This window comes from uncultured Roseobacter sp., from assembly GCF_947493125.1.
GTDB lineage: Bacteria > Pseudomonadota > Alphaproteobacteria > Rhodobacterales > Rhodobacteraceae > Roseobacter.
On sequence record NZ_CANLQB010000001.1, the window covers coordinates 220,283 to 441,381 of the forward strand.

The following is a 221,099-nucleotide window of genomic DNA, read 5'->3' on the forward strand; positions in this document are numbered from 1 at the left end:
GCGATTGCGCTGCCGCTGATCCGCGCCTGTGTGGACCGCGGGCAGCCGTTCCTGGGCATCTGCCGGGGCTTTCAGGAGGTGAATGTGGCTCTGGGTGGCTCCTTGCATCCTGAAATCCGGGACCTGCCGGGGCGGATGAATCACCGGATGCCGCCCGATGGCACGCTGCAGGAGAAGTTCGAGAACCGCCATACCGTCTCCTTCACCGAGGGCGGCGTGTTTCATCGCCTGATGGGCGCGCAGGAGGTGGTGACCAACACGCTGCACGGTCAGGGGATCAAGCAGGCCGCGCCGCGCGTCGTGGTTGATGGGGTGGCACCCGATGGCACGCCCGAGGCAATCTTCATCAAGGATGCGCCGGGTTTCACCCTCTCGGTCCAGTGGCACCCCGAGTACCAGGCGGCCGAGGACCCGGTCTCGCGCCCGCTCTTTGCCGCCTTTGGCCGCGCCGCGCAGGCCTGGTCGCAGGGGCGGCGGCTGACGCCGGCGCAGGTAGCCTAGGCGCTTTCGGGCGCCGTCGTTTTCAACCCCATCTCGCTGAATTTCGGGGGGCGTGCCGGAGTGGCGCGCAGATGCGCGGTGGCCAGATCGCGGTGCAGAGAGGTCCAGCTCCAATCGGTGGGACGCTCCACCAGGCCCGCCTCGACCGGTGCGGTATGGATGAGGCGCCGGTGCAGCATCAAATCGTGGGCCGAGCGGATGCGATGTTCCCAGAAGCGGCGCTGCCAGATGCCCTTCTCCTTGCGCAGGATTTCTGTGGCTGTCCGGTCCTCCGGCGGTGGGAGCGCGCGGGAGAACCGGCTCTTCAGAAAGCTCCAGCGGGTGCTGAAGTCGGCCTCGCCCTCTGGCAAAGTCCAGATCGTATGGATCGCGGCGGGCAGGATGACGATGTCGTCGATGCTGAACGGGTAGCGACTGATGGTCTGGCGCATGGCGCGGCGCAGCAGGTCAACCTGATCGGTCAGCAGGGTGCTGCGCGGGTCGACCAAGCGCGCGGTAAAGAAGAAGGTGCCGCCGGGTGTTTTTGAACGGATCTGATGTCCCATGCCGCGAGGCTAGCCACGGCATGGTTAAGGAAGGCTGAATCGCGGGCAGGGGTGGCCTGAAAGCCCACCCCACCTGCCAGCACAGACCGCAGAACAGGCAGGTGCGGTGGGCTTTCAGGCCACCGCCTGGTACTATATTTGCCCGCCCGCGATCTCGATGGCCTGTCCGTTCACGCTCTCCGACCCGTCCGAAACCAGCCAGAGCGCCGCTGCGGCGACCTCCTCGGGCGCGATCAGGCGGTTGTGGCGGTTGGCCGAGACCATCATTGCGCGCGCCTTGTCCGCGCTGACGCCCGCGCGCGCGGAGATCGAGGCCGTGTTGCGGGTCACGATGTCGGTGTCCACATAGGCGGGGCAGAGCGTGTTGAAGGTGATGGGCTTGCCGATATAATCCTCGCTGAGGGCGCGGATCAGCCCGACCATGCCGTGTTTGGAGGCCGTATAGCAGGCCGCGCCCGGCAGCCCGCGCAGACCGGCGACGGAGGAGACCGCGATCACGCGCCCCCAGTCGGTCTCGCGCATGGACTGCAGCGCCTCGCGGATCGTCAGGAAGGCGCCGTCGAGGTTGGTGGCCATCATGTCGCGCCAGAAGTCCAGATCGGTCTTATGCAGCGCGCGGCCTTCGGCGATGCCGGCGTTCGCGACGCAGATCTGGATCGGGCCGCGTGCCTCGACCGCTGCGGCGGTGGTCTCGACCACCCGCGCCTCGTCGCGCACATCCATGCTCATGCCGACGATGCCGTCTCCGGCCGCGGCATCGAGCGCTGCCTGCCTGCGGCCCGTGATCGTCACCGCCGCGCCGCGTGCGGCCAACGCGCGGGCGATGGCCAGCCCGATGCCGCTGCCGCCTCCCGTGACCAGCGCGTGTTTGCCCTCAAGCTCCATGTCTTGCCCCTCCCGCTCTGTGCCTCCCGACCTTAGCGGCGGCCTGCCGCGACACAAGCTGCCGGATGGCTTGTCTCCGCGTCGAGCAGGGCGTAGCCTTGGCCCAACCATCTGGAGGGTGAGCGATGCAGCGTGTGCGCGGGTTCGGTGGCTTTTTCTTTCGGGCCAGGGATCCCAAGGCTCTGGCCGCCTGGTACGCGCGACATCTGGGCATCTCGGAAGTGCCTCAGGACTATGAAAGCCCGGTCTGGACGCAGGAGGCGGGCCCCACGGTCTTTGCGCCCTTTGCCGCGGACACGGAGTATTTCGGCAACGCGGAGAAGCAGTGGATGCTGAACTTCCGCGTCGATGATCTCGATGCGATGGCAGACCAACTGCGCGCAGCGGGCATCACCGTCGACATGCACCCGGAGGAGCTGCCGAACGGGCGGTTTGCGCGGCTCTATGATCCCGAGGGCAACCCCATCGAACTTTGGGAGCCTCGGTCTGCGGAACCGGGGCCGTGAAATGGCTCGACCTGCCGCCCGTTTGGCTTGTGGGCTGCGCGGTGCTGGCCTGGGTGCAGGCGAAGTATCTTTCGTTCAATCTGAGCCTCGCGCATCCCGTCACCTTCCTGCTGGCGGGGTTGCTGGTCGGCGGTGGCCTTGTGCTGACCCTGCTCGCGGCGATGGAGTTCCGCAAACATCGGACGACCATCGTGCCGCATCAGATGCCGACCAATCTGATCCAGTCCGGCATCTTCGGGCGCACCCGCAACCCGATCTATCTCGCTGACGTGCTGATCCTCGCGGGGCTCTGCCTGTGGTGGGATGCGGTGCTCGCATTGGTGCTGGTGCCGATCCTGGTCTGGGTGCTGGAGCAGCGCTTTATCGTGCCGGAGGAGAACCGCATGCGGCGGGAATTCCGGGCGGATTATGCCAGATATGAGCAAAAAGTGCGCCGCTGGCTGTGATTTCTTTGCAGTTGTTGCGCGGCGTTGTTGGCGAGGGGATTGTACCTCCGGAGCCTGCGGGGTAGTGGACAACGCGAGTCTGTGCGCCATTTTGGGCAAAAACGCATCAAACGGGGGAGTTTCAGTTGAAGATCGGAACACCAAAAGAGATTTTTGAGGGCGAAGCACGCGTCGCGATGACACCCGAGAGTGCCACGCAGCTGCAAAAGCTGGGGCATGAGTGCATCATCGAAACGGGTGCGGGTGCGAAAGCCGGGTTTTCGGATGCCGACTACAAGGCTGCAGGCGTCGAGATCGCCAAGACGGCGGCGGCGCTCTGGAAGGCGGCGGATGTGGTTGCCAAGGTGCGCGTCCCTGACGAGGCCGAGATGAAGCGGCTGCGCGCAGACCAGACGCTGATCTCCTTCTTTAGCCCGGTGGCCGATGAGGCCAAGATGCAGGCGGCGGCCAAAAAAGGTGCCACGGTCATCGCGATGGAGATGATCCCGCGGATTTCCCGGGCGCAGAAGATGGACGCGCTGTCCTCCATGGCGAATATCGCCGGGTATCGGGCTGTGATCGAGGCGGGCAACAACTTCGGGCGATTCTTCACCGGGCAGATCACCGCTGCCGGTAAGGTGCCGCCGGCGAAGGTACTGGTGGTTGGCGCGGGTGTCGCCGGTCTCGCGGCGATTGGCACGTCGACCTCGCTTGGGGCGATCACCTATGCCTTCGACGTGCGGCCCGAAGTGGCCGAACAGGTCGAGTCGATGGGCGCCGAGTTCGTCTATCTGGACTTTGAAGAAGAGCAGCAGGACGGCTCGGCCTCGGGCGGCTATGCCTCTGTGTCCTCACCGGAATTCCGCGAGGCGCAGCTGGCGAAGTTCCGCGAGCTGGCGCCCGATATGGACATCGTAATCACCACCGCGCTGATCCCGAATCGCGAGGCGCCGGAACTGTGGACCGAGGACATGGTGAAATCCATGAAGCCGGGCTCGGTGATCGTGGACCTGGCCGCCGAGAAGGGCGGCAACTGCAAGCTCACGGTCGCGGATGAGAAGATCGTGACCGAGAATGGTGTGACGATTATCGGCTATACCGATTTCCCCAGCCGGATGGGCGCACAGGCGTCGAGCCTTTACGCCACCAACATCCGCCATCTGATGACCGATCTGACGCCCGAGAAAGACGGCGTGATCGTGCATGACATGGAAGATGACGTGATCCGCGGTGCGACGATTGCGCACGCCAAGGAGGTCACCTTCCCGCCGCCACCGCCCAAGGTCGCGGCGATTGCGGCGGCGCCGAAGAAGGAGGCGCCGAAGGAGCTGACCGCCGAAGAGAAGCGCGCGGAAGAAGTCGCGGCCTTCAAGAAGCAGACCCAGACGCAAGTGGGTCTGCTGGCCATCGGTGGCGCGCTGGTGCTGGCGGTGGGGCTGGTGGCGCCTGCAAGTTTCATGCAGCATTTCATCGTTTTCGTGCTCTCCGTCTTCATCGGGTTCCAGGTGATCTGGGGCGTGGCGCATTCGTTGCACACGCCGCTCATGGCGGTCACGAATGCGATCTCCTCGATCATCATTCTGGGCGCGCTGATCCAGATCGGGTCAAGTTCGCTGTTGATCACGCTGCTGGCTGCGCTGTCGGTCTTCATGGCCTCGATCAATATCTTCGGTGGCTTCCTTGTCACCCGGCGCATGCTCGCCATGTTCCAGAAATCGTAAGGGGTAGGGGCAATGGAATTCGGATTTACGATTGCGGCCTATGCGGTCGCGGCAGTGCTCTTCATCCTGAGCCTTGGCGGGCTTTCCGGTCAGGAAAGCGCCAAGCGGGCGGTCTGGTACGGCATTGTTGGCATGGCGATTGCGGTGGTCGCAACCCTGATTGGACCCGGTCAGGGGCTTGGAGTTGTCTCCATCGTGCTGATCGCTCTGGGGGCGGCGGTGGGCTATCAGCTCGCCACCAAGGTGCAGATGACGCAGATGCCCGAACTGGTGGCGATCATGCACAGCCTCGTGGGCCTTGCGGCGGTGTTTGTGGGCTTCAACGCGGACATCATGATCAACAACATGAGCGATCTCTTCGTCGAGAATGGCGGTGTTCTGGGAGCCGTGGGGCCGGATGGGTATACCGCCGTCGGTCTGCCCAAGGAGATCTATGACGGGTTGTCGTCCTTTGGGCAGCTCATTGCGAAAAAGAGCAACGTCGAGATCAACATACTGAAAGTCGAGCTGGTCTTGGGCATCTGGATCGGGGCGGTGACTTTCACGGGCTCGGTGATTGCGTATGGCAAGCTGGCGGGCAAGGTGGACACCTCGGCGTCGAAACTGCCCGGTGGGCATTTGCTGAATGCCGGTGCTGCCGGTCTGTCGCTGCTCTTTGCGGTGATGTATCTGGGCGGATCGGGCAGCTGGACGCTGGTGCTCTTGACGCTGCTGGCGCTGTTTATTGGCTATCACCTGATCATGGGCATCGGTGGCGCTGATATGCCGGTGGTTGTCTCCATGCTGAACAGCTATTCCGGCTGGGCGGCGGCGGCGATCGGTTTCTCGCTCGGGAATGACCTGCTGATCGTGGTGGGCGCGCTGGTGGGCTCGTCGGGTGCGATCCTCAGCTACATCATGTGCAAGGCGATGAACCGGTCGTTTGTCTCGGTGATCCTGGGCGGCTTTGGCGGCCCGGCGGGCGAGCAGCAGGCGGTCGAGGGCGAACAGGTGGCCATCGAGGCCGATGGCGTGGCCACAGCGCTCAATGAGGCCGACAGCGTGATCATCATCCCGGGCTACGGCATGGCGGTGGCGCAAGCGCAGGGGGCGGTGAGTGAGTTGGTCAAGAAGCTGCGGGCGAAGGGCAAGAATGTGCGGTTCGCCATCCACCCTGTTGCGGGGCGTCTGCCGGGGCATATGAATGTGCTTCTGGCGGAGGCCAAGGTGCCGTATGACATCGTGATGGAAATGGACGAGATCAACGAGGACTTCCCGGACACGGATGTGGCGATTGTCATTGGCTCCAATGACATCGTGAATCCGGCCGCGCAGGATGATCCGAACTCGCCCATCGCGGGCATGCCGGTGTTGGAATGCTGGAAGGCCAAGCAGGTGTTCGTCTCGAAGCGCGGGCAGGGCACGGGCTATTCGGGCATCGAGAACCCGCTGTTCTTCAAGGAGAATACGCGGATGTTCTATGGCGATGCGAAGGCGTCGCTGGACAAGCTCTTGCCGATGATCGACTGAGGTTTCGCCTTCGGTTTTGAGATGAAACGCCGCCCCTCGGGGCGGCGTTGCTCTATCCGGGGTGGCCCAAGGCCCACCCCACCTGCCGGTGGCTGTGGGAGGGCCTGCTGCTCAAGCGGTGATCAGTATGCCGTTGTATCCACTTAACTTATTGATAAGTATTGAAGAATTATTTGACATCGTGGCGTAGCGCATTATTCCTCTGACAAAACCGGAGCAGCGTCATGTCCCCCATCAGCGATCATCCCCTGCGCTACAAGCTGGCCAACGAGCTGCATGCGCGCCCGTTTCCCTCTCTCACGCCACCGTCGTCGGTGGCCTATGTGGCGATCAAGCAGCCCAATGATGCGGTGAGCCGGGACCGGGCGCAGGATATGGAGCATCTGGTGGCGCTGCTCGACCGGCATGGGGCGCCGCACCCGCAGCCGGGGGCCACGCATTACTATGGGCAGATCGGGAAATACTGGCTCAAGTGGGAGCAGCACACGGAGTTCGTGACCTATACGGCGTTCTCGGACAATGGGGTCACGCGGCCCTTTGATCCGGCGGAGTTCGAGGTGTTTCCGGCGGATTGGTTGGAGGACGCACCGGGGCAGCGGATGACGTCGATCCTGCTGAACGTGGTGCCGAAGCCTTCGAAGACCGAGGACATCACCGCGCGGCTGAAGGACTGGTTTGTGTCGGAGAGCCTGGCGGTGTCGTCCGTGCTGGAAGACGCGGCGGTTGTCGCCGGGGATTTCCGGATCGATCTGAATGGGCATCTGCGGTTTGCTGTCTTTGCGGAGGAGGCGACGGGCGCGCGGCGGATTGGGCGGATCGTGCAGCGGCTGTGCGAGATCGAGACCTACAAGACCATGTCGATGCTGGGCTTTGCGCGCGTGCGCTCGCTGCAGCCGCAGCTCAATGAGCTCGACACCAAGCTCACGGGGCTTATGGGCGCGATGAGTGAAGAGAGCGCCTCGGCCGAAGAGACGCTGCATGATCTTCTGGCGATTTCAGCGGAGTTGGAGACCTTGTCGGCGCGCTCGTCCTTTCGGTTTGGGGCCACGGGGGCCTATGAGGCGCTGGTCAACCAGCGGATCGAGGCGTTGCGCGAGGCGCGGTTTCTCGGGCGGCAGCACTTCGGAGAGTTCATGATGCGTCGCTATGCGCCTGCGATGCGGACCGTGCATGCGGCGGAGGCGCGGCTGGAGGCGATGTCGAGCCGGTCGATCCGGGCGTCAAACCTGCTGCGCACGCGGGTCGATGTGGAACGTTCGGCCCAGAACCAGACGCTGCTGGAGAGCATGGACAAGCGGTCGGATCTGCAGCTGCGGTTGCAGCGCACCGTTGAGGGGTTGTCGGTGGTGGCGATCAGCTACTACGCGGTCTCGCTTGTGGGGTATCTGCTTTATCCGCTGACGCAGACGACGGGGCTCAGCAAGGGGATGCTCACGGCGCTGGTGACGGTGCCGGTGGTGCTGTTCGTGTGGTGGATGGTGCGGCAGTTGCGGAAAAGTGTGGAATAGGTCGATCTTTCCGCAGGAAAGTCGACCCGTGTGGACAAGTGGGTTTGCGCAGCAAACCTGCGGTCCAGCACCCGGTGGCGTGATGCGAGGAGTCGCTACGCCCACACAATTTGAGTTTGTGGGCGACAGCGGGACGGCGCTCTTTCGGCTTGCGCGAAAGACGCCCCGCCCGCCGTCCCGTGTGGGGCGCCTAGAGTGGAGAGGGGGTGGCACCGCAGGTTTGCTTTGCAAACCCACTCGTGCCACTCGGATCCGCGGCCTAGCGGCCGCGAATCCGGGGGTCCAACGCATCTCTGAGCCCGTCACCCAGGTAATTCACGGAGAGCACCGTCAGCGAAATCAGAATGCCCGGCAGCATCACGCGTTCGGGGAATTCTTCCATGCGCGGCACGGCGTCTGACAGCAGTTTACCCCAGGTCGGGAAATCGGACGGGAAGCCCACGCCGAGAAAGCTGAGCGCGCTTTCGGTGATGATCGCCGTGGCGAGGCCCAGCGTGGCGGAGACCATGATCGGCGAGATCACGTTGGGCAGGAGGTGTCGCCGGATGATCTTGGCCGGAGTTGTGCCGATGGACCGGGCGGCGAGGATGAATTCGCGTTCCTTCAGGGCGAGGATCTCGCCGCGGACGATCCGGGCGGTCTGCATCCAGGAGGTGATGCCAATGACACCCACGATGAGGATGAACATGCCCGTCTCCGGCCCGAAGTTGGCCCTAAGCGGTTGGCGGAACAGCGTCACGGCGACGAGCAGCAGAGGCAGGATCGGCAGCGACAGGAACAGGTCGGTGAAGCGCATGAGCGGTCCGTCGAGCCGCCGGAAATAGCCTGCGCAGACGCCGATGGCGGTGCCGATGAAGAGCGCCAGGATCATCGCGGTCCAGCCGACTGCCATGGAGGCGCGCCCGCCCGCGATGAGTGTCGCGAGGATGTCGCGCCCGAGGTTGTCGGAGCCCAAGGGCTTTTCCCAGCTGGTGTTGGCCGTGCTGTCCCAGAGCAGGGTGTAGAGCGGACGCATGTCCTTGTTGCGGATGTCGAGCTGTTTGGCATCGACCGTCCAGATCAGCGGGCCGATGAGGACGGCCAGCGTGATGAAGAGCAGGAAGCCGCCGCCGATAAGCGCACCCTTGTGCTTGCGGAACTGGTCCCAGACGTCGCGCCACTGGCTGCGGGGTTCCTTCGGTGGCTCCTTGTCCTTGAGCGCGCCGTAGAGCTCCAGCTCGGCCTCGGCATTCACGCGTTGATCAGTCATAGCGGATCCTTGGGTCGAGCACGCCGTAGAGCACGTCGGCGATGAGGTTGAAGAGCACGATCAGGATGGCGAAGATGAAGGTCAGCGTCATGACCATGGGCAGGTCATTGGCGAAGAGGGCGGTGAGCAGCAGCTGGCCAATTCCGTTCACTTTGAAGAGTGTCTCGGTGATGATGGCGCCTCCGAAAATGGACGGGACACCGAGCGCAATGACCGTGATGATCGGGATCATCGAGTTGCGCAGGACGTGAACGAGCACGACGACGCTCTCCTTCAGACCCTTGGCGCGGGCGGTGCGCACATAGTCCTGGTTGAGGTTGTCGAGCATGGACGCGCGCATGAAGCGGCTGATCTGTGCCGTGGTCTGCAGGGCCAGCACCATGACGGGCAGGATCATCTGGTTGAGCTGGACTTTGAAGCTGGCCCAGTCGGTGACCACATGGGTGGTGTCATAGATCGAGGGGAACCAGCCGAGATTGACGGAGAAGATCACGATCACCAAGACGCCGGAAAAGAAGGGCGGGATCGAGAACCCGATCATGCTGATGAACGTGCCGGCCTGGTCGAAGAGCGAGTATTGCCTGTAGGCGGAGTAAATGCCGATGGGCAGGGCGATCAGGATGCCGACGATATAGGACATGCCGACGACCCAGAGTGTCTGCGGCAGGCGTTGAACGACGATATCCATCACTGGCGACCGGGTCTGCCAGGAGATCACGCGCAGCTGACCGTTGTAGAGGTTGGTGTCGGGCAGCCAGCCGAGAAGCAGGCTGTCGCGGGTCAGCCAGTCGACAAAGACCTGCGGCTCGATCCAGAAGAACTGCACAAGCCACTTCCAGTACTGCACGTGGATCGGCGCGCCAAGGCCCAGGGCCTCGCGCATCTGTTGTTTGACTTCCGGGGGGACGGTGAGGGGCACCTGCGCCATCGGGTCGCCGGGGGCCAGCTGCAGAAGCAGAAAGATGACGATGCTGATGAACAGCAAGGTGGGGATCGAAAGGACCAGCCGCCGAATGGTGTATGTCAGCATGCGTCGCGCCTTTTTGCGGTCGTCTTGGTGTGACGTGCAACGGTTGGGGGAGCGGGGGCGCCGGGCGGCGCGGGCTTTAGCCCGCGCCGCCCGGCGCCCCCGCGGATCGCATCAATTCTTGATGCGATACCAGTCTGCGATGTTCCACAATTCGGAATCCCAGTCGGACATCTTCACGCCGCCAAGGGTGTTCGCGTGGGCCGACGGGTTGCCGCGGTGCACCAGCGGGATGATCGAGTAGCTCTGGATGATCATGTCGTTCATCTGTTTGGCCAATTCGCCCCGCTCGTCGAGATCGGATGTCACCGACATTTTCTCGACCAACTCGTCATACTCCGGCTTGCAGAAGCGCTGGATGTTCGAGCCCTGCCACTGGGTTGCAGGTGTCGGGATGTCGGAGCACAGCCAGTTGGCCATATAGGCTTCCGGGTCAACGCCGGCGAAGTTGTTGGTGTACATCTCGATGTCGGCATAGAACTTCTGGAACGTATCGGGCGAGCCCGGATCACCACCGAAGAACACCGAGGCGTCGATGTTGCGCAGCTCGGTCTCGACGCCGATCTGGCTCCACCAGTCCTTGATCAGGGCCTGGGTGTCTTGGCGCACCGCGTTGGTGGAGGTCTGGTAGAGCACCGAGAGCTCCACGCCATCCTTGTCGCGAATGCCGTTGCCGTTGGTGTCGACCCAGCCCGCTTCATCGAGCAGCGCATTCGCCCCTTCGATGTCCTGGGTCAGGCAGTCGTTTGCGTCCGAGGCGTAGAGTGCGGGCGCGGGCAGCACGTTGCAGGTCGGCTGGCCCCCGGCCCCATAGCCCACCTCGACGATCAGGGCGCGGTCAATTGCCATTGACAGGGCTTGGCCGACTTTCGGGTCGGTCAGGAAGGGATGCGCGTTCTCGCCATTCATGAAGACCGAGCGCTTGTCCGGCCCGAGCGCGGGATCGGGGTTGGTCTGATTGAGGTGCAGACGCTCGACCGAGGTGCCATAAGCGGCCACCACCGTGCCTTTGCCCACTGCTTCCATACGGTCCAACACGTCAGGCGCCAGTTGCAGGTTCCAGGCATAGTCGAACTCGCCGGTCTCAAGCACCGAGCGCGCTGCTGCCGCCGCGTCACCACCGCCCTTGAAGGTCACGGTCGCAAAGGCCGGCTTGCCCTCTTCGCGGTAGTTCTCATTGGCCACATAGGTGATCACGTCATTGGGACGGAAGTCGCTGACCACGAAGGGGCCGGTGCCGATGGGGCCGAAGTTGGCGTCGGTGCACTCAGGCGCGCGAGCGCCGAGGCAGTCCTGAAACTGCGCTTTCTGCAGGATCGGGGATTCCGCGCCCACAAAGGCGGTATAGGGGAAGGGCTTGGGTGCGTCGAAGGTGATCTTGACGCCCCGCTCGCCCTCGGCCTCGACCGAGGCCACACCATCGAAGTAGCTCACCCCGGCGCAGCCGCTCTCGGGGTGGGTGCAGTACTCGTGGGTGAAGATCAGGTCATCGGCGGTCAAGGCGGAGCCATCGGACCAGACCACACCATCCTTCAGCGTCCAGGTGATGGAGGTCAGGTCCTCCGCCACGCCGCCGTTTTCCACGGTGGGGATCTCTTCGGCGAGCCACGGCACCATCTCGCCCGCTTCATTGAAGCGCGCAAGCGATTCCAGAACGAGGCTGGCCGCTTCATTTTCCTTGGTGCCGCCGGACAGGAACGGGTTCAGGGTGGAGGGCGCTTGCCAATAGATGATATTGAGCTGGCCGTCTCGGCCGCGTTCCCCTTCATGGCCATCCGCGAGCACCACAGGCACATAGGCTGTTGTGGCGATGGCCCCCATCAATAGGGTTCTGAGTTTCATGTTCTACTCCATGTTGGACATATGAATGCCGATAAGCGCACGTTCTCCGACGCTGCGCCTTGAGTGCCGTCTTTCGGGGAGATGAAGACTGTCGCGTAACTCGATCCAAGACCGCTGTTTTTCACCTGCCCCCCAGATGCATACGCCCATCGAAGCAGCTTTTGCGGAAAAAGCAACCCTTGTGATGGGTGACCCGATGGAAAGCAGGGGGCTGCGGGTTTGACACTGCCATCGCCTTGGGCATAGCGTCGAAAAAACGCAAATATCAGGAGCGGCGATGCTGGATCATGACCACCAGGAGGGCAGCCCCGCGCCGATTGCGCGGCTCAAAGGGCTGCGGGTTGAGTTCCAGACCAAGGACGGGCCGGTGGTCGGGGTCGAGGATGTCTCGTTCGATATCAACCCGGGCGAGACGGTCTGTGTCGTGGGCGAAAGCGGCTCGGGCAAGTCGGTCTCGTCGCTGTCGCTGATGCGGCTGGTGGAGTTCGGCGGCGGCGAGATCACCGGGGGCCAGCTCTGGTTCGACCGGCCCGGTGGCGCGGATATCGATCTGGCCAAGACCAGTGGCGACGAGATGCGCCACATCCGGGGCAATGAGATCGGGATGATCTTCCAGGAGCCGATGACGGCGCTGAACCCGGTGTTCACTGTGGGGCGGCAGCTGACGGAAGGGCTGCGCCTGCACAAGGACATGAGCAAATCGCAGGCCCGTGCGCGGGCGCTGGAGCTGTTGCGCGAGGTGCGCATCCCCGAGCCGGAGCGGCGGCTCGATCAATACCCGCACGAGCTCTCGGGCGGCATGCGCCAGCGCGTCGTGATCGCCATGGCGCTCGCCTGCAAGCCGCGCCTGCTGATCGCGGATGAGCCGACGACCGCGCTCGACGTGACGATCCAGGCGGAGATCCTGGCGCTGATGGACCGGCTCAAGCGCGAGACGGGCACGGCGGTGATGTTCATCACCCACGACATGGCCGTGGTGGCGCAGATGGCCGACCGCGTCGTGGTCATGTTCCGCGGCAACAAGGTCGAGGAAGGCCCGGTCGCGCAGATTTTCGAGAGCCCGCAGCACCCCTACACCAAGGCGCTGCTCGCCGCCGTGCCCAAGCTGGGCGAGATGCGTGGCAAGGCGGCGCCCGAGCCGATGAAACTGCTCGGCACGCCGGGCGCCGAGATCAAGCCGATCCCGGGCACGGATGAGGTGCTGCTCTCGGTCAAGAACCTGACCACACGCTTTCCGGTCAAGGGCGGTTTCTTCCGCCGGACGGTGGCGAATGTGCATGCGGTCGAGGATCTCTCCTTCACGCTGAACAAGGGTCAGACGCTGAGCCTTGTGGGCGAGAGCGGCTGTGGCAAATCGACGGCGGGCCGGTCGATCCTGCGGCTGGTCGATCCGCTTTCCGGTCAGGTCGACCTCGACGGTACCGACATCATGGCGCTGGATCAGGCGCAGCTGCGCCGCGCGCGGCTGGATATGCAGATGATCTTCCAGGATCCCTTTGCCTCGCTGAACCCGCAGATGCAGCTCAGCGATCAGGTGGCCGAGCCGATCCATAATTTCGGTACGCTCAAGGGCAAGGACGTGCAGGCCCGTGTCGAGATGCTGTTCGACCGGGTGGAGCTGCCGCGCAGCTTCATGCGGCGCTATCCGCATGAGCTCTCTGGCGGGCAGCGGCAGCGGGTGGCGATAGCGCGGGCCCTGGCGTTGAACCCCAAGCTGATCATCGCGGATGAGGCGGTCTCGGCCCTGGACGTGTCAGTACAGGCGCAGGTGCTGAACCTGATGATGGAGCTGCAGGCGGAACTGGGGCTTTCCTTTCTCTTCATCAGCCATGACATGGCGGTGGTGGAGCGTGTGAGCCACCACGTCGGTGTGATGTATCTGGGCCGCATCGTCGAGATGGGGCCACGTGCGCGCGTCTTCGAGAACCCGCAGCACCCCTATACGCAGGCGCTGATGAAGGCGGTGCCCATCGCCGATCCGCGCCAGCGCAAGGATGAAAGCGAGCTGAACTTCAAGCCGATCCCCTCGCCGATCCACCCGGTGGGTTATGAGCCCGAGGCCTCGATCTATCGCGAGGTGGAGCCGGGCCATATGGTGCTGGTCACCGACAGCGGATATGACCGCAGCGATGCCATCGTCGAGGTGGAAAACCGCTTGCGCGACGGCCAGGACGAGGCGGAAGGAGCGGGCGGACGCCGCCTTTATGACTGACCGCCTGACGCCGCTTGAGATCATGCGCCAACTCGTGGCGTTTCCGACGGTGAGCCGCGATACCAACTTGCCGCTGGTCGATTGGGTCGAGGAGTATCTCGCCGCGCAGGGTGTCACGGCGCATCGCTACACCGACCCCGACCAGCCCAAGGCCGCGCTGTTTGCGCATGTGGGGCCGTGGGAGGAGGGCGCGGTTGTGCTCTCGGGCCACACGGATGTGGTGCCCGTCGATGGCCAGCCCTGGGACACCGACCCTTTCGAGGTGGTCGAGAAGGACGGGCGCTATTTCGGGCGCGGCACCTGCGACATGAAGGGCTTCGATGCGCTGGCGATCTGGGCGCTGGTCGAGGCGCATCACGCAGGCGTCAAGCGTCCGCTGCAGATCGCTCTGAGCTATGATGAGGAGATCGGCTGCACCGGGGCGCCGCCGATGATCGAGGCGATGCAGCCGGTGTTGCCCAAGGGCAGTGCCGCGATCATCGGGGAGCCCTCGGGGATGCGCGCGGTCTCGGGGCACAAGGGCGGCTGCGGCTTCGACACCCATGTGCAGGGCTTCGAGGTGCACAGCTCGCTGATGGACCGTGGCGTGAACGCGGTGATGTATGGCGCCAAGCTGGTAGACTGGGCCAACCGGATGAACGCAGCCAATCAGGCGGATGAGCCGCAGGACATCGCGGCGCTGTTCGACCCGCCCTTCACCACGGTGCACGTGGGCATGATCTCGGGCGGCACGGCGCATAACATCACGGCGAAGGATTGCCATTTCGCGATGGATTTCCGCGTGGTGCCGGGCGAGGACAAGCGGGCCTGGGAGGCGCGGTATCGCGCACGGGTGGCCGAGGTCGAGGCCGAGATGCAGGCGGTTGTCGCGGACACGCGCATCGCGATCACCCCACGCTTCGACGTGCCCGCGCTGGAACCGGAGGTGGGCGGCGAGGCCGAGGCGCTGGTGCGTGGGATCACCGGCGACAATGCGAGCCACGTGGTCAGCTATGGGACCGAAGCCGGGCAGTTCCAGCAGGCCGGATATTCCGCGGTGATCTGCGGCCCCGGGTACATCGCCCAGGCACATCAGCCCAATGAATACATCTCCGTGGCCGAGTTCGAGGCGGGGCAGGATTTCATGCGCCGCCTGGTGACCCGGCTCGGCACATGAGCGGCCGCGCGCCACTGACAGGTGGGGTGGGCTTTCAGGCCACCCGCCGCCGGGGCCGCATGTGAGCACCGGCCCAATCTCCATCGACACTCCGGTGCGCTTTGCCGCCAAGCTGCCGGAGGCCGCGGACGTGGTGGTTATCGGTAGCGGTGTCATCGGGGTCAGCACCGCGCTGTATCTTGCGCGTGCGGGTCGCTCGGTTGTGCTGCTGGAGAAGGGCCGGATCGCGGGTGAGCAGTCGAGCCGCAACTGGGGCTGGATCCGGCAGCAGGGCCGCGACCCGGATGAGCTGCCCATCATGGTGGAGGCGAACCGGCACTGGCGCCAGTTGGCAACCGAGACCAACCGCGACATCGGTCTTGTGCGGGGCGGTGTGACCTATCTGGCGCAGACCGAGGCTGAGATGGCGCGCTATGCCGATTGGGTGCCCCATGCGCAGTCGCAGGGTGTGGACACGCGGCTGCTGACCCGTGCCGAGACCGCCGCGCTGCTGCCCGCTGCGTCGAAATCCTATCTGGGCGCTCTGCACACCGCCTCCGACATGCGCGCGGAGCCCTGGGTCGCGGTGCCCGCGCTGGCCGAGCTTGCCGCGCGCGCCGGCGCGCAGATCATTGAGAACTGCGCGGTGCGCTGCCTCGATATCGCAGCCGGGCGGGTGGCGGGTGTGGTGACCGAGCAAGGGCGTACCGCGGCACCCGAGGTGGTACTGGCGGGCGGCGCGTGGTCGGCGCTCTTTCTCCGCAACCATGGCGTGGCGCTGCCGCAGCTGTCGGTGCGCGCGACCGTGGCGGCCACCACGGCGCTGCCCGAGGTGGCACCGGGCGGGATGGCGGACACGCGCATCGCCTTTCGCCCGCGCCAGGACGGAGGCTACACGCTGGCGGCTGGCGGGTTTCATGAGCTCTTCCTCGGCTGGGATGCGCTGCGCGCGCTGCCGAAATTCCTCACGCAACTGAAGGCAGAGCCCTTCGGCACCCGGTTTCTGCCCGCGGCCCCCAAGGGCTATCCCGATGGCTGGCGCACGCCGCGCCGCTGGTCTGGCGAGGACACCAGCCCGTTCGAGGGGCAGCGCGTGTTGAACCCGGCGCCGAATGCGCGGAAAGTGCAGCAGCTCAAACACGCCTTTGCCGCGCTCTTTCCGGAACTTCCCAGCTTCGAGATCGCGCAGAGCTGGGCGGGCATGATCGACACGATGCCGGATGTGGTGCCGGTGGTGGACCGTGTCGCGGCATTGCCGGGGCTGACGCTGGGCACCGGGATGAGTGGGCATGGGTTTGGCATCGGCCCGGCGATGGGGCGTATCCTGGCGGATCTGGCGCAGGGCAATGCGCCGGGCCATGACCTGACCCGCTTTCGGCTCAGCCGTTTTGCCGATGGCAGCCCGATGCGGCTCGGACCAGCGCTTTGACGCGGGCGGATGCGGCCTCGTCAGCTTCGGGTTGAAGCTGCGGGATGCGGCGATAAGATACGGCAAGCGGCCAGAATCGTTCAACCTTCTGTCTGTCGTACGGCCTCTGACCGCAGCCTGTCAGGGCTCGTGCGCCCACCCGATCCCCATGGCCCCACGCCACCTCAAGGAGAGATGTCCCATGCCCGTGAAGAACCGTTTTGCCGAATTGCACGATGAGATCACCGCGTGGCGACGGGATTTGCACGAACATCCCGAGTTGCTCTTTGACACCCACCGCACCTCTGCCCTGGTGGCTGAAAAGCTGCAGGCCTTCGGCTGTGACGAGGTGGTGACCGGCATTGGACGCACGGGCGTTGTGGGCGTGATCAAGGGCAAGTCGGACAGCTCTGGCAAGGTGATCGGGCTGCGTGCCGATATGGATGCGCTGCCGATCCTGGAACAGACGGGTGTGGATTATGCGTCGAAGACGCCGGGCGCGATGCACGCCTGCGGCCATGACGGGCATACCGCGATGCTGCTGGGCGCGGCGAAATACCTTGCTGAGACGCGCAACTTCGATGGCACGGCGGTGGTGATCTTTCAGCCCGCCGAAGAGGGTGGCGCCGGCGGGCGCGAGATGTGCGAGGATGGCATGATGGAGCGTTTCGGGATCCAGGAGATCTACGGGATGCACAACTGGCCGGGCAAACCGCTGGGCAGTTTCTCGATCCGGCCCGGCGCGTTTTTTGCGGCGACGGATGTCTTCGATATCGAGGTGGAAGGGCTGGGAGGCCATGCCGCCAAGCCGCATGAGACCATCGACACGACCGTGGTGGCGAGCCACATCGTGATCGCGGCGCAGACCATCGCCAGCCGGAATGCCGACCCGGTGGAGCAGATCGTCGTGTCGGTGACCTCCTTCGAGACCTCGTCGAAGGCGTTCAACGTCATCCCGCAGCGCGTGACGCTCAAGGGCACCGTGCGGACGTTGACCCCGGAGATGCGCGACCTGGCCGAGACGCGGCTGACCAAGCTGGCGCAGGGCGTGGCCGAGAGCTTTGGCGCAAGCGCCAAGGTGGAGTATGTGCGCAACTATCCGGTCATGGCGAACCACGAGGAACAGACGGCCTTTGCCGCGAAGGTGGCCGCGGATGTGGCGGGTGACTGCGAGGAGGCGCCGCTGGTCATGGGGGGCGAGGATTTCGCCTTCATGCTGGAAGAACGCCCCGGCGCCTATATTCTGGTTGGCAACGGGCCGAGTGCGGCGGTGCATCACCCGGAGTACAACTTCAACGACGATGCGATCCCGGCCGGCTGCAGCTGGTGGGCCGAGATCGTGGAGCAGCGGTTGCCCGCGGCCTAGGCCGCGTCCAGCAGCCGCCGGTAGAGCGCTACAAGCGTGGCGGCTTCGGTCTCGATCGAGAAGTTTTGCTCCACGTGCGCCCGGGATAGCGCGGACCACTGCTGCAGGCGCGCGGGGTCCGACAGGATGTGATCGGCGGCCTGCCGGATTGCCTCGGGATCTCCGGGTTCGACCAGAAGCCCGGTCTCGCCCTCGACAACCAGCGCCTCGAAGGCGCCGACGCGGGTTGCCACAACCGGGCAGCCGCAGGCCATCGCTTCGATGGGGGTGAGGCCGAACCCTTCCCAGCGCTGTGGCGCCACGTAGAGATCAAGAATGCGGTACCAGTCGGCCATGGCTTCGGGCGGCACCTCGGGCATGAAACGCAGCCGCTCGGCGAGGCCCGCCGCGGCGACCTTGGCCCGCAGGTTTTCCTCGAAGTTGCGATGCTCTGTCGTGGCGCGGCCCATCACCAGCGCCGTGGCGGTGGGGTGGTCGCGCAAGAGGCCGATCATCGCGTCCACGTAGACATCGGTGCCCTTCTGCGCGCGGATGCGCCCATAACAGCCGATCACCGGCCCGGCGTCGGCAACACCGAGACGGTCGCGCAGGGCGCTGCGGTCCGGGCTGGGGGAAAACCCGGTGACGTCGATGCCGTGCATGATGACCTGCGACGGCCCTTCCAGATAGCTCGCGGTCTTCTCCGAGGTGGCGACCACGGCGTCCATGCGCCGGATCAGCCACCGCGTGAGGCCGGTCTGCTTGCGCTGCGAGGCGGAGGTGAAGAGCAGTTTCAGCCGTTTGCCGAGCAGATACCGCAGCGCCAGCCCACCGATCATTTCCACGTTGCGCCGGGCATGCCAGACGCGCCAGCCGTTTGGCCCGCGCCGCGACATCCAGGGCAGCGCGGAGAGCGGCACCTGCGGCACGTGCGCGGGCAGCACCGGGCCGGTCGCGGCGATGGCAATGTCGCGCGACTGGATCGGCACCAGCCGGATGATCGTGGCCGTCACGCCCGACAGCCGCCGCTTGAAGTTGGGCGCGATCACCTCGATGTCGCGCAGGGCGGGGCGGGTCATCGGCTGTCCCTTTCGAGGTTCAGGATGTGAATGAGCCGGGAGGCGATGCCACCCAGCACATTGGACTGATCCTGCACGACGCTGTCCGCAGCCTGCAGGGCCTGCGCGCGCGCGGCGGGTGCATCGAGCACGTCTGCCACCGCGCGGGCCAACTCCGCCGCGTCTGCGACACGGATCGCAGCGCCCCTGGCTTGCATGTCGGCGTAGGTCTCTGCGAAGCTGGTCACATGCGGGCCGGACAGAACTACGGCCTCGGCCTGCACCACCTCGAACGGGTTGTGCCCGCCGATGGGGTGCAGGGACCCGCCCAGAAATACCACATCGGTCATGGCGTACCAGTTTCCAAGTTCCCCCAATGTGTCGGCGAGATAGACCGCCTCACCATTGCGGGGCAGCGCGTCTTCGGAGCGGGTGGCGCAGCTGAGCTTCGCCGCGCGGATCAGCGCGGCGACCTCTGCGCTGCGATCCGGGTGGCGTGGCACCAGGATCAGGGCCAGGTCGGGGTGGGTGGCCCGCAGGGTCTCATGAGCGCCGAGCACGATCTCCTCTTCGCCGGGGTGGGTCGAGGCGGCGACCCAAACCGGACGGCCCTTCAGCGCGGCGCGGATCTGCGCCAGCACGGCGGGGTCGGTGGGCAGGGGGGCGGAGAGGGATTTGAGGTTGGTGCCGCGCGCCACCCGATCGGCGGGCGCGTGCATGTCGAGCATCGCCTGCGCCATCTCGTCGTTCTGGGTCAGGATCAGGTCGAAGACCTCGAAAATATAGGCGGCGAGGCCCGCGTGGCGCGCCCAGGCCGCGCGCGACTTGGCACTGAGCCGCGCGTTGACGAGGGCCATGGGCGTGCCCCGCTCGCGGGTCATGCGCAGCATCAGCGGCCAGAGCTCGCTTTCCACGAAGACCGCCGCATCGGGGCGCCAGTGTTTGAGAAAGCGGCTGAGCGGGCCGTGCGCGTCGAGCGGCGCGAACTGGTGGACCGTACGTGGCGGCATCCGGTCGGCGACGAGCTTGGCTGATGTGGGCGTCCCCGAGGTGATCAGGAACTGTGCGCGGGGCAGCATCTCGCCCATCTTGGTGATCAGCGCCAGCACCGACAGGCTTTCGCCGACAGAGGCTGCGTGGAACCAGATCAGCTGGCCGCCGCCCATGCGGGGCTGGCTGGCGTGGCCCATCTTCTCATGCGCCCGCAGGGCTGAGACGCCCTGTTTGCGCAGTTTGCGGATCGTGGCCCAGGCGGCGAAGGGGGCCAGCAGCAGGGTGGCCGCCACGTAGAGGTAATAGAGCGGCGGCGCGCGCATGGGGTGGGTCAGCCGCCCGTATGGCTCATGTGCCGGGGCATCTGACCGTCGAGACGTTGGCGGGAGTAATCGAAGTCATGGCCCTTGGGCTTGAGCGCGATGGCCGCGCGGATCGCCTCTTCAAGCGGGGCGTTGTCCTCGGGGTGGGCACGCAGCGGCGCGCGCAGGTCGGCCCTGTCTTCCTGGCCCAGACACATGTAGATCTCGCCGGTGCAGGTGATGCGCACGCGGTTGCAGCTTTCGCAGAAATTATGGCTGAGCGGGGTGATGAAGCCGATCTTCTGGCCGGTTTCTTCCAGCCGCACATAGCGCGCGGGGCCGCCCGTGCGTTCGGCCAGATCGGTGACCGTGTAGTGCTCGGCATAGCGCGCGCGCACATCTTTCAGCGACCAATATTGGCCCAGGCGATCCTCATTGCCGATGTCACCCATGGGCATGACCTCGATCCACGTCAGATCAATGCCGCGTTCGGCGCACCATTCGGTGATGTAGGGCAACTCGGCCTCGTTGAAGCCCTTCAGCGCAACCGCGTTGAGTTTGACGCGCATGCCGGCGGCTTGCGCTGCGTCGATCCCGCGCAGCACTTGGGGCAGGCGGCCCCAGCGGGTGATCTCGGCGAATTTGGTCTCATCGAGCGTGTCGAGCGAGACGTTCACCCGGCGCACGCCTGCCGCGTAGAGGTCACCCGCGAAGCGCTCGAGCTGGCTGCCATTGGTGGTCAGCGTCAGCTCTTTCAGGGTGCCTGCATCGAGGTGCCGCGACATGCTCTGGAAGAAAGTGAGGATGCCCTTGCGCACCAGCGGCTCACCCCCGGTGATCCGCAGCTTCTCGACCCCGAGGCCCACAAAGGTGGAGCAGAGCCGGTCCAGCTCTTCCAGCGTCAGCAACTCCTTTTTCGGCAGGAACGTCATGTTTTCGGACATGCAGTAGACGCAACGGAAATCGCAGCGGTCCGTCACCGAGACCCGGAGGTAGGTGATTGCGCGGGCAAATGGATCAATCAATGGCGCGGTCATGGATCAATAGGTAATGATCTGCGCAAGGGGCAGCAAGAGGTTAACGGCATTGATGCGAAATGGCTGCTGTGGTTTAGACGGGGTATGTACGGTCGTATCGGTAGTCTGGTGATGTTGGCGGGTGGGCTTCTGAGCCTTGCGGCCTGCGCGGAACTCAATCTCGCCCTGGGCGGTGGCGCGCCTGCGCCTGACGCCCCGCGTGCTCCGCTGGAGCAGAGCCAGACCTTGCCAACCGGGGCTGCGCAGAGGGTGGACAGCCTGGATCGGTCCACCGCGGCAGAGCGCGTGGCGGCGACCCGTGGGGGCGGTGCGGGGCAGCTGTTGGGTCAGACCGTGGCCTCGCTTGGCAGCCCGGCGGACCCTGGGTTCTGGCTGAAAACGCCGCTGGTCTCGGTGGAAGCACCTGGCCGCGTGCGGGACCCGCGCACCGGCAAATCGGTCGCGGTCACGCTGATCCCGATCGACGGGCCAGCGACAGCGGGCAGCCGGTTATCCCTGTCGGCGATGCGGGCGCTGGAGGTCAGCCTGACCGATCTGGTGACGGTCGACGTGACGGGCTGAGTGTCAGGATTTGCCGTCTGTGATGAAGGTCGGTGCGCCGTCGATGGTCTGCTGGTTGCGGGTCTCCCAGTACTCCGCGACGCCCTCGGCGCCCTTGCCCTCGGCCCAGTCTTTCAGCACGTCGCGCTCGCCCGCATAGTCCATGAAGGGCACCGCAAAGCCGCAGCTTGTCTGCACCAGATCGATAGCGACGTCATAGATCTGCCGGGCGCCGGGCGAGGCGGGGAAGAGCGCGTTGAGCTCGGCGAAATCCGCATCGCGCGGGTGCAGCGTGCGGGCGGTGCCATAGGTGCGCAGGATCATCGGCTTGGCCTCGAACCCGCACCACATCAGCGTCATGCGGTTGATCTGCGCCAGATGCCCGGCGGTCTCATTGCCCGAGCCGGTCAGGTTGCGCCACGCGATGCGATTGGGGCCTAGGACTCGCAGCGAGTCCATGCCTTTGGGCGAGACGTTCACCCGTCCATCTGGACCGGCGGTGCCGACAAAGAAGATATGCTGCGCCTCGATGAAGCGGGTGAGCAGGTCGCTCAGGCTGTCAAATTGCTTGGCCATGTCTCACTCCACGGTCACGGACTTCGCGAGGTTGCGCGGCTGGTCCACATCGGTGCCCTTGGCAACGGCGGTGTGATAGGCCAGCAACTGTGCGGGGATCGCGTAGAGGATCGGGGTCAGCGCATCCGGAACGCTGGGCAGTTCGATGGTGGCGAAGGCGCCGTCTCCCGCCTTGTCCAATCCCTGCCGGTCGGAGATCAGGATCACGCGGCCCTTGCGCGCCATGACTTCCTGCATATTGCTGACGGTCTTGTCGAAGAGTGCGTCGCGCGGGGCCATCACCACCACAGGCACGTATTTGTCGACAAGTGCGATGGGGCCGTGCTTGAGCTCTCCGCTCGCATAGGCCTCGGCGTGGATGTAGCTGATTTCCTTGAGTTTGAGCGCTCCTTCGTGTGCCAGAGGGTACATCAGCCCGCGGCCCAGAAAGAGCACGTCGCGCGCCTCGGCCAGCCGGAGGGCGGCCTTCTGCATTTCGGTGTTGGCCTCGAGCGCGGTGGCAATCACGCTGGGGATGCCGCGCAGGGCCGACAGGTGGTCGGCCAGTGTCTCGGCGTCGATCTCGCCCCGGTCCTGTGCGGCCTTGAGGGCCAATATGAAGAGCACGGTGAGCTGGCAGGTGAAAGCCTTGGTCGAGGCCACGCCCACCTCGACACCCGCGTGGATCGGCATGACCAGATCGCTTTCGCGGGCGATGGAGCTTTCGGGCACGTTCACCACCGAGAGGATGCGGTCGGCCTTGCCCTCGCAATAGCGCAGGGCGGCCAGGGTATCCGCCGTTTCGCCCGACTGGCTGACAAAGAGCGCGGTCGTGCCCGCGGGCACGGGTGGCTCGCGGTAGCGGAATTCGGAGGCCACATCCACATCGACGGGCAGCCGCGCGATCTGCTCGAACCAGTATTTGGCCGTCAGGCAGGCGAAATAGGCGGTGCCGCAGGCGACCATGGTGAGCCGGTCGATCTTGGAGAAATCCACGCCGGGATCGGGCAGGTGGATATGGCCCTCATGATCGAGATAGTTGCTGAGCGCCTGGCCGATCACGGTGGGTTGCTCGGCGATTTCCTTGGCCATGAAGTGCTTGTGCCCGCCCTTGTCGATCAGCGTGTCGCCGATCTGGACGGTCTTTACCGGACGGTTGGCGAGCATGCCGTTGGCGTCGCGAATTTCCACGCCCGCGCGGGTCACCACGGCGCTGTCGCCCTCTTCGAGGTAGCTGATCCGGTCGGTCAGCGGGGCGAGGGCGATGGCATCGGAGCCCACGAACATCTCGCCGTCGCCATGGCCGATGGCCAGCGGCGAGCCCTTGCGCGCGGCGACGATCAGGTCGTCCTCGCCCGAGAAGAGGAAGGCGAGCGCGAAGGCGCCGTGCAGCCGCCCGAGTGCCTTCTTCGCAGCCTCCACCGGACCCATGCCTTGGGTCATGTAGTGCTCCGTCAGCAGGGCAACGGTTTCGGTGTCGGTTTGCGTAACGAAGGTCACGCCATGTTCGGCCAGTTCGGCGCGCAGCTCGCGGAAGTTCTCGATGATGCCGTTGTGCACCACCGCGACGCGCCCTGCCTGATGCGGGTGCGCGTTCTTCACCGTCGGCGCGCCATGGGTGGCCCAGCGGGTGTGCCCGATCCCGGATTTGCCGGTCAGCGGCTCATGCACCAGGAGATCCGAGAGGTTGACCAGCTTGCCAACCGCACGGCGGCGGTCGAGAATACCGTCCTCAACCGTTGCAATACCCGCGCTGTCATAGCCGCGGTATTCGAGGCGTTTGAGTGCCTCGACGAGAATCGGTGCGGCTTCGTGACTGCCCAGCACCCCCACAATTCCACACATTTTCAGCTGCCTCTTTGGAGTTTGGCCTTCTTGGCCTTTAGAATTGTCAACAATTTGGTGGCCATGCCCGGTTTTTCGACCTGCGGCGCACGGGCGATGGCGAGCGCGTCTGGTTCCACATCCGAGGTGATGACCGAGCCGCTGCCTGTCATCGCGCGGTCGCCGATGGAGACGGGCGCCACCAGCATGGTGTTCGATCCGATGAAGACCTCATCGCCGATGTCAGTATGGTGCTTGAGCACGCCGTCATAGTTGCAGGTGATGGTCCCTGCACCGATGTTGGTTTTCGTGCCGAGCGTCGCATCGCCGATATAGCTGAGGTGGTTCACCTTCGTGCCTTCGCCGATCTGCGCGTTCTTGACCTCAACGAAATTGCCGATGCGGGTGTTTTCGCTCAACTCCGCGCCGGGTCGCAGGCGCGCGTAGGGCCCGACGACAGCGCCGCGGGCCACATGGCAGCCCTCTAGGTGCGAAAAGGCGCGGATCGTGGCGCCGGACTCGACCGTGACATCGGGGCCGAAGACAACGTTGGGTTCCACAATCGTGTCGCGCCCGATCACGGTGTCGAAGGCGAAATGCACCGTTTCAGGCGCGGGCAGGGTGACGCCATCCTCGAATGCTTCGGCGCGGGCGCGGGTCTGGAAGGCGGCTTCCGCCCCGGCCAGCTCGGCGCGGGTGTTGATGCCCAGCGTTTCGCTCTCATCACACGTCACCACCGTCGCCGAGAGCCCGCGGGCGCGGGCGAGACCCACGATGTCGGTCAGGTAATACTCGCCTGCCGCATTGTCGTTGCCGATGTCGTCGATCAGCTCGAAAAGCAGCTCCGACCGGCACGCGACCACACCGCTGTTGCAGAGGGTGATTGCGCGCTCTGCTGCATCCGCGTCCTTGAACTCGACAATACGCTCCAGTGTGTCGCCCTGCATGACAAGCCGGCCATAGCGCCCGGGATCCGCCGCCTCGAAGCCGAGGATCACCACATCGTGAGTCTTCTGCGCGGTGATCATTGCCTCAAGCGTTTCGGGTCGCACGAAAGGCGTGTCGCCGAAGAGCACGATGGCGGTGCCCTCGAACCCCGCGAGCGCCGCGCGCGCCTGGGCAGCGGCGTGGGCGGTGCCAAGCTGTTCGGTCTGCTCGACCACCTGTGCGGTTTCATCGTGGGCGAGGGCGGCCTTGCGCACAAGCTCCGCGCCATGGCCAGCGACGATCACCGTGCGCGCGGGCGCGAGGCTGGCGCCGGCCTGCATCGCGTGAACGAGAAGCGGGGCGCCTGCAAGGGGGTGGAGGACCTTGGGCAGGTCCGAGTTCATCCGTGTGCCCTTGCCTGCGGCCAGGATGACCAAAGCGGTTCTCATGTCGTTTCTCTTTGTATTCTGCTGCGCACCTCTTTATCGCTCTGGCGCAGCGGTGCAAGGCGCAGACCCATCAAAGAAGGTTGCGGCCTGCAACATGTGTGGGCGATGTCTTGCCCAGATGAAGGCTGGGGAGCGGGTATGAAAACGGTGATCTTCGATCTCGACGGGACGCTCGCGGACACCAGCGGGGACCTGATCGCAGCGGCCAATCACTGTTTCCGCGAGATGGGCGCGGGCGATCTATTGGACCCGGTGCAGGACGCGGGCACGGCGCTGCGGGGCGGTCGGGCGATGCTGAGCCTTGGTCTGACGCGGCTTGGGCGGGCAGAGGATCGTGGGGCGATTGATCACTACTATCCGGTGCTGCTGGAGGCCTATGGCGCGGCCATCGACGTGCATACGCAGATGTATCCGCGCGCGATGGAGGCGGTGGAAGACCTCAAGAGCGCGGGTTACGGCGTCGGCATCTGCACCAACAAGCCGGAGGGTCTGGCCGAGACCTTGCTGCAGCGGTTGGGGGTGCGTGACGCCTTTGGCGCGCTGGTGGGCGCCGATACGCTGCCGGTGCGCAAACCTGACCCCGAGCCACTGTTTGAGGCCGCGCGGCGGGCGGGGGGCGATCCTGCGCGCTGCGTGCTCATTGGCGACTCGGATACCGACCGGAACACCGCGCGGGCGGCCTCCGTCCCTTGCGTGCTCGTGACCTTCGGCCCGGCGGGCGGCGATATGGCGGCGCTGGAGCCCGACGGGCTGCTGGACGACTATGCCGCCTTGCCCGCGCTCGTGGATCGCCTGCTGGCTTGACCGGGAGCGCCGTCCCCTGCAAGGTCTGCGGGAGTGAGGGCACCAGATGACAGAGAGTTTCAAAGGCAGTTTCACCCAGCAGGAGCCGATCCCGGAAGCGGGGATCGAGGCGGCGCTGGCCGTGCTGCGTCATGGGCGGCTGCACCGCTATAACACCGCCGCCGATGAGATCAGCGAAACGGCGCTGCTGGAGCAGGAGTTTGCGGCGACGGTCGGGGCGAACTACTGCCTCGCGGTGGCCTCGGGCGGCTATGCCATGGCGACGGCGTTGCGGGCGGTGGGTGTGAAACCTGGCGATCCGGTGCTGTCGAATGCCTTTACGCTGGCGCCTGTGCCCGGTGCCATTGCTGCGGTGGGCGCCAGGCCGGTCTTCGTGGGCGTGACCGAGGATTTGACCATCGACCTCGACGATCTCCGGGCCAAGGCGGGGCAGGCGAAGGTGCTGCTGCTGAGCCATATGCGCGGGCATATCTGCGACATGGATGCGCTGATGGAGATCTGCGATGGCGCGGGCATCAAGGTCATCGAGGACTGCGCGCATACGATGGGGGCTGCGTGGAACGGCGTGCCCTCGGGGCGGCATGGGGTGGCGGGATGCTATTCCTGTCAGACCTATAAGCATGTGAACTCCGGCGAGGGCGGGTTTCTGGTCACTGATGACGTGGAGCTGGCGGCGCGCGCGGTGATGCTGTCAGGCTCCTACATGCTTTACGACCGGCATCTGGCGGCGCCGCCGAAAGAGGCCTTTGAGACCATCCGGTACGAGACGCCGAATATCTCGGGGCGCATGGACAACCTGCGCGCGGCCATCCTGCGCCCGCAAGTGGCGGATCTTGCGACCCAATGTGCGCGTTGGAATGAGCGTTATCGCAGGCTCGAGGCAGGCCTGCGAGACACACCCGGGCTGACCTTGATCGAACGCCCTGAGGCGGAGACCATCGTAGGTTCTTCGATCCAGGTGCTGCTGCTCGACTGGGCGGCAGTGGACGTGCAGTCCGTTGTGGCGCGCTGTGCGGCACGCGGGGTCGAGCTGAAGTGGTTCGGCGGCGCCGAGCCCGTCGGCTTCACCAGCCGCTACGACAGCTGGCGCTATGCCGAGACGCCGCGCATGCCCGCCTCCGACCGGGTGCTGGCGGGTATTCTGGATATGCGCGTGCCGCTGACCTTTTCGCTGGAGGACTGCGACCTGATTGCCCGGATCATCCGGGCCGAAGTGGGGGCCGTTTACCAGAAGCAGTCGACCGCCGCGGAGTAGGCCGCCCGCTTGACCGGTGTGGCCCTCTATGACATTAATGAACGTATGTTCAATAAATTCTGAAGGGAGGTCCGCGCGATGTTCATGGCCACCATGGCATTCGATCTGGGCGAGGATGTGAACGCGTTGCGCGAGGTTGTGCACCGCTGGGCGCAGGACCGCGTGGCGCCCATGGCCGCGGAGATCGACGAAAAAAACGCCTTCCCGCCAGAGCTTTGGCCGGAAATGGGCGAATTGGGTCTGCTGGGTATTACCGTGGATGAAGACTATGGCGGGGCGGGCATGTCCTATCTGGCCCATACGGTGGCGATTGAGGAGATCGCGCGGGCCAGCGCCTCCGTTTCGCTGTCCTACGGCGCGCATTCCAACCTCTGCGTGAACCAGATCAAGCTGAACGGCACCTCTGAGCAGAAAGAGAAATACCTGCCCGGGCTGATTTCCGGGGAGCATGTAGGCGCGCTGGCGATGTCGGAGGCCGGGGCCGGGTCAGACGTCGTTTCGATGAAACTGCGCGCGGAGAAGCGCAACGATCATTACCGGCTCAATGGCACGAAATACTGGATCACCAATGGCCCGGATGCGGATACGCTGGTGGTTTATGCCAAGACCGACCCTGACGCCGGTTCAAAGGGCATCACCGCCTTCCTCATTGAAAAGGAAATGACAGGATTTTCGACTTCCCCACATTTCGACAAGCTGGGCATGCGCGGGTCAAACACCGCCGAGCTGATCTTTGAAGATGTGGAAGTGCCGTTTGAAAATGTGCTCGGGGAAGAGGGTAAGGGCGTGCGGGTGCTGATGTCTGGCCTCGACTATGAACGCGTTGTTCTGGCGGGCATCGGGACGGGCATCATGGCGGCCTGCCTCGATGCAATCATGCCGTATCTGAGCGAGCGCAAGCAGTTCGGCCAGCCCATCGGGAGTTTCCAGCTGATGCAGGGCAAGATCGCGGATATGTATACGGCGATGAACTCGGCGAGGGCCTATGTCTATGAGGTCGCCAAGGCCTGCGATCGGGGCGATGTGACCCGGCAGGACGCGGCGGCCTGCTGTCTCTATGCCTCCGAGGAAGCGATGAAACAGGCGCATCAGGCCGTGCAGGCGATGGGGGGCGCAGGGTTCCTCAACGACAGCCCGGTCGCGCGGATTTTCCGCGATGCGAAGTTGATGGAGATCGGCGCGGGCACCTCGGAGATCCGGCGCATGCTGGTGGGCCGCGAGTTGATGGCGGCAATGGGCTGACCCGATGGGAGGGACCGGATCAGCCCAGCCTGGTGGCGCGTGTGCCTCAGAACTTGTGCACGTAGGCCACACCAAAGAGGAACGGGTCGATCTCGGCAGTGCCGATGTCCGCGCCGTTCAGAGACGCATCGGTGTCGATGTCGAACCAGCGGATGTTGGCCCGCAGCCATCCGGTTTCGCTGATCTTGTAGTCCACACCGACCTGCGCGGAGATGCCGAAGGAATCATCGAGCTCGAGTGTGTTGGCTCCGAGTTCTTCCTCAAAGAAGGTGGTGTAGTTGATGCCCAGGCCCACATAAGGCTTCCACGGGCTCGCGTTGGTGAAGTGGTAGTTCACCGAGAGGGTCGGCGGCAGGTGTTTGGTGCGCGCGGTGCCGACGCCCGGCAGGTTGATATTGTGTTCAAACGGGGTCGCTGCGAGCAATTCGATGCCGATGTAGTCGCGGATGAAGTATTCCAGGGTCAGGGTGATTGCCTCGTCGCTGGCAATGTCCGCTTCGACGTTCGCGACGGTGCCGTTGCCCGATTTGGGGTTCACGCTGCCAACACCGATCCCGAAGGTCAGATCGCCTTGGGATTGGGCAAAGGCAGGCAGAGCGCAGACCGCGAGGGCGCTGCTCAGAAGGAGGGTTTTCACTGTGACTCTCATTGGTTTTTTCCTTCCGGTTTAGAGTTCGGGCATGTGATGCGCTGGCAGCCGGCCAAGCACATTGACGCAGATCAAGCCCGCGGCGAAAGCGGCTGTGCGAAAACGCCGCAGGGCGGATCCGGGCCGTCGTGCGCCGCGCCTGTCGCGGCCAGATCGGAGGTCCGCAAGGAGGTGTGCGGTGCGCGGGTCTGATGCCACGCTGGCTTTGGTTTGCCCCGCTGGCGCTTCTGGTCGCTGCCGCGGCGGTCGGGGCGTTCCGCTGGGGGTGGATTGCGGCGACCATCACCGAAACGGATGTCATCACCACCTATGCACAGCGCTATCTCACCGAGGGTGGCGCAACGGCGCGGCTGACCGACTGTGTGGCCGTGCCCGGCATCCAGCCCGGCGTCTGGATCGTGGTGCGCTGCAGTGGTCCCGAAGCCCGCTTCGACTATCCGGTCGACCGGTTTGGGCGGCTTTTGGTGATCCCGGCTGTGACCCCGCCGCGCGACACGCCGGAAACCTGATGGAGAATGGCGCCAGAGGGCGTATTGGAAAGGGACGGCCATGAAACTCACATCACAGGCGTTGCCCTCTTCCGAAGGGTTTCAGGCCAACCGGGCGGCGCATCTGGAGGCGCTGTCTCAGGTTGCCTCAGCGGCAGAGGCAGCGGCGTTGGGCGGGGGCGAGCGGTCGCGCGCGCGGCATGTGAGCCGGGGCAAGATGCTGCCGCGCGACCGGGTGGCAAACCTGCTCGACCCTGGCAGTCCGTTTCTGGAGGTGGGCGCCACAGCGGCGCATGGGCTCTATGACGGGGCGGCACCCTGCGCGGGGGTGATCGCGGGCGTGGGGCAGGTGCAGGGCCAAGAGGTCATGGTGGTCTGCAACGACGCCACCGTGAAGGGCGGCACCTATTATCCGATGACCGTGAAAAAGCACCTGCGGGCGCAGGAGATTGCGCAGGAGAACCATCTGCCCTGTATCTATCTGGTGGACAGCGGTGGGGCCAACCTGCCCAATCAGGATGAGGTCTTTCCAGACCGCGATCACTTTGGCCGCATCTTCTACAATCAGGCGCGGATGTCAGCGCTTGGCATCCCGCAGATTGCGGTTGTCATGGGATCGTGCACGGCAGGTGGGGCCTATGTGCCCGCCATGTCGGACGTGACAATTATCGTTCGGGATCAAGGGACTATCTTCCTCGCCGGGCCGCCCTTGGTCAAGGCCGCGACGGGTGAGGTGGTCAGCGCCGAAGACCTCGGCGGTGGCGACGTGCACACGCGGCTGAGCGGCGTGGCAGATTATCTGGCGGAGGACGACGCACACGCGCTGGCGCTCGCGCGGCGGGCTGTGGGGGCGCTCAATCGCACCAAACCGGCGACGGTCCAGTGGGAAAGTCCGGAAGACCCGGCTTATGATCCGGAGGAGATCTTGGGCGTGGTGCCGGCCGATCTGCGCACGCCCTACGACATCCGCGAGGTGATTGCGCGGCTGGTCGACAGCTCGCGGTTCGACGAATTCAAACCGCGCTTTGGTGAGACGCTCGTGACGGGTTTTGCGCATCTCAAGGGGTGTCCCATCGGGATCGTCGCCAACAATGGCGTGCTCTTTTCCGAGTCCGCCCAGAAAGGTGCCCATTTTGTCGAGCTCTGCTCGCAGCGCCGTATCCCGCTGGTTTTCCTGCAGAATATCACCGGCTTCATGGTCGGACGGAAATATGAGAACGAAGGCATCGCGCGGCACGGGGCCAAGATGGTGACCGCCGTGGCCTCGACCGAAGTGCCCAAGATCACCCTCCTGGTGGGCGGTTCGTTTGGCGCGGGCAACTACGGGATGGCGGGGCGCGCCTATTCCCCGCGCTTCCTCTGGACCTGGCCCAATTCCCGCATTTCCGTGATGGGCGGGCCGCAGGCCGCAGGGGTTCTGGCCACGGTGAAACGCGACGCGATGGAGCGCGCGGGCGAGACCTGGAGCGCAGAGGAGGAAGCCGCGTTCAAGCAGCCGACCATTGATATGTTCGAGCGGCAGAGCCACCCGCTTTACGCGTCCGCCCGGCTCTGGGATGATGGGGTGATCGACCCCCGCCGCAGCCGCGACGTGCTGTTTCTGTCGCTCTCTGCGGCGCTGAATGCCCCGATTGAGGAGACGCGGTTCGGCGTCTTCCGGATGTGAGGGAGGCCGGTGTCCGTGGCCCGTCGGTATCACATCTGTATCGCGTCGGTATTACGTCGGTATTACGTCGGTATCACGTCGGTGCGCAGCGCGCGGGAGGGCAAGGATATGGTAACGCTTGAGGAGGCCAAAAAGCGCTATCCGGGCGCCGCAGTGTTCAGCTTCGGCGACACGCCGGAGCTGATCGCGGTGCTGACTGATCTGGTGCGCTCCGGTGCCAAGCGGGCGACCTGTTCGGCGGTGGCCGATATTGACGCCGGTCGCGAGGAGGCGCCGCAGGTCGGGCGGCGCGACATCGCGTTGGGGCCGGATGGCGCGCCCGCCTTCGTCATCGAGACGCTGGAGCTGCGCGAGACCACCTGGGAGACGATGCCGGAGGAGATGGCGCTGGCCGAAGGCGAGAACGAGACGCTGGAGGGCTGGCGCGCGGACCACAGGCGGTACTATGAGCGCTACGGCATCTTTGCGCCCGACATGAAGCTGATCTGGGAGCGGTTTGAGCTGATCGAAGATTTCGGAGCGGGCGGATGAAGGGGATCCGCGCCTTGGGCGACCGGATCGCCGAGACCGTGGGCGGGCTGAGCCTGCCGACGCTGGGGCGCGAGGTCGAACTGCCGGTCTACCTGATCCACAATTCCCCGGATGCCGAAGACTATTTCTTCATCTTCGATTTCGAGGAGTTCGTCGAGCAGTCGCGGCAGGGCTGGTTCGTGCGACCGAAGCTGCGGCTCTGGGCCGGGCGGTCGGACTTCAACCGCCGGGCGTTTGCGCGCCAGTTCCGGGAAAGCTTTGCGCAGGAGTTCGAGCTGGCGCGGGCGGAGCTGGCCCGGCGGCCCGAGGCCAAGCGCGGCTGGTTCGGCGGCTTGCCCGGGTTCTTTCGGGACATCGCAGCCCCCTCGCTGCCGGGGATGCTGGCCAACCTGGTGCTGCTCGTGGCGGTCTCCGCGGGCACGAAGGTGTTGGGGCAGATCCTGCCCGGCAGCTGGACGCAGCAGAAGAGCGACGCGCAGAAGCTGGAAGACGGCATCGCCGAGACGCGGAGCAAGGTGGACGACGCGCTCGCCCAGATCGAGATTACGCTGCATATGGAGCTTTACCGGCATGCGTGGCGGGGTGCGCCGCCGGGGCGGTTGACGGGCGTGGACTATGACGCCTGGCCGCTGCCCAATTACGTGCGGCAGCATCTGGAAGACGGAACCTCGGGGTCGTGGTGGTGAGAGATGTTTGACAGGATTTTGATTGCGAACCGGGGCGAGATCGCCTGCCGGGTGATGGAGACGGCGCAGCGGATGGGCGTGTCCAGCGTTGCCGTCTACTCCGACGCGGATGCGGCGGCCAAGCATGTGGCGATGGCGGACCGGGCGGTGCACATCGGCGGGTCGGCCCCGGCGGAGAGTTACCTGCGCGGCGATGTGATCATTCAGGCGGCCCTGGAGACGGGGGCTCAGGCGATCCATCCGGGGTACGGGTTCCTGAGCGAGAACCCGGGGTTTGTGGAGGCCGTCGAGGCGGCGGGGCTGGTGTTCATCGGGCCGTCGGCCTCGGCGATCCGGGCAATGGGGCTGAAGGATGCGGCCAAGGCGCTGATGGTCGAAGCCGGCGTACCGGTGGTGCCGGGTTATCACGGGGCGGATCAGGATGATGCGTTGCTGGCCGCTGAGGCCGAGAGTATCGGCTACCCGGTGCTGATCAAGGCGGTGGCGGGTGGCGGTGGCAAGGGGATGCGTCTTGTCGAGCGCGCGGGTGATTTTGCGGCGGCGCTGGCCTCGGCGCGGAGCGAGGCCAAGACGGCGTTCGGCAATGCGGATGTGTTGGTGGAGAAATTCGTGAGCCAGCCGCGGCATATCGAAGTGCAGGTCTTTGGGGACGGCACCCGCGCCGTGCATCTTTTCGAGCGGGATTGTTCGTTGCAGCGGCGGCATCAGAAGGTGATTGAAGAGGCGCCTGCGCCGGGGATGACGGAGGAGATGCGCGCGGCCATGGGTGCAGCCGCGGTGCGCGCGGCAGAGGCCATCGGCTATGCGGGCGCGGGCACGGTGGAGTTCATCGTGGACGGGTCGGGCGGGCTGTCGCCTGACGGGTTCTTCTTCATGGAGATGAACACACGGCTGCAGGTGGAGCACCCGGTGACGGAAATGATCACCGGCGTCGATCTGGTGGAGTGGCAGTTGCGGGTGGCTGCCGGAGAGGGGCTGCCGCTTGCGCAGGAGCAGCTGTCGATCAACGGGCATGCCTTCGAGGCGCGGCTTTATGCGGAGGACGTGCCAGCGGGGTTTCTGCCTGCGACCGGGACACTGAGCCATCTGCGGTTTCCGGAGGGCGTCCGGGCGGACAGCGGGGTGCGGGCGGGCGATGTGATCAGCCCGTTTTACGACCCGATGATCGCCAAAGTGATCGTACACGGGCCCACGCGGGCGGTGGCGCTGAAACGCCTTGCGGCAGCGCTGGCGGGCACGGAAGTGGGCGGGACCGTGACCAATCTGGCGTTCCTCGGCGCTTTGGCGGGGCACGACGGCTTCGGGCGCGGCGAGGTGGACACCGGGCTGATCGCACGGGACCTGGACACCTTGACCGCTGCGCCTGGCGCGGAGCCGCGGCATCTGGTTGTGGCCGGGATGGCGGCTTTGAACCTCTTTGAGGTGACCGACATGGCGGGGTTCAGCCTCTGGCAGCCCTTGCGGCGCGCCGTGGTGTTAAGCATGCAGGAGGAGCGTCATGATCTGGCCGTCGAGGTGCTGTCCCCCGTTCGGCAGCGGTGGCATGTGGCGGGACAGGAGATCATGGCAGAGCGTGTGGGCACCCGCTGGCAGGTGGATGGCGTGCCGCAACCGGCAGTGGCGGTGGACGGGAGCCTGGTCACGGTGTTTGATCACTACGGGCTGACGGTCGAGGTCGTGGATCCGCTGGATCAGGCGGCGGGGGCTGCAGGCGATGGCAATCTCATAGAGGCGCCGATGCCGGGGCTGGTGAAGGCCATCGACGCCGTGGCGGGGCAGAATGTTGCCGCAGGCGACCGTCTGGCGGTGCTGGAGGCGATGAAGATGGAGCACTCCCTGCTGGCGGCGCGCGACGGGGTCGTGGCGGAGGTGCTGGCGGCCGCGGGCGATCAGGTCGAGGCGGGGGCCGCGCTCATTCGGCTGGAGGCGGAGGCGTGATTGTCCTGCATCACTGTCCGCAGACCCGCTCGATGCGCACGCTCTGGCTGCTGCATGAGTTGGACGTGGAGTTCCGGCTTCGCAGTTACCCGTTTGACCGCACGTTGCGCAGTGCGGAGTTCCTGAGCTTGTCGCCCGCAGGCCGGGTGCCGGCGCTGGAGATCGACGGCGAGCGGATGTTCGAGACCGGCGCCATCACTGAATATCTGTGCGAGCGGTTCAGCCCGGACGGGCTGGGCCGGAGCCCGGGGTCGCCCGACCGGATGAGCTGGCTGGTGTGGCTGCATTTTGCCGAGACGGTGAGCCAGCACACCGCGGCGCTGACCCAGCAGCATGTGGCGCTGTACGAGGACGCGATGCGCAGCCCGATTGTCATGAAGCTGGAAGCGGCGCGGGTGGGCAAGTGCTATGCGGCGATCGAGGCGCGGCTGTCAACGCCGGTGGAACGTCGGGACTACCTGCTGACCAGCGGGTTTTCGGCAGCGGATATCTCGGTGGGGCAGGCGGTCTATATGGCGCGGCACTTCGTGACGCTGGATGCCTTTCCGGCGGTGTCGGCCTGGTATGAGCGGATCACGGCGCGGGAGGGCTTTGAGGCTGCTTTGCCGCAGGGCGATGGCATCTACGACCGGGATTTCTATCAACCCTGGCCGGTGGGGTAGGGGGGCGCGACTTTGCATATTTGTGGAACAATGAAGCCTGGGCGGAGGAGCGGCGGATGAGTCTTGGACCCTGTGAGATTTTCGAGGTGGGCCCCCGGGACGGGTTGCAGAATGAGGCGCGGGACATTCCGGTGGCCGAGAAGGTGGCGCTGGTCGATTGTCTGAGCCGGGCCGGATTTTCACGGATCGAGGTAGCGAGTTTCGTCTCGCCGAAGTGGGTGCCGCAGATGGCGGGCTCGGCGGAGGTGCTGGCGGGGATTGAGCGCGCCAAGGGCGTGCGCTATGCCGCGCTCACGCCGAACCCGCGTGGGTTTGCGGATGCGAAGGCGGCCGGGGCCGACGAGATTGCCGTCTTTGCATCGGCCTCGGAGGGGTTTTCGAAGGCGAATGTGAACGCCAGCATCGCCGAGAGCCTGGCGCGGTTCGCGCCGATCCTGGAGGAGGCGCGCCACATCGATCTGCCGGTGCGCGGCTATGTCTCCTGCGTGGTGGAGTGCCCTTATGATGGCGCGGTGGCGCCGGCGGCGGTGGCGGAGGTGGCGGACAAGCTTTTCGCCATGGGGTGTTACGAGATCAGCCTCGGCGACACCATCGGCGCGGGCACGCCGGACAGCATCGCGCGGATGCTGCTGGCGGTGCGGGATGCGGTGCCGGTGGGGCGGCTCGCGGGGCATTATCATGACACCCATGGCCGGGCGATGGAGAACATCGACACCTCGCTGAGCCTGGGCGTGCGGGTGTTTGATGCGGCTGTGGGGGGCTTGGGCGGCTGTCCTTATGCACCGGGGGCGGCGGGCAATGTGGCCACCGAGGCGGTCGCACGGCATCTGGCGGCGCTGGGCTATGAGACGGGGCTTGATCTGCAGGTGATCGACACCGCGGCGGAGATGGCGCAGGCGATGCGCACGGGCTGAGGCAGAGCATGGATATCTTCCGGGGTGCGGAACGTCTGATGCGCATGGATGATGCGGCCTGGCGGCGGCATGCGAACCCCTGGTCGGTCTGGACCCGCTTTGCCTGCCTGCCGCTTCTGGTACTGGCGATCTGGAGCCGGGTGTGGATCGGGGCCTGGGCGCTGATCCCCGTGGCGCTGGCGCTGCTGTGGATCTGGGTGAACCCGCGGGCCTTCCCGCCGCCCGTGCGGTACGACAACTGGGCGAGCAAGGGGGTCTTTGGGGAACGCATCTTTCTGGAGCACCGCGCGGAGATCCCGCGGCATCACCGGCAGGTGGCGATGGTCCTGGGTTTTCTGAGCCTGCCCGGTGTGGTGATCATGATCTGGGGGCTTTATGCGCTCTGGTGGGAGGGGGTGGTGTTTGGGATGATCCTCGGCGTGTTGCCGAAGGTCTGGTTCGTGGACCGCATGGTCTGGATTTACGACGATTGGGTGCGCGCAGGCCGCAGCGTGCCCGGACTGGAGGTACGGCATGTTTGAGACGCTGCAACTGGATGTGGACGCGCGCGGGGTCGCGACGCTGACCCTGAACCGGCCCGAGAAGCACAATGCGATGTCGGGGCAGATGCTGGAAGAGCTGACCCGGGCGGCGCAGCAGCTTGGGGCGGACGCGGCTGTGCGGGTGGTGCGGCTGACCGGCGTGGGCCAGAGCTTTTGCGCGGGCGGTGATCTCGCGTGGATGCAGGCGCAGCGTGAGATGGCGCCTGCGACGCGCGCGGCCGAGGCGCGCAAGCTGGCCACGATGCTGGGCGCGCTCAACACGCTGCCCAAGCCGCTGATCGGGATGATCCAGGGCAATGCCTTTGGCGGTGGCGTCGGGCTGGCCTGTGTGTGTGACGTGGCGATTGCGGTCGAATCCGCGAAGTTCGGGCTGACCGAAACGCGGCTGGGGCTGATCCCGGCGACGATTGGGCCTTACGTGCTGGCGCGCATGGGCGAGGGGCTGGCGCGGCGGGTGTTCATGTCGGCGCGGATTTTCGATGCGGCGGAGGCGGTGGACCTGCGAATTGTCGCGCGCGCGGTGCCTGCCGACACCCTGGAAGATGCGGTGGAGGCCGAGGTGGCCCCCTATCTCGCCTGTGCGCCCGGGGCGGTCGCGGCGGCCAAGCAGCTGGCGCGCGATCTGGGCCCACGGATTGACGATGCCGTCGTGGATCACACGATTGCCGCACTGGCCGCGCGCTGGGAGAGTGAGGAGGCCGCTGAGGGGATCGCTGCGTTTTTCGACAAGCGCAGGCCGGGGTGGGTGGCGTCCTAGCAGTGGGGTCTGGCGTCAGGTGCGCCGGACGACGGAAGTGGAGATCGGGACTGCGGGACGAAGCTGCCGGTGACCGGACAATTATGCCTTCGACAACTCATCAAGGATCTTCATTGCCTCATCTGCGCGACCGTCAGGAACAAACAAGTGATCATGGAAGAAAGCAGAAACCGGATTCACCCCCATGTTGTGCTTTGCAAGTTCTGTGGCAATGCGGGCCATGAAGCCGACAGCCTCGAGGGACGAATGGATGTTGAGGGTTATCATCCTGCACGGGAATTCATACGTCAGTCCCAATGCGTCTGCCTCAGATTTCAAGAGGATGTAGGTCATCCCTTCGGCCTCTTTGAATGCCATCCGAGGCGCAACGCCTGAGAGATCGTGATCGCCTTCAACGGTTGCAAAGACGTACAGGCCTTCGGCGAGATCAGCCGACATCGCGGCGATCAATGTGTCCAAGTTTGTCTCGCCACTCACGTTTGCACCTCCAACGACGCTCCACCGCGATACAGGCTTACAATGAGCGTCTGCGGATTGAAACGGCTGCTGGAGGGTGCGGAGTTTTGGGTTCTCGAGAGACCTTCGCAGCGTCGGCGGCGCATCGCGCGGGCCCATTGTCACCTTGGTGGATCTAGCTGGCATCAATGGTATGCACGCCTCACCGCCGGTTTTTTGAGGCTGCCCTGGAGATCAGGAAAGCGGGGATGCCAGATGAAATCGCCCGTGCAGTCGCAATAGATGAAGCTCATCTTGGTTCCAATGACAGAGCTGACGAGATCAAAGCAGTGGCCTGGGCGTGGCCGCGTTGCGTGATGAGATCCACGCCGTCTGCTGTCTTGATCACGGCTATGTCTTTGAACGGCGGTTCCTTTCCCTGCTCGTTGTTTCTGCTGATGCCGGAAGACGTGGCCGAGGGGCGGGCCTGCGCGCGCGTGCTCGGAGGTCTGGACCCCAAACGCTGTCATGCGCGAGTTGCTGGACGAGGCGGGGCGGCGATCCTGTGGCGCAGCAAGCGGCCTTGACGACGGCGAACCTGAGCGCTTCTAGAGGATGGCTGGATCGGCGCTTTGGGCCCCACAACTAACGCTGTATCCGTGGGGGGCGCGGCGTTCTGCCCCCACCGTGATCGGCGGGGGCGTTGTGTCGATCGGATCTGCGGTCTTACTGCGGCAGCAGCACCTTGTCGATCACGTGGATCACGCCGTTGGTGGCGAGGATGTCGGCGGTGGTGACGTTGGCATCGTTCACGCGCACGGCAGCGGCGAATTTGCCGCCCGTGCCGTTCACACGCACGGTCTGGCCCTGCACGGTGGCCACATTGGTGACCGAGCCAAGCACGTCACCGGATTGCACCGCACCCGGAAGCACGTGGTAGGTCAGGATGCTGACCAGCTGGTCCTTGTTTTCGGGCAGCAGCAGGCTTTCGACCGTGCCCGCGGGCAGGGCGGCAAAGGCGGCATCGGTCGGTGCGAAGACGGTGAACGGACCGGGCGAACGCAGCGTCTCTTCCAGACCGGCGGCCTGAACCGCGGCCACCAGCGTATTGAAATTGCCGTTGGCAGCCGCGATATCAACAATATCGCTGCCTTGATCGGCGGGGGCGCAGGCGGTGAGGGCCGCGAGCGCGCCAGCGGCGAGGGTGGCCTTGAGGGCGGAACGTCTGTTCATGATCTGTCCTTTTTCAATATTGAATTGGGTCTCTGCAGTGCCAACGGGCGCTGCACCCCTGTCGTGCACCCGGGTATACGGCACAGGTGTGACATCAGATCACATCTCGCTGGATGGACTGGCTTTTTGAGCGGAAATACGCACAATGAGAGCGCTAACGTAATGGGCCGAATTGCCGTCAAATCAAAGGGTTTTCCGATGCGGCATCTGTTGACCCTGCGGGGTGAGCGGCGTAAACCCGCATAGACCCTGTTCGCCGCGGGGCAGCATGGTGCCATGGGCGCCGGTGCAGACAAAAGGAGCCAAGCCTTGGACGAGATGTTGCGGGAATACCTTCCGATCCTCATGTTTCTGGCCGTGGCCATCGGGCTGGGCCTTGTGCTGATCCTCGCCGCCGTCGTTCTGGCGGTGCGCAATCCGGACCCCGAGAAGGTCTCGGCCTATGAATGCGGGTTCAACGCCTTCGACGATGCGCGCATGAAATTCGATGTCCGCTTCTATCTGGTGTCGATCCTCTTCATCATCTTCGATCTGGAGATTGCCTTCCTCTTCCCCTGGGCGGTGGCCTTCAAGGACATCAGCATGGTGGGGTTCTGGTCGATGATGGTGTTTCTGGGCGTTTTGACAATCGGCTTTGCCTATGAATGGAAAAAGGGAGCGCTGGAATGGCAGTAGCCGCCGGAGCCAACGTTGCGGGCGTGGACCGCGACGTCGCCACGCAGGACCTGAACCGCGAATTGCAGGACAAGGGCTTCCTGCTGACCTCGACCGAGGACATCATCAACTGGGCGCGCACAGGATCGCTGCACTGGATGACATTCGGGCTCGCCTGCTGTGCGGTGGAGATGATGCACACCTCCATGCCGCGCTATGACCTGGAACGCTTTGGCACCGCGCCACGTGCGTCCCCGCGCCAGTCGGATCTGATGATCGTGGCGGGCACGCTGACCAACAAGATGGCGCCCGCGCTGCGCAAGGTCTACGACCAGATGCCCGAGCCGCGCTATGTGATTTCCATGGGCTCCTGTGCCAATGGCGGCGGCTATTACCACTATTCCTATTCGGTGGTGCGTGGCTGCGACCGCATCGTGCCCGTGGACGTCTATGTGCCCGGCTGTCCGCCGACGGCGGAGGCGCTGCTTTACGGTATCCTGCAGCTGCAACGCAAGATCCGCCGCACGGGGACGATTGTACGATGAGCGACGCACTCAAGGAACTAGGCGCCTATATCGAGGCCAAACGCGAGGATTGCGTGCTGGCCTGGGATGTGACCCATGACGAGCTGAACCTCGACGTGACCCTGTCGAATATCGCGGGGCTGGTGGAGTTCCTGAAGACGGACGCCACCTGCCAGTTCTCGACGCTGGTGGACATCACGGCGGTGGACTACACGGGCCGCGCCAAGCGCTTCGACGTGGTCTATCATCTGCTGTCGATGTATCAGAACCACCGCATTCGCCTGCGGGTCAGCATCCGCGAGGAGGCGATGGTGCCCTCGATCATCTCGGTGCATCCTTCGGCGAACTGGTTCGAGCGCGAGGTGTTCGACATGTTCGGCATCTTGTTCTCCGGCCACCCGGACCTGCGCCGCATCCTCACGGATTACGGCTTCCGCGGCTATCCGCTGCGCAAGGATTTCCCGACCACGGGCTATACGGAGGTGCGCTACGACGAGGCGCAGAAGCGCGTGGTCTATGAGCCGGTGAGCCTGGTGCAGGAGTACCGGCAGTTTGACTTTATGTCCCCCTGGGAGGGCGCGGAATACATTCTGCCGGGAGATGAAAAGCAGGAGGCGAAGTAATGGGTGGCTTCTGGTGGCTCATCCTTTCGGCGCTAACGGCGATCCCGATGGTCAAGCTGCTGCCGTTCTTCGGCATCAACAAGTATTGGGCCGCCGCCTGCCTGATCCCGCTGGGCACGATTGCCCTGCTGTGGTGGATGGGCCTGAAGCTGCAAGAGCTGGAGAAGCGGTGATGGATAGCTTGCCCATCATTAAAGCATCCTTTGGCCATCACTTTTGGTCAGCCCTGGCCAATCCTTTCGTGATCGTGGCGTTTTTCCTTGCAGGTATCTTTGTCGCTGAACGTACAAAGTTAAAAGATCTGTTGCCCGTCACCCTGTTTTTTGGTGGCTTGACTGTTTTTCTGGCGGTGGGCGCCTCAATTGGTTTTCAGAAGATTGATTTCAATGGTCAAGTTTTCAGTGGGGGACCAAGAGAGCAAGCAATTGCAATACTGGGCAGCGGCTTTGGGTCAACCACTGCGGTTGTCTTAAGTTTGACTCTAGGGCGCGTGGCTTGGCAAATGCGCAGCGGCAACACTATGGACGGAAGCTCAGAATGATGGACGGAAGCAAAGGCTTTGAAGACGCCCTGACGGGCGAGCAGAAGATCCGCAACTTCAACATCAACTTCGGGCCGCAACACCCGGCGGCGCACGGTGTGCTGCGGCTGGTGCTGGAGCTTGACGGCGAAATCGTGGAGCGGTGTGACCCGCACATTGGCCTGCTGCACCGCGGCACCGAAAAGCTGATGGAGAGCCGGACCTATCTGCAGAACCTGCCGTATTTCGACCGTCTCGACTACGTGGCGCCGATGAATCAGGAGCACGCCTGGTGCCTGGCCATCGAGAAGCTGACCGGCGTCGAGGTGCCTCGGCGCGCAAGCCTCATCCGCGTGCTCTTCTGCGAGATCGGGCGGGTGTTGAACCACCTGCTGAACATCACCACGCAGGCGATGGACGTGGGCGCGCTGACCCCGCCGCTCTGGGGCTTTGAAGAGCGCGAAAAGCTGATGATCTTCTACGAGCGGGCCTGCGGCGCGCGGCTGCACGCGGCCTATTTCCGGCCCGGCGGCGTGCATCAGGACCTCACGCCCGAGCTCATCGACGATATCGAGACCTGGGCCAAGGAGTTCCCGAAGGTCATGGCGGATATCGACGGGCTGCTGACGGAAAACCGCATCTTCAAACAGCGCAACGCCGATATCGGCATCGTGACCGAGGAGGACATCCTCGAATACGGCTTCTCGGGTGTGATGGTGCGCGGCTCGGGCCTTGCCTGGGATCTGCGCCGCGCGCAGCCCTACGAGTGCTACGACGAGTTCGAGTTCCAGATCCCCGTGGGCAAGAACGGCGACTGCTATGACCGGTACCTGGTGCGCATGGAAGAGATGCGCCAGTCGGTCCACATCATCCTGCAGGCGATCGAGAAGCTGCGCGCGCCGGACGGGCAGGGCGACATCCTTGCCCGGGGCAAGATCACGCCGCCGAGCCGGAAGGACATGAAACAGTCGATGGAGAGCCTGATCCACCACTTCAAGCTCTACACCGAAGGCTTCCACGTGCCGGAGGGCGAGGTCTATTGTGCGGTCGAAGCGCCGAAGGGCGAGTTCGGCGTGTATCTGGTGGCCGATGGCACCAACAAACCCTACCGCGCGAAACTGCGCGCCCCCGGCTTCCTGCATCTGCAGGCGATGGACCACATGTCGCGCGGGCACCAGCTGGCGGACGTGGCGGCGATCATCGGGACCATGGACGTGGTGTTCGGGGAGATTGACCGATGACCGGAAGGCTGATTGCGCTTGGCCTCTGCGTGACGCTGGCGCTTGTGCTGAAGTTTGCGGGCATCACCGGCACGCCGGGCGATCACGAGACGCAACAGGCAGACCGGTCGACCTGTGAAACACCCAAATACTGGACCCACCCAAGCCCCGACGCCGACTGCTATGAGGTGCCCACGATCTGCCCGAATGGTGGTCAGTGCGAGACGGCCCCGCGTCTCTGGACAAACACCAAACCGGAGAAGGCCGTTTACCGGCTCTGACGATATCGACGTGCCCCGCGGCACCTAAAGGACACCGACATGCTGCGCAGACTTCACCCTGACCAACCCGAAAGCTTCGCCTTCACGCCGGACAACCTCGCGTGGGCGGAGGGGCAGATCACGAAATATCCTGAGGGGCGGCAGGCCTCGGCCATCATTCCGCTGTTGTGGCGCGCGCAGGAGCAGGAAGGGTGGCTGTCGAAACCGGCCATCGAGACGGTCGCTGATATGTTGGGGCTGAGCTATATTCGCGCGCTGGAGGTGGCGACGTTCTACTTCATGTTCCAGCTGCAACCTGTTGGGAAAATTGCACATATTCAGGTTTGCGGGACGACGTCCTGCATGATTTGTGGGGCTGAGGACCTGGTGGCCGTCTGCAAGGAGAAGATCGCGCCGGAGCCGCATGCGCTCTCGGCGGATGGCAATTTTTCCTGGGAAGAGGTGGAGTGCCTCGGCTCCTGTTCGAATGCGCCGATGGCGCAGATCGGCAAGGATTACTACGAGGATCTGACCGCTGAACGCATGGGCGAGATCATCGACGAGCTGGCGGCGGGCAAGGTGCCCGTGCCGGGACCGCAGAACGGGCGCTATGCGGCGGAGCCGCTGAAAGGGCTGACCTCGCTGACCGAATACGACAGTGGCAAGACCCAGTACAACGCCTCGGTGCAGCTGGCGGTGGACATCGGCGATACGGTCAAGCGGATCGACGGTACCGAGGTGCCGCTGGTGATGCCGTGGCAAGGCAAGGCGGCCAATGTCGCCGAGGCCCCCCCGCGCAACGTGCGACCCGCGGACGGGGTGCCGGCGGATGCGACCGGGATCACCGAGCAGCAGGCGCAAGCGGCCTCCAAGGCCAAGCCGCCCTCGAAATCCGACCCCGCGGATGCAGTCGCCGCGCCTGTGGGAGAAAAGCCCGCGACGCTGGAGGCGGCGCGCGAGGGTGGCCCCGATGATCTGAAGCAGATCAAGGGGGTCGGGCCCAAGCTCGAGAAACTGCTGCACTCGCTGGGCTTTTTCCATTTCGACCAGGTCGCGGCCTGGACTGACGCGGAGGTCGCCTGGGTCGATGAGAACCTTGAAGGCTTCAAGGGCCGGGTCAGCAGAGACAACTGGGTCCAGCAGGCCCGCGATCTGGCCCAGGACACGGCCACCTGAAATTTCCAAAAGCGCAAAAAGCTGATTAGAATGAGAGTCTGAACGGACGACCAACAGGAAAAGAGGGACGGGATGGACAACAACGAAGGTATGATCGGCATGGCTCTGGGCAGCTGGCTCGTGGCCTTGGCGGGAGGTGTTTTGGCGGCGGTGCTGCTGATGGTGCTCGGCGACTGGGGCTTTATGCAGGGCGCCTTCGCGGGCTTTGTTGTCTGGATCGTCTTCGGGGCGATCATCAGCTGGATCATGACGCGGCCGTTGCCCGGCCCGGCGACTCTGTCGTCGGACGCCGCTGCACAGGAGGCCCCCGCCGCGGCCCCGGCGCCCGCCGCCACCACGGCCGCAGCAGACGCGCCCAAGGTGCAGCCCTCCAAACGGCTGGCCGGGGAGGAAGAGCTGGCGGCGCGCAAGGGCGACTGGAAGTATGAGAAGGACGCCGAGGCGGAGGGGGTGGCCAAGCCCGAGAAGACAGTCGCGAAGACGGCAGCGCCGGCCACGTCGGATACGGATCGTCCGGCGGCGCTGACCGATGGCCCGCGAGACGGCGGTGCGGATGATCTCAAGAAGATCAGCGGCGTGGGACCGAAGCTGGAAGAGACATTGAACAGCTTGGGCATCTGGCATTTCGATCAGGTCGCCTCGCTGACCAAGGACGACATCGCCTGGGTCGATGAGCGGCTGCGGTTCAAGGGCCGGATCGAGCGGGACGACTGGGTCGGTCAGGCCAAGAAGCTGGCCAGCGGCGGATAGGCCGCCGGAACGAAACGGAAGAACGGAAAGGCAGAACTGATCGTGAGTGCGCAGGATCAGGACAGGCAGGCGCAGGAGCGCGCGCTGGCCGCCAAGGGGCGGCTGGTCAGCCTTGTGATCGTGGGCACCATGGTGCTGTGGCTGCTGGCGCTGTGGCTGGGCCCGAAACTGGGCATGCCCGGGCGGTACGCCTTTCTTTTCGATTTTGCGGCATTGGCGGGGCTCTTCTGGGCCCTGGTGGTGTCTTTACAGATACGGCGCGCGCGCAAGGCCGCGCGCGGCAACGAGTGAGAGGGGAAGCGCAATGCTTCAGGACAAGGACCGGATCTTTACCAATCTCTACGGCATGCATGACCGCACGCTGAAGGGCGCGCAGCAGCGTGGCCATTGGGACGGCACGGCGGACATCATCAAGAAGGAGCGGGACTGGATCGTGGACCAGATGAAAGCCTCCGGTCTGCGCGGGCGCGGGGGGGCGGGCTTCCCCACGGGGCTGAAGTGGTCCTTCATGCCCAAGGAAAGTGACGGGCGGCCTGCCTATCTGGTGGTGAATGCGGACGAATCCGAGCCCGGCACCTGCAAGGACCGCGAGATCATGCGGCACGACCCGCATACGCTGGTCGAGGGCTGTTTGATCGCGTCTTTCGCGATGAACGCGCATGCTTGCTATATCTACATCCGCGGCGAATACATCCGCGAGAAAGAGGCGCTGCAGGCTGCGATTGACGAGGCCTATGACGCGGGGTTGGTCGGCAAGAACGCGGCGGGGTCCGGCTGGGACTTTGACCTTTACCTGCACCACGGGGCGGGGGCCTATATCTGCGGCGAGGAGACGGCGCTTCTGGAAAGCCTCGAAGGCAAGAAGGGCATGCCGCGCATGAAGCCGCCGTTCCCTGCGGGGGCGGGCCTCTACGGTTGCCCGACCACGGTGAACAACGTGGAATCGATTGCCGTGGTGCCGACGATCCTGCGGCGGGGGCCGGAGTGGTTTGCGGGCTTTGGCCGGGCAAACAATGCGGGCACCAAGCTCTTTGCCGTGTCGGGCCATGTGAACACCCCCTGCGTGGTCGAAGAGGCGATGTCGATCACCTTCGAGGAGCTGATCGAGACCCATTGCGGCGGCATTCGCGGCGGGTGGGACAACCTCAAGGCGGTGATCCCGGGCGGGTCCTCGGTGCCGTGCATTCCGGGCAAGGACATGCGCGAGGCGATCATGGATTTCGATTACCTGCGCGAACAGCGCTCGGGCCTCGGCACGGCGGCGGTGATCGTGATGGACAACTCCACGGATGTGATCAAGGCGATCTGGCGGCTGTCGAAGTTCTACAAGCATGAAAGCTGCGGGCAATGCACGCCCTGCCGCGAGGGCACCGGCTGGATGATGCGCGTGATGGACCGGCTGGTCACGGGCGAGGCGGAGGTCGAGGAGATCGACATGCTGCTCGACGTGACGAAACAGGTCGAAGGCCACACGATCTGTGCGCTTGGTGACGCGGCGGCCTGGCCGATCCAGGGCCTCATTCGCCATTTCCGCGACGAGATCGAGGACCGCATCAAGCACAAGCGCACGGGCCGCGTGAGCGCGGTGGCGGCGGAGTAGGTCGATGCAGCCGGCGGGGCACCATCTGGCGGAGTTCAACCTCGGCACGCTCCTGTACGATTGGGACGATCCGCGCGTGGCGGATTTCGTGAACGGGCTGGACCTTGTCAACGGGATTGCGCAACGCAGCCCCGGCTTTGTCTGGATGATGGACGGTGACGCCATGGAGGCGGCGCAGGCCGATCCGCAAGGCCCGCTTGGGGGGAACCCGCGCACGGCCTCGACGCTGTCGGTCTGGGAGGACGTGGCGCGCCTGGAGCACTTTGTCTGGAACACCGTGCATAAACAGTTCTACGACCGCAAAGAGGAATGGTACGGCGCCGTCGAAACCCTGCGGCTGGTGATGTGGTGGGTGCCGGTGGGGCACAAACCCTCCATCGACGAGGCGATGGCGCGGTTTCAGCTGCTGGAGCGGCAGGGCGAGAGCGGCGAGGCGTTTGGCTGGGCCCACCTGAAGGACGCGCAGCTTTGGAAGGACAAGCGGTGCGGGGCTGCGGCATGATGCACGCGCGCCGTCTCCCGCCGGCCTGGGCCGTGACGAGTGCTGCGACGCTGGCGCTGGCGGCCTGCGGACAGGTGGGGATCGCGCCGCAGGGCACGCCCTCGGACATCTTCGGGACGACAGCGGGCGGGGGCCCCTCGCTCAACTATATCTATGACGAGATCGTGCCGCTCTCGGCGGCGGGATATATCTCGGACAATTGCGATGACATCGCCTTCAGCCAGATCGAGGAAGAGCGGATGTTGCGCGCCTTGAAGGAGCGCGTGCTGGACGACGGCATCACGCCGAACCAGATGGACGCGATCTTCCGGGGGCTGGATGGCAATCAGGAGTTTCAGCGGCGGTTGGCGGCGGATCAGACCGCCTATATCCGACGCTGGCGGCTGGATGAGGAGGACCCCGAGACCTTCTGCGCGGCGGGCAAGGCGGAGCTTGCCGCGGGCAGCAGGGTCGGGCGGTTTCTCATCGATAGAGAGAGGGAGGGCTAGCGGATGCAGGGATATCATCTCGCCGAGCTGAATGTGGGCCGATTGGTGGCGCCGATGGATGATCCGCGCGTGGCGGAGTTTGTCGACAATATCGACCGGATCAATGGCCTGGGCAAACGCATGCCCGGGTTTGTCTGGATGATGGAGGGCTCGGGCAGCCCGGGCAATCTGGAGAATGCCATCGGGGGCGATGCGCAGTTCGTGCCCAACCTCAGCGTCTGGGAGAGCGTGGAGCAGCTGGAGACTTTTGTCTGGGGCACGCTGCACAAGCAGTTTTACGAACGCCGGGCGGAGTGGTTCGAGGTGCTTGGAGAGATGCATTTTGTCATGTGGTGGGTGCCGGAAGGCCATCGCCCGACGCTGGACGAGGCGCTGGCGCGGCTCGAGCATCTCAACACCCATGGTGACAGCGACCATGCCTTTGGCTGGGCGCATCTGAAGGAGGCACGCCAATGGCAGGGCAACCGATGTGCGCCGGTGGCGGCGGAGTAGAGGCATGAGACCGGTATACGCAGTTTTGATGATAGCGGGGCTGCTCGCGGCCTGTGGCAGCGGGGCGGAGGACATCGCCTTTGACGGGCAATTCTACCGCACCGGCATCAGTGATCTCGATGAGCGGCACAAGTTCCAGGTGACCGCATCGCCTGTTTCGGCCTCGCTCGAGGGGGCGCGCGAGGCGGCGCGCTATGAGGCGACGGTGTTTTGTGTGAACGAATATGGCAGCTCGGCCATCGAGTGGGTCGTGGGCCCCGACGATGCGGATGAGGTGTTGCCGATTTCCAATGACACGCTGACGCTGGAAGGGGCCTGTCCGCAGTGATCCGCCAGCCGTCATATCCCTGCTATTGCATAGCAATGGGCCGGCACCCCATCTCGGGGGGGACTGGGCGCATGCTGTGCCCTGCAGGAGGTTGGATATGAGGAAAACAGTTGTTTCACTGATGCTTGCGGGTTTGCTGGCCGCGCCGGTCAGCGCGCTGGCCAAGCCGCCGCTGAGAGATGTGAAGCCCATCGACGACGGGCTCTTTGCCATCGGGCTGGCGGATCAGATCCGCAAGAATTGCCCGCAGATTTCGGCACGTATCCTGCCGGCGCTTTCTGCATTGCAGAATTTGAACCAAACGGCGAAGGACATGGGCTATACTCAGGCGGAGATTGACGCCCATGTGGACTCGGACGCCGAGAAGGACCGGCTGCGTGCCCGGGCGGCGCAATACATGGCGTCGAAGGATTTGAAGACGGATCAGGCGGGCTATTGCGCGCTTGGCAAAGAGGAAATCGCGCGGAACAGCACGGTGGGCGTGCTGCTGCGGGCAGAGGAATAGGGCGCGCGGCAACGATGCCAGCGCACCAGAGCTAAAGGCGAGTGATATGAGCGACTTACGCAAGGTTGTCATTGACGGAAGCGAGATCGAGGTGGATGGCGCCATGACGCTGATCCAGGCCTGCGAGGAGGCCGGGATCGAGATCCCGCGCTTTTGTTATCACGAGCGGCTGACCATTGCGGGCAACTGCCGCATGTGCCTGGTTGAGGTTGTGGGCGGGCCGCCGAAACCTGCCGCCTCCTGTGCGATGCAGGTGAAGGATCTGCGCCCAGGCCCGGAAGGCCAGCCGCCGGTGGTGAAGACCAATTCGCCCATGGTCAAGAAGGCCCGCGAAGGGGTGATGGAGTTCCTGCTCATCAACCACCCGCTCGATTGTCCGATCTGCGATCAGGGTGGTGAATGCGATCTGCAGGACCAGGCGATGGCTTACGGCGTCGATTTCTCACGCTACCGCGAACCGAAGCGCGCGACCGAAGATCTAGATCTTGGCCCGCTGGTCGAGACCCACATGACGCGCTGCATCTCCTGCACGCGCTGTGTGCGCTTCACCACCGAAGTGGCGGGCATTCACCAGATGGGCCAGACGGGCCGTGGCGAGGATGCGGAGATCACCAGCTATCTCGGGCAGACGCTCGACAGCAATTTACAGGGCAATATCATCGACTTGTGCCCCGTGGGCGCGCTGGTCTCGAAGCCTTACGCCTTTACCGCGCGGCCCTGGGAGTTAACCAAGACCGAGAGCGTGGACGTGATGGATGCGCTTGGCTCGAACATCCGGGTAGATACCAAGGGGCGGGAAGTGATGCGCTTTCTGCCGCGCAATCATGATGGCGTCAATGAGGAGTGGATCTCCGACAAGACCCGCTTTGTCTGGGACGGGTTGCGGCGACAACGGCTCGACAAGCCGTACATTCGCGAGAACGGAAAGCTGCGGCCTGCAAGCTGGCCCGAGGCTTTGACGGCGGCGGCCAATGCGATGGCCGGTAAGTCTGTGGCGGGGCTCATCGGGGATCTCGTTCCGGTTGAGGCGGGGTACGCGCTGAAACAGCTGCTCGAAGGGCAGGGCGGCGTTGTGGAATGCCGCACCGATGGGGCCAAGCTGCCTGCGGGCAACCGCTATGGCTATGTCGGAAACGCCTCCATCGAAGAGATCGATGAGGCGACGCATTTCATGCTTGTCGGCACTGATCCAAGCATCGAGGCCCCGGTTCTCAATGCCCGGATTCGCAAGGCCTGGCTGAAGGGTGCCCGCATCGGCGTGGTCGGACCAGCGGTCGATTTGACCTATGAGTATCATCACTATGGCAAGGGTCGTGACGGGCTGCACGCATGGGATAGTGAGACTGTCGAGGACGTTCTTGATAAGCCGAAGATCCTGATTGTCGGGCAGGGCGCGCTGACCGGTGAGGACGGCGCGGCGGTGCTCGGCAAGGTCCACGCCTTCGCAGAGCGCAGCAATTCCAAGGTGTTGGTGCTGCATACTGCGGCCAGCCGCGTGGGCGCCATGGACATTGATGCCACCTGCGATGGTGGCATCGAGAGCGCGCTACAGGCAGAGGTGATCTATAACCTCGGGGCCGATGAGATCGACGTTCCTGCAGGGCCCTTCGTGATCTACCAGGGCAGCCACGGCGACCGGGGCGCACATCGGGCGGATATCATTCTGCCGGGCGCGGCCTATACCGAGGAGCCGGGGCTGTTCGTGAACACCGAAGGGCGTCCGCAATTGGCGCTGCGCGCGGGCTTTGCACCGGGGCAGGCCAAGGAAAACTGGGCGATCCTGCGGGCGCTGTCTGCAGAGATGGGTGCGCAGCTGCCCTTCGACAGCATCGCGCAGCTGCGGCAGGCGCTGGTCAAAGACGTGCCGCATCTGGGTCAGATCGACGCCGTGCCCGAAAACGAGCGGCAGCCGCTGGAGCGCGGCGCGCTTGGGTCCGGCGACTTCCACAGTGCCGTCGCGGACTTCTACCTGACCAACCCGATTGCCCGCGCGTCCGAACTGATGGCGGAGCTTTCGGCCAATGCAAAGGCCCGCCGACAGGAGGCGCTGGCCGCGGAATGAGAGCTGCTGTGCTGAGCGCTGCCATGATCCTTGCCGCCTGTACCGAACAGGCCCCTTTGGCGTCCGACTTCGTGCCGGATTATCTTGGCGCGGACATCCGGCAGCTGGCCGGTGATCTTGTGCAGGTCGAGGCGCGCATGACCAAGGCGGGAACCGCGGCCAATGTCTTTGAATACGCGGATTGTGCTGTGGCGTCTTTCATGCAGCAGGATGCTGTGCCATATGCGCGCTACGTGCGGTCGAATTTCGACAGAGAGGGTGGCGTGTGGGCCGCAGATGTTGTTTACATCACCTCGTCAGAGCGACCGCGGGGCATTCGGGTGATCGACGCCGCGGCGGTCACCGCTCACTGCAGGCAAAAACGCATTCCCACGGTGTGAGGACCTATGGCTGATTTCTTTACCACCCCGGGCGGCATCGCCGTGATTATCCTGGCGCAAGTGCTTGCGGTTGTGGGCTTTGTCATGGTTTCGCTGCTGTTCCTGGTCTATGGCGACCGCAAGATCTGGGCCGCCGTGCAGATGCGGCGCGGTCCGAATGTGGTGGGCACCTTCGGGTTGTTGCAGACCGTGGCGGATGCGCTGAAATATGTGGTGAAAGAGGTGGTGGTGCCTGCGGGTGCGGATAAGACCGTCTTCATGCTGGCGCCGATGACATCCTTCGTGCTGGCGCTGATTGCCTGGGCGGTGATCCCGTTCAACGAGACATGGGTGTTGAGCGACATCAACGTGGCGATCCTCTTTGTCTTTGCCGTCTCCTCGCTGGAGGTTTACGGCGTGATCATGGGCGGTTGGGCCTCGAACTCAAAGTATCCGTTCCTCGGGTCATTGCGCTCGGCGGCGCAGATGATCTCCTACGAGGTGTCGCTGGGGCTGATTATCATCGGAGTGATCATCTCGACCGGGTCCATGAACTTCGGCGGCATCGTGGCCGCACAGGACGGGCCTTACGGCTTCTTCAGCTGGTACTGGCTGCCGCATTTCCCGATGGTGTTCCTGTTCTTCATCAGCTGTCTGGCCGAGACCAATCGCCCGCCTTTCGATTTGCCGGAAGCGGAATCCGAACTCGTCGCGGGCTATCAGGTGGAGTATTCCTCGACGCCCTTCCTGCTCTTCATGGCCGGTGAATATATCGCTATCTTCCTGATGTGCGCACTGACCACGCTGCTCTTCTTTGGCGGCTGGCTGTCACCCATTCCGGGCCTGCCCGATGGCGCGCTGTGGATGGTCGCCAAGATGGGCTTCTTCTTCTTCCTCTTTGCGATGGTCAAGGCGATCACGCCCCGCTACCGCTACGACCAGCTGATGCGGCTGGGTTGGAAGGTTTTCCTGCCGTTTTCCCTCGTCTGGGTGGTCTTCGTGGCCTTTGCTGCCAAGTTCGACTGGTTCTGGGGCGCTTATGCGCGCTGGGGGATGGGTGGATGATGTGACCGAGCAAAACGATGATCTGCGAGAGCGGGCAATTATTGAGATTGGCAGCAAGCGAGTCATTCTCGAACCATACTCGCGCTCGGTCTACAAACTCGAAGTCGATGGAAAAGTAGTCGCGGAGTATCACGCAGCTAGACCACCAATTGTAGAAGCGATGAACTATCTCAACAAATCGTCCGATTTCAACGCTGCTGAGATTAGTGCCGCCATGAAAAACCCAGGTTGGACATCGGTTGATGTTGATTTAGGGCCGAAGGAGGACTGATGACACAGATCGACTACACCCGCGCCGCCAAGTATTTCCTGCTGCAGGATTTCTGGGTCGGCATGAAACTGGGGCTGAAGTACTTCTTCGGCAAGAAGGCCACGCTGAACTACCCGCATGAGAAGGGGCCGCTTTCTCCGCGCTTCCGGGGCGAGCATGCGCTGCGGCGCTATCCCAACGGCGAGGAACGCTGCATTGCCTGCAAGCTTTGCGAGGCGATCTGCCCGGCGCAGGCGATCACCATTGATGCGGAGCCGCGCGAGGACGGCTCGCGCCGCACCACGCGCTATGACATCGACATGACCAAATGCATCTACTGCGGCTTCTGTCAGGAGGCCTGCCCGGTGGATGCGATTGTCGAAGGGCCGAACTTCGAGTTCTCTACCGAGACGCGCGAGGAGCTCTACTACGACAAGGAAAAGCTGCTGGCCAACGGCGAGCGCTGGGAGGCCGAGATCGCCCGCAACCTGGAACTGGATGCGCCTTACAGATGACCACTTCCGACGCATATCAACGCGGCAAGGCGATGGCGGAGGCCACCAATCCGGGCATTGAGGATGCGCTGGCCGCGCGCTATGACGCCATCCTGCCGGGGTTTTCCACCTCGATGATGGAAGTGGCGTTTGGGCACTATTACACCCGCGAAGGGTTGGACGACCGGACGCGGTATCTCGCAACGGTCGCTGCTTTGGCGGCTTTGGGCGGGCAGACGGGCCCGCAGCTGAAGGTGCACATCCGCAATGCCCTGCGATCGGGTGCGAGCCAGCGCGAGGTGGCCGAAGTGATCAACCAGATGGCGCTTTACGGCGGCTTTCCGGCGATGATCAACGCGCTCAACTCCGCCCTTGAGGTCTTCGAGGAGGAGGCCGCATGAGCGACGCAAAGAACCCCTTCGAAGGCGCGAACCCTTTTGCAGCCATGTTCACGCAGGCGCAGGAGATGGCGAAAGCCTTCCCGGCGATGGAGGCCTTCACGCCCAAGGGGTTCGAGAAGATGATGGGCACGATGCCCAAAGAGATGATGGAAATGATGTTCGGCAACGCGCTGAACGAGGGCTCACTGGATGCGCGCACGCGCATGCTGCTGACGCTGGCGGGGCTGACCATGCAGGGCGCGCAGAACGATGTGGCCTTCAGGCAGGCGGTGCGCCACGCGCTCGAAGCCGGAGCCAGCGAGCAGCATATCGTCGAGACCATTGGCCAGATGTCGATGTTCGCGGGCCTGCCGGCGATGACGCGGGCACTGGAACTGGCGCAGCAAGTGCTGGACGAAGGAAAGGACGAGGAATGACGGTTTTTGCCTTTTATCTCTTTGCGATCAGCGTGATCGCGGGCGGGCTCTTCACGGTCATCAGCCGTAACCCGGTGCATTCCGTACTCTGGCTGATCCTCGCGTTCCTTTCCTCGGCCGGACTTTTCGTGCTTCTGGGGGCTGAGTTTGTCGCCATGCTGCTGATCATTGTCTACGTCGGCGCGGTTGCGGTCTTGTTCCTTTTCGTGGTGATGATGCTGGATGTGGATTTCGCCGAGCTGAAGGCTGAGATGGCGAAATACATGCCGCTCGCACTGCTCATCGGAGTGGTGATCCTGCTGCAGTTCGTGATGGCCTTTGGGTCGTGGGAAGCCAATGCCGCGGCAGAGGGCTTCCGTGCGAACGTGACGCCGGTGGACCGGCACAACACCGAGGCGCTGGGGATGATCCTCTATGATCAGTACTTCCTGCTCTTCCAGCTGGCGGGGCTGATCCTGCTGGTGGCGATGATCGGGGCGATTGTGCTGACGCTGCGCCACCGGTCGGATGTGAAGCGGCAGGATGTGGTCGCGCAGATGATGCGCGACCCGGCGACGGCCATGGAGCTGAAGGACGTGAAGCCGGGGCAGGGCTTGTAATGGAGGGCGACCAGATTGCCATTCTGGTGGCTGTAGCGGTCGCGGTGCTCGCGGCATTTGGATATTTCAACCGGCGCTGAGGCCGGCAAGGACAAGACGATGGGGCAAGTTATCAATACACCATGGGGAGCGCTGACGCCCGCTAAACCATCGGCTGTGTTTGGAAATGAGGGCAGCGGCGGGTCGCGGGCGTCGCGCGAAGCGTCCGCCCGCGGGGGCGGTCGGGCGCTGCCCGGTGGTGCCCACCGGGCATTGACTTTGGGTTTTGCGCTCTTGGTCTCAACGCCCCTATACGCCCTCTCGGTCGAGGACTGCACCCGCACCACCCATATCAGCCACGGCGGCGAGGCCGACCACTGGGATCTGGGCGAGGGTCGCGTGATATGGCGCGACTGGTGGTCTCAGGAAGGCTCGGCCACCGATATCACGGTGATGGATTGCGCGCCGGGCATGGCGCTGCGCTTGCGCGCGGCGGAAGAGAACATGAACGCGCGCTTTCCATTCGACCGGGTGGAAGATGCGCTGAAGGTCATTGCCAAACACGAATCCGGCGCGCGGGTGTTCGCGACGCTCGAGCGGATGGCGGACGAGCTGGATGATTTCACCCGTGATGTGCGGATCGAGACGCTGAGTGATGAAACATGTGCCTGTGCGGCCTTTTACCCGGATGCGCGCGGCGACAAGACGGAATTTGTGCTGGGCTGAGGCACGGCAAGAGAAGACAGGCGGGATGCATCCCGGAGGGGCGACATGATCGGACTTGAACATTACCTGATAGTGGCGGCGACGCTCTTTGTCATCGGCATCTTCGGGCTGTTTCTGAACCGCAAGAACATCATCATTCTGTTGATGAGCATTGAGCTAATGCTGCTGGCGGTGAACATCAATCTGGTGGCTTTCTCCAGCTTCCTCGACGATCTGGTGGGGCAGGTGTTTACGCTCTTCGTGCTCACGGTGGCGGCGGCAGAGGCGGCGATTGGTCTGGCCATTCTGGTCTGTTTCTTCCGCAACCGCGGCACCATCGCCGTGGAAGACGTCAATGTGATGAAGGGGTGACGCAGTGAGCATCGCACTTGAATATATCTGGCTGCTTCCGGTCGCGATTGGTGTGTTTGGCGTGTACCACGTCGCGATGAATGATTTGGGGTCGTCGGACCCGAAGGCAAAGACCAAAGGATAACCTGACCATGGAAACCATCATCCTCTTTGCCCCGCTGGTCGGCGCGCTTTTGTGCGGGTTTGGCTGGCGTATCTTTGGCGAGACGGCGGCGATGTGGATTGCGACCTCGCTGCTCTTTGTTTCGGCAATTCTCAGCTGGGTTGTTTTCCTGACGTTTGACGGCACCACCGAGCAGATCCAGATCCTGCGCTTCATCGAAAGCGGGACGCTCAGCACCGATTGGGCGATAAGGCTCGACCGGCTGACCGCAGTCATGCTGATTGTGATCACGACGGTGTCGAGCCTCGTGCACCTTTATTCCTTTGGCTACATGGCCCATGATCCGCAGTGGAAAGACGGTGAGGTATATAAGCCGCGCTTCTTCGCCTATCTGAGCTTCTTCACCTTCGCGATGCTGATGCTGGTGACCGCCGATAACTTGGTTCAGATGTTCTTTGGTTGGGAAGGCGTGGGCGTCGCCTCCTACCTGCTGATCGGGTTCTACTATCGCAAACCCTCCGCCAATGCGGCGGCCATCAAGGCCTTTGTGGTCAACCGGGTCGGCGATTTCGGCTTTGCGTTGGGGATCTTTGCGCTGTTCTTCCTGACGGATTCGATCAATTTCGACGATGTCTTTGCCGCCGCACCCGATCTGGCCGAGACGCAGCTGACCTTCCTGTGGTCCGAGTGGAACGCGGCCAATCTGGTGGCCTTCCTGCTGTTCATCGGGGCGATGGGCAAATCAGCGCAGTTGATCCTGCACACCTGGCTGCCCGATGCGATGGAAGGCCCGACGCCGGTCTCCGCGCTCATTCACGCGGCGACCATGGTGACGGCGGGGGTCTTCCTCGTCTGCCGCATGTCGCCGATCATGGAGTTTGCACCCGAGGCGATGATGTTCGTGACTGTGCTCGGGGCTGCGACCGCCTTTTTTGCCGCGACGGTGGGGTTGGTGCAGACCGACATCAAACGCGTGATCGCCTATTCGACCTGCTCGCAGCTGGGCTATATGTTCGTGGCGGCGGGCGTTGGCGCCTACTCGGTGGCGATGTTCCACCTCTTCACCCACGCGTTCTTCAAGGCGATGCTGTTCCTTGGCGCGGGCTCGGTCATCCACGGGATGCACCACGAGCAGGACATGATGAACTATGGCGGGCTGCGCAAGAAGCTGCCCTACACCTTCTGGGCCATGCTGATCGGAACGCTGGCGATCACCGGGGTGGGTATCCCGCTCACCGGTTGGATCGGGTTCGCGGGCTTTGCCTCGAAGGACGCGGTGATCGAGAGCGCCTATGCGGCGATGCCCGGCGGCTTTGCCTTCTGGGCGCTGGTGATCGCGGCGCTGTTTACCTCCTTCTACTCCTGGCGGCTGATGTTCCTGACCTTCTGGGGCGCGCCGCGTGGCGACAAGCACACCCATGAGCACGCGCATGAAAGCCCGATGACCATGATCTTGCCGCTGGGCGTCCTGGCGCTCGGCTCGATCTTCGCGGGGGCCATCTGGTACTCGAGCTTCTTCGGCAAGCAGAACGAGGTGATCACCTTCTTTGGCGGTCACTATGAAGAGCCAAGCGACGAGATCAAAGCCGCGGTTGCGGAGCGCAGCCCGAAGGCGTCCGAGCTTCACTATGTCATGGAAGACCCGCCCGGGGGCGCGGGCATCTACATCGCACCCGAGAACACCGTGCTGCATGAGGCGCATTACGTGCCCACTTGGGTGAAGCTCTCACCTTTCATTGCAATGGTGCTTGGGTTTGTGGTGGCCGTCTGGTTCTACATTGTGAACCCCGAGATGCCGAAGCGTCTGGCCGAGAACCAGCGGCCTCTGTACCTGTTCCTGAAGAACAAGTGGTATTTCGATGAGATCTACGACGTGATCTTCGTGGGCCCCGCCAAGTGGATCGGCCGCTTCCTCTGGAGACGCGGTGACGGTGATGTGATCGACGGCGGTCTGAACGGTGTGGCCATGGGGATCATCCCCTTCTTCACCCGCCTCGCGGGCCGCGCGCAGTCCGGCTACATCTTCACCTACGCCTTTGCCATGGTGATCGGCATCGCGGTGCTGGTCACATGGATGTCGCTCTCCGGGGGAGCCAACTGATGGACAACCTGCTTTCCATTGTGACCTTCATTCCGGCGGTTGCGGCGCTGATCCTGCTGATCTTCCTGCGCGGGGATGACGAAGCGGCGAACCGCAATGCCAAGTGGCTGGCGATGGCGGCGACGACGATGACCTTCCTGGTGTCGCTGTTCATTCTGGCCGAGTTCGACCCGAATGATACCGGCTTCCAGTTTGTGGAAGAGGCGCCGTGGCTCTTGGGCCTGCAATACAAGATGGGGGTCGACGGCATCTCGGTGCTGTTTGTCATGCTGACCACCTTCATGATGCCGCTGGTGATTGCGGCGTCGTGGAATGTGGAAACCCGCGTCAAAGAATATATGATTGCGTTTTTGCTGCTGGAGACGCTGATGCTGGGCGTCTTCATGGCGCTCGATCTGGTGCTGTTCTACCTGTTCTTCGAGGCCGGGCTCATCCCGATGTTCCTGATCATCGGTATCTGGGGCGGGGCGAACCGGATCTATGCCAGCTTCAAGTTCTTCCTCTACACCTTCCTCGGCTCGGTGCTGATGTTGGTGGCGATGGTGGGCATGTTCGCCGAAGCGGGCACCACCGACATCGAGCAGCTGCTGATCCACCAGTTCGACTTCGAGACGTTCAGCATTGCCGGTGTGACCATCGTCGGCGGGTTCCAGACTTTGCTGTTCCTGGCGTTCTTTGCGAGCTTTGCGGTCAAGATGCCGATGTGGCCGGTGCACACCTGGCTGCCCGATGCGCACGTGCAGGCGCCCACCGCAGGGTCGGTGGTGCTGGCCGCGATCCTGCTGAAGATGGGCGGCTATGGCTTCCTGCGCTTCTCGCTGCCGATGTTCCCGGTGGGGGCGGAGGTTCTGACGCCGCTGGTGCTGTGGATGTCGGCGATTGCGATTGTCTACACCTCGCTGGTGGCACTGGTGCAGGAGGACATGAAGAAGCTGATCGCCTATTCCTCGGTCGCGCACATGGGGTTTGTGACCATGGGGATTTTTGCCGCGAACCAGCAAGGCGTCGATGGGGCGATCTTCCAGATGATCAGCCACGGGTTTATCTCGGGCGCGCTATTCCTCTGTGTGGGCGTGATCTATGACCGGATGCACACGCGTGAGATCGATGCTTACGGCGGCCTCGTGAACCGGATGCCGGCCTATGCGCTGATCTTCATGCTCTTCACGATGGCGAATGTGGGGCTGCCGGGCACCTCCGGGTTTGTGGGGGAATTCCTGACGCTGATGGCGGTCTTCCAAGTCAATACCTGGGTGGCGGCTGTGGCGACCACCGGAGTGATTTTCTCCGCGGCTTATGCGCTCTGGCTCTACCGCCGGGTGGTGATGGGGGATCTGATCAAGGAGAGCCTGCGCTCGATCACCGATATGACCCCGCGCGAGCGCTGGATCTTTGCGCCGCTGGTGGCGATGACCTTGCTGCTGGGGGTCTATCCCGCGCTGGTGCTGGATATCACCGGGCCCGCGGTGGCCAATCTGGTCTCAAATTACGACACGGCGCTGGCCGCGGCTGAGGCCGCCAACCAGCTGGCGTCGAACTGAAGGAACACGCGATGACCCCCGCTGATCTGACCCTTGTGCTGCCGGAAATCCTGCTCGCGGTTTATGCGATGGGGATGCTGCTGGTGGCGGTCTACACCACCAAGGACGGGCTCGCCTCGACGCTGGTCTGGATGACGGCGGGCGTGATGATCGCGCTCGCGGCCTGGATCGGCGCCACGGGTGAGGGTGCGCGGAGTGCCTTCAACGGGATGCTGATGATCGACGGCTTTGCGCGCTTTGCGAAGGTCACGATCCTGTTGGCCGCCGCTGCGGTTCTGATGATGTCCGAAGCCTACATGAAGCAGCGGGACCTTTTGCGGTTCGAGTATCCGCTGCTGGTGGCCTTGAGTGCCGTCGGCATGATGGTCATGGTGTCGGCCAATGACCTGATGGCGCTTTACATGGGGTTGGAGCTGCAATCGCTGGCGCTTTACGTGGTGGCCTCGCTGCGCCGGGATTCCGTGAAATCGACCGAGGCGGGGCTGAAGTACTTCGTGCTGGGCGCGCTGTCCTCAGGCCTGCTGCTCTATGGCGCGTCGCTGGTCTATGGCTATGCAGGCACCACGCTCTTTTCCGGCATTATCGAGACGGCGCAAGAGGGCGAGGTCTCGCTTGGGTTGCTCTTTGGTCTGGTGTTCCTGATGGCCGGCATGGCGTTCAAGGTCTCTGCAGTGCCCTTCCACATGTGGACGCCGGATGTCTACGAAGGCTCTCCGACCCCTGTTACGGCGTTCTTTGCCACCGCGCCGAAAGTGGCGGCGATGGCGCTCTTTGCGCGCGTGCTGCATGACGCCTTCGGCAATGCGGTCAGCGACTGGAGCCAGATCGTGGCGCTGTTGTCGGTGCTCTCGATGTTCTTGGGCGCCGTGGCGGCGATCGGTCAGACCAACATCAAACGGCTGATGGCGTTTTCGTCGATTGCCCATATGGGCTATGCGCTGATGGGTCTGGCCGCCGGCACCGTGCTCGGCGTGCAGGCGATGCTGATCTATATGGCGATTTACGTGACCATGAACGTGGGCACCTTCGCCTTTATCCTGATGATGGAGAAGGACGGGCAGCCGGTGACGGATATCGGGGCGCTGAACATGTATGCCAAGCGCGAGCCGGGCAAGGCGCTGGCGATGCTGGTGCTGCTCTTCTCGCTCGCGGGTGTGCCGCCGATGCTGGGGTTCTTCGGCAAGTTCTATGTCTTGCGCGCGGCCTATGAGGCCGGGCTGGCGTGGCTTGCGGTGGCCGGTGTGATCGCCTCGGTGATCGGGGCTTACTACTACCTGCGCATCGTCTTCTACATGTACTTCGGTGACGAGGCGGAGGAGGGCATTGACGGAGGCGGTTCACCGCTGCTGTCAGGGTTCCTCATGGCCTCGGCGGTGATCATGGTGCTGGGCATCGTGAATATGTTCGGGGTCGAGTCCGCGGCCGCCGCCGCTGCGGCGATGCTCGTCAACTGAACCCCTTGGCGCGCATGGCTGACCGACCCTCCCGGGGGCGCGTTTTCCGCCACAAGACACCATGATGGCATGGCCGGACGGATATGGCCGGGTGATCCTGCAACAGGTCGGCTCCACACTGGATGAGGCGGTGCGGCTGGCGGCGGAAGAGCCCGCGCCTTTCTGGGTTTTGGCGCATCGGCAGACGGCTGCGCGCGGGCGGCGCGGGCGGCCCTGGGCCATGCCGGTTGGGAATTTTGCGGCCACCCTTGTGCTGCGTCATGATCAGACGCCAGGTGTTGCCGCGCTGCGCTCTTTCGTGATGTCGCTGGCCCTGCGGCAGGCCTTTGTGGAGGTCTGCGGGCGCGCCGAGGCCTTTGCCCTGAAATGGCCGAATGATGTGCTGCTGCGCGGTGGCAAGGTGGCGGGGATCCTTCTGGAAAGTGCGGGGCAGGGCGGGGCGGTCGGGCCGCTGGCCATTGGCGTCGGCGTCAATCTTGTCGCAGCCCCCGGTGCGGATGCGGTGGAGCAGGGCGCGGTGCGGCCCGTGTCCCTTCGCGGCGAAACCGGCGTCACCGTTGGAGCGGAGGCCTTTCTGGACGCGCTGGCGCGGGCCTATGCGCCGCTGGAGCAGCAATTCACCACCCATGGCTTTGGCCCCATTCGGGCGGCCTGGCTGCAACATGCGGCGCGCCTGGGCGAGACAATCGTGGCCCGCACTGGCCGGGAGGAGATCACCGGCACCTTTGAGGATGTGGACGGGGATGGTAACCTTTTGCTGCGGACGCCCAAAGAGATGCGCGCGATTGCCGCGGCGGATGTGTTTTTCTGAGGGGGCGGGCGATGCTGCTGGCGATTGACTGCGGGAACACCAACACGGTTTTTGCGATCTGGGACGGGGAGCAATTCCTCGCCCATTGGCGCACCTCGACCGAGTGGCAACGCACGGCAGATCAGTACTACGTCTGGCTCAGCACGCTGATGAAGCTGCAGAACCTCGATGTGACGATCACCGATGTGATTGTCTCTTCGACCGTGCCGCGCGTGGTGTTCAACCTGCGGGTCATGGCGGATCGGTATTTCGACACGCGGCCTTTGGTCGTGGGGAAACCGGATTGCCTGTTGCCGGTGGATGTGCGGGTCGATGAGGGCACGGCAGTCGGGCCGGACCGGTTGGTCAACACCGTCGCGGGGCACAACCTCTATGGCGGTGACCTGATCGTGGTGGATTTCGGCACGGCCACGACCTTTGATGTGGTGGCCGGTGACGGCGCCTATGTGGGCGGCGTGATCGCCCCCGGCGTGAACCTCAGCCTTGAGGCGCTGCATCAGGCTGCAGCCGCGCTGCCGCATGTGGACATTTCCAAACCGCAGGCGGTGATCGGCACCAATACGGTGGCCTGCATGCAGTCGGGTGTCTTCTGGGGTTACATCGGGCTCGTGCGTGAGATATGTGCCCGGATCAAGGCGGAACGCGCCCGCGACATGCGCGTGATCTCAACCGGGGGGCTGGCCCCGCTCTTCCAGCAGTCCGAAGCGCTCTTTGATGCCTTCGAGGACGATCTGACCATTCACGGGCTGACCGTGATCCACAAGTATAACAAGGACGCCGCTTAACCCTTATGAGCAACGAACGTTTGATCTACCTCGCGCTTGGCGGCGCGGGTGAAATTGGTATGAACTGCTATGTCTATGGCTATGGCCGTCCGGGCAAGGAGCGGCTGATCGTCGTGGACCTGGGCGTGGCCTTCCCGGACATGGAGACGAGCCCCGGGGTCGATCTGATCCTGCCGGATATCGCCTGGCTGGTGGAGCGGCGCGACCAGATCGAAGCAGTGTTCATCACCCATGCGCATGAAGATCACATCGGCGCGGTGGCGCATACCTATGACCAGCTGCGCGCGCCGATCTACGCCCGCGCCTTCACGGCCAATATCGCGCGGCGCAAGATGGAGGAGCAGGGGCATCCCGAGGACGCCGTAAAGGTGGTCTCACCTTGGCCGGAGACCGTGACCGCTGGGCCGTTTTCCGTGAGCTTCCTGCCCATCTCGCATTCGATCCCGGAAAGCTCGTCGATGGTGATCGACAGCCCCGATGGCCGGGTGATCCACTCCGGCGACTTCAAGCTCGACGAGACGCCGCTGGTGGGCGAGCCCTTTGATCCCGACCTCTGGGCAGAGGTGAGCAAGCCCGGGGTGAAGGCGCTGATCTGCGACAGCACCAATGTGTTTTCCCGGCATGAGGGCCGCTCGGAGGCGAGCGTCGGCCCGGAGATTACCAAGCTGGTCGAGCAGGCCAAGGGCATGGTCGTGGCGACCACCTTTGCCTCCAACGTCGCGCGGGTGAAGACGCTGGCCGAGGCGGGCGAGCGCGCGGGCCGATCCATTGTGCTGATGGGCCGGGCGATGAAGCGCATGGTGGAAGCGGCGGTGGAAACCGGTGTGCTGACAGGTTTCCCACGCGTTGTGCCGCCGGAAGACGCGCGCGATATCCCGCGCGAGAACCTGATGCTGCTTGTGACGGGCTCTCAAGGTGAGCGGCGCGCCGCCTCGGCACAGCTGTCACGCGGCAAGTATCAGGGTATAGAAATGAAGGAGGGCGACCTCTTTCTGTTTTCGTCCAAGACCATTCCAGGCAACGAAAAGGGTGTGATCCGCATCATCAATGCGTTCTCAGAGCAGGGGGTCGATGTGGTCGATGACAGCACGGGGCTCTATCACGTTTCTGGCCATGCGAACCGGCCCGATCTGGAGCGGCTGACGAGCATTGTGAAACCGCAGGTGGTGATCCCGATGCATGGCGAGCACCGGCATCTGCGCGAGCATGTGAAACTGGCCGAGCGCAACGGGATGACCGGTGTGCTGGCGGTGAACGGGATGATGGTGGATCTCTCGGGCAATCAGCCGACAATTGCGGAATACATCGAGACCGGGCGGACTTATCTGGATGGCACGGTGCAGATCGGGGCGCTGGATGGCGTTGTGCGCGACCGCATTCGCATGGCGCTGAACGGGCATGTGGTGGTCACGGTGATCCTGGATGACGAGGATGAGCCCTTGGGCGAGCCCTGGTGCGAGCTCATGGGCCTGCCCGAGACGGGCAGCAGTCGGGCGTCCCTGGTGGATGTGCTGGAGGCGGATCTGGGTCAATGGCTGGCGCGGGCCGGGGCCAAGATCCTGCGCGATGACGACAAGCTGAACGAGGGGCTGAAACGCACCGTGCGGCAGACGGCGCTCGATGAGATCGGGCGCAAGCCGGAGGTCACTGTTGTGGTCAGCCGCCTCAGCTGACGCATTGCCCTTTCGCGGACATTCTGTCGCCAATGGTGGAGCCAGCAGTGTGCTTTGCTGAAAACGCCGTACCACGTTTTGACCCGTTCGCACCGGAGCATACCGCCGACATCCATGCGCCGGACGCCGCGCTTGTCAGGATCATGTGCCGGTCTTGCAAAGCACCCTTCGACGTGCCTTTTCAGGAGTTGCGGTGTCTAACCCCCTGCCTGTGGATGCGGGCAAAGGTGGTATACCGCCGATGATCAGAGATCGGATCAGGGCCAGACCGCTCCGGTGCGGCGATCCGCCAGATGTGCGGTGTTGCCACGCATGAGCCGCGCTCCATGTCAGCTGCTGGAAAACTGCGCGAACCCCACCGCAATCGGTGCGGGGCCGGGACGCACCATTGACCTCCCGCAGGTACGATATGGTTCTCGACGTCGCGGCCCCGTTATTTCGTCGGGATCAGACGCTCGAAATCGACATCACGCTTGACTGAGCGCCTCAGCCCGCGATGCGTTCCTTGAAGCTCAGACCGATGAATTCGGGGGTGTGATCACCCAGGCCCACGACCTTGTTGCCACCGCGGTCCGATTTATCGGCGCCACCGCCCGAACCGCGCCGTCCGCGGCTGCGCTTGGGTGCCTCTTCGGGCGTCCCATTCGCAATTTGTTGCGTCTCCGCCTCGTCCTTTTTCCGGCTGCGGGAGCGGGTTTTCTTGGGTGGGTCTTCGGTTTTGGCCCCCGTCCCGCCGGACGTCTTCTCCGGTTTGTCGGACTTGAGCGGATTGTCCATGCGCGGGATCTCGCGCTGGACCAGTTTTTCGATATCGGCGAGGTTCTTCTCGTCACGCGGAATGCAGATCATCATCGCCTTGCCGTCCCGCCCGGCACGACCAGTGCGGCCGATGCGGTGCACGTAGTCTTCCGCGTGGCTGGGCACATCAAAGTTGAACACATGGCTGACCGCCGGCACGTCGAGCCCGCGCGCGGCCACATCCGAGGCCACGAGAAAGCGCAGCGTGCCCTCACGGAAGCCGTCGAGGGTGCGTGTGCGCTGGGACTGGTCCAGGTCGCCGTGGATGGGGGCGGCGTCGTAGCCGTATTTCTTCAGCGACTTCGCCACGATATCCACGTCGACCTTGCGGTTGCAGAAGACGATGGCATTGGTGCATTTTTCACCCTCGGCATCAATCAGCGCCCGCAGCAGCTTGCGCTTTTCCGAAGCCTCGCGGTCACGGCGGCTGCCCTTGAACATGACCACGCCTTGCGCGATGTTCTCGCCGGTCGTCGCCTGCCGTGCGACCTCGATCCGTTCGGGCGCGGAGAGGAAAGTGTTGGTGATGCGCTCGATTTCCGGCGCCATGGTGGCGGAGAAGAAGAGCGTTTGCCGGGTGAAGGGCGTCAGGCCGAAGATGCGTTCGATGTCAGGGATGAACCCCATGTCGAGCATGCGGTCGGCCTCGTCGACGACCATGACTTTCACGTCGTTCAGGATCAGCTTGCCGCGCTCGAAATGATCGAGCAGGCGGCCAGGCGTGGCGATCAGCACATCGACGCCCTTGTCGATCAGCAGGTCTTGCTCCTTGAAGCTGACACCGCCGATCAGCAGCGCCTTGGTCAGCTTGACGTATTTGGCATAGGTGTCGAAGTTCTCGGCCACTTGGGCGGCGAGTTCCCGCGTCGGGCAGAGCACCAGGCTGCGCGGCATGCGCGCTCGTGCGCGACCCCGGGCCAGTTGCGTGATCAGCGGCAGCGTGAAGCTCGCCGTCTTGCCGGTGCCGGTCTGGGCGATGCCCAGCACGTCCTTGCCTTCGAGTGCGGGCGGAATGGCCCCGGCCTGAATGGGCGTGGGGCTCTCATAGCCCGCCTCGTCGATGGCTTTCAGGACTTTTGGGTTCAGATTCAGATCAGAGAATTTTGTCATATATGTCCGGTTTTCGCGGACACTGTCTTGGCCCGCAGCAGCGTTCGTATCGGCCCGAATGGCCCAAAAAGGCGGCTGACACCGCGACACGATGCGCGTCCATAGCAACATGCGGGCGCAGGGTCAAATCACCATACTATCTATTGGTGAATCCTCAGAAAAATATGCCGCTGACGGGTGGTTTCCGTGCGATTTCCCCGAGAGCACCCCGGGGGCGCTCAGACCATCATCTCCTTGGTCGCGCTCAAGGTGACATCCGGATCGTCGCGGGCAACGCGGTCGATGTCCCATTGCAGGCGTGTCAGGTACACGATGTCGCCATCGTGGTCCTGCGCGATGTGCTGCTTGTTGCGGTCCGTGAAGGCATCGACGGCGGGTTTGGGGCCGCTGACCCAGCGGGCCGATGTGAACTGCGACGCCTCAAACCGCACGGGCAGGCCGTATTCCAGCTCGATCCGGCTGGCCAGCACCTCGAACTGCAATTGGCCGACGACGCCGACCACAAAACCTGAGCCAATCGCGGGTTTGAAGACCTTTGCTGCGCCTTCCTCGGCGAATTGCATCAGCGCCTTTTCCAGGTGTTTCGCTTTCAGGGGATCGCCCGCGCGCACGCCTTGCAACAGTTCCGGAGCGAAGGAGGGAATGCCGGTCACCCGGATCGCCTCGCCCTCGGTCAGGGTATCACCGATGCGCAGCTGACCGTGATTGGGAATGCCGATGATATCGCCAGCCCAGGCTTCTTCCGCCAGCTCCCGGTCGGAGGCCAGAAACATGACAGGGTTGCTGATCGCCATAGGCTTTTTGGAGCGCACATGCGTCAGCTTCATGCCACGTTCGAAATGCCCAGACGCCAGCCGCACAAAGGCCACACGGTCGCGGTGCTTGGGGTCCATATTGGCCTGCACCTTGAAGACGAAACCGGCCACTTTCTTTTCCTCGGGCAGGATCTGGCGCGGCTCAGCCGTCTGGATCTGCGGCTGCGGGCCGTAGGAGGCGATGCCCTCCATCAGTTCCTTGACACCAAAGGAGTTGATCGCGGAGCCGAACCAGATCGGTGTGAGCGAGCCTTCATGCATCGCCGCCCTATCCAGCGGCGGCAGCAGCTCGCGCGCCATCTCCAGCTCCTCGCGCAGTTTGTCGAGCAGGTCGGCAGGCACATGCTCGGCCAGCTTGGGATCGTCCAGCCCGTTGATCTCGATGCTCTCGGCGACGCGGTTTCGATCCGTGCGGTCCATCAGCTCCAGCCGGTCGCGCAGGATATCGTAGCAGCCCAGAAAATCGCGCCCCATGCCAATGGGCCAACTCGCAGGCGTGACGTCGATGGCGAGGTTTTCCTGGATCTCGTCGATGATCTCGAAAACATCCCGGCTCTCGCGGTCCATCTTGTTGCAGAAGGTGAGGATCGGCAGGTCGCGCATGCGGCAGACCTCGAAAAGCTTCTGCGTCTGGCTCTCGACCCCCTTGGCGCCGTCGATGACCATCACGGCGGCGTCCACCGCCGTCAGCGTGCGATAGGTGTCTTCGGAGAAATCCGAGTGGCCGGGGGTGTCCACCAGATTGAAGCGATACTCCTTGAAATCGAAGGACATGGCGGAGGCCGAGACCGAGATGCCGCGGTCCTTCTCCATCGCCATGAAGTCCGATCGGGTCCGCCGCGCCTCGCCCTTGGCCCGCACCTGGCCCGCCATCTGGATCGCCCCGCCGAACAGCAGGAATTTCTCGGTCAGCGTGGTCTTGCCCGCATCCGGGTGGCTGATGATCGCAAAGGTCCGGCGCCGCGCGATTTCAGGCGGCAGATCGGGGCGGTTTTGGGGGCTGTCCAACATGTGCGAGCGTATAGCGAGGCGCGCCCTCGGCGGCAAGCGCTGCAGGTCGTGCAGGCAGGTGGGGCGGGCTTTCAGGCCGCCCAGCCCTCAGCGCAACGACGCGCGACGCAGGATCTCCGCGGGATCGGGATGATCCAGCTGGTCCTCCCGCAGCTCCAGCGCTTTCATCTCGTCCAGCTGCCGGGCCGCTTCACCGTCGCTCTGGTCCTTCAGAGCGGGAGGCAGCAACGCCGCCGTGCGCCCGTCCACGAACATCGATTCTGCCGCGATTCCTTCGGCGTAGATGATCTGATGCCTGTCGAAGAGCAGTTGATAGTAATCGACAAAACCGCCCTGATCCACGGTGACGGAGCTGCCGTTGACCAGATGCCGCGCCTTGATCAGCACTTCGGCGCGTCCTGCCCCCAACTTGTCTGTCCGCTGATAGATGAAGAGCCGGTGATCAGGGCTCACCACCAGATCGCGCGTGTTGTTCAGCGCGCCTGCGGTGATGCGGACCGGCGCGAAGTCTCCCACGGCCCGCAGTGTGGTGTGCCCGATCCAGCGGATACGCTGGACCCCGTCGTCCCGGGTCAGCACTTCGTCTCCCGGCTGCAGGGTTTCAATGGGCTGCTGGCGGCCCGACCCGGTGGTGATATGCGTTCCCCGTGTGAAAGATACACAGGCCACTTGTGCCAGTTTCTGTGCGGCGCTCTCCCGGTCGATGCCGACCAACTGGTATTCGGTCTTGGGTGCGAGCGGGGCCAGCGGCACGGCAAAGACGTCCTCGACATGCGCTTCTGTATCCGTCTGGACCAGGACAAGCACTTCTGTCACCGAGGTGTGCGGTGCCATGAGCGTCAGCAGGCAGTCGATATGCACCTCCGCGCCGGGGCGCCCCAGGTCGGTGTCCGGTGCGAGCTGCAGCGCGCCGCGCGCGTCGCAGAGCAGCGCCAACCGCCCCGCGCGGGCCGTTCCACGCAGCTGATAGATGTCATCCATGTTCAGATCGTCGGCGAAGCTCAGCGTGTCGCCCTCGTTCGCGCCGGATGTCACATACAGATCGGCGCCCAGAAGCGCGGAAATGGAGTGATGTGAGGCGGTGTCGGTCATCGGGGCTGGACTGCTTTCAGGCGAGGGGGCCGGCGCGGACCCTAGGGAGGCGGTGCGGTCTGGTCAACTTTGCGGCGCTTTGTCTGGTCTTGGCGGGGGTGCCGATGCTAGGCATGCGTGAATCATTCAGGGAGCATGCCATGGATTTGGGGATTAAAGGTAAACGCGCGGTTGTTTGTGCTGCGTCCAAGGGTCTCGGGCGCGGCTGTGCCGAGGCGCTGGCGGCGGCGGGCTGCGATCTGGTGCTGAATGCCCGGGGGACCGAGGCGCTGGATACCACGGCCGAGATGATCCGGGCGGCGCATGGTGTCTCGGTCGAGGTTGTGCCGGCCGATATCACCACAGACGACGGGCGCGAAGCCGTGCTCGCCGCAGCCGGAGCGCCAGATATCCTTGTCAACAACGCGGGCGGTCCGCCGCCGGGCATGTGGCATGACTGGGACCGGGAGGACTTCATTGCGGCGCTCGATGCCAATATGCTGAGCCCGATAGCGATGATCAAAGCGCTGGTGCCCGGGATGATGGAGCGCGGCTGGGGCCGGGTTGTCAACATCACGTCGCAATCGGTCAAGGCGCCGATCCCGCAACTCGGCCTGAGCAATGCCGCACGCACCGGGTTGACCGGGTATGTGGCAGGGACCAGTCGCCAGGTGGCCGGATCGGGCGTGACCATCAACAATCTGCTGCCGGGGATCCACGCGACGGATCGGGCGCAGGCGCTGGATGGTCCCGTGGCCGAACGCGAAGGCATCACGCTGGAAGAGGCGCGCGCGCGCCGGTCCGCGACCATTCCGGCCGGGCGCTATGGCACGGCGGAGGAGTTCGGCGCAGCCTGTGCTTTCCTGTGCTCGCAGCATGCGGGGTTCATCGTCGGCCAGAACATCCTCTGCGATGGCGGCGCCACCAACGCCACGATCTAGGCCATGGCCGCGGGATATTCTCTGAAAGACGATCTCTTCAACCCGCGGACGGTGGGCCAGTTGGCGGGCGAATTTGCCGCGGGTGTGCCCGGGTTCGATGCTGCGCGGTTTGAGAAGGAGGCGCTGGCGGGCTTTCCCGAGCGGGAGCTGATGGCGCGGATGGAGTGGTTGGCCGATTGTGCCGAGGCGCAGCTGACGACGGACTTTCCGACGATGGCGGACCAACTCGAGGCGGCGATGCCCGCGCGGCTTGATCCCTCGCTTCGGGATGATGACTTTGGCCAGTTCATCCATGCGGTGCCAGGCATCCTCGCGGTGCGGCATGGGCTGGAGGATCATCGCGCCCGGGCCATGGCGCTGCTCTACGAGGCGACGCAGCGGTTCTCGATGGAGTTCTACATCCGCCCCTTCCTGAACCGCTGGACGGAGGAGACGCTCGCCACGCTGGCGCTCTGGGCCGAGGATGAGAATTATCACGTGCGCCGACTGGTGAGTGAAGGCACGCGGCCCAAGCTGCCCTGGGCCAAGGCGGTGGTGCTGACCCCTGACCAGACGCTGCCGCTGCTTGACCGGCTGCATGGCGATCCGACGCGCTTTGTCACGCGCTCGGTCTCAAACCACCTCAATGACCTGTCCAAGACCCATGACGATCTGGTGCTTGTCCGCTTGACGGGTTGGAAATCCAAGGGCGTGCAATCGGCCAAGGAGCTCGACTGGATGACCCGCCATGCGCTGCGCACGCTGATCAAACAGGGGCATGCGGGCGCCATGGCCGCGCTGGGGTTCGATGCGAGCGTTCCGGTCACGGTCGATCTCGAGATCGAAACGCCGCAGGTGGTCATGGGCGAGGCACTGATGTTCACCTGCAGCGTGGCGAGTGCGGTCGATCTGCCGGTGCTGGTCGATTATCGCCTCACCTTCGCGCGGCCCGAGGGCAAGACCGGTGAGAAGGTCTTCAAGCTGAAGCAAGGCAAGGCGGTCCCGGGCAAGCCCTTCGTGGCGCGCAAGGTGCATAAGCTGAAGGGGGATGCGACCACATTCAGGCTTTATCCGGGCCCGCATCGGGTGACGGTGCAGGTCAACGGCGTTGACCGCGCGGAGGCCGGGTTCGAGCTGACCTGATCGCGCCGCTTCACATTCCCGACAGGTTGGTGGCGGTGCGCCCCGCGCTCGGTTAGCTCTTGTGCCAGACATATCGGCACAAGGACTCCGCGATGCAAGCCACCGTTTTGATTATCCTTTTTGCGGCGGTCGTGGCGTTGAGCCTGCTGGCGGCACCCCGCCGTGCGACGGTCGATGGCTTCTTTGGCGGGCAAAGTGCCGAGGGCCGCCCGCCCGGGCTCTGGGTGCTGGTGCTGAGCCAGGTGACCACCTGGATTTTCGCTCGCTCGCTGATGAACTCCGCCATTCTCGGATACTACTACGGGATCGCGGGCACGCTGGCCTACGCGGCCTACTATGGCTCATTCCTGACCGGTGGGCTGATCGTGGCGCATCTGCGCCGCAACGGCGCGGGCTCAGTGCAGGACTGGCTCGGTGCGCGCTTTGGTCGTGCGGGGCAGGGGACGTATAATTTCGTGATCGGGCTGCGGCTCCTGTCGGAGGTTTTTGCCAACCTGCTGGTGGTGGGGCTGATCTTCGATGCGCTGGCCGGTGGCAGCGGGACGCTAGCGATCCTCATCGTTTCGGTGCTGGGGCTGGCCTATTCCGCCTGGGGCGGGCTCAGCGCGGCGCTGCGGACAGATGTGGTGCAGATGCTGCTGTTCCTGGTCGCCCTCGTGCTGGCCTTCGGGGCGCTGGTGCTGTCGCCGGGGTTTTCGCTTGGCGCGGTGCTGACGGCCCCGGGTGTCTCGGGCGCGTACAACGGCTGGGTCCTCTTGGCCGTCGCGGCTTTGCAGGTCTTCTCCTACCCCGCGCATGACCCGGTGATGATGGACCGTGGCTTTCTCGCGGATGAGGAGACCACGCGGCGGTCGTTTCTGCATGCCTTCTGGATTTCGACGCTCTGCATCATCGCATTCGGGTTTTTCGGCATTCAGGCGAGCCTCATCGGCGCCACCTATGACGGCGAGCTGATCGGCACCTGGGCCGCGATGTTCCCGCCATGGGTCTTCATGCTGCTGATCGTGTCACTGCTGGTTTCGGCGCTGAGCACGCTCGATTCGGCGCTGGCCTCTTCGGCCCGGCTTGGCGTGGAAGAGTTGGGGCTGGCCGCGCGCAGCCTTGCGGGCGGGCGCGGAGTCATGGTGGTGGTGGTGGTCGCGGGCGCGGGTCTGACGCTTTGGGGCAATGCGACGCTCTTTGATGCCGTCGCCGTCAGCGGGACCGCCTCGATGTTCCTGGCGCCCGTCCTGCTGGTGGGGCTGATCGGAGCGCGAGCTGTGCCGCTGTGGTCGTATCTGCTGGCCTATGGGGCGGCGATGCTCGGGGCCTTTGCCTATTTCGCGCGCAGCTGGCCCACGGTGGCGGCTTTGCTCCCGGAGGGGCACAAGTACGAACAGCTGCTGGTGATCTGCATTCTGGTTCTCGCCGTGGGTATGGCAGCGGTGCTTGCAGGGGCGCGGAAGGGCTGATAGCTGCTTATCCGATGAATTTGATCGGATTTGGGCCGACCCGTGACCACGCCTCCCCCCCGGCTTGAAATCAGGAACCTGCGCCGCGCTTTTGACGGGCGCGCGGTGGTCGATGATGTGAGCTTTGCGATCCAGCCGGGGCAGGTGACCTGCCTTTTGGGGCCCTCGGGCTGCGGCAAGTCCACGACGCTGCGGATGATTGCCGGTGTCGAGATGCAGGACAGCGGCGAGATCTATGTGGATGGCCAGCTAGTGTGCGACACGATTTTCCGTTTGCCCCCCGAGCGGCGCGAGATCGGGCTGATGTTTCAGGACTTTGCGCTGTTCCCGCATCTGAGTGTGGCGGACAACGTGGCCTTTGGGCTGAAGGGGGCGTCGAAGGCGGAAAAGCGCGCGCGAGTCGAGGAATTGCTCACCCGTGTGGACCTCATGCGCTTTATCGACGGGTTTCCGCATCAGCTGTCGGGCGGGGAGCAACAGCGTGTTGCGCTGGCTCGGGCGCTGGCGCCGAAGCCCAAGATCATGCTGATGGACGAGCCCTTCTCGGGCCTTGATAACCGGCTGCGGGACGGCATTCGGGACGAGACGCTGAACATCCTCAAGGAGGAGAACACCGCTGTCTTGCTGGTCACGCACGAGCCGGAAGAGGCGATGCGCATGGCCGATGAGATTGCCCTGATGCGCGACGGACGGATCGTGCAGCAGGGCGCGCCCTACAACGTCTATACCCGCCCGGTCGACCGCGCGGCGGTGGCGTTTTTCTCGGACACCAATGTGCTGAAAGCGCGGGTGCAGGGTGCGCTGGCCGAAACGCCCTTTGGTCAGTTTCTGGCGCCGGGCGTGCCGGACGGGACGGATGTGGACATCGTCTTTCGTCCGCAGCATGTGCGCATCGACTTTGACCGCAATGGCGTGGGGCCGAAGCCCACGGCAACCGATGGCACCGCCGCACGCGGCGTGGTGCAGCGCGCGCGCTTCATGGGCAACGAGAGCCTCGTGGAGTTTGGCATGGATTACGATGGCTCGGTGCTGCGGGCGACGGTGCCGAATGTGTTCCTGCCGAAACCGGGCACGGTCATGTGGCTGACAATCCGGCGGGACAAATGCTTTATCTTTTGACGCTTAAGGAGGGGCTGCGATGACGCGATTGCTGGTGGAATTCGGGATGGGCACATCCCTGCGGCGGGGCGACTACACGCAGGCCGCCGTGCGCGGCGTGAAGGACGCGCTCTGGCACAATTCGATCAACCTGGCCGAGCTTTTCGGGTTCGAGAAGACCGACATGCAGATCCGCGTCGATATCGGCGTGCAGCAGCCGGATCAAGTGGATGTGGCGGAGGTGCTCAAGGTCTTTCCCTACGGTCATGCTGAGGTCACAGTGCATCACGGCGGGCTGGACATCGCGCGGCCAAAGGGCGCGGGAAACCCGACGATCATGGCCAATGTGGCGCTGACCGTGGGGTTTGACATGGAGCGGGCGGATGGCTGAGCAGCGGTTGATCATCGAGATGGGCATGGGCAACGACCTGCACGGGCAGGATTACACCAAGGCCGCGAAACGCGCGATCGAGGATGCGTTTCGCCATTCCTCGCTGCCGATTTTCGGCGCGGTGGGCTTGAGCCATGACGCCATGCGGGTGCAGGTCACGGTCGGCGTGCAGCAGCCCGAGGCGGTGGATGTGGAGGCTCTGGTCGCGACCCTGCCACGGGGCCGGGCCGAGGTGCGCGTGGTCAAGGGCGGGTTGAACGTGGGCACCGACACCGACGACCCCATCGTGATCGCGCAGGCCAGTGTCGAGGCCTTCCTGCCGCAGCAGACCGGGTGGCAGTTGAAATCCTGACCAGCAGCTGGCGTCGCGCCGATTTTTTGGAATAAGGACCTCCCCGCCGCGTTGTCGGGCTGTGGATCGGCCGCATGTCGCGGTCCGACCTCAGCTGCGAAAGGGAAAACTCCAATGAAGACATAATGGTATCATCACCGCCCTAGGGCTGATGGCGCTGCTTCAGGCCTGTGCCACGACACCCCAGCAACAAAGGCAGGTCGGATGCGCAGGCGCCGGACTTGCCGGTGCGCTTGCGGGCGCTGCTTTGGGCAATGAGCTGGGGGGTGGCTCGGGCAGGGATATCCTGACCGCTGGCGGGGCCGTCGCGGGCGGGCTGGCCGGAAGCAACGCCGCGGGCTGCTAAGTCACCTGCGAAGATGTCCGGCCACCCGGCGGGTCAGGGCACGTAATCGGCCAAGGTCTTCCCGGGCTCATCGACAAAGAGCTCGGGGAGCGCCTCGGCGGTCTGGATCAGATCGACCCGGAAGACACGGAAATCGTCACGCAGCTCGCACCATGAGGTCAGGGTCCAGATGCGGCCCCAATATTCCATGTGCAGAGGGCGGATGATGCGGGTGGTCACGCGCGCGTCTTTCGACGTGTAGGTGAGGCGCAGCTTCTGCTTGGCCCGGATCGCCGCGCGCAAGGTGGGCATATGGGCAAAGCCGCGGGCGGCATCGGCGAAAGGGTAGACGGCGAACTTCCACTGGTCCGCATCGGCGATGGTCTGGGTGGGCAGCACCGCATCGACCTTCTCGGCGAGGCTCAGGGCGGCGGCTTTCAGGTCCGGATCGGCGGCCTCAGCCACGATGGCCATGCCGAGGTTCAGCGCCTCCAGTTCAGCGACGGTGAGGTTCAGCGGCGGCAGGCTGATCGCTTCGGTGATCATATAGCCCACGCCGCGCTCCCCCTGCACCGGCACGCCCGACGCCACAAGCGTGTCCATGTCGCGGTAGATCGTGCGCGTGGAGACCTCGAGACGTGCGGCGATGTCCTGCGCACGGTGCAGCTTGCCGTCGCGCAGGATCTGGATGATGTCGAAAAGGCGATCAGTGCGGCGCATGATCCTCCGGTGGCAGGTAGAGCGAGATCGCCGCGTGGCGCATCGACATGTCGCTCTGGTCGATCATCTCCATGAAAGGCCCGGCTTCGGGGCGGGCGAACATCGCTTCAGCCGCGGATTTCGCGGCCTCCTCGGAGGTCCAGGTGATGAACTCGGTCCAGAGCCCGTCCGGATCTGCGCTCAGGGTGCGCGAGACCATCGCACCCGTGCTGCGTAGAAACGGGGTCATTGCCTCGGCGGCGCGGGCGAACTCTGACGGGTCGCGGCCTTCCTTGAGGCGGAAGGTGACGATTTCGGCAACGGTTGGGGCGGTCATACGCATGTCCTTCATGTTTGGTTTTGACACGCCCGTCTTAGGGAGTCTCAACTGACATAAACCTGTCAGTTGTGTTTGGCGAGCGACAATTTTCTGCACTTTTCGCCCTTTGCCCGCAGTGACCGACGGCTTTCAGGCTTCTGCAGAGCGCCGCGCGCGCGTATTGCTGAGGCAGACAGACCCGCTTTGCGGGACGAGACCTTATGGGAGATGTATCATGTTGAACAATATTGGGCTTCCGGGCCTTTTGCTGATCGCTGTTGTGGTGCTCGTGCTCTTCGGGCGCGGCAAGATTTCCAGCCTGATGGGCGAAGTGGGCAAGGGCATCACCTCGTTCAAGAAGGGCATCAGCGAAGGCCAGGATGAAATCGCCAAGTCCGAAGAGGCCAAGGACGTCACCCCCGAGGCCGAAAAAGACAAGGTCTAACTCATGTTCGATATTGGCTGGACGGAGATGCTGGTCATCGGCATCGTCGCGCTGATTGTTGTGGGCCCGAAGGATCTGCCGGTGCTGTTCCGTTCGTTGGGGCAGTTCGTGGGCAAGGCCAAGGGCATGGCGCGCGAGTTCAGCCGTGCGATGAACGACGCCGCCGACGAGGCGGGCGTCAAGGACGTGGCCAAGGGGCTGAAAGCGGCGACCAACCCGATCAATTCCGCGATGGACGGAGTCAAAAGCGCCGCCTCCGATCTCGGCAAGTTCGATCCGGACAGCGAAACCGGCAAGCTGGCGGCGGAACGGGCTGAGAACGCCAAGAAGATCCAGGCGGCTACCGCACGGGCCGCTGCGGATCGCAAGATGAAAGAGGCGGAGGAAGCGCAGGCGAAGGCCGCCGAGCTGGAAGCCGTGCGCGATGCTGAGCCGCCAGCCAAGAGTGAAACATGAGCGCATCCGACGATATTGACGACAGCGCGGCACCATTGATCGAGCATCTGGCCGAGCTGCGCACGCGGCTCATCCGCTCGGTGCTGGCGTTTTTGGTGGGCATGATCATCTGCTTCACCGTTGCCACACCGATCTTCAACTTCCTGACCGATCCCCTCTGTGCCGTGCTGTCCGAGCGCGGGCAGGATTGCGATCTGATCTTCATCAGCCCGCAGGAAGGTTTCTTCGTGGCGATCAAGGTCTCGCTGCTGGGCGGCTTCATCCTCGCCTTCCCGGTGATCGCGCATCAGATGTGGCGCTTCGTGGCGCCGGGGCTCTACAAGAACGAGAAGGGGGCGTTTCTGCCCTTCCTGATTGCCTCGCCGGTGATGTTCCTGCTGGGCGCGTCCTTTGCCTTCTATGTGGTCACGCCGCTGGCCTATGACTTCTTTCTCGGGTTCCAGCAGTTTGGCGAGGGCGGCGAGGCGGTGGTCGGCGATCCGGCTGTCACACCGGGCCTCAGCGTTGTCTTCCAGGGCTCCGCGCAGGAGTATCTGAACCTTACCATCAAGTTCATCGTCGCCTTCGGGATGTGTTTCCAGCTGCCGGTGCTGCTGACGCTGATGGGCAAGGCCGGGCTGGTCAGCTCCGAGGGCCTGGGCAACGTGCGCAAATATGCGGTGGTGGCCATCCTCGTGCTCGCAGCACTCGTCACCCCGCCGGATGTCATCACGCAGGTCATTCTCTTTGTTGTGGTCTACGGGCTTTACGAGGTGTCGATTTTCCTCGTGAAACGGGTCGAGAAAAAGCGCGAGGCGCGGTTGCGTAAGGAAGGCTTGTGGTTCGAGGATGAGGAAGAGGCGGACGACCTCGCGGAGGAGCAGACGAAGTGACCCGCGACCCAATGGACCGCATCGCGGCGGCGCTGGAGCGGATGGCTCCGGCGCCGCTGGACGCGCCCGATTTCTCTGTCGCTCCCGCCTTTGTCTGGCATGTGGATCCGGACCGGTTGGAACCGGTGCAGCAGGTGGCCCGCGTGGATCTCAAGCTGCTCATTGGGGTGGACAGATCGCGCGATACGCTGCTGGCCAATACGGAGCAGTTCGCGCGTGGACTGCCTGCGAACAACGCGCTCCTCTGGGGCGCGCGGGGCATGGGAAAATCCAGCCTTGTCAAGGCGATCCATGGCGAAATTCACGCAAACTACGCCGCGCTGCGCATTGTTGAGTTGCAGCGTGAGGATTTGCCCTCTGTCGGGCGGCTGTTGAACCTGCTGCGCGGCGCGCCGTATCGGTTCATCCTGTTCTGCGATGATCTGTCCTTTGGTCATGATGACGCGCATTACAAGAGCCTGAAGGCGGTGCTGGATGGCGGCATCGAGGGGCGCCCGGAGAATGTGGTGCTCTATGCCACGTCGAACCGGCGCCACCTGATGCCCCGGGATATGATCGAGAACGAGCGTGGCAGTGCGATCAACCCGTCGGAGGCGGTCGAGGAGAAGGTGTCGCTGTCTGATAGGTTCGGGCTGTGGCTGGGCTTCCACCCTTGCGATCAGGACCAGTATCTGGCGATGATCCGGGGCTATTGTGACGCCTATGGTGTCAAGATCGGTGAGGACGACCTGCGGGCCGAGGCGATTGAATGGCAGGCCACGCGCGGGTCGCGCTCCGGTCGGGTCGCGTGGCAGTATTTCAACGATCTGGCAGGCCGAAAGGGCGTGACGCTGGGTGGTTCACCGGTTGCATCAGCCGGATGACATTGGTCGCTTGACCAAGCGGCCCAAGTGGCCGCAGCGTCATGTTCAACCGCCTCCATGTGCCACCGGGCGCGCCCAATTCGAAGCAGGTGCGGACAGTGCGCCGGGGCCTTGCGCGTTGATATGTCATGGCGGCCTCCGATCAGCGTAAACCTGTCGAAGGGTGACAGCAGACTGCGTCAGGAAAAGGGCCGGGCCCGCCGGAATGTGGCGGGCACCGGGCTATTCCGGGGTCATTTCAGTGCTTTGACAGTTTTACGCTGTTTGTTCAGAGCCAGCGGCTATTGCAGGTAGGGCATCGGATCGACGCTGTCGAAACCCTTGCGCACCTCGAAATGCACGTAGGCGTCGTTGCCGCTGCGCAGCTTGGCCATCGGCTGGCCGCGCGTGACTTTCGTGCCTTTCTCGACCGCCACATCCGTCACATTGGCGTAGACGGTGAGGAGTTCGGGATCATGCCGCACCACGATGATCGGAATGCCATCGGCGCTTTTGGTGATCGCGGCGACGGTGCCTGCATCGGCGGCCTTCACCGGAGCGCCTGCATCGGCCTTGATGTTGATGCCCTCGTTCTTGCCCTTGGCGTATTCACGAATGATCGAGCCACTGACCGGGAAGACCATGCGCGCGTCTGAGGCGGTCTGCGTCTGCTTGCCCACATCGACAGGCGGCGGGGCTTCGACCGTCGGTGCGGGGTCGGTCTCGGGCAGTGGCTTGTCCGCGCTCGGCGGGGTCGGCGTGGGCGAGCCCGTGCCGGGGCGTGTGACGGTTTCGACCGGGGCGGGCGCGGCTTGCTTGGCCACGGGGATCAGCAGGAACTGCCCCTCGCGGATGGCAAAATCCGAGCCAAGCCCGTTCCATTCGGCCAGCGATTTCACCGGCACATTGTAAAGCCGCGCGATGGTGTAGGCGGTCTCGCCGCGCTCTACCTTGTGGCGCGTCGGCTCTTCGCCGGTCTGTGGGAGAGGTGCTGCGGCTGTGGCCGGGGGCAGGGCGGCGGTCTGCACCCCCTGGCTTTCGGGCGCGCGGTTGATCGCGTCGCCGGCCAGCGTGCCGATGTCCACGCCACCCGAGGACGCGGCAGCTGTGGTTGGCGCCGGCTCGGCCACGCGACCGGGCAGGGCGATCACCTCGCCCTGGCGCAGTGGGACGTCGGCTTCGATGCCGTTGAAGCGGGCCAATTCGGGGGCGCTCACACCCAGCCGGGTGGCGACGCTCTGGATGGTATCGCCGCGCTCGGCGACGGCCACCTGATAATTGGGATAGGAGATGACGCCCCGGCCATCCGGGCTGGGCCGTTCGGCGATCGCGACGCCCGTGGCCGCACTTGCGGTGCTGAACTGGCCGAGGCCGCCGCGCAGGTCGAAATCCAGCGGGTCTGAGCAGGCGCTCAGAACCAAAAGAGAGGTTGCGGTCATGAGTGAAAGCCGCACGCGCCGGTGCGAAATCATCGGTGTCATCTGCTTGTCCTCAATCGGGCCACTGCCATGCATTGGTTTGTCCAACACTTTGTTACCTCCGTTATAGCAGCTTATGTGTCCTTTCCCAAGCCTTCGAGTAGCGGGACAAAGCGCACCTGCCTCAATTCGTCGTATTCGACCCCCTCCGGGCGTTTGCGCACCACGATCAGGTGCTGGACCGCGTCGGATTGACCGACGGGCACGACCATGATGCCGCCGACCTTGAGTTGCTCCATCAGCGTGCCGGGCGGGTCTTCGGCGGCGGCCGTCACGATGATGCGGTCAAAGGGCGCCTGATCGGGGTAGCCGAAGCTGCCGTCGCCGGTGATGGCGGTGATATTGGTGAGGTTGAGCTCGTCGAAGAGCTCGCGCGCCTCACGCACGAGGCGGCTGTGCCGGTCGATGGTATAGACGCGGCGGGCGAGCTTGCTGAGGATCGCCGCCTGGTAGCCCGAGCCGGTGCCCACTTCGAGCACCTTGTCGCGGGGGCTGATGTGCAGCGCCTGGGTCATCAGCCCCACGACCGACGGCTGGCTGATGGTCTGGCCACAGGCGATGGGCAGCGGCATGTCCTCGTAGGCGCGGCCCGAGAAGATGCCGCGGATGAAGGGGCCGCGGTCAATCGCTTCCATGGCGGAGAGCACGCGGCTGTCGGTCACGCCCTTGGAGCGGAGGGCGTAGAGGAACTGCATCTTGCGTTCCGCATCGTCGCTCATGTGGCGATACCCGCGAGTTCGCCCATCATGTCATGGGCCGTCAGGTCGGCGCGCATGGGCGTCACCGAGATGTAGCCGTCGAGATTGTCTGCGGCGTCGGAGCCCGGGGCGGTGGCGATCTGCTGGTTGCCACCGCGGATCCAGAGGAAGCGGCGGCCAGAGGGCGAGATATGCGGCTCGGTCGAAAAGCCGGTGCCGGGGCGCAGCCCTTGGGTCGAAAGGCGAATGCCCTTGACGTCGGCGGCCAGCACGGGTGGGAAATTCACGTTGTAGAACAGCCGGTAGCCGCCGTTTTCGTCCGGGGTTGTGCCGAGGATCCGGCGCACCACCTCCGCGCCATGTTGTGCGGCAGCCTCGAAGGGGGTCTCCGTGCGCGCATTCGCGGGGCCGTAGTATTGCGAGAGCGCGATGGCGGGCAGCCCTTGCAGGGCGGCTTCCATGGCGCCGCCGATGGTGCCGGAGTAGAGGGTGTTTTCAGCCGAGTTGTTGCCCCGGTTCACACCGGAGAGCACCAGGTCGGGCGGGGCATCCTTCATCACATCGTGCAGCCCTGCGAGCACGCAATCGGCAGGCGAGCCCTCGGCGGCGAAGCGGCGGGGGCCAAATTCGCTGATCATCATCGGGTGTGTGTAGCTGATGCAATGCCCGACACCGGATTGCTCAAAGGCGGGAGCGACTGTCCAGACCTCGCCCGAGGGGCCCGCAATATCGGCGGCAATCGCCTGCAGTACCTCAAGCCCGGGGGCGTTGATGCCGTCGTCATTGGTGATGAGAATGCGCATGAAACCGTCCCTTTGCGCCTTGATAGGCGAGGGTTGCGCGAGCGGCAAGGCGGGAGCCTCCGGCGGCAGTGTTTTTAGACGGGTGGCGCCGCAAGTTGTGCGAGGATGTCCGCGGCCTGGGCGTGCGGGTCATTGAGGGCGCTGCGGTCTTCGCCGGGAAAGAAGCGCGCGCGGGTGGCGGTGGGCATGGGCGCGGGCGTCGCGATGTGGACGCGGGGGCCGGTGTGACGTGTTTCAGCCTGCCAGCTGCGGGCGAGCGCAATCTGGGCCGCCTTGGTGGCGCCGTAGCTGCCAAAGAACTTCTGTCCGGCGCTCGGGTCGTCGAAGAACACGGCCTGTCCATTCTCGCCCAGGAGCGGAGCCACATAGGCGATCAGCGTGCCGGTGGCGGTGACATTGGCCCCGACGGATTTTGCGAAATCCTTTGTGTCGATGTGATCGGCGGGGGCCAGCGGGGCGGCGTGGATCGCGGTGTGCAGCCACAGATCGAGGTGACCCCAGCGCTCGAAGATGCCGCGGCAGAGCGTGGCCATCGCTTCCGGTTTGGTGATGTCCATCGGCGCCAGCGTGGCGGTGCCGCCCTTGACCTTGATGCGGTCGTCGAGCTCCTCCAGCGCGCCGGTGGTCTTGGCGACGGCGATGATGTGGTGGGTGGGCGCGAGGGCCTCGGCCAAGGCGGCGCCGAGGCCGCGCGAGGCACCGGTGATCAGGGCTGTCTGTGTCATGGCCGCGTCATGGGCGCGATTGCGGGCGGCGTCAAGCGCTCTTGCGGTGGTAGGTGAGCGTCAGAAGGGCGCAGTGGTCGGTAGCCGCCTCTGGCAGCGGGTGGTCGAGTGCGATATGCAGCGCCCGGTTGCCCTCGTAGATGAAGGCGTCGGGGTAGAGCGTGCGCATCGTCTCAGCCAGCGTGGTCTGGCAATGCACGTAGAGGCTCAGCCGATCCGGCGCTGTTTCATGCCAGTCGCAACGCAGGGTGGAGCCGACGCGCGGTGTGGCGGGCAGCCAGGAGGGCTGTCCCCATTTCAGCGTCTCGGTCAGGGTGCCGATCTCAGCGCGCAGGGCGACGTTGTGCACGATCTTGCGTAGCGCTGTGAAATGCGCCTGCGCGCAGGCGGACCATCGGATGATACGGACGTTTATGTCATCTGGCAGGGTTAGCATGGCGTCAGTTTCGGTCATGGTGCTGACATGACCTAGCATGATGCCTTACTCCGCCGCCTTCATCTCGAAGCCGCTTTCGATCTGGTCGGCGGGCTCAACGGGGTATTCACCCGAGAAGCAGGCGTCGCAGTATTGCGGTTGCGCGCCGTTGCGCCCGTCGGCCTCGCCCACGGCGCGGTAGAGCCCGTCGAGCGAGATGAACCTGAGGCTGTCCACCTGCAGATGGTCGCGCATTTCCTCTTCGGACATGGTGGCGGCGAGCAGTTTTTCGCGCTGCGGTGTGTCGACCCCGTAAAAGCAGGGCCAGGCGGTGGGCGGCGAGGCGATGCGGAAATGCACCTCCTTGGCGCCGGCATCCAGGATCATCTCCTTGATCTTACGGCTGGTGGTGCCACGCACCACGCTGTCATCCACCAGAATCACGCGTTTGCCCTGGATCAGCGCCCGGTTCACGTTGAGCTTGAGCCGCACGCCCATATTGCGGATCTGCTCGGTGGGTTCGATGAAGGTGCGGCCCATGTATTGATTGCGGATGATGCCCATGGCGTAGGGAATACCGGATTCCAGTGAAAAGCCGATGGCCGCAGGCGTGCCGCTGTCGGGAACGGGGCAGACGAGGTCAGCATCGACGGGGGCTTCCTTGGCCAGCTCGCGGCCAATGGCCTCGCGCGTTTCATAGACGGAGCGGCCGCCGAGGATGCTGTCTGGGCGGCTGAAATAGACGTGCTCGAAGATGCAGAAGCGGGGCTTTTGCGGGCGGAAGGGGAACTGGCTGTCGACGCCGTCCTTGGTGATCACCACCATCTCGCCCGGTGCGATCTCGCGAATGAACTCGCCGCCGATGATGTCCAGCGCGCAGGTCTCGGAGCTGAGCGCCCAGCCGTCGCCGACCTTGCCCAGCACCAGCGGGCGGACGCCCAGGGGGTCGCGCACGCCGATCAGTTTCGTGCGGGTCATGGCGACCACGGAGAAGGCGCCTTCGACCCGGCGCAGCGCATCTTCCATGCGCTCGGGGATGGTGCGCTGCAGGCTGCGCGCCATCAGGTGGATGATGCATTCGCTGTCGGAGGACGACTGGAAGATCGAGCCGCGCTCGATCAGCTCGCGCCGCAGGGCATTGGCGTTGGTGATATTGCCGTTGTGGGCAATGGCCGCCCCGCCCATGGCAAATTCGCCAAAGAAGGGCTGCACGTCGCGGATCGCGGTCTGTCCCTTGGAGCCCGTGGTGGAATAGCGCACATGCCCGATGGCCAGCGGGCCGGGCAGGGTCTCCATGATCTTTTGCGAGGTGAAGTTGTCGCGTACGTAACCAAAGCGGCGGGCAGACTGGAACCCCTGTTCCGGATGGTGGCTGACGATGCCGCCGGCTTCCTGACCGCGATGCTGCAGCGCGTGCAGGCCCAGGGCGACAAAGCTGGAGGCTTCGCTGACCCCGATCACGCCAAAGACGCCGCATTCTTCCTTGAGTTTGTCCCCATCCTCGCCGTCATCGAGACAGGACGTATCAAACGGATGCGCGGGGGGCATGATCTTGGACAACGGGGCAGCTCCGAATCCGGTTCGAGTCGTCCTCTCGTATGTAGGCCGTCCGGTCCCGGCTGTCACGAAACTATCACGGTCCGCCACGGAATTGTCGCGTCAACGACACGCCTTGCGGGAAGTTTGCGCGCGCGCGACCGGGATCAGGCGCTGCAGTTGCCCACGAGGGTCTCGTATTGCTGGGTGATCCAGCCAAGCGCCTGCTCCGGCTCGGAGGTCTGGATGCGGTCCGAGACCTGCGCGAAGACAACCGCAGAGCGGCTTTCATCGACGACGGTGTAGCTTTCACCGGTGACCACCGTGTCGTAGACGAAGAAGGCGATGGCGACGAGCAGGATGCCGCGCGCCACGCCGAAGACGAAGCCAAAGCCCTGGTCGATGCCGCCGAGGGCCGAGCGCTGCACCACCGAGGCAAAGAGCGGCGTGAAGAGCGACACGACGATCAGCGCCACGGCGAAGACGAGGGCGAAGGCGCCGATGATCGACAGCTCGCAACTGTCGGCGATGAACTCGCCCACGACCGGGATTTCGCGCACCAGCGGCTCGACCTGCGGGGCGAAGAGAAAGCCCAGAACAGCGGCGGCGATCCAGCCGATGATGGCCATGATTTCGCGCACGAAACCCCGCCCGTAGGCCAGCAGCGCCGAGACGATAATGACAAGCGCGACGACGCCGTCAATGATGGTAAAGCCTTCCATAGTCTCTCAACGCCCTTGTTTTTATGCGCTCAGCCTGCGCCGAATACCTCGCCGACGAAGCTGGTCAGATCACCCATGGTGGTCAGGCTCAAACCGCTTGCGCCGATTGTCTTGCCCCCTGCGGGAGCGATGGCAGCGGTGAAACCAAGTTTTTGCGCCTCTTTCAACCTGTTTTCGGTTTGTGACGCGGGGCGTAGCGCACCGGAGAGGCTGATTTCGCCAAAAACCACCGTATCCGCGGGCAAAGCGGCGTCTTCCCGCGCGGAGAGCAGGGCGGCGGCGACGGCGAGGTCGGCGGCGGGTTCGGTCACCTTCATGCCGCCCGCCACGTTGAGATAGACATCGAGACCCGCAAAGGGGATGCCGCAGCGGGCCTCGAGCACCGCGAGGATCATTGCGAGGCGTCCGCCATCCCAGCCCACAACGGTGCGGCGGGCCTGCGCGTGGGGGGAGGGCGCGACGAGGGCCTGGAACTCGACCAGCACGGGCCGGGTGCCTTCGACACCGGCGAAGACCACGGAGCCGGGTGAGGGCTCGCCACGTTCGCTCAGGAACAGCGCGGATGGATTAGGAACCTCTGATAACCCTTTGCCTGTCATTTCAAAAACGCCGATCTCGTCCGCTGGGCCAAAGCGGTTTTTCACGGCGCGCAGGATGCGGAACTGATGCCCGCGCTCGCCTTCGAAGTAGAGCACGGTGTCGACCATATGCTCCACCACCCGCGGGCCCGCGATCTGGCCCTCCTTGGTCACATGGCCCACGAGCACGACGCTGATGCCCTTGCGCTTGGCGAAGCTGGTGAGCTCATGGGCGGCGGCGCGGACCTGGCTGACGGAGCCCGGCGCGCTCTCGACATTGTCGGCCCACATGGTCTGGATCGAGTCGATGATCGCGAGCTGGGGCTTTTCCGTCTCCAGCGTGGTGAGGATGTCGCGCAGGTTGGTCTCGGCGGCGAGTTTCACGGGCGCATCGGCCAGCCCGAGCCGCTGGGCGCGCATACGTACTTGCGCCGAGGCCTCCTCGCCGGAAACATATATGGTTTTCAGACCATTGCGTGCAAAAGCTGATGCAGCCTGCAGCAGGATGGTGGATTTCCCGATGCCGGGGTCGCCCCCCACCAGAATGGCCGATGCCGGGACGAGGCCGCCACCGAGGACACGGTCCAGCTCGGCGATGCCGGAGGTGGTGCGGGGAGGCGGGGCCTCCTCGGTCGCGAGGTCCGTGAGCACGATGGACGCGCCGCGCTTGGCCCCGAGCGATTTTGCCGGGCCCTTGGAGATGCCGGCGTCTTCGGAGATGGTGTTCCACTCGCCGCAGGCCTCGCAGCGTCCGGCCCATTTGGTGGTGACATTGCCGCAGGCGGAACAGGAAAAGGAGGGGGATTTTGCCATGCCCCGTTGTGGCGCAGCGGGCAGGCGTGCTCAAGCTCTTTTCGGGGGTGTTGCGCGGGCCCGGCGGCAACGTACGGTCATCTTTAGGCGAATCAGGGTTAACGCGTTGAATTTGCTCATTCGTCAACGTCGGTATCACGTCGGTATTCTGTCGGTATTGCGTCGGTGTGACGTCGGTGCCGGGCCGGGGTAAACAGAGCGCGCGGCGCCGTCAGGAGGTCATATGACAGTTGTGGATCGTGAGAGCGTGGCGGTGGTGCCCTGGGGGACGGGCTGCCTGGCCTGGCCGATGGCGGAGGCGGACGCGCTCTCGGTGAAGCTGGAGGAGATGCCGCCGGATGCGCAGGAGGTCCGGTACCGGCATGCCCGCGCGCGGCAGGTGTTTTTCGTGCTCGCCGGGGTGCTGGACATGGAGCGGGAGGGTGTCGTGGTCCGGATCGGACCGGAGCAGGCTCTGGAGGTGCCGCCGGGGGTGCCGCATCAGGCGCGCAACGGCGGCAGCGCCCCGGTGCGGTTCCTTGTGATCTCGGGCCCGACGACCCGGGGCGATCGGGAGGACGTGGCGTCGTCCCCCGGCGCACCGGCCGGGCGGACCGGCGCCTGAGCCCGGGATGGACGTTTGATCCGACGGGTCCGACGCTGTATAATAGAAGGCGACGTCGCCAGGTGAGGGTCAGCCTCTGGTTGCGACGCGCGCTCCAGACAGACGCGGGCGCGGCGGAGACCGGAGACCGGAGACCGGAGACCGGAGACCGGGGGCCTGTCTCGAGGTGGCTTTGGCTGCTGGCCTGGTGTGTTCGGGCGCGGTGGCAGAGTCCGGAGAGCGGCGCGCCATAAACGCGAAGGAGACCACCCGATGAATGTGATCAAAACAATTGAAATCGCGCGTGCGTTGTACCAGGCGCATGGAGACAAGGCCGAGCTTGAGGCTGCGCAACGGGAGCGCAAATACAAGTCGGCCGGCAATCAGGATGAAGCGCAGCGCTGGCGCAGCATTCGTGGGAGCATCCGCCAGCTGCGTGGTGCGAACCAGAGCTAGACCCGGTTTAACCCTCTGAGCCGACCCGCGCACCGGGCGCCCCGGCGGAAACCGCCGGGCAGCGGCCGACCCCCTTCGATGGGGGGGAGGGCGCTTTCCCCCCTTCCGCAGGTCGGGTTCGGCGCGGTGTGGTAGGGGTGCAGGCCCGCGCGGGTCCTACTCGGCTGCGAGATTGGTCAGGCGCACGACACGCTCGGCGCCTCCCTCATGGGCCGACCTCTGGCCCTCCGGCAGATCGAGCTCCGGCAGCAGCTCCTGCAGATCGGCTACCATGCGATGGAGCTGCGCGCGCGCCATATCCTCATCCGCTTCCAGCCGGTTGGCCCAGTGGCGGATGTCCTGGTGCAGGGCCTTGGCGTGGTCGAGCCGCTCCTGAAAGCTCTCGATCTCCTGCTGACGCTGGCGCAGGAAGTCATAGGCGCGCTCCATGCGGTCATTGGAGTAGGCTTGCGCCATGTCTTCGCTGATCCGGCTCATCTGCGCGGCCACCTCGAGGATGTCGGGCTCCAGCGCACCGAGGTCGGGATGGCTGCGCAGGTGCATCATGCGCTCCTTCACCGCATCGAATTCCGAGGGTGCCTGAAACACCCCGGCGCGGTCGCTGGCATGGGCCGTGGCATAGGCGCGGGCCACATCTTCCATGCGGATCGAGAAATCATGGTGCGCGCTTTCCAGCTGCATGACGCGCCGGTTGGTGGGCAGAAAGACACAGAGACAAAGCAGGAGGCCGGTCAGCGCCAGTTGCACATAGAGCCCGCCCTGCGGCACCGCCGCGCCGTCGATCATCAGCGGCAGGTCGAGCCAGGGCAGGACGCCCAGTGCGGCAAGCGCCGTCAGCACCGTGGCCGCGAGCGTGGCCAGGCAGATCATCGTCAGAGCCGCGCTTTGCAACAGTGTGCGCAGGGCGAGGAGGGTCGGTTGCATGGTCTGCATGGATCACCCCTTCCATTTCATCGTTACCACCACACCCCCCCAACAGCGCCGGAGCGGTCGGAGAGGTTGCGCGAAGATACCATAAAACCGTGGAAAATTTTAGAAGAAAGCAGGTTTTGGTGAATCCTGCTACCTGAAGGCGAGAAGTGTTTCCCCAACGTCAACAGCGCAGGCGCTCGGGCCTGATTGTTGCCGGTCTGACCTCGTGCAACGCCGGATAGACCGTCCCTGAGGATGCCTCCTGCCGGTCCGGCGGTATCGCCGGGCAGCGCCCGCTCCCCCCTCGATGGGGGGACGGGCGCTTGCTGCCCCTATTTGTCCCGGGCGCGGCCATTCCGTGCCCTGCATGAGATCCGCTGCGTCAGCGCACGGCCTCGATGGGCCCCTCGGCCTTGCCCTGGATGAACTGCTCCAGATAGGGGTTGCCGCTCTGGTCCATCTCGCTCACCGGGCCGGTCCACTGGATCACCCCCTCGTGCAGCATCGCGATATTGTCGGCGATGGCGCGGACGCTCGTCATGTCGTGGGTGATGGTCATGGCGGTGGCGCCCATTTCCACCACGATTTCGCGGATGAGCTCGTTGATCACGCCCGACATGATCGGGTCGAGCCCGGTGGTGGGCTCGTCGAAGAAGATGATCTCGGGTTCGGCGGCGATGGCGCGGGCGAGGCCCACGCGTTTCTGCATGCCGCCAGAGAGTTCCGCCGGGAAGCGGTCGGCCACATCCTCCTTCAGGCCGACGCGGCGCAGCTTTTCGATGGCGATGGCGCGCGCCTCGTCGTGTGGCCGCTTGAGCGAGCCGCGCAGCAGGCGGAAGGCGACGTTCTGCCAGACCGGCAGGCTGTCGAAGAGCGCGCCGCCCTGGAACAGCATGCCGAAGCGCGCGAGGAAGGCGTCACGGTCGCCTTTGCTGGCGTCGGTGCCATCGACGGTGATGGTGCCGCTGTCCTGTTTGATCAGCCCTAGGATGCATTTCAGCGCGATGGATTTGCCGGTGCCCGAGCCGCCGATGATCACCATCGAGGTGCCTTTCGGGATCGAGAGGTTCAGCCCCCGCAACACGTGGTTCGACCCGAAGGATTTGCGGATATCTGTCATCTCGATCATAGGGTGAAGAACACTCCCGTGAGCACGAAATTGGCCGCGAGGATCAGGATCGCGGCGCCTTCGACGGCGGTTTTCGTCGCGCGGCCCACACCCATGGCGCCGCGCCCTGAGTTCATGCCGTGATAGCAGCCCATCAGGGCCGCGGCGAAGCCGAAGACCGCGCCCTTGGTCAGGGACGAGATCACGTCGAGCGGTTCGAGGAAGTTCACCGTGTTGCGGATATAGGCGGCGGGGTTGAAGCCCAGCGTGCCGGTGGCGACCGCGTAGCCGCCGAAGATGCCGATGATGTCGCCCACGCCCACCAGAAGCGGCACCACCAGCACGGCGGCGAGCACGCGGGGCACGGTCAGGTATTTCATCGGGTGGGTGGACAGCGTCACAAGCGCGTCGATCTGCTCGGTCACTTTCATGGTGGCGATTTCCGCCGCGATCGAGGAGGTGACGCGGGCGGCGATCATCAGGCCGACGAGCACCGGGCCAAGCTCGCGCACCATGCCGACGGCAACGATCTGCGGCACTACGGCCTCGGCGTTGAAGCGCGAGCCGCCCGCGTAGATCTGCAGCGCCAGCGCGCCGCCGGTGAAGACCGCCGTGAGGCCGACGACGGGCAGCGAGAGCCAGCCGATGTTCATCAGCGCCGAGAGAAACTCGCGGCCATAGAAGGGCGGGCGCAAAATGTGGCTGACCGCGTCGAAGGCAAAGAGCGCGATGCGGCCGATCATAGCCAGGGCGGCCAGAACGGCGCGGCCAAGGAGGGCGAGGGGTTTCATCAGACGTAGATCCGCTTGTAACGCGCCCCCAGTGAGGTCAGGATTTCGTACCCGATAGTCTCGGCGAAGCCCGCGACAGTGTCCACCGATTGGTGCGCGCCGATGAGCTCCAGCGTCTCGGGCTCTTCCGCGAGGCCGGTCACGTCGACGCCGATCATATCCATGGAGATGCGCCCCACCACCGGCACGGCGGAGGAGCCGGTGTGCAGATGCGCGTTCGGGCCCATGCCGCGCAGGATGCCATCGGCGTAGCCTGCGGAGATGGTGGCGATGCGCGAGGGGCTGCGGGCGACCCAGGCGTTGCCGTAGCCCACGCTCTCGCCCACGGCGACATCGCGGATCTGGATCACGGGGATGTGCAATTCGACCACGGGGCGGGCATCGACATAAGGCATGCCGCCGTAGAGGCCGATGCCGGGGCGCACCATGTCGAAGTGATAATCGGGCCCCAGCAGGATGCCTCCGGTGGCGGCCAGCGAGCGTGGCGCGTCGATGCCCTCCGTCATCTCGTGGAAGACCTGCAGCTGGCGCGCGTTCATGGCGTGATCGGCCTCATCGGCGCAGGCGAGATGCGACATGATCAGCGCGGGGGTCTGGCCGAGTGCCACTTCGCGTAGGGCGGACCATTCGGCCTCTTCCATGCCGAGACGGTTCATGCCGGTGTCGAGCTGGAGGCCGAAGGGGTGGCCGGGCAGGGCTTCCACATGCCGCAGCATCTGGTCGACGGAGTTCAGCATCGGCGTGAGCTGCGCGTCGCGGATGAGCTCGGTATCGCCCTGCATATGGCCGGAAAAGACGTTGATCTGCGGGCCCTCGCCGAGGATCTCGCGCAAGCTCGCCCCCTCCTCGGCGACCGCCACGAAGAAGTTGCGGGCACCGGCGCGGGACAGCGCGCGGGCCACGGGCTGCACCCCGAGACCATAGGCATCGGCCTTGACAACGGCGCCGGCCTCGCACCGGGCCATGGCGCTGAGGCTGCGCCAGTTCTCGACCAGCGCGGCGATGTCGATGGAAAGGATCGCAGTTGCCATTCTCGCGTTTTGACAGGGATCACCGGAGCGTCAAGTGGAAACTGGGCGCTGGGCAGGGGGTTGCGCGCAGGTCAGGGAATATCGAAGTAGGCGCGGTTCTGTTCCCACATCTTTTCGCCGATGAGGCAGTCATACGCCACGGGTGGTGTAAATTGCACAGGCTGGATCTGCGGGGTGACGCCCGCGATTTCGAGCACCAGCTTGCGCTTGACCGCATTGGCGAACTGGTCCCAGTCGAGCACGGGGATGACAAAGGCGCCCGGCCCGCCGATGACGCAGTGCTGATAGTAGATGTCGAGGTCGGGGATGCCCCAGATCTGGCTCAGCGCGTCGGTTGTCATCAGCGGCAGCCCGTTGATGATGAAGCCGGCCTCCAGCGCGGCATCGCGGGCGCGGGTCACGGGGCGGCCCTGGTTGTTCGGCCCGTCGCCCGAGACGTCGATCACCCGGCGCAGCCCGTGAAAGCCGTTGTGCTCGAAATCGCCCGCGGCATAGAGCAGCGCGCCCGAGATCGAGGTGCGGCGCAGGCCCGCGTCGAAGCGCGCGGTGATCTGATGTGCGACGGCGCGCGCCTCTTCCCGGGTGCTCAGCAGGGTCCAGGGCACGATCACCCGCTGGGAGTATTCGCCCGCCCATTCCACATAGGTGACGGCAATGCGGCCCAGAAGCCCGTGCGCGATGGCATCGAGCACCTGCGGGCTGGTGATCGCCTCGGCATAGCCGCGGCGCTGGATTTCCAGCTCGGCGGGCGACATGGAGCGGGAGACATCCACGGCGAGGAAGAGCTCGACGTCGACTTCCAGATCCTCGGCACGGAGCAGGTTTGGCAGGATCAGCAGGCAGAGAAGGAGGCAGCGCATGGCCCCATAGCGCCAGAGATTTGCGGGCCTGTCCAATCACAAATGGTGTGGACCGCGGGGGCGGGCAGCGGTGGTCCGGCGTCGGGGGTGCCGGGCTGCTGCGCGCGCCGGGATTTTTTGCCTGTGGGGGCCGTTCCGGGCCACGGGGGCGGGGGTCTTTCGGCTGTCAATTAATATTTACACTTGTTAATGTCTATTTACTGTGACACATTTTTGGGACGGTGCGCGTTTTGAAGGCGGTCAGACAGGGCTTGGGTCTGGCCTCAATCGCTTACGTCGAAACGGAGGACCAACTATGGCGGACAGTGAGGATAAGGTTTGGCCAACAGGGCTGACCCTGGAGGAGGCTGAGGAAGTCCACAGCTACCTCATCGATGGAACGCGCGTCTTCGGTTTGATTGCGCTTCTGGCCCACATCCTGGTCGCGGTCGCGACCCCCTGGCTTGGATAAGGGAGAGACGTCATGAACAATGCGAAAATGTGGCTGGTCGTGAAACCGACCGTGGGTGTGCCGCTCTTCCTGAGTGCTGTGGCAATCGGATCGTTTGCCGTGCATGTGGCGGTGCTGAGCAATACCACCTGGGTGGCGGATTTCCTGTCCGGCAATGAATTGGGCTCGGGCGCGGAGAGCGCCTCGGCCACGATGCTGCAGCAGGGCGACACGGCCAAGGTGTCCTATGCGGCGCCCGCGGCGGATGGCACCCAGGCGGTGACCATCATCCTGTCGGACGGCACGCCGGTGAAGGCTATTCTACAGCCACCGGAGGTGCATGCGGCGTCAAGCCCCGGGGATCGGACGATCCTCAGGCAATAGCGCTTTGGGCCCGCTGCCGCGATGCAGCGGGTCTTTCCGTATCTGCCCGCGGTAACGGGCAGGCCGTCTGAGGCGGACCAGAAGATGTTTGACTATCGTGCCTTTGCGATGCGCAGGCTGGCGGCCCTGGGGCCCCGGTATCTGCCCTTTGCGGATGTGGCGACCGAGGAGGTGCCGCTGCGACGCCTGCTGCGGCTGTCGCTGTTTCAGGTGACCGTGGGCATGGCGCTGGTGCTGATCGTGGGCACGCTCAATCGTGTGATGATCGTGGAACTCAGCGTGCCGGCGACACTGGTGGCCGGGATGCTGGCCTTGCCGCTGATCTTTGCGCCGCTGCGCACGCTCATCGGGTTCAAATCCGACGTGCATGTCTCGGCGCTGGGGCTGCGGCGCGCGCCCTATATCTGGAAGGGCACGCTCTATCAGTTTGGCGGTTTTGCGATCATGCCGTTCGCGCTGCTGGTGCTGTCTGGCTATGGCGAGGCGATCGACGCGCCGCGCTGGATTGGCTACAGCTCGGCCGCGCTGTCCTTCCTGCTGGTGGGGGCGGGCGTGCATATGGTGCAGACCGTGGGCCTGGCGCTGGCGACCGATCTGGTCGCCGAGGAGGACCAGCCCAAGGTGGTGGGGCTGATGTATGTCATGTTGCTGCTGGGCATGGTGGTGAGCGCGCTGGTCTTCGGTGCGCTGTTGGAGACTTACACGCCCGGGCGGCTCATTCAGGTGATTCAGGGTGCGGCGGTTGTGACCGTGGCGCTGAACCTCGCGGCGCTCTGGCAGCAGGAAGCCCGCAGCCGCGCCCGGGCGCAGGCGATGAAGGCCGCGCCACGGGTGCGCTTTGCCGACGCCTGGAGCACGCTGATGGCACGGCCGGGGATGCTGCGCCTGCTGGTGGTGATCGGCCTCGGGACCTTTGGCTTCGGCATGGCCGATGTGCTGATGGAGCCTTACGGCGGGCAGGTGCTGGGCCTGTCGGTGGCGAGTACGACGAAGCTGACGGCGCTGCTGGCGGCAGGCACGCTGGCGGGGTTTGCGCTGGCTGCGCGGGGCCTGAGCCGGGGCGGTGCGCCGGCGCGCTATGCGGTGATCGGCGCCGGGATCGGCCTGCCGGGCTTCGCCGCGATCATCCTGTCGTCCTTCGGGGTTGGCGTGCCCGTGTTCCTGGCGGGGGTCTTTGCGACCGGTCTGGGGGCCGGGCTCTTTGGCCATGCGACGCTGACCGCGACGATCCGGGCCGCACCCAGCGACCGCGTCGGCCTGTCCTTAGGTGCCTGGGGCGCGGTGCAGGCGACGGCGGCGGGCCTTGGCATTGCAGCGGCGGGCATCGTGCGCGATCTGGTCGTTGGGCTGACGCCCGCTGGAAATGCGCCGCAGACGCCCTATAATACGGTCTTCCTGATCGAAATTCTGTTTCTGGCCCTGGCCATCGTGGTGGTCTGGCCGATCCTGAGACGCTCCGCGCGCACGCGTCTTGTCAACAACCCGTCTCAGTCAGACGGACGTCCGGTGGAGGTATCATGACCAATATTATCACACGCTTGTTCGAAGACGACGAAAAGGCCCGCTATGTGAAGGAGCGTGCGGTGTTCATGGGCGTTCCGAGCCGCGATATGTCGGTGATCGGCAAAGGCGGCGCTGATGACGCCGAGCTGACCGAAAAGATGCAATCTGCAGGCGTGGATGACAGCGCATTGGAGACTTACCTCAAGCACATCAAGAAGGGGCACGCGGTGTTCGTGGTGCGCGCGACCTACAAACCGCTGATGGCCGCGACCAAGATGCGCGAGCTGCTGGCCAAGCACGAGCCGCTGGATGCGGGGGACGTTGTCGAGGACCGCTTTGTGCCCGATGGGCCGCAGAAGGCGCCGAGCATCCTGACCGAGCATCCGCATTTCCTGACCGTGCGCATGGATCGCACCGGGTATGAGGGCGGTCCGGTGACCGCCGGTCTGGGCTGGCCGATGCTGCGCGCGCGCAAACCCAGCGATTCGGTGATGAAGGGCGGTAAATTCATGTCGCGGTCGTTCTGGCCGATGCCGCTCCTGTCCGACAAGCCGCGCAAGAAGTCGGTGATCGAAGGCGGCAAGCATATGTCGAAGGCCTTCTGGCCGATGCCGCTGATCTCCAAGACAGAGCGAAAGAACTCGGTGATCCGCGGCGGCGATCTGCCGCTGTCGCGCGCGCTGGGCTGGCCGCCGGTGAGCTGACGCTTTCCGGGCGTTGCCGTAGACGTTTGCGGTGCATGGTCGACGCGGGGCATCTCCTGAGAGACGTCAGGTACTGCTGGCTGGATGCAGCAAGCAGATCCCTTATTGATCCGCTCATCTGCGCGGTAGACCATCAAAGCGGTCGGGGGCACAACAGTGCCTGTGGCGCGGATATCCAATCAGAGCAGGGGCGCGGGTGGCGCGACGACGTTTCTAAAACTCGCGCTCGCCGCCCTGCTGCCAGGGCTGCACGAGGTTGCCGAAACGGGTGAAACGGCCCTCGAAGCTGAGATCCACGGTGCCGATTGGGCCGTGGCGCTGCTTGCCGATGATCACCTCGGCGCGGCCGTGCAGACGCTCCATCTCCTCTTGCCATTTGGCCATGGCTTCGAGATCGTGATCGCCCGGCTTTTCCCGCTCCTTGTAGTACTCCTCGCGGAAGACGAACATGACCACATCGGCGTCCTGCTCGATGGAGCCGGATTCGCGCAGGTCACTGAGTTGCGGGCGTTTGTCCTCACGGTTCTCGACCTGCCGGGAGAGCTGCGACAGGCCGATGACGGGGATGTCGAGCTCTTTGGCGATGGCTTTTAGCCCCATGGAGATCTCGCCGATTTCCTGCACCCGGTTGTCGGAGGTGCCGCGGGCGAGCTGGATGTAATCGACGATCAGCAGATCGAGCCCGTGGGTCCGTTTCAGCCGGCGCGCGCGGGCGGCGAGCTGCGCGATGGGGATCGAGGGCGTGTCGTCGATGTAGAGCGGGCAGGCCTCGAGCGCCTTGGCGGCCTCGACGAAGCGGCGGAATTCGCCTTCGGTCATATCGCCGCGACGGATCTGTTCGCTGGGCACTTCTGCTGCCTCTGACAGAATCCGCGCGGCGAGCTGCTCGGCACTCATCTCGAGAGAAAAGAAGCCCACGACACCGCCGTTGACGGCGCCTTCGGTGCCGTCGTGGCGCACACCCTTCTTGTAGGCCTTGGCGATGTTGAAGGCGATGTTGGTGGCCAGCGACGTCTTGCCCATGGACGGGCGGCCCGCAAGGATCAGCAGGTCAGACCGGTGCAGACCGCCGAGCTTCTTGTCCATATCTACAAGCCCGGTGGAGACGCCGGCGAGGCCGCCATCGCGTTGATAGGCCGCGTTAGCGACATTAACAGCGTCCGTTACCGCCTTGAGAAAGCTTTGAAATCCTCCTTCTGTATTGCCTTGCTCGGCGAGATTGTAGAGCGCCTGTTCGGCCTCGACGATCTGCTCTTTCGGTTCGGAGGCGACATCGACCTTGGCGGCCTTGTCGGAGATTTCGCGGCCGAGCTGGATGAGGTCCCGGCGCACGGAAAGATCGTAGATCATCTGCGCGTAGTCGCGGACGGCGAAGGCGGAGATGGCCGCCCCCGCGAGGCGCACCAGATAGGCCGGGCCGCCGAGCTCCTTCAGCCCCTCGTCGTCTTCCATGAAGGCCTTGAGCGTGACGGGGGAGGCCAGGTTGTTCTTGGCAATGCGCGCCGAGGCAATCTCGAAGATGCGCGCGTGCACGGGGTCATAAAAGTGTTTCGCGTTGATGATAGACGTGACCCGGTCATAGACGTCGTTGTTGGTCAGGATCGCGCCCAGAAGCTGCTGTTCGGCCTCGATGGAATGCGGCATCGTCTCGGGCGCCTGCACGTCCACGCCGGTTGGATTGAATGCCGTGATTTCGTTCATGCCCGTGCCCACCTTGTCCCGTCGACGGTCTTACCCGTGCCGGTCTGTGACATGCAATCGGGATAAGACGGTATAACGTGTGGATATGTTTTTATCTGAAAAACATACCTGATCTGGTGGTGCATTGCACGTGAAATACAAGGGAAGGTGCGCGCTTAGTCGCTTTTTCGGGCCGCCTGCCAGGCGCGGGGATCGTTGAGGAAGGTCTCGACCTCCGTCAGGGTAGCGGCGTCGAAGGCGCCTTCCACGCGGGCCTCAGCCAGCACATCCCACCAGGTGCACAAGGAGTGCAGGGCAACCCCATGATCGCCAAGGGTCTTTTCCGTCTCCGGGAAAATCCCGTAGTAGAAGATGACCGCGGTGTGCCCGCAGACAGCACCTGTTTCGCGAATCGCGTCGACGAAGCTGAGCTTGGAGCCGCCGTCGGTGGTGAGGTCCTCGACCAGGAGCACACGCTGGCCCTCCGCCATGTCGCCTTCGATGCGCGCGCCCTTGCCGTAGCCTTTGGGTTTCTTGCGGACGTAGGTCATGGGCAGGCCCATGCGCTCGGCCACCATGGCGGCGAAGGGGATGCCCGCGGTCTCGCCACCGGCGATGTTGTCGAAGGCCTCGAAGCCTGCGTTGCGCATTACGGTCACAGTGAGGAAGTCCATCAGAGTGGAGCGGATGCGCGGGTGGCTGATCAGTTTGCGGCAATCGATGTAGGTAGGGCTGGGCAGGCCGGAGGCGAGGACGAAGGGGGTGTCTGCGTTGAAGTGCACCGCCTTGATTTCCAGCAGCATGCGCGCGGTGAGACGGGCGATCTCGGTCGGGTCGGGGTAGCTGCTGGGGATCATCTGGTGGTCCTTTGTGGCGGAGGGCGGGTGCCTCCGGCGGGAGTATTTCAGGAAGAATGAAGCCTAGGTCACCGCCCAGTCGAGGGGGAAGCCGGGGTCGAAGACGGTGACGGGGCCGTCGTCGGTGATGATATGGTCGGGGTAGCTGGCGCCGGTTTTGGCGAGGGTCAGGGTGTCGTCGTTGGGTGGCAGGCCGTAGAAGGCGGGGCCGTTCAGCGAGGTGAAGGCTTCGAGGCGGTCGAGCGCGCCCTCCTCCTCGAAGATCTGGGCGAGGATCGAGAGCGTATTGGGCGCGGTGAAGCAGCCCGCGCAGCCGCGGGGCAGGAGCTTGTTGGCATCGGTGTGCGGAGCTGAGTCGGTGCCGAGGAAGAAGCGGGCCGCGCCGGAGGTGGCGGCCTCGCGCAGGGCGAGGCGGTGCTCCTCGCGTTTGGCGACGGGCAGGCAGTAGTAATGCGGTTTGATGCCGCCTGCGAGGATGTGGTTGCGGTTGATCACCAGGTGGTGCGTGGTGATCGTGGCGCCCAGGGTGTCGTCCTGGTCGCGGGCGTAGTCGACCGCGTTGGAGGTGGTGATGTGTTCCATCACCACGCGCAGGCCGGGGGTCGCGCGGCGGATCGGGTCGAGCACGCGGTCGATGAAGACGGCCTCGCGGTCGAAGATGTCGATGTCGGCGTCAGTGACCTCGCCGTGCACGCAGAGCGGCAGGCCGATCTCGGCCATCTTCTCGAGCACCGGGCGGACTTTGTCGAAGTCTTTGACACCACTGGCGGAATTCGTGGTGGCGCCTGCGGGGTAGAGTTTGACCGCATGCACGAGGCCGGAGGCTTGGGCGGCGGCCACATCGGCAGGGTCGGTGTCTTCGGTGAGGTAGAGCGTCATCAGCGGGGTGAAGGTGGCACCTGTCGGCAGGGCGGCGAGAATGCGGTCGCGGTAGGCGCGGGCGTCCGCAGCAGTGACCACGGGCGGCACGAGGTTCGGCATGATGATCGCGCGGGCGAAATGGCGGGTGGTTTCGGGCAGGACCGCGCGCAGCATGGCGCCATCGCGCAGGTGCAGGTGCCAATCGTCGGGGCGGCGGAGGGTCAGGGTCTGGCTCATGATCCTGCGCTAGCACAGCTGCGCGGGCAGGGCCAGCATCAGACGGCCGGGGCGCCGCGCACCTGTTCCAGCCGGTGGGCGAAGCGGGGCGCGGTGTGGCGCCGGAGCACCGCGCGGCAGAGCAGTTCGACCCGGCGCGGGTGGGTGCCGGGGTTCAGGCGGGTCAGCAGGCGGCGCAGGTAGGGCATGTGATCGCGCCGCGCGCGCAACAGCTGTCCGACGCGCTGTGGCGTGAGCCTGTCGCCCGCGGCGGCGGAGAGCAGTTCGGCCAGACAGCCCATGTGCAAAAGATCGCTCTGCAGCATGCCGCCCATTCCGCGCGCCCGCAGCAGCGTCACATGGGGGCGGGCGCAAAGGGCCGCGTGCATGGCGTCTTCCCTCTGGTCGGGGTCGAAGAGGATGAAGGCGTCCCGGGCGGCGTCGAGCATATCGGGGGCATAGCCGTAGCGGTCGGTGAAGCTGGTGCGGCGCATCCCGACAAAGCGCCTGTCCCAGGCGGCGAGGCCGGGATCGAGCGTGGCCTGCGGCTGGAGCGCGACGACCGTGGCGCCAGGGGCGGCCACCGAGAAAGCGGCAGCGGCATAGCCACAGGGGCCGGCGCCGTAGAACAGCACCCGGTCAAAGCCGTCGAAGACGCCATCGTCCACAAGCGCGTCCATATGGGCAAAGACCGCCGCATCGCGGAACCAGGTGTCGCCGTCGCTGATCAGGCCCAGGTGCGACCAGTCAAAGCGGTGCGCCGCATCCCAGCCCAGCGGATAGCCGTGCGGCGAGAGCGCCTGGATCGCCCGATGGTTTTCGAAGGAGACCAGAAGGGTCGGGCCGCTCTTGACATAGACGGCGCCGTGGCGCGGGCCGAGCCGGGTCAGGGACCCGCGGGCGCTGACCAGAGCGGACACGCCCGACAGCCAGCCCTGCCAGGGCAGCTCCCCAAGCGACTGCTCGAAATCCACGGCTGTTTGCGGCATGGCGCGCGTCTCCCCCCTTTGCGGTCATACGTCGGGGGGGCTGCGTTTGTAAACCGGAGGAGGGGATCGCTCGCTGTTGATGTTCTGGCCGTCCTGCAGCGCGAAGTGGGTCAGGTGCTGTGCCGCCTCGCGCGAGATCGGGTGCGACGGTGGCGCCATGAGCAGGCGCGCATAGAGGGCGCGAAACGTCTCCTGCCGCATCAGCGCTTCGAAGCGGGCCTTGCGCCAGGCCACCGCTTCGGCGTGCAGGCGGGCCAGGGTGGCGTCGGCCATCAGGTCGGCCCGCAGCGCATCGCGTCCGGGTTTCAGGGCGTCGATGGAGGTATCCTCTTCGGTGGTAAAGTTGCGCTCCACCCAGTAGTCGAGCGCCAGAGGCACATCCGCATGCACCGCGCGCCCGCGATCCGCCTTGAGCACGAAGCTTTCCATGTCGCCCAGCGGATAGTGATTGAGTTGCACCAGACCATAGTTCGGCTGGCCGTAGTCGGAAAACACGCGGCGGGTTTTGAAGGGGCCGCCGAGGGTGCGGCCCTCGCCGTCCATCCAGCGGGCGTTGTCGAGCCGGTCGCGGTTGGGCGCCTTGGGGCGGTGCACGCCGAGTTTTCCGTAGATGCCGTCGTTGCGGTAGAGCGTCTTGAACATGACCGCGCGCCAGGGCCAGAAGATCACCTCGGGCGCGCAGCGGGTGAAGCGCTCGGTCACGGGGATGTCGTCGTAGCGGGCGTGGCCTGCGTTGCCGAAGAGCCGCCAGGTGAGGGTGATCGCTGTGGCGTCGGGCAAAGTTTCGAGCAGCGCGGGCAGGGTGTTGTCGCCGGTCTTCACGTTCACGAATTCGTCGATGTCCAGCGGCAGGAGCCAGTGGGCGTTTGTGACAAGCGGGTGTTTGTCGGCCAGTTTCAGCGCGGTGAACTGGATGCCGCGGTTGCCGTAAGGCCCCTCATTGCGCAGATGCGCGAGCCAGCCCATCTCGGCCAGGCGGTCGAGCATGGCATCGGTGCCATCGTCGCAGGCGTTGGAGCAGACGACAAAATCGGTGACACCCGCCGCGCGGTGATGCGCGAGCCAGTCCAGCAGGAAGGCAGCCTCGTTGCGCACGGTCAGGACGGCGGTGATCTTGGGTGCTGGCTCAGCCATGGGCGGGGCGGGCATGCAGGGCACTCATGGGGGACCCGGTCCTCGTTTGGCAGCGTGTCGGTGACCATGGCAGGCGCGACGCGCGCCGTCAACGTAGACCAAAAGCCCCCCTCTGCGTGCTTGACCCGCCAGGCGTGGGATGCAGGTATCAAAGTCAAAGAGGAGGACCCATGGCCGGAGTTGAGACGATTGATGCCGTGCAGGAGATGCTGGCAGCAGAGGGCTATGTCTGTGATCGGGCGCTGGGCACCGTGGTGTTTCTGGCGCTGCGGCTGGGGCGCCCGCTGTTTCTGGAGGGCGAGGCGGGGGTCGGCAAGACCGAGATCGCCAAGGCGCTGGCGGCGGGGTTGAACCGGCGGCTCATTCGGTTGCAGTGCTATGAGGGGCTGGACGCGGCGACCGCTGTTTACGAGTGGAATTTTCCGGCGCAGATGGTGGCCATTCGCACGGCGGAGGCGGCGGGTGGCGCCGAGCGGGCGGAACTGCAGGCGGAGTTGTTCAGCGATGAATATCTGATCGAGCGGCCTTTGCTAGAGGCGATGCGGCCCGATGAGAACGGCGCGCCGGTGCTGCTCATCGACGAGCTGGACCGCACCGATGAGCCTTTCGAGGCATTTCTGCTGGAGGCGCTGAGCGATTTTCAGGTGACGATCCCGGAGCTGGGGACGATCAAGGCGCCGGAGCCGCCTGTTGTGATCCTCACCTCGAACCGGACGCGCGAGGTGCATGACGCGCTGAAGCGGCGGTGTCTCTATCATTGGGTGGATTATCCGGATTTCGACCGCGAGATGGAGATCCTCGCCGCGCGGGCACCCGAGGCGGCGGAGGCGTTGAGCCGCGAGGTTGTGGCCTTCGTGCAGCAGCTGCGCACGGAGGATCTGTTTAAGAAGCCGGGCGTGGCCGAGACCATCGATTGGGCGAAATGCCTGCTGGCGCTGGATGTGATCAATCTGAGCCCCGAGGTCATTGCCGATACGCTGGGGGCGATCCTGAAGTATCAGGACGACATCCAGAAGCTGCAGGGCTCGGAAGCCAAGCGCATCCTGGAAGAGGTCAAGAGCAGCCTGATGCCTGCGTGACAGGTCGCCGGGGTGTGTTAACGTGACACCGGGGGATTTGATCTATGGAGTTTGAACCAATCAGTTCGGCGCGCATGTTGGCCTTGATGGCGGCCGGCGGGCTCTTTGCCGCGGCAGGGCTCTACATGATGCTGCGGCCCAAGCCGCAAGGCGTTGCAAAACTTGAGCTTTTTGGACTGAAGTTCGAAAGCTCCTCGGCGGGTCTGCTTGTCTTCATCATTGGGGCTGCGTTTCTTGCGGTGACCTTGTTTGTCCCCGAAAAAAGCGAAACCGCCCAGCCGGACCAGCCCGTCGCGCCCGCACCGACGGAGAATGTGGCAGTCGGACAGCAGCCCCGGCCAAGCGCTCCGGGGGACAGTGATCTGTCGCTTGTGGCCTTGCCCGCGGGAGAAGTCGTGAAAGAGGTCGAAGCCAATGACACGGTGCAGACGCCGAATATTCTGGCCATCGGACAGAGGGTCACCGGCGCCTTCGACAGTTCCGACACGGACTGGTTCGCGCTGCGCACACCCGAAGACGGGTTTGCCGGACACGAGATCATGCTGCGCCACATCAGCGGGAGTTACACCCGTGTGGATGTGTTCAACGCCCGGGAAGAATACAAGGGGTACGTCGAGACCAGAAATGGTGCGGAGTACCTGACGATTTCCTCCGACTTTCCCGTTTGGCTTTATCTGAAGGTGTACCAGCGTCATGTGGGTGGCGGGGAATACGAACTGGCCGTGTTGCCGCCGAAATAGGGGACCAGATGCCTGAATACGCACCGCTTGAGCTGCCGGAAAACCCACGGCTGGCTGGTAATATCACGCATTTTGCGCGCGCGTTGCGGCGCGCCGGGCTGCCGATTGGGCCGGGGCGGGTGATTGATGCGATCCGGGCGGTGGAGGCGGCGGGGTTTACCGACAAGCGTGATTTCTACTGGACGCTGCATGCCTGTTTCGTGAACCGGCCCGAGCATCGGTTGGTGTTTGGTCAGATCTTTCGGCTCTACTGGCGCGATCCGCGGTATCTGGAGCATATGATGTCCTACATGATCCCGGCGGTGCGGGGCGTGCAGGAGGATCGGCGCGCGCAGTCGGCGGAGAAACGGGCGGCGGAGGCGCTGCTTGACGGCGCCGAGGCGCCGGATTTTGGCGACGGCGCAGAGGAGGACACAGGCGAGACGGAGATCGAGATCGACGCGAGCCTGACGATGTCCTCCGAGGAGCGACTGCGCAGCCTGGATTTCGAACAGATGAGCACGGGCGAAATGGCGGCGGCGAAGCGGATGCTGGCCAAGCTGAACCTGCCGGTGCCGCCGATCCTGTCGCGCCGGGCACAGGCGGACCCGCTGGGGCGCCGGGTCGATGCGGCGCGGACCTTGCGCGGGGCGATGCGGCAGGGGGGCGAGCTTTACCGGATCGCGCGCCGGGCGCCACGTCCGCGCTGGCCGAACCTGGTGGTGCTCTGTGATATTTCCGGGTCCATGAGCCAGTATTCGCGGGTGGTGCTGCATTTTTTGCATGCGGTGGCCAATGCGAAGGGGGCAGGCTGGGCCAAGGTGCATGCCTTCACCTTTGGCACCCGACTGACGAACATCACCCGGCATCTGAAGCATCGCGACGTGGATGCGGCGCTGGCTGCCGCCGGGGCCGAGGCGCAGGACTGGGAGGGTGGGACGCGGATCGGCGACTGTCTGACCGCGTTCAACCGCGACTGGTCGCGGCGGGTGATGGGGCAGGGCGCGGTGGTTTTGTTGATCACCGATGGGCTGGATCGCGATGATCCGGAGGCTTTGGAACGGCAGATGGAGCGGTTGCATCTCTCGGCGCGCCGGTTGATCTGGTTGAACCCCTTGTTGCGCTGGGAGGGGTTTGCGCCGAAAGCGCGCGGGATTGCGGCGATGCTGCCGCATGTGGACAGCTTTCGCGCCGGGCATTCGATTGCCTCGCTGGAGGATCTGGCGGTGTCGCTGTCGCGGCCCGACGACATGGGTGAGAAGGCGCGGCTGATGCGGGCTTTGGTGTCTTAGGACTGTGAAGCGGAGCGCGCTGGCGCGCGCATTTCATGTTTTATTTGGCGCTTCGGGCTCACCGTCCCAGATGGGTCCGGAGCCGCCCGCGCATTTGGGTCCTTGCCTGACGGGCGCGCCGCGTCGGTCAAGCGCAATGGCGGTTTCCGCTGCGCGGAGCCTCCGCAATTCCGCTTGACCGCCCCGCCTTGCCCCCGTCCGACCGGCCCCATGCGAGGGCGGCTCCGGACCAGAGGTCAGGCAACGGCTTTGGCGAAGCTCTGGTGGTACAGGACGGAGAGCTCCGCGAGCGGGGCGCTTTGCGTGCCGAAGGTGAGCGTGTCGCCACCGAAACTGCCGACTTGGGTGAGAGGGACGCCCGCCTTGGTGGCGGCTGTCGTGAGTTCTGCGGCCTGCTCTGGCGTGGCGACGATCAGGTAGCGGGCCTGATCTTCGGCGAAGAGTTGGGCGGTGTCATCGGTGTCGAGCGTGACGCCGAGGCCCGCAGCCTCGGCCAGCTCGAAGGCGGCCAGCGCGAGGCCGCCGTCGGAGAGGTCGGTGCAGGCGGCGATTTTTGCGCGGTTGGCGCGGATGAAGTCGCCGTGGGCTTTCTCCTGCGCGAGATCGACTGTGGGGGCATCGCCATCGCTGCGGCCCAGATGCTCGGCGAGCAGAGCGGATTGGCCGAGGTGGCCTTTGGTTTCGCCCAGGAGCAGGGCCAGGTGGCCGGCGCGGACGTCCATGCTGATGACGTCGTCGGTATGGGCGATCAGGCCGACGGCACCAATGGTCGGGGTGGGCAGGATCGCCGCGCCATCGGTCTCGTTGTAGAGCGAGACATTGCCTGAGACGATGGGCATGTGGAGGGCGGCGACGGCTTCGCCGATGCCTTTGATGGCGCCCACGAATTGCCCCATGATGCGGGGTTTTTCGGGGTTGCCGAAGTTCATGTTGTCGGTGGTGGCGAGCGGTGTGGCCCCCACGGCGGTGAGATTGCGATAGGCCTCGGCCACCGCCTGTTTGCCGCCTTCGACCGGATTGGCTTGCACGTAGCGCGGGGTCACATCAGAGGTGAAGGCGAGCGCCTTGTCGGTGCCGTGCACGCGGATGATGCCCGCGCCCAGGCCGGGCGTACGCACAGTGTCGGCCATGACCATCGTGTCGTATTGCTCGTAGACCCAGTGCTTGGAGGCGTAATTGGGGCTGGAGAGCAGGGATTTCAGGCCCGCGATAGGGTCGACCTGCGGCACGTCGGTGAGTGGGGTCGGGCTGGGCGTCTCTTCCCACGGGCGGTCGTATTCGGGGGCAGTGGAGGCGAGTTTCGACAGCGGCAGGTCGGCCTTCACCTCGCCGTCCAGCATGATCAGGAAGCGGTCTTCCGCGATGGTTTCGCCGACGATGGCGAAATCGAGGTCCCATTTGTCGAAGACGGCTTTCGCTTCGGCTTCCAGTTCGGGGCGCAGGACCATGAGCATGCGCTCCTGGGATTCCGACAGCATCATCTCGTAGGCGGTCATGGCCTCTTCGCGCACGGGCACGTTTTCGAGGTCGAGCCGCACGCCGAGGCCGCCCTTGTCGCCCATCTCGACCGCGGAGCAGGTGAGGCCCGCAGCGCCCATGTCCTGGATGGAGATCACGGCACCGGTCTGCATCAGTTCGAGGGTGGCTTCCATCAGGCGTTTCTCGGTGAAGGGGTCGCCGACCTGCACGGTGGGGCGCTTTTCCTCGATGCTGTCGTCGAACTCAGCCGACGCCATGGTGGCGCCGCCGACACCATCGCGGCCCGTTTTGGCGCCCAAATAGACCACGGGCATGCCGACACCGGAGGCGGCAGAGTAGAAGATCTTGTCGGCATCCGCGAGCCCGGCGGCGAAGGCGTTCACGAGGCAGTTGCCGTTGTAGGCCGGGTCGAAGCGGACTTCACCGCCCACCGTTGGCACGCCGAAGGCATTGCCATAGCCGCCGATGCCTTCCACCACGCCGTTCACCAACTGCCGAGTTTTGGGGTGGGAGGGCGCGCCAAAGCTGAGGCTGTTCATTGCCGCAATTGGCCGTGCGCCCATGGTGAAGACATCGCGCAGGATGCCGCCGACGCCGGTGGCCGCACCCTGGTAGGGTTCGATATAGCTGGGGTGGTTGTGGCTTTCCATCTTGAAGACCACGGCCTGACCGTCGCCGATGTCCACGACGCCCGCGTTCTCGCCGGGGCCGCAGATGACCTGGGGGCCGGTCGTGGGCAGGGTGCGCAGCCATTTCTTGGAGGATTTGTACGAGCAATGCTCGTTCCACATCGCCGAGAAAATGCCAAGCTCGGTGAAGCTGGGCTCGCGGCCTACGATCTCGAGAATGCGGTCGTATTCGTCGGGGCTGAGCCCGTGGCTTGCGATCAGATCCGGTGTGATGGCAGGTTCAGTCATCGCGCAAAACGCCCCCCGTGGCAGATGTTGCGGGTGTCTTTAGAGGAAGGGCGGGGCGGGGAAAAGGGCAAAGGCCATGCAGGCCGGATGCGTCCGCGCGGGCCTGCAAAAAAAAGGCCGAGCACGAAGCTCGGCCAAGTCCAACAGGGAGGTATGAAGGCAGATGCAGTGCATCCGCTCCTTCATGAGTTCAAATAAGAGGCAGTCTGCACACGATCAAGGCTGATTCAGAATTGTTTCAGCATGTCTGATATGCGGTTTTTGCATGGCTGACCGTTTGGTCAAATTTTCTGCTTTTCTCTCAGCTGTTTGCGGTAGGCGATGATCTCCTCCTGCACGAAGTCCTTGAAGGCGGCGACCCGCTGAGAATGACGCAGCTCTTCCGGGTAGGCGAGGAAGACGGGCACATCGGCCGACTCAACATCCGGGATCACGCGCACGAGGTCGGGAAAATCCTCGGTCACGTAGTCGGGCAGCACGCCGATGCCGAGGTTGTTCAGCACGCCCTGCAGCACGCCGAAGTAGTTGTTGACGGTGAGCGTGGAGCGAATGTCATAGGTCATCAGGTGCTGCACGAGGTTGCGGCCCGCGCCGACCTGGTCGCTGTTGGTGTTCTGGCAGATCAGGCGGTGGCTTTCGATCTCTTCGATTTCGTTGGGGGTGCCGTACTCCGCCAGGTAATCGGGCGTCGCAAAGAGGCACATGCGGATCATCATCAGTTTCTTGCGGATGAGATCGGCCTGGCTCGGCTCCTTCATGCGGATGGCGACATCGGCCTCGCGCATGGGCAGGTCGAGCACGCGTTCTTCGAGCATCAGGTCGACCTTAAGGTCCGGGTATTGCTCGTAAAGCTTGGGCAGGCGCGGGGCCAGCCAGAGCGTGCCGAAACCGGTGGTGGTGGTCACGCGCAGCTCGCCAAAGACCTCCTCCTCGCTGTCGCGGATGCGCGCGGAGGCGGTGTCGAGCCGCTTGCTCATCGCGGAGGTGGCGTCGAACAGAAGCTCGCCCTGTTCGGTCAGGATGAGCCCGCGCGCGTGGCGGTGAAAGAGCGTGGTGTTGAGCATCTCTTCCAGCCCGCGCACCTGTCGGCTCACGGCGGATTGTGACAAATTGAGCTTGTCACCGGCATGGGTGAGCGAGCCCGCATCGGCCACCGCGTGAAATATTCGAAGCTTATCCCAATCCATGAAACACCCTGTACCAACCTTCGCGCCTTCCCTAGCGACATATTGTTTCGAAATACAGGCAAGGCGGCACCGATCACGCCGAAAAGGCAAAAATTCCCTATGCAGGTCAGCTTTTGTGACCTATTATTGGGTCAAATCTGTGCAAATCTAGGAAGCTGGGGAGGCGACCAATGAGCACTCAGAAGATTTCGCTGAACGACCGTTACGATCTGGAGAAAAGCCCGGTGCTGCTGAACGGCACGCAGGCGCTGGTCCGGCTGATGCTGATGCAGAAGGCGCGTGACCGAGCGGCGGGGCTGAACACCGCGGGGCTGGTAACGGGTTATCGCGGCTCGCCGCTGGGCGCGGTGGACCTGCAGATGCAGCGGGCTGAGAAACGGCTCCGCGAGCAGGACATCACCTTTCAGGCGGGGCTGAACGAAGATCTGGCCGCGACCGCGCTCTGGGGCAGCCAGCAGGCTGAGTTGCGCGGTGAGGGCAAATTCGACGGTGTCTTCGGGCTCTGGTACGGCAAGGGGCCGGGGGTGGACCGGTCCGGTGATGTGATGCGGCACGCGAATATGGCGGGCTCGTCGGCCCATGGCGGCGTGCTGATGGCGATGGGCGATGACCATACGGGCGAGAGCTCCACCGTGCTGCACCAATCCGAATGGGCGATGGTCGATGCCTATATGCCGGTGGTGAGCCCGGCAGGCGTGCAGGAAATCCTCGACTACGGGCTTTATGGCTTTGCCTTGTCTCGGTTTTCCGGGCTTTGGGTGGGCCTGAAGACGATGAAAGACACGGTGGAGGCGACCTCGGTTGTCGATGCCGATTTGTCCCGCGCCGGGTTTGTGGTGCCTGCGTTTGACATGCCCGAAGGCGGTTTGAACATCCGGCTGATCGACACGCCGCACGCGCAGGAGGCGCGGATGATCGACCACAAACGCTTTGCGGCCGAGGCGTTTTCCCATGCGAATGGAATGGACCAAAGGGTGTGGGGGAAGGCGGGCGCCAAGATCGGGCTGGTTGCCGCGGGCAAGAACTGGCTGGACCTGGAGCATGCGCTGACGCTGCTCAACATCGACGCGGGTGAGGCGGAGCGGCTTGGCATTACCACGTACAAGGTGGGGCAGACCTTCCCGCTGGATATGAAGGGCTTTCACGACTGGGCCGAGGGGCTCGACCTGATCGTGGTGGTGGAGGAAAAGCGCAAGCTGATCGAAGTGCAGATCAAGGAGGCCATCTTTGACGACCGGCGTGGGCGGCGGGTCTATGGGTGGCACAAGGGCGGTGGCGCGGGCTCGATGCATGGGGAGGAGCTGTTCCCCACGCGCGGGGCGCTCGATCCGATCATGATCGCCGAGAAGCTGGGCGGCATCCTGATCGAGGAGGGCCGCGAGACCGACGGGGTGCGCGCCGGTCTCCAGCTGCTGGAAGACGCGCGGCGCAATGACAATGCAGAGGATATCGCGGCCCGGCTGCCCTATTTCTGCTCGGGCTGTCCGCATAACTCGTCCACCAAGCTGCCCGAAGGGTCGCGCGCCTATGCAGGCATCGGCTGTCATTACATGGTGCAGTGGATGGATCGGGAGACCACCGGCTTCACCCATATGGGCGGCGAGGGCGCGAACTGGATCGGCGAGGCGCCGTTTTCGACCCGCGATCACGTGTTTCAGAACCTGGGCGACGGCACCTACAACCACTCGGGCGTGCAGGCGATCCGTGCGGCGCTGAACGCAGGGACGAACATCACCTACAAGATCCTTTACAACGATGCCGTCGCGATGACCGGCGGCCAGCAGAATGAGGGTGACCTCGATGCGCCACGCATTGTGAAAGAGCTGCAGGCGATGGGGGTGCCACATATCGCGGTGGTCTATGATGAGAAAGAAGACGTTGACCTGAAAGCGTTTTCGGGCGTCGAGTTGCATGAGCGCGCAAATTTGCAAACTGTTCAGGAGAAGTTTGCAAAGTTGTCGGGCGTCTCTGCCATCGTCTATATCCAGACCTGCGCGGCAGAGAAGCGGCGGCGGCGCAAGCGCGGGCTGTTCCCCGATCCGGACAAGCGGGTGTTCATCAACTCGGATGTCTGTGAAGGCTGTGGTGATTGTGGCGTACAGTCGAATTGCGTGTCGATCGTGCCGAAGGAGACGGAACTGGGGCGCAAGCGGGCGATTGATCAATCCTCCTGCAACAAGGATTTCAGCTGTTTGAAAGGATTCTGCCCGTCGTTTGTGACGCTGGAAGGCGCGCAGATGCGCAAAGAGGCGACGACCGAGCTGTCTCTGCCGGACCTGCCGGAGCCTGAGCTGCCCCGCATCCAGGGAACCTGGAATGTGGTAATCACGGGGGTTGGCGGCACGGGCGTCGTGACCATCGGTGCCGTGATGGCCCAGGCGGCGCATATCGACGGCAAGGGGGCTGGCATGATGGAGATGGCCGGGCTCGCCCAGAAGGGCGGTGCGGTGCATATTCATTGCCGATTGGCCGAAAATCCGAGCGATATCAGTGCGATCCGTGTGGCGACCGGAGAAGCCGATGCGCTGATCGGTGGCGATCTGGTGGTCTCGGCCGGAGCGAAGACGCTGGGGCTGACGCGGGCCGGACGGACCGGGGCTGTGGTCAACAGCCACGAGATCATCACCGGCGATTTCACCCGCGACACCGAGTTTCAACTGCCGAGCGAGCGGCTGGCGCTGGCGCTGGAGGCGCGGCTGCAGGAGCGGGTCGATCTGTTTGACGCGTCGGAACTGGCCAAGGCGACGCTGGGCGACTCGATCTTTTCGAACATGATGATCTTTGGCGCGGCCTGGCAACGCGGCTTGGTGCCCTTGTCGCTGGAGGCGATTTCGGACGCGATCCGGCTGAATGGTGCTGCGGTGGAGCGAAACCTGCGGGCCTTTGAGATCGGACGCTGGGCGGTGCTGCACCCGGCGGACGCGGAAGCGCTGGTGCAGCCGAAGGTGATTCAGCTGCCGAAGACGATGGACGAGCAGATTGCCTTCCGCGCGGAGCATCTGACCGCCTATCAGGGCGCGCGGCTGGCCAAGCGCTACCAAAAATTCCTGGAGCAGATTACCGACAAAGAGGTGCGGGAAGCGACTTTAAAAGGCTATCATAAGCTCCTGTCCTACAAGGATGAATATGAGGTTGCGCGCTTGCTTCTGACCAGCCGCGAAAAGGCGGCGGCGGAGTTCGATGGCGACTTCAAGATGACCTTCCATCTGGCGCCGCCCATGCTGTCGAAGACGGGGCCGGACGGGCGCCCGATGAAGCGGACCTTCGGGCCCTCGCTCGAGCGGCCGCTGCGGATGCTGGCGCGGCTGAAGCTGTTGCGCGGCACACCGTTCGACCCCTTCGGCTACACCGCGGAGCGGCGCATGGAGCGGGCGCTGATCAAGCAATATGAGCGCGACATGACAGAGGTGCTCGGACGGCTGAATGACGCCACGCGACCCGCGATTGTGGCACTTGCGGCCCTGCCGCTCGACATTCGCGGGTTCGGGCCGGTCAAGCAGCAGAACGAAGCCAAGGCCGCCAAGCGCCGGGAGGAGCTGCTGGCCGTGATCCGCGCCGGTGGGACCGAAACCGCACAGGCCGCCGAGTAGCTTTACAGATCTGACATATTCTCTGGGCATAGTCCGTTGCCAAAGCTAAAGTTGCGCCGCAACGGCCAGAGGACACCCCGAGCATGGGACGCGCCAATATCACGCGGGATATCAGCTATTCCTATTCGGCGCAGTCCAAGGGCGGGCGCGCGCTGATCCGAGTGATGGAGAACAGCACGGGGCGTTTGCGTCTGATCCAGCGCGCGCGGGGCTACGAGGATGAGGTTGCGGCGGGCCGCGGGTTCTTCGATGTCATGGTCGAGCGCTATGGGCTCTCGCTGGAGGTGGTCGCCGGATCGCTGGAGAGCATCCCCAAGGAGGGCCCGCTGATCCTGATCGCGAACCACCCGTATGGCATTCTCGATGGTCTGATGATGGGGCATATTCTGGCGCAGACCCGGGGCGAGTTCCGGATTCTGGCGAATTCGGTGTTTCGCAAGGCGCAGGATCTGAACCGGTTTATCCTGCCGATCAGCTTTGACGAAACAAAGCAGGCGCTGGCGCTGAACATCGCGACGCGGAAAACGGCGCTGGAGTATCTGAGCGACGGCGGTGCCATTGGCATCTTTCCCGGCGGTACGGTCAGCACGGCAGCGCGGCCGTTCTCGCATCCGATGGATCCCGGATGGCGCAGCTTCACCGCGCGGATGATCGCGAAATCGCGGGCGCAGGTGCTGCCGATTTACTTCGACGGGCACACCAGTCGGCTGTTTCAGATCGCCAGCCACATGCATTCGACCCTGCGCATGGGGCTGCTGATCAAGGAGTTCAAAAAGCGCGTCGATACGCCGGTGCGCATCGCTGTGGGCCAGCCGATTGGCCGCGCCGCGCTCGACCCGCTGGCAAAAGACAGCAAAGCGATGATGGATTTCCTCCGAAAAGCAACGTATGAGCTGTCAACACACCCGGAGAAGCGGTTTGATCTGGGGTATGAATTCGAGGAACGGCACCGGTCCTGAGCGGGTGCCCGGCAGAGGCACCAGGCAATGGCGGTTGGGATTTTTGACAGCGGATTGGGCGGGTTGACCGTCCTGCAGGCTGCGGAAGCGCGGCTGCCCGAGGTGCCGTTTGTGTATCTGGCCGACAGTGCGCATGCGCCTTATGGCGTGCGAACGGCGGATGACATCTTCGATCTCACCTGCACGGCGGTCACGCGGCTCTTCGAGGCGGGCTGCAACCTGGTGATTCTGGCGTGCAATACGGCCTCGGCGGCGGCGCTGCGGCGGATGCAGGAAAGCTGGGTGCCTGCGGACAAGCGGGTGCTGGGCGTGTTCGTGCCGCTGATCGAAGCGCTGACCGAGCGGCAGTGGGGTGACAACTCTCCCCCGCGCGAGGTGGACGTCAAGCATGTGGCGCTCTTTGCAACGCCTGCGACGGTGGCGAGCCGGGCGTTTCAGCGCGAGTTGGCGTTTCGCGCGATCGGTGTCGATGTGGAGGCGCAGGCCTGCGGCGGCGTTGTCGATGCCATCGAGGATGGCGATATGATCCTGGCCGAAGCGCTGGTGCGCAGCCATGTGGAGGCGCTGCAGCGCAAGATGCCGGAGCCGGATGCGGCGATCCTCGGCTGCACGCATTACCCGCTGATGCAAACGAGCTTTCAGAATGCCTTGGGAGAGAATGTGCGCGTCTTCAGCCAGGCCTCGCTGGTGGCGGACAGTCTCGCCGATTACCTCGACCGGCACCCCGATATGCGAGGCACGGGCGCGCGCGATTTCCTGACCACGGGTGATCCGCGCCGTGTCAGCGACCGGGCGACGCAGTTCTTGCGACGACAGATCACCTTTCAATCTGCCTGAGCTTTTTCCAACTTCTTCTAGACGGACACGTCATGACCTATTCCATCGCCATTCTCGGCGCCTCCGGTTACACCGGAGCCGAGTTGATCCGGCTGATCGCCGGCCACCCAGACCTGAAAATCGCCGCCCTTGGGGCCAATTCCAAGGCGGGGCAGAGCATCGCACAGGTGTTCCCGCATCTGCGCCATTTGCAGCTGCCGACACTTTTGCAAATAGATCAGATCGACTTTGCAAACATCGATCTGTGCTTTTGTGCCCTGCCGCACAAAACCAGCCAGGAGGTGATTGCGCGCCTGCCGAGCGATCTGAAGATCGTCGATCTGAGCGCGGACTTCCGGCTGCGCGACCCGGAGGCCTATCAGCATTGGTATGGCAATCCGCATGCGGCGGTGGCGCAGCAGGAAGAGGCCGTCTATGGGCTCACCGAGTTCTACCGCGCCGAGATCGCGCAGGCCCGGTTGGTGGCCGGCACCGGCTGTAACGCGGCGACGGGGCAATACATGCTGCGGCCGCTGATTTCCGCAGGCGTGATTGATCTGGATGAGATCATCCTCGATCTGAAATGCGCCGTCTCGGGGGCCGGGCGCAGTCTCAAGGAAAACCTGCTGCACGCAGAGCTCTCCGAGGGATATCACGGCTATGCGGTGGGCGGCACCCACCGGCACCTCGGTGAATTCGATCAGGAATTCAGTGCCCTGGCAGGGCGAGATATCAAAATACAGTTCACACCGCATTTGGTTCCAGCGAACCGGGGTATCCTGGCCACCGGCTATGTCAAGGGAGATGCCGAGGCGGTGCATGAGTCCCTGCGCGCGGCTTATGCCGGGGAGGTCTTTATCGAGGTATTGCCCTTCGGCGAGACGCCCAGCACGCGGCATGTGCGGGGCTCGAATTTTTGCCACATCGGGGTGGTGGCTGACCGGTTGCCGGGGCGGACACTCCTCATCGGGGCTCTTGATAATCTGACAAAAGGTAGCAGTGGCCAAGCGTTGCAAAACGCCAACCTGATGTTAGATATTGAAGAGACTGCGGGGCTCATGATTGCCCCCGTTTTTCCGTGAGGCCAGATGAAAAGCCTGAAGAAACAGCGCCGGATACAGGTCATCGCCGTGGCGGCGGTGGCCTTGGTGTTGTCGACGGCGCTGATCGGCTATGCGATGCGCGACGGGATCAATTTCTTCCGCGCGCCGAGCCAGATCCTGGCTGAACCGCCGGAGCCGACGGAGGTATTTCGTATCGGCGGGCTGGTGGAGGAAGGCTCGATCGTGCGCGGTCAGGGCGAGACCATCCGCTTCAGCGTGACCGATGGCGGGGCGGTGGTGCCGGTGACCTACACTGGCGTTCTGCCGGATCTGTTTGAAGAGAACCAGGGCATGGTCGGCACGGGACGTTACATTAACGGCGTCTTTGAAGCTTCTGAAATTCTTGCAAAACATGATGAGACCTACATGCCTGCCGAGGTGGTCGACGCGTTGAAGGAACAGGGCGTCTACAAACCGTCCGACAGCTGAGACCGTACGCTCTCCTCAGTCTGAATTAACCATTCCTTGTCCATTTTCCCGGCCACGACGGCTGGACAAAGGGGACAGGCATGCAGACGGTCAGAGAGATCGCTACGGAGATCGTGGCACGGGAGGGGGGCTTCGTGAACGACCCGGATGATCCGGGTGGTGCAACAAAATACGGTGTCACGATACACACGATGCGGGCGCTTGGGATCGACCTTGACCGCGATGGGGCGGTCACCATCTCAGATGTACGGGCTCTGACAAAGGAGCATGCCATTGAAATCTTTGAGAAACACTATTTCGAGAAGCCGCTGATCGCGCTCTTGCCGCAGGTGTTGCATGCCACCGTCTTCGATATGTATGTCAACGCCGGCAGCAATGCGGTGAAGATCTTGCAGCGGCTGTTGCGCGAGATGGGGCATAAGATCGCCGTCGATGGCATCCTGGGGCCGCAGAGCATAGCCGCGGCACAGGCGGCCTATCTTGAGGCTCCGGAGTTTTTGGCGGATGCTTACGGGATCGCCCGCCGCAACTATTATTTCCGTATTGCAGACCGCCGCAAGGCAAGCCGAAAGTACGCGCGGACCCGCGCTGGCGGCAAGGGCGGCTGGATTAAGCGCGCCGAGGAGTTCATCTCGCCGCGCTATCACCTTTCACGGGAGCAGTTTCGGCAGAGGGTTGCGGCATGGGCTTGATATCAGGACTTCTCAACATCATTTTTGGCAATGATCGCAATGTGATCGCGCAGACAGCTGAAGTGTTTCGTGAAAATACCGAGGAAGGCGCTGCGCGGGCACAGCAGCTGCGTCTGGGGGCCATGGCGCAGTTCGGCAAGGAGTTCGAACAGGCGCGGCAGGGCTGGTTTGACCGGATGATGGATGGCGTCAACCGGGTCCCGCGCCCGGCGCTGGCGCTGGGGACACTGGGGCTGTTTCTGGCAGCCATGATCGACCCGGTGTGGTTCGCCGCCCGCATGCAGGGGATCGCCTTGGTGCCCGAGCCGCTGTGGTGGTTGCTGGGGGTGATCGTGTCCTTCTACTTCGGCGCACGCCATCAGGTGAAAAGCCAGCAGTTCCAGAAGTCGATTGCGAAGACCATGTCTTTCGCGCCGCAGGTCGTTGACAACATCTCCGCGCTGGGGGCGTTGAAGGCGACGTCCCCGGGGGTGGCGGATGCGGGTCATGACGCTCAGCTTTCCACGCTGTCGGTGGCGCCGGACGACAACGGCGCGCTTCAGGAGTGGAAGGCGCAGAAGACCGCGACAAAGTGAACCGCTGACTGGCGCGTTTGTCATTGGACGCGCCAGTGCCGCAGCTTATACTGCGGTGTATGATCACAGAATTCGGACATTTCGCGCTCATCCTCGCCTTCCTCGTGGCGATTGTTCAGACCATTGTGTCGTTGATCGGTGCGCACAAACGGTGGCCGGCCTGGATGGCGGTGGCGGAGCCTGCGGCCTCGGCACAGTTCCTGCTGACGGCGTTCTCCTTTGCGGCGCTGATGTATGCCTTCATCATCTCGGATTTCAGCCTGCGGCTGGTGACGCTGAACAGCCATTCTGCCAAGCCGATGATCTACAAGATCAGCGGGACCTGGGGGAACCACGAGGGCTCCATGCTGCTCTGGGTGCTGATTGTGACGCTCTTTGGGGCGATGGCCGCGTGGTTCGGGGGCAACCTGCCGCCGACCTTGCGGGCGCGGGTGTTGGCGGTACAGGCGGCCATCGGCGTGGCTTTTTTCGCTTTCATTCTATTCACGTCCAATCCGTTCTTAAGGTTGGCGGTGCCGCCCTTTGATGGGCAGGATCTCAACCCGCTCTTGCAGGACCCTGGCCTCGCCTTCCATCCGCCGTTTCTCTATCTCGGCTACGTGGGCCTGAGCATGGCGTTCAGCTTTGCGGTTGCGGCGCTGATCGAAGGGCGCGTGGATGCGGCCTGGGGGCGCTGGGTGCGGCCCTGGACGCTGGCGGCCTGGGTGTTCCTGACCATCGGCATCGCGCTGGGGTCCTGGTGGGCCTATTACGAGCTCGGCTGGGGTGGCTTCTGGTTCTGGGACCCGGTGGAGAACGCGTCGTTTATGCCATGGTTGCTGGCCGCAGCGCTGCTGCATTCCGCCATCGTGGTGGAGAAGCGCGAGGCGCTGAAGAGCTGGACGATCCTGCTCGCCATCCTTGCCTTCGGCTTTTCGCTCATTGGCACGTTCATCGTGCGCTCGGGGCTGCTGACCTCCGTGCATGCGTTTGCGAATGATCCGGAGCGCGGCGTCTTCATCCTGATGATCATGGGCTTCTTTATGGGTGGCGCGCTCATCCTCTTCGCGCTGCGGGCCAGCGCAATGGAAGCCAAGGGCGTCTTCGGCATTGTCAGCCGGGAGAGCGCATTGGTCGCGAACAACCTGCTGCTCGCGGTCAGCTGCTTTGTCGTCTTCGTGGGCACCATGTGGCCATTGGTGGCCGAGATGTTCTTTGACCGCCGTCTCAGTGTCGGCCCGCCCTTCTTCAACATGGCGTTTTCGCCCTTCATGCTGGCGCTGGGGCTGATCCTGCCCATCGGCTCGGCGATGCCCTGGAAACGGGCGCGGATCGTGCGGGCGATGCGGCCGCTGCGCTATGTCTTTGTGCTGGCCATTGCGATTGGCGGGCTGGCTTATGCCATGCAGACCGGGCGCAGCCTGCTGGGGCCGATTGGCCTCTTTCTCGCAGCTTGGGTGATCATGGGCACGCTGGTCGATTTTGCGCAGCGCACGGGCCGCGGGTCCGGGCGGGTGGGACGGCTGATGCGCCTGCCGCGCGCCGATTGGGGCAAGATGGTCGCGCACAGCGGGCTCGGCGTCACGATCATGGGTGTCTGCGGGTTGATGGCCTGGCAGCAGGAAGACATCCGCGTTGCGCAATTCGGCGAGCCGTATGAGGTGGGTGGCTATACCATCACGCTGGATGATGTGGTGAATAAGGAAGGCCCGAATTTCATCTCGACGATGGGGTACATCACGCTTTCGCAGGATGGGCGCGAGATCGCGCAGCTGCGGCCCGAGAAGCGGGTCTATCCGGTGGCGCAGATGCCGACGACGGAGGCCGCGATCGATTATGACCTCGCGCGCGACGTCTATGTGGTGATCGGGGATCGGCAGGCCGACGGCGGCTGGGCGGTGCGCACCTACATCAAGCCCTTCACCAACTGGATCTGGATCGGGTCAGGGCTTATGGCGCTCGGCGGGCTGCTGAGCCTGTCGGACCGGCGTTTCCGCGTGGCAGCAGGCGCCCGCAAGACATCGCATCAGGCGGTGCCTGCGGAATGAAGCGGCTGGCGCTCATCCTGCTGTTTCTGGCCAGCCCGCTCTGGGCGCTGGACCCGTCCGAGATGCTGGACGATCCGGCGCTGGAGGCCCGCGCGCGGGCGCTGGATCACGAGTTGCGCTGCGTAGTCTGCCAGTCGGAATCGGTGGCTTCCTCCAATGCCAACTGGGCCGAAGACGCCCGCCGCACCGTGCGCGAGCTGATTGCCGATGGTGCCAGCGATGACGCGGTGATGGATTTCTTCGTGGCGCGCTATGGCGAGTTCGTGCTGATGTCGCCGCGCGCCAGCGGCTCCACCTGGCTGCTCTGGGCGGCGGGGCCTGCGATGCTGCTGCTGGCGATGGGGCTGGGCTATGGCTACTTGCGCGGTCGGTCGCGGTCGGTCGCGCCGCAGGAGGCGGCCCTTTCGGAGGCCGAGGCCGCGCGGCTCAAGGAAATCCTGAAGGACTGACGCCGAGTTTCCCTTTTCTGAACCGGTCAGTTTGATATGACGGGACAAGACACGCGGAAAGGGACGCTTCATGGAATATCACACGCTCATGGTCACGCTGCACGACGGCGTGGCCACCATCACTCTGAACCGGCCCGAGAAGATGAACGCGCTCAGCACGCAGATGCGGGCCGAAATCGCCTATGCGGTCTCCGAAGCCGGAAAGACGGCGCGGGTCGTCGTGATCACCGGCGCGGGTAAGGCGTTCTGCTCGGGGCAGGATCTGGGTGACCGGGTGAGTGCCGCGAACCTCGATCTGGAACGCACGCTGCGCGATGAGTACCAGCCGATGCTGCACGCGATTGTGGAATGCCCGGTGCCGACAATTGCCGCGGTGAACGGCCCGGCAGCGGGGGCGGGGGCGAACCTCGCGCTGGCGGCGGATGTTGTGATTGCGGCGGAGAGCGCCTATTTCCTGCAGGCTTTTGCGCGCATTGGTCTCATCCCCGACGCCGGCGGCACCTATGTGCTGCCGCGCACCATGGGCACGGCCAAGGCGATGGGGGCCGCGCTTTTTGCCGACAAGATCACCGCACGGCAGGCGGACGACTGGGGCATGATCTGGGAAGCGGTGCCGGATGCGGAGTTCGAGGCCCATTGGCAGGCACGCGCGGCGCATCTGGCGCAGGGCCCCACGGCGGCCTATGCGGCGATCAAGAAGGTGATCCGCGGCAGCTGGGACAACTCCATGGAGGAGCAGCTGACGCTGGAGGCCAAACAGCAGGGGCAGTGCGGTAAGTCGCGCGATTTCAAGGAAGGTGTGCTGGCCTTCACCGAAAAGCGGCCCGCTGAATTCGAAGGGCGCTGAGGCCTCAGGCGGTCACGAAGCGTTCCACCAGCAGGACGTCATTTTCGGTGAGTTTCGGGCCGCCGGCGCAGGCCACGATGGCCACCGCGACCCCGTCGGCATGTACGGTCTGGATGCCCTCGGACACAGCGGTGATGGTGATCTTAGGGGGTGCCGCGCCGTGATCATACACAACGGCAATAGTGTCATCCTCCGCGCAGGCATCGGGGATGAGGGCGCCTTCGGGCCCGCGGCAGGACATCCGGGCCACGGGCAGCCGCGCAGCGCACGTTCTGCTGTCGTCCCAAAAACCGCCGATCTGACGTGCCATATGCGCCCCACGCGATGTCTGATCCGATCCGGGCGCGGCCCGGACGGGATGTGATGAGAGCGGGAGCATCGACGATCTGCGCGCGCCCGAGGCTTTCAGCTAAGGCGGTGCGGAGAAACGCGTCAAGAAATTGGGCTCATTATGCCGGGCTGCGAAACAATGAGACAGATCTGACCGCTGTCGCCGGGCGGGTTGGCGACAGTACGGCCCCTTTGTGGCTCGCGATTCGGGACGGTCGCGCCCCGGTTTTTGGGGCGCGGGGCCGGGGGCTTACCGGTTCTCGATGTCCACATAGTCGCGCGCCGTATCGCCGAGGTAGAGCTGGCGCGGGCGGCCGATCTTGTTCTGCGGATCGGCGATCATCTCTTTCCACTGCGAGATCCAGCCCACCGTCCTGCTGAGCGCGAAGATGGGCGTGAACATCGAGGTGGGGAAGCCCATCGCCTCGAGGATGATGCCCGAGTAGAAATCCACGTTCGGGAACAGCTTCTTCTCGGCGAAGTAAGGGTCTTCGAGCGCCTGTTTCTCCAGCTCCATCGCGACCTGCAACAGCGGGTTGTCCTCGACGCCCAGAAGGTCGAGGACCTCGTCCGCGGATTGCTTCATCACGGTCGCGCGGGGGTCGAAGTTCTTGTAGACCCGGTGGCCGAAACCCATCAGGCGGTAGCTGTCGTTCTTGTCCTTGGCGCGCGCGATGAACTCGGGGATCCGGTCCACGGTGCCGATCTCCTTGAGCATCTCCAGACAGGCCTGGTTGGCGCCACCGTGGGCGGGGCCCCAGAGGCAGGCAATGCCCGCGGCGATGCAGGCGAAGGGGTTGGCGCCGGACGACGAGGCCAGTCGGACCGTGGACGTGGAGGCGTTCTGTTCGTGGTCTGCATGCAGCGTAAAGATGCGGTCCATCGCGCGGGAGAGGATCGGGTTGACCTCATACTCCTCGGCCGGGACGGAGAAGCACATGCGCAGGAAGTTCGACGCATAGTCCAGATCGTTGCGCGGATAGACGAAGGGCTGGCCGATGGAATATTTGTAGGCCCAGGCGGCAATCGTCGGCATCTTGGCGATCAGGCGGTGGCTTGCGATCTCGCGCTGGCGCTCGTCGGTGATGTCGGTGCTGTCGTGATAGAAGGCGGACATCGCACCAACCACGCCGACCATGATCGCCATCGGGTGCGCGTCGCGCCGGAACCCGCGGAAGAAGTTCACCATCTGCTCGTGCAGCATGGTGTGATGGGTGATGTTCAGCTCGAATTTTTCGAGCTGCGCGGCGGAGGGCAGCTCGCCGTAAAGCAGCAGATAGCAAACCTCGAGGTAATGCGACATGCTCGCCAGCTGGTCGATGGGATAGCCTCGGTGCAACAGCTCGCCCTTGTCGCCATCAATGAAGGTGATGGTGCTGTCGCAGCTGGCCGTCGAGGTGAAGCCCGGGTCATAGGTGAAGACCCCGGCCTGGCCGTAGAGCTTGCGGATGTCGACCACGTCCGGACCCGCGGTGGGGGAGAAGATCGGCAACTCATAATCGTTCCCGTCAATGCTCAGCGTTGCGGATTTTGTGCTTTCAGCCATCAGAGGTCCTTCCTGTCTTGCTTGCGGGCGCACCCGCCGTCCGGCGCTTGACGCAAGGCGCGTCAGACCGATGGTTTGCGCGTGGGCTCACCCCGCGTCCTCAGCTGCATCCGTCAATCGGGCGAGGGTTTCATCTTGGCCCAGAACCAGCATCATGTCGAATACCGAAGGTGTGACCGCCCGCCCGGCGAGCGCAGCCCGCAGCGGGCCAGCCAGTTTCCCAAACTTGGTCTCTTTGCTTTCCGCGAAACGGTTCAGGAGGTCCTCCAGATGTTCTCTGCTCCAGCTATCAGTTTGCAGCTGCGGCGTCAATTCTCTCAGTATACCACGGGATACCGAGTCGAGCGCCTTGGCCGCCTTCTCGTCCGGCTGTATCGGGCGAGAGGCGAGCACAAAGTGCGCTTTTTCAAGGAGTTCCGGCAGGGTCTTCGCGCGCTCTTTCACATGAGGCATCGCGGCGGCCAGCCCCGTTTGCTGCGCATTTGTCAGGTCAGGCAGACCAGCGGCGGCCAGATAATCAATGATTTCGCGCTGCAGTGCGGCATCATCGGATTGCGCGATATGCTGGCCCGAGAGATTCTCGAGCTTCTTCAGATCGAACCGCGCCGGGCTCTTGCCGATGCCATCCAGATCGAACCACTCCCGCGCTTGGGCGTCGGTGAAGAATTCGTCGTCGCCATGGCTCCACCCCAACCGGGCGAGGTAGTTGCGCATGCCCGCCGCCGGATAGCCCATCACCTGATATTCCTGGGCGCCAAGCGCCCCGTGCCGCTTGCTCAGCTTCTTGCCATCGGGCCCGTGGATCAGCGGGATATGCGCCCAGACGGGCACCTCCCAGCCCATGGCCTCATAGATCATCATCTGCCGTGCGGCGTTGTTGAGGTGGTCATCCCCCCGGATCACATGGCTCACGCCCATGTCGTGGTCATCGACAACAACCGCCAGCATATAGACGGGCGTGCCATCGGAACGTAACAGAACCATGTCGTCCAGCTGGTCGTTGCGGATGGTGACATCGCCCTGCACCTGGTCGCGGATCACGGTCTCGCCCGACTGTGGGGCCTTGATGCGGATGACATAAGGCGCATCGGGGTGGGTGCTCGGGTCCGCATCGCGCCAGGGCGAGCGGTAGAGCGTGCTTTTGCCCGCCGCGCGCGCCGCGTCGCGGAAGGCGGTGATCTCCTCTTGCGTGGCAAAGCACTTGTAGGCCTTGCCTGCAGCGAGCAGCTCTTGGGCCACCGCCGCATGGCGGGGGGCGTTTTCGAATTGGCTGACGATGTCGCCGTCATGATCAAGCCCCAACCAGGCCATGCCTTGCAGGATGGCTTCGGTCGCTTCCGGGGTCGAGCGCGCGCGGTCGGTGTCCTCGATGCGCAGCAGGAAGCGGCCACCACGTCCGCGCGCGTAAAGCCAGTTGAACAGCGCCGTGCGTGCCCCGCCGATGTGCAGAAAGCCCGTGGGCGAGGGGGCAAAACGGGTGACGACGGGAGCAGACATGCGCGTGTTTACCTTTCCGTAACCATGACGGGCCTAGACCTAGACCGCCTGTCTATCCAGTGCGGGGAACGGGGGCAAGGAGGTGCCAGGTGAGACGCTTGCGCTCCATTCTGTTGGAGCAGCGCGGGTCGCTCTTTGAATGGGTGCCGGTGTGCATGGCTATTGGCATCGGCGTCTATTTTCTGTTGCGGTTCGAACCTTCGGAAACGCAGTTGTGGGCCGTGGCAGGGGCTGCCATCGGCTTGCTTTTTTGCGCGCGCTGGCTGGGAGAGGCGTTTCGTCCGCTGATAATCGCGGTCGTGATCGTGGCGTCGGGTTTTCTGCTGGCGGCGCACCGCGCCCATGATGTGGCGAGCCCGGTGATGAGCTGGCGCTATTACGGGCCCGTCGAAGGCCGCGTCGTCAATCTCGACCGCAGCAGTTCCGATGCGCTGCGGGTGACGCTAGATCAGGTGGTGCTGGAGCGCGTGCCGCCGCATCGCACGCCCGAGCGGGTGCGGATTTCGCTGCATGGGGATCAGAGTTTCAGCGTGGCCCCCGCGCCCGGGCTGCGGGTGATGACGACGGCGCATATCTCGCCGCCCGGTGGGCCGGTGGAGCCCGGCGGGTTTGATTTCCAGCGCCACGCCTGGTTCGGCCAGTTGGGCGGTGTGGGCTATTCGCGTGTGCCGCTGCTGGCCATTGCCCCGGCGGAGGAGGACCGATGGGAGCTTGCGATCTTTCGGATCCGCATGGCCATCGGCGCCCGGATGCTGGAGGTGCTGCCGGGCGATGTGGGGGGCTTTGCGGTGGCCGTGACCACGGGGGCACGCTCCGCCATCAGTCAGGAGGCGCTGGACGATCTGCGGGCCAGCAACCTTGCGCATTTGCTGGCCATCTCTGGGCTGCATATGGGCTTGCTGACCGGGTTTGTCTTTGCCCTGCTGCGCGTGAGCATCGCATTGATCCCGCCTCTGGCATTGCGTGTTCCGGGGCGCAAGGTTGCTGCGGGCGGTGCGTTGATTGTGGCCTCCGGGTATCTCGCCTTGTCGGGTGGCAATGTGGCGACCGAGCGGGCCTTCATTATGGTGGCCGTGGCGCTCACAGCGGTCCTGCTGAATCGCCGTGCGATCTCGTTGCGGGCGGTGGCGATTGCGGCGGTGATCGTCCTGCTGCTGCGTCCGGAGGCGTTGCTGGGCCCCGGCTTCCAGATGTCCTTTGCCGCGACCACCGCGCTGGTCGCCGTCTTCGGCTATATGCGGGATCACCGGATTGGCATGGGGCCGAACTGGGCCAAGCCGGTGGTGGCGGTGCTGATCTCATCCGGCGTTGCGGGGCTGGCCACCTCTCCCATCGGCGCGGCCCATTTCAACGCGATCTCGCATTATGGGCTGATTGCGAACCTCACATCGGTCCCGATGATGGGCACCGTCGTGATCCCTGCCGCGGTGCTTGCGCTGATCCTGGCGCCCCTCGGCCTGGATTGGATTGGTCTGTGGATCATGGGTGTGGGCCTACGCTGGATCCTGGAAGTGGGCAGCTTCGTGGCGGGTCTTGATGGGGCGCGGTCGTTCGTGCACGGGCCGGGCGTCGCGGTGCTGCCAATGATCGCGCTGGGGTTCCTCTGGCTGTGCTTGTGGCAGGGCCGGACGCGACTTGTCGGGGTTGTTCCGGTGCTGGCGGCGTTCTGGCTCTGGGTCATAGCGGATCGGCCTGTGGGCCTGATCGCGGAAAACGGCACGCTGGTGGGGGTGATGACAGCGGAGGGCCGCGCGCTCAGCAAAGCGCGGGGGGCGGGCTTTATCGCGCGCAACTGGCTGGAAAACGACGGCGAGATGACGGACCAGCCCACCGCCGCCGCGCGTTGGCCAGAGACGCGGAGCGCTGCGCTCCCGGGCGGCGTGCAGCTCACGCATCTCTCCGGGAAAAAGGCCGTCTCTTCCTTTGTCGGATGCCGTGCCGGTCAGATCATTGTCGCCAATCAACCGCTGCCCTCGGGTGCGGCCGACTGCATCCTGCTGGATCCCGACCGGTTGGAACGCATGGGCGCTGTGGCCATTCACGAACGGCAGGGGGCGGTGCATCTGGTCTCCACACGCGATCGCACCGGCGACCGGCTCTGGACCCCGTGGTACCGGCAGGCGCAGCGTCAGTAGGTCCGGATCAGCCCGACGAGCTTGCCCTGCACCTTCACCTGATCTTCGTTGAAGATCCGGGTTTCATAAGCCGGGTTCGCCGCTTCCAGCGCGATGGCGCTGCCCTTGCGGATATAGCGTTTGAGCGTGGCCTCATGATCCTCGACCAGCGCCACGACGATATCGCCATTGTCGGCCACATTGGTTTCGCGGATCACGACCACATCGCCATCATTGATACCTGCATCGACCATAGAGTCGCCACGCACCTCCAGCGCATAGTGTTCGCCCGAGCCCGAGAGCATCTGCCCCGGCACCGCCACGCTGTGCGAGTGCTGGTTGATTGCCTCGATGGGGACACCGGCGGCAATCCGGCCCATGACCGGCAGTTCCGTCGCGAAGGCCGTGCTGACCGGCTGCGCATTGGCCGGCATCGGCGCGTCGGGCTTGTTGCCTTCGATCACACGTGGAGAAAAGCCAGTGGTCGGCTCGCCGCCGAGACTTTCGGGCAGCTTCACGATTTCAATCGCGCGGGCCCGGTGCGCGAGGCGCCGGATGAAGCCACGCTCCTCCAATGCCGTGATCAGGCGGTGGATGCCCGATTTGGAGCGCAGATCCAGCGCCTCTTTCATTTCGTCAAAACTCGGCGGGACACCATCGCGCTGCAGGCGCTTGTGAATGAAATCCAGCAAATCCAACTGCTTCTTGGTGAGCATCTCTTGGTCCTCCGACGCCTGTAGATGCTTATGTTCTAGTGATGTTCCCGTTTTGTGTCAACGGTTTCAGAGCGGCAGGTAGCGGACCGACGCGCCAACGCTCAGGCCGGGGTCGTGCGGAGGGCGCACAAGAAGGGCGTTGGACTGCGACAGGATCCCGAGCAGGGAGCTGTCCTGGTTGTCGAACGCCCGCAGGCCGTCCGCGTCCAAAATGGCGCGCATATAATGCTCGCGCGGGCCATTGGGTGGCAAGGGGGCCGCAAGCGTCGCCGTAAGCGGGCGCGCGGGTTCAGCCCCCAGACCCAGAAGCGCGCGGACCACAGGGACAACGAAGATTTTGCCGCAAACCATGGCCGAGACTGGGTTTCCGGGCAGGCCAATCATCGCAGCTTCCCCCATGCGCCCCGCCATCAGGGGTTTACCGGGCCGCATCGCCACCTTGTAGAAGGACTGCTGCATCCCGAGCTCGGTCGCGACGGGCGCCACCAGATCGTGATCGCCCACGGACGCGCCGCCGATCGTGAGGATCAGGTCCGATCCTTCGGCCAGTTGAAAGGCGGTCTTGAGCGATGGGGTGTTGTCCCGTGCGATGGGCAGCATCCGCGTCTCGGCGCCCTCTGCCTCCAGCAAAGCGGCCAGGCCGAAGCTGTTCGAGGCGATGATCTGGTCGGGGCGCGGCGTCTCGCCGGGCATGACCAGTTCGTCGCCGGTCGCGATGATCGAGACCACGGGCCGCCGCGTCACAGGTACCTCGGCAAGGTTCATCGAGGCCAACAGCGCGACATCGGTCGGGGTCAGGCGTCGAGGGGCCTGCATCAGGTCACCGGCCACGAAATCGCCGCCGGCGGGGCGCACGTTGTCCTTGCCATCCATGTCGCGGTTCAGGGTGATGAGATCGCCGCGGCGGGTCACATCCTCCTGGATCACAACGAAGTCCAGATCATCGGGCACAGGTGCGCCGGTGAAGATGCGCACGCATTGGCCGGGGCCGACCGTGCCGGTGAAGGCATGGCCCGCTGCCGCTTCGCCGACGAGTTTGAACATCGCGTCCGGTTCCACCTCGGTGCGGCGCAAGGCATAGCCGTCCATGGATGAGGCATCAAATGGGGGCTGTGTCCGGGTTGCGGCCACATTGCGCGCCAGAACGCGACCAGCAGCGGAGCGGAGCGGCACAGTTTCGACCTCCAGCGGGCTGACCAATGCAAAGAGGTGCTGCAGCGCCTCGGCAACTGAAATCATGGCGCCTCGAACCGGCCGGATTTGCCGCCGTCTTTCAGCACGACGCGCAACTCGCTGATCTGCATGGATTTATCAACGGCCTTGGTCATGTCGTAAACCGTCAAGGCGGTGACCGAGGCCGCCGTGAGCGCCTCCATCTCCACCCCCGTCTGACCGGTGGTCTTGACGGTTGCCTCGATGTGGTAGCCCGGCAGATCTGCATCCGCCTCGAACTCAACGGAGACCTTGGTGATCGGCAGCGGATGGCACAGCGGGATCAGGTCGGAGGTGCGTTTTGCCGCCATGATGCCGGCGATCCGCGCCACGCCCAGAACATCGCCCTTCTTGGCGCTGCCTTCCGCGATAATCCGAAAGGTCTCGGGCTGCATCTTGATCTGGCAGCGCGCCGTGGCGATCCGGTCGGTGACCGCCTTGGCGCCCACATCGACCATATGCGCATCGCCCTTGGCGTCGAAATGCGTGAGGCCATCCGACATCTCACATGCCCCCGGGCATCATCGGGTTGGCCAGCAGTTTGCGCGTGGCCGCCTCCACATCGTCCTGCCGCATCAGGCTCTCGCCGATCAGGAAAATCCGCGCGCCATAGCGGGCCATATCGGCGAGATCCTCCGGCGTGCTCAGCCCGGATTCCGCGACGATCAGACGGTCTTCGGGGACGTCACGCGACAGCTCGCGTGTGGTGTCGAGCGTGGTCTCGAAGGTCTTGAGGTTGCGGTTGTTGATGCCCACGAGGCGGCTCTTGAGCTGACTGGCGCGGGCCAGTTCCTCCGCGTCATGCACTTCGAGCAGCGCATCCATGCCCCATTCCGCCGCCGCCTCTTCGAGGTCCTGCGCCTGGTCGTCACTGACCGAGGCCATGATGATCAGGATGCAATCTGCGCCCATCGCGCGCGCCTCGGCGACCTGGTACGTGTCATACATGAAATCCTTGCGCAGCACCGGCAGATCGCAGGCGTTGCGCGCCGCGCGCAGGTACGACTTATCACCCTGAAAGCTCGGCGTGTCGGTGAGAACGGAGAGACAGGTGGCGCCGCCTTCGGCATAGGCTTCGGCCAGTGCAGCGGGCTCAAAGTCGGCGCGGATCAGCCCTTTCGAGGGGCTGGCCTTCTTGATCTCGGCGATCAGCCCGTAGCCCTGGATCGTCGCCTGATGCAGCGCGTCTGCAAAGGGGCGCACCGGCGGCGCGTCGCGCGCCTCGGCCTCGACATCCGCGAGCGGTTTGGCCTCCTTGTCGGCGGCAATCTCCTCCAGCTTGTAGGCCTTGATCTTGTCGAGAATGGTATCGGTCATGTCGTCTCCGCCGGCTCAGCCCAGTTTATGGCGCGCTGACCCCGGGCCTGCAACCACGCATTGGTGCGGCTGAACGGGCGCGAGCCGAAAAACCCGCGCCGCGCCGACAGCGGAGAGGGGTGGGCCGTTTCGATCTTGAGGTTGGTGGCGGGGTCAATCGCGGCGGCGGCCCTTTGCGCATGCGCGCCCCAGAGCAGGTAGGCGCGCGGGTGGTCAGCCAAAAGGCAGAGCACCTGATCGGTCAGCGCCTGCCAGCCGATCTTGTCATGGCCCTTGGCCTCTCCGGCGGGCACGGTCAAGACGGTGTTGAGCAGCAGCACCCCTTGATCGGCCCAAAAGCTGAGATCGGCGTTGCGCGGGGCCGCCCCGATATCCACCTGCATTTCCTTGAAAATGTTGCCAAGCGACCGGGGCAGCGGGCGCACGTCGGCATCCGCGGAGAAGGCGAGCCCATGGGCATGCCCGGGCGTGGGGTAGGGGTCCTGACCGAGGATCACCACCCGGGTCGCATCGGGTTGGACACGTTCCAGCGCACGAAAGATCTGGTGCGCGGGCGGCAGGATCTGTCGCAGCTCCGCTGCCAGCCTGCCTTGCACGGCGGGCCAGTCAGTCTCGAAAAACGGCAGGCGCGCCCAGGCGCCCAGATCCAGCAGGCTCACGCTGCCTGGGTGATCTTGGCGACCGCCTCGATCTTGGCGCGGGCCGCGCCGCTGTCGATGGCGTCGGCGGCGCGGGTTACACCCTCCTTCAGATCGCTCACCGCATCGGCCACCACAAGTGCGGCGGCAGCGTTGAGCAACACCGCGTCGCGATAGGCCGAGGGCGCGCCTTCCAGCAGGGCCTTGAAATCGCGTGCGTTGTCTTCCGGCGTGCCGCCGACGATGGCCTCGAAGGGATGCACCGGCAGGCCTGCGTCTTCGGGGTGCACCTCGATGTCCGTGACGCTGCCATCGGGGGCCAGAGCGCTGATCCAGGAGATGCCGGTGATCGTCAGCTCATCCGTGCCGTCCGAGCCATGCACCAGCCACGCCTTCTCCGACCCCAGCGCGCTCAGCGTCTCCGCCATGGGGCGGATGAGATCGCGCGAAAAGGCCCCGGTGAGCTGGCGCTTCACACCGGCGGGGTTGGTGAGCGGCCCGAGGATGTTGAAGATCGTGCGCGTGCCAAGTTCCGCCCGCGTGGGCATCACATGGGCAATCGCCGGGTGGTGCATGGGCGCCATCATGAAGCCGATGCCCGCCTCGGCGAGCGCCTGCTCGACGACCTTTGGCCCAACCATGACATTCAGCCCCATCTGCGTGAGCGCGTCCGCCGCACCTGACTTCGAGCTCAGATTGCGGTTGCCGTGTTTGGCGACCACCACGCCCGCACCTGCCACGACGAACGCGGTCGCGGTGGAGATGTTCAGCGTGCCCTTGCCATCGCCGCCGGTGCCGACGATGTCCATTGCGCCGTCCGGCGCCTGTACCGCGTTGCACTTGGCGCGCATCACGGCAGCAGCAGCAGCGTATTCATCGACCGTCTCGCCGCGGGTGCGCAAGGCCATCAGAAGCCCGCCGATCTGGCTGGGCGTGGCTTCGCCTTCGAAGAGGATCGTGAACGCCTCCTCGGCCTGCGCCTTGGTCAGAGGGCCATCGGCGGCCGCACCGATCAGCAGCTTCAGCGCCTCACTCATGCCGGAACCTTCATCTCATCGACGAAGTTCTGCAGCAACGCGTGCCCGTGTTCCGAGCGGATGGATTCGGGATGAAACTGCACGCCGTGGATCGGCAGGTCGCGGTGCTGCAGGCCCATGATGGTGCCATCGTCAAGCTCCGCCGTGATCTCCAGATCGTCCGGCAACGTCTCCCGGTCGACCACCAGCGAGTGATAGCGCGTTGCCGCAAAGGGCGCAGGCAGACCGGCAAACACGCCGACCTGGTTGTGCGAGATCTGACCCAGCTTGCCGTGCACGATGTCCTGGGCCTGCACCACATTCCCGCCAAAGACCTGCCCGATGGTCTGGTGACCGAGGCAGACGCCCATCAGCGGCGTGCCGGTTTCCGCCGCCGCGAGGGTCAGGCTGAGGCAGATTCCCGCCTGATCCGGCGTGCCCGGACCGGGCGACAGAAGGATGCCCGCGGGCTTCAGCGCCATCGCCTCCTGCACGTTCAGTGCATCATTGCGGTGCACAACCACATCCACACCGAGGCTGCCGACGTAGTGCAGCAGGTTGTAGGTAAAACTGTCGTAATTGTCGATGAGCAGCAGCATGTCCAAAACTTTGAATTCAGGGCTGGAGACCGAGGCCCCGAGCGCGGTATAGGTGTGGCTACATGTTCAGGCTTGCGGGCGTGCGTCAAGGGGCGCAGGGTTGCCGTAGAAAGGACACGACACGTGAGGGGCCGGACCTCCGACGCAGCAGCGGAGCGGGCCCCGGGACGAGATGAGGTGAGCGCAGCGTGGCACGCGGATTTCTCAGAGGAGCACTATGGGGCGGGGTGACGAGCCTCGGCACCGTCGCGGTCTTGTCCGTGCTGGCCGGGGCGCCGCCGCCGCCCGACGTGCGGGCCTCTGCGCCCGAGACGGACCGCGCGCCCGAACCGGCTGTCACCGACGCCACGAAGCCACGGGGTGACCGGGTGCCTGTCACCGGTCAGGAAGCTCCGAAGGCGCCGGCACCTCAGCCCGATACACTTGCCGGGGTGAGCGATGAAACGCTGCGCTCGGCGACACAGCCGCAGACCGGGGCGGCGCCGGGCCTGACCCAACCGGGCCCCTCAACCGACAGCAGTGGGGTCGACAGCGGCACCGCCGAAACACGGGAGGTGGCGCGCCCGCAGGCGCTCGGGCTCACCGCGCCGGTTGTCGAACCCCGGGTGGCGGTGTCGACCGAACCGGCGTCGCCGCCGCGCGAGGCGCCCGCCGAAGAGACGCTGGCCCTGACCGAAGATCCACAACAGCCGAACGCACCGGTGCCGGATGCGCAAGGCTCGGCGTTTGCGGATCCTGCGCCGCAGCCACCCGTGACCGAGGCGCCCGAAGGCTCGATCTCGCAGGACCCCGAGCAGCCACCACTGCCCGACGTGCCGACCGAAACCCAGGCATTTGCGCCGGATGTGCCTCCAGAGAGCGAAACGCCGTCGGAGGCCGAGCCGCCGCTGCCTGCGGAAGAGGCCGCCACGCCACAGCTCGCTGAACTCAGCCCGGCCCTGACGCCGCCTGCAGGAGCGACGCGCGCGCCGGAGCCCGGGGCGACGCAGCCCTTGCCCGAAAGCCTGCCCTCCGCGACTGCCGAGGTGCCTGAGCTGGCTTCGGAGGATGTGCTGGCCGGGGTCGGTGCGCCTGTGGGCACGGTGGGAAACCTTGCGCCCGATGTTCAGATCAACCGCCTGCCCAGCCTGCGCGACGAAGAGCCCGCGGTTTTCGGGCTGCAGGAGGAGCCTGACGCTGCCGAGAGTGAGGACACAGCTGTGGGTCCGGAGCGTCCGGTGGAGCGTTTTGCGGCGCCCGCCGAGAATCCCGATGGCAAGCCGATGATGGCGATAGTGCTGATGGATCAGGGAGTTGACCTGTCTGCTGGCAGCATCGGCTTGCCGGCACTGCGCAGCTTTCCCTATCCGATCAGCTTTGCCGTCGAGAGCACGCTTCCGGATGCGGCCGCGCGCATGGCCGCCTACCGGGCCGAAGGGTTCGAGGTTCTGGCCATGGTCGATCTGCCCGAAGGGGCCGCGGCGCAGGATGCGGAGACGTCACTGTCGGTGGCGCTGGATGCGGTGCCCGAAGCGGTCGGTGTGCTGGAAGGCGTCGGCGCGGGCCTGCAAGGGTCGCGGGATGCGGCGCTTCAGGTGGCGGATATTCTCGCGGAGACCGGGCATGGGTTTGTGACGCAGAACAAGGGGCTGAACACAGTCCAGAAGCTTGCAGCCCGCGCGGGCGTGCCCTCAACGGTGGTGTTTCGCGACTTCGACAGCGCGGACCAGTCGCCCACGGTGATCCGCCGGTTCCTCGATCAGGCCGCGTTCCGGGCCGGGCGCGACGGCACAGTGGTCATGCTGGGGCGGCTGCGGGAAGAGACCATATCGGCGCTGCTGATCTGGGGCTTGCAGGACCGGGCCGAGCGGATCGCACTTGTGCCGGTGTCGGCCACGCTGACAACACAGCCCTGAGACCGCGGGTTAGGCGCGACGTTCGTCCGGCAGGGCGAAGCTGTCGTACCAGCCGGCCACATCGTCGATGCTCATGGGATGGCTGATCAGGAACCCCTGAACGACGTCACAGCCGAGATCCTTGACCCGGGCGAACTGCTCCGGTGTTTCAACGCCCTCCGCCACAATCCGCATATCCAGGCTGCGGGACAGGGCGACGAGTGCTGCGACGATGCTCTCGGCCCGCGCGTTGGGCATGGGCGCGACAAGCGAGCGGTCGAGCTTGATGCCGTCGATCTGCAACCGGGAGAGGTTCGACATCGAGGCGTAGCCCGTGCCGAAGTCGTCCAGCACGACCGAGAAGCCTGTTTTGGTCAGCTGTTGCACGCTGCGGATCGCATAATCGTCTTCGCTTTGGATCAGTGTGTTTTCCAGGATTTCGACGGTGAGATCGCGCGGCGACAAGCCCCGTGAGAGAACCTCTTGCAGGAGCCGATCAGACAGGTTGGGATCCCGAAGGGTGGCAGCAGAGGCGTTGACCGAAATGGATGGGATGTCGTAGCCGAGGCTGCGCAGGCGTTCGAGCGCGTTGAGGCCCTTTTCCACCATCATCAGGTCGATCTGACGAATGAGGCCCGCATCCTCGGCCGCGGCGATGAAGGTCGCGGGCGCGATGATGCCCCGCTCGGGATGACGCCAGCGCGCCAGCACTTCGCAGCCGAACAGCTTGCCGGTCTCCATGCAAATCTGCGGCTGGAAATGCGGCTCGAACTGGTCCTCGGCCAGAGCTGCATCAATCTGCGCAAAGAGAACGCGGCGCCGTTCGAACTCCGCGCTCAGATCCCCGGAATAAGCAAACACCTGGCCGCGCCCGTTGCGCTTGGCCTTGTAGAGCGCAAGATCCGCTTCGATGAGCAGCTGGTCCGGGGTCGTTTCGGCAGAGGTCGCCATGGTGAAGCCCACGCTTGCGCCGATCTCGCAGGAGGTGCCCTCGATCATCATCGGCTGGCTGATCGCCACAACCAGCCGGTGACCGAGCTGCTCCACATCTTCCACCGATCTCGGTGACTTGACCACGATCACGAACTCATCGCCGCCGATGCGGGCCACCAGATCGCTGGTCCGCGCATGCCGCAACAGCAGTCGCGCCACCTCGACCAGCACGTCGTCTCCGGCCTTGTGCCCGAGGCTGTCGTTGATTGCCTTGAAGCGGTCGAGGTCGAGCTTCATGACGCTCACCTCCACCTCGGCGCCCGTGCCGCTTTCTAGTGCAGAGAGACAGTCATAGAGCGCCCGGCGGTTCAGCAGACCGGTGAGCGCATCGTGGTTGGCTGCATGATCGAGATTGTTGCGGGCCGCGGTCAGCTCCAGATTGCGCTGCCGCAACACATTGAAGGAGGACGCAAGCTGCTTGCTGCGCCGCTCCAGCCGCCGGATGGTGCGCGTAACCGAGACCTGGGCGGGCAGAAAAATGAAGAGCGCCTCCAGCAGCAGAACAAGGATCGCGCCGGCCAGCGCGATGGCCTCCAGCCGATGCAGCCAGCGGTTCTGGTCATAGGCGCGGGCCTGATGCAGGCGCGCGGCCATGCTGAGAGCGGAGAGCAGATCCTCCTGTCCCAGGGCGACAAGCTGGTTCTGCATGTTGGTCTTCACCTGCCCGCTGGCCTCCAGGGTGTAGCGGGCTGTCTCGACAAATCGGCGTGAGAAGTGATCCAGCGGAAACTCCGGATCGTTGAAATAGACATAGCGCAGCTCTGGCGAGAGATCCGCCCGATCCAGCAGCCATTTGTGTGATTCCTCAAAGAGCTGGATCGCCGAGAGCAGGCGCGCATCGGCCTCATCCGCATCCGTGCGCTCGCTTTCGCGCATCAGAAACAGGATGCGCTGGCTCAGCATCACCTGGCGCGAGCTGATCTCGCTGGCCTTGGCATCGGCTTCCGCACCGTTGATCGCGACGATGGAGAAGTAATGTGCCGCCGAAATCGTCAGGCACACGATCGCCAGCCCAAGCGCATACCGTTTCCAGAGCGACTGTGGCTTGGTGATGCAAACGAAGCGGATCGCGCGACGTCTGAAATTCTTCACGATTCCGAACACGCCGGTTTCCGTCCTCCTGTCCTCTGGCCCGGCCTGATACGCAGCGTTCCGGGGGCGCGGGGCGGCGCACGCGCGGGAGAAACCTGTCAGAACACGGTTTCGATAGTCTCAAGAGAGTGGTCAGAAGTGCCTGAATCGCCGGGGTTTTTAGGCAGAAGTTTCATCGAATTTGGCGACAATTCGATTGATCCGCGGGATCAGATGATCTCGTCCTCGTCAAAGAGCGGGTCTCGTTCGAGCTGTGTGGCGAGGTCTTCCACGGTGTCGTCCGCCGCGCGCGGGCTCAGAGCGGCGAGGTGAAAGACCGCATCTCCCTCATTCACCACCGGAAGGATCGCACGGCCGATCAGGATGCCCGGCGCCGGCGCCTCAAGGTCGGTCTCGACCTCGCCGAAGGGGTCCGACACGGTGGCCAGCACATCCCCCGCCTCGACCCGTTCGCCTTCGGCCCGAAAGGTGCGCAGAAGACCGCCCGCGGGCGCCCGCAGCCAGGTCGAGCTCTTGCAGACATGTGGTTGCGCCTTGGCCGGTGCGATGCCCTTGCCCGCAAGCATCGACAGGCTCCGCATGACCCGCAGAATACCGGCGACGCCCGCCCGGACGGCCATCTCGTCAAACCGCAGGCCTTCGCCCGCTTCATAGAGCAGCACAGGCGTGCCGCGCGCCGCGGCTTCCGCGCGCAGAGAGCCGTCGCGGAGCGGCGAGCTGAGCACCACCGGCGCCCCGAAGGCCATCGCCATGTCGCGTGTTTTGCTGTCATCCGGCGAGACGCGGATCTGCGGCAGGTTTGTGCGATGAATGGCAGCGGAATGCAGGTCGATGCCCACATCGCAGCGCAGCACCACCTCGTTGAGAAAGATATGCGCCAGCCGCGCCCCGAGCGAGCCCGAGCGATGCCCCGGAAAACAGCGGTTCAGGTCGCGCCGGTCCGGCAGATATCGGGAGCGGTTCAGGAAGCCGAAGCTGTTGACCACGGGCACCACCAGCAGCGTGCCGCGCAGCGTCCGGAGCTGGGGCGCGCGCAGCAGGCGCCGCACGATCTCGACCCCGATCACCTCGTCCCCGTGCACCGCCGCGGAGACGAACATCACCGGGCCGTCGCGTCGCCCGTGATGCACCTGGACAGAGAGGGTCACAGGGGTGTGGTCGGGCAGGGCGGAGACGGGAAGGTGAACGGTCTCGACAGTGCCCGGCTTGATGCTTTGTTCCGCGATATCAAAGGGCTGGCGCGGCATGGATCAGGTGTTGCCTTGCCCCGAGAAGCGCGCCGCATCCGCTGCCGCCCGCCGGATCGCGTTGGATTTGTGCACCGTCTCCTGATACTCAAGCTCCGGGTCGCTGTCATAGACCACACCGCCCCCCGCCTGGATATAGAGCGTCTGATCCTGCACCACAGCTGTGCGCAGCGCGATGCACATGTCCATGTCCCCTCCCGCGCTGAAATAGCCCACGCCGCCCCCGTAGACGCCGCGCTTTTCGGGCTCCAGCTCGTCGATGATCTCCATCGCCCGCACTTTGGGCGCTCCTGACACGGTGCCCGCCGGCATCCCCGCAAAGAAGGCATCAAGCGCGTCCTTATCACTCTGCAACTCGCCCACGACGTTGGAGACGATGTGCATCACGTGGCTGTAGCGCTCGACGATGAACTCCTCGGTCGGGCGTACGGTGCCGATCTTGGCCACGCGGCCCACGTCGTTGCGGCCCAGATCGAGCAGCATCAGATGCTCGGCCAGCTCCTTCTTGTCGGCCAGCAAGTCAGCCTCCAAGGCGCGATCTTCTTCCGGTGTGGCCCCTCGGGGCCGGGTGCCTGCGATGGGACGGATGGTCACTTCATTGCCGAAAACCCGCACGAGGATCTCGGGGCTGGCGCCGATCACCTGGAAGCCGCCGAAGTTGAAATAGAACATGAAGGGCGAAGGATTGGTGCGCCGCAGCGAGCGATAGAGCGCGAAGGGCTCCTGTCTGAAGTCCTGTGACCAGCGCTGTGCGGGCACCACCTGAAAGATATCGCCCTTGCGAATGTAGTCCTTCGCCGTCTCGACCGCCTGCTTGTAGCCCTCATGCGTGAAGTTGCTGACGGGGTCGCCGGGCGGTTCCGCATCGCCCAGATCACGGGTCGCCATGGGCATGGCGCGCTCCAGATCGCGCACCGCGTCCATCACGCGCTCGGCAGCCTGCGCGTAGGCCGCGCGGGCCGATTGTCCGTCGCTGACCCAGGCGGGGGAAACCACGGTGACCTCACCCTTTACCCCGTCCAGCACCGCCACCACCGAGGGGCGCAGCATCACCGCGTCGGGCAGGCCCAGCGGGTCAGGGTTGATGTCGGGCAGATGCTCGACCAGCCGCACCATGTCATAGCCGAGATACCCGAACAGCCCCGCCGCTGCCTGCGGCAGATCATCGGGCAGGTCGATCCGGCTTTCGGCGAGCAAGGCGCGCAGGGTGTCGAGCGGATTGCCCTCCTGCGGCTCGAAGGCCTCCGTGTCATAGCGGGCCGCGCGGTTGATCTCGCTCTCCGTGCCCCGGCAGCGCCAGATCAGATCAGGTTTCATCCCGATGATCGAATAGCGCCCGCGCACTTCGCCGCCGGTGACGGACTCCAGCACGAAAGCGTCCTTCTGGGCGCCCGTGAGCTTCAGCATCAGAGAGACCGGCGTGTCCAGATCCGCTGCCAGCCGCGTATAGACGATCTGGTTGCGCCCCTGCGCATACGCCGTCTCGAAGGCGTCGAAGTCCGGGGTCAGGGCCATGCTCAGGGGCCGCTCATCCGAATGGCTTGCAGGGTCTGCACATCGACTTGCGGGTTGGCGCGCAGGGTCACGTCGGAATTGTAGATCTCGAAGATATCCTGCGATAGCGCCTGATTGGCCTGCGCGGACAGCTGGTCGCGCAACGCCGTGGTTTCCTCATCAGGCTGCGGATCCTGCACCGCGTCAAGCCGCACGACCACGATGGCCCCTTCGTCAGGCTGAATGGTGACATCGCCGACCTCCATGTCGAAGACCTCCTGCATGAAACCCGCAGGTGTCCCCCCGACGAAATCGCTGCGCAGCAGGCCATCCTCGCGGATGGCATCCATGCCGAGTTCGGCAAAGCTGGTGCCTTCGGAGAGTTGTTGCAACTGCTGTTCGGCCTGCGCCGTCAGCCGCGCCTCCGTCTCTGCCGCGCGCCAATGCTCCAGAACCGCATCGCGGACCTCCGCAAAGGGGGCCGGACGCGGGGGCAGAACGGCGTCGAGACGCAGGGCAAAGAGCCCTCCATCCTCCAGCTGGCCGATCTCCGGGAAGTCTTCGACCGTGACCGCGCGGGCGGCGCGCCGGAATGCTTCGTAGGCCGCAATGTCTTCCGTGCTCTCGGCGTTCCAGTCGATCTGCGCCAGCGTCATATCGGTATCCGCAGCCAGTTCTTCCAGCGTGGCACCGCCGGCCAGAAGGTCATCCAGGTTCTCGGCCTGGGCTTCCACAAGACGGCGAGCGCGGTCGGCGGCCACTTCGGGGCGCAGCAGCGGTTGGGCCTCTTCAAAGGACACGAACTGTGCCGGAAGAACCGCGTTCACCCGAAAGAGCGCGGGCCCCAGCGAGCTTGGCAAGGGGCCCACCACATCGCCCACATCGGCGGCAAAGACCCCTGCGCCGGCCTCTCCGAGGTTCGCCTCGGTCACATCGCCCAGGTCGATATCGGCCAGATCCAGACCGCGTTCGGAGACCAGCGCCTCGAACTCCGCTCCCTCGTCCAGACGCGCGGCCGCCGCGGCTGCGCTCGCCTCATCGAGATAGGCCAACCGCTCGACTAGGCGCCGCTCCGGCTGATTGAACTCCGCCTCGCGCAGCTGGTAGGCCTCGCGCAGATCATCCTCGGAGATCTCGACCTGATCCACCATCGCATCCGGGCTCAGCAGCGCATAGGTGATCTGTTTGGTCTCCGGCAGGGTGAATTCGGAGATATTCTCTTCGTAATGCGCCCGCAGTGTGGCCTCGTCGGGTGTCTCGAGGGGGGCCTCGAGGTTGCTCTCATCCAGCCGGGCCCAGGTGAAATCGCGCCGTTCGGCCACGAAGTTCACAAGGGTTTCAGCATAGGCGTCGGGCATGACCACACCGCTCAGGATCGCCCCCTGCAGCAACGTGCGCGAGACCTCCTCGCGCAACTGGGTCTCGAATTCCGCTTCGGACAGCCCGCTGCTTTCCAGGGCAAAGCGATAGCCCTCACGATCAAACTCGCCGTCGATCCCCCGGAAGGCTCCGATTTCGAGAATACGGTCGCGCAGGTTGGCGTCGCCGATTGACAGACCGATCTGTGCCGCCTCGTGATCAAGCGCGCGTTGCGCCACAAGGCGCTGCAAAACGGCGCGGTCGAGCCCGATCTCCTCCGCCTGGGCAAAGGTGAGCGCCCGTCCGGTCTGCTGCTGTACGGCGGCCATTTCCTGGCGCATTTCCCGCCCGTAGCGCTCTACCGAAATCGGCAGATCGCCCACCGTCGCCACGGTGCGCAGGTTGCCCGACAGATTGGTGGCGCCGAAGCCGCCAAGGGCGATGATCAGCAGCCCCAGCAGGATCCAGACGGCAGTTCTTGAAATGCTTGATGAGCCCTTGGCCATGTCACTCCCTTACGCTGTCGCGCGTCACGTTTTGCCGCTCTGTCTATGCGCAGCAGGCCCAAGGGGCAAGGGGCCTCACAGGCTGTTGTCCAGCGCCTGAAGCCGGTCGAAAAGCACGCGGATCCCGGCGCGGTCGAGGTTGGCGAAGGCGATGCGCAGCTGGCGCGCGCCGCTGGTGTCCTCCTCGGGGCAGAACATGGTGCCGGGCAGGCAGAGAATGCTCTGCGCCTGCACCAGATGACGGGCAAGCTCATCGGAGGCCATGTCGAACGGATGCTGCAAGTAAGCGAAGTAAGCGCCGAGCCCGAGCAGGCGCCAGCCCTTGGCGTCCAGAGCGGCAAAACCCTCCGCAATCGAGGCCCGGCGCGCAAGGATTTCGTCGCGCTCGCCTGCGAGCCATTGGCGCAGGTTCTGCATGCCCCAGAGGGCCGCGTGCTGGCCAATCTGACCGGGGCAGATCGCCACGGTATCAAGGAACTTCTCCACCTCCGCCAGACGCATTTCACCCGTGGCCATCGCGCCGACGCGATGACCGGTCAGACGGTAGGCCTTGGAGAAGGAATAGAGGTGGATCAGGGTCTTGGACCACGCTGGATCTTGGAACAGATCATGCGGCGCGCCGTCCTGCGCGTGAAAATCGCGGTAGGTCTCATCAAGGATCAGCGCGATGCCGCGCCGCTGCGCGAGCGCAAAAAAGGCGCGGATCAGCTCCGCGGGATATTCGACCCCGGCGGGATTGTTGGGCGAGACCAGCGCAATCGCCCGGGTGCGGGGCGTGATCAAGGCCTCGGCGGCCTCCGGGTCTGGCAGCAGCGCATCATCGGCCTTCAGCGGCACGCTGCGCACGCCGGACATATCGAGCCACATCTTGTGATTGAAGTACCAGGGCGTCGGCAGGATGATCTCGTCACCTTCCGCGCAAAGGGTGGCGATGGCCGCGGCAAAAGCCTGGTTGCAGCCCGAGGTGATCGCGATCTGATCGCCCGTAACCTCGCCACCATAAATCCGCATGGTCTCTGCCGCGAGCCCGTCCCGCAGCTCTGAAAGCCCGAGCACCGGCCCGTAGAGATGCGCGTCATCCCGGCTCAGCGCCACATCGGCCATGGCCTGGCGTAGGGCATCGGGGGGCGGGTCAACCGGGGCGGCCTGGCTCACGTTGATCAGCGGGCGGTCGGCCGGGAAGGTGACACCGTCCAACCAGCGGCGGGCCTCCATCACGGGCGGGGCAAAGGTGGCGGCGGTGCGCGTCATGCTCATCGGTCAGGTCCTGTCGAGGGGTGGCGGGGGCACCGCCGGGTCAGCCAATGTGGGCTGGAGATCAATCGGTGCCGCGATAGGGCTCCACATATTGCAGCGCCATGTCCCAGGGGAAGAAAATCCACGTGTCCTGACTGACACCGGTGATGAAGGTGTCGACCTGCGGCTCGCCCGACGGTTTGGCGTAGACCGTCGCGAAATGGGCCTTGGGGTAGAGGCTGCGCACCAATTCCAGCGTTTTGCCGCTGTCGACCAGGTCGTCGATGATCAGAATGCCGGTGCCATCCCCCATCATCTCCTTGTTTGGCGCTTTCAGCACCTCGGCGTCGCGGCGTTGGTCTGCCTTGCCGCCGCCTGAATGATACGACTTGACGCTGATCGTATCGACGGTGCGAATGTCCAACTCGCGGGCGACGATCATCGCAGGCGCCATGCCGCCCCGGGTGATGGCCACAACGGCGCGCCACCCGCCATCATCCGGACCTTGGCCATCCAGCCGCCAGGCCAGCGCGCGGCTATCGCGGTGCATCTGGTCCCAGCTGACGTGAAAGCCCTTCTCATGAGGCAGGCGGCTTGGGTCTTTGTTCATCGTCTTACCTTCCAGTCAGCAGCCGTATCCCCAACGCGCCGAGCAGCGTGGCGGCAATACGGTCGAGTATGGGCTTGGCGCTCATGTAGCCGCGCCGGGCAGGCGGGCTCGACAGGAACAGCGCGATCAGCCCGTAGAACAGCACCTCCAGCACGAAGTGATTGACCACGATCACCGCGATGTCCCGCGCCGCCAGGCCTTGCGGGAAGACCACGACAATCACCGCCGCGGCAAAGAGCATCGACTTGGGGTTGCCCGCGTTGATCAGGAGGCCGGAGAGGAAGGCGCGACCCGTGGGGCGTTCGGTCTCGCCCACCGGGTCGCGCGCGTGGCGCCAGGTCTGGATCGCGATCCAGATGAGATAAAGCGCACCGCCCACCTTCAGGATCGTGTAGGTCCAGGGAAAGAGCCGAAACAGCCCTTCAAGGCCGAGCAGCGCCGCCAGGGTCCAGCAGGCCGCCATGAAGCCCAGGCCGACGCCCGTGGCGATGCCTGCCGCGCGGCCCGCGGCAACGGTGGTCTTGATGGCATAAAGCAGGGCCGCGCCGGGGCTCGCGAGTGCGGCGAGCAGGACAAGATTGAAGGCAATGAGAGAGTCGATGGTCATCCGTTACCCCGCTGCAATACGCGCCCCGAATATGCCAAGCACGGCGCCGAACCAGCGTTCGGCCGCCATCTTGATCCGTCCGTAGACCCGGCGCGGCCCGCTGCGCGAAAAGACGAGTGCGACACAGGCGTACCACGCGGTTTCGACCAGGAAGATCACGGCGAGGATTGTGGCCCCATCCCACCAGGTCATGGTGGCCGGGATGATTCCGGTAAAGACGGCCGCGAAATAGGCCAGAGCCTTCGGGTTCGCCAGATTGGTCCAGAGCCCGAGCCAGACCGCGCCGCGCGCACTGCGTGGCGGTCGGGCGCCGGCGTCGGGCAGGGGCTCTGCCGCGTGACGCCATAGGGAAATCCCGATCCAGATCAGAAACAGACCACCCGCGACCCGCAGGCCGGTCTGCACCCAGGGCATCAACTCGAAGACCAGCGACAGCCCCGCAAGCGCCGCCATCGCCCAAAGCAGCACGCCACAGGCCAGCCCGAGGCTGAGCCACAGCGCGGGCCGGGCGCCTTCGCTGGCCGCTGTTTGGATGGTCAACACCGCCGCAGGCCCCGGGCTCATCGCGATCATGAGCTGCACCAGCGCCAGACCTGCGAGGGCTGCGAGTGTCATTCCTTGGCCATATCCGGTGCGTCCACCGCCTTCATGCCGACCACGTGATAGCCTGCATCCACATGCAGGTTCTCGCCGGTGGTGCCGGAACCCAGATCCGAGAGCAGGAAGAGCGCTGCCTTGCCCACATCCTCGGTGGTCACATTGCGGCGGAGGGGCGAGTTATATTCATTCCACTTCATGATGTAGCGGAAGTCGCCGATGCCCGAGGCGGCGAGCGTCTTGATCGGCCCGGCAGAGATCGCGTTCACGCGGATGCCGTCCTTGCCCAGATCCTCGGCCAGATATTGCACCGAAGCCTCCAAAGCGGCCTTGGCCACGCCCATCACATTATAATGCGGCATGACCTTCTCGGCACCGTAATAAGTGAGCGTCAGGCACGACCCGCCATTGGTCATCAGCTTCTCGGCCCGCTGCACCACTGCCGTGAAAGAGTAGACCGAGATATCCATCGACAGCGCGAAATTGGCGCGGCTGGTATCCACATAGCGCCCCCGCAGCTCGTTCTTGTCGGAGAACCCGATCGCATGCACGATGAAATCCAGGCTGCCCCAGCGGTCCTTGAGCGCGTCGAACAGCGCGTCAATCGAGGCCTCGTCCCCCACATCACACGGCAGCACGATATCGCTGCCCAGCTGGCCGGCCAGCGGCTCCACCCGCTTCTTCAACGCATCGCCCTGATAGGAAAACGCCAGCTCAGCGCCGGCCTCGGCACAGGTTTTCGCGATCCCCCAGGCGATGGATTTGTCATTCGCGAGCCCCATGATAAGGCCGCGCTTGCCCGCCAGAAGATCGTTTCCCATGGAAATCCCTCGGTTGTCGTATGATCGTCAGAGACGTTTAGGCGATTGCGCGGGGACCATCAAGGCGGGTTCATGATGCGGCAGGATGCCCCTTGACCTTTCGGTGCATTCGTCCACTTGCTGCACCGGACGGTGAAAGAGGACGAGATGGACAGCAGAAGCGGAAAGTTTGAAGGCGACGACCCGTTCGTGATCGCGCAGCGCTGGCTGAACGAGGCGGAGAAAACGGAGCCGAACGATCCCAACGCCATAGCGCTCAGCACCGTCGATGCCGACGGGCTGCCCAATGCGCGCATGGTGCTGCTGAAGGAGATCGAGGCCGGGGCCTTCGTCTTCTACACCAACTATGAAAGCGCCAAGGCGAGCGAGCTGCAAAGCGCCGGCAAGGCGGCCTTCGTGATGCACTGGAAAAGCCTGCGCCGCCAGATCCGCGTGCGCGGCATTGTGGAGAAGGAAGACGGGCCTCAGGCCGACGCCTACTTCGCCACGCGCTCGCTCAAGAGCCGCCTGGGCGCCTGGGCGTCGAAACAGTCGCAACCGCTCTCAAGCCGCGCCGCTCTGATGGCCGAGGTCGCCAAGGCGACCGCGACCAAGGGGCCAAACCCGCCGCGGCCGCCCTTCTGGGGCGGCTTCCGGATCAAGCCGCTCGAGATCGAATTCTGGGCGGACGGGGAGTTCCGTCTTCACGATCGGTTCGTCTGGCGCCGCGTGGCGCTGGAGGCCGAGTGGTCGGTGACGCGCCTCAACCCGTGAGTCCAAAAAAAGCGCAGTCTCAATAATTCACCGTTTGTCAGCGCACAGGAATATGTGCATAGATCGGATGTGCCTTGCATTTTCAGGCATTTAGGAGTGGCAATTCAACCGTAGCTAGAATGTCCGCAGAAATCGGCGCTGCGCGGCGCTTGTGCCGGAGCGAATTCGGCGATAGGCGGGAAATTCAGCCAATATTTCTTGTTTCAACTTGAAACATGAAAGTTAATTCGCGCAAGACTGTGCTAGAAGGCGGTACGACGACTGAAAGTAGACGAGTGAGTGAAAGCGAAGACATATCTTCCCCGGTGACGGGTTTGGTTAAGTGGTTCGATCCGGTAAAGGGGTTTGGCTTCGTGGTGTCGGACGCGGGCGGTCCCGATATTCTGTTGCATGTGAACGTCTTGCGCAACTTTGGGCAGAGTTCGGTAGCGGATGGCGCGCGCGTTGAGCTGCAGGTGCAGAAGACCGAGCGCGGCGTGCAGGCCACGCAGGTGCTGGCGCTGATGCCGCCGCAGGCTGGTGAGTCGGTGGGGCTCTCTGATATTGCATCTCTCGATCCGGCTGTGGTGGCCGCGGCCCCGCTGGAGCCTGCGCGCGTGAAGTGGTTCGACAAGGGCAAGGGCTTCGGCTTTGCCAATGTCTTTGGTCGCCGTGAGGATATTTTCCTGCATATGGAAGTGCTGCGCCGATCTGGCCTGTCGGACCTCGCGCCCGGCGAGGCGCTGGCGCTGCGCGTGATCGAGGGCAAGCGCGGGCATATGGCCGCCGAGGTCTTCGCCTGGGAAGCCGCCCTCGACGCTCCGGGCGCATGATCCTTCGGGCCGTTGCCTGTCTTTTCCTGCTTGCCTCTGCGGTTGCGGCGCAGGACTGCCGCGAGGATACGGTCCATCTGAAAGGCCATTGGGGTGAGGCGCGCTTTGCCGTGGAGATTGCCGATGACGATGCGGAGCGGGCGCAGGGCCTGATGCACCGCGAGCATCTGCCGTCGTCCGCCGGCATGCTGTTTGTCTATGACCGGCCCCAGCGCCTGTCGTTCTGGATGCGCAATACGCTTATTCCGCTCGATCTGATCTTCATCGACCAGACCGGCACCGTGAAAACCGTACATCACTCTGCGCAACCGCTTGATGAAACACCCATCCCCGGCGGGCCCGATCCGCTCACCCATGTGCTGGAGATCAACGGCGGTTTGGCCAAGGCCATGGGCATCGCCCCGGGCACCCTCGTGCGCCATCCGACATTTCCGGCATCTACCGCAGAATGGCCCTGTTAGGGCTTTTCAAAGCCGCGCACCCCGTCTAAAGAGAGCGGCGTCGGAGCGTGGCGCAGCCTGGTAGCGCACCTGTTTTGGGTACAGGGGGTCGGAGGTTCGAATCCTCTCGCTCCGACCATCACATCGAACCTGAGCGGCGTGGACCTGTGTCAGCGGGTCAACGGGGACGTGCCAGCGGTTGCGCGCATCACTCCACCTCGCAGCGGGCCAAAAAGGGGGCCTCGCCGAACACCCGGTAGCTGCGGCGCGGGGCCAGCAGGGCCGGATCGTCTCCCGCAAGATCAATATAGAGCGTGAAGCCGCAGGCCTGCTCGTTCGCCGGTCCTAGTTTCAACGCGCCGTCCTCCTCGACCGCCTCGAGGTGAAGCGGGTCCTGTCGCAACGGCGTGTCGCACTGCGCAGGCAGGGGCCAGGCCGCGCTCAGCTGCAAACCGCCGAGCTGCGCTGAAAGGCCTGTGCTGTCCCGCGCGATGGTGATCTTGGCGGAGAAGCGTCTCTGCTCCGCTGCGCCGGGCGGATGGCTGCACGCGAAGGTCTGGGACAGCGCCGCTGGTGTCAGAGCACCAACGAGAAGCAGAGCAGCGCTCGCTGATGGTTTAAGGACACTGCGCATCATGGACGGGCCTCCTGTGGTCTTTCGGCGCTACGTCGGCGTCGGCTCAGACGCCTGAAATCTTCGGCGCATGGCCTCATGCCCGCTCCAGAAGTGTTCTAGCCTTGCGCAACCTGACGGCGACAGCACCGCTGTGTCCGCGGGCGCTGGCCGTGTCCAGCAGGGCCTGAGCCGCGGGGCGGTGGTCCGGGTGCTGCACCGCCAGTTGCGCGGCGGCGTAGAGCGACCAGGCGCAAACGAGCTTCCTTTCGGATGTCGCAGCGCGGGTCAGGAAGTCCATCACGGTGTCGGCGGCCTCCGGCGGGATCGACAGATGATCGACGCATTGGAGGATGTGCAACTGGGCCGCCCAATCGGTGAAGCCCGGCAGCAGCGCGTAGAGCGTAGCCACCATCTGCGGCGGCAGCGGCGCCTTGCTCTGCTCACAATGGTGCTTGATCAGCCAGGTCGCCGCGCCCTCCGTCTCCGGGGGTCTGCAGGCCTCCAGAAGAGACAGCAGAAACTCCGGCTCGCCGCTGTGGTTGCAATAGATCTCCGCAAGGGCGCTCGCAGATGCACCATCCCAATCGCCCAGGGCGGTCGCAAGATCGGAGTGTGGCTGCATGGATGCACCGCGCTTCATGTCTTCTTCAGGCTTCAGTGTCGCGGGTCCTGCGGGCCTCTGCAAATGGGAATCGGCGCAGAGATCGCCCGAATGTGACGGTTTGATCCGCAAGATGTGCCATGTGCGTCGCCACCACATATAGTGGGATTCTGCGGCAGCAAAGGCATCATCTCGCTATATATGGGGAGGCCCAAGCGCATCGAGGCCCGCGTGCGACGCAAAAACGTAACACTTCGTGAGCGGCCGACCAGGCCTGTCGGGTTTTCTGCAAGACCGGTGCCCGGCGAAAGGTTAACACAGCTCGGCTTGTGGACAATTTCAAGTCCTGCATCAGGCTGGAAGGCTAACCCAGCCATTCCATTCGGAAAATGCACAGATACCTTGCGGGGCGCGAACGGCGGGCCGTTGTGGATATTAACCGGCTGTTAAGATGTTGAATCATGCAAGCCCGTCGGCTGACCAGAATTCGGCTTCCGTCAAGTCAGGAAACTTCAAAAATTCCGAAAAATTATCGTTGACCCAATAGGGCAAGATACGTCAGTTTGTGGGAGCCGACGATGACGCTACAACATATAGTGGTCAACACGCAGGGGCGGATCGACGGGACAGGGGCTGCAGACGACACATGAAGATGTGATCCCATGGCGGTGCAGGCGTTCGGCGCGGCACAGCACAGGGCAGTCGTGCCTCTGATCCACGGCAAAGGGCTGGAGCGGTGCCGCAATGACGGCGCTGATCTGAAAACAAACATGCTGAATATGAGGCAGCGATAAAATGAAGATCGAACGGAAATTCACCAAGGCCGGGCAGGACGCATACGCTGAGCTCGATTTCGTGACCACCTCCTCCGAAATCCGCAACCCGGACGGCACCGTAGTGTTCCGGCTCGACCAGGTCGAAGTGCCCGGCTCCTGGAGCCAGGTTGCGAGCGACGTCATCGCCCAGAAGTATTTCCGCAAGGCGGGCGTTCCTTCGAAAACCCGCAAGGTGAAAGAAAAGGGCGTGCCCGACTTCCTCTGGCGTTCGGTGCCTGTGGAGGGCGCAGACATGGGAGGCGAAACTTCCTCCAAACAGGTGTTTGACCGCTTGGCAGGCGCCTGGGCCTACTGGGGCTGGAAGGGGGGCTACTTCACCTCCGAAGACGACGCGCGCGCCTATTTCGACGAAATGCGCCACATGCTCGCCTCCCAGCGTGCCGCCCCCAACAGCCCGCAGTGGTTCAACACCGGCCTGCACTGGGCCTACGGCATCGACGGCCCCGCCCAGGGCCACCACTACGTGGATTACAAAACCGGCAAGCTCACGAAATCCAAATCCTCCTACGAGCACCCGCAACCGCACGCCTGTTTCATCCAGTCCGTCGAAGACGATCTGGTGAACGACGGCGGCATCATGGACCTCTGGGTCCGCGAGGCGCGGCTCTTCAAATACGGCTCCGGCACCGGTACCAACTTCTCCAGCCTGCGAGCTGCGGGCGAGAGCCTCTCGGGGGGTGGCCGGTCCTCGGGTCTCATGGGCTTTCTGAAAATCGGCGACCGGGCCGCGGGCGCCATCAAATCAGGCGGGACAACCCGTCGAGCAGCGAAAATGGTGATCGTCGATGCGGACCATCCCGACATCGAGGATTTCATCAACTGGAAGGTCATCGAAGAGCAGAAAGTGGCGAGCATCGTCGCAGGCTCCAAGATGCACGAGCAAAAGCTCAACGGTCTCTTCGAGGCGATCAAGACATGGGATGGGGCGGAGGCCGACGCCTATGATCCCGTCAAGAATGACGCGCTAAAAACAGCGATCCGCGCGGCGAAAAAGGTCTCCATCCCAGAGACTTACGTCAAGCGCGTGCTCGACTATGCCAAGCAGGGCCATACGTCCATCGAGTTCCCGACATACGACACCGACTGGGATTCCGAAGCCTACAACTCGGTCTCCGGCCAGAACTCGAACAACTCCATCCGGGTGACCAACGCTTTCCTGACGGCCGTCGAAAAGGACGCCGATTGGGAGCTGATCAACCGCGTCAATGGCGAAGTCAGCAAGACCGTGAAGGCGCGTGCGCTTTGGGAGCAGATCGGCCACGCCGCCTGGGCCTGTGCCGATCCCGGCATCCAGTACCACGACACGGTCAACGACTGGCACACTTGCCCCGAAGACGGCGCCATCCGCGGCTCCAACCCCTGCTCGGAGTATATGTTCCTCGACGATACGGCCTGCAACCTGGCGTCGATGAACCTGCTAACCTTCCTCAAGGACGGCACGTTCCAGGTCGAAGACTACATGCACGCCACGCGCCTCTGGACCGTGACGCTCGAAATTTCGGTCATGATGGCGCAGTTCCCGTCGAAGGAAATCGCGCAGCGCTCCTACGACTTCCGGACACTGGGTCTGGGCTATGCCAACATCGGCGGTCTGCTGATGAACATGGGCTACTCCTATGACAGCGACGAGGGCCGCAGCCTCTGCGGGGCGCTGACTGCCATCATGACCGGCGTGAGCTATGCGACCTCCGCCGAAATGGCGGGCGAGTTGGGGCCCTTCCCGGGCTATGCAAAGAACGCGCCGCACATGCTGCGGGTCATCCGCAACCACCGCACCGCGGCGAACGGCAAAGTTGGTGGCTACGAAGACCTCTCGGTCACGCCGGTGCCGCTCGATTACAAGAACTGCCCCGATGACCGGCTGATCGAAGTCGCCCGCGGCGCCTGGGATCAGGCCTTGGAGCTGGGCGAAAAACACGGCTACCGCAACGCGCAAGTCTCGGTGATCGCACCCACCGGCACCATCGGGCTGGTGATGGATTGCGACACCACGGGGATCGAGCCGGACTTTGCGCTCGTAAAATTCAAGAAGCTCGCCGGCGGCGGTTACTTCAAGATCATCAACCAGTCGGTGCCGGCCGCCCTCGAAAAGCTCGGCTACGGCTCGGCACAGATCGAGGAGATCGTCTCCTACGCGGTTGGTCACGGCACCATCGGCAACGCGCCGGGCATCAACCACACCTCGCTGGCAGGCCATGGCTTCGGCCCGAACGAGCTGGCCAAGGTGGATGGCGCACTGGCCTCGGCCTTTGACATCCGCTTTGTCTTCAACCAGTGGACGCTGGGCGAGAACTTCTGCACCCAAGTGCTTGGTATTCCTGCCGAAAAGCTGAATGATCCGACGTTCGATCTGCTCCGGCACCTGGGCTTCTCGAAAGCGGACATCGACGCGGCGAACGACCATGTCTGCGGGACCATGACGCTCGAAGGCGCGCCCTTCCTCAAGGACGAGCATCTGCCGATCTTCGACTGCGCCAACCCCTGCGGCAAGAAGGGCAAGCGCTTCCTGTCGGTCAACAGCCACATCACGATGATGGCGGCAGCGCAGAGCTTCATTTCCGGGGCGATCTCCAAGACGATCAACATGCCGAATGATGCGACCATCGAGGACTGCCAGAAGGCCTATGAGCTCAGCTGGTCGCTGGGGGTGAAGGCCAACGCGCTCTACCGCGATGGCTCGAAACTCTCGCAACCGCTGGCGGCAGCTTTGGTCGAGGATGACGACGACGCGCAGGAGGTTCTGGAGAGCGGGTCGGCCCAGGAAAAAGCCACGGTGCTCGCCGAAAAGATCGTCGAGAAGGTGATCGTCAAGGAAATCGTCAAATCGCATCGCGAGAAAATGCCGCAACGCCGCAAGGGCTACACGCAAAAGGCCATCGTCGGCGGGCACAAGGTGTATCTGCGCACCGGCGAATATGAAGACGGCAACCTCGGCGAGATTTTCATCGACATGCACAAGGAAGGCGCGGGCTTCCGGGCGATGATGAACAACTTCGCCATCGCGGTCTCGGTTGGTCTGCAATACGGGGTGCCGCTGGAGGAATTCGTCGACGCCTTCACCTTCACCAAATTCGAGCCCGCGGGCATGGTGCAGGGCAACGAGACCATCAAGAACGCGACGTCGATCCTCGATTACGTGTTCCGGGAACTCGCCGTCAGCTACCTCGACCGCACCGATCTGGCGCATGTTCAGCCCGAGGGCCACACCTTTGACGACCTCGGTCGCGGGGAAGAGGAGGGGGTGAGCAATGTCTCCGAACTCTCCGAGACCGCGGCGACCAAGTCCCTGGAAGTGCTGAAGCAAATCAGCTCGACGGGGTACCTGCGCAAGCGCCTGCCGCAGGAACTCGTGGTGCTGCAGGGCGGCGCCCAGGGTTTCGCGGATGAGGCGGTCGCCTTCGACGGGCTCGCCCCGGTTTCCGAAGGCAGCGTGGCGGTCGCCATGGCCACCACGGCGGTCAGCACCGGCACGGTCGAGATGGACGCGCGCACCAAGGCCAAGATGCAGGGCTACGAGGGCGAAGCCTGCGGCGAATGCGGCAACTACACACTGGTGCGCAACGGCACTTGCATGAAGTGCAACACCTGCGGCGGAACGTCTGGGTGTAGCTGAGGAGAGTGCTGATGATACTGAGAAATACAAACGCACTATCCGAGAATTACGGAAAGTGCACGTGGACAAACTCAGCGGGTAGACAGTTTGTGTTCTCGGAGTATCCGATAGACTACAAGCCGGAGGGCGATCGTGACATCTACCTCTTTTGCGCTTGCGGGATTTTCGGCTACAGCCCGATCTACATAGGCAAGGCAACCGACTTGAACAACCGTCTGAGCGGTCATGAGCGCCGTGGCGAAGCCAAGAGACATGGCGCTACGACGCTGCTCGTCTACTCTCCACGAGGCCTGCTGGCTGAACTGCTAGAAGACACCGAAAAGCAATTGATCCAAGAGTTTCGCCCGCCGCTTAACACCCAGCACGCCATGGGTGGGATCTTTGGGACGAACGCGTTGGGTTGCTATTGAAAACGCGTCCCTGGGGGACGTGTAGGGGTCGCGGTTCTGCCTGCGGGCAGGCCGCACCCCGACGAACACCGGGAGCGGGCGGCGATGCGGTTGCTCTTGGGACAATCGGAGCCGGACTCCGCAGAAAACGAAGTCGTTTTCAGCTCTGTCCGGTGACGCAGGAAACCTCGCGGTTTCCCACTGAATTAGAGCGGGGCAGGGTGGGACCTTGGCCTCTCTGATACCAGCCGGGCGGGAGTCCGCAGGTTTTCTTCGAAAACCCACTCTCTCCCGCTCGGTGAGACATCGAAAGATGTCTCACCGGACAAGGGGCGGGTGCGCTCGCCCCCGACGACGTTCAGGCCGCAGGCAGAACAATACCGAGCGGTTAACATATTGAGCCTGAACGGCGACACTCAAAGGGGCCTCCGCGGCCCCTTTTTTTTTGCCCGTCAAGCGCGAGCGGCGCGGTGTCCAACGAACTCGCCCTGACGGGTCGGCGGAAGCCGAGATCGGTCTTTCTGGACAGAAATGTCAGACGCATGCGGGCCATCCTGCCGCTGGGTCTCGGGGCGTCTCGTTTCGAGATTTCACCCATACGCCGAACACTCACGATCAAGAAGAGCATACTTGCACCGGGTCTGGCCACCGCCGTCGCCCTGACCTCTCAAGCCGCGCGGCGGGCAATCAACTGGCCCTTGCGATCAGTGGATACGACACCCGGTCCGATCATGACGGCACGCCGCTTCAGGGCGACAGCGGTTCAACCATTTCTGCAACGGCGCCATCTGGTATTTCAGCACCGAAGAAAACCGCGACAAAGTCGCCGCTGACCCCGCGGCCTTTGCTCCGGACTATGACGGCGCTGTTCCTGCGCGGCGAGCCAGGGCGACACGGCGCCGGGCGCCCCTGCGGGCTGGCAGGGTGTGGACGGTACGCTCTACGTCCAGGTCCCCCCGCGCGCGCAGACGCTGTGGCAGCAGGACATCCCCACCTACATCGCCTCACGCGACGAGAACCGGCCGCGCCTCCGCCCGTTCTGAAACACGAAGAGGCGAGGGGCGATACCGCTCCCCGCACCCCCTAAAGCAGTTCGGAGACATCGGACTTGCCCTCCAGGCCCATCTCCGTGCGCAGCCGCGCCCGCGCCCGTGCCAGCCGCGACATCACGGTGCCCGGCGGCACATTGGTCAGAACCGCCAGCGTCGCCGGGCTGGTCTCCCCCTCCATCACCAGCCGCATCAGATCGGCCTGGGCATCCGGCAACCGCTCGATGGCCGCGGCCAGATCGGCGCAGGCCATGCGCGCCGGTGCCGTCGGGGGCACCGCCGCACTCTCCTCCTCCAGCGGGTCCGTCGGACGGTCGGACCGCCACCGCTGGCGCGCCAGATTGCGCAGGATCGTCATCGCATAGCGGTCGATATCTTCGACCTCGACCCCCTTGCGCAAGGCCGCCCAGAGCTTCAGCGCCGTCTCCTGGGCGAGGTCGTCGGCATCGCAAGCACTGTCGCTCAGCCGCCGGGCCCGCGCGGCCAACCGCGGCAGCAAGGCGTCCAGATCGTCGGGTATGTCGGGTATATCGTGTATCGAAGACATCTCAGCCTCCTTTCCATGAGAACCGTGACCAGCATCGCAGGTCTATATGGGGGCGCCAGACGGGGGCTTTTTGCCGATTGGCCTGCGTCGGCCTTTTTCGGCGAGCAGCCGCCACCGGCCCATGTCCCAATCGGCGGGGATTGGCGCGATTGGCCCGTGCTGCGCTGCAACAGGGACGAAAGCGGGCTTTGGTGCATCTACCCTTGTGAGGCGCAGAGCAGCGCCTTGGACACTTACGTTCAAACTTAAATGGGAGTACCCAAATGAAACTGATCACCAAAACCACAGTCGCAGCCATTGCCCTGATGTCCGCTTCGGCGGCCTTCGCTCAACTGGCAGCGGATGCGAATGGCGATGGCGTTCTGACAATCGATGAGGTTCAGGCAGCATACCCGGACATCACCGCCGAGTCCTTCAGCACGATGGACCTGAACGCGGACGGCGCGCTGGATGAAGCCGAAGTGCAATCCGCACAGGAAGCTGGCCTGATGCCGGCCTAACAGCCAGCCGGCCTGAGCAGAGCCGGATTATATTTTAGTCACAGGCGCTCAGGCTGCGGATGCCCGGTTTCTCCCCCAAGAGCCGGGCATCCTCTTATTCAGCGGCACCCTCTTACGCCGGCAGATGAATCCTGAACCGGGCCCGGATCGCGGCATCAGTTGCGGGGTCAAGCCGCGCCGCCGCCCGCTGCCCGAGGATTTCATGTTTGCGCGCTGTGGCCTTCGCCACCAGGTCGGGCTTGCCCCGTTCGTCCCACTCCTTGGGCGAGGTCCGGTCCCCGAACGCCGGATAGACGTGGTCTTGCTGCATGCGCCCCAGCGTCTGCTCGGTGCCCAGATAGTGCCCGGGGCCCCCCAGACACACCTCGCGGATCTGGTCGACCGCCAGCGTCTCTTCCGTCACCTCGATGCCGCGCACGCAACGCAGCGCCTGGCCGATGAGATCGTCGCCCAGGATCAGCGACTCGTGACAAAACCCCAGAAGCGAGGCATGCATGCCCGCCGCCTCATAGACCATGTTGAGCCCCGCAAGCCCCGCCATCACGTTGGAGCACATCTGCTCCCAGCCCGCCTGCATGTCGGGCAGCTTTGCATCCGCAATGCCTGCAGCGGCCCCACCGGGCAGGTCGTAGTATTTGTGCATCTGCGCGCAGCCCGCCGTCAGCAAGGCCTGCTCGCCCGACCCGCCCGTCATGGCGCCCGTCCGCAGGTCCAACCCGAAGGGCCAGGTGCCGAACACCGCCGGATGCCCGGGCTGCACGGCGTTGACATAGACCAGCCCGGCGAGGCACTCCGCCACCGCCTGCACGATGGCTCCGGCGACCGTGGAGGGGGCCGTCGCGCCCGCCATGCCCGCCGAGAGCAGCAGCACCGGCATCCCGCCGCAGATACAGGCCTCCATCACCTCGCAGGATTCCGTGGCGAATTTCATCGGCGGGACGACAAAGCAATTGGTGTTGCTGACAAAGGGCCGCGCGCGCCAGGCCTGTTCACCTCCCGCGATCATGTGCAAAAGCTCCAGCCCCTGCGCGACAAAGCTCGGATCGGTGAAGGAGGTGCCGATATGCTTGGTGGTGCCCGCGCAGCAGGCGTAGATGGAGTTGAGATCCATCTCCAGATTGTCAGCGATGTCACGGCACACCATCGGGCGCTGCAGGAAGTGGATGTTGTCGAGCGTGTCGGCAATCCGCGCGGCGTCATGCAGGTCCTGCACGCCGCATTCGCGATAGCTGCGCCCGTCCACCTCGACCAGATGCACGGCGGCCCCGGCGGTGCCATAGTGCACCCGCGCTCCGGAGAGCTCCATATCATGCGCCGGGTCGCGCCCCATCAGGGTGACGGTGCGGTTGGCGCGGGCGATGGTGTCCTCCACCAGGGCCCGGGGAAAGCGGATGCGTCCGTCTTCGCCCCGGACGGCCCCCGCGCCGGTCAGATACGCGATGCCGGAGGCCGGGGCATCGGCCAGGCCGATCTCCTCCAGCGCCAGCAAGGCAGCGCCATGGATGTTGTCCATATCGATTGCGGTCAGGGGCCGGTAGGTCCCGCCGGACATGCCCGGGCGGATCGGGCGGAGATGGGCGGCGAGCGGGGCTGCGCGCGCGGCGCGCCGGGCCGAGCGGCCCCCGCTGCGGGTTTGTGTGCGATGTGTCATGGGGTCGTCCTGAAAGAAAAGGGGAGGGATTGGATTTATCCCGCCAAAGGGCGACCCCGCGCCGCACGGCCGCGCTCGGCACCGATGGTGCGCACGATCAGTGTGATCTTGCTCAGATCGTCCTGCATGGGCGGTTCTGTCTCCTCCTGCGCCCAGCCTGCCGTCTGTCGCTCAGACCGGTCAAGCGCGTTTGCGACCCGGTGTCGTTTTCCGCCCTTTTGCATGTGGCACAGGAACGCAGCGAAGACCCGCCGACAAATCAGGCCGACGCAGCGCGGTTTGAGCCTATTTCCGCCACCTCACTTTTGATTGATCGGCTGCCTATTGAACCAAATGGCGCCATCCACAGTTATGCCCATGAGGATGGCGCAAAACGCCATCCGGGATCCCAAAATAAGGACATGACAATGAAGACTTTTTTGAGTGCAGCAGCCGCGATCGCCGCGACCACCCTTATGACGGCACCCGCTCTCGCCGGCTCGTTGGATGAGCCCGTGGTCGAGCCCGTGACAACCGCCCCGCCGCCCGCTCCGGTCTATACCGGCGGGAACTGGACAGGCTTCTACGCCGGTGCGCAGGTCGGCAATCTGGATGTCGACGGTGAAAACGGTCTCGCCGGTGTCGGTGGAGATGACACCACTTACGGTCTGCATGCCGGTTATAATTATGACTTCGGCACATGGGTCGTGGGCGGCGAGCTTGACTATGACGACGCCAGTGTCGATCTCGATCCGGGCGACGCCTCCGTCGATTCCGTGTGGCGCGCAAAGCTCCGCGGCGGTTATGACTTCGGCCGCACATTGGTCTACGCCACCGCAGGCTGGGCCGATCTGGACACCTCTGTGGGCAGCGACACAGGCGAATTCTACGGTCTGGGCGTGTCCTACAAGGCAACGGAACAGTTCATCGTGTCCGGTGAATATCTGATGCACGACTTCTCCGACATTGGTGGCGCGGCTGGCGTGGACGCCGAAGCCGACACCTTCACCATCCGGGCATCCTGGCAGTTCTGATTTAACTGCCTCCTCCTCCCCCCGGATCGGGACCCGGCACCGCTCCCAAGGTGCCGGGTCTTACCAGGCCATCACGCGGCGCGCCGCTCCGCATGGGCGCAGAGCGTCTCAAGTGCGCGGGCAAAAGCCGCGTCCTCAACCGTCATCGCCACCCGTATGTGCCCCGCCGCAGATGCGCCAAAGCTTTCGCCCGGCATGACGGCGATGTGGTGCGCCTCCAGCAGATCGTAGGCGAAGGCCTCACCGGTCATGCCCGTCGCGCGCACATCCAGCATCAGATACATCGCCCCCTGCGCCGGGATCAGCCCGACGGTGTTCTGCCGTGACAGCAGGTCCTGTGCCAGCGCCCGGCGGCGCCGGAAGGGGGCTGCGATCTGCGCCTCAAAATCCGCGCCCTGCTGCAGCGCAAAGACGCTGGCATCCTGAATGTAGCCGGGCACGCCATAGGTCGTATGCGTGGCCAGGGTGATCAGATTGGCAATGGTCTCCTCGGGCCCTACGATCCAGCCACAGCGCGAGCCGGTCATCGCATGCGACTTCGACATCGACCCCACAACCAGCGTGCGCTCCGCCATGCCCGGCAGGGCGCGCGGTGACAGGTGGCGCCCCTCCCAGACCTGCGTGTCATAGACCTCGTCCGAGATCAGCCACAGATCATCCTCCCGGCAAATCTCCGCAATCGCCTCCAGCGTCGCGTCGGCATAGACGACACCGGTGGGATTGTTTGGCGTGTTGATCAGCAGTGATGCCGCATCTCGCGAATAGGCGCGTATGGCCTCTGCGCGCGGCTGAAACGCATCCTCCGCCCGCGTCCGGATCGCCTGCGGCACAGCGCCCGCACCGCGCAGCGTGCCGGGGTAGGTGGCGTAGTAGGGGTCGATGTAGAGCGCCCTGTCGCCGGGGTCACAGGCCGCCATATGCGCCGCAAACAGCCCCGCTTGCCCGCCAGGTGTGATCACCACATTGTCGCGCGTCGTGGGCACGCCCGTGCGCGCCTGCACCCGCGCTGCTACCGTGTCGCGCAAGGAGACGGTGCCGGGTACCGCGGCATAGCCGGTGTGCCCGCGCATGGCCGCGCTGTGCATCTCTTGCAGGATGGGGGCCGCGGTGCGGATGTCATGCTCGCCGATGGTCAGCTCGGTCACGTCGACGCCATCGGCGATCATCCGGCGCGCTTTCAGGAACACGTCCCACCCGTCCGAGCCACCCCCCGTCAGCCCCCTGATCCGCTGTGATCGTTGCATCGCCGCCTCCATCTACCTTGCCGGGCAGGGGCGCAGAGGCCCCGCGATTCGTCAATCGGCCTTGACCGCTGCCGCTGCTCCGGGCTAGGGAAGCGCATGACCCAACGCACGCTCATCTGCTGCATTATTATTTGCTGATCGCACACCGCGGGCAGTTTTAGGTCGTTTCCAACCCCTTCCAAGATTGCTAAGCCCGCGCCATACCCGCGCAAGGACGCCTGTCATGACGACACTCAAGCTCTACAACACCAGGACCCGGACGAAGGTCGATTTTGCGCCGATCGACCCAGAGAATGTGCGCATGTATGTCTGCGGTCCGACGGTCTATGACCGGGCGCATTTGGGTAATGCGCGACCCGTGATCGTCTTCGACGTGCTCTATCGGCTGCTGCGCCATGTCTATGGGCAGGACCACGTCACCTACGTGCGCAACTTTACGGATGTGGAGGATAAGATCAACGCCCGCGCTGCCGAGACGGGGCGGGCCATCGGTGACATCACCGAGGAGACCATCGGCTGGTATCTCGAGGATATGGCCGCCGTCGGCGCGCTCGAGCCGACCGCCATGCCGCGTGCGACGCAGTACATTGATCATATGGTTGAGATGATCAACGGGCTGATCGCCAAGGGCCATGCCTATGAGGCCGAGGGCCACGTGCTCTTCGCTGTGGACAGCTATGCCGAGTACGGCGCACTATCCGGTCGGTCTGTCGATGACATGATCGCCGGTGCCCGCGTCGAAGTGGCCCCCTACAAGCGCAATCCGATGGATTTCGTGCTCTGGAAGCCGTCCGACGCAGACACCCCCGGATGGGACAGCCCCTGGGGCCGCGGCCGCCCGGGCTGGCACATCGAATGCTCCGCCATGGCGCACGACCTGCTGGGCGAGCGTTTCGACATCCACGGCGGCGGCATTGATCTGCAGTTCCCGCATCACGAGAACGAGATCGCCCAGTCCAAATGCGCGGGCCATGATTTCGCGAACATCTGGATGCACAACGAGATGCTGCAGGTCGAGGGCAAGAAGATGTCCAAGTCCTTGGGCAATTTCTTCACCGTGCGCGATTTGCTGGACCAAGGCGTGCCAGGCGAGGTGATCCGCTTCGTGATGCTGTCCACGCACTATCGCAAGCCGATGGACTGGACCGAGAAGAAGCGGGAGGAGGCCGTTAACACGCTACGGCAGTGGGCAGAGCTCGCGGAGGAAAACAGCGACCCGCCTGCTGACGATGTTGTGGAAGCGCTTTCCGATGACCTGATGACCCGCGAAGCCATACGACTTTTGCAGGAAATGGCGGACGACGACAGGCGGCGCGAACTGTATAGCTCCGCCAAGCTTGTGGGCTTTGATCTGGCGGAAATTGCCAAGCGCCCATGGGCGAAGCTTTTTTCAGTTGAGATTGAAGACGGCGGTTTCTTGCAAGAAGGCATCGACTACCAACCCACGGTTGGAGTCGTTGGTTGGGGAGAGATTGATGAGAGCCTTAAAGAAGCTTCCTTTTCTTTGGTCCACCGTTGGCTCAGCTATCGCAGAGAGAAAAATTGGGCTTCCGCTGATGCTCTGAAAACCGCGGCTTTGGGGGAGGGTGTTGAACTACGAGCCACTAAAACCAAAGCCGGAGTCAACTCAGGATTAGCGACTTTGATGAAAGACACAATTGACCCTCTGAAGCTGGAAGCTTTGCGATGACAATTACATCTCGTGTCAAGGCCAGCTCCCGAGCCGCGGGGGGCGTGAAGCGCCCTCCCGCGGGCAGGGTCGGGCGCTGTCCGGGCTTGCAGCCCGGACTAACGAATGAGTGGCCAGCCTGCTTCGCTGATCACCCGCGCACCGGTGGCCCAAGGCCCACCGTACCTGCCAGCCGACAGGTTCGGCGGGCTTTAGGCCGCCGCTGGGGAAGACCGACGTGACCCGCGAGCGTCTCACTCTCTACGACACCACGCTGCGCGACGGTCAGCAGACCCAGGGCGTGCAGTTCTCCACCGAGGAGAAACGCGCCATCGCCGAGGCGCTCGACGCGCTCGGCGTCGACTACATCGAAGGCGGATGGCCCGGCGCCAACCCGACCGACAGCGCTTTTTTCGAGGCCGCGCCTAAGACACGCGCGACGATGACCGCTTTCGGCATGACGAAGCGCGCGGGGATCTCCGCGGAAAATGACGACGTGCTCGCCGCCGTCCTCAACGCAGGCACCCGGGCCGTTTGCCTCGTCGGCAAGACCCACGACTTCCACGTGCGCGCGGCCTTGGGCATCTCCGAACAGGAGAACACCGAGAACATCGCCCGCTCCATCGCCCATCTCACATCCCGGGGGCGCGAAGCGCTCTTCGACGCGGAACACTTCTTCGACGGCTATTGCGCCAACCCCGTCTACGCGCTGGAGGCGGTCAAGGCCGCCTATGAGACAGGCGCCCGCTGGGTGGTGCTCTGCGACACAAACGGCGGCACGCTGCCCGCAGACATCCGCCGCATCACATCGGATGTCATCGCTGCCGGCATCCCTGGCACGCACCTCGGCATCCACACCCACAACGACACCGAAAACGCGGTGGCCTGCACACTGGCCGCCGTCGACGCGGGCGCGCGGCAGATCCAGGGCACGCTCAATGGCTTGGGCGAGCGCTGCGGCAACGCCAACCTCACCGCGCTCATCCCGATCCTGCTGCTGAAAGAGCCCTACGCCAGCCGCTTCGAAATCGGCGTCACCCGCGACGCACTGAAAGGCCTCACCCGCATCAGCCGGATGCTGGATGAAATCCTCAACCGCGTGCCCTTCCGGCAAGCGGCCTTTGTGGGCTCCTCGGCCTTCGCCCATAAGGCCGGGCTGCACGCCTCCGCGATCCTGAAGGACCCCACGACCTACGAGCACATCGACCCTGCGGATGTGGGCAACAGCCGCATCATCCCCATGTCGAACCAGGCGGGCCAGTCGAACCTGCGCAAACGCCTCGGGGATGCGGGTATCACCGTCAAGAAAGGTGATCCCGCGCTCGGCCTGATCCTCGACCGGATCAAGGCGCGCGAAGCAGAAGGCTACTCCTACGACACCGCGCAGGCCAGTTTCGAACTGCTCGCGCGCGACACGCTCGGCCAGATGCCGGAGTTCTTCGAGGTCAAGCGCTACCGCGTCACGGTCGAGCGCCGCAAAAACAAATACGACAAGATGATCAGCCTCTCCGAGGCCGTCGTCGTCGTGAAAATCGACGGCGGCAAAAAACTCTCCGTCAGCGAGTCCATGGATGAGCTGGGCTCCGACCGCGGCCCGGTCAATGCGCTGGCGAAAGCGCTGGCCAAGGACCTGGGACCCTATCAGGAGATCATAGACGACATGCGCCTCGTTGACTTCAAGGTGCGTATCACGCAAGGCGGCACCGAGGCGATCACGCGCGTCATCATCGACAGCGAAGACGGGCAGGGGCGGCGCTGGTCCACCGTCGGTGTCTCGCCCAACATAGTTGATGCCTCCTTCGAGGCGCTGCTCGACGCGATCCGCTGGAAAATCCTGCGCGACAGGACCAACCGGTCATGAGCGACGCCTATCGGGACGCCTTCTTCACCCTGCATTGCGATCTGCCGCGCGAGGGTCCGGGCGAACCGGCGGATGTGACCTGGGCCGCCCACCTTGCAGGAACGCCAAAGACTGCGCGCCTCTGCGACGCCGCCTGCGGACCGGGCGCGGACATCGCCGCCCTGCGCGCCAGCGCGCCCGATGGCCATGTCACCGCGCTCGACAAATATCCCCATTTCATCGAACAAGCGCGCGCGCTGCACGGGCAAGACCCGGCAGTGACGCTGAGCAACGGCGATATGGCCCAGATCACCGGCCCCTTCGATCTGATCTGGTGCGCCGGTGCGCTCTACTTCCTCGGGATCACGGAAGGTTTGACAACCTGGCGCATCGCTTTGGCGCCGAGCGGCGTTGTCGCCTTCTCCGAGCCGTGCTGGTTCACCGAGGACCGCCCGCAGGCCGCCGCTGATCTCTGGAATGACGAATACCCGGCCATGACCGACGCGGCGGGAATCGACGCTCAGGTCCGTGCCGCGGGCTACCGCACGCTGGGCACCCGCAAACTCTCGGCCACAGCCTGGGAAAACTACTACGGCCCCCTCGACCAGCGGGTCGCAAAACTCTCCCCCGGCGACAGCCCCGAAATGCAGCAGGTCCTCGCCGAAGCGCGCCGCGAAGTGGACATTTGGCGCGCGCATCAGGACAGCTTTGGCTATCTGCTGAGCGTCGTGCAACCGGATGACGTTTGACGCGGACCTCAACGCCTGCGCTGCCCTGGTGCAACAGGGCGACGCCGACCGCTTTGCCGCCACCATGGCGAGCCCCGTCGCCGCCCGCCGCATCCTTTTTCCGCTCTACGCCTTCAACGTCGAAGTCTCTCGGGCGCCCTGGGTCACCAAGGAGCCGATGATCGCCGAGATGCGCCTGCAATGGTGGCGCGACGCGCTCGAAGAAATCTCAGAGGGCCGCACCCCGCGTCGGCACGAGGTGGTCACGCCGCTGTCGGACGTGCTGACGCCCGATCAGGCGCGCGCGCTTGACGGGCTGGTCGACGCGCGCCGCTGGGACATCGGATCGGACCCCTTCGAGGATGAGGCAGAGATGTGGCGCTATCTCGATGCCACCACGGGTACGCTCCTCTGGACCGCGGCACAGGCCCTGGGGGCCGCACCTGCGGAGGAAGTGGCGCTCCGAAAGACCACCCGTGCGGTGGCCCTGGCCAACTGGATGTGCGCCCTGCCAGAGCTTGAGGCGCGCGGCAAACGCCCGATGTATGACGGCCGTCCCGAGAAGCTGGCGCAGCTGGCACGGGCGGCCCTCGCCGACCTCACCGCGCAGCGCGCGCTCGGCAAAGCGTCCCGGCTGGTCTTGCTGAGCGGCTGGCGCGCCCGCGGCATCCTGAAGGCCATCGCGCGGCAGCCGCAGCGCGTGGCCCGGGGGGATCTGGTGACACCACAGCTTGCGCGCAGCCTCACGCTCATCCGCGCGCGGTTGACCGGCCGTATCTAGCGGCCTGGTGGGTCAGACCGTTTGCGGCTTGGGCCGCATCACCAGCCAGATCAGCGCACAGCCAGCCAGCACGAGGAACGGGATCATCGCGATATTCACCGCGGCCCAGCCTTCCTCAGGGGTACCGCCCGAACAGTTCATCAGCCCGCCAGAGGACAGCGAGGCCAGTGTCACGCCGCCGAAGACCAGCAGGTCGTTCACGCCCTGTATCCGCCCGCGCTCATGCGGCGCATGCGCGCCGGCCAGCATCGTGGTCGCTCCGATGAAGCCAAAGTTCCAGCCGAGCCCAAGCAGGATGAGTGCCACGAAGAAATGTCCAAGCTCCACGCCCGAGAGCGCCACGGCCCCTGCGGCCCCGAGGATCAGCAGCCCCAGCCCCATGATCCGCTCAACCCCGAAACGCACGATCAGATGTCCAGTGAAGAAGGAGGGCGCGAACATCGCCAGCACGTGGCCCGTGACCACATTGGACGCATCCGCCACCGCAAAGCCGCAGCCCACGACGGCCAGCGGTGTCGAGGTCATCACCAGGTTCATCAGCGCGTAGGACACCATCGCGCAGATGACGGCAACGGCGATGCGCGGTGTCTTCAACAGCTCCATCACAGACCGCCCGTGCGGCGAGTCTTCGGTGGGTTTCGGCGGCTTGGGGATGTCGAGGAAGGCAAAGAGCAGCATGCCCAGCACGTTGAGCGCCATGGCCGCCATATAGACCGGGAAGAACCGCATGACGGTCGCATCGGGGTTCGCGCTGGTGAGATAGCCCACCAGTTGCGGGCCGATGATGGCCGAGAGCAGCCCACCCGCCATCACATAGGAAATCGCCTTGGGCCGGAAGCTGTCCGAGGCGGTGTCGGCGGCGGCAAAACGGAAAAACCCCTGAGATGACATATAGATACCGGTCAGGTAACTGCCCACAAGGAAGATCCAGAAGTTCGACAGCGTCAGCGCATAGGCACAGATCGCAGCCCCAACAAGCCCGCCGAGCGCGCCGACGACAAACCCCGCGCGCCGCCCATAACGCTGCATCAGACCGGAGAGCCAGGGGGCTGTTGTCATCGACCCAAAGACGATCATCGAGATCGGCAGCGTGGCCAGGCAGGCATTCACCGCCATCTGCTGTCCCGCCAGCCCGCCGATCACGAAAATCATGGTGATCTGGCTGCCCAGAAAGGCCTGCGCCATCACGAGCACCATCACATTGCGCTTGGCGCGGCTGTCGTCGACTGCGGTCATGCGCCTTGCGTAGTCCCCTTGCAACGTCGGGGCAAGCCCTCTTGCCTCGCCCGTCTTGTGGCCTAGAGTCGCGACATGACAGGCAGTGGGACGATCCTGGTGATGGCGGGCGCGCGCGAGGCGCATGGAATTGTGGTCCGGCTGCGGGAACGCGGCCGTGACGTGATCGCCAGCCTACCAGAGCCCGAACGCTCCTTCGACCCTCTGCCGGTCCCCACGCGGGTGGGGCCGTTTGCGCATCAGATGGACCTGAACGACTGGATGGTGGCGCAAAAAGTGACCTCCGTGATCGACGCGAGCCACGCTTTCGATGCCGAGCTCTCCTGCATGGCCGCGATGATCTGCGGCGCGCGGGACCTGCGCTATCTGCGGGTGCTGCGCCCGCCCTGGCGGGCCTCGCGACTCGACACCTGGAACAGCTACCGCAGCGTCAAACGCGCGGCGCAAGACATCCCGCCCGGTGCGCGCGTCTTCAGCAACACCGGCCGCGCCACACTGGACGAGTTCAAGGGCTTTCGCGGCCGGGTGCTCTTCCTGCGCCAGACGCAACCACAGACGGAACCGCCGCCGTTCAAATTCGTAACCTATGTGGAAGGCACACCGCCGTTTTCGCAGGGCGATGAGGAGATGCTCTTCCGCGAGCTGCGCATCTCCCGGCTGATTTGCCGCAACGTCGGCGGCAGTGCCAGCATATCAAAGTTGCTCGCCGCCCGCCGCCTCGGCCTGCCCGTGGCGATGATCGAACGCCCGGCACCGCCCCCGGCCTCGACGGTGGTTGAAACCGTGAGCGAAGCGCTGGCCTGGGAAGCCAACGCATGAGCGTGGGGCGGATCGTCGAGACCGATGCGGATGTGGCCGAAGGGGCCGCCTGGCTCGCCGCCCGCGACCCGCGGCTTGCCACGGCCCTCGCCGCCTGCGGCCCGCTGCCGCTGCGCTGCAAGCCCGATGGTTTCGCCGAACTGCTCAGCGCCATCGTGAGCCAGCAGGTCAGCGTGGCCTCCGCCCGCGCGCTCTGGGCCAACCTCGAGGCGGCAGGTGTCACCACGCCGGAAACCGTCCTCCGCCACAGCCAGGACGACCTTCGCACCCTGGGCCTCAGCCGCCAGAAGGCCCGCTATGCCCATGCGCTGGCCGACGCGGGCATCGACTATGACGCACTCCGCCAGGCCCCTGACGCGGAGGTCATCAAGACCCTCACGGCGGTCACCGGCATCGGCGTCTGGACCGCCGAGATCTATGCCATGTTTTCCCTGGGCCGCGCCGACGTCTTCGCGCCGGGCGATCTGGCCCTGCAGGAAGCCGCAAAGGCGATCTATGACCTGCCCGAGCGCCCCACCGAACGCGCATTGCGGGCCATGGCCGAAGACTGGTCGCCCTGGCGCGCGGTTGCGGCACGCCTCTTCTTTACCTACTACCGGCACATCAAACAGAGGGACGGCATCATATGACACGGGTACTCAACGCAGGCCGCCGCGCGCCGGTCTCAGGCGACACGCGCTCGGTCGTGGTCTTCCTGCATGGCTATGGCGCCAATGGGGCCGACCTTCTGGGCCTCGCCGAGCCGCTGGCCGAACACCTGCCCGACACGCTTTTTGTCGCCCCAGATGCGCCCGAAGCATGCGCCGGGGCGCCGATGGGCTTCCAGTGGTTCCCGATCCCCTGGATCGACGGCTCGTCCGAAGAGGAATCCGAGCGCTCGATGATGCAGGCGGTCGATGACCTCAACGCCTTTCTCGACGCGCTCATGGTCGATGAAGACGTGCTGCCCGAACAGGTGGTGCTCTTCGGCTTCAGCCAGGGCACCATGATGGCGCTGCATGTGGCCCCGCGCCGCGAGGATGCGGTGGCAGGCATCGTCGCCTTCTCAGGCCGGTTGCTCAGCCCCGAAACCCTCGCTGATGAGGTGGTCGTGCGCCCACCGGTCCTGCTGGTGCATGGCGACGCGGATGATGTGGTCCCCCCACAATCGCTGCCGCAAGCCGCTGAAGCGCTGCAGGAGGCGGGCTGGCAGGACGTCTATGCCCACATCATGAAAGGCACGGGCCACGGCATCGCGCCCGACGGTCTCTCCGTCGCACTGGCCTTCATGCGGGACAAACTTGGGCTCTGACACCGGCTCTGCGCGGCAAATCTAAACACTTCATTAGCATCCTTCGGTCAAGCTCTGCGCGTGCCTAAAGCTGAGACAGATATCCTCGATCTCGTGGAGCATCCGGTGTTCGTCCTTGAACCCGATGCGAGCGGTGTTCCGCGCTACGCGGCCTTCAACGCCTACGCCTGCAAGATCCTGGGCCGCCCCTGCGAGGATATCCTGGGCCGCACCGCGGCCGAGCTCTACCCGGGCCCGCTGGGCGAAAGCGTCTTTGCCAACCACTGCGAGGCGATGCGCTCGGGCGAGGTCATGGCCTATGAGACCCGCCTGCCGATCTGGGGCGAGGCCCGGCTTGTGCGCACCACGCTGCGCGCCGTCTGCGACGACAGCGGCGCGGTGCTGCGTCTCGTCGGCTCCTCTGTCGCCGTCTCGGGCGGGCAGGACGCGCGCGAGGCGCAGGAGGCGATCACCGCCCAGACCCATGAGATGCAGAACTACATCGAACTGGCCGCTCATGATCTGCGCGCGCCGATGCGGAACGTCACGTACATCGCCGAGATGCTCCGCGAGGACTTCGAGGATCTCGGCGACGGCAAGCTCGAACTGATCGACCTGCTGGAGGATATCGGCACCAAGGCCAGTGGGCTGATCAGCGATGTGCTGGCCCATGCCGAGGCGTCGTCGCTGGTGCACGATACGGTGCGCTTCGACTTCGCAGAGCTGGCGAGCGATGTGATCAGCGTGCTCGACCCGATGGGGCGAACCTCGCTCACCTTGGAGGCCGGCATCGTGGAAGGCGACCGCGCGGCCACCCAGATCATCCTGCGCAACCTCATCGACAACGCAATGAAACACTGCGCCAGCGGCCCCAACATCGCGACGCAGCTCACGCTCGACATCCGGGTAACTGACAGTGGAGACGGGTTCTTCCAAATTGTCCTGTCGGACAATGGAACCGGCTTCAGCGATCCGGCTCTGCTCTTTCTGGACAGCGGCCAGTTGCGGGTCGACAGCGGCTTTGGCCTGCTCGGCGTCCGGCGGCTCATCCATGCGCGGGGCGGGTCCATCAAGGCTGCGAACGCGCCTGAGGGCCGTGGTGCCGTGGTGACGATTACCTTGCCCGGCTCGCTCACCGAAGACATCACCGGCGAAGCCTCCGGCGCGGCCTGACGGGGGGTGGCCGACAGGTCACCGGCCCCGCAGCTGGGCTAAGTCCGCTGCGCTTTGCGATAGGCACCCGGGCTCTGGCCCGTGACCCGGTTGAACTCGGTGTAGAAATTCGAGCGGGTCAGGAACCCGGCGGCCTCGCCGACGGCTCCCACCGCATCACCGGTCTCGCGCAGCAGGCGCGCCGCCTCGGCCACGCGAAACCCATTGATGAACTGCGAGACATTCTTGTCCCGGCTGCGGTTGATGGCCTCTGACAACGCCCGGTCTGTGACACCCAAGCGTCGCGCGAGCCGTGTCAGAGACAGTTGCGGATCGACAAAGAGGCGGCTTTCCTCAAGATAGGCCTCGGCTCGTTCCGTCAGCGCTGCGTCCTCGCTCCGCGCGGCGCCGGAGGGCGGCGGGCTGGTGGACCTGCGCAGGCTGATGACAGTCGCCGCAGCCAGCATGGCAATGAGCAGCAGGCTGGCGAACGACAGCAGGCGACCGACATTCGCGCCGTCATTGCGCGCAAAATCCAGAGCGATCAGCGTGTCCATCACCAGCGTGAGCCCCAGAAGCCCGGCGCCCATCAGCATCATGCGCCGCATGAACCCCACATGCGCCAGCCCCAGTTGCGACAGCCGGTCCGGCCCGCCGCGCCAGAGCCGCAGCAGCAAAAGCGCATAGATCGCGTAGCTGGCCCCGATCATCGCATCAAGCGCCACCCGAATGGGCGGCAGCGCGGCGACAATCGCCGTCAGCACCGCCGCCGCGCCGAGGTGCAGCAGGCTTGCGGGCTGCAGCCGCGCGGCCCGGTCCGACAGCGCCATATAGCCCAGATAGAGCAGTGGCCCGATCCAGAACGGCAAGAGCCTCTGGATGACCAGAACACCCTCCACCTCATAGGCAAAGCGCAGCGCCACCAGCAGCGTCTCGACCATGATCAACGCTGCGAGCAACGCAAGGAAGGTTTTTGCCGCTCCGGGCAGCCAGGCCCGCGTCAGCACCAGCGCGCCGAAGATCGCCGACAGACCGGTCAGAAACAGGGGCAGGGGCACGGAGATCATGCCGAAAGCTGTCCTCGATTGCGTGTCCTCTGTCCTGAAAGCCGTTTCAGGACAGCCAAGGCATTGCCCGAAAACGAGACTTTGCTCAAGTCGGGATCATCGCAACCACCAAGTCTACGAGGTCCTACATGAATACCAATCTTCACCAACTCTGCCTGTCCGCCTTGCTCGCCATCGGCTTTGCCCTGCCGGGGGAGGCGTCGGATTTCGCGCCCGCCGTGGCCGAATTCAAAGCCGCATACCCCGATATGGACCGCAAGATGCAAGGCCGCGTCTGGTACCCCTCCCATGCGGAGGGGCCCGAGGACCTGCTGCGCGGCAGCGCGGTCTGGCGCGACGTCTCGGGCCATCTCGACGCCGGGATCGCGCCAGGGCTCTTCCCCGTCGTCCTGATCAGCCACGGGATGTACGGCAACACCATGAACCAGGCGTGGCTCGCCAAACGGCTGGCCGCCGAAGGGGTCATCGTGATCCAGCCCAACCACCCCGGTACCACCAGCTTTGACCGCGACCCCGACCACGCGCGTCAACTCTGGCTGCGCGCCACTGACCTCAGCATTGCGCTCGATGAAGCGCTGACGGACCCGCGGTTTGCCGATCACATCGACCCCACGCGCGTTGCTGCCGCGGGCCACTCGCTGGGCGGCTACACCGTGATGGCTGCGGCGGGGGCGCGCCATGACGTGGCACATTACGCCGCGGGCTGTGCTAAGTCACCAACGCGCACCGATTGCGAAGTCATCGACATGTGGAAGGTGGGCGCCGACCCCGCCGATCATGACGCGCTGCAGAGTGACCGATCTGACCCGCGCATCCGGACCGTGATCCCGATGGACCTCGGCGGCGCGCAGACCTTTGCGCCCGAAAGCCTCGCCGAGATCGACATGCCCGTGCTGGTGCTCGGCGCGGGCCGCGGCGACATGCTGGACCAGGACGTTGAATCCCGCGCGCTTGCCGCCGCGCTCCCCGCCGATCTGGTCACCCATATCGAAGTCGTGGACGCGGGCCATTTCGACTACATGGGCATTTGCACCGATGAGGGCTATGCCGTGCTCAAACGCGAGGCGCCGGGCGACGAAATCGTCTGCATCAAAGCCCATGACGAGCGCATGGCCCAACACGATCACATCTTTGAGTTGATCATGGACCACCTTCGCGCAACCGACGTGATCCCCCAGGGCTAAACCACAGCGCTGGCCCGGCACACCGGGCCAGACGCCTTGTGGATAACTGTCATCGAGACGTCACGGAATCATCTTAACGGTTCTGCGACATCTTGTGGTCATACTGGGGCTTGCCAGCTTATGGCCACGATATATAGTCATAAAAAGACTCGCGCGCTGGTGGCGCGGCAGGCGCGAAAGAGAGAGGCAAATCGGCAAGGGGTGTGCCCGACCATGGACGGCGATTTCAGAACGGACTTCACGCGCAATCCCGCGAGCCTCAGGCACAGGCCCGCTCTGGTGCTGAACGCCGACTACCGGCCGCTGAGCTACTATCCGCTGTCGCTCTGGCCCTGGCAGGAGGCGGTCAAGGCGGCCTGGCTCGACAGGGTGGATATCGTTGCCGAGTATGACGACATCGTCCGAAGCCCCAGCACCGAGATCAGGATCCCATCGGTGGTCGTCCTGAAAGACTATGTCAAACCTCAAAAGCGCGTGGCCTTCACGCGCTTTAATTTATTTCTGAGGGACGAATTCCGCTGCCAGTACTGCGGCGCGCGGGGGGAATTGACCTTCGATCACGTGGTGCCGCGCTCGTCGGGTGGGGTGACCAGCTGGCAGAACGTGGTGGCCGCCTGCTCGCCCTGCAACCTGAAAAAGGGCTCCAAACCGCTGCACCGCACCGGGCTCTCGCTGCGCAAACCCCCGCGCCAGCCGGGCGCGGAAGAGCTGCGCAACATGGGCCGAAAGTTCCCGCCCAACCACCTGCATGAGAGCTGGATGGACTTCCTCTATTGGGATGCCGAATTGGAAGCCTGACCCGCCCCCGGCCCGCCCATACCTCCCGTAATCGTTGAAATTCCCACAAAGCTGTGCTAGCTACGCCGTGTGCCGCGCAATATTCGTGCGGCATGACCACCATTTTTGAAGTTATTTTAAAATTGTTATTTCAAGGAGATGCATTGTGTCAGGTAGGCATCATGGGCTGTCTCGGCTCGACCAACTCAATAAAATCTGTCTGCAAGGTGGGGGGCCATCGAAGCCCTTTGCGCAAACCCTGGGTCGGCTCATGCCGCCCAATCCGGTGCAGATCAAGAACATCACCCATGCCGATGTGATCCATGCGCTGGATGACCTGTCGCAGACCATGCGGGCGACTGACAACGAGGATGGCCACGCCGACGCGGGGATGACCTTCCTGGGGCAGTTCGTCGATCATGACATCACGCTGGATGCGACCTCGGCACTTGGCACGCGGATCGACCCTGCGACCATCCCGAACGTGCGCACGCCGAGCTTGGATCTCGACTGTGTCTACGGCGCCGGTCCGGAGGCCTCGCCGCATCTCTACGGCGCCGGCGCGCAGGACCATATGCTGATGTTCGGTCGCCACGAGAACCCGCTGGATCTTGCGCGCACCTGCGCCGGCAAAGCGCTGATCGGCGATCCGCGCAACGATGAGAATGTGATCGTGGCCCAGGTGCAGGGCCTCTTCATCGAGCTGCACAACATCCTGATGAGCAAGCGGGTCGAAGACGGCGACGAGGCCAAGGACATCAAGGCCTGCGCCCACGACGGCATTGCCAAGCACGTCTGGCACGACCATGTGGCGCCGAAGCTTGCAAACTTCGAAGAGGTGCGCCGCTTTATCCGGCTGCATTACCAGTGGATCGTCTGGAACGAGCTGCTGCCGGCCTTTGTCGATCAGGCCTGCCTCGATCACGCGCTGCATCACCATCTCTTTGGCTGGGACGCGCCCGTGATGCCGGTTGAGTTTACCGGCGCCTGCTATCGCTTCGGCCACGCGACGACGCAGTTCGCCTACGCGATGCAGGAGTCCAAGACGGCGGTGGGCCTCTTCGACACCGTGGGCTTCGGCAAGCGCCCCCCGACGAACAATATGGACATGCACATGTTCTTCGGGATGACCGGAAAGGCCGCGGCTCAGAAGGCGCGTCCGGTCGGGCCGAAACTGGGCGAGCCTCTCTTCATGCTGCCTTTTGTAAACAGCACCATTGATCTGGCCGAGATCGAACACACGCTAACGGTGGACCAGTCGCGCAACCTCGCGCTGCGCAACATGGTGCGCGACCGCTATACCTATCAACTGGCCAGCGGCCAGCAGGCGGCGGCGCGCCTCGGCATCGACAAGCACGTGCATGTGCCCGATGCGCTGAAGGCCAAGGGCATCACCAAGACCCCCCTGTGGTTTTATGCGCTGCAAGAGGCGCAGGAGCACGGCGGCGGCAAGCTGACCGGTGTCGGCGGCACGATCGTGGCCGCAGTCTTTGCGAACCTGCTGAAGCGGGATTCCACCACCTACCTGCACATCCCGCACTTCAAGCCGTGGGGCGGTTTCGGCGGGCAGCCGAGCTGTATGGCCGGCATCGCGGCTTACGTCGAGAAGCATCGCGGCCACATCAAGGATCCCAAATCTCTGATGTGTGGCTGAGGCCACCGCCAGCCCGGCGCGCAGATGCGCGCCGGGCCGATCAGTGGCGGCGCCCCGCGGCACCCGTCCGGCGGTTTGCAATCGTGGTTAATGGCGTCTGAACCACCGAGCGGGAGATCAGCGCGCCCGTTAACTTTCTGAAGCAACGTACGGTTGTGTCACCATATCTTAAGACTTGGCGTCTCGCCCTGCCGAAGTGATGAAAATCGGTCCAGACACCGACGTAATACCGACGCTACACCGACGTAATACCGACGTTGCACCGACGCCGGATCTTGGTGGGTGCCAATGGCTGTAGGTGAACCTATTGTCGGGCCTTCGGGTCCGCCTGTCCGGCGAGGGCTATGCCGCCAACTCCACCCAGACCGGCACATGATCTGAGGGTTTGTCGCGCCCGCGAACATCCTTGTCGATCACGCAGTCCTGCAGCAGGTCGGCCGACTGCGGGCAGAGCAGCAGGTGATCGATCCGGATGCCGAGATTGCGATTCCAGGCGCCCGCCTGATAGTCCCAAAAGCTGTAGTGCCCGGCGCCTTGCGTGCGTGCGCGGAAGGCATCGGTCAGCCCAAGGTTGACGAGTTGCCGGAAGGCCGTACGGCTTTCGAGCCGGAAGAGCGCATCGTCCCGCCAGCTGTCCGGATTGGCCGCGTCTTCCGCCTGAGGGATGATATTATAGTCCCCCGCCATCAAAAACGGGGTTTCTTCGGCCAAAAGCGCCTCCGCACGGGCCTGTAATCGGGCCATCCACGCCAGCTTGTAGTCGTACTTGGGGCCCGGTGTCGGATTCCCATTGGGCAAATAGAGCCCGCAGATGCGAAGCGCGTGATGGTCCCCCACTACGGTGGCCTCGATGTAGCGCGCCTGATCATCCGCGTCGTCGCCGGGCAGACCCCGGGTGACATCCTCCAGCGGCAGCTTGGACAGAATCGCCACGCCGTTGAAGCTCTTTTGCCCATGCGTCTCGACGTTGTAGCCGCGCTCTTCGAAAAGCTCGGAGGGGAAGGCCTCATCCACCGACTTGATCTCCTGCAGCACCACAACATCGGGCTGCGCCTCGTCCAGCCACTCGGGCAGGGCCGCGATCCGCGCCTTGATTCCGTTGATGTTGAACGTCGCAATTTTCATCCGGTCCATCCCCCAGTCTGCGCCCAAGCTATCGCGCAGCGCCCGCCCCAGAGCAAGAGGCTATCCTGGGTAGATCACTCGTTAGAGGCGAGTGAGAGCAAGTGATTCTTGTTAAGAGTTAATCCAGATTGGCCCAAAACCGTTAATATCCCCAAAGTTATCCACTGTGGATAAAAAAAAATTAACCAATTTCTCCCCTGCAACTTTCAAGCATCTATCGCGCCCTAGAGGCAGACCCTGCTGTGGATAACCAAGTGTTAACACATTCTTAACGCGAAAAAATCTTGGAAACTCGCCTTAAACGAGCAAGCGTTGCGAGGCGAAAACTTCATTTGAAAGGGATATGCAATGAAGACCAACGCTTTACTGAAAACATCCACCATTGAAGAGACCTTTGACTGTGAAACAGACCTGCACTGCGGGAAGGGGACAGATCTGTTTACGACCAGCATGGGGCCGGCAGGATCCGACATGATGAGCGGAGAGGCAACCGGCCTGTTCACGACCTCAATGTGCCCGTCGGTCGATACGCTCTCGGGCGCGGAAACTGGCCAGTTCACCACCAGCATGGTGCAGGGCCGCGATGCGCTCTCCGGCGATGCCACCGGTCTTTTCACGACCTCCATGTAACTCTAGCCTTGGTCCGGGAGCCTTTGGGTGCCGGACCAGACGCCATGCGCGGCAACCCTGCAGGACAAAGGAAGAACCCCCATGTCTAACGTCGTCTCTCTGGGGTTGCCGCGCAGACCAACTCTGGCACAACGCCAAGCGCTTCTGATCGGAAACTTCGCCCGCAATCGTCGTCAGCCAGATGACGTTTTCTGGCTGAAGGAGAACGCCGAAGTACTGAATGTGCTGGCGTCGAGTGGCGCGATGCTGTCAGACAATGCGTTTGAACCGTATCGGCGGATCTACGATGGGTTGGAAGAACGGCTGCATTTTTTTCCGCAGTACTACCGCTTCTTGCTGTCGATATGCCTTGATCTCGAAGATCTGGGGATCGGCCAGAGCAGGGGCACGGCGCTGTGCAACTGGGTGGCGAAGAACGGTCTTGTCGAGGCCGAATTGTCGGATTTGCAACGGGCCGAAGCCCAACGGTTGCTCGGCCGCCGGGGTGCCGCGGTAGAGGACCCGCACCTCCAGACCCGGCTGCACAAATTCATCGACCGCTCGGAGACCTTCGCCCTACCAAACAAAAAGGCGGCCTATGAGCTGACTCATATCATCTTCTATCTGTCGGACTACGGCGTGAAAGATCCGGGCCTCAATGAGGCCACCATAGTGAGCCTCGAGTTCGCAGGGCTTCTGGCCTATCTCGATCAGGATGTTGATCTTCTCGCCGAAACCTGTGTCGCCATGCGTTTTGCCGGCAAACGCCCGAGCGCAATTTGGGAAGACTGGATTGCTGGCCAGATGCGCGGCTTCACGCTGAGCGACCGGGTGGCCGGCACCTCAGATGCCTATCACGAATATCTTGTTACCAGCTGGTGGGCGCTTTTTGCAGACCGCCCCAGTTTCCCGGGTGTGCCGTCACAATCAGGGCTGCACATCTTGCGTCACACCACCCGTCGCAGCCCGTTGCGGGCAATGTCGGAATGTATGTTTCACCTTGGCCCCGCGCGCAGCAGCGACTGGAGTGAGATGCGACAAGCGATGTCCGACGCCATAGGAGTGGATGGTGAGGATATCCTCAGTGAAGCCGAGCAATCCTCTGATCGGTTCGATGCCTTCTTCGAAGGATTCTCTCGCGCAGATGTATAAGTGAAAACAGTCCTGTAGGAGGCGATCTTCATCTACATGGAGAAAGACGTTCCACAGCCACAGGAGCTTGACGCATTGGGGTTGTCGATGATGAAGCGCGCCCCGATCAACTCTTCGCTGAAGTCGATGGTCGCGCCACCTAGAAACGGCAATGAGACCGCATCGACGACCACCTTCTGTCCGGCGCCCTCGAGGATCAGGTCATCGTCGCGGGGCTCATCCAGTACGATTTCATAGTGAAACCCCGAGCAGCCTCCGCCTTCGACCGCGACACGCAGGGCCTTGCCTTCGGTGGCCGCGCCGATCTCGGCGAGCCGGTCGAACGCGCGGGATGTGACTTTCGGCGGGAGTTGCATCAGCGGCCTCCGGGACACGGTTTCATTCAACTATGGACTGCAATATAGAAACTCCCAGGACAGGCGACAAGGACCAGCCATGATGGCGATTTACGCCTCTGATCCGGCACAGGCCAGGGGACGGCGGGTGCCGGAGGAGGAAAGCACCTTCCGGTCGTGTTTTCAGCGTGACCGGGACCGGATCATCCACGCCAGCGCCTTTCGCAGGCTCAAGCACAAGACGCAGGTCTTTATTGAACACGAAGGCGACTACTATCGCACCCGTCTGACCCACTCGATCGAGGTGGCGCAGGTGGCACGCACGATCTCTGGCGCGCTGGGATTGAACGCGGAACTGACCGAGGCGGTCGCCCTGGCGCATGATCTCGGCCACACGCCCTTTGGACATACGGGCGAGGACGCGCTTTCCGCCCTGATGGCGCCCTACGGTGGCTTCGATCACAACGCGCAAGCGATCCGTATCGTGACCCATCTGGAGCGCCACTATGCGGATTTCGACGGGCTGAATCTCACATGGGAGACGCTGGAGGGGCTGGCCAAGCACAACGGCCCGGTGACGGGAGAGATCCCTTGGGCCCTAAAGACTTGCAATGATCAGCTTGATCTGGAACTGCATACCTTTGCCAGTGCCGAGGCGCAGGTGGCGGCGATTTCGGATGACGTTGCCTACAATCACCACGATCTGCATGATGGGCTGCGGGCGGAACTGTTTTCGACCGACGAATTGGCCGAGCTGCCGATCCTGGACCGGTGCTTTGGCGCGGTCGACGACTTCTATCCCGGGCTGAACTACTATCGCCGGCGGCACGAGGCGCTCCGCCGGTTCTTTGGCATTCTGGTGGAAGATGTCATCGGCTTTGCCCAGACCCGGCTTGCTCAGATTCAGCCGCAATCGGTGGATGAAGTTCGCGCGGCGGGGCAGACGATCATCCGCTTCTCCGATCCGGTCTTTGCCGATCTGAAGGTGATCCGTGCGTTTCTGTTTGACCGAATGTATCGCGCGCCCAGCGTCGTGGAGATGCGGGCGCGGGTCACCCGTGTGGTGGAAGAGCTTTTTCCCTATTTCATGACACACACCGATCAGTTGCCAAAGCAATGGCGCAAGGACGTGGAGGAAGCGGGGAGCGAGGTGGCGCTTGCGCGGATTGTCTCGGACTATATCGCCGGGATGACCGACCGCTTCGCACTGCAGGAGCATGAGCGGCTGATCGGCGCCGCCTAGGTGTCCCCGCGGTTGACCCGCAGCCAATGCGTGATACACCGCGCCAGTATTTGCCGAAGGACGCTGTCATGAACCTCTTTGCCGATATCCGCGGGCTTGTTCTGGACTGTCTGCAGGCCATGGTGGCTGGCGGGCAGCTGCCCGATGGTCTGTCCCTTACCAATGTCACGGTTGAGCCCCCGCGCGATGCGGCCCACGGTGATATGGCGACCAATGCGGCCATGGTCCTCGCGAAGCCGGCGGGCCAGAAGCCGCGCGACATTGCCGAAGCGCTGGCCGAACGGCTGATCAACGATGACCGGATCATCAGCGCCGAGGTGGCGGGGCCCGGGTTTCTGAACCTGCGGCTGGCGCCCTCGGTCTGGCACGGCATCGTCGCGGGGGTTCTGGCAGAGGGGCCCGATTTCGGCCGGGCCACGCTGGGTCAGGGCAAGCGGATCAACGTGGAATACGTCTCCGCCAACCCCACCGGGCCACTGCACGTGGGCCACACGCGGGGTGCGGTTTTTGGGGATGCGCTGGCCTCGCTGCTGGAGTTCGCGGGTTATGATGTCACCCGCGAGTACTACATCAACGATGGTGGCGCGCAGGTGGATGTGCTCGCGCGGTCGGTCTACCTGCGGTATCTCGAAGCGCATGGTCAAGAGGTGGCCTTCCCCGATGGCACCTATCCGGGTGACTATCTGATCGCGGTGGGCGCGGCGCTGAAGGACAAGGTCGGCGATGCGTATGTCGACAAGGGCGAGCAATTCTGGCTGACCGAGGTGCGCGAGTTCGCGACGGATGCAATGATGGATCTCATTCGCGCCGATCTCAAAGCGCTCGGGGTCGAGATGGATGTCTTCTACTCGGAGAAATCGCTCTACGGGACCGGCCGGATCGAAGCAGCCATCGACGATCTGCGCAACAAGGGTCTGATCTACGAAGGTGTGTTGGAGCCCCCCAAGGGCAAGACGCCCGAGGACTGGGAGCCGCGCGAGCAGACGCTCTTCAAATCCACCGAGCATGGCGACGATGTGGATCGGCCCGTCAAGAAGTCGGACGGCTCCTGGACCTATTTCGCACCCGACATCGCCTATCATTATGACAAGGTGCAACGCGGCTTCGATGCGCTGATCGACGTCTTTGGTGCGGACCATGGCGGCTATGTCAAGCGCATGAAAGCGGCCGTCTCGGCGCTGAGCGAGGGCGCAATACCGCTTGACATCAAGCTTTGCCAGCTCGTGAAGCTCTTCAAAAACGGCGAGCCCTTCAAGATGTCCAAGCGGGCGGGGACCTTTGTGACCCTGCGCGACGTGGTGGATCAGGTGGGGCCGGATGTGACGCGGTTCGTGATGCTCACGCGCAAGAACGACGCGATGCTCGATTTCGACTTCGACAAGGTTATGGAGCAGAGCCGCGAGAACCCGGTGTTCTACGTGCAGTACGCCCATGCGCGTGTGGCCTCGGTACTGCGTAAGGCCACCGACGCCGGGGTCGCTGTTGATGATGCCGCGCTGCAGGCCGCCGATTTCGGCTTGCTGGATCACCAGGCGGAACTGGGGCTCGCGGCTAAGCTGGCGGAATGGCCAAGGCTCGTCGAGGCTGCGGCGCAGAGCAACGAGCCGCACCGGGTTGCCTTCTATCTCTATGAACTCGCGGGCACCTTCCACGCGCTCTGGAACAAGGGCAACGACGTGCCCTCCCTGCGCTTCGTGCAGGATGACCCAAAAGTCACAGCGGCGAAAATCGCCCTCGCGCGGGCCACCAGCGTTGTAATTGCAGCTGGTCTTGGTATTCTCGGCGTCACACCGGCGCAGGAAATGCGGTAACAAATCGCGACCTCCGCCAGGGCAGGCAAACGACTAAGAGACCGGCGGGGCATGCATCCTGTCGGCAGCGAGGCGATAATGGCGGATATCGAATTCTCCCATGGCATGGGGGCGTACGGGCGTGAGCCTGCGCCGGATCGGGCGGAGGACGCCGCACCTCACTCCTGGGTCATGATGACAAATGTCGCAGGCGCTGTGGTGTCTCTGGCGCTGATCGCGGGCATCGGTGTCTGGGGTTACAAGCTGATGGTGCGCGATGTCTCCGGCATCCCGGTGGTCCGCGCCGCCGAGGGCGAGATGCGGGTCCGGCCGGATGACCCCGGCGGGCAATTGGCGCGTCATCAGGGACTTGCTGTCAATGCGGTTGCTGCGGAAGGCTCTGCCGCAGGGCCGGTGGATCAGGTGACACTGGCGCCGCGCGACACCGAGTTGACTGAGGAAGACCAGCCCATCACGGCTGAGGTCGTCGAACCGGTGCGACAACCCGAACCCCTGGCCCCCGCCGCTGAGACACTGGCGCCAACGGAGACCATCGCCGGCGGTTCAAAGCGCATTCCGGCGCGGCAAGAGACGTCAGTGGCGGAAAACCTGCGAAGCGGCGCGATTGACGCTGTTGTGGCCGAACTCACAGCGGGCAGCACACCGATGGTTATATCGGACGCGGAGGAGACAGCGCTGTCCGCCGATCAAGACGTGGCGGCGACGGAGGCTCGCAGCCCTGCTGCGAGTTTCTCAGTCAAGCGCCCGCGGCTACGGCCCGGCGGCGGTGCCCGGTTGCAGCCCGCGGCCTTTGTCTCAAGCGCGCCTACGGCTGAAGTCGACGCGGCTGCCATTCCCTCCGGCACGCGTCTGGCACAGCTGGGCGCCTTCGACACGGCTGATGTCGCCCGCAGCGAGTGGGCCCGGTTGGAAAGCCGCTTTGGCGAGTATATGGCCGACAAATCCCGCGTGGTGCAGCGCGCGGACTCAGGCGGGCGTATTTTTTACCGCCTGCGGGCCATGGGGTTTATTGACCTTGCCGATGCAAGACGCTTCTGCTCGGCGTTCAAGGCAGAAGGCGTCGACTGTATCCCCGTGGCGGCAAAGTGAGCCGGTTTGGCGCAACCATCCTCGATGCGGATGGGCTGACGCTGGCCGCGGAAGAAGTTGCGTTTTTCAAGGATGCGAACCCCTTTGGCTTCATTCTCTTTGCCCGGAACATCGACACGCCTGATCAGGTGCGCCGCCTCTGTGATCAGATGCGGGACGCGGTCGAACGCGAGGCGCCGATCACCATCGACCAGGAGGGCGGGCGTGTACAGCGGCTGCGCGGTCCGACGTGGACGGAGTGGTCGCCGCCGCTCGACTTTGTGACTGCCGCAGGGGATCAGGCTGAGCAGGCGATGTATCTGCGCTACCGGCTCATTTCTGCGGAACTGCGCGATCTGGGGATCGACAGCAACTGCGCACCCATGGTGGATCTTGCGGGCCCTGCAACGCATGACTTCCTGCGCAACCGCTGCTACGGGGCGAGCCCGGATGCCGTGGCGCGTCTTGGACGCGCCACGGCATCCGGGCTCCTCGCAGGAGGCGTACTGCCGGTGCTCAAACACATACCGGGGCATGGTCGCGCCACGCTCGACAGCCATTTCGGCCTGCCACGGATCGACGCAGATGCGGCCACCCTGATGGCCGAGGATTTCGCCCCCTTCAAGACGCTGGCCGACCTGCCCATGGGGATGACGGCCCATCTCGTCTATGATGCCTTCGACACGCAGCCGGCAACGCTCTCACCGAAAATCATGAAGGTCATCCGCGACGACATCGGCTTCGACAACCTGATCATGACTGACGACGCCAGCATGAAGGCGCTGAGTGGCACCATCGAAGAGATCACCACCGGAGCGCTCGCCGCGGGTTGTGATGTGGTCCTGCACTGTAACGCGCCGCTGGATCAGCGCAAACGCGTGGCCGAGGCCGCTGGCGAGATGACTGACGCCGCACAGGCCCGCGCGGAGCGGGCGCTGAGCTTCCGCAAACCGCCCGACGATATTGACATTGACGCCGCGCGCGCGCAGCTTGAGGCGCTGGTACGCGGGGCGTGAGATTGTTGTGAGGCATGGCTGAGACACCCTTTGAGGAAGACACGATATCAGTGACGGAGCGGCTGGCCGCCGAAGCGCTGATCATCGATGTCGATGGCTTCGAAGGCCCGCTCGATTTGCTGCTCACTCTCAGCCGAACGCAAAAGGTCGATCTGCGGAAGATCTCGGTGCTGGCGCTGGCGCGGCAATATCTCGCCTTTGTCGACCGCGCCAAGGCGCTGCGGCTGGAACTGGCCGCCGACTATCTGGTCATGGCGGCCTGGCTGGCCTTCCTGAAGTCCCGTCTGCTGCTGCCACCTGACCCGACCGAAGAAGGACCTTCGGGCGAGGAACTGGCCGCGCATCTCGCCTTCCAGCTCGAACGCCTGCAGGCGATGCGCGATGCCGCCGCGCGGCTCATGGGGCGTGACCGACTGGGCCGTGATTTCTTCGCGCGTGGCCAGACCCACGAGGTCACCCGCACGCGCAAGATCGAATACACCGCCACGCTGCTCGACCTCATGCAGGGCTATGCCCGCATTCGCACCCGCGACGAGTTCCGTCCCTTCGTCATGGACCGGGATTCGGTGTTCACCATGGAACAAGCACTCGACCGGATGCGCGGGCTGATCGGCTTTGCGGGGGATTGGACGGATATCTCCAGCTACCTGCCGGAAGGCTGGGAAATGGACCCGGTGCGGCGCCGCTCGGCCACCGCGGCGACCTTTGCGGCCTCGCTTGAGCTTGTTAAGGAGGGCCATCTGGAAATCCGGCAGTCCGAGACATTCGCGCCGATCCAGCTGCGGAAAAAGGACACGCCCTCGTGAGTGACGATCAAGCGCCGGAACCCGAAGAGAGCCTCTTCGAGGCCCCCCCCATGGGCGAGCAGGAACGGATGGTCGAGGCGATCCTCTTTGCCACTGCCGAACCGATCTCGCTACGGGACCTGGCGGCGCGCATGCCCCACGGGTCCGACCCTGCCGAGGCGCTGGTGCATCTGCGCAAACGGTACGAGGGCCGGGGGGTAAACCTGTGCAAGATCGGGGATGCCTGGGCCATGCGGACAGCGACTGATCTGGGGTTCCTGATGCAGCGCGAAACGGTCGAGACCCGCAAGCTCAGCCGCGCCGCAATCGAAACGCTGGCGATCATCGCCTATCACCAGCCGGTCACGCGCGCCGAGATCGAGGAGATCCGCGGCGTATCGGTCAGCCGCGGCACCGTAGACCAGTTGCTAGAGATGGAATGGATCCGCTTTGGCCGTCGCAAGATGACGCCGGGACGGCCCGTGACCTTCGTGGTCACGCAAGGGTTCCTCGATCATTTCGGGTTGGAGAACGCGCGCGATCTGCCAGGCCTGAAAGAGCTGCGCGCAGCAGGCCTTCTTGAAAACCGCCCACCGCCCGGCGCGGGGCTGCCCGGTCCGGACGAGGAGCCGGAGGAAGAGAGCACCGAAGGACAAAGCGAGCTTTTCGAGGATTGAGAGCATCTCGTCCTGAAAAATGCCGCATTCCGCGCTATATTGCTGATCAAGCAACGCGCAAGAAGGTAAAGCAATGGACCGACTGATCAATATGATCCTGCGCCAGATCACTCGGCGGCTGGTCAACAAGGGCATAGATGCCGGTTTCAAGAAGGCGGCGTCGATGAACAAGAAGCGCGGCGAGACGTCCGAGCAATCGCTGCAGAGCAAGCAGCAGATCAAACAGGCCGCGAAAATGATGCGCCGGACGACCCGGATGTAGCCGGGACTACACCGCCCGGAAGTGTTTGGAGAGTTTCAGGCCTTGGCCCTGATAGTTCGAGGCGATGCCCGCGCCATAGAGCTGTGTCGGCACTTCGGCCATCCGCTCGTAGATCAGACGGCCCACAACCTGCCCATGCTCCAGCACGAAGGGCGCCTCGTGGCATCGCACCTCCAGCACCCCGCGTGACCCCGCACCGCCCGCCGCGTCATGGCCGAACCCCGGGTCGAAGAAGCCTGCGTAATGCACGCGGAACTCGCCGACCATGGCGAGAAATGGTGCCATCTCGGCGGCATACTCCGGGGGGATTGTGACAGCCTCACGGCTCACGAGGATGTAGAACGCCCCCGGATCCAGGATGATCTGCCCGGTGTCGCTGTGCACCTCTTCCCAGTAGGCGCGCGGGTCATAGTGATTGATGAGGTCGAGATCGATCACGCCGGTGTGCGGTTTCGCGCGATAGCCGACCAGCGTTGTGTCCGGCAGGCGCAGATCCACCGAAAAGCCCAAGCCGTCGTCGATCACGGGTTCGCCATCGACCAGCGGCGTCTCAGCGTGCAGGTCGCGCAGGGCGTCATCATCCAGAACCGCCTCGCCGTCACCAAAGCGGATCTGGTTGAGCCGCATTCCCGGGCGCACGAGCACGGAGAACGACCGCGGGCAGATCTCGGCATAGAGCGGCCCGCAATAGCCCGGTGCGATCCGGTCGAACTCAGTGCCGCCATCGGTGATGGTGCGGGTCAGCAGATCCAACCGCCCGGTCGAGCTCTTGGCATTCGCGACCGCCTGCACGCTGTCGGGCAGGGCGAGCGACTCCATCAGAGGCACGACGTAAACACAGCCTTTCTCGAGCACCGCTCCATTGGAGAGGTCCACCCGGTGCATCTCGAATTCTTTCAGGCGATCAAGCACACGCTCGCCCTGACCGGCGAGGAAAGACGCGCGCACCCGGTAAGCCGTTGTGCCCAAACGCAGATCGAGGCTGGCCGGTTGGATCTGAGCGGCGCTGATCTCGCGCGTCGCGGCGATCTGGCTGTCCGCGATCATCTGGCTGATCATTTGATTGGGCAGCACGCCGGTCATCAGATGGCTCCTTCAAACACAAAGGCCCGCGCCGGGGGCACGGGCATGTGTCATATGTCGGATGGTCGGGCTAGCAGGACTCGAACCTGCGACCTTCCGTCCCCCAGACGGACGCGCTACCAGGCTGCGCCATAGCCCGACATGAGGGGCTACATACCCGATCTGGAGGCCGAGGCAAGAGCGAATTGGCATCCGTCAGTCTTTGGAAGCGTCTTTGCTGGCGTTGGCCAGACTGGCCCGTAACCGGATCAATTGCGCCAGCAGAGGCTTGACTGCTTCGCGCTGATTCTCGTTCAGCGCCTTGGCCGACACGACGATGGACAGGGCCGCCGGCGCTGCGGGCATATCTTCCTCGACCGGCAGCGGGTCAATCTCGATCACCCTGGGCTTGGGATCTTCGGGAGACGCCACCGGTTCGAGAGCCGACAGATCCGCGGCGTCTTCAACCGTCCCGTCCTCCTGCGCCGCCTCCTCCGCCTCAGGGGCGTCGGTTGCCGCGGGTTCCGTGAATGGACGTCGGATGAAACTGGGCAGCGCGCTCTCCGCTGCAGGGACATCCTGTGCTTCATCGTCGTCCGAGGCCTCCATGGGCTCGGGCAATTGATCGCCGCTCTCGGCAGGCGACGGTTCGGGCTCCGGCGTTTCGTCTGTGCTCTCGGCCAGCGTCGGCTTAGGCTCCGGGCTTGGGTTTTCGATCTCCGATAGATCACCTGCGGGCTCTGGCTCCGCTGGGTCTTCCGCGGCATCTGGTGGTGCCAGATCTTCGGCGTCCGCCGTGGGGGCGTCTGCGGCGTCCAAGGCCGCGTCCTTTTCGAAGTCATCTGAGGGCGTCGACGGGGCGGCATCGGCAGGTGCTGCGGCGTCCGGCTCCGTTTCTGAGGGCTCCGAAGCCTCCGGCTCGGCGGCCCCGCTGCGCTCTGCCTCCACCGTTTCGGTGCCGACGTCCGGTTCCGCTGATTCATCATCCGTTGGGACATCAACGGGAGCAGATTGAGCGACCGGCTCCTCCGCCGTCACCTCGGGCGCGTCTGTCTCTTCCGATACGGCTGCGTCTGGTGTCGCGCTCTCCGGCATGTCGAGCGCCAACTGCGGTTCAGGTTCGTCGGAGATGGGCTCTCCGCTCTCGTCTTCAGGGGCGCTGTCATCTGGTGCCTCCGTCGGCTCTTCAGCGGGCGGCTCGGGAGCGGGGGCCTCCGGCGTCTGGTGGGCCGCAATGTCCTCCTCGGGCGGCACGGGCGCGGGCTTCTCCTCGGCCTCGGTCACATCGCTTTCAATCACTGCCATGGTGAGGTCGTCGAGTGGCTGCGACTGATCCGCCACATAGCTGACACCGTGCTCGCGCAGAAGCTTTTGCACGCCTTTGATGGTCAGCCCGTCCTCGTGCAGTAACTTCTTGATTCCCCCCAACAAAAGCATGTCGGCGGGCCGATAATACCGACGCCCGCCCGCCCGTTTGATCGGCTTCACCTGGCTGAACTTGCTTTCCCAGAAGCGCAGCACATGCGCCTGCACACCCAACCAGTCAGCGACCTCGGAGATCGTGCGGAAAGCGTCTGGGGATTTTGCCATCAGATCAGGACTTGTTCCCGTCGGCCACGCGGTCTTTCATGAGATGCGAGGGGCGGAATGTCAGCACCCGGCGCGGGTTGATCGGCACCTCTTCCCCGGTCTTCGGATTGCGTCCGATGCGGGCCGATTTGTCCCGGACCGAGAATGTGCCAAATGATGAGATCTTGACCTGCTCGCCGCGCACCAGCGCGTCCGAGAGATGCTCCAGCACCGATTCAACAAGCTGCGCGCTCTCGTTGCGGGACAGACCCACCTCCCGAAACACCGCCTCGCTTAAGTCCATGCGCGTCAATGTCTTTTCGGCCATCACCATCCCCCTTCAGATTTTTCTCAAGCATAGGGGACAGGGATTTTCAGAGTCAATATCAATGACTTGGCCGACAGCGTTTGAGCAGGAATTTCCGCGCTACCACCGCAGGACAACGGCGCCCCAGGCCAAACCACCGCCGATCGCTTCTGTCACGATCAGATCGCCGGGCTTGATCTGCCCCCGCGCGCGGCCCACGGAGAGCGCCAAAGGAATCGATGCCGCCGATGTATTGCCGTGGTCCTGCACCGTCACAATCACGTTCTCCATCGGCAGCCCGAGCTTCTTGGCAGTGCCTTGAATGATGCGGATGTTGGCCTGGTGCGGCACGATCCAGTCCACCTCCTCGGGCGCCACCCCCGCGCGCTCCATTGCCTTGGTCGCCGTGGAGGCGAGCTTTTCGACCGCGTGGCGGAAGACCTGGTTGCCCTGCATGCGCAGATACCCCGTGGTGCCGGTGGAGACCCCACCGTCCACATAGAGCAGGTCCTTGTGTCGTCCGTCGGAGTTCAGATCCGTCGACAGGATACCGCGGTCGTCGGGCGTACCAGCGCCTTCCTGCGCTTCGAGCACCAATGCGCCGGCACCGTCGCCAAACAGCACGCAGGTCGAGCGATCCGTCCAGTCCATGATGCGGCTGAAGGTCTCCGCGCCGATCACGAGCACGCGCCTGGCCTGACCTGAGACAATCAGCGCATTGGCGTTGCTCAACGCATAAATGAACCCCGCACAGACGGCTTGCACGTCAAAGGCAAAGCCACCTTCCATCCCCAGGTCTGCCTGCACCATGGTCGCGGCGGAGGGGAAGGTCAGATCGGCGGTCGAGGTGGCGAGCACGATGGCGTCTATGTCGGACGCGTCGAGCCCTGCGTCCTTCAATGCCGCGCGCGCTGCCGCCGTGGCCATGGCCGAGGTCGTCTCCCCTTCGGCTGCGAAATGGCGCCGCTCAATGCCGGAGCGCGCGCGAATCCACTCGTCATTTGTGTCGAGTGTCGCCTCGAATTCCGAATTCGGGACCACGCGTTCCGGCAGGTAATGGCCGACACCTTTGACAACCGCGCGCAGGGTCATGAGGCACTCTCCTCGGCGGGCAGGCCCGCGACACGCGCCGCGAGCTTGTCCGTGAATTTGATGTCGGCAAGCTGCGCTGCCAGTTTGATCGCCGCCGAGACCCCGGTGGCATCCGCGGACCCGTGTGATTTTACAACGGTGCCGTTCAGCCCGAGGAAGACGCCGCCGTTGACGCGTCGTGGGTCGATCTTCTTCTTCAGCCGCCGGAGCGACGTATAGGCGAGCACGGAGGCCAGACGGGAGAGGGGCGAGAACTTGAAGGCCTCGCGCAGCCGATCGCCGATCAGGCTGGCGGTGCCTTCGCCCGTCTTGATTGCGACGTTCCCGGTGAAGCCATCGGTCACGATGACATCGCAGATATCGCCCGAAATGTCGCCACCTTCGACGAAGCCCACAAACTCGAACCCGGCAAGATCGCGCTGATCGCGAATCAACTCGTAGGCTTCTTTCAGCTCAGTGCGGCCCTTGTGCTCCTCAGTGCCCACATTCAACAGCCCGACCCGTGGGCGCGGCAAGTCGAGACCATTGCGCGCATAAGACATGCCCATCAGTGCATAGCGCAGCAAGTCATCCGCATCGGCTTTCACGTCGGCTCCGACGTCGAGCATCACATTAAAGCCTTGCGGGTTCGACGACGGATAAAGCACGGCAATCGCGGGCCGGTTCACGCCCGGCAGCTTGCGCAGACGGATCATCGACAAGGCCATCAGCGCGCCGGTGTTGCCGCAGGACACCGCGACCGTGGCCGTGCCATCCCGCACCGCTTCGATCGCGGACCACATGGAGGTTTCCTTGCCGTTGCGTACAATCTGGCTGGGCTTGTCATCCATGGTGACGACGCCTGTCGCATCGCGGATTTCCACACGGCCCGACAACGCCCGCTTGCGTGCGACAAGGCCGGACAGCTCAGCTTCCGGCCCATGTAGAATAAACTGGATTTCGGGGTTCTTCCGGGCAGACACGTCGCAGCCCGCAATCACGGCAGCGGGGCCTTCATCCCCACCCATCGCATCTACGGAAATGGTGATGCGTCGTGCCTTTGCGGATGCCTGATCGGTCTGCGCCGTCATGGTGCGACTGCCCCCAAACCTTCTGCCCTTATTGTTTAGGGGACAGGTTTAGGCTGCGTCGTCTTCCAGATCAATCTCTTCTGTGAGCGCCACCACTTCCTTGTCGTCATAATGGCCACAGGCGGCACAGACATGATGCGGGCGCTTCAGCTCGCCACAGTTGGTGCATTCGTTCGGGTTTGCGGCAACCAGAGAATCATGCGCGCGACGGTTGTTGCGGCGCGATTTGGAGACTTTGTTCTGTTGAACAGCCATTGTCTTGGGCCTTTTGTCGTTCGGGGCCGGGCGCGCCGGAGTGCGCGGGGCCGGGTTTCTATTCCTGTCCCATCTGTCGGGTGTGACGTGCGTTTAGGCGCAAGCCCAGCACTTGTCCAACCCTATTTGGGTGAGCGGCGCAAAATACTGCGATTGCCGCGCGGTGCAAGCGGTTTTTTCACTGTGTTTGCACCGTATCGGCCAGCCGTTCGGCCATATGCGCCGTGATGAAATCTGCGAAGAGCTGCGGGTCCTCCCCAGCCCAACCGTGACCCAGCCCCGGCGCGACAGCCGACACACTGCCCGGGAAGCGGTTCCGGAACTCTGACAGGCCTTCGCGGATCAACGGATGTTCGCGCCCCCCTGCCACAAATGCGAGCCGCGTTTGCGGGATGGCAGGATCTGACGGGCAGGTGAAATCCACAACGTCATTGGTGGCCCTGCGAAACGCGGAGGCTCGCGTTTGACGGGCGGCTTTGACGAAGCCCTCCACATCCGCCCGCGCGCCCATCATCCGCGCTGTGCGCCTTGCAACGAACGGCATTGGCGCCAAGGGCGCCATGACCGCAGACATCAGTTTCATCAGGCCGCGCTTCGGCATCCCGCCGGGATGTATCCCGCTCAACAGCGCGGAGCGGCAAAGGTCAGGGTGGCGCAGGCAGAGGTGCAGGCCGACGTAGGAGCCAAGCGACAGGCCCACGAGATGGATGTCCTGACCATCGGCCTCGGCCGTGATCGCGGCTGCAACCTGATCGGCGCTGTCTTCCAAGGATCGCCACGGCACATTGCGGCTCTGGCCATGACCGGGCAGATCGACCAGCAGACTGCGACAGTCCGGCAGCGCCGCGGCCACATCGTGCCACATCCAGCTGCTGATCCCCACGGCGTGCAGAAAGGCGACAACCGGGGCACCCTCCGGGCCGCTGAGAGTGGCGTGGAGCATGAGCTTCAGTCTTTCGACGATTTTGTCATCTGCGCCTTTAGATCAGCAAGGCCTGCGAAGGGTTTCGCATCGTCATCGCGCATCGGGGTCACGCCCGGCTCGGCAAAGACCTGTTCGCCGAGATCCGCCTCCTCGCTGCGCGGATAGAGCGGCAACGCCAGCACCAGCGCTTCGGTCATCACCGCGTGCGGCTCGATCCAACGGCCCAGCGGTTCTGTGCTGTCGTCTTCGGGCATTTCAATCTCGGGCGCAGTGACATGGTCATAGTCCGCGAGGTAGTGGCGTTCCACCGGCGTTTCGATGCGCGTTGTGACCGGCTCCAGCGTGATGCCACAGGGCTGCACTACCGTGGCGCCGAGGTGGCCGGTCAGGGTCCAATCCGTGCCGTCGGCTGCAGCAACCTCGCCTGCGAAGGAGAGCTTGCGCAGCCCCAGCAGCTCCAATTCTGTCGCAAGGGTACGCAGGGCTTCGGCATCCGGCCGCAGCGCAAAGGCCGTGGGGCTGTTCTGGTTCAATTCCGCAACGCGCAAGGCGCCGGGCGAGGGGGAGGGCTGCTGGGCCATGTCGAACTTTCGTTTCTTGAACCATGGGCAGTGCATGGTGTAAGCGAGATAAAAGCCGCAGTGCATAAGAGCAAGAGGGCAGGTGGAATGGGTATCGGAGTTGCGGTGAGAAGGATGCTGCCGCGCGGATTGCGCAGAGCAGCGCTGATTGGGTCTTGTGCGGTCGTCATGGCCTGCAGCCCGATCTACAGAGATCACGGCTATATTCCGCCCCCTGAAGATCTGGAGCAGATCGTCGTGGGCATTGATACCCGCGACAGCGTTGAGGAAACGCTGGGCGCCGCTGCGTCTGGCTCCGTGCTTGGCGATGACGCGATGTATTTCGTCCGCAGCCGCATCCGCACCGTCGCCATGCTGAAACCCCAGGTGATTGATCGCCAGGTGCTGGCGATCAGCTTCAACGAGTCGGGTGTCGTCACAAACCTGGAAACATTCGGTCTGGAGCGCGGACAGGTGGTGCCGCTGACCCGGCGCGTGACCAGCTCCGGTGTGCGTGATACCACTTTCCTGCGGCAGCTCTTGGGCAATATCGGTCGCTTCACACCCGGAGGTGCGGACATCGACAACTAGCGGTGTCACGTGACCGTCAGAAAAGCCGTGATAGAAGTGGTGCGGAGATGAGGCGCGCGCGGGAGGTTGCGATGATCTCGATGCAGAAAGGTCGCTACACGGCGCGCACCGCGGGCTCGCCCGAGGATGTCAAAGCCGCTCAGAAACTCCGCGCCCGCTGCTTTGGCTTGCCGGTCAGCCATGATGCCGATGCCTTCGATGACCGCTGCACACATATCCTGGTCGAGGACGAGGCCACCAAGGTGCTGGTGTGCACCTTCCGGATGCAGGAACTGACCGGGGCCGAACTGTCTGCCAGCTATGCGGCGCAATACTATGAGCTTTCGGCGCTGGAATCCTTCGAGGGCCGGATGGTCGAGATGGGCCGGTTCTGCATTGACCCCGATCTGAGGGATCCTGACATCCTGCGCGTCGCCTGGGCCGCGATGACGGCCTATGTGGACGCGCATGACGTCGAGATGCTCTTTGGCTGCTCATCCTTCGCAGGGACGGAGACGAGAGAGTATCTCGACGCCTTTGCCATGCTCAAGGCGCGGCATCTCGCACCGACCCGCTGGCTGCCGCGGGTCAAGGCGCCCGATGTGTTCCGCTTTGCTGCGCGGCTGCGGCGCACGCCCGATCTGAAAAAGGCGATGGCCCACATGCCGCCGCTTCTGCGAACCTACCTGATGATGGGCGGCTGGGTCAGCGACCACGCCGTGGTGGATCGCCAGATGAACACCCTGCATGTCTTCACCGGCGTCGAGATCAATGCGATACCCGCTGCGCGAAAACGCCTGTTGCGCGCGCTGGCGTAAGATCAGGTCGGCACCGAGATTATCCGGCGCACCGCACGGGCATCCGTTGACCTTCGGACCGGCACGCCTTAGCTGGCGCTCATGGCCCGTATTCCCTTGCTGCAGCTCAATGATATCTCGCTGACCTTCGGCGGCGACCCGGTGTTCGATGATCTCAGCCTCGTGATCCAACCCGGGGATCGCGTGGCCCTTGTGGGGCGCAATGGATCGGGCAAATCGACGCTGATGAAGGTGATCGCGGGGCTCGTCGAGCCCGACCGCGGCGAAGTGGTGCCAGGGCCGGGTGTTTCTGTGGGCTATATGGAGCAGGATCCGCACTTGTCGGGATTTGCCACACTGGGTGACTTTGCCGCCCACGGGCTGGAGCCGTCGGAGATGTATCTGGTGGAACGTGCGGGCGAGGGTCTGAAATTCGATCCCGCGCGCCCGGTCGAGACAGCCAGCGGCGGGGAGCGCCGCCGGGCCGCACTTGCCCGGCTGATGGCTGGCAGCCCGGACCTGATGCTGCTCGACGAGCCCACGAACCATCTCGATATCGAGGCCATCGCCTGGCTGGAGGATGAGCTCAAGCAGAGCCGCAAGGGTTATGTGATCATCAGCCACGACCGCGCGTTTCTGCGCGCCCTGACCCGCGCGACGCTCTGGGTCGACCGCGGTGTCGTGCGGCGGCAGGAGAAGGGGTTCGAGGCGTTCGAGACCTGGCGCGACACGGTCTGGGAGGAAGAAGACCTCCAGCGCCACAAGCTCAACCGCAAGATCAAGGCAGAGGCCCGCTGGGCCGTCGAGGGCATCTCGGCCCGGCGCAAACGCAATCAGGGCCGCGTGCGCGCCTTACAGGATCTGCGCGCCGAACACGCTGCGCAGATCAAGCGGCAGGGCACGGCGGCCATGGCGCTCGATGCCGGGCCAAAATCCGGACGCAAGGTGATCGAGGCTGAAGGGATCTCGAAATCGTTCGGCGACACCACTATCCTGCGCTCCTTCTCGCTGACCGTGCAACGCGGCGACCGGATTGCGCTGGTCGGTCCCAATGGGGTCGGGAAGACCACCTTGCTCAACATGCTGATCGGTCGGGAGAGGCCGGACAGCGGCTCCGTGAGGCTGGGCACCAACCTTGAGCTGGCGCTCTTCGATCAGGCGCGCGCACAACTCGACCCGGATACGAGCCTGTGGGACAGCCTCACCGGCGATCCGGACATGCGGGTCTCAGGCAAGGCGGATCAGGTCATGGTGCGCGGCGCGCCCAAACATGTGGTCGGCTACCTCAAGGAGTTCCTTTTTGACGAGGCGCAGGCCCGCGCGCCGGTCCGCGCGCTCTCCGGGGGAGAGAAGGCGCGGTTGTTGCTGGCGCGTATCATGGCCCGGCCCAGCAACCTGCTGGTGCTCGATGAGCCGACGAACGATCTTGATGTGGAAACCCTCGATCTTCTGCAGGAACTGCTGGGAACCTATGACGGCACCGTGCTGCTCGTCAGTCACGATCGCGACTTCCTCGACCGTGTGGCGGCGACGACCATCGCGATGGGAGGCGATGGCCGCGCAACAATTTATGCCGGAGGATGGAGCGACTACCTGCGCCAGCGCAAGCAGGCCGACGTGCCGGGAGTCGTGGCGAAGCCGAAATCCCAGCCGCCCTCGGGCAAGCCGAAAGCCGCACCGAAAGCCGGGCTCAGCTTTACCGAGAAGCATCGTCTCGAGGCGCTGCCGAGCGAGATTGAGCGGCTGGAAGCGGAGATTGGCAAGCTGGAAGAGCTGTTAAGTGATGCCACGCTGTTCACCGAGAACCCGGTGAAATTCGAGAAAGCCAGCGTCGCCCTGGTGGAACGGCGGAAGAAACTCGCAGCGGCCGAGGACGAATGGCTGACGCTGGAAGAAAAGGCCGCCTCCTAGCGCATCCGCAAGGCGCCGTCGATGCGGATGACCTCGCCATTGAGATAGCCGCACCTCACGATGAAGCCCGCGAGCCGCCCGAACTCCGCCGGATCGCCAAGGCGTGGCGGGCACGGCACATCGGCGGCAAGCCCCGCTTGCACCTCTTCGCCCAAGCCTGCCAGCATCGGCGTCATGAAGATGCCGGGTGCGATTGCCATCACGCGGATGCCAAGCTTCGCAAGATCGCGGGCCATGGGAAGGCTCAACCCCACAACTCCGCCCTTTGAAGCCGCGTAGGCCGTCTGGCCCTTCTGGCCGTCGAAGGCGGCGATGGAGGCCGTATTGATGATCACGCCGCGCGCGCCATCGGTGTCCGGCGCGTTCTCTTGCATCGCTTCGGCGGCCAACCGGGCCACGTTGAACGTACCAATAAGATTGATGTCGATCGTGCGCTGAAAGAGTTGCAGGGGGTGCGGGCCCTCGCGCCCGACGGTCTTCGCGGCATCGGCGATGCCTGCGCAATTCACCGCAACGGTGATGCGGCCCATCTCTGTCTTCGCGTATTCAATGGCGGACCGGACCGAGCTCTCCTGCGTGACATCGGTCTCCGCAAAATGGCCGCCGATCTCCGAGGCGACCTGAGGTCCCCGCGTCGTGTCCCGGTCGAGCACTGTGACCGCAGCACCTTGTTCTGCGAAATGTCGGGCCGTCGCCTCGCCAAGGCCCGAAGCGCCGCCGGTGATCACCGCGGTTGCGTCTTTGAGGTCCATTGCACACTCCCTGATCTGAACGCTTGTTCAGATAATCATGCGCGCAGACTTCTGTCTAGCCAAGCCCCATCATCCGTCGGTCAATCACCGCGATGGGGCGGGCCAGCGATGTCAGGGGCGGCCACCAGAGCCAGGTGCCGCCCAGCTTCCGGGGCTGCGCGCCGGTGCCCAGTTTGAACCGTGCAAGCCCGGGCGCGTCTTCCGTGTCGATGGTGCCCAGGTCCAGAGATTGCATGCCTTTCGATTTGGCCCAGAGTATCACCGACCACATCAGCAGCGTATGCGCCGACATCAGGCGCCCCGAGGCGCGCGTGTGGCCAATGTGATAGGTGGCAGTGCTGCCGTGGCGCAGGATCAACATCGCGGCCACCGGCGTCTTGCCTTGATGTGCCATGAAGAGCTTGGCCTGCCCCGGATTGGCGCGCGCATAGGCGAGGGTCAGCGGAATGGGCCAGCTGCGGTACCCGCGCGCCGCCTGCTGCACCAGATCGGCCTGCAACAGCCAGTGGCCAGGATCATCCGGCATGTTCTGTCGGGTGACCCGCAGGCCTTGTGACTGCCCATGGCGTAACCGGTTGCGCCACTTCTGATGCAGCCCCGCCATCAGAGTGTCGGTGTTCGGGCTCAGATCAAGGGTTGCGATGGTGGCCGGGCTGATCAGGGGCAGCGCGCCAATCTCCTGCAAGGGCAGGGGGCAGTCCGGCGAGAGGAGGCGCGGCCCCTTCACGGGGACGACACCCGCCAGAGCGCCCAGACCGGCCGCGCTCGTCACCCGAGGCCGGGTGATCATGCTCACGGGCAGTGGCCCGAACCGCCGCCGCAGGACCAGCGTCCCGTCCGGCAATTTCAAGGGTGGCGCGCCGAGCGCCTCCAGCGCGCGTGCGAAACTGGGGCTCTGCTGCAGGGCGCCGGGGGTGTCGGCGAGGGTGGCATCAAACATGCATGCAGTTAACCCATCCGAAACCTAAATCGGGGTTAATTGCAGTATGAAAAAGTCTGCCAAGAGCATTGCTGCCCCCGCTCCACGTCTCACCAAGACAGCCGCAACCCTGATCGCCATCGGGATGTCGATCCCGGTCTTTGCGATCCTGACACTGATCGAGTGGCTCTGGTTCTAGCCCAGTTGCACCAGCGCGTGGCGCTTCTTGCCCGCGCTCAGCTTGATCGGGCTTGAAAGCGCGCCTGCGTCGATCATGAGGCCTGCGTTGGTCAGCGGCTGGTCATCCATCCGCGCGCCATTCTCGGCAATCAGCCGCTTGGCCTCCTTGCCCGAGCCCGCAAGGCCCGAGCGCACGATCAACTGCACGATGGAGATGCCGTCGCCAAGATCATCCGCGCTCAGCGTGAGCGTCGGCAGATCGTCTCCCACGCCACCTTTCTCAAAGACCTCGCGGGCCGTCGCTTCCGCGGCCATCGCTGCTTCGGCCCCATGCAACAGCTTGGTCACCTCATTTGCCAGCCGGATCTTGGCTTCGTTGATCTCGGATCCCTGCAGCGCGCCGAGCCTGTCACACTCATCGACAGGCAATTCGCTGTAAAGCTTCAGGAACCGCCCCACATCCGAATCGGTGGTGTTGCGCCAGAACTGCCAGAACTCGTAGGGCGACAGCATATCTGCGTTCAGCCAGACCGCACCCGACTGTGACTTACCCATTTTCTTGCCGTCCGATGTGGTCAGCAGGGGCGAGGTCAGCCCGTAAACCTCGCCATCGATCACGCGACGCGTCAGGTCGATCCCATTCACGATGTTGCCCCATTGATCCGAGCCGCCCATCTGGAGGATACAGCCATACCGGCGGTGCAGTTCCAGGAAGTCATAGGCCTGCAGGATCATGTAGTTGAACTCGAGAAACGACAGCGATTGTTCGCGGTCCAGCCGCGATTTCACGCTCTCGAACGACAGCATTCGATTGATCGAGAAATGCCGCCCGATGTCGCGCAGGAAGTCGAGATAGTTGAGATCGTCCAGCCACTCCGCGTTGTTGATCATCATCGCATCCGACGGTCCGTCACCATAGGTGAGGTAAGCTGAAAAGACGCGCTTGATCCCGGCGATATTGTCCTCGATGGCCTCCGGGCTCAGCAGCGGGCGTTCGTCGGCCCGAAACGACGGGTCACCCACCTTGGTGGTGCCGCCGCCCATGAGCGTGATCGGCTTGTTTCCCGTTTTCTGCAGCCAGCGCAGCATCATGATCTGGATGAGCGAGCCTACATGCAGGGACTTGGCCGTCGCATCGAACCCTATATAGCCGGGCTGGCAGCCCGCCATCAGCGCCTCGTCCAGCCCCTGATAATCGGTGCAATCGGCGAGGAACCCGCGTTCCATCATCACGGTCACGAAATCGGACTTGGGGTGGTAGGTCATCGTGCTTGCTCTCGGCTGAAATTCCGCACACTCTATAGGCGCAGAGCAGACAAAGGAAAAGGCTTTGAAAAGGGCCATTCGGAAAAGCGGCGACCTGACCGCTCTGGGTGCGATGAGCGGCACCTCGCTCGACGGTGTGGACGCCGCGGTCGTTCTGACGGACGGGCACTGGATTACCGACTTCGGACCGACGCAATATCGACGATACACCGACGCCGAACAGACGGTGCTGCGGGCCGCTCTAGGCCAATGGTCAGGACCGGACGTGGATGCCGCCGCCGCCGTCGTCGACCAGGCCCATCTGACTTTGCTGGCGTCCTTTGAGGGCATCGATCTCGTTGGGTTTCACGGCCAGACGCTGGCCCATGCGCCACGGGACCGCGGTACGCTGCAGGTGGGGAATGGTGCGGTGCTCGCCTACGCGCTCGATCGCCCTGTGGTCTGGGATTTTCGGACAGCGGACATCGAACTCGGCGGTGAGGGTGCGCCGCTTGCGCCCTTCTTCCATTTCGCCTGCGCCAAATACATCGGAGCCACCGAACCGCTGGCGTTCCTGAACCTCGGCGGGGTTGGCAACCTGACCTACGTGGACCCTTCCTTCGATCGCCCCGAGCAACGCGGCGCGCTGCTGGCTTTCGACACCGGCCCGGCGAACGCGCCAGTCAACGATCTCATGCAGAGCCGGCTTGGCCAACCCTTTGATGCCGACGGTGAAACAGCCCGCTCCGGAACCGTCCAAGAGGGCGCGCTTGAGCGCTTTCTGGCAGAGCCCTACTTTTCTCGGATGCCTCCGAAGTCGCTGGACAGAAATGATTTTTCGAAGATGGTGGAGCTTGTCAGCGCGTTGAGTGATGCCGATGCCGCCGCGACGCTGACGGCCTTCTGCGCAGCGGGCGTCGCGGAAGGCATGCAGCACTGTCCGGCACCGCCTGCCCGCGTCCTGGTGACAGGCGGTGGGCGACACAACCCGGTGCTCATGCAGATGCTCAGCGTATCACTGGACTGCGCTGTCGGGCCCGTGGAGGACGTGGGCCTCGATGGAGATATGCTCGAAGCCCAGGCCTTTGCCTTTCTGGCGGTTCGGGTCGCGCGTGGACTGCCGACATCCTGTCCCGGAACGACGGGCGTGCGCGCGGCGGTGGGGGGTGGCACGGTGAGTTGGCCCGACGCGACCGACATCGCCGTCTAGCGCTGCGGGATGTCGAAGTCAGGAGGCGCCAGAGTGAAGCCTTCAAACTGAAATCCGGGGGAGACCGTGCAACTTACCAGCGTGTAGTCGCCGGTGCTGCGCGCGGCCTGCCAGTGATCCTTGGGCACGATCAGCTGTGGCGCGCCTTGGGTCAGGTCGGGCGTGAGCAGATGGTCGCTTGCGGGGCCCGCGTCGGACTCGCTGATGGAGAGGATCAGGGGCGCGCCCGCGTGGTACAGCCAGATCTCGGTCGCATCGACCCGGTGCCAATGGCTGCGCTCACCTTGGGCGAGAAGAAAGTAGATGCAGGTGCCGTGAGGCCGGCCTTCGCTTTCGTCACCCCAGGTCTGCCGGTAGTGGCCGCCCTCCGGATGCGGCGCAAGTCCGAGCCGCGCGATGATCTCTTGTGCTGTCATGGCGACAGGCTAATCTGGCGGCCAAGAGGGGCCAAGGGGCATTCGCATGAAGATCATCGTGATCGGAGCCGGGATCATCGGCGCGTTGACGGCCTATCGCCTTGCCGAAGCGGGCACCGAGGTCACCGTGATCGAGGCGGGGCAACCGGCAAATGCGGCATCCGGTGCCTCTTTCGGCTGGATCAATGCGAGCTTTTATCTCAATGAAGATCACTTTCGCCTCCGCTGCGCGGCGCTCGAGGCGCATCGCCGGATCCAGCATGATCTTGGCACGACGGCGACGGTCTGGTCCGGGTGTCTGTGCTGGGAAAACGAAGGTGCGGCTTTCGAGGCGCAGCGCGCCAGCTTGCAGCGGCTTGGCTATGCGGTCCGGGTGGTTGACCGGTCCGAGTTTGCACGACTGGAGCCCGCGGTGGTGCCGCCCGAACGGGCGTTGCTGTTTGAAGACGAAGGTGCCGTCGATCTGGTCCGGCTTGCCACCGATGCGCTTGATGCTGCCGCCGCCTGCGGGGCGCGGCTGATATCCGGCATTGAAGCCCTTGATATTCAAGACGTCTCCGGGCGTGTGGCCGGTGTTGAAACACCGCTGGGCGTGATCCTCGCAGACCATGTGGTGGTGGCAGCGGGTGTGGCCACCCAGGCGCTCGTCCGCTCCGTTGGTGTGCCGTTGCCGATGCTGCACCGGCCCGCGCTGATCCTTCGGTCCGAACCGATCGAACCGGTTCTGGCGCATGTTCTGGTGAGTCCCGGGCAGGAGCTGCGCCAGATGCCGGACGGGCAGCTGTTGGTGCCGACGGTGGCCAACCATCAGAGCGATGACAGCGCGCAAGTCAGCTCGCGTCCGGACCGGTTGGCAGATCGCGCGATGTCCCGGGTCTCGGCTTTGCTGGATCGGCCTTTGAGCTGGCACGAGGCAACCCTCGCGGCGCGACCGATGCCCGAGGATGGATTGCCAGTGATCGGAGCCGGCGGGCCGAGGGGGCTCTATATTTGCACGATGCACTCAGGTGCGACGCTTGCGCCGCTCGTTGCGGAATTGGCTGCTGCGGAGGTCATGGGCGCCGCCTTGACCAATGCGCAATCGGCGCTGCTGGCACCCTATCGGCCTCAGCGATTTACAGCTTGAGTTCGTAAAACACCAGCTTGTCGGCGGTGCCGGGCGGCAGTTCGGCGTATGGGCCGCGGGCCTGAAATCCGAGCCGCTCATAGAGCCGCTGGGCGCCCGTGAACGCGGTCGAGGTGTCCAACAGGACCCGATCATACCCATCCGCCCGGGCCTGATCGACAAGAGCCTGGGACAGCGCTTGCCCGGCGCCGCTGCCACGAGCCTCGGCGCGGACGAAAACTCGTTTGATCTCCGCATCTTGGTCGTTCAGCGGATGGGTCATGCCGCACCCCACGGGGCGCCCGTCGAGCTCCGCCAGCAGGATGATGCCGCGGGGGCGGGCGTGTTTCTCCGCCAGCTCTTGCATCAGAGCCGTATAGCCCGCCTCGGGATAGAAGGTTTCCATCAACGGGCGCAGCTCGGGGCTGAACCCCGTCAGGTAGGCGCGATAGTCCCAGCACAGCCCGCGCACCGCCTCCAGATCCGCAGCCGTCGTCGCGGCCCGAATGCGCACCCCCGTCATTAGCGCAGGATGGTACGGCCCGCGTACTCCGCCGTCTCGCCCAAGGCCTCTTCGATGCGGATCAGTTGGTTGTACTTGGCCAGCCGGTCGGAGCGCGCGAGTGAGCCGGTCTTGATCTGGCCGCAGTTGGTCGCAACGGCAAGGTCGGCGATGGTCGCGTCCTCGGTTTCGCCCGAGCGGTGCGACATCACGTTTGTGAAGCCTGCGCGGTGCGCCATATCCACCGCTTTCAGGGTCTCGGTCAGGCTGCCGATCTGGTTCACCTTGACCAGCATGGAGTTGGCCGAGCCACGCTCGATCCCCATCGCCAGGCGCGCAGGATTGGTCACGAAGAGATCGTCGCCCACCAGTTGCACCTTACCGCCGAGCGCGTCGGTCAGGGCCTTCCAGCCGTCCCAGTCGTCCTCGGACATGCCGTCCTCGATGGAGATGATCGGATAGTCGGTTACAAGGGCTTCGAGGTAGGCGACGTTCTCGTCGGAGCTGAGTGATTTGCCTTCGCCGGCCAATTCATATTTGCCGTTCTTGTAGTATTCGGTGGCGGCGCAATCCATGGCGAGATAGATATCATCGCCCGGTGCGTAGCCTGCCTTTTCGATGGATTTCAAAATGAAATCAAGCGCGTCTCGGGTGGAGTTGATGTTGGGCGCAAAACCACCCTCATCCCCGATTCCCGTCGACAGGCCCGCGGCCGACAGCTCTTTCTTCAACGTGTGAAAGACTTCCGCCCCCATGCGCACCGCCTCGCGGATATTGTCCGCGGCGACGGGCATGATCATGAATTCCTGAATGTCGATGGGGTTGTCGGCGTGCTCTCCGCCGTTGATGATGTTCATCATCGGCACCGGCAGGACGCGGGCCGAGGTGCCACCCACATAGCGGTAGAGCGGCTGGGTGCAGAAGTCGGCGGCGGCTTTGGCGGTGGCGAGCGATACGCCGAGGATGGCGTTGGCGCCAAGGCGGGATTTGTTCTCGGTTCCGTCGAGTTCGATCATGGCGGTGTCGATTTCGACCTGCTCGGTGGCGTCGATGCCGACGAGCGCCTCGGCGATCTCGCCGTTCACCGCCGCGCAGGCCTCCAGCACCCCCTTGCCCATGTAGCGGGTCTTGTCGCCATCGCGCCGCTCCACCGCTTCATAGGCGCCCGTGGAGGCCCCCGAGGGGACCGCGGCGCGGCCCATGGTGCCGTCTTCGAGGACCACGTCCACTTCGACGGTCGGGTTGCCCCGGCTGTCAAGAATTTCGCGGGCGTGAATGTCGATGATGGTGCTCATGTCGGGCTCCTGTGGATCTTGGTTAACTGCGTCTTAACCGGCAGGGGCGCCCATGAAAACCCTCAGGCGGCGCTGGCGCGAACATTCCGCTCGCGCCAGAGCGTGTAGAGGCCGGAGGTGACGATGATCGCCGCGCCCCACAGTGTCAGCGCGTCAGGGCGTTCGCCGAAGATCAGCATGCCGATCAGGAGGGCGAAGAGGATGCGTGAGTAGCGGAAGGGAGTGACGAAACTCACCTCGCCGATGCGCATGGCCGTGACGATCAGATAGTAGGCGACGATTCCGATCAGAAGGGCAATTACAAAGTAAATCCAAAGGGTTGGAGACAGGGCGACAAGCGGCCTGTCATTGACCCACATCAGGATGGCGGACGCCGGGATCAGCACGAGAAAGGCCAGGAAGCTGAGCTGGAGGGAGGAGGTTTCCTGTGGAACGCGGCGGGTGGCGAGATCACGCAGGCCGAGCCCCACAACCCCCTGGAGTGCGAAGAGCGAGAGCCAGCTGAAGCCTTCAAGCCCCGGGCGGATGATCAGAAGCACGCCAAAAAAGCCGACCAGAATGGCCATCCAGCGCCGCCATCCCACCTGTTCCTGCAGAAAGAGCGCGGCGCCCAGGGTCACGAAAAGCGGTGTGGCCTGCAGGATCGCAGAGGCGGTCGAGAGCGGGATCAGCGCGATGGCCGTGACGAAGCCGAGGGTGCCGATCAGCTCGCCCAGAGACCGGACCGCGATGGCCGGGGTCAGCATGCTGCGGGAAAACAGAGGCTGCCGTTGCAGCCCCAGCAGGGCGCCGACACTCACCGCGCTGCCGAGCCCCAGCATGCCGACGATTTGCCCGACGGGCAGCGCCGTGGCCATGAATTTGATCAGCATATCCTCGATTGCAAAGGCCAGCATGGCAAGCACCATGAAGGTCGCGCCGCGCAGATTGTCCATCGGGTGTCCTTCCTGGGCCTGGCGGCGTCATTTCAGAAAGCGGTGGCCCGGTCAATTGCACGTCGGATGCGGAGTGAGGGTTAACGAAGCGCGCGCGCAACGGCGCGGTGCCCTGATGCGGCAGGGCGGCGGGTTTGGGCTGTTAACGCTGTGTTTTCTGGACAAACCCATGTCGGTATCACGTCGGTGTTGCGTCGGTATCACGTCGGTGCGCGCGTCGGTCTTGGCCGGGTAAACAGGGCGGACGCGGCCAAATGTGAAGAGATCCTGACAGGCCCGCGCGGCGCTAGTCCGGTTTCACCCGGGCGGGGCAGAAGGGCAGGTCCGCGCGTTCGCGTTCGGACATGCGGGCGATGTCCGGATGCGCAAGGGGGTCGCGATCAAAGCTGGCCCCCCGGGACGCGGCGCGCAGGGCCGCCCAGGCCTGTCGCAGGCGGCGTGAGAGTGTGTGTGTCATGACGGCAGTGTCGCGCAGGCGCGTGCCATTTGGAATCGACTTCGGGACAGCCTCCGTTTAGTTTTTCTAAATGCAAAACCTGAATGCGATTCCTCTTTCAGCGCTCAGAACCATCGAGGTGATTGCGCGCACCGGCAGCCTGCGGGCGGCGGCGGAGGAGTTGGGGGTGACGCCCGGAGCCCTGAGCCAGCGTCTGGCCAAGGCGGAGGCCGCGTTGGGGCAGGTGCTGTTCACGCGCAGCTCGACCGGGCTGCAGCCCACCGATCTTTGTGCGCAGATGGCGCCACGGCTGACCGCGGCGCTGGCGGAGCTGTCGTCGGTGGTGTCGGACGTAGAGGCGCGAGGCCGGAACACCCTGACCGTGACCGTTGCGCCGATCTTTGCAAGCCGTTGGCTGATATGGAGAATAAAGAGGTTCAATGATCTCTATCCGGAGGTCAGCCTGCGGGTGCTTCCGGCGGTGAATGTGGTCGATCTGGACCGCTCGGAGGTGGATGTGGGGATCCGCGTGGGGGACGACCCGGCGCTGGGTGTGGGCGCCACCAAGCTTCTGGACCAGCGGGTGTTTCCGGTGTGCGCGCCCGAGATCGCGCGGCAGATCACAACGCTGGATGATCTGTTCCGCTGGCCGGTCATCCGCGAGACCGAAGCGCTCTATGGCTGGCAGGACTGGCTGGCGGCGGTCGGCGCCGCGGGGCGGGTGCTGCCACCGGGCCCGACCTATGCGGATGCCTCGCTGTGTTTAGATGCCGCAATGACGGGGCAGGGTATTTTCATGGCCTGGGAAAGCCTGGCGAGCGACGCGCTGGCGCGCGGGCAGATCAGCGCGCCGATGGATGTGCGGGCAAAGACGCGGGCGGCGTATTGGTTTGCGGTGCGCAACCACTCGCGCCGGAACCCAAGCGTGTGGCATTTCAAGCGGTGGCTCGAGACAGAACTTGGCTGTGCGGTGCAGAGCTGGACGGCGCAGCACGGGGCAGATGCGGCGCCCGCGTCCTGAGCGATGCCCTGGGTAATACCTGTCCGGTTGCGGCGGCCGGAGGCGCTACCCCGCCGTGGCGCCGGGGCTCTCGGCGAAGCGCTTGAGGTAGGCTTCGGCGGACATGGGTCTGGCGAAGTGGTAGCCCTGCTGCAGCGGGCAGCCAAGCGCCACGAGGCGATCGGAGATCTGCTGTGTTTCGACCCCTTCGGCCAGCACGTCGATGTCGAGTGCTGTGCTGATCTGCACGATGCTGTGCACGATGCGGTCATAGGCCGGATTGTCGAGCATGGGGATCACGATTTCCTTGGCGATCTTGAGCCGCGAGGGCTGCAGCGCCATCAGGCTGACGATTGAGGTGTGACCGGTGCCGAAATCGTCGATTTCGATCTCGACCCCGGCGCTGCGCAGCGCGTCGAGCTGCCAGAGCACCACGTCGTCCGGTGCATCGAAGAGCGCGGTTTCCAGCAGTTCCAGCACGATCTGCGTGTCGCTGCTCTTGGCGAGCGCGATGATGCTGTGGACATAGTCGCGTTCGAGCAGGTTTTCGCGGGGGGTGTTCAGCGAGAGGCGCGGCACCGGCACACCGGCCTGTGCGGCGGCGGCCATGAACGCCGTGACACCGTCGAGCACGATCCGGTCGATCATCGGCAGGAAACCGTTTGCGGCGGCGGTTTTGAGGAACGCATCGGGTGAGGCGATCACACCATTGTCGCGGCGCCAGCGGACCAGGGCCTCGACCCCCACAAGCGCGCCGCTTCGGGCGTCGAACTGCGGCTGGAAGAACGGCTCGAACGCTTCGGTCTCGATGGCGCGCAGCAGGTTTTGCGCCTGCAGCCGGGTCTTGCGGATGGTGTCGCGGATGTCGTCGGTCGACACCACGGTGCGGTTGCGCCCGCGCCGCTTGGCCTCGTAGAGCGCCTCATCCGCGGCGGAGATCAGCTGGTCCAGGGTCGGGTCGGCTTGGGCCGCCCCGGGGGGGCTCGAGGCCAGGCCGATGCTGGCGGTGATCCGGTCCGCGATGGTCGAACGGGGGTGTTCGATTTTGCTGGCCCGCAGGGTGTTGTGCACCTTGGCGGCCTGCTCGAGCGCGGTATCGGTGTCGGTGTCGCGCAGCAGGGCCACGAATTCCTCGCCGCCGTAGCGGGCGACGATGGCGTTGGTGCCGACAAGCGTGTCGTGGAAGATCCGGGCGACCTTGGACAGGCAGCGGTCCCCGTCCTGATGGCCGTAGTAGTCGTTGTAGGCCTTGAAGTAGTCCACATCGAGCAGCATCACCGAGACATGCTGGCCTGCGGCGCGCGCCTCTGCGAAGGCGGCGGCGGCCTGTTTGTCGAAAAACCCGCGGTTGTTGAGGCCGGTGAGCGCGTCGCGTTCGGCCAGCTCCTTGAGGCGCTGGTTGGCCTGCTTGAGCTCGGCGTTCTGCTTTTCCACGGCCTGGGACAGGTTTTCCGATTTCTGGCTGAGCTCGCTGTTGGACTTGACGGCGGCGAGGTGGGATTGTTCGACCCTTTGCAACTCCCCCACTGCGGTGTCGGCGAGGTCCTGGAGGCGCTGGCCGAGCAGGGCCAGTTCGGTGTCCTTCAGCAGGGCGGGCGGCTGGGGCACGGCAAGCGCGCCGCTGCCGGGCGACCAGCGCCCGATGAGGTCGGACAGGTTGACGATGTGGCGTGCCAGAGCGGTGTAGATGATGGCGATCAGCAGCACGCCCAGGGCCACGTTCTTGATGGTGGCCAGCAGAAAGTAGGAGACCAGCCGGTTGACGAAGGCCGGGGCCACCACGGCGCGGTCCACGGTGATCGAGATCGACCCGATGATCTCGTTTCGGCCGGTTTCGGGCGGCGTGTAGAGCGGGCGTTCGATGACCACGGGATCGGCGTAGCTGAGCGCGCCGAGATTGGGCAGGGTCGGGTCGAGCTGCCGCGTCATGTCGATCATCACGGTGCCTTCGTTGAGGATGGTGACGGAGGCGATGGCCCTCTGGGTGAAGAGGCCGGAGGCGACCTGTTCGGCGGCGGGGCGGTAGAAATTATAGGCGGCGGAGGCGGCGGAGGGCGCGACGCTGGCGAGGAATTCCTCGGCGGAGTACTGCACCGCGTCCTTTTCCTGACGCAAGTCGGTGATGACCTGCATCGCGCCGAAGATCATCCCCAGTACGAGGGCCAGCAGCAGCGTGACCTTGGCCAGAACGCGGCTGAGCGGCCGCCGGGGCCGGGTCGGGATGTCCGGGAAGGCCGCCACGGTCCGGGATCCTTACCGGCGCGCCAGCTCTGCGCGGTCCAGGGCGTTTTGCAGGGCCTCTGCGATGGCCTCGGCACCGTCCGTGTTGCGCGAGACCAGCAGATAGCCGGTGGAGACCATCAGCGGCTGTGGATGCGTGCGGATCTGCTGGCGTTCCGCGTCGCTGAAGAGCGTTGCAAGCAGGGCCTCACCGCTTTGCGAGGTCATCGGGAAGGCGTCGATGCGGCCGGCGAGCAGCTTGCGCATGTTGGCCTCGTCGCTTTGCGCCGTCTCCACGGTGATCTGCCCGCTGTCGGCCAGCTGCCAGAAGTCATCGGAATAGGTGTAGCCGGTGACGGCGCCGATGGTCACGCCCTGCAGGTCGGGCAGTTGCTCCCAGTCGGGCAGGGGCGCGTCGGCGCGGTGAAAGAGCAGGATCGGGTCCTGCATGACCGGGCCCACATGCCAGAAATCCTCTTCCCGCGCGGCCTGGTAGCCCCAGTAGGAGGAGGCGTGAAAGCGGCCCATGCGGGTCATTTCCAGGGCGCGCATCCAGGGCATGTAGTCGAACTCGGCCTCGAAACCCGCGGCCTCTGCGATGGCCTGCACGGTGCTGTTGACGGCGCCGCCGCCCGGGGCGCTGGAATCGGTGTAGGGCGCATATTCACCGGTGGCGATGCGCAGCGTTTCAGCCTGGCCAGGGCGGCTGTCGGTGAGCAGCACGGCCAGGGCCGCCAGCACCAGAAGAACGAATTTCATGAGGGCATCCCCCGCGGTCTGAGAAAGGTCATAGTGAGCCTTGAGCAGACTACGTCAGCAGGTTTATGGCCGACTTAACGGCATTGCCGCGCGCTCAAGAAAATGCAGACAATCTGACGAAAACACCTGCGGGGTGCCCGATCCGCCGGTCAGCGCTTTTTCAGTGGCACCCCGTAGAGCTCCAGCCGGTGGCCGCGCAGCTCGTATCCCAGCTTCTCGGCGATCCGCTCCTGCAGCGCCTCGATCTCTTCGTCGACGAATTCGATGACCTCGCCTGAGGTGATGTCGATCAGGTGATCGTGGTGGTCGCGCTCGGCGTCCTCATAGCGCGCGCGCCCGTCGCCGAATTCCAGCTTGTCGAGGATGCCGGCCTCTTCGAAGAGCTTCACCGTGCGGTAGACTGTCGCCAGCGAAATGCCTGTGTCGATGGCGGAGGCGCGGGCATAGAGCTCTTCCACATCGGGGTGATCGGCGCTTTTCTCCAACGCCGTCGCGATCACGCGGCGCTGGCCGGTCATCCGCAGGCCCTTGGCCTCGCAGCGCTGAATGATGGTGCTGCTCATGGGGGTCCCTTGATCTTTGGGCGACAGGTTTAACGGCATTTGCACGCTGCTGCCAGCGACCTTTTTGCAGCTTTGCGGTTGACTTATGGCCCGGAAAGGCACACATGCTGCGCAAGCGAAGCCTGCTGCCGCGTGAGCAGTTCCGAGCGCGCCCGGGCAGAGACCCGTGGCCTCGCGTTCCATCCGACAGGCCCGCTGATGTTCCCAAAATCACGCGTGGGCGCAAATGCTGCGGACGGGCGGCTGCATGAGGCAGTGCCTGCGATCCTTGCGGCGTTCCACGACGGGGCCGGTGCGGCTCCGACACGAGATATCGCGCGCGTCCAGGGGGCGTGGCGCATGAAAGAGATGAATGAGCGATTTTGACATGATGGGCCTGCCACAGAGCCTGGTGGCGCGGCTGACTGACATGGGTCTGACCGACCCGACCCCGATCCAGACGCAGGCGATCCCGCATGCGCTGAACGGGCGCGACGTGATGGGGCTGGCGCAGACCGGCACCGGCAAGACGGCGGCCTTTGGCGTGCCGCTGGTCGCCCAGATGCTGGAACTGGAGGGGCGGCCAGCGCCGAAATCCGTGCGCGGGCTTGTGCTGGCGCCGACGCGGGAGCTGGCCACGCAGATCAGCGTGAACCTGCGGGCCTTTGCCGACAAGACCAACCTGCGTGTGGCGATGGTGGTGGGCGGCCAGTCCATCAACCGCCAGATCGACCGGCTGGCGCGGGGCGTCGACCTGCTGGTGGCGACGCCGGGGCGCTTGCTCGACCTGATGGACCGGCGTGCGGTGCGGCTCGACGAGACGGTGTTCCTGGTGCTCGACGAGGCGGATCAGATGCTGGACATGGGCTTCATCCACGATCTGCGCAAGATCGCGGCGGTGATCCCGACGGAGCGGCAGACCATGCTGTTTTCCGCGACCATGCCCAAGCAGATGAACGAGTTGGCGCAGAGTTACCTCAACAAGCCCATTCGCGTGGAAGTCTCGCCTCCGGGCAAGGCTGCGGACAAGGTGACCCAAGAGGTGCATTTCATCGCCAAGGCGGAAAAGGCCGGTCTGTTGATCGAGATGCTGGACAGGCATCGCGACGAGCGCGCCCTGGTCTTCGGGCGGACGAAACACGGCTCGGAAAAGCTGATGAAGACGCTGGTGAAGGCGGGCTATGCCGCGGGCTCCATCCATGGGAACAAAAGCCAGGGTCAGAGGGATCGGGCGATTGCCGCCTTCAAGTCCGGCGAGATCAAGGTGCTGGTGGCCACGGATGTGGCGGCGCGCGGCCTCGATATCCCGGACGTGAAGCATGTCTATAACTACGATCTGCCGAATGTACCGGACAATTACGTGCACCGGATCGGGCGCACGGCCCGGGCGGGCAAAGACGGAGCCGCGATTGCCTTTTGCGCGCCGGATGAGATGGGTGAGCTGAAGGCCATTCAGAAGACCATGGGGGTTGCGATCCCGGTGGGATCGGGGCGTCCATGGGAGGCGATGGATCTGCCCTCGGACACCAAGCCGAAGGGCCGCGGGCGTGGCCGGGGCCGGGGGCGCGGCGCGGGTGCGGGCGCGGGCAAACCTGCCGAGGCGCACACGCACGGGGCCAAGCCCGGTGGCAACCGGCGCCGACGGCGGCGCGGCGGCAAGCCGGGTGGAGCACAAGGCGGCGCGCCGAAATCCTCGGGCGGCAGTCAGCACGTCGCCTGATACGGGCGGAGATCTGAGGATCCGATGGCGCGGGCCGGGGAATTGACATTCTCCGGCCCGACGCCCTTTGTGGCGCCATGGAGCGGAAAACCCACATGGATGCCTTTGGGGCGGCGGCGCTGATCGCCTTCGCACTGCACCTGGCGTTCAATCAGGTGGTGATCAAGGTCACCAATGGTGGCTTCAACCCGGTCTTTGCGGCGGGGGTGCGCTCGGCCGGAGCGGTGATCGTTCTGATCCTCTGGATGCGGCTGCGGGCGATCAGCCTTAAGGTGCCGCGCGCGGCGATGCCTGCCGGCGTGCTGTCGGGCTGTCTCTTTGCGCTGGAGTTCACCTGTCTCTTCACAGCGCTGGATTTCACGACCGTGAGCCGCGCCTCGGTGATTTTCTATTCGATGCCGGTGTGGCTGGCGATCGCGAGCCATTTCCTGATCCCCTCGGATCGGCTGACGGGCGTGCGGGGGATCGGTCTGGTTCTGGCGATGGGAGGGGTGGCGTTGGCGCTGCTGGACCGCAGTGACAGCACCGCGAGCCTGACCGGTGATTTGCTGGCGCTGACCTCGGCGGTCTGCTGGGCGGGGATTGCGCTTTGTGTGAAGATCACGCCGCTGAGCACCGTGCCGCCTGCGCAGCAGCTGATGTTCCAGGTGGTGGTCTCGGCGCCGCTTCTGCTGATTGCGTCGCTGGCCTTTGGCGATCTCATCCGCGATCTGCAACCCATTCACATCGCTGGGATGCTGTTCCAGATCATCGCCGTTGCGAGCCTCGGGTTTCTGGCGTGGTTCTGGCTGATGTCGATTTATCCGGCCTCCTCCGTCGCGTCCTTCAGTTTTCTCTCGCCGGTCTTTGCGGTGATCCTCGGCTGGCTGCTGCTGGGAGAGGATGTGAGCGCGAAGGTCTGGGTGGCGCTGGTGCTGGTGGCGGCGGGGATTTACCTGATCAACCGGCGGCCCCGGCGGCAGGTGGCGGCGTCTTGAGTATTTTTGGAAGAATGAAGTTCAGGTGCCGCAGAAGGTGGCCGGGACACGCTGCGCCGTGGTTGGTGGGCGCATGAGATCGGTCTCCCCGGTTTGGAACGGATCAGCCAGCGCCTGCATGAGCCGGGTGAAAGGGGCGGTGTCGCCCGCGACCGCGGCCTGGATCATCTCTTCGATGCGGTGGTTGCGCGGGATGATGCGGGGCGAGGCGCTGCGCATGGTGGTTTGCGGGTCGTCTTCGCTGTCGCGGCGTGCGTGCCAGCGCGCGGCCCAGGTATCGAAGGCGTCGCGGTCCACGAACTGGTCGCGCGCGTCGCCGCGGGCGAGCGCATCGAAGGTATTGGTGAAGTCGGCCCCTTGCTCTTGCATCAGTGTCAGCAGGTCTTCGATGAGGGGCGTGTCGTCCGGCTGCGGGTCCGACAGGCCGAGCTTGGCACCAAAGCGCCGCAGCCAGGCGGCTTCGATCTGGGCGGGCATGGCGTGCACGATCTGCGTGGCCTCATCCACTGCCTTGGCGGGGTCGTCCAGCTGTTGCAGCAGGGAGGTGGCGAACTGCGCCATGTTCCAGACGATGATGCGCGGCTGGTTGGAGTAGGCGTAGCGGCCCATCTGGTCGATGGAGCTGAAGACCGTGTCGGCGTGGTAGTCGTCGATGAAGGCGCAGGGCCCATAGTCGATGGTCTCACCCGAGATGGTGCAGTTGTCGGTGTTCATCACACCGTGGATGAAGCCCACCGACATCCAGGCGGCGATCAGATCGGCCTGTTTCGCGCAGACCGCGCGCAGCAGACCCATCGCACCGTCCGCGTCCGGGTAGTGACGCGCGATGGCGTAATCGGTGAGCTGTTTGAGTTCGGCCTTCTGGCCGCGATGCGCGAAGACCTGGAAGGTGCCGACGCGCAGATGGCTTTGCGCCACGCGGGTCAGCACGGCGCCGGGAAGGGCGGTTTCGCGCAGGACCTCTTCGCCGGTGAGAACCGCGGCGAGGGCGCGGGTGGTGGGGATGCCAAGCGCGTGCATGGCTTCGGAGACCACATATTCGCGCAGCACCGGGCCGAGCCAGGCGCGCCCGTCGCCCATGCGGGAATAGGGCGTGGGGCCGGAGCCCTTGAGCTGGATATCCCGGCGGATGCCGTCGCGGCCCACGGTCTCGCCCAGCAGGATCGCGCGCCCGTCGCCCAGTTGCGGGTTGAAGCTGCCAAACTGGTGTCCGGCATAGAGCTGGGCCAGTGGCGCGGCGCCGTCGGGGACGGTTTGGCCCGAGAACACCGCGGCAAGCTCGGTCTCGGGCGCTTTCGGCAGGCGCAGAAGCTCGGCCAGCCCGTGGTTATAGGCGAAGAGCTGCGGCGCCTTCACGGGTGTCGGGTGCAGGCGTGTGTAGAAGCCTGGCGGCAGGGCGGCGTAGGTGTTCTCGAACGGGGCGGTGAAGCTCATGGACCTTACATAGGCGCGCGGCGGGCGGCGCGCCAGTGCTCGGAGCACGCCGCGCCGAACGGGTGTCAAAACCGCTGTCTTCCGCCTTCGGCTCGCTCGCACCTTTGAACCGGTGGTGTGTCCGGTTGAGCGCGACAGGCTCTAGAACCGGCGGGTCATCAGCATGTAGTCGGGCCGGGGCGCGAACCCTGCGCGGGTGTAGAGCTTGTGCAAGCTCTCGTCGCCGCGGTTCACTTCGAGGTGCAGCGCCTTCAGACCGGCCCCGGCCAGCGCGCGGGGCAGGCTTTGCAGGGTCTCGGAGGCGATGCCGCGCCCGCGCACGCCGGGGCGGATGTAAATCTCGTCGATAAAGCCGTCGAGGCCGCCGAACTCCACCGACCAGCCGAAGGTCACAACCACATAGCCGATGGGCGCACGCGGCGGGCCGATCAGGTAGGCGGCGCCGTGGGGCGAGCCGTCGAGCAGCGGCATGAGACCGGCCCGGCGTGCCTCTTCGGAGAGGGCAATGCCGTGTTCGACATGAAAGGCCGCGACGAGCGCATCGAGCCGGTCGGCATGTTCCGGCTGTGCCAGGGTGAGGGCGGCGCTCATAGCCGGGCCAGCCGCTCGGTCAGAAGCGCAAAGAACCCGTCGGCGTCGATGTCCTGGATGAAGAGCGCATTGGCCGGGCGGTCGGTCACCCGCCACCAGTCGGCCACGGTCATGCCCATGGTCAGTTCCGATTGGGTTTCGATCTCCACATTGATGTGGCGGCCCGCGAAGAGATCGGGGTTCAGCACATAGGCGGTCACGCAGGGGTCATGCAGGGGCGCGCCCTCGGAGCTGTACTTTTCCTTGTCGAAGCGTTCGAAAAAGTCGGTCATCTCGGCCACGGCGATGCCGACGGCGTTGCCGATGTTGCGGAAGGCCGCGTTGCGCGGGGCGGTCACCAGCGCCTTATGCGTGACATCGAGCGACATCACGACAATAGGAATGCCAGATTTAAACACGATATCAGCTGCTTGCGGATCGACATAAATGTTGAATTCAGCTGTGGGCGTGATGTTGCCCACCTCGAAATAAGCGCCGCCCATGAGCACGATTTCCTGCACTGCGTCGGCAATCTCGGGCGCGCGCTGCAAGGCGGTTGCGATATTCGTGAGCGGGCCGAGCGGGCAGAGGGTGACGGATTTTGGCGCCGCGGCGCGCAGGGTTTCGATGATGTAGTCGACGGCGTGCTGGTCTTGCAGCGGCATCACCGGGTCGGGCAGCACCGGGCCGTTCAGCCCCGTCTCGCCATGCACGTGTTCGGCGGTGACCAGATCCCGGCCCATTGGGCGGTCACACCCGGCGTAGACCTTCACCTCGGGATGGCCTGCGAGCTCGCAGACGATGCGCGCGTTCTTGGACGTCAGCTCCAGCGGGACGTTGCCCGCGACGCAGGTGATGCCGAGCACCTCGATCTCGTCCGGACTGGCCAGCGCGAGGAGAATGGCGACCGCGTCGTCCTGACCGGGGTCGGTGTCGATGATGATCTTGCGGGGGGACATGAAAGCTCCGGAATTCTGAAGCGCGACCTTACAAGTCGCACAGAATTTGTCCAGATGGTCAGAAACCCGTGAGCGTGGGCCTGCTCAGGCGGAGGCGTGTTCCTCGGCCTTTATGGCGTCCCAGAGCGCGTCCATCTCCTCCAAGGTGCTGTCTGCAGGGGTTTTTCCCAGATCCGCCAGACGTGCCTCGACCTGTTCAAATCTCCGTGTGAACTTGGCGTTGGTGCGGCGCAGGGCGGCTTCGGGGTCGACGCCGAGGTGGCGCCCGAGGTTGGCCATGACGAAGAGCAGATCGCCGAATTCATCCTCGATGGCGTCGGGGCCGAGGGTGTCCTGCGCCTCGACCAGCTCGGCGGCCTCCTCGCGCAGCTTGTCGAGCACCTGGGTCGTCGAAGGCCAATCAAAGCCGACGCGGGCGGCGCGCTTTTGCAGTTTCACGGCGCGCAGGAGGGCAGGCAGACCGATGGCGACGCCGTCGAGCGCGCCTTTCTGGGCCTTTCCGGCACGTTCGGCGGCCTTGATCGCCTCCCAATCGGCGGTCTGCTGGTCGGCGGATTTCTCGCGGGACTCATCCCCGAACACATGCGGGTGGCGCGCGACCATCTTGTCGGAGATCGCCTGCACCACCGAGTGAAAGGTGAAATGCCCGGCCTCCTCGCCCATGGCGGTGTGGTAGACGGTTTGCAGCAGCAAATCGCCCAGCTCGTTCTCCAATTCCGCCCAATTGCCGCGCTGGATCGCGTCGGCAACCTCATAGGCTTCCTCGATGGTGTAGGGGGCGATGCTGTTGAAATCCTGTTCGATATCCCAGGGGCAGCCGGTGTCGGGGTCACGCAGGCGGCGCATGATTTCGAGCAATCGCTCTATTCCCGCATTCCGGTCGTGGATCAGGTCGTCCCCCATTGCAGCGTGCCTCTCTGTCGTGTCACATGCACCTGACAAACAATCACCCGAGGAGTCCACCCCATGCCCGTTGTAAACCGGATTGCCGATATGAGTGCGGATATGGCGGCGTGGCGGCAGCATCTGCACACCATCCCGGAGCTGGGGCTGGAGTGTCACAAGACGGCCGCTTTCGTGGCGGACCGGCTGCGCGAGTTCGGGGTCGACGAGCTGCACGATGGGATTGCCAAGACGGGCATTGTCGCGATCATCGAGGGGCGCGGCGAGGGGCCGACAATAGGCTTGCGCGCGGATATGGACGGGCTGCCGATCATCGAGGAGACGGGGGTGGCCTATGCCTCGACCCATGAGGGCCGAATGCATGCCTGTGGCCATGACGGGCATACGGCGATGCTGCTGGGGGCGGCGAAGTATCTGGCGGAGACGCGGAATTTTGCAGGCCGCGTGGCGCTGATCTTCCAACCGGCAGAGGAGTTCGGCGGGGGTGGTGAGGTCATGGTGCAGGAGGGCGTCATGGAGCGGTTCGATATCAGCCAAGTCTATGCGATCCACAACGCGCCGGGGAAGGTCTTTGGCAGTTTCAACACGCGCGCGGGCCCGATCATGGCGGCTGCGGATACATTCCACATTCGCATCACCGGGAAGGGCGGGCACGCGGCGCGGCCCCATGATACGGTGGACCCGGTGGTGGCGGCCTGTGCGCTGGTGCAGGCGCTGCAGACCATCGTGAGCCGCAACCGCAACCCGCTGGATCAGCTGGTGATCTCCGCGACGCAGATTCATACCGGCACGACGGACAATGTGATCCCGGAGACGGCCTATATCAACGGCACGATCCGCACGTTCAGCAAGGAGGTGCAGGCGCTTGTGGTGAAGCGGATGCAGGAGATCGTGGATGGCCATGCGCTGAGCTTTGGGGTGACTGCGGAGCTCAAGATCGACTACGGCTATCCGCCGACGGTGAACCATGCCGATCAGGCGGCCTTTGCAGCGGAAGTGGCCGACGAGGTGGCCGGAGAAGCTGGGGTGAACCCCGACATCGACCCGGTGATGGGCGCGGAGGATTTCTCCTACATGCTGGAGGCCCGGCCTGGGGCGTATCTGATGCTGGGGCAGGGGGACAGTGCGGGCGTGCATCATCCGAAGTATAATTTCAACGATGAGATTGCGCCGATTGGGGCGTCGTTTTTTGCGCGGCTGGTGGAGCGCGCGCAGCCGGTGAGCGCCTGACCCGTGGCACTGGAAGACGCCAAGACCCAGATGGATCATGCGTTTACGCGCGAGGACCCGCGCGGGCCGAGCTTCGAGCTGACCTTCGGGGGGGCGGTCTCGTTTCTGCGGCGGCGCTATACCAAGGACCTGGCGGGCGTCGATATCGCTGTGACCGGTGTGCCCTTCGATCAGGCGGTGACCAACCGCCCCGGCACCCGGCTGGGCCCCCGGGCGATCCGCGAAGCCTCGACGCTGCAGGCGCCCGATCCGCCCTATGGCTGGCCCTTCGACGTGTTGAGCGAGCGCGTGGTGGTGGATTACGGCGATCTGGCCTTCGACTATGCCAATATCCCGGCCTTCCCCGAGGCGCTGACCGCGCATATTCGCGGCATACTGGAGGCGGGGGCGGCGAGCATGGTGCTGGGCGGCGATCACTATATCAGCTTTCCGATCCTGAAGGCCTATGCGGAGCGGTTTGGGCCGATGAGCCTGCTGCAGTTCGATGCGCATACGGACACCTGGGCGGATGATGATTTCGCGCGCGTGGACCACGGCACGATGTTCTACAAGGCGGTGAAGTCCGGCATCGTGGACCCGGCGACTTCCGTTCAGGTGGGGATACGTACGACCAATGCGGAGACGCTGGGCGTGAACATCATCGACGCACCGGAGGTGCATGAGATCGGGCCCGCAGCGGTGGTCGAGAAGATCAAGGGCATCCTCGGGGATCGGCCCTGTTACCTGACCTTTGATATTGACGCGCTCGACCCGGCCTATGCGCCGGGCACGGGCACGCCGGTCTGGGGTGGGCTGACAAGCGCGCAGGCGGCGGCGATGCTGCGCGATCTGGCGGGGATCAACATTCGCGGCGGCGATGTGGTTGAGGTCTCGCCGCCCTTTGATACAACCGGAGCGACAGCTATCGCGGGGGCGCATGTGGCGACGGACATTCTGTGTCTGCTTGGCTGGCGGATGCGCGAAGAAGGCAAGGCATGAGCAGACAGAAGAACCAACCGATCAGCGGCAATGACCTCGCGCGGTTTTCCGGGCCGGGCAGCTTTATGCGCCTGCCTTTTGTGAATGACCTCAAGGGGTTGGACGTGGCGGTGCTGGGCATTCCGATGGACATTGGCACCTCGTGGCGGTCGGGCACGCGGTTCGGGCCGAAGGAGGTGCGCAGCCAGAGCGCGATGATCCGGCCGTACCACATGGGCACCGGGGCCGCGCCCTTCGACAGCCTGCAGGTGGCGGATATCGGCGATCTGGCGATCAACACGTTTTCGCTCGCCGACAGTCTGCGGATCATCCAGGAGAGCTATGAGGCGGTCCTGAACTACGATGCGATGCCGATGGCGATTGGCGGCGATCATGCGATCACGCTGCCGATCCTGCGGGCGATGCACAAACGGTTCGGGCCCGTGGCGCTGGTGCATGTGGATGCGCATGCGGATGTGAATGACGAGATGTTCGGCGAGAAGGAGACCCATGGCACGGTGTTCCGGCGCGCCTATGAAGAGGGTCTGATCGTCCCTGAGAAGACCTATCAGATCGGGCTGCGCGGCACCGGCTATACCGCGTCGGATTTCACCGAGGCGCAGGGCTGGGGCTTTCAGCAGTTCCCGGCGCAGGAGTTGTGGCACCGGAGCCTGTCCACGCTCGGCGGCGAGGTGCGGCGGGATATCGGCCCGGATCAGGCCACCTATGTGAGTTTCGACATCGACAGCCTGGACCCGGCCTTTGCGCCCGGCACCGGCACGCCGGAGATCGGCGGGCTGACCACGCCGCAGGCGATGGAACTCATCCGGGCGCTGAAGGGGCTCAATATCGTGGGCTGCGATCTGGTCGAGGTCTCGCCGCCTTATGATACGAGTGGCAACACCGCGCTGGTGGGGGCGAATATCCTCTTTGAGCTGTTGTGCGTCCTGCCGGGCGTTGCGTATCGGTGAGGGTATGAACGCCTCCGGCGGGAGTATTTTCGGAAGGGTGAAACGCATGGTGCTTTGGGCTCTGATCGGGGTGATCGTTGCGGCGATGGCCTATGTGCGGCTGGCGCCCATTGATCCGGCGCGCTGGCATCAGCCGGTGGAGCGGGGGGAGACCTCCGATCTGGCAGGCGGTGCGGTGCGGGTGATCCCGGCGGAGGAGGGGACCCTGCAGGCCGTGGATCAGGTGATGCGGGCCCTGCCGCGCACGCAGGTGCTGGCGGGATCGGTTACGGAGGGGCATATCACCTATGTGACGCGCTCGGCGGTCTTCGGATTTCCGGATATGACGACGGTGGAGCTGCGGGATGGCGAGATCCGGATGTTTGCGCGGCTGCGGTTCGGAGCGTCAGATCTGGGCGTCAACCGCAAACGACTGGAAGGCGTGATCGCCGCCGTCCAGTGACGACGACAGGCAGCCTTCTTGCACTTCGCGCCACATCGGGACATTCAGCGACATCTGACATTGGGCCATGAACATCCGCCCGTCCACTTGCAGGCAGATGGTCTGACCGAGTTCGATGCGGCCCCCGGATTTATCGGTACAGTAGCACTCGACCGTCTTGCCGCTGGGGCTGGTGACATCGGCGAGGCCGGGCAGGGCGGTGCAGATCAGAAGCAGGCTTAGTCGTTTCATCGCGATACTTTAGCATGGCTGCGGGCCTTGACCAAAGCCTTTCAATATTGGACAGACGCAGAATGATCCCTGTTCAGCAATTGCATCAAATTACAGCACGGTTCGAGTATCTGGAGGCCGCCATGGCGGCAGGCGATGCGTCGGCGGATATTGCGGCGCTGGCGAAGGAGTATTCCGACCTGCGGCCCGTGGTGGAACAGATCACGGCCTATCAGCGGCTGCTGAGCGATCTGGACGAGGCGCGGGAGATGCTGGCCGACCCGGATATGGCGGCGCTGGCCGAGGAGGAATTGCCGCGGCTGAAACAGGCGCTGCCCGAGGCGGAGGCGGCGCTGCAGCTGGCGCTGTTGCCGCGGGACAAGGCGGATGCGAAGCCGGCGATGCTGGAGATCCGGCCCGGGACGGGGGGCGATGAGGCGGCGCTCTTTGCCGGGGACCTGATGCGCATGTATCAGCGCTATGCCGAGGGCAAGGGGTGGACGTTTGACATCATCGAGCTGCAGGAGACCGAGCTGGGTGGGGTGAAGGAGATGGTGGCCCATATCAAGGGCCAGGACGTCTTTGCACGGCTGAAATTCGAAAGCGGGGTGCACCGGGTGCAGCGGGTGCCGAGCACCGAGAGCGGCGGGCGCATTCATACCTCGGCGGCGACGGTGGCGGTGCTGCCGGAAGCCGAGGATGTGGACATCCAGATTGACGCGAATGATCTGCGCATCGACACCATGCGCTCCTCCGGCGCGGGCGGGCAGCATGTGAACACCACCGACTCGGCGGTGCGGATCACCCATTTGCCGACGGGCCTCGTGGTGACGAGTTCGGAGAAATCGCAGCACCGCAACCGTGAGATCGCGATGCAGGTGTTGAAGGCGCGGCTCTATGATCTGGAGCGCAGCCGGGTGGACAGTGAACGCTCGGCGGATCGGGCAGCGCAGGTGGGCTCGGGCGACCGGTCCGAGCGCATACGGACCTATAACTTCCCGCAGGGGCGGATGACGGATCATCGGATCAACCTCACGCTCTACCGCCTCGATGCGGTGATGCAGGGGGATTTGGATGAGATCGTGGACGCGCTGACCGCCGATGCGCAGGCGCGGCTGATGGCGGAGATGGGCCAGGAAGGGCTGGGCACGTGACCGCCGCCGAAGCGATGGTGGCCGCCATGGCGCGGCTGCGCGCGGCGGGTGTGCCCGACCCGGCGCGGGATGCGCGGGTGCTGCTCGCCCATGCGGCCAAGGTGGACGCAGCGCGGGTGACGCTGATCGCGCCGGAAGACATCGCGCCGGAGATCGCGGAGCGCTATGACAATCTGGTTGCCTTGCGCGCCGTGCGGGTGCCGGTCTCCCAGCTGATCGGTGCGCGGGAGTTCTATGGCCGGTCCTTCGAGATCAGCCGCGATGTGCTCGACCCGCGCCCCGAAACCGAGGCGCTGGTCGAGGCGGCGCTGTCGGAGCCCTTTGACCAGGTTCTGGATCTCGGGACTGGCTCGGGGTGTATTCTGGTGACGCTGCTGGCCGAACGACCGCAGGCGCGGGGCGTTGGTGTGGATCTGTCGGAGGCCGCCTGCCTGCATGCAAGCGCCAATGCCGCGCGCCACGATGTGGCCGACCGCGCCCGCATCCTGCAATCGGACTGGTTCGAGGCCGTCGAGGGGCGCTATGACCTCATCGTGGCGAACCCCCCTTACCTCGCGGCGGAGGAAATGGGCGCGGTCCAGCCCGAGTTGCGGGACCATGAACCGCGCCTTGCCCTGACCGATGAGCAGGACGGTTTGTCGGCCTACCGCGTCATCGCGGCACAATCACAAGGGTACCTGAGCGCGGCGGGTCGCGTTCTGGTTGAGATCGGCTGGCAGCAGGGGCAGGACGTCACGGCGATCTTCCGCGCGCAAGGCTGGGCGGAGGTGGCGATTCTCCCCGATCTTGGCGGGCGTGACCGGGTGGTTTCCGCCGCGAAACCGGGGTGATATGGTCTGAAAACGCAGGAAAAAACCACAAATCTGTGTAAAAGTCACTCTTACCCCTTGCGACAAGGCGGGCCGCGTGCTTATTCAAAGATGTTGCAGCGGAGGATGCCTGTCCAAGGCGGCCCCGCGCGGCGTTAAGCCCAACATGTCGACACGCCGGATACCCCAACCTGACATCGCGTATCCGGCCATACGATCCACAGCACGAAGGCTGAGCGAGCTTCATGAAATCATCGAGATCCCGGTCCCGCTCCAAGGGCAACCGTAACCGGTCACAAGGCAATCAGGGTGGGAATGTCGTCAACCGCGTGTTCGACAGCTCCGGCCCCGAGGGCAAGGTGCGCGGGACCCCGCAGCAGATCATCGAGAAGTACAACCAGCTCGCCCGCGACGCGCAGCTGAGCAACGATCGGGTCGCGGCGGAAAACTTCCAGCAGCACGCGGAGCATTACACGCGCCTGCTCTCGGAGGCGCAGCGTGAGATCGAGGCGCGCCGGGAAGAGCAGGAGCGGCAGAACCGCGAACGCCAGGCCGAGCGGGATCGCGAGCGCGCCGAACGCCAGGAGCGCGAGGCCAATCAGGCGGTCGACAAGGGCGCGCAACCCCAGCCGGATGTGGGGGAGCAGGATGGCGAGAGCAACCTGGTCGAGACCCCGGAGAGCCAGCCCAAGCCCAAGCGCGCCCCGCGCCGCAAGCCGCGACCGAAACCGGAAAAATCGGAGGCCGACCAGCCGGGCGGTGACGACGCGCCGAAGGCGGCGGAATAGAGACCGGATGACCCCGCTGCGGCGGGGTTTTTCATGTCTGGGCCACAGCGCGGGCGAGCGCGCAGAACCCCTCCAGAGAAATCTGCTCGGCCCGGTCGGTGGGTTTCAGTCCGGCGGCGATCAGCCGGTCCTCGATATCGGGTGCGACGCCTTTCAGCGCGGCGCGAAGCATCTTGCGGCGCTGGTTGAAGGCGGCGGCAACGACGCGGCTCAGCACATCCGCCTCTGCGGGAAACCGGGGTTCGGGCAGGGCTGTGAGATGCACGACGCTGCTGGAGACTTTGGGCGGCGGGGTGAAGGCCTCGGGCGGCAGTTGCATCGCAATCCGCGCCTCGGCGCGCCATTGCGCCAGAATCGCGAGGCGGCCATAGGCCTTGCTGCCGGGCTGGGCCACGATCCGCTCGGCCACCTCACGCTGGAACATCAGTGTGAGGCTTTGCCAGAACGGCGGCCAGGCGGGCGGCGTGAGCCAGCGCACCAGCAGTTCGGTGCCCACGTTGTAGGGCAGGTTGGCCGCCACGCGGATGGGGGGCGTGAGATGCGCCGCCGGGTCGATCTCCAGCGCGTCACCCTCCAGCACGGTGAGGCGACCGGGGTAGGCGGCGGCGATCTCGGCCAGCGCAGGCCCGCAGCGCCGGTCCTTTTCGATGGCGAGCACGTGGCGCGCCCCTTCGGCCAGCAGCCCGCGTGTGAGCCCGCCCGGGCCCGGGCCGATTTCCAGCACGTCACATGCGGTCAGATCGCCGGCAGCGCGCGCGATCTTGGCGGTGAGGTTGAGATCGAGCAGGAAGTTCTGCCCCAGCGATTTGCGCGCCTGCAGATCATGGGTGCGGATGACCTCGCGCAGGGGGGGGAGGCTGTCGATGGTACCCATCTTCAGTGTTCCCCGAATATGCCCGCCGGAGGCGTCACCGGCTGGCCATCCGTGCCGCGAGCTTGATCGCCTCGATCATGCTGGTGGGGTTCGCCGTGCCGGTGCCTGCGATGTCGAAGGCGGTGCCGTGATCGGGGGAGGTGCGGATGAACGGCAGGCCAAGGGTCACATTGACGCCGCGGTCGAAGTCGAGCGTCTTGATCGGGATCAGGGCCTGATCGTGATACATGGCCACCGCCGCGTCATAGCGGCGCCGGGCGGCGGCGTGAAACATGGTGTCCGCCGGCAGCGGGCCCGTCACGGCGACCCCCTCGCGGCGCATCTCTGTGAGCAGTTCTGTGATCCAGTCCCGCTCCTCCCGGCCCATGGTGCCGCCTTCGCCCGCATGCGGGTTGAGCCCGGCGACGGCGATGCGCGGTGCGGGGATGCCGAAGCGATCCGTCAGGTCGCGGGCGGTGATCTCGATGGTCTCACGCAGCAGCGCCGGCGTGAGTGTTGCCGGCACCTCCTTGAGCGCAATGTGGATGGTGGCGGGCACCACGCGCAACTGGTCGGAGGCGAGCATCATCACGGCGCGCCGCCCGCCGCCTGCGAGGGCCGCGAGGTATTCGGTATGGCCGGGGTAGGCAAAGCCCGCGCCCTCGATCAGCGCCTGCTTGTGAAGGGGCGCGGTGCAGAGCGCGCTGGCCGCGCCGGTCTCAACGAGATCAACGCAGGCGGCGATCACGTCGATCACCCCCTGCGCATGGGCGGGGTTTGGCGTGCCGGGCGTTGCGGGGCCGGGAAAGGCGTGGGCCAGCACCGGCAGCGCGCGGGCGGACCAGGCGTGCGCGGCGTCGGGGTGGTCGATGACCTCATGCGGCGTGCCGTCCGGCAGGTGCCGCGGATCGCCCATCCAGACCATGGGCACGGTCTCTTTCAAGTGGGCCCAGGCGCGGGCGGCGATCTCAGGGCCGATCCCTGCCGGTTCGCCGCAGCTGATGACGACCGGCGCGGGCCGGGCGCTCATGGCGTGACGATACGGGCGTCGGCACGCAGCTGGTCGAGCAGGCTGTCCGCATAGGCGTTGATCCGGGCGGAGCGCAGGGAGTTGGCCACGTCCACGCGCGCCACATCCTGATTTACCTCGGCGGTGCGCCCGCAGAGCATCAGAAACACCAGGGTTTCGCCGTTGGCGCGGGTGAGCGCGGTGGAGACTTCGCCCGGATCGAGCTTGCTGAGCTCAAGGGCGATGTCCTGCGGGATGTCGCCGGGGGCCTTGCTGCCGCGCTCCAGCACCTCTTCGGGCTGGCCCTGGGCGATGCCGTAGAGATCATCGCAGACATCGACTTCGGCGCGCACCCGCGCCGCTGCGGCAAGGCCAGCCGGCGAGCGTCCGCCGGGGATGTAGTAGGCGGCGTATTCGATGGCGGCGAAGCTCCGTGTGGGCGCGCCGGTCTCCTGAATATCGCGCAGCTGGAACAGCGCGATGGCGTTCGGGATCGGCAGCGGATCGGTCACCTCGCCCGGCGCCAGCGACAGCAGGATCGGACGCAGCACAGGCGGCAGGTTGGTCAGCTCCTGCCAGGGCAGACGGCCTCCGGCCTCGCGCGTGGCCGTGGCGGAGTATTCACGGGCGTAGTTGGAAAATTCCTCGGTGGACTGGCTGGTGGCGATCTCCTGCGCAAGCTCCTCGACCGCCGCCCGCCGTTCGGGCGGGGCGGGGATGATGATTTCGGAGACCAGGACGCGGATGCCGGTGGTGCCGCCGGTCGACCCCAAAGCGCGGTCGATCTCCGCCTCGCTGACCTGGACCCGTGCGCCAAAACGTGCCCGGATCAGGTCGCGCCAGGCGACGCCCACCTCGACGAAGTCGCGGAAGGTTTCTTCGGCCACGCCCCCTTCGGAGAGCCGCGATATGAATTCCTCCGCGCTGAGATTGGCCCGGCCAGCGAATTCCTCCATGCCCTGCTGCAGGCCTTCGGGGCTGAGTTCGAAGCCGGACGCGGCGACGGCCTGGGACTGAAGCCGCTCGTTCACCAGCGTTTCGATGACATCGGCGCGACCGGACCCGGGGGAGTTCAGCAGCCGCAGGAAGGCGGTGCGTTGCTCGATCTCGTATTCTGTGACCACGTCGTCGTTGACGAAGACCACCGGGTCGAACAGCCCCTGCGCCAGGGCCGGTGCCGCGAAGGCCAGCCCTGCGGCCAGGGCGAGGATGGTTTTCAGTCTGCTCACTGCTGTCATCTTTGATCTACCCGCATGTTCTTGTGTAGGTCTCGGTACCCTTGCGGGCCGAGAAGCCCCGCAGTCCGATGGTTAAGCCCAAAGTGGTTGAGGGTTCAAGGCTTGAGGAGGTGGAGTAGCGCCGGTCGATGGAGAAGCCGACCGAGACGCATTCATTCTGATAGGTGACGCCGACGCCGGCGGTCGATGCGCGGCTGATGGAGATGTCATAGCGCCAGTCGGCGTTGGCGGTCCAGTGTTTGTCGACGCGGTAGGAGCCGTCGACGGCGATTTCGGCGATGCTCTGGTCGCGGTCTTCTCCCGGGTCGCTTTGCAGCCACAGGTAGCTGCCGCCGAGGGTGGTGCGCTGCCCGAAGTAATCTCCGCGGATCTCGGCTTTGGCGAAATCGAAATCCTCGTCAAACAGCGTGCGGGCGGTGAGCGTGAGCCCGTTCTGCCCGCTGATCTGCCCTGCGACCAGATAGTCGGAGGCGGTGCCGCCCAGTCCGGAGGTTTCGGTGAAGGCGGGGTCGGCATCCTGCCGCAGCACCTGGCCCAGCGTGAGCGAGGTGTCAAAACCGTCCGGGTCGAACCTGGCCCAGTTGACGCCGAGCGCGATGGTGCGCCCACGCTCGCGCCTGTCGGGCTCGGGAAAGCGCGAGAGCGAGGTGAGGTTGCCGCCATCGAATTCGACGCGGGTGCTCTCTTCGTTGGGCACGTCGATCTGGTCGCCGCCGACCCATCCGACCTGGAAAATCGGTTCGAGAAACTGGGTCACTCCGCCCGCACCGCTGCGCACCATCGGGTAGCGCAGGGCGACAGCGCCGCGCGGGCTGATCTGGGACTGGGTCTGCG

Annotated in this window: 226 protein-coding genes and 2 tRNA genes (2 of these 228 running past the window's edge); 132 read left to right on the plus strand and 96 right to left on the minus strand. The window is 64.5% G+C overall.

The features are described from left to right. Positions 1–501 carry the 3' portion of a gamma-glutamyl-gamma-aminobutyrate hydrolase family protein gene (locus Q1A71_RS01100; protein WP_299670803.1) on the plus strand. Its footprint begins 276 nt before the window's first position, so the window shows 501 of its 777 coding nt (coding positions 277–777); its start codon lies beyond the left edge, outside the window; its stop codon occupies positions 499–501. On the opposite strand, the gene Q1A71_RS01105 is transcribed toward Q1A71_RS01100, so the two are convergent. Both Q1A71_RS01105 and Q1A71_RS01110 read right to left on the minus strand, forming a co-directional pair. Beyond that, positions 498–1,046 carry a transposase gene (locus Q1A71_RS01105; RefSeq protein WP_299670805.1) on the minus strand — a complete coding sequence of 183 codons (549 nt, stop codon included), beginning with the start codon at positions 1,044–1,046 and terminating at the stop codon, positions 498–500. The genes Q1A71_RS01100 and Q1A71_RS01105 overlap by 4 nt on opposite strands. Positions 1,047–1,178: 132 nt before the next feature. Next, a complete protein-coding gene (locus Q1A71_RS01110) occupies positions 1,179–1,931 on the minus strand; it encodes an SDR family oxidoreductase (RefSeq protein ID WP_299670808.1) in 753 nt (250 codons plus the stop codon). Between the two features lie 125 nt (positions 1,932–2,056). Between Q1A71_RS01110 and Q1A71_RS01115 the strand changes: the two genes are divergently transcribed. From Q1A71_RS01115 to Q1A71_RS01135, 5 genes are all read left to right on the plus strand, one after another. Further along, the gene (locus Q1A71_RS01115; protein WP_299670810.1) at positions 2,057–2,437 is read left to right on the plus strand and encodes a VOC family protein; all 381 of its coding nucleotides are present in this window, start codon (positions 2,057–2,059) and stop codon (positions 2,435–2,437) included. Beyond that, positions 2,434–2,883 (plus strand): isoprenylcysteine carboxylmethyltransferase family protein, encoded by a 450-nt coding sequence (locus Q1A71_RS01120; RefSeq protein ID WP_299670812.1) that lies wholly within the window; start codon positions 2,434–2,436, stop codon positions 2,881–2,883. Before Q1A71_RS01115 ends, Q1A71_RS01120 begins: the two co-directional genes overlap by 4 nt. A 125-nt stretch (positions 2,884–3,008) precedes the next feature. Next, positions 3,009–4,583: a Re/Si-specific NAD(P)(+) transhydrogenase subunit alpha gene (locus tag Q1A71_RS01125; protein WP_299670814.1), complete on the plus strand. Its 1,575-nt coding sequence runs from the start codon at positions 3,009–3,011 to the stop codon at positions 4,581–4,583. A gap of 12 nt (positions 4,584–4,595) precedes the next feature. Continuing rightward, positions 4,596–6,092, plus strand: a complete 1,497-nt coding sequence (locus tag Q1A71_RS01130) for an NAD(P)(+) transhydrogenase (Re/Si-specific) subunit beta (protein ID WP_299670816.1) — start codon at positions 4,596–4,598, stop codon at positions 6,090–6,092. Positions 6,093–6,316: 224 nt separating this feature from the next. Then, entirely contained in the window at positions 6,317–7,600 is a 1,284-nt protein-coding gene (locus tag Q1A71_RS01135; protein ID WP_299670818.1) for a DUF3422 domain-containing protein, read from the plus strand. A gap of 259 nt (positions 7,601–7,859) precedes the next feature. On the opposite strand, the gene Q1A71_RS01140 is transcribed toward Q1A71_RS01135, so the two are convergent. The 3 genes from Q1A71_RS01140 to Q1A71_RS01150 all read right to left on the minus strand — a co-directional run bounded on the left by Q1A71_RS01140 (position 7,860) and on the right by Q1A71_RS01150 (position 11,718). Further along, the gene (locus tag Q1A71_RS01140; RefSeq protein ID WP_299670820.1) at positions 7,860–8,849 is read right to left on the minus strand and encodes an ABC transporter permease; all 990 of its coding nucleotides are present in this window, start codon (positions 8,847–8,849) and stop codon (positions 7,860–7,862) included. Continuing rightward, positions 8,842–9,879: an ABC transporter permease gene (locus Q1A71_RS01145; RefSeq protein WP_299670821.1), complete on the minus strand. Its 1,038-nt coding sequence runs from the start codon at positions 9,877–9,879 to the stop codon at positions 8,842–8,844. Before Q1A71_RS01145 ends, Q1A71_RS01140 begins: the two co-directional genes overlap by 8 nt. Before the next feature lie 111 nt (positions 9,880–9,990). Further along, on the minus strand, positions 9,991–11,718 hold the full coding sequence (locus Q1A71_RS01150) for a peptide ABC transporter substrate-binding protein (RefSeq protein ID WP_299670823.1): 1,728 nt from the start codon (positions 11,716–11,718) through the stop codon (positions 9,991–9,993). A gap of 277 nt (positions 11,719–11,995) precedes the next feature. Here Q1A71_RS01150 and Q1A71_RS01155 point away from each other — a divergent pair, with 277 nt between their 5' ends. From Q1A71_RS01155 to Q1A71_RS01170, 4 genes are all read left to right on the plus strand, one after another. Continuing rightward, positions 11,996–13,930, plus strand: a complete 1,935-nt coding sequence (locus Q1A71_RS01155; protein ID WP_299670825.1) for an ABC transporter ATP-binding protein — start codon at positions 11,996–11,998, stop codon at positions 13,928–13,930. Continuing rightward, entirely contained in the window at positions 13,923–15,086 is a 1,164-nt protein-coding gene (gene argE, locus Q1A71_RS01160; RefSeq protein WP_299670827.1) for an acetylornithine deacetylase, read from the plus strand. The genes Q1A71_RS01155 and argE overlap by 8 nt, the downstream gene beginning before the upstream one ends. Before the next feature lie 61 nt (positions 15,087–15,147). After that, on the plus strand, positions 15,148–16,494 hold the full coding sequence (locus tag Q1A71_RS01165; protein ID WP_299670829.1) for an FAD-binding oxidoreductase: 1,347 nt from the start codon (positions 15,148–15,150) through the stop codon (positions 16,492–16,494). 181 nt (positions 16,495–16,675) lie between these two features. Further along, on the plus strand, positions 16,676–17,839 hold the full coding sequence (locus tag Q1A71_RS01170; RefSeq protein ID WP_299670831.1) for a M20 aminoacylase family protein: 1,164 nt from the start codon (positions 16,676–16,678) through the stop codon (positions 17,837–17,839). Here Q1A71_RS01170 and Q1A71_RS01175 read toward each other — a convergent pair. The 3 genes from Q1A71_RS01175 to moaA are packed head-to-tail and all read right to left on the minus strand — an operon-like array spanning position 17,836 to position 21,208. Beyond that, positions 17,836–18,897, minus strand: coding sequence for a glycosyltransferase family 4 protein (locus Q1A71_RS01175; protein WP_299670833.1), 1,062 nt, complete (start codon positions 18,895–18,897; stop codon positions 17,836–17,838). The genes Q1A71_RS01170 and Q1A71_RS01175 overlap by 4 nt on opposite strands. Further along, the gene (locus Q1A71_RS01180) at positions 18,894–20,192 is read right to left on the minus strand and encodes a 3-deoxy-D-manno-octulosonic acid transferase (protein WP_299670835.1); all 1,299 of its coding nucleotides are present in this window, start codon (positions 20,190–20,192) and stop codon (positions 18,894–18,896) included. Before Q1A71_RS01180 ends, Q1A71_RS01175 begins: the two co-directional genes overlap by 4 nt. Before the next feature lie 8 nt (positions 20,193–20,200). After that, complete coding sequence (gene moaA / locus Q1A71_RS01185; RefSeq protein WP_299670838.1) at positions 20,201–21,208, minus strand: GTP 3',8-cyclase MoaA; 1,008 nt, start codon at positions 21,206–21,208, stop codon at positions 20,201–20,203. Positions 21,209–21,292: 84 nt separating this feature from the next. Between moaA and Q1A71_RS01190 the strand changes: the two genes are divergently transcribed. Then, entirely contained in the window at positions 21,293–21,769 is a 477-nt protein-coding gene (locus Q1A71_RS01190) for a hypothetical protein (protein WP_299670840.1), read from the plus strand. Positions 21,770–21,772: 3 nt separating this feature from the next. Here the strand turns inward: Q1A71_RS01190 and Q1A71_RS01195 are convergent, their stop codons facing one another. Genes Q1A71_RS01195 through glmU form a run of 3 tightly spaced genes read right to left on the minus strand, consistent with a single transcriptional unit; the run spans position 21,773 to position 25,503 of the window. Next, a complete protein-coding gene (locus tag Q1A71_RS01195; protein WP_299670842.1) occupies positions 21,773–22,324 on the minus strand; it encodes a pyridoxamine 5'-phosphate oxidase family protein in 552 nt (183 codons plus the stop codon). A gap of 3 nt (positions 22,325–22,327) precedes the next feature. Further along, positions 22,328–24,148, minus strand: a complete 1,821-nt coding sequence (gene glmS, locus Q1A71_RS01200; protein ID WP_299670844.1) for a glutamine--fructose-6-phosphate transaminase (isomerizing) — start codon at positions 24,146–24,148, stop codon at positions 22,328–22,330. A 2-nt stretch (positions 24,149–24,150) separates the two neighbouring features. Continuing rightward, positions 24,151–25,503: a bifunctional UDP-N-acetylglucosamine diphosphorylase/glucosamine-1-phosphate N-acetyltransferase GlmU gene (glmU, locus tag Q1A71_RS01205; RefSeq protein ID WP_299670846.1), complete on the minus strand. Its 1,353-nt coding sequence runs from the start codon at positions 25,501–25,503 to the stop codon at positions 24,151–24,153. Between the two features lie 138 nt (positions 25,504–25,641). Between glmU and Q1A71_RS01210 the strand changes: the two genes are divergently transcribed. The 3 genes from Q1A71_RS01210 to Q1A71_RS01220 all read left to right on the plus strand — a co-directional run bounded on the left by Q1A71_RS01210 (position 25,642) and on the right by Q1A71_RS01220 (position 28,804). After that, a complete protein-coding gene (locus Q1A71_RS01210; RefSeq protein WP_299670848.1) occupies positions 25,642–26,307 on the plus strand; it encodes an HAD-IA family hydrolase in 666 nt (221 codons plus the stop codon). A 46-nt stretch (positions 26,308–26,353) separates the two neighbouring features. Next, entirely contained in the window at positions 26,354–27,562 is a 1,209-nt protein-coding gene (locus tag Q1A71_RS01215) for an aminotransferase class I/II-fold pyridoxal phosphate-dependent enzyme (protein ID WP_299670850.1), read from the plus strand. Positions 27,563–27,640: 78 nt separating this feature from the next. Further along, positions 27,641–28,804 carry an isovaleryl-CoA dehydrogenase gene (locus Q1A71_RS01220; protein WP_299670852.1) on the plus strand — a complete coding sequence of 388 codons (1,164 nt, stop codon included), beginning with the start codon at positions 27,641–27,643 and terminating at the stop codon, positions 28,802–28,804. Between the two features lie 46 nt (positions 28,805–28,850). Here Q1A71_RS01220 and Q1A71_RS01225 read toward each other — a convergent pair whose 3' ends face one another. Continuing rightward, the gene (locus Q1A71_RS01225; protein WP_299670854.1) at positions 28,851–29,453 is read right to left on the minus strand and encodes an OmpW family outer membrane protein; all 603 of its coding nucleotides are present in this window, start codon (positions 29,451–29,453) and stop codon (positions 28,851–28,853) included. 191 nt (positions 29,454–29,644) lie between these two features. On the opposite strand from Q1A71_RS01225, the gene Q1A71_RS01230 reads away from it, so the two are divergent. The 9 genes from Q1A71_RS01230 to Q1A71_RS01270 are packed head-to-tail and all read left to right on the plus strand — an operon-like array spanning position 29,645 to position 37,637. Continuing rightward, positions 29,645–29,962, plus strand: coding sequence for a hypothetical protein (locus Q1A71_RS01230; protein ID WP_299670856.1), 318 nt, complete (start codon positions 29,645–29,647; stop codon positions 29,960–29,962). A gap of 40 nt (positions 29,963–30,002) precedes the next feature. Next, entirely contained in the window at positions 30,003–31,607 is a 1,605-nt protein-coding gene (locus Q1A71_RS01235; RefSeq protein ID WP_299670858.1) for a carboxyl transferase domain-containing protein, read from the plus strand. A gap of 15 nt (positions 31,608–31,622) precedes the next feature. After that, on the plus strand, positions 31,623–32,138 hold the full coding sequence (locus Q1A71_RS01240; protein WP_299670860.1) for an ASCH domain-containing protein: 516 nt from the start codon (positions 31,623–31,625) through the stop codon (positions 32,136–32,138). Next, entirely contained in the window at positions 32,135–32,824 is a 690-nt protein-coding gene (locus tag Q1A71_RS01245; RefSeq protein WP_299670862.1) for a hypothetical protein, read from the plus strand. Before Q1A71_RS01240 ends, Q1A71_RS01245 begins: the two co-directional genes overlap by 4 nt. Positions 32,825–32,827: 3 nt before the next feature. After that, on the plus strand, positions 32,828–34,762 hold the full coding sequence (locus tag Q1A71_RS01250; RefSeq protein ID WP_299670864.1) for a biotin carboxylase N-terminal domain-containing protein: 1,935 nt from the start codon (positions 32,828–32,830) through the stop codon (positions 34,760–34,762). Beyond that, positions 34,759–35,424, plus strand: a complete 666-nt coding sequence (locus tag Q1A71_RS01255) for a glutathione S-transferase family protein (RefSeq protein ID WP_299670866.1) — start codon at positions 34,759–34,761, stop codon at positions 35,422–35,424. Before Q1A71_RS01250 ends, Q1A71_RS01255 begins: the two co-directional genes overlap by 4 nt. Positions 35,425–35,480: 56 nt before the next feature. Then, positions 35,481–36,338, plus strand: a complete 858-nt coding sequence (locus tag Q1A71_RS01260) for a hydroxymethylglutaryl-CoA lyase (protein ID WP_299670868.1) — start codon at positions 35,481–35,483, stop codon at positions 36,336–36,338. A gap of 8 nt (positions 36,339–36,346) precedes the next feature. Beyond that, entirely contained in the window at positions 36,347–36,859 is a 513-nt protein-coding gene (locus Q1A71_RS01265; RefSeq protein ID WP_299670870.1) for a DUF6653 family protein, read from the plus strand. Next, a complete protein-coding gene (locus Q1A71_RS01270; protein ID WP_299670872.1) occupies positions 36,852–37,637 on the plus strand; it encodes a crotonase/enoyl-CoA hydratase family protein in 786 nt (261 codons plus the stop codon). Before Q1A71_RS01265 ends, Q1A71_RS01270 begins: the two co-directional genes overlap by 8 nt. Before the next feature lie 81 nt (positions 37,638–37,718). Here the strand turns inward: Q1A71_RS01270 and Q1A71_RS01275 are convergent, their stop codons facing one another. Together Q1A71_RS01275 and Q1A71_RS01280 are read right to left on the minus strand one after the other, a co-directional pair. Beyond that, positions 37,719–38,114: an ACT domain-containing protein gene (locus Q1A71_RS01275; protein WP_299670874.1), complete on the minus strand. Its 396-nt coding sequence runs from the start codon at positions 38,112–38,114 to the stop codon at positions 37,719–37,721. Positions 38,115–38,798: 684 nt separating this feature from the next. Next, positions 38,799–39,305 (minus strand): fasciclin domain-containing protein, encoded by a 507-nt coding sequence (locus tag Q1A71_RS01280; RefSeq protein WP_299670876.1) that lies wholly within the window; start codon positions 39,303–39,305, stop codon positions 38,799–38,801. Positions 39,306–39,614: 309 nt separating this feature from the next. Here Q1A71_RS01280 and Q1A71_RS01285 point away from each other — a divergent pair, with 309 nt between their 5' ends. The 32 genes from Q1A71_RS01285 (at position 39,615) to Q1A71_RS01440 (ending at position 64,117) form a co-directional block, all read left to right on the plus strand. Further along, positions 39,615–39,980 (plus strand): NADH-quinone oxidoreductase subunit A, encoded by a 366-nt coding sequence (locus Q1A71_RS01285; RefSeq protein WP_159974460.1) that lies wholly within the window; start codon positions 39,615–39,617, stop codon positions 39,978–39,980. Beyond that, on the plus strand, positions 39,971–40,504 hold the full coding sequence (locus Q1A71_RS01290) for an NADH-quinone oxidoreductase subunit B (RefSeq protein WP_299670878.1): 534 nt from the start codon (positions 39,971–39,973) through the stop codon (positions 40,502–40,504). Before Q1A71_RS01285 ends, Q1A71_RS01290 begins: the two co-directional genes overlap by 10 nt. Next, complete coding sequence (locus Q1A71_RS01295) at positions 40,501–41,106, plus strand: NADH-quinone oxidoreductase subunit C (protein WP_299670880.1); 606 nt, start codon at positions 40,501–40,503, stop codon at positions 41,104–41,106. The genes Q1A71_RS01290 and Q1A71_RS01295 overlap by 4 nt, the downstream gene beginning before the upstream one ends. After that, the gene (locus Q1A71_RS01300; RefSeq protein WP_299670882.1) at positions 41,106–41,279 is read left to right on the plus strand and encodes a hypothetical protein; all 174 of its coding nucleotides are present in this window, start codon (positions 41,106–41,108) and stop codon (positions 41,277–41,279) included. The genes Q1A71_RS01295 and Q1A71_RS01300 overlap by 1 nt, the downstream gene beginning before the upstream one ends. Beyond that, positions 41,279–41,647 carry a hypothetical protein gene (locus Q1A71_RS01305; protein WP_299670884.1) on the plus strand — a complete coding sequence of 123 codons (369 nt, stop codon included), beginning with the start codon at positions 41,279–41,281 and terminating at the stop codon, positions 41,645–41,647. The genes Q1A71_RS01300 and Q1A71_RS01305 overlap by 1 nt, the downstream gene beginning before the upstream one ends. Further along, complete coding sequence (locus tag Q1A71_RS01310) at positions 41,647–42,867, plus strand: NADH-quinone oxidoreductase subunit D (protein WP_299671939.1); 1,221 nt, start codon at positions 41,647–41,649, stop codon at positions 42,865–42,867. Before Q1A71_RS01305 ends, Q1A71_RS01310 begins: the two co-directional genes overlap by 1 nt. After that, positions 42,864–43,127 carry a hypothetical protein gene (locus Q1A71_RS01315; protein WP_299670886.1) on the plus strand — a complete coding sequence of 88 codons (264 nt, stop codon included), beginning with the start codon at positions 42,864–42,866 and terminating at the stop codon, positions 43,125–43,127. The genes Q1A71_RS01310 and Q1A71_RS01315 overlap by 4 nt, the downstream gene beginning before the upstream one ends. Positions 43,128–43,166: 39 nt before the next feature. After that, positions 43,167–44,282, plus strand: a complete 1,116-nt coding sequence (locus Q1A71_RS01320) for an NADH-quinone oxidoreductase subunit E (protein WP_299670888.1) — start codon at positions 43,167–43,169, stop codon at positions 44,280–44,282. A gap of 72 nt (positions 44,283–44,354) precedes the next feature. Then, entirely contained in the window at positions 44,355–45,032 is a 678-nt protein-coding gene (locus Q1A71_RS01325) for a hypothetical protein (protein ID WP_299670890.1), read from the plus strand. A 42-nt stretch (positions 45,033–45,074) separates the two neighbouring features. After that, positions 45,075–45,323: a DUF5337 domain-containing protein gene (locus tag Q1A71_RS01330; protein WP_299670892.1), complete on the plus strand. Its 249-nt coding sequence runs from the start codon at positions 45,075–45,077 to the stop codon at positions 45,321–45,323. Between the two features lie 13 nt (positions 45,324–45,336). Continuing rightward, a complete protein-coding gene (gene nuoF / locus Q1A71_RS01335) occupies positions 45,337–46,632 on the plus strand; it encodes an NADH-quinone oxidoreductase subunit NuoF (protein ID WP_299670894.1) in 1,296 nt (431 codons plus the stop codon). A gap of 4 nt (positions 46,633–46,636) precedes the next feature. After that, a complete protein-coding gene (locus tag Q1A71_RS01340; protein WP_299670896.1) occupies positions 46,637–47,134 on the plus strand; it encodes a DUF3291 domain-containing protein in 498 nt (165 codons plus the stop codon). Continuing rightward, entirely contained in the window at positions 47,131–47,622 is a 492-nt protein-coding gene (locus tag Q1A71_RS01345; RefSeq protein WP_299670898.1) for a DUF5333 family protein, read from the plus strand. Before Q1A71_RS01340 ends, Q1A71_RS01345 begins: the two co-directional genes overlap by 4 nt. Before the next feature lie 3 nt (positions 47,623–47,625). Then, complete coding sequence (locus Q1A71_RS01350) at positions 47,626–48,114, plus strand: DUF3291 domain-containing protein (protein WP_299670900.1); 489 nt, start codon at positions 47,626–47,628, stop codon at positions 48,112–48,114. Between the two features lie 4 nt (positions 48,115–48,118). After that, on the plus strand, positions 48,119–48,442 hold the full coding sequence (locus tag Q1A71_RS01355) for a hypothetical protein (RefSeq protein WP_299670902.1): 324 nt from the start codon (positions 48,119–48,121) through the stop codon (positions 48,440–48,442). A 97-nt stretch (positions 48,443–48,539) separates the two neighbouring features. Further along, entirely contained in the window at positions 48,540–48,947 is a 408-nt protein-coding gene (locus tag Q1A71_RS01360) for a DUF5333 domain-containing protein (protein ID WP_299670904.1), read from the plus strand. Between the two features lie 46 nt (positions 48,948–48,993). After that, positions 48,994–51,009 carry an NADH-quinone oxidoreductase subunit NuoG gene (nuoG, locus tag Q1A71_RS01365; RefSeq protein WP_299670906.1) on the plus strand — a complete coding sequence of 672 codons (2,016 nt, stop codon included), beginning with the start codon at positions 48,994–48,996 and terminating at the stop codon, positions 51,007–51,009. A gap of 8 nt (positions 51,010–51,017) precedes the next feature. Continuing rightward, positions 51,018–51,389 carry a hypothetical protein gene (locus Q1A71_RS01370; RefSeq protein ID WP_299670908.1) on the plus strand — a complete coding sequence of 124 codons (372 nt, stop codon included), beginning with the start codon at positions 51,018–51,020 and terminating at the stop codon, positions 51,387–51,389. A gap of 6 nt (positions 51,390–51,395) precedes the next feature. Continuing rightward, the gene (gene nuoH, locus Q1A71_RS01375) at positions 51,396–52,433 is read left to right on the plus strand and encodes an NADH-quinone oxidoreductase subunit NuoH (protein WP_299670910.1); all 1,038 of its coding nucleotides are present in this window, start codon (positions 51,396–51,398) and stop codon (positions 52,431–52,433) included. Further along, positions 52,426–52,704 (plus strand): hypothetical protein, encoded by a 279-nt coding sequence (locus tag Q1A71_RS01380; protein ID WP_299670912.1) that lies wholly within the window; start codon positions 52,426–52,428, stop codon positions 52,702–52,704. The genes nuoH and Q1A71_RS01380 overlap by 8 nt, the downstream gene beginning before the upstream one ends. Further along, positions 52,704–53,198 carry an NADH-quinone oxidoreductase subunit NuoI gene (gene nuoI / locus Q1A71_RS01385; RefSeq protein ID WP_299670914.1) on the plus strand — a complete coding sequence of 165 codons (495 nt, stop codon included), beginning with the start codon at positions 52,704–52,706 and terminating at the stop codon, positions 53,196–53,198. The genes Q1A71_RS01380 and nuoI overlap by 1 nt, the downstream gene beginning before the upstream one ends. After that, on the plus strand, positions 53,195–53,578 hold the full coding sequence (locus Q1A71_RS01390; protein ID WP_299670916.1) for a carboxymuconolactone decarboxylase family protein: 384 nt from the start codon (positions 53,195–53,197) through the stop codon (positions 53,576–53,578). The genes nuoI and Q1A71_RS01390 overlap by 4 nt, the downstream gene beginning before the upstream one ends. After that, on the plus strand, positions 53,575–53,994 hold the full coding sequence (locus Q1A71_RS01395; protein WP_299670918.1) for a carboxymuconolactone decarboxylase family protein: 420 nt from the start codon (positions 53,575–53,577) through the stop codon (positions 53,992–53,994). The genes Q1A71_RS01390 and Q1A71_RS01395 overlap by 4 nt, the downstream gene beginning before the upstream one ends. Further along, positions 53,991–54,593, plus strand: a complete 603-nt coding sequence (locus Q1A71_RS01400) for an NADH-quinone oxidoreductase subunit J (protein ID WP_299670920.1) — start codon at positions 53,991–53,993, stop codon at positions 54,591–54,593. The genes Q1A71_RS01395 and Q1A71_RS01400 overlap by 4 nt, the downstream gene beginning before the upstream one ends. A 99-nt stretch (positions 54,594–54,692) precedes the next feature. Then, entirely contained in the window at positions 54,693–55,298 is a 606-nt protein-coding gene (locus tag Q1A71_RS01405) for a hypothetical protein (RefSeq protein WP_299670922.1), read from the plus strand. Between the two features lie 45 nt (positions 55,299–55,343). Continuing rightward, a complete protein-coding gene (gene nuoK, locus Q1A71_RS01410; protein ID WP_299670924.1) occupies positions 55,344–55,649 on the plus strand; it encodes an NADH-quinone oxidoreductase subunit NuoK in 306 nt (101 codons plus the stop codon). A 131-nt stretch (positions 55,650–55,780) separates the two neighbouring features. Then, positions 55,781–57,853, plus strand: coding sequence for an NADH-quinone oxidoreductase subunit L (nuoL, locus tag Q1A71_RS01415; RefSeq protein ID WP_299670927.1), 2,073 nt, complete (start codon positions 55,781–55,783; stop codon positions 57,851–57,853). Continuing rightward, positions 57,853–59,394, plus strand: coding sequence for an NADH-quinone oxidoreductase subunit M (locus Q1A71_RS01420; RefSeq protein ID WP_299670929.1), 1,542 nt, complete (start codon positions 57,853–57,855; stop codon positions 59,392–59,394). Before nuoL ends, Q1A71_RS01420 begins: the two co-directional genes overlap by 1 nt. Before the next feature lie 11 nt (positions 59,395–59,405). Next, positions 59,406–60,848 (plus strand): NADH-quinone oxidoreductase subunit NuoN, encoded by a 1,443-nt coding sequence (nuoN, locus tag Q1A71_RS01425; protein WP_299670931.1) that lies wholly within the window; start codon positions 59,406–59,408, stop codon positions 60,846–60,848. A 61-nt stretch (positions 60,849–60,909) separates the two neighbouring features. Continuing rightward, entirely contained in the window at positions 60,910–61,659 is a 750-nt protein-coding gene (locus Q1A71_RS01430) for a biotin--[acetyl-CoA-carboxylase] ligase (RefSeq protein WP_299670933.1), read from the plus strand. An 11-nt stretch (positions 61,660–61,670) separates the two neighbouring features. Then, positions 61,671–62,444, plus strand: coding sequence for a type III pantothenate kinase (locus tag Q1A71_RS01435; protein WP_299670936.1), 774 nt, complete (start codon positions 61,671–61,673; stop codon positions 62,442–62,444). Between the two features lie 5 nt (positions 62,445–62,449). Further along, the gene (locus Q1A71_RS01440) at positions 62,450–64,117 is read left to right on the plus strand and encodes a ribonuclease J (protein ID WP_299670938.1); all 1,668 of its coding nucleotides are present in this window, start codon (positions 62,450–62,452) and stop codon (positions 64,115–64,117) included. A 486-nt stretch (positions 64,118–64,603) separates the two neighbouring features. Here Q1A71_RS01440 and Q1A71_RS01445 read toward each other — a convergent pair whose 3' ends face one another. From Q1A71_RS01445 to Q1A71_RS01455, 3 genes are all read right to left on the minus strand, one after another. Further along, positions 64,604–66,025 carry a DEAD/DEAH box helicase gene (locus Q1A71_RS01445; protein ID WP_299670940.1) on the minus strand — a complete coding sequence of 474 codons (1,422 nt, stop codon included), beginning with the start codon at positions 66,023–66,025 and terminating at the stop codon, positions 64,604–64,606. Between the two features lie 218 nt (positions 66,026–66,243). After that, the gene (locus Q1A71_RS01450; protein WP_299670942.1) at positions 66,244–67,851 is read right to left on the minus strand and encodes a peptide chain release factor 3; all 1,608 of its coding nucleotides are present in this window, start codon (positions 67,849–67,851) and stop codon (positions 66,244–66,246) included. 87 nt (positions 67,852–67,938) lie between these two features. Next, on the minus strand, positions 67,939–68,943 hold the full coding sequence (locus Q1A71_RS01455; protein ID WP_299670944.1) for a Hint domain-containing protein: 1,005 nt from the start codon (positions 68,941–68,943) through the stop codon (positions 67,939–67,941). 140 nt (positions 68,944–69,083) lie between these two features. Between Q1A71_RS01455 and Q1A71_RS01460 the strand changes: the two genes are divergently transcribed. The 7 genes from Q1A71_RS01460 to Q1A71_RS01490 all read left to right on the plus strand — a co-directional run bounded on the left by Q1A71_RS01460 (position 69,084) and on the right by Q1A71_RS01490 (position 74,623). Further along, positions 69,084–69,863: an SDR family oxidoreductase gene (locus Q1A71_RS01460; RefSeq protein ID WP_299670946.1), complete on the plus strand. Its 780-nt coding sequence runs from the start codon at positions 69,084–69,086 to the stop codon at positions 69,861–69,863. Between the two features lie 3 nt (positions 69,864–69,866). Continuing rightward, positions 69,867–70,985 carry a DNA alkylation repair protein gene (locus Q1A71_RS01465; protein ID WP_299670948.1) on the plus strand — a complete coding sequence of 373 codons (1,119 nt, stop codon included), beginning with the start codon at positions 69,867–69,869 and terminating at the stop codon, positions 70,983–70,985. Between the two features lie 92 nt (positions 70,986–71,077). Further along, on the plus strand, positions 71,078–72,436 hold the full coding sequence (locus Q1A71_RS01470) for a sodium:proline symporter (protein ID WP_299670950.1): 1,359 nt from the start codon (positions 71,078–71,080) through the stop codon (positions 72,434–72,436). A 42-nt stretch (positions 72,437–72,478) separates the two neighbouring features. After that, complete coding sequence (locus Q1A71_RS01475; RefSeq protein WP_299670952.1) at positions 72,479–73,555, plus strand: ABC transporter ATP-binding protein; 1,077 nt, start codon at positions 72,479–72,481, stop codon at positions 73,553–73,555. Positions 73,556–73,574: 19 nt separating this feature from the next. Next, entirely contained in the window at positions 73,575–73,925 is a 351-nt protein-coding gene (locus tag Q1A71_RS01480; protein WP_299670954.1) for a Lin0512 family protein, read from the plus strand. After that, positions 73,918–74,277: a Lin0512 family protein gene (locus Q1A71_RS01485; protein ID WP_299670956.1), complete on the plus strand. Its 360-nt coding sequence runs from the start codon at positions 73,918–73,920 to the stop codon at positions 74,275–74,277. The genes Q1A71_RS01480 and Q1A71_RS01485 overlap by 8 nt, the downstream gene beginning before the upstream one ends. A gap of 151 nt (positions 74,278–74,428) precedes the next feature. After that, on the plus strand, positions 74,429–74,623 hold the full coding sequence (locus tag Q1A71_RS01490) for a glycine zipper 2TM domain-containing protein (protein WP_299670958.1): 195 nt from the start codon (positions 74,429–74,431) through the stop codon (positions 74,621–74,623). Between the two features lie 33 nt (positions 74,624–74,656). Here Q1A71_RS01490 and Q1A71_RS01495 read toward each other — a convergent pair whose 3' ends face one another. Together Q1A71_RS01495 and Q1A71_RS01500 are read right to left on the minus strand one after the other, a co-directional pair. Continuing rightward, entirely contained in the window at positions 74,657–75,322 is a 666-nt protein-coding gene (locus Q1A71_RS01495; RefSeq protein WP_299670960.1) for a YafY family protein, read from the minus strand. Continuing rightward, on the minus strand, positions 75,309–75,638 hold the full coding sequence (locus Q1A71_RS01500) for a hypothetical protein (protein WP_299670962.1): 330 nt from the start codon (positions 75,636–75,638) through the stop codon (positions 75,309–75,311). Before Q1A71_RS01500 ends, Q1A71_RS01495 begins: the two co-directional genes overlap by 14 nt. Before the next feature lie 217 nt (positions 75,639–75,855). Here Q1A71_RS01500 and tatA point away from each other — a divergent pair, with 217 nt between their 5' ends. From tatA to Q1A71_RS01520, 4 genes are read left to right on the plus strand one after another with little or no spacing between them, the layout of a single operon-like run. After that, the gene (tatA, locus tag Q1A71_RS01505) at positions 75,856–76,065 is read left to right on the plus strand and encodes a twin-arginine translocase TatA/TatE family subunit (RefSeq protein ID WP_263844751.1); all 210 of its coding nucleotides are present in this window, start codon (positions 75,856–75,858) and stop codon (positions 76,063–76,065) included. A 3-nt stretch (positions 76,066–76,068) separates the two neighbouring features. Continuing rightward, positions 76,069–76,521, plus strand: coding sequence for a Sec-independent protein translocase protein TatB (tatB, locus tag Q1A71_RS01510; RefSeq protein ID WP_299670966.1), 453 nt, complete (start codon positions 76,069–76,071; stop codon positions 76,519–76,521). Further along, entirely contained in the window at positions 76,518–77,393 is an 876-nt protein-coding gene (tatC, locus tag Q1A71_RS01515; RefSeq protein ID WP_299670968.1) for a twin-arginine translocase subunit TatC, read from the plus strand. Before tatB ends, tatC begins: the two co-directional genes overlap by 4 nt. Continuing rightward, positions 77,390–78,256, plus strand: coding sequence for an ATP-binding protein (locus tag Q1A71_RS01520; protein WP_299670970.1), 867 nt, complete (start codon positions 77,390–77,392; stop codon positions 78,254–78,256). The genes tatC and Q1A71_RS01520 overlap by 4 nt, the downstream gene beginning before the upstream one ends. 281 nt (positions 78,257–78,537) lie before the next feature. On the opposite strand, the gene Q1A71_RS01525 is transcribed toward Q1A71_RS01520, so the two are convergent. The 8 genes from Q1A71_RS01525 to radA form a co-directional block, all read right to left on the minus strand. Continuing rightward, entirely contained in the window at positions 78,538–79,716 is a 1,179-nt protein-coding gene (locus Q1A71_RS01525) for a LysM peptidoglycan-binding domain-containing protein (protein ID WP_299670972.1), read from the minus strand. 71 nt (positions 79,717–79,787) lie between these two features. After that, positions 79,788–80,432, minus strand: a complete 645-nt coding sequence (locus Q1A71_RS01530) for a protein-L-isoaspartate(D-aspartate) O-methyltransferase (protein ID WP_299670975.1) — start codon at positions 80,430–80,432, stop codon at positions 79,788–79,790. Further along, positions 80,429–81,214: a 5'/3'-nucleotidase SurE gene (surE, locus tag Q1A71_RS01535; protein WP_299670977.1), complete on the minus strand. Its 786-nt coding sequence runs from the start codon at positions 81,212–81,214 to the stop codon at positions 80,429–80,431. The genes Q1A71_RS01530 and surE overlap by 4 nt, the downstream gene beginning before the upstream one ends. Positions 81,215–81,288: 74 nt before the next feature. Next, positions 81,289–81,939: an SDR family NAD(P)-dependent oxidoreductase gene (locus Q1A71_RS01540; RefSeq protein ID WP_299670979.1), complete on the minus strand. Its 651-nt coding sequence runs from the start codon at positions 81,937–81,939 to the stop codon at positions 81,289–81,291. 31 nt (positions 81,940–81,970) lie between these two features. Next, entirely contained in the window at positions 81,971–82,393 is a 423-nt protein-coding gene (locus tag Q1A71_RS01545; RefSeq protein WP_299670981.1) for a DUF1801 domain-containing protein, read from the minus strand. 27 nt (positions 82,394–82,420) lie between these two features. Beyond that, positions 82,421–83,902, minus strand: a complete 1,482-nt coding sequence (gene purF / locus Q1A71_RS01550) for an amidophosphoribosyltransferase (RefSeq protein ID WP_299671941.1) — start codon at positions 83,900–83,902, stop codon at positions 82,421–82,423. Positions 83,903–84,057: 155 nt separating this feature from the next. Beyond that, positions 84,058–84,612 carry a CvpA family protein gene (locus tag Q1A71_RS01555; protein ID WP_299670983.1) on the minus strand — a complete coding sequence of 185 codons (555 nt, stop codon included), beginning with the start codon at positions 84,610–84,612 and terminating at the stop codon, positions 84,058–84,060. Between the two features lie 29 nt (positions 84,613–84,641). Further along, positions 84,642–86,003, minus strand: coding sequence for a DNA repair protein RadA (gene radA / locus Q1A71_RS01560; protein ID WP_299670985.1), 1,362 nt, complete (start codon positions 86,001–86,003; stop codon positions 84,642–84,644). Between the two features lie 223 nt (positions 86,004–86,226). Here radA and Q1A71_RS01565 point away from each other — a divergent pair, with 223 nt between their 5' ends. Next, entirely contained in the window at positions 86,227–86,607 is a 381-nt protein-coding gene (locus Q1A71_RS01565; RefSeq protein ID WP_299670987.1) for a cupin domain-containing protein, read from the plus strand. 252 nt (positions 86,608–86,859) lie between these two features. After that, complete coding sequence (locus Q1A71_RS01570; protein WP_299670989.1) at positions 86,860–87,042, plus strand: hypothetical protein; 183 nt, start codon at positions 86,860–86,862, stop codon at positions 87,040–87,042. A 156-nt stretch (positions 87,043–87,198) separates the two neighbouring features. Here Q1A71_RS01570 and Q1A71_RS01575 read toward each other — a convergent pair whose 3' ends face one another. The 5 genes from Q1A71_RS01575 to Q1A71_RS01595 form a co-directional block, all read right to left on the minus strand. Next, the gene (locus tag Q1A71_RS01575) at positions 87,199–87,975 is read right to left on the minus strand and encodes a DNA repair protein (RefSeq protein ID WP_299670991.1); all 777 of its coding nucleotides are present in this window, start codon (positions 87,973–87,975) and stop codon (positions 87,199–87,201) included. Between the two features lie 361 nt (positions 87,976–88,336). After that, positions 88,337–89,083 carry an ATP-binding cassette domain-containing protein gene (locus Q1A71_RS01580; RefSeq protein ID WP_299670993.1) on the minus strand — a complete coding sequence of 249 codons (747 nt, stop codon included), beginning with the start codon at positions 89,081–89,083 and terminating at the stop codon, positions 88,337–88,339. After that, positions 89,080–89,853, minus strand: coding sequence for an ABC transporter permease (locus Q1A71_RS01585; RefSeq protein WP_299670994.1), 774 nt, complete (start codon positions 89,851–89,853; stop codon positions 89,080–89,082). The genes Q1A71_RS01580 and Q1A71_RS01585 overlap by 4 nt, the downstream gene beginning before the upstream one ends. Further along, complete coding sequence (alr, locus tag Q1A71_RS01590) at positions 89,853–90,884, minus strand: alanine racemase (RefSeq protein WP_299670997.1); 1,032 nt, start codon at positions 90,882–90,884, stop codon at positions 89,853–89,855. The genes Q1A71_RS01585 and alr overlap by 1 nt, the downstream gene beginning before the upstream one ends. 71 nt (positions 90,885–90,955) lie before the next feature. Then, complete coding sequence (locus Q1A71_RS01595; RefSeq protein WP_299670999.1) at positions 90,956–91,744, minus strand: DUF1194 domain-containing protein; 789 nt, start codon at positions 91,742–91,744, stop codon at positions 90,956–90,958. A gap of 295 nt (positions 91,745–92,039) precedes the next feature. On the opposite strand from Q1A71_RS01595, the gene pufB reads away from it, so the two are divergent. From pufB to Q1A71_RS01615, 4 genes are all read left to right on the plus strand, one after another. Further along, positions 92,040–92,195 carry a light-harvesting antenna LH1, beta subunit gene (gene pufB / locus Q1A71_RS01600; protein WP_299671001.1) on the plus strand — a complete coding sequence of 52 codons (156 nt, stop codon included), beginning with the start codon at positions 92,040–92,042 and terminating at the stop codon, positions 92,193–92,195. 12 nt (positions 92,196–92,207) lie between these two features. Continuing rightward, positions 92,208–92,558 carry a light-harvesting protein gene (locus Q1A71_RS01605; RefSeq protein WP_299671003.1) on the plus strand — a complete coding sequence of 117 codons (351 nt, stop codon included), beginning with the start codon at positions 92,208–92,210 and terminating at the stop codon, positions 92,556–92,558. Between the two features lie 84 nt (positions 92,559–92,642). Further along, complete coding sequence (locus Q1A71_RS01610) at positions 92,643–94,079, plus strand: PucC family protein (protein WP_299671005.1); 1,437 nt, start codon at positions 92,643–92,645, stop codon at positions 94,077–94,079. Beyond that, entirely contained in the window at positions 94,076–94,765 is a 690-nt protein-coding gene (locus tag Q1A71_RS01615; RefSeq protein ID WP_299671007.1) for a hypothetical protein, read from the plus strand. Before Q1A71_RS01610 ends, Q1A71_RS01615 begins: the two co-directional genes overlap by 4 nt. Positions 94,766–94,978: 213 nt before the next feature. Here the strand turns inward: Q1A71_RS01615 and Q1A71_RS01620 are convergent, their stop codons facing one another. From Q1A71_RS01620 to Q1A71_RS01640, 5 genes are all read right to left on the minus strand, one after another. After that, positions 94,979–96,466, minus strand: a complete 1,488-nt coding sequence (locus Q1A71_RS01620) for a replicative DNA helicase (protein ID WP_299671009.1) — start codon at positions 96,464–96,466, stop codon at positions 94,979–94,981. A gap of 155 nt (positions 96,467–96,621) precedes the next feature. After that, positions 96,622–97,302, minus strand: a complete 681-nt coding sequence (locus Q1A71_RS01625) for an orotate phosphoribosyltransferase (protein WP_299671011.1) — start codon at positions 97,300–97,302, stop codon at positions 96,622–96,624. A 63-nt stretch (positions 97,303–97,365) separates the two neighbouring features. Continuing rightward, complete coding sequence (pyrC, locus tag Q1A71_RS01630) at positions 97,366–98,400, minus strand: dihydroorotase (RefSeq protein WP_299671013.1); 1,035 nt, start codon at positions 98,398–98,400, stop codon at positions 97,366–97,368. A 38-nt stretch (positions 98,401–98,438) separates the two neighbouring features. Beyond that, positions 98,439–99,368, minus strand: a complete 930-nt coding sequence (locus Q1A71_RS01635) for a phosphoadenosine phosphosulfate reductase (protein WP_299671015.1) — start codon at positions 99,366–99,368, stop codon at positions 98,439–98,441. 24 nt (positions 99,369–99,392) lie between these two features. Beyond that, the gene (locus tag Q1A71_RS01640; RefSeq protein ID WP_299671017.1) at positions 99,393–100,517 is read right to left on the minus strand and encodes a glycosyltransferase family 2 protein; all 1,125 of its coding nucleotides are present in this window, start codon (positions 100,515–100,517) and stop codon (positions 99,393–99,395) included. A 155-nt stretch (positions 100,518–100,672) separates the two neighbouring features. On the opposite strand from Q1A71_RS01640, the gene Q1A71_RS01645 reads away from it, so the two are divergent. From Q1A71_RS01645 to Q1A71_RS01655, 3 genes are read left to right on the plus strand one after another with little or no spacing between them, the layout of a single operon-like run. Beyond that, positions 100,673–101,581, plus strand: coding sequence for a MoxR family ATPase (locus tag Q1A71_RS01645; RefSeq protein WP_299671019.1), 909 nt, complete (start codon positions 100,673–100,675; stop codon positions 101,579–101,581). Positions 101,582–101,625: 44 nt separating this feature from the next. Further along, entirely contained in the window at positions 101,626–102,321 is a 696-nt protein-coding gene (locus tag Q1A71_RS01650; protein ID WP_299671021.1) for a hypothetical protein, read from the plus strand. 8 nt (positions 102,322–102,329) lie between these two features. Next, positions 102,330–103,592, plus strand: coding sequence for a VWA domain-containing protein (locus Q1A71_RS01655; protein ID WP_299671024.1), 1,263 nt, complete (start codon positions 102,330–102,332; stop codon positions 103,590–103,592). Positions 103,593–103,828: 236 nt separating this feature from the next. On the opposite strand, the gene purL is transcribed toward Q1A71_RS01655, so the two are convergent. Both purL and Q1A71_RS01665 read right to left on the minus strand, forming a co-directional pair. Beyond that, the gene (gene purL, locus Q1A71_RS01660; RefSeq protein ID WP_299671026.1) at positions 103,829–105,988 is read right to left on the minus strand and encodes a phosphoribosylformylglycinamidine synthase subunit PurL; all 2,160 of its coding nucleotides are present in this window, start codon (positions 105,986–105,988) and stop codon (positions 103,829–103,831) included. Positions 105,989–106,269: 281 nt separating this feature from the next. Further along, complete coding sequence (locus tag Q1A71_RS01665) at positions 106,270–107,175, minus strand: LysR family transcriptional regulator (protein ID WP_299671028.1); 906 nt, start codon at positions 107,173–107,175, stop codon at positions 106,270–106,272. Between the two features lie 170 nt (positions 107,176–107,345). Here Q1A71_RS01665 and Q1A71_RS01670 point away from each other — a divergent pair, with 170 nt between their 5' ends. From Q1A71_RS01670 to Q1A71_RS01715, 10 genes are all read left to right on the plus strand, one after another. After that, positions 107,346–110,765, plus strand: coding sequence for an indolepyruvate ferredoxin oxidoreductase family protein (locus Q1A71_RS01670; protein WP_299671030.1), 3,420 nt, complete (start codon positions 107,346–107,348; stop codon positions 110,763–110,765). An 83-nt stretch (positions 110,766–110,848) separates the two neighbouring features. Then, positions 110,849–111,724 carry a lysophospholipid acyltransferase family protein gene (locus tag Q1A71_RS01675; protein WP_299671032.1) on the plus strand — a complete coding sequence of 292 codons (876 nt, stop codon included), beginning with the start codon at positions 110,849–110,851 and terminating at the stop codon, positions 111,722–111,724. 27 nt (positions 111,725–111,751) lie between these two features. Further along, entirely contained in the window at positions 111,752–112,561 is an 810-nt protein-coding gene (locus Q1A71_RS01680) for an aspartate/glutamate racemase family protein (protein ID WP_299671034.1), read from the plus strand. A 32-nt stretch (positions 112,562–112,593) separates the two neighbouring features. Further along, positions 112,594–113,622, plus strand: a complete 1,029-nt coding sequence (argC, locus tag Q1A71_RS01685) for an N-acetyl-gamma-glutamyl-phosphate reductase (RefSeq protein WP_299671036.1) — start codon at positions 112,594–112,596, stop codon at positions 113,620–113,622. A gap of 6 nt (positions 113,623–113,628) precedes the next feature. Beyond that, positions 113,629–114,072: a cytochrome c maturation protein CcmE gene (ccmE, locus tag Q1A71_RS01690; protein ID WP_299671038.1), complete on the plus strand. Its 444-nt coding sequence runs from the start codon at positions 113,629–113,631 to the stop codon at positions 114,070–114,072. A gap of 80 nt (positions 114,073–114,152) precedes the next feature. Continuing rightward, entirely contained in the window at positions 114,153–114,764 is a 612-nt protein-coding gene (locus Q1A71_RS01695; RefSeq protein ID WP_299671040.1) for a holin-associated N-acetylmuramidase, read from the plus strand. Beyond that, positions 114,755–115,339, plus strand: coding sequence for a holin family protein (locus tag Q1A71_RS01700; protein ID WP_299671042.1), 585 nt, complete (start codon positions 114,755–114,757; stop codon positions 115,337–115,339). The genes Q1A71_RS01695 and Q1A71_RS01700 overlap by 10 nt, the downstream gene beginning before the upstream one ends. Positions 115,340–115,398: 59 nt before the next feature. Then, a complete protein-coding gene (locus Q1A71_RS01705; protein WP_299671044.1) occupies positions 115,399–117,366 on the plus strand; it encodes a heme lyase CcmF/NrfE family subunit in 1,968 nt (655 codons plus the stop codon). Beyond that, a complete protein-coding gene (locus Q1A71_RS01710; RefSeq protein WP_299671046.1) occupies positions 117,363–117,815 on the plus strand; it encodes a cytochrome c-type biogenesis protein in 453 nt (150 codons plus the stop codon). Before Q1A71_RS01705 ends, Q1A71_RS01710 begins: the two co-directional genes overlap by 4 nt. 70 nt (positions 117,816–117,885) lie before the next feature. Beyond that, on the plus strand, positions 117,886–118,662 hold the full coding sequence (locus tag Q1A71_RS01715; RefSeq protein ID WP_299671049.1) for an enoyl-CoA hydratase-related protein: 777 nt from the start codon (positions 117,886–117,888) through the stop codon (positions 118,660–118,662). A 4-nt stretch (positions 118,663–118,666) separates the two neighbouring features. On the opposite strand, the gene Q1A71_RS01720 is transcribed toward Q1A71_RS01715, so the two are convergent. The 3 genes from Q1A71_RS01720 to gltX form a co-directional block, all read right to left on the minus strand. Beyond that, on the minus strand, positions 118,667–118,972 hold the full coding sequence (locus Q1A71_RS01720) for a hypothetical protein (protein WP_299671051.1): 306 nt from the start codon (positions 118,970–118,972) through the stop codon (positions 118,667–118,669). Positions 118,973–119,242: 270 nt separating this feature from the next. Further along, positions 119,243–120,538: a citrate synthase gene (gltA, locus tag Q1A71_RS01725; protein ID WP_299671053.1), complete on the minus strand. Its 1,296-nt coding sequence runs from the start codon at positions 120,536–120,538 to the stop codon at positions 119,243–119,245. Positions 120,539–120,625: 87 nt separating this feature from the next. Then, positions 120,626–122,035, minus strand: a complete 1,410-nt coding sequence (gene gltX, locus Q1A71_RS01730; RefSeq protein WP_299671055.1) for a glutamate--tRNA ligase — start codon at positions 122,033–122,035, stop codon at positions 120,626–120,628. A gap of 89 nt (positions 122,036–122,124) precedes the next feature. On the opposite strand from gltX, the gene Q1A71_RS01735 reads away from it, so the two are divergent. After that, positions 122,125–124,170: a ComEC/Rec2 family competence protein gene (locus tag Q1A71_RS01735; RefSeq protein ID WP_299671057.1), complete on the plus strand. Its 2,046-nt coding sequence runs from the start codon at positions 122,125–122,127 to the stop codon at positions 124,168–124,170. Here the strand turns inward: Q1A71_RS01735 and lexA are convergent. The 7 genes from lexA to Q1A71_RS01770 all read right to left on the minus strand — a co-directional run bounded on the left by lexA (position 124,164) and on the right by Q1A71_RS01770 (position 129,647). Then, positions 124,164–124,865 (minus strand): transcriptional repressor LexA, encoded by a 702-nt coding sequence (gene lexA, locus Q1A71_RS01740; protein ID WP_299671058.1) that lies wholly within the window; start codon positions 124,863–124,865, stop codon positions 124,164–124,166. The genes Q1A71_RS01735 and lexA overlap by 7 nt on opposite strands. A gap of 66 nt (positions 124,866–124,931) precedes the next feature. Then, positions 124,932–126,104 carry a gephyrin-like molybdotransferase Glp gene (gene glp, locus Q1A71_RS01745; protein ID WP_299671059.1) on the minus strand — a complete coding sequence of 391 codons (1,173 nt, stop codon included), beginning with the start codon at positions 126,102–126,104 and terminating at the stop codon, positions 124,932–124,934. Beyond that, positions 126,101–126,580 carry a cyclic pyranopterin monophosphate synthase MoaC gene (gene moaC / locus Q1A71_RS01750; protein WP_299671061.1) on the minus strand — a complete coding sequence of 160 codons (480 nt, stop codon included), beginning with the start codon at positions 126,578–126,580 and terminating at the stop codon, positions 126,101–126,103. Before moaC ends, glp begins: the two co-directional genes overlap by 4 nt. 1 nt (position 126,581) lies before the next feature. Then, positions 126,582–127,394, minus strand: a complete 813-nt coding sequence (trpC, locus tag Q1A71_RS01755; RefSeq protein WP_299671063.1) for an indole-3-glycerol phosphate synthase TrpC — start codon at positions 127,392–127,394, stop codon at positions 126,582–126,584. Then, entirely contained in the window at positions 127,391–128,047 is a 657-nt protein-coding gene (locus Q1A71_RS01760) for a uracil-DNA glycosylase (RefSeq protein WP_299671943.1), read from the minus strand. Before Q1A71_RS01760 ends, trpC begins: the two co-directional genes overlap by 4 nt. A 2-nt stretch (positions 128,048–128,049) precedes the next feature. Beyond that, positions 128,050–129,069, minus strand: coding sequence for an anthranilate phosphoribosyltransferase (gene trpD, locus Q1A71_RS01765; protein WP_299671065.1), 1,020 nt, complete (start codon positions 129,067–129,069; stop codon positions 128,050–128,052). Further along, on the minus strand, positions 129,066–129,647 hold the full coding sequence (locus Q1A71_RS01770) for an aminodeoxychorismate/anthranilate synthase component II (RefSeq protein WP_299671067.1): 582 nt from the start codon (positions 129,645–129,647) through the stop codon (positions 129,066–129,068). Before Q1A71_RS01770 ends, trpD begins: the two co-directional genes overlap by 4 nt. A gap of 188 nt (positions 129,648–129,835) precedes the next feature. On the opposite strand from Q1A71_RS01770, the gene Q1A71_RS01775 reads away from it, so the two are divergent. Beyond that, entirely contained in the window at positions 129,836–131,542 is a 1,707-nt protein-coding gene (locus Q1A71_RS01775) for a divergent polysaccharide deacetylase family protein (RefSeq protein ID WP_299671069.1), read from the plus strand. Between the two features lie 9 nt (positions 131,543–131,551). On the opposite strand, the gene Q1A71_RS01780 is transcribed toward Q1A71_RS01775, so the two are convergent. From Q1A71_RS01780 to fabI, 9 genes are all read right to left on the minus strand, one after another. Next, the gene (locus Q1A71_RS01780; protein WP_299671071.1) at positions 131,552–133,618 is read right to left on the minus strand and encodes a GGDEF and EAL domain-containing protein; all 2,067 of its coding nucleotides are present in this window, start codon (positions 133,616–133,618) and stop codon (positions 131,552–131,554) included. Between the two features lie 197 nt (positions 133,619–133,815). Further along, positions 133,816–134,853 (minus strand): succinylglutamate desuccinylase/aspartoacylase family protein, encoded by a 1,038-nt coding sequence (locus tag Q1A71_RS01785; RefSeq protein WP_299671073.1) that lies wholly within the window; start codon positions 134,851–134,853, stop codon positions 133,816–133,818. Between the two features lie 3 nt (positions 134,854–134,856). After that, positions 134,857–136,368 (minus strand): anthranilate synthase component I, encoded by a 1,512-nt coding sequence (gene trpE, locus Q1A71_RS01790; RefSeq protein WP_299671076.1) that lies wholly within the window; start codon positions 136,366–136,368, stop codon positions 134,857–134,859. A 2-nt stretch (positions 136,369–136,370) separates the two neighbouring features. After that, complete coding sequence (locus Q1A71_RS01795) at positions 136,371–138,212, minus strand: peptidyl-prolyl cis-trans isomerase (protein ID WP_299671077.1); 1,842 nt, start codon at positions 138,210–138,212, stop codon at positions 136,371–136,373. 75 nt (positions 138,213–138,287) lie between these two features. Further along, complete coding sequence (locus Q1A71_RS01800) at positions 138,288–139,469, minus strand: aminotransferase (RefSeq protein WP_299671079.1); 1,182 nt, start codon at positions 139,467–139,469, stop codon at positions 138,288–138,290. Between the two features lie 61 nt (positions 139,470–139,530). Further along, positions 139,531–140,058, minus strand: coding sequence for a xanthine phosphoribosyltransferase (gpt, locus tag Q1A71_RS01805; protein ID WP_299671081.1), 528 nt, complete (start codon positions 140,056–140,058; stop codon positions 139,531–139,533). A gap of 4 nt (positions 140,059–140,062) precedes the next feature. Further along, a complete protein-coding gene (locus Q1A71_RS01810; RefSeq protein WP_299671083.1) occupies positions 140,063–140,665 on the minus strand; it encodes a LysE family transporter in 603 nt (200 codons plus the stop codon). 3 nt (positions 140,666–140,668) lie between these two features. Then, positions 140,669–141,280 carry a LysE family transporter gene (locus Q1A71_RS01815; protein ID WP_299671085.1) on the minus strand — a complete coding sequence of 204 codons (612 nt, stop codon included), beginning with the start codon at positions 141,278–141,280 and terminating at the stop codon, positions 140,669–140,671. Next, positions 141,277–142,083, minus strand: a complete 807-nt coding sequence (gene fabI, locus Q1A71_RS01820; protein ID WP_299671087.1) for an enoyl-ACP reductase FabI — start codon at positions 142,081–142,083, stop codon at positions 141,277–141,279. Before fabI ends, Q1A71_RS01815 begins: the two co-directional genes overlap by 4 nt. Before the next feature lie 147 nt (positions 142,084–142,230). Between fabI and pdxH the strand changes: the two genes are divergently transcribed. The 4 genes from pdxH (at position 142,231) to Q1A71_RS01840 (ending at position 144,227) form a co-directional block, all read left to right on the plus strand. After that, complete coding sequence (gene pdxH, locus Q1A71_RS01825) at positions 142,231–142,836, plus strand: pyridoxamine 5'-phosphate oxidase (RefSeq protein ID WP_299671089.1); 606 nt, start codon at positions 142,231–142,233, stop codon at positions 142,834–142,836. Positions 142,837–143,111: 275 nt separating this feature from the next. Continuing rightward, entirely contained in the window at positions 143,112–143,648 is a 537-nt protein-coding gene (locus tag Q1A71_RS01830; protein WP_299671091.1) for a cold-shock protein, read from the plus strand. Then, positions 143,645–144,109: a DUF192 domain-containing protein gene (locus Q1A71_RS01835; RefSeq protein ID WP_299671093.1), complete on the plus strand. Its 465-nt coding sequence runs from the start codon at positions 143,645–143,647 to the stop codon at positions 144,107–144,109. The genes Q1A71_RS01830 and Q1A71_RS01835 overlap by 4 nt, the downstream gene beginning before the upstream one ends. Before the next feature lie 41 nt (positions 144,110–144,150). Continuing rightward, positions 144,151–144,227 (plus strand) — tRNA-Pro (locus Q1A71_RS01840). 69 nt (positions 144,228–144,296) lie between these two features. Here the strand turns inward: Q1A71_RS01840 and Q1A71_RS01845 are convergent. After that, entirely contained in the window at positions 144,297–144,725 is a 429-nt protein-coding gene (locus tag Q1A71_RS01845) for a hypothetical protein (protein ID WP_299671095.1), read from the minus strand. Between the two features lie 73 nt (positions 144,726–144,798). Continuing rightward, on the minus strand, positions 144,799–145,344 hold the full coding sequence (locus tag Q1A71_RS01850; RefSeq protein ID WP_299671097.1) for a hypothetical protein: 546 nt from the start codon (positions 145,342–145,344) through the stop codon (positions 144,799–144,801). Positions 145,345–146,100: 756 nt separating this feature from the next. On the opposite strand from Q1A71_RS01850, the gene Q1A71_RS01855 reads away from it, so the two are divergent. Both Q1A71_RS01855 and Q1A71_RS01860 read left to right on the plus strand, forming a co-directional pair. Then, complete coding sequence (locus tag Q1A71_RS01855) at positions 146,101–149,754, plus strand: vitamin B12-dependent ribonucleotide reductase (RefSeq protein WP_299671099.1); 3,654 nt, start codon at positions 146,101–146,103, stop codon at positions 149,752–149,754. Between the two features lie 11 nt (positions 149,755–149,765). Beyond that, the gene (locus Q1A71_RS01860; protein ID WP_299671102.1) at positions 149,766–150,164 is read left to right on the plus strand and encodes a GIY-YIG nuclease family protein; all 399 of its coding nucleotides are present in this window, start codon (positions 149,766–149,768) and stop codon (positions 150,162–150,164) included. Positions 150,165–151,226: 1,062 nt separating this feature from the next. On the opposite strand, the gene Q1A71_RS01865 is transcribed toward Q1A71_RS01860, so the two are convergent. Continuing rightward, complete coding sequence (locus Q1A71_RS01865; protein WP_299671104.1) at positions 151,227–151,739, minus strand: RNA polymerase sigma factor; 513 nt, start codon at positions 151,737–151,739, stop codon at positions 151,227–151,229. Between the two features lie 305 nt (positions 151,740–152,044). On the opposite strand from Q1A71_RS01865, the gene Q1A71_RS01870 reads away from it, so the two are divergent. After that, on the plus strand, positions 152,045–152,239 hold the full coding sequence (locus Q1A71_RS01870; protein WP_299671945.1) for a hypothetical protein: 195 nt from the start codon (positions 152,045–152,047) through the stop codon (positions 152,237–152,239). Positions 152,240–152,351: 112 nt separating this feature from the next. Here Q1A71_RS01870 and Q1A71_RS01875 read toward each other — a convergent pair whose 3' ends face one another. Then, positions 152,352–153,890: a trimethylamine methyltransferase family protein gene (locus tag Q1A71_RS01875; RefSeq protein WP_299671106.1), complete on the minus strand. Its 1,539-nt coding sequence runs from the start codon at positions 153,888–153,890 to the stop codon at positions 152,352–152,354. A 407-nt stretch (positions 153,891–154,297) separates the two neighbouring features. On the opposite strand from Q1A71_RS01875, the gene Q1A71_RS01880 reads away from it, so the two are divergent. Further along, positions 154,298–154,903 (plus strand): outer membrane beta-barrel protein, encoded by a 606-nt coding sequence (locus tag Q1A71_RS01880; protein ID WP_299671109.1) that lies wholly within the window; start codon positions 154,298–154,300, stop codon positions 154,901–154,903. A gap of 71 nt (positions 154,904–154,974) precedes the next feature. On the opposite strand, the gene Q1A71_RS01885 is transcribed toward Q1A71_RS01880, so the two are convergent. Further along, positions 154,975–156,147, minus strand: coding sequence for an aminotransferase class I/II-fold pyridoxal phosphate-dependent enzyme (locus Q1A71_RS01885; protein ID WP_299671111.1), 1,173 nt, complete (start codon positions 156,145–156,147; stop codon positions 154,975–154,977). Between the two features lie 223 nt (positions 156,148–156,370). On the opposite strand from Q1A71_RS01885, the gene cysS reads away from it, so the two are divergent. From cysS to Q1A71_RS01905, 4 genes are all read left to right on the plus strand, one after another. Continuing rightward, a complete protein-coding gene (gene cysS / locus Q1A71_RS01890) occupies positions 156,371–157,837 on the plus strand; it encodes a cysteine--tRNA ligase (protein ID WP_299671113.1) in 1,467 nt (488 codons plus the stop codon). Positions 157,838–158,054: 217 nt separating this feature from the next. Next, positions 158,055–159,677, plus strand: coding sequence for a citramalate synthase (cimA, locus tag Q1A71_RS01895; protein WP_299671115.1), 1,623 nt, complete (start codon positions 158,055–158,057; stop codon positions 159,675–159,677). Next, on the plus strand, positions 159,674–160,405 hold the full coding sequence (locus Q1A71_RS01900) for a class I SAM-dependent methyltransferase (protein WP_299671118.1): 732 nt from the start codon (positions 159,674–159,676) through the stop codon (positions 160,403–160,405). The genes cimA and Q1A71_RS01900 overlap by 4 nt, the downstream gene beginning before the upstream one ends. Then, positions 160,395–161,165, plus strand: a complete 771-nt coding sequence (locus tag Q1A71_RS01905) for a squalene/phytoene synthase family protein (protein WP_299671120.1) — start codon at positions 160,395–160,397, stop codon at positions 161,163–161,165. Before Q1A71_RS01900 ends, Q1A71_RS01905 begins: the two co-directional genes overlap by 11 nt. A gap of 12 nt (positions 161,166–161,177) precedes the next feature. Here Q1A71_RS01905 and Q1A71_RS01910 read toward each other — a convergent pair whose 3' ends face one another. Further along, on the minus strand, positions 161,178–162,401 hold the full coding sequence (locus Q1A71_RS01910; RefSeq protein ID WP_299671122.1) for an MFS transporter: 1,224 nt from the start codon (positions 162,399–162,401) through the stop codon (positions 161,178–161,180). A 75-nt stretch (positions 162,402–162,476) separates the two neighbouring features. Here Q1A71_RS01910 and Q1A71_RS01915 point away from each other — a divergent pair, with 75 nt between their 5' ends. From Q1A71_RS01915 to Q1A71_RS01930, 4 genes are read left to right on the plus strand one after another with little or no spacing between them, the layout of a single operon-like run. Continuing rightward, a complete protein-coding gene (locus Q1A71_RS01915) occupies positions 162,477–163,220 on the plus strand; it encodes a precorrin-6A/cobalt-precorrin-6A reductase (protein WP_299671125.1) in 744 nt (247 codons plus the stop codon). Continuing rightward, positions 163,217–163,849 carry a DNA-3-methyladenine glycosylase 2 family protein gene (locus Q1A71_RS01920; protein ID WP_299671128.1) on the plus strand — a complete coding sequence of 211 codons (633 nt, stop codon included), beginning with the start codon at positions 163,217–163,219 and terminating at the stop codon, positions 163,847–163,849. The genes Q1A71_RS01915 and Q1A71_RS01920 overlap by 4 nt, the downstream gene beginning before the upstream one ends. Then, positions 163,846–164,511, plus strand: a complete 666-nt coding sequence (locus Q1A71_RS01925; protein WP_299671130.1) for an alpha/beta fold hydrolase — start codon at positions 163,846–163,848, stop codon at positions 164,509–164,511. The genes Q1A71_RS01920 and Q1A71_RS01925 overlap by 4 nt, the downstream gene beginning before the upstream one ends. A 60-nt stretch (positions 164,512–164,571) precedes the next feature. Beyond that, positions 164,572–165,663, plus strand: a complete 1,092-nt coding sequence (locus tag Q1A71_RS01930; RefSeq protein ID WP_299671133.1) for a PAS domain-containing sensor histidine kinase — start codon at positions 164,572–164,574, stop codon at positions 165,661–165,663. Between the two features lie 38 nt (positions 165,664–165,701). Here Q1A71_RS01930 and Q1A71_RS01935 read toward each other — a convergent pair whose 3' ends face one another. Continuing rightward, on the minus strand, positions 165,702–166,709 hold the full coding sequence (locus tag Q1A71_RS01935; RefSeq protein ID WP_299671135.1) for an AraC family transcriptional regulator: 1,008 nt from the start codon (positions 166,707–166,709) through the stop codon (positions 165,702–165,704). A gap of 128 nt (positions 166,710–166,837) precedes the next feature. On the opposite strand from Q1A71_RS01935, the gene Q1A71_RS01940 reads away from it, so the two are divergent. The 3 genes from Q1A71_RS01940 to Q1A71_RS01950 all read left to right on the plus strand — a co-directional run bounded on the left by Q1A71_RS01940 (position 166,838) and on the right by Q1A71_RS01950 (position 170,324). Then, complete coding sequence (locus Q1A71_RS01940) at positions 166,838–167,893, plus strand: alpha/beta fold hydrolase (RefSeq protein WP_299671138.1); 1,056 nt, start codon at positions 166,838–166,840, stop codon at positions 167,891–167,893. 213 nt (positions 167,894–168,106) lie between these two features. Then, complete coding sequence (locus Q1A71_RS01945) at positions 168,107–168,691, plus strand: HNH endonuclease (RefSeq protein ID WP_299671140.1); 585 nt, start codon at positions 168,107–168,109, stop codon at positions 168,689–168,691. 250 nt (positions 168,692–168,941) lie between these two features. Further along, entirely contained in the window at positions 168,942–170,324 is a 1,383-nt protein-coding gene (locus Q1A71_RS01950) for a peroxidase family protein (protein WP_299671143.1), read from the plus strand. Positions 170,325–170,666: 342 nt separating this feature from the next. Here the strand turns inward: Q1A71_RS01950 and xth are convergent, their stop codons facing one another. Then, positions 170,667–171,449 carry an exodeoxyribonuclease III gene (gene xth / locus Q1A71_RS01955; protein ID WP_299671145.1) on the minus strand — a complete coding sequence of 261 codons (783 nt, stop codon included), beginning with the start codon at positions 171,447–171,449 and terminating at the stop codon, positions 170,667–170,669. A gap of 348 nt (positions 171,450–171,797) precedes the next feature. Here xth and Q1A71_RS01960 point away from each other — a divergent pair, with 348 nt between their 5' ends. Together Q1A71_RS01960 and Q1A71_RS01965 are read left to right on the plus strand one after the other, a co-directional pair. Beyond that, positions 171,798–172,079: a DUF6749 domain-containing protein gene (locus Q1A71_RS01960; protein WP_299671147.1), complete on the plus strand. Its 282-nt coding sequence runs from the start codon at positions 171,798–171,800 to the stop codon at positions 172,077–172,079. 81 nt (positions 172,080–172,160) lie between these two features. Continuing rightward, complete coding sequence (locus Q1A71_RS01965) at positions 172,161–173,210, plus strand: hypothetical protein (RefSeq protein ID WP_299671149.1); 1,050 nt, start codon at positions 172,161–172,163, stop codon at positions 173,208–173,210. Positions 173,211–173,242: 32 nt separating this feature from the next. Here the strand turns inward: Q1A71_RS01965 and Q1A71_RS01970 are convergent, their stop codons facing one another. Further along, positions 173,243–173,566 (minus strand): iron-sulfur cluster assembly accessory protein, encoded by a 324-nt coding sequence (locus Q1A71_RS01970; RefSeq protein WP_299671150.1) that lies wholly within the window; start codon positions 173,564–173,566, stop codon positions 173,243–173,245. Positions 173,567–173,645: 79 nt separating this feature from the next. On the opposite strand from Q1A71_RS01970, the gene Q1A71_RS01975 reads away from it, so the two are divergent. From Q1A71_RS01975 to Q1A71_RS02005, 7 genes are all read left to right on the plus strand, one after another. After that, complete coding sequence (locus tag Q1A71_RS01975) at positions 173,646–174,788, plus strand: deoxyguanosinetriphosphate triphosphohydrolase (protein WP_299671152.1); 1,143 nt, start codon at positions 173,646–173,648, stop codon at positions 174,786–174,788. Positions 174,789–174,856: 68 nt separating this feature from the next. Beyond that, positions 174,857–176,599, plus strand: a complete 1,743-nt coding sequence (gene argS / locus Q1A71_RS01980) for an arginine--tRNA ligase (protein ID WP_299671154.1) — start codon at positions 174,857–174,859, stop codon at positions 176,597–176,599. A gap of 78 nt (positions 176,600–176,677) precedes the next feature. Next, the gene (locus Q1A71_RS01985) at positions 176,678–177,688 is read left to right on the plus strand and encodes an SPOR domain-containing protein (RefSeq protein WP_299671156.1); all 1,011 of its coding nucleotides are present in this window, start codon (positions 176,678–176,680) and stop codon (positions 177,686–177,688) included. Beyond that, on the plus strand, positions 177,685–178,683 hold the full coding sequence (gene nagZ / locus Q1A71_RS01990; protein ID WP_299671158.1) for a beta-N-acetylhexosaminidase: 999 nt from the start codon (positions 177,685–177,687) through the stop codon (positions 178,681–178,683). Before Q1A71_RS01985 ends, nagZ begins: the two co-directional genes overlap by 4 nt. A 14-nt stretch (positions 178,684–178,697) precedes the next feature. Next, positions 178,698–179,489, plus strand: coding sequence for a ScpA family protein (locus Q1A71_RS01995; RefSeq protein WP_299671161.1), 792 nt, complete (start codon positions 178,698–178,700; stop codon positions 179,487–179,489). A gap of 50 nt (positions 179,490–179,539) precedes the next feature. Beyond that, a complete protein-coding gene (gene scpB, locus Q1A71_RS02000) occupies positions 179,540–180,145 on the plus strand; it encodes an SMC-Scp complex subunit ScpB (protein WP_299671947.1) in 606 nt (201 codons plus the stop codon). Between the two features lie 73 nt (positions 180,146–180,218). Further along, on the plus strand, positions 180,219–180,407 hold the full coding sequence (locus Q1A71_RS02005; protein WP_299671162.1) for a hypothetical protein: 189 nt from the start codon (positions 180,219–180,221) through the stop codon (positions 180,405–180,407). A gap of 6 nt (positions 180,408–180,413) precedes the next feature. Here Q1A71_RS02005 and Q1A71_RS02010 read toward each other — a convergent pair whose 3' ends face one another. The 9 genes from Q1A71_RS02010 to Q1A71_RS02050 form a co-directional block, all read right to left on the minus strand. After that, complete coding sequence (locus Q1A71_RS02010; protein ID WP_299671164.1) at positions 180,414–181,490, minus strand: 2'-deoxycytidine 5'-triphosphate deaminase; 1,077 nt, start codon at positions 181,488–181,490, stop codon at positions 180,414–180,416. Between the two features lie 62 nt (positions 181,491–181,552). Continuing rightward, positions 181,553–181,629 (minus strand) — tRNA-Pro (locus tag Q1A71_RS02015). 56 nt (positions 181,630–181,685) lie between these two features. Then, entirely contained in the window at positions 181,686–183,059 is a 1,374-nt protein-coding gene (locus Q1A71_RS02020; RefSeq protein WP_299671166.1) for a MerR family transcriptional regulator, read from the minus strand. Positions 183,060–183,063: 4 nt separating this feature from the next. Continuing rightward, positions 183,064–183,366 carry an integration host factor subunit alpha gene (ihfA, locus tag Q1A71_RS02025; protein WP_159979738.1) on the minus strand — a complete coding sequence of 101 codons (303 nt, stop codon included), beginning with the start codon at positions 183,364–183,366 and terminating at the stop codon, positions 183,064–183,066. Positions 183,367–183,465: 99 nt separating this feature from the next. Continuing rightward, positions 183,466–184,437: a beta-ketoacyl-ACP synthase III gene (locus Q1A71_RS02030; RefSeq protein ID WP_299671170.1), complete on the minus strand. Its 972-nt coding sequence runs from the start codon at positions 184,435–184,437 to the stop codon at positions 183,466–183,468. Then, positions 184,434–185,507: a phosphate acyltransferase PlsX gene (plsX, locus tag Q1A71_RS02035; protein ID WP_299671173.1), complete on the minus strand. Its 1,074-nt coding sequence runs from the start codon at positions 185,505–185,507 to the stop codon at positions 184,434–184,436. Before plsX ends, Q1A71_RS02030 begins: the two co-directional genes overlap by 4 nt. A gap of 48 nt (positions 185,508–185,555) precedes the next feature. Beyond that, a complete protein-coding gene (rpmF, locus tag Q1A71_RS02040) occupies positions 185,556–185,762 on the minus strand; it encodes a 50S ribosomal protein L32 (protein ID WP_195820411.1) in 207 nt (68 codons plus the stop codon). 178 nt (positions 185,763–185,940) lie between these two features. After that, complete coding sequence (locus tag Q1A71_RS02045; protein ID WP_299671176.1) at positions 185,941–186,705, minus strand: alpha/beta hydrolase; 765 nt, start codon at positions 186,703–186,705, stop codon at positions 185,941–185,943. Positions 186,706–186,710: 5 nt separating this feature from the next. Then, a complete protein-coding gene (locus Q1A71_RS02050) occupies positions 186,711–187,268 on the minus strand; it encodes a DUF177 domain-containing protein (protein ID WP_299671179.1) in 558 nt (185 codons plus the stop codon). A gap of 87 nt (positions 187,269–187,355) precedes the next feature. Between Q1A71_RS02050 and bamE the strand changes: the two genes are divergently transcribed. The 3 genes from bamE (at position 187,356) to Q1A71_RS02065 (ending at position 190,525) form a co-directional block, all read left to right on the plus strand. Beyond that, positions 187,356–187,838, plus strand: a complete 483-nt coding sequence (gene bamE / locus Q1A71_RS02055; protein ID WP_299671181.1) for an outer membrane protein assembly factor BamE — start codon at positions 187,356–187,358, stop codon at positions 187,836–187,838. 71 nt (positions 187,839–187,909) lie between these two features. Further along, a complete protein-coding gene (locus Q1A71_RS02060; RefSeq protein ID WP_299671183.1) occupies positions 187,910–188,635 on the plus strand; it encodes a GNAT family N-acetyltransferase in 726 nt (241 codons plus the stop codon). 81 nt (positions 188,636–188,716) lie between these two features. Next, on the plus strand, positions 188,717–190,525 hold the full coding sequence (locus Q1A71_RS02065; protein WP_299671186.1) for an ATP-binding cassette domain-containing protein: 1,809 nt from the start codon (positions 188,717–188,719) through the stop codon (positions 190,523–190,525). Here Q1A71_RS02065 and Q1A71_RS02070 read toward each other — a convergent pair. Then, a complete protein-coding gene (locus Q1A71_RS02070; RefSeq protein WP_299671188.1) occupies positions 190,522–191,277 on the minus strand; it encodes an SDR family NAD(P)-dependent oxidoreductase in 756 nt (251 codons plus the stop codon). The two genes, Q1A71_RS02065 and Q1A71_RS02070, sit on opposite strands and share 4 nt — an antisense overlap. A 55-nt stretch (positions 191,278–191,332) precedes the next feature. Beyond that, entirely contained in the window at positions 191,333–192,217 is an 885-nt protein-coding gene (locus Q1A71_RS02075; protein ID WP_299671190.1) for a GNAT family N-acetyltransferase, read from the minus strand. A 46-nt stretch (positions 192,218–192,263) separates the two neighbouring features. Between Q1A71_RS02075 and Q1A71_RS02080 the strand changes: the two genes are divergently transcribed. Next, positions 192,264–192,395, plus strand: coding sequence for a hypothetical protein (locus tag Q1A71_RS02080; RefSeq protein WP_299671193.1), 132 nt, complete (start codon positions 192,264–192,266; stop codon positions 192,393–192,395). On the opposite strand, the gene tyrS is transcribed toward Q1A71_RS02080, so the two are convergent. Next, positions 192,392–193,642: a tyrosine--tRNA ligase gene (gene tyrS, locus Q1A71_RS02085; protein WP_299671195.1), complete on the minus strand. Its 1,251-nt coding sequence runs from the start codon at positions 193,640–193,642 to the stop codon at positions 192,392–192,394. The genes Q1A71_RS02080 and tyrS overlap by 4 nt on opposite strands. A 64-nt stretch (positions 193,643–193,706) precedes the next feature. Here tyrS and Q1A71_RS02090 point away from each other — a divergent pair, with 64 nt between their 5' ends. Further along, the gene (locus Q1A71_RS02090) at positions 193,707–194,831 is read left to right on the plus strand and encodes an anhydro-N-acetylmuramic acid kinase (RefSeq protein ID WP_299671198.1); all 1,125 of its coding nucleotides are present in this window, start codon (positions 193,707–193,709) and stop codon (positions 194,829–194,831) included. Here the strand turns inward: Q1A71_RS02090 and Q1A71_RS02095 are convergent. Further along, complete coding sequence (locus Q1A71_RS02095; RefSeq protein ID WP_299671200.1) at positions 194,828–195,247, minus strand: cupin domain-containing protein; 420 nt, start codon at positions 195,245–195,247, stop codon at positions 194,828–194,830. The genes Q1A71_RS02090 and Q1A71_RS02095 overlap by 4 nt on opposite strands. A 46-nt stretch (positions 195,248–195,293) precedes the next feature. Between Q1A71_RS02095 and Q1A71_RS02100 the strand changes: the two genes are divergently transcribed. Beyond that, entirely contained in the window at positions 195,294–196,373 is a 1,080-nt protein-coding gene (locus Q1A71_RS02100; protein WP_299671202.1) for an FAD-dependent oxidoreductase, read from the plus strand. Here the strand turns inward: Q1A71_RS02100 and Q1A71_RS02105 are convergent. The 4 genes from Q1A71_RS02105 to Q1A71_RS02120 form a co-directional block, all read right to left on the minus strand. Continuing rightward, complete coding sequence (locus tag Q1A71_RS02105; RefSeq protein ID WP_299671205.1) at positions 196,363–196,875, minus strand: GNAT family N-acetyltransferase; 513 nt, start codon at positions 196,873–196,875, stop codon at positions 196,363–196,365. The genes Q1A71_RS02100 and Q1A71_RS02105 overlap by 11 nt on opposite strands. Further along, positions 196,875–198,149, minus strand: coding sequence for a phosphopyruvate hydratase (gene eno, locus Q1A71_RS02110; protein ID WP_299671207.1), 1,275 nt, complete (start codon positions 198,147–198,149; stop codon positions 196,875–196,877). Before eno ends, Q1A71_RS02105 begins: the two co-directional genes overlap by 1 nt. A 62-nt stretch (positions 198,150–198,211) precedes the next feature. Continuing rightward, a complete protein-coding gene (locus Q1A71_RS02115; RefSeq protein WP_299671210.1) occupies positions 198,212–199,084 on the minus strand; it encodes a DMT family transporter in 873 nt (290 codons plus the stop codon). 286 nt (positions 199,085–199,370) lie between these two features. Continuing rightward, positions 199,371–199,541, minus strand: a complete 171-nt coding sequence (locus Q1A71_RS02120) for a hypothetical protein (RefSeq protein ID WP_299671212.1) — start codon at positions 199,539–199,541, stop codon at positions 199,371–199,373. A gap of 70 nt (positions 199,542–199,611) precedes the next feature. Here Q1A71_RS02120 and Q1A71_RS02125 point away from each other — a divergent pair, with 70 nt between their 5' ends. Further along, entirely contained in the window at positions 199,612–200,541 is a 930-nt protein-coding gene (locus Q1A71_RS02125; RefSeq protein ID WP_299671215.1) for a LysR substrate-binding domain-containing protein, read from the plus strand. Positions 200,542–200,586: 45 nt separating this feature from the next. On the opposite strand, the gene Q1A71_RS02130 is transcribed toward Q1A71_RS02125, so the two are convergent. The 3 genes from Q1A71_RS02130 to Q1A71_RS02140 form a co-directional block, all read right to left on the minus strand. Then, positions 200,587–202,761, minus strand: a complete 2,175-nt coding sequence (locus Q1A71_RS02130; RefSeq protein WP_299671217.1) for a bifunctional diguanylate cyclase/phosphodiesterase — start codon at positions 202,759–202,761, stop codon at positions 200,587–200,589. 12 nt (positions 202,762–202,773) lie between these two features. Then, positions 202,774–203,499, minus strand: coding sequence for a transporter substrate-binding domain-containing protein (locus Q1A71_RS02135; RefSeq protein ID WP_299671220.1), 726 nt, complete (start codon positions 203,497–203,499; stop codon positions 202,774–202,776). Positions 203,500–203,648: 149 nt separating this feature from the next. Beyond that, complete coding sequence (locus Q1A71_RS02140) at positions 203,649–204,062, minus strand: Fur family transcriptional regulator (RefSeq protein ID WP_299671223.1); 414 nt, start codon at positions 204,060–204,062, stop codon at positions 203,649–203,651. Positions 204,063–204,194: 132 nt separating this feature from the next. Here Q1A71_RS02140 and Q1A71_RS02145 point away from each other — a divergent pair, with 132 nt between their 5' ends. The 3 genes from Q1A71_RS02145 (at position 204,195) to Q1A71_RS02155 (ending at position 206,738) form a co-directional block, all read left to right on the plus strand. Next, positions 204,195–204,428: a hypothetical protein gene (locus tag Q1A71_RS02145; protein ID WP_299671225.1), complete on the plus strand. Its 234-nt coding sequence runs from the start codon at positions 204,195–204,197 to the stop codon at positions 204,426–204,428. Further along, the gene (locus Q1A71_RS02150) at positions 204,415–205,761 is read left to right on the plus strand and encodes a DEAD/DEAH box helicase (protein WP_299671227.1); all 1,347 of its coding nucleotides are present in this window, start codon (positions 204,415–204,417) and stop codon (positions 205,759–205,761) included. The genes Q1A71_RS02145 and Q1A71_RS02150 overlap by 14 nt, the downstream gene beginning before the upstream one ends. 77 nt (positions 205,762–205,838) lie before the next feature. Beyond that, positions 205,839–206,738 (plus strand): DMT family transporter, encoded by a 900-nt coding sequence (locus Q1A71_RS02155; protein ID WP_299671229.1) that lies wholly within the window; start codon positions 205,839–205,841, stop codon positions 206,736–206,738. Positions 206,739–206,759: 21 nt separating this feature from the next. Here the strand turns inward: Q1A71_RS02155 and Q1A71_RS02160 are convergent, their stop codons facing one another. The 4 genes from Q1A71_RS02160 to mazG form a co-directional block, all read right to left on the minus strand. Further along, complete coding sequence (locus tag Q1A71_RS02160; protein WP_299671231.1) at positions 206,760–208,172, minus strand: protein adenylyltransferase SelO; 1,413 nt, start codon at positions 208,170–208,172, stop codon at positions 206,760–206,762. A 141-nt stretch (positions 208,173–208,313) separates the two neighbouring features. After that, positions 208,314–208,763 (minus strand): GNAT family N-acetyltransferase, encoded by a 450-nt coding sequence (locus tag Q1A71_RS02165; RefSeq protein ID WP_299671234.1) that lies wholly within the window; start codon positions 208,761–208,763, stop codon positions 208,314–208,316. Beyond that, entirely contained in the window at positions 208,760–209,701 is a 942-nt protein-coding gene (locus Q1A71_RS02170; protein WP_299671237.1) for a nucleoside hydrolase, read from the minus strand. The genes Q1A71_RS02165 and Q1A71_RS02170 overlap by 4 nt, the downstream gene beginning before the upstream one ends. Before the next feature lie 84 nt (positions 209,702–209,785). Further along, positions 209,786–210,604: a nucleoside triphosphate pyrophosphohydrolase gene (gene mazG / locus Q1A71_RS02175; protein ID WP_299671239.1), complete on the minus strand. Its 819-nt coding sequence runs from the start codon at positions 210,602–210,604 to the stop codon at positions 209,786–209,788. A gap of 63 nt (positions 210,605–210,667) precedes the next feature. Here mazG and Q1A71_RS02180 point away from each other — a divergent pair, with 63 nt between their 5' ends. From Q1A71_RS02180 to Q1A71_RS02195, 4 genes are read left to right on the plus strand one after another with little or no spacing between them, the layout of a single operon-like run. Beyond that, the gene (locus Q1A71_RS02180) at positions 210,668–211,834 is read left to right on the plus strand and encodes a M20 aminoacylase family protein (protein WP_299671242.1); all 1,167 of its coding nucleotides are present in this window, start codon (positions 210,668–210,670) and stop codon (positions 211,832–211,834) included. 3 nt (positions 211,835–211,837) lie between these two features. Then, on the plus strand, positions 211,838–212,812 hold the full coding sequence (speB, locus tag Q1A71_RS02185; protein WP_299671244.1) for an agmatinase: 975 nt from the start codon (positions 211,838–211,840) through the stop codon (positions 212,810–212,812). Further along, a complete protein-coding gene (speB, locus tag Q1A71_RS02190) occupies positions 212,809–213,762 on the plus strand; it encodes an agmatinase (RefSeq protein WP_299671247.1) in 954 nt (317 codons plus the stop codon). Before speB (Q1A71_RS02185) ends, speB (Q1A71_RS02190) begins: the two co-directional genes overlap by 4 nt. A 46-nt stretch (positions 213,763–213,808) precedes the next feature. Beyond that, positions 213,809–214,204, plus strand: a complete 396-nt coding sequence (locus Q1A71_RS02195; protein ID WP_299671250.1) for a DUF1499 domain-containing protein — start codon at positions 213,809–213,811, stop codon at positions 214,202–214,204. Here the strand turns inward: Q1A71_RS02195 and Q1A71_RS02200 are convergent. Then, positions 214,148–214,435 carry a hypothetical protein gene (locus Q1A71_RS02200; protein ID WP_299671253.1) on the minus strand — a complete coding sequence of 96 codons (288 nt, stop codon included), beginning with the start codon at positions 214,433–214,435 and terminating at the stop codon, positions 214,148–214,150. The two genes, Q1A71_RS02195 and Q1A71_RS02200, sit on opposite strands and share 57 nt — an antisense overlap. Before the next feature lie 62 nt (positions 214,436–214,497). On the opposite strand from Q1A71_RS02200, the gene prfA reads away from it, so the two are divergent. The 3 genes from prfA to Q1A71_RS02215 all read left to right on the plus strand — a co-directional run bounded on the left by prfA (position 214,498) and on the right by Q1A71_RS02215 (position 217,165). After that, a complete protein-coding gene (prfA, locus tag Q1A71_RS02205; RefSeq protein WP_299671255.1) occupies positions 214,498–215,568 on the plus strand; it encodes a peptide chain release factor 1 in 1,071 nt (356 codons plus the stop codon). A gap of 14 nt (positions 215,569–215,582) precedes the next feature. Then, entirely contained in the window at positions 215,583–216,398 is an 816-nt protein-coding gene (prmC, locus tag Q1A71_RS02210; protein WP_299671949.1) for a peptide chain release factor N(5)-glutamine methyltransferase, read from the plus strand. Positions 216,399–216,622: 224 nt separating this feature from the next. Further along, the gene (locus Q1A71_RS02215; RefSeq protein WP_299671259.1) at positions 216,623–217,165 is read left to right on the plus strand and encodes a DUF4167 domain-containing protein; all 543 of its coding nucleotides are present in this window, start codon (positions 216,623–216,625) and stop codon (positions 217,163–217,165) included. 31 nt (positions 217,166–217,196) lie between these two features. Here the strand turns inward: Q1A71_RS02215 and rsmA are convergent, their stop codons facing one another. The 4 genes in view from rsmA to lptD are tightly spaced (at most 34 nt apart) and all read right to left on the minus strand, a layout consistent with a single transcriptional unit that may run on beyond the window. Then, the gene (gene rsmA / locus Q1A71_RS02220) at positions 217,197–218,039 is read right to left on the minus strand and encodes a 16S rRNA (adenine(1518)-N(6)/adenine(1519)-N(6))-dimethyltransferase RsmA (protein WP_299671262.1); all 843 of its coding nucleotides are present in this window, start codon (positions 218,037–218,039) and stop codon (positions 217,197–217,199) included. Between the two features lie 34 nt (positions 218,040–218,073). Next, positions 218,074–219,048, minus strand: a complete 975-nt coding sequence (gene pdxA / locus Q1A71_RS02225; RefSeq protein WP_299671264.1) for a 4-hydroxythreonine-4-phosphate dehydrogenase PdxA — start codon at positions 219,046–219,048, stop codon at positions 218,074–218,076. Continuing rightward, positions 219,045–220,265, minus strand: a complete 1,221-nt coding sequence (locus Q1A71_RS02230) for a peptidylprolyl isomerase (RefSeq protein WP_299671267.1) — start codon at positions 220,263–220,265, stop codon at positions 219,045–219,047. The genes pdxA and Q1A71_RS02230 overlap by 4 nt, the downstream gene beginning before the upstream one ends. A gap of 7 nt (positions 220,266–220,272) precedes the next feature. Next, a protein-coding gene (gene lptD / locus Q1A71_RS02235) for an LPS assembly protein LptD (RefSeq protein ID WP_299671269.1) crosses the window boundary here: on the minus strand, positions 220,273–221,099 show its end. 1,309 nt of this gene lie beyond the right edge of the window; 827 of the gene's 2,136 nt are visible here — the last part of the coding sequence; the start codon falls outside the window, past its right edge; its stop codon occupies positions 220,273–220,275.

Bases quoted from the DNA above. Each gene is read 5' to 3' on its own strand.
- Q1A71_RS01665 (WP_299671028.1), bottom strand. From the start codon at position 107,175: ATGGATTGGGATAAGCTTCGAATATTTCACGCGGTGGCCGATGCGGGC.
- Q1A71_RS01795 (WP_299671077.1), bottom strand. From the start codon at position 138,212: ATGGCCAAGGGCTCATCAAGCATTTCAAGAACTGCCGTCTGGATCCTG.
- Q1A71_RS01115 (WP_299670810.1), top strand. From the start codon at position 2,057: ATGCAGCGTGTGCGCGGGTTCGGTGGCTTTTTCTTTCGGGCCAGGGAT.
- Q1A71_RS01190 (WP_299670840.1), top strand. From the start codon at position 21,293: ATGTACGGTCGTATCGGTAGTCTGGTGATGTTGGCGGGTGGGCTTCTG.
- Q1A71_RS01110 (WP_299670808.1), bottom strand. From the start codon at position 1,931: ATGGAGCTTGAGGGCAAACACGCGCTGGTCACGGGAGGCGGCAGCGGC.
- Q1A71_RS02030 (WP_299671170.1), bottom strand. From the start codon at position 184,437: ATGACCCTGCGCGCGGTTGTCAAAGGTGTCGGCCATTACCTGCCGGAA.
- Q1A71_RS01140 (WP_299670820.1), bottom strand. From the start codon at position 8,849: ATGACTGATCAACGCGTGAATGCCGAGGCCGAGCTGGAGCTCTACGGC.
- pyrC (WP_299671013.1), bottom strand. From the start codon at position 98,400: ATGAGCCAGACCCTGACCCTCCGCCGCCCCGACGATTGGCACCTGCAC.
- Q1A71_RS02180 (WP_299671242.1), top strand. From the start codon at position 210,668: ATGCCCGTTGTAAACCGGATTGCCGATATGAGTGCGGATATGGCGGCG.
- mazG (WP_299671239.1), bottom strand. From the start codon at position 210,604: ATGGGGGACGACCTGATCCACGACCGGAATGCGGGAATAGAGCGATTG.
- Q1A71_RS01300 (WP_299670882.1), top strand. From the start codon at position 41,106: ATGGGTGGCTTCTGGTGGCTCATCCTTTCGGCGCTAACGGCGATCCCG.
- xth (WP_299671145.1), bottom strand. From the start codon at position 171,449: ATGAAAATTGCGACGTTCAACATCAACGGAATCAAGGCGCGGATCGCG.
- nuoI (WP_299670914.1), top strand. From the start codon at position 52,704: ATGACACAGATCGACTACACCCGCGCCGCCAAGTATTTCCTGCTGCAG.
- Q1A71_RS01445 (WP_299670940.1), bottom strand. From the start codon at position 66,025: ATGACAAAATTCTCTGATCTGAATCTGAACCCAAAAGTCCTGAAAGCC.
- Q1A71_RS01230 (WP_299670856.1), top strand. From the start codon at position 29,645: ATGCCACGCTGGCTTTGGTTTGCCCCGCTGGCGCTTCTGGTCGCTGCC.
- Q1A71_RS01495 (WP_299670960.1), bottom strand. From the start codon at position 75,322: ATGCGCCGCACTGATCGCCTTTTCGACATCATCCAGATCCTGCGCGAC.
- Q1A71_RS01640 (WP_299671017.1), bottom strand. From the start codon at position 100,517: ATGCCCGCCCCGCCCATGGCTGAGCCAGCACCCAAGATCACCGCCGTC.
- Q1A71_RS02095 (WP_299671200.1), bottom strand. From the start codon at position 195,247: ATGACAGCACAAGAGATCATCGCGCGGCTCGGACTTGCGCCGCATCCG.
- Q1A71_RS01315 (WP_299670886.1), top strand. From the start codon at position 42,864: ATGACCGGAAGGCTGATTGCGCTTGGCCTCTGCGTGACGCTGGCGCTT.
- rsmA (WP_299671262.1), bottom strand. From the start codon at position 218,039: ATGGGTACCATCGACAGCCTCCCCCCCCTGCGCGAGGTCATCCGCACC.
- Q1A71_RS01470 (WP_299670950.1), top strand. From the start codon at position 71,078: ATGCAAGCCACCGTTTTGATTATCCTTTTTGCGGCGGTCGTGGCGTTG.
- glmS (WP_299670844.1), bottom strand. From the start codon at position 24,148: ATGTGTGGAATTGTGGGGGTGCTGGGCAGTCACGAAGCCGCACCGATT.
- Q1A71_RS02065 (WP_299671186.1), top strand. From the start codon at position 188,717: ATGGCCCGTATTCCCTTGCTGCAGCTCAATGATATCTCGCTGACCTTC.
- Q1A71_RS01555 (WP_299670983.1), bottom strand. From the start codon at position 84,612: ATGGAAGGCTTTACCATCATTGACGGCGTCGTCGCGCTTGTCATTATC.
- Q1A71_RS01845 (WP_299671095.1), bottom strand. From the start codon at position 144,725: ATGATGCGCAGTGTCCTTAAACCATCAGCGAGCGCTGCTCTGCTTCTC.
- Q1A71_RS01785 (WP_299671073.1), bottom strand. From the start codon at position 134,853: ATGCCGCGCCAGCCCTTTGATATCGCGGAACAAAGCATCAAGCCGGGC.
- tatB (WP_299670966.1), top strand. From the start codon at position 76,069: ATGTTCGATATTGGCTGGACGGAGATGCTGGTCATCGGCATCGTCGCG.
- alr (WP_299670997.1), bottom strand. From the start codon at position 90,884: ATGGCAACTGCGATCCTTTCCATCGACATCGCCGCGCTGGTCGAGAAC.
- Q1A71_RS02200 (WP_299671253.1), bottom strand. From the start codon at position 214,435: ATGAAACGACTAAGCCTGCTTCTGATCTGCACCGCCCTGCCCGGCCTC.
- tyrS (WP_299671195.1), bottom strand. From the start codon at position 193,642: ATGACCTACCACCCCAAGTCCGATTTCGTGACCGTGATGATGGAACGC.
- trpE (WP_299671076.1), bottom strand. From the start codon at position 136,368: ATGGCCCTGACCCCGGACTTCGACGCCTTCGAGACGGCGTATGCGCAG.
- Q1A71_RS01390 (WP_299670916.1), top strand. From the start codon at position 53,195: ATGACCACTTCCGACGCATATCAACGCGGCAAGGCGATGGCGGAGGCC.
- gltX (WP_299671055.1), bottom strand. From the start codon at position 122,035: ATGTCTGCTCCCGTCGTCACCCGTTTTGCCCCCTCGCCCACGGGCTTT.
- Q1A71_RS01450 (WP_299670942.1), bottom strand. From the start codon at position 67,851: ATGTTGGACAGCCCCCAAAACCGCCCCGATCTGCCGCCTGAAATCGCG.
- Q1A71_RS01920 (WP_299671128.1), top strand. From the start codon at position 163,217: ATGAGCGTGGGGCGGATCGTCGAGACCGATGCGGATGTGGCCGAAGGG.
- Q1A71_RS01965 (WP_299671149.1), top strand. From the start codon at position 172,161: ATGTCTAACGTCGTCTCTCTGGGGTTGCCGCGCAGACCAACTCTGGCA.
- Q1A71_RS01935 (WP_299671135.1), bottom strand. From the start codon at position 166,709: ATGATCTCCGTGCCCCTGCCCCTGTTTCTGACCGGTCTGTCGGCGATC.
- radA (WP_299670985.1), bottom strand. From the start codon at position 86,003: ATGGCAAAATCCCCCTCCTTTTCCTGTTCCGCCTGCGGCAATGTCACC.
- Q1A71_RS01910 (WP_299671122.1), bottom strand. From the start codon at position 162,401: ATGACCGCAGTCGACGACAGCCGCGCCAAGCGCAATGTGATGGTGCTC.
- Q1A71_RS01865 (WP_299671104.1), bottom strand. From the start codon at position 151,739: ATGTCTTCGATACACGATATACCCGACATACCCGACGATCTGGACGCC.
- Q1A71_RS01995 (WP_299671161.1), top strand. From the start codon at position 178,698: ATGGCTGAGACACCCTTTGAGGAAGACACGATATCAGTGACGGAGCGG.
- Q1A71_RS01180 (WP_299670835.1), bottom strand. From the start codon at position 20,192: ATGCGCGCGCCGCCGCTCTATTACCTCTACGTGGCGGCCACCCTGCTG.
- Q1A71_RS01405 (WP_299670922.1), top strand. From the start codon at position 54,693: ATGGGGCAAGTTATCAATACACCATGGGGAGCGCTGACGCCCGCTAAA.
- tatA (WP_263844751.1), top strand. From the start codon at position 75,856: ATGTTGAACAATATTGGGCTTCCGGGCCTTTTGCTGATCGCTGTTGTG.
- Q1A71_RS01225 (WP_299670854.1), bottom strand. From the start codon at position 29,453: ATGAGAGTCACAGTGAAAACCCTCCTTCTGAGCAGCGCCCTCGCGGTC.
- Q1A71_RS02010 (WP_299671164.1), bottom strand. From the start codon at position 181,490: ATGACCGGCGTGCTGCCCAATCAAATGATCAGCCAGATGATCGCGGAC.
- tatC (WP_299670968.1), top strand. From the start codon at position 76,518: ATGAGCGCATCCGACGATATTGACGACAGCGCGGCACCATTGATCGAG.
- lexA (WP_299671058.1), bottom strand. From the start codon at position 124,865: ATGCTCACCAAGAAGCAGTTGGATTTGCTGGATTTCATTCACAAGCGC.
- Q1A71_RS01855 (WP_299671099.1), top strand. From the start codon at position 146,101: ATGAAGATCGAACGGAAATTCACCAAGGCCGGGCAGGACGCATACGCT.
- Q1A71_RS02165 (WP_299671234.1), bottom strand. From the start codon at position 208,763: ATGAGCGCCGCCCTCACCCTGGCACAGCCGGAACATGCCGACCGGCTC.
- Q1A71_RS02120 (WP_299671212.1), bottom strand. From the start codon at position 199,541: ATGACACACACACTCTCACGCCGCCTGCGACAGGCCTGGGCGGCCCTG.
- Q1A71_RS02080 (WP_299671193.1), top strand. From the start codon at position 192,264: ATGAAAAAGTCTGCCAAGAGCATTGCTGCCCCCGCTCCACGTCTCACC.
- Q1A71_RS02140 (WP_299671223.1), bottom strand. From the start codon at position 204,062: ATGAGCAGCACCATCATTCAGCGCTGCGAGGCCAAGGGCCTGCGGATG.
- Q1A71_RS02075 (WP_299671190.1), bottom strand. From the start codon at position 192,217: ATGTTTGATGCCACCCTCGCCGACACCCCCGGCGCCCTGCAGCAGAGC.
- Q1A71_RS01670 (WP_299671030.1), top strand. From the start codon at position 107,346: ATGAGCACTCAGAAGATTTCGCTGAACGACCGTTACGATCTGGAGAAA.
- Q1A71_RS01530 (WP_299670975.1), bottom strand. From the start codon at position 80,432: ATGAGCGACGATGCGGAACGCAAGATGCAGTTCCTCTACGCCCTCCGC.
- Q1A71_RS01595 (WP_299670999.1), bottom strand. From the start codon at position 91,744: ATGCGCTGCCTCCTTCTCTGCCTGCTGATCCTGCCAAACCTGCTCCGT.
- Q1A71_RS01280 (WP_299670876.1), bottom strand. From the start codon at position 39,305: ATGAACAGACGTTCCGCCCTCAAGGCCACCCTCGCCGCTGGCGCGCTC.
- cysS (WP_299671113.1), top strand. From the start codon at position 156,371: ATGACGACACTCAAGCTCTACAACACCAGGACCCGGACGAAGGTCGAT.
- Q1A71_RS01635 (WP_299671015.1), bottom strand. From the start codon at position 99,368: ATGCCGCAAACAGCCGTGGATTTCGAGCAGTCGCTTGGGGAGCTGCCC.
- Q1A71_RS01940 (WP_299671138.1), top strand. From the start codon at position 166,838: ATGAATACCAATCTTCACCAACTCTGCCTGTCCGCCTTGCTCGCCATC.
- Q1A71_RS01270 (WP_299670872.1), top strand. From the start codon at position 36,852: ATGTTTGAGACGCTGCAACTGGATGTGGACGCGCGCGGGGTCGCGACG.
- Q1A71_RS01905 (WP_299671120.1), top strand. From the start codon at position 160,395: ATGACGTTTGACGCGGACCTCAACGCCTGCGCTGCCCTGGTGCAACAG.
- Q1A71_RS01985 (WP_299671156.1), top strand. From the start codon at position 176,678: ATGGCGGATATCGAATTCTCCCATGGCATGGGGGCGTACGGGCGTGAG.
- surE (WP_299670977.1), bottom strand. From the start codon at position 81,214: ATGCGCATTCTCATCACCAATGACGACGGCATCAACGCCCCCGGGCTT.
- Q1A71_RS01585 (WP_299670994.1), bottom strand. From the start codon at position 89,853: ATGAAACCCCTCGCCCTCCTTGGCCGCGCCGTTCTGGCCGCCCTGGCT.
- Q1A71_RS01290 (WP_299670878.1), top strand. From the start codon at position 39,971: ATGGCAGTAGCCGCCGGAGCCAACGTTGCGGGCGTGGACCGCGACGTC.
- moaA (WP_299670838.1), bottom strand. From the start codon at position 21,208: ATGACCGCGCCATTGATTGATCCATTTGCCCGCGCAATCACCTACCTC.
- Q1A71_RS01295 (WP_299670880.1), top strand. From the start codon at position 40,501: ATGAGCGACGCACTCAAGGAACTAGGCGCCTATATCGAGGCCAAACGC.
- Q1A71_RS01210 (WP_299670848.1), top strand. From the start codon at position 25,642: ATGAAAACGGTGATCTTCGATCTCGACGGGACGCTCGCGGACACCAGC.
- Q1A71_RS01525 (WP_299670972.1), bottom strand. From the start codon at position 79,716: ATGACACCGATGATTTCGCACCGGCGCGTGCGGCTTTCACTCATGACC.
- Q1A71_RS02160 (WP_299671231.1), bottom strand. From the start codon at position 208,172: ATGAGCTTCACCGCCCCGTTCGAGAACACCTACGCCGCCCTGCCGCCA.
- Q1A71_RS01175 (WP_299670833.1), bottom strand. From the start codon at position 18,897: ATGACCCGCCCCGCCCTGCGCGACATCGAGGTGATCGCGCCCAACTTC.
- Q1A71_RS01835 (WP_299671093.1), top strand. From the start codon at position 143,645: ATGATCCTTCGGGCCGTTGCCTGTCTTTTCCTGCTTGCCTCTGCGGTT.
- Q1A71_RS01705 (WP_299671044.1), top strand. From the start codon at position 115,399: ATGATCACAGAATTCGGACATTTCGCGCTCATCCTCGCCTTCCTCGTG.
- Q1A71_RS01960 (WP_299671147.1), top strand. From the start codon at position 171,798: ATGAAGACCAACGCTTTACTGAAAACATCCACCATTGAAGAGACCTTT.
- Q1A71_RS01130 (WP_299670816.1), top strand. From the start codon at position 4,596: ATGGAATTCGGATTTACGATTGCGGCCTATGCGGTCGCGGCAGTGCTC.
- Q1A71_RS01500 (WP_299670962.1), bottom strand. From the start codon at position 75,638: ATGACCGCCCCAACCGTTGCCGAAATCGTCACCTTCCGCCTCAAGGAA.
- prmC (WP_299671949.1), top strand. From the start codon at position 215,583: ATGGTGGCCGCCATGGCGCGGCTGCGCGCGGCGGGTGTGCCCGACCCG.
- Q1A71_RS01105 (WP_299670805.1), bottom strand. From the start codon at position 1,046: ATGGGACATCAGATCCGTTCAAAAACACCCGGCGGCACCTTCTTCTTT.
- nuoK (WP_299670924.1), top strand. From the start codon at position 55,344: ATGATCGGACTTGAACATTACCTGATAGTGGCGGCGACGCTCTTTGTC.
- Q1A71_RS01950 (WP_299671143.1), top strand. From the start codon at position 168,942: ATGCCGCCCAATCCGGTGCAGATCAAGAACATCACCCATGCCGATGTG.
- Q1A71_RS01455 (WP_299670944.1), bottom strand. From the start codon at position 68,943: ATGACCGACACCGCCTCACATCACTCCATTTCCGCGCTTCTGGGCGCC.
- purF (WP_299671941.1), bottom strand. From the start codon at position 83,902: ATGCCCCCCGCGCATCCGTTTGATACGTCCTGTCTCGATGACGGCGAG.
- Q1A71_RS02020 (WP_299671166.1), bottom strand. From the start codon at position 183,059: ATGGCAAAATCCCCAGACGCTTTCCGCACGATCTCCGAGGTCGCTGAC.
- Q1A71_RS01400 (WP_299670920.1), top strand. From the start codon at position 53,991: ATGACGGTTTTTGCCTTTTATCTCTTTGCGATCAGCGTGATCGCGGGC.
- Q1A71_RS01565 (WP_299670987.1), top strand. From the start codon at position 86,227: ATGACAGTTGTGGATCGTGAGAGCGTGGCGGTGGTGCCCTGGGGGACG.
- Q1A71_RS01170 (WP_299670831.1), top strand. From the start codon at position 16,676: ATGCCCGTGAAGAACCGTTTTGCCGAATTGCACGATGAGATCACCGCG.
- Q1A71_RS02135 (WP_299671220.1), bottom strand. From the start codon at position 203,499: ATGAAATTCGTTCTTCTGGTGCTGGCGGCCCTGGCCGTGCTGCTCACC.
- Q1A71_RS01770 (WP_299671067.1), bottom strand. From the start codon at position 129,647: ATGCTGCTGCTCATCGACAATTACGACAGTTTTACCTACAACCTGCTG.
- argE (WP_299670827.1), top strand. From the start codon at position 13,923: ATGACTGACCGCCTGACGCCGCTTGAGATCATGCGCCAACTCGTGGCG.
- rpmF (WP_195820411.1), bottom strand. From the start codon at position 185,762: ATGGCTGTTCAACAGAACAAAGTCTCCAAATCGCGCCGCAACAACCGT.
- Q1A71_RS01800 (WP_299671079.1), bottom strand. From the start codon at position 139,469: ATGAGCATGACGCGCACCGCCGCCACCTTTGCCCCGCCCGTGATGGAG.
- trpD (WP_299671065.1), bottom strand. From the start codon at position 129,069: ATGAGTGAGGCGCTGAAGCTGCTGATCGGTGCGGCCGCCGATGGCCCT.
- Q1A71_RS01605 (WP_299671003.1), top strand. From the start codon at position 92,208: ATGAACAATGCGAAAATGTGGCTGGTCGTGAAACCGACCGTGGGTGTG.
- Q1A71_RS02125 (WP_299671215.1), top strand. From the start codon at position 199,612: ATGCAAAACCTGAATGCGATTCCTCTTTCAGCGCTCAGAACCATCGAG.
- Q1A71_RS01360 (WP_299670904.1), top strand. From the start codon at position 48,540: ATGAGGAAAACAGTTGTTTCACTGATGCTTGCGGGTTTGCTGGCCGCG.
- Q1A71_RS01645 (WP_299671019.1), top strand. From the start codon at position 100,673: ATGGCCGGAGTTGAGACGATTGATGCCGTGCAGGAGATGCTGGCAGCA.
- Q1A71_RS02045 (WP_299671176.1), bottom strand. From the start codon at position 186,705: ATGCTCCACGCCACTCTCAGCGGCCCGGAGGGTGCCCCGGTTGTCGCC.
- Q1A71_RS01235 (WP_299670858.1), top strand. From the start codon at position 30,003: ATGAAACTCACATCACAGGCGTTGCCCTCTTCCGAAGGGTTTCAGGCC.
- purL (WP_299671026.1), bottom strand. From the start codon at position 105,988: ATGACTGAACCTGCCATCACACCGGATCTGATCGCAAGCCACGGGCTC.
- Q1A71_RS01155 (WP_299670825.1), top strand. From the start codon at position 11,996: ATGCTGGATCATGACCACCAGGAGGGCAGCCCCGCGCCGATTGCGCGG.
- argC (WP_299671036.1), top strand. From the start codon at position 112,594: ATGACCTATTCCATCGCCATTCTCGGCGCCTCCGGTTACACCGGAGCC.
- glmU (WP_299670846.1), bottom strand. From the start codon at position 25,503: ATGAGAACCGCTTTGGTCATCCTGGCCGCAGGCAAGGGCACACGGATG.
- ihfA (WP_159979738.1), bottom strand. From the start codon at position 183,366: ATGGCCGAAAAGACATTGACGCGCATGGACTTAAGCGAGGCGGTGTTT.
- Q1A71_RS02195 (WP_299671250.1), top strand. From the start codon at position 213,809: ATGGTGCTTTGGGCTCTGATCGGGGTGATCGTTGCGGCGATGGCCTAT.
- plsX (WP_299671173.1), bottom strand. From the start codon at position 185,507: ATGACGGCGCAGACCGATCAGGCATCCGCAAAGGCACGACGCATCACC.
- Q1A71_RS02070 (WP_299671188.1), bottom strand. From the start codon at position 191,277: ATGGACCTCAAAGACGCAACCGCGGTGATCACCGGCGGCGCTTCGGGC.
- gltA (WP_299671053.1), bottom strand. From the start codon at position 120,538: ATGGCTGAAAGCACAAAATCCGCAACGCTGAGCATTGACGGGAACGAT.
- Q1A71_RS01320 (WP_299670888.1), top strand. From the start codon at position 43,167: ATGCTGCGCAGACTTCACCCTGACCAACCCGAAAGCTTCGCCTTCACG.
- nuoF (WP_299670894.1), top strand. From the start codon at position 45,337: ATGCTTCAGGACAAGGACCGGATCTTTACCAATCTCTACGGCATGCAT.
- Q1A71_RS01265 (WP_299670870.1), top strand. From the start codon at position 36,347: ATGGATATCTTCCGGGGTGCGGAACGTCTGATGCGCATGGATGATGCG.
- Q1A71_RS01680 (WP_299671034.1), top strand. From the start codon at position 111,752: ATGGCGGTTGGGATTTTTGACAGCGGATTGGGCGGGTTGACCGTCCTG.
- Q1A71_RS01325 (WP_299670890.1), top strand. From the start codon at position 44,355: ATGGACAACAACGAAGGTATGATCGGCATGGCTCTGGGCAGCTGGCTC.
- Q1A71_RS01485 (WP_299670956.1), top strand. From the start codon at position 73,918: ATGGCTGAGCAGCGGTTGATCATCGAGATGGGCATGGGCAACGACCTG.
- Q1A71_RS01465 (WP_299670948.1), top strand. From the start codon at position 69,867: ATGGCCGCGGGATATTCTCTGAAAGACGATCTCTTCAACCCGCGGACG.
- Q1A71_RS02060 (WP_299671183.1), top strand. From the start codon at position 187,910: ATGATCTCGATGCAGAAAGGTCGCTACACGGCGCGCACCGCGGGCTCG.
- Q1A71_RS01480 (WP_299670954.1), top strand. From the start codon at position 73,575: ATGACGCGATTGCTGGTGGAATTCGGGATGGGCACATCCCTGCGGCGG.
- Q1A71_RS01975 (WP_299671152.1), top strand. From the start codon at position 173,646: ATGATGGCGATTTACGCCTCTGATCCGGCACAGGCCAGGGGACGGCGG.
- Q1A71_RS01135 (WP_299670818.1), top strand. From the start codon at position 6,317: ATGTCCCCCATCAGCGATCATCCCCTGCGCTACAAGCTGGCCAACGAG.
- Q1A71_RS02215 (WP_299671259.1), top strand. From the start codon at position 216,623: ATGAAATCATCGAGATCCCGGTCCCGCTCCAAGGGCAACCGTAACCGG.
- Q1A71_RS01615 (WP_299671007.1), top strand. From the start codon at position 94,076: ATGACCAATATTATCACACGCTTGTTCGAAGACGACGAAAAGGCCCGC.
- Q1A71_RS01490 (WP_299670958.1), top strand. From the start codon at position 74,429: ATGGCGCTGCTTCAGGCCTGTGCCACGACACCCCAGCAACAAAGGCAG.
- Q1A71_RS01625 (WP_299671011.1), bottom strand. From the start codon at position 97,302: ATGATCCCCAGCAGCTACCCCGACCCGACCGAGATCGCCCGTCTCACC.
- nuoL (WP_299670927.1), top strand. From the start codon at position 55,781: ATGGAAACCATCATCCTCTTTGCCCCGCTGGTCGGCGCGCTTTTGTGC.
- nuoG (WP_299670906.1), top strand. From the start codon at position 48,994: ATGAGCGACTTACGCAAGGTTGTCATTGACGGAAGCGAGATCGAGGTG.
- prfA (WP_299671255.1), top strand. From the start codon at position 214,498: ATGATCCCTGTTCAGCAATTGCATCAAATTACAGCACGGTTCGAGTAT.
- Q1A71_RS01915 (WP_299671125.1), top strand. From the start codon at position 162,477: ATGACAGGCAGTGGGACGATCCTGGTGATGGCGGGCGCGCGCGAGGCG.
- Q1A71_RS02105 (WP_299671205.1), bottom strand. From the start codon at position 196,875: ATGACGGGGGTGCGCATTCGGGCCGCGACGACGGCTGCGGATCTGGAG.
- Q1A71_RS01215 (WP_299670850.1), top strand. From the start codon at position 26,354: ATGACAGAGAGTTTCAAAGGCAGTTTCACCCAGCAGGAGCCGATCCCG.
- argS (WP_299671154.1), top strand. From the start codon at position 174,857: ATGAACCTCTTTGCCGATATCCGCGGGCTTGTTCTGGACTGTCTGCAG.
- pdxA (WP_299671264.1), bottom strand. From the start codon at position 219,048: ATGAGCGCCCGGCCCGCGCCGGTCGTCATCAGCTGCGGCGAACCGGCA.
- eno (WP_299671207.1), bottom strand. From the start codon at position 198,149: ATGAGCACCATCATCGACATTCACGCCCGCGAAATTCTTGACAGCCGG.
- pdxH (WP_299671089.1), top strand. From the start codon at position 142,231: ATGGACAGCAGAAGCGGAAAGTTTGAAGGCGACGACCCGTTCGTGATC.
- Q1A71_RS02170 (WP_299671237.1), bottom strand. From the start codon at position 209,701: ATGTCCCCCCGCAAGATCATCATCGACACCGACCCCGGTCAGGACGAC.
- bamE (WP_299671181.1), top strand. From the start codon at position 187,356: ATGGGTATCGGAGTTGCGGTGAGAAGGATGCTGCCGCGCGGATTGCGC.
- Q1A71_RS01655 (WP_299671024.1), top strand. From the start codon at position 102,330: ATGCCTGAATACGCACCGCTTGAGCTGCCGGAAAACCCACGGCTGGCT.
- Q1A71_RS01545 (WP_299670981.1), bottom strand. From the start codon at position 82,393: ATGACCGAAACTGACGCCATGCTAACCCTGCCAGATGACATAAACGTC.
- Q1A71_RS01575 (WP_299670991.1), bottom strand. From the start codon at position 87,975: ATGCAGACCATGCAACCGACCCTCCTCGCCCTGCGCACACTGTTGCAA.
- Q1A71_RS01875 (WP_299671106.1), bottom strand. From the start codon at position 153,890: ATGACACATCGCACACAAACCCGCAGCGGGGGCCGCTCGGCCCGGCGC.
- Q1A71_RS01650 (WP_299671021.1), top strand. From the start codon at position 101,626: ATGGAGTTTGAACCAATCAGTTCGGCGCGCATGTTGGCCTTGATGGCG.
- Q1A71_RS01460 (WP_299670946.1), top strand. From the start codon at position 69,084: ATGGATTTGGGGATTAAAGGTAAACGCGCGGTTGTTTGTGCTGCGTCC.
- Q1A71_RS01430 (WP_299670933.1), top strand. From the start codon at position 60,910: ATGATGGCATGGCCGGACGGATATGGCCGGGTGATCCTGCAACAGGTC.
- Q1A71_RS01850 (WP_299671097.1), bottom strand. From the start codon at position 145,344: ATGAAGCGCGGTGCATCCATGCAGCCACACTCCGATCTTGCGACCGCC.
- Q1A71_RS01440 (WP_299670938.1), top strand. From the start codon at position 62,450: ATGAGCAACGAACGTTTGATCTACCTCGCGCTTGGCGGCGCGGGTGAA.
- fabI (WP_299671087.1), bottom strand. From the start codon at position 142,083: ATGGGAAACGATCTTCTGGCGGGCAAGCGCGGCCTTATCATGGGGCTC.
- Q1A71_RS01350 (WP_299670900.1), top strand. From the start codon at position 47,626: ATGCAGGGATATCATCTCGCCGAGCTGAATGTGGGCCGATTGGTGGCG.
- Q1A71_RS01355 (WP_299670902.1), top strand. From the start codon at position 48,119: ATGAGACCGGTATACGCAGTTTTGATGATAGCGGGGCTGCTCGCGGCC.
- Q1A71_RS02050 (WP_299671179.1), bottom strand. From the start codon at position 187,268: ATGGCCCAGCAGCCCTCCCCCTCGCCCGGCGCCTTGCGCGTTGCGGAA.
- Q1A71_RS01340 (WP_299670896.1), top strand. From the start codon at position 46,637: ATGCAGCCGGCGGGGCACCATCTGGCGGAGTTCAACCTCGGCACGCTC.
- Q1A71_RS01305 (WP_299670884.1), top strand. From the start codon at position 41,279: ATGGATAGCTTGCCCATCATTAAAGCATCCTTTGGCCATCACTTTTGG.
- scpB (WP_299671947.1), top strand. From the start codon at position 179,540: ATGGGCGAGCAGGAACGGATGGTCGAGGCGATCCTCTTTGCCACTGCC.
- Q1A71_RS02230 (WP_299671267.1), bottom strand. From the start codon at position 220,265: ATGACAGCAGTGAGCAGACTGAAAACCATCCTCGCCCTGGCCGCAGGG.
- Q1A71_RS01610 (WP_299671005.1), top strand. From the start codon at position 92,643: ATGTTTGACTATCGTGCCTTTGCGATGCGCAGGCTGGCGGCCCTGGGG.
- Q1A71_RS02115 (WP_299671210.1), bottom strand. From the start codon at position 199,084: ATGGACAATCTGCGCGGCGCGACCTTCATGGTGCTTGCCATGCTGGCC.
- Q1A71_RS01700 (WP_299671042.1), top strand. From the start codon at position 114,755: ATGGGCTTGATATCAGGACTTCTCAACATCATTTTTGGCAATGATCGC.
- moaC (WP_299671061.1), bottom strand. From the start codon at position 126,580: ATGTCGGATGGCCTCACGCATTTCGACGCCAAGGGCGATGCGCATATG.
- Q1A71_RS01435 (WP_299670936.1), top strand. From the start codon at position 61,671: ATGCTGCTGGCGATTGACTGCGGGAACACCAACACGGTTTTTGCGATC.
- Q1A71_RS01245 (WP_299670862.1), top strand. From the start codon at position 32,135: ATGAAGGGGATCCGCGCCTTGGGCGACCGGATCGCCGAGACCGTGGGC.
- Q1A71_RS01580 (WP_299670993.1), bottom strand. From the start codon at position 89,083: ATGATCGAGATGACAGATATCCGCAAATCCTTCGGGTCGAACCACGTG.
- Q1A71_RS01970 (WP_299671150.1), bottom strand. From the start codon at position 173,566: ATGCAACTCCCGCCGAAAGTCACATCCCGCGCGTTCGACCGGCTCGCC.
- Q1A71_RS01570 (WP_299670989.1), top strand. From the start codon at position 86,860: ATGAATGTGATCAAAACAATTGAAATCGCGCGTGCGTTGTACCAGGCG.
- Q1A71_RS01260 (WP_299670868.1), top strand. From the start codon at position 35,481: ATGAGTCTTGGACCCTGTGAGATTTTCGAGGTGGGCCCCCGGGACGGG.
- Q1A71_RS01710 (WP_299671046.1), top strand. From the start codon at position 117,363: ATGAAGCGGCTGGCGCTCATCCTGCTGTTTCTGGCCAGCCCGCTCTGG.
- trpC (WP_299671063.1), bottom strand. From the start codon at position 127,394: ATGACCGATACCATTCTCGACAAGATCAAGGCCTACAAGCTGGAGGAG.
- Q1A71_RS01540 (WP_299670979.1), bottom strand. From the start codon at position 81,939: ATGACACAGACAGCCCTGATCACCGGTGCCTCGCGCGGCCTCGGCGCC.
- Q1A71_RS01860 (WP_299671102.1), top strand. From the start codon at position 149,766: ATGATACTGAGAAATACAAACGCACTATCCGAGAATTACGGAAAGTGC.
- Q1A71_RS01310 (WP_299671939.1), top strand. From the start codon at position 41,647: ATGGACGGAAGCAAAGGCTTTGAAGACGCCCTGACGGGCGAGCAGAAG.
- Q1A71_RS01815 (WP_299671085.1), bottom strand. From the start codon at position 141,280: ATGACACTCGCAGCCCTCGCAGGTCTGGCGCTGGTGCAGCTCATGATC.
- Q1A71_RS01250 (WP_299670864.1), top strand. From the start codon at position 32,828: ATGTTTGACAGGATTTTGATTGCGAACCGGGGCGAGATCGCCTGCCGG.
- Q1A71_RS01395 (WP_299670918.1), top strand. From the start codon at position 53,575: ATGAGCGACGCAAAGAACCCCTTCGAAGGCGCGAACCCTTTTGCAGCC.
- Q1A71_RS01870 (WP_299671945.1), top strand. From the start codon at position 152,045: ATGTCCGCTTCGGCGGCCTTCGCTCAACTGGCAGCGGATGCGAATGGC.
- Q1A71_RS01925 (WP_299671130.1), top strand. From the start codon at position 163,846: ATGACACGGGTACTCAACGCAGGCCGCCGCGCGCCGGTCTCAGGCGAC.
- Q1A71_RS01145 (WP_299670821.1), bottom strand. From the start codon at position 9,879: ATGCTGACATACACCATTCGGCGGCTGGTCCTTTCGATCCCCACCTTG.
- Q1A71_RS01345 (WP_299670898.1), top strand. From the start codon at position 47,131: ATGATGCACGCGCGCCGTCTCCCGCCGGCCTGGGCCGTGACGAGTGCT.
- Q1A71_RS02150 (WP_299671227.1), top strand. From the start codon at position 204,415: ATGAGCGATTTTGACATGATGGGCCTGCCACAGAGCCTGGTGGCGCGG.
- Q1A71_RS01900 (WP_299671118.1), top strand. From the start codon at position 159,674: ATGAGCGACGCCTATCGGGACGCCTTCTTCACCCTGCATTGCGATCTG.
- Q1A71_RS01675 (WP_299671032.1), top strand. From the start codon at position 110,849: ATGGGACGCGCCAATATCACGCGGGATATCAGCTATTCCTATTCGGCG.
- Q1A71_RS01195 (WP_299670842.1), bottom strand. From the start codon at position 22,324: ATGGCCAAGCAATTTGACAGCCTGAGCGACCTGCTCACCCGCTTCATC.
- Q1A71_RS01695 (WP_299671040.1), top strand. From the start codon at position 114,153: ATGCAGACGGTCAGAGAGATCGCTACGGAGATCGTGGCACGGGAGGGG.
- speB (WP_299671247.1), top strand. From the start codon at position 212,809: ATGAGCAGACAGAAGAACCAACCGATCAGCGGCAATGACCTCGCGCGG.
- Q1A71_RS02100 (WP_299671202.1), top strand. From the start codon at position 195,294: ATGAAGATCATCGTGATCGGAGCCGGGATCATCGGCGCGTTGACGGCC.
- Q1A71_RS01150 (WP_299670823.1), bottom strand. From the start codon at position 11,718: ATGAAACTCAGAACCCTATTGATGGGGGCCATCGCCACAACAGCCTAT.
- nuoH (WP_299670910.1), top strand. From the start codon at position 51,396: ATGGCTGATTTCTTTACCACCCCGGGCGGCATCGCCGTGATTATCCTG.
- pufB (WP_299671001.1), top strand. From the start codon at position 92,040: ATGGCGGACAGTGAGGATAAGGTTTGGCCAACAGGGCTGACCCTGGAG.
- Q1A71_RS01880 (WP_299671109.1), top strand. From the start codon at position 154,298: ATGAAGACTTTTTTGAGTGCAGCAGCCGCGATCGCCGCGACCACCCTT.
- Q1A71_RS01885 (WP_299671111.1), bottom strand. From the start codon at position 156,147: ATGCAACGATCACAGCGGATCAGGGGGCTGACGGGGGGTGGCTCGGAC.
- Q1A71_RS01220 (WP_299670852.1), top strand. From the start codon at position 27,641: ATGTTCATGGCCACCATGGCATTCGATCTGGGCGAGGATGTGAACGCG.
- Q1A71_RS01715 (WP_299671049.1), top strand. From the start codon at position 117,886: ATGGAATATCACACGCTCATGGTCACGCTGCACGACGGCGTGGCCACC.
- Q1A71_RS01945 (WP_299671140.1), top strand. From the start codon at position 168,107: ATGGACGGCGATTTCAGAACGGACTTCACGCGCAATCCCGCGAGCCTC.
- Q1A71_RS01620 (WP_299671009.1), bottom strand. From the start codon at position 96,466: ATGAACGAAATCACGGCATTCAATCCAACCGGCGTGGACGTGCAGGCG.
- Q1A71_RS01810 (WP_299671083.1), bottom strand. From the start codon at position 140,665: ATGACCATCGACTCTCTCATTGCCTTCAATCTTGTCCTGCTCGCCGCA.
- nuoN (WP_299670931.1), top strand. From the start codon at position 59,406: ATGACCCCCGCTGATCTGACCCTTGTGCTGCCGGAAATCCTGCTCGCG.
- Q1A71_RS02005 (WP_299671162.1), top strand. From the start codon at position 180,219: ATGGACCGACTGATCAATATGATCCTGCGCCAGATCACTCGGCGGCTG.
- glp (WP_299671059.1), bottom strand. From the start codon at position 126,104: ATGATTTCAGTTGCCGAGGCGCTGCAGCACCTCTTTGCATTGGTCAGC.
- Q1A71_RS01420 (WP_299670929.1), top strand. From the start codon at position 57,853: ATGGACAACCTGCTTTCCATTGTGACCTTCATTCCGGCGGTTGCGGCG.
- Q1A71_RS01720 (WP_299671051.1), bottom strand. From the start codon at position 118,972: ATGGCACGTCAGATCGGCGGTTTTTGGGACGACAGCAGAACGTGCGCT.
- gpt (WP_299671081.1), bottom strand. From the start codon at position 140,058: ATGAACAAAGACCCAAGCCGCCTGCCTCATGAGAAGGGCTTTCACGTC.
- ccmE (WP_299671038.1), top strand. From the start codon at position 113,629: ATGAAAAGCCTGAAGAAACAGCGCCGGATACAGGTCATCGCCGTGGCG.
- Q1A71_RS02155 (WP_299671229.1), top strand. From the start codon at position 205,839: ATGGAGCGGAAAACCCACATGGATGCCTTTGGGGCGGCGGCGCTGATC.